Raw genomic sequence first — 230,686 nt, forward strand, 5'->3', positions numbered from 1 at the left:
CCAACACCTGAAGAAATCATGAGCAAGCTTGATGACTATGTAATTGGGCAGTCTGATGCTAAGAAGACCCTTTCTGTTGCGGTTTATAACCACTACAAACGGGTTAATGCGATGACAACTGGGGATAATAATGATACCGAATTGCAAAAGAGTAACATTGCAGTAATTGGACCAACTGGTTCGGGGAAAACCTACTTAGCTCAATCACTAGCACGGATTCTAAACGTTCCTTTTGCAATTGCCGATGCAACCACATTAACCGAAGCAGGGTATGTCGGTGAAGATGTTGAAAACATTATCTTAAAGCTTCTTCAGGCTGCAAACTTCGATGTTGAAGCGGCTGAAAAGGGAATTATCTATATCGATGAAATTGATAAGATCTCGAAGAAGAGTGAAAATGTTTCAATTACTCGTGATGTTTCCGGTGAAGGTGTTCAACAGGCTCTCTTGAAGATCCTTGAAGGGACCATCGCTAATGTTCCTCCTCAAGGTGGTCGGAAACACCCTCAACAGGAATTTATTCAGGTTGATACCAAGAACATTCTCTTTATTGTCGGTGGTGCATTTGATGGAATCGAGACAATTGTTAAGGAACGTCTTGGTGATAAGACAATCGGCTTTGGGACGAATTCTGATGAGGCTGCTAATGTTACCGAAAAGAATATTTTGCAACACGTTATTCCTGAAGATCTCCTGAAATTCGGGTTGATTCCAGAATTTATTGGTCGTCTCCCGGTAATGACGGCATTACAAAAGCTCGATGAAGATGATCTTGTTCGGATTTTAACTGAACCGAAGAATGCGCTTGTTAAGCAGTATCAAGAATTAATTCGTCTTGATGGCAGTCAGTTAACCTTTACTGATGGAGCATTACGTGCAATGGCTCAATTAGCAATTAAGCGAAACACCGGGGCCCGGGGTCTTCGTTCGATTATTGAAGGAGTTATGCGTGATGTAATGTTTGATTTGCCAAGTCGGAAGGACGTTGAAAAGGTAATTATTGACAAGCGTTGTGTTACTCAACACACAGAGCCACGATATGTTATGAAGGGCGAAAAGGAAGCTTCATAATCTAAGAAAGGTGAGTGCAAGGCAGTGCAAGTCAATAATGTTGATTTAACGATCAGTGCAGTAGAACCCAAACAGTACCCTGCAACTAACTACCCAGAAATTGCTCTTGTTGGCCGTTCCAACGTTGGTAAGTCGTCATTAACCAATGTCCTTATCAATCGGCGAAACTTTGCTCATACGTCTAGCCAGCCCGGGAAGACGCAAACGTTAAATTTCTATAATGTTGAAGATGAACTTTACTTTGTTGATGTTCCTGGTTATGGCTACGCAAAAGTTTCTAAAAAGGAACGGGAACGGTTTGGTAAGATGATTGAGGAATATCTAACAACACGTCAACAATTACGTGGCGTTATTCAATTGGTTGATGGTCGGCACAAACCAACAGCTGATGATGTTTCAATGTATCAGTGGCTTGCTTATTATGACATTCCAACTTTAATTGTTGGTACGAAGATTGATAAAGTTAAGCCAAACGCCCGAAATCGGGTAAAAAATGATATTATCAAAACGCTGGACTTAACACCTAAGACACCATTGGTATTATTCTCTGCTGTTAAAAAGCAGGGGAAGGATCAAGTGTGGAATTGGATTGAGCAGCGAATTGGGGAGGAACATAATTAATGGATTTTGATCAATACCAAAATGCAGCAAAGCGGACGCTCTATGGTAATGAACAAGTATTAACTAATTGCGCGTTAGGATTAGCCGGCGAATCTGGTCAGGTAGTTGACCTAGTGAAGAACTATACCTTCCGTGGTCGTAAATTAGATCGCCAACAACTTATTCATGAAATGGGTGATGTTCTTTGGTATCTTTCACAAATTGCCGAATGGGCTGATATTCCGTTTGATGAAGTTGCTAAAACTAACATTAATGAATTAAATAAACGTTATCCACAAGGGTTTAAAAAGCAGGATTAACTAACACAAAAGCGGCAAGAATGGTCTCAATTAGCACCACTCTTGTCGCTTTACTGTTACTTGTTATTATCTTTCTTCTCGGCTGTTTTTTTGTCCTTTTCAGCATCTTTGGGTTGCTTTTTAGTCTTTTTGGGATCAACTGCAAATTGATCGAACAGCTTATCTAATTGCATACTGCGTCGGGTAACAAGTCCCATCTTCAACACTCTCCTCTAGTTTTTTCATACTCTAGCATAAAAAAGACTGAAAGTACAATTATCTGGACAGATCCTTTGCGTTGTTCCTTTGAATTAACGTATAATTAATACTTAGCAATTTAAGTGGAGGAATCTTTATGGCAAGTGAACACCTTGAACATAAACTGGCATTATTACCGGATAAACCTGGTTGTTATTTGATGAAAAACATCAATGACCAGATTATCTATGTCGGCAAAGCCAAAAACTTAAAGAATCGGGTTCGCTCTTATTTTAAGAGTTCTCATACGGGGAAAGTGGCGAAAATGGTTTCTGAGGTTGCTGATTTTGAAACGATCGTGACCTCAACCAATAAGGAATCGTTTTTACTGGAAATTACGTTAATTCAAAAGCACCAACCGTACTTCAATATTAGACTAAAACGTGGAACTGGTTATCCGTATATCAAGATTACCAATGAACGGGATCCACGGACAATGATTACGGGTCAGGTAAAGAAGGATGGCGCTTACTACTTTGGGCCTTATCCAAATGTTTATGCTGCTGAAGAAACACTTCATTTCATTCAGAAAGTATATCCTCTGCGGCGCTGTAATGGCTACCAAAATCGACCGTGCTTGTATTACCATATGGGACAATGTCTTGGTGCCTGCTTTAAAACTGTCCCCCGTGAAGAATATGATGAGCAGATTAAGCGAATCAAATCATTTTTGAACGGAAATACAGCTACTGTGAAGCGTCGACTAACCAAGCAAATGGAAGAGGCAGCAGCAAATTTAGAGTTTGAACGTGCAGCCGAAATTCGCGATCAGTTACACTACATTAAAGTAACGGTTGAAAAGCAGAAGATTATTTCTAACGATAAAACGCCACGGGATCTCTTTAATTTCTATATGGATAAGGGTTGGTTGTCTATCCAAGTATTCTTTATTCGTCAGGCGCGTTTGATGAAGCGAGAAAAACGGTTATTTCCGGTTGTTGATACCGATGTCGAAGAGATGACCAGCTTTATTCTGCAATTTTATAATCGCCGAAATAATGTTTTACCAAAAGAAATTCTTTTGCCCCACGGACTCCCGAATAAAGAAATTAGTGAAATCTTAGGGGTACCAGTAAGAACACCCGTTCGGGGAGAAAAACGTGATTTAATGGCGATGGCACGTGAAAATGCCCAACTATCTCTTGATGAAAAGTTTCGACTCCTTGAACTTGATACCAAGAAGACAACTGGTGCAATGAAAGAAATTACCGATGCGTTAGGATTGCCAGAGGGACATAAGATTGAGGCCTTTGATCACTCGCATATTCAGGGAGCCGATCCCGTTAGTGCAATGGTTGTTTTCGTTGATGGCGAACCAGCAAAGAAACTTTATCGAAAGTATAAGCTGAAGAGTGTGATTAATCATGCTGATGAAGCTGCCAGTACACGAGAGGTAATCCGCCGACGTTATTCACGGCTGTTAAAAGAAAATAAGCCAATGCCTGACATGATCTTCATGGATGGTGGTGAAATTCAGATGAACGCGGTTAAGGATGTGCTTGAAAACGAACTCGGTCTGGATATTCCAGTAGTGGGGATGGTCAAAAACGATAAACATAAGACGGCTGACCTCCTTTTTGGCGATCATGATGAACATATTAATTTAAATCCACGGAGCCAGGGCTTTTACCTTGTTCAACGGATCCAAGACGAAGTTCACCGCTTTGCAATTACCTTCCACCGGCGAGTTCATGCCCGTCATTCGATGGCTTCAAGATTGGATGCAATTAAGGGGGTCGGGCCGCGCACCCGAACAAAATTGCTGCAAAAGTATGGGTCAATTACCAAAATTGCAGCAGCCCCAATCGAGGATATTCATTCATTAGGAATTAATATGAAGACCGCCCAGCTAATTAAAGTTTCCCTTCAAGGAAATGCTGAAGTAGCTAAGGGTAGTAGCCATGATTGATTTTGACGCTGGTAATTTTTTCCAATATACTTGTAGTTAGAACAGAAGAACGGAGAAATCAACTTATGAATACTTTTGTTGATCAAATTAAAATTGAAGCTCATGCCGGAAAAGGTGGGAACGGAATGGTTTCCTTTCGGCGTGAAAAATATGTCCCTAATGGTGGACCATCCGGTGGTGATGGTGGCCATGGCGGTAATATCGTACTGAAAGTTGATGAAGGACTAAGAACCTTGATGGACTTTCGCTATCACCGGATTTTTAAAGCAAAAAATGGTGGCAACGGGATGAGTAAGCAGATGACCGGTCCTAGTGCAGAAGACACTGTTATTAGCGTGCCTCAAGGGACAACGGTTCGAGACTTGGATACCGGTAAGATTATTGGTGACCTTGTTGAGAATGGGCAGACTTTAGTAGTCGCCAAGGGTGGCCGTGGCGGTCGCGGTAATATTCACTTTGCCAGTGCGAAAAACCCGGCTCCTGAAATTGCCGAAAATGGTGAGCCTGGGCAGGATCGGTACCTGGAACTCGAATTGAAGATGCTTGCTGATGTCGGCTTAGTTGGTTTTCCATCAGTTGGTAAGTCGACCCTATTGTCCGTCGTTACTGGCGCTAAGCCTAAAATTGCGGCCTATGAATTTACTACATTAGTCCCTAACTTAGGGATGGTTCTATTGCCTGATGGCCGTGACTTTGCAATGGCTGACATGCCAGGGTTGATCGAAGGGGCTTCTAAAGGTGTTGGCCTCGGTTTAAAGTTCCTTCGTCATATTGAACGGACGCGGGTGCTTCTTCACTTAGTCGATATGAGTAGTGATGATCCAAAACAAGCGATTGAGCGATTTAAGAAGATTAATCATGAATTGGCTAACTACGATCCAGAACTTTTGAAGCGACCACAAATTGTTGTTGCAACGAAGATGGACTTGCCAAATGCTGAAAAGAATCTAGCCGCCTTTAAGAAAGACTTGGCAGCTGATAAGACACTCGCAAAGCAGCCTGAGATTTTTCCAATTTCGGCAGTTACTCATCAGGGAGTTCAACAACTAATGCAATTGACTGCTGACCTGCTCGATAAGACGCCAGCATTCGATAGTGAAAGTCATGACGAACAACTTGAGGCAACTTACAAGGCTGAAGCACCAGAAAAAGATCAGGCCGCCTTTACCATTAGCCGTGATGAAGATGGTACATGGGTTCTTGGCGGTGAAAAGCTTCTCCGCTTATTCAAGATGACCGATCTGACCCATGAAGAAAGTCAATTGCGATTTGCTCGTCAGCTTCGTCATATGGGGGTTGATGAGGCATTACGGGCTAAGGGAATTCAAGACGGTGATACTGTCCGAATCGATAAATTTGTCTTTGAATTTGTACAATAATAAATAAAAATCAGAAGGAATTGAGGAAAAAGCATGCAGCTTGAATTTTTAGGAACTGGAGCCGGCTCACCAAGTAAGCAGCGAAACGTTACTAGTGTTGCCTTGAAATTATTAGAAGAGTTAAATGAAATTTGGTTATTTGATGCAGGTGAAGCAACCCAACACCAAATTCTTCACACGACGATTCGCCCAAGAAAGGTAACAAAGATCTTTATCACCCACCTTCACGGCGACCATATTTTTGGCTTACCAGGATTCTTAAGTTCACGGTCATTTCAGGGGGGAAATGAGCCGTTAACAATTTATGGACCGGTGGGAATTAAAAAGTTTGTGATGACGGCCCTTCAGGTGAGTGAATCACGACTAAGTTATCCTCTGAAATTCGTTGAGATTGATCATAGTCAAGAATTATTTAACGAACGCGGCTTTAAAGTAACAACAATGTCACTTGACCATAAGATTGCTTGTTACGGCTACCGGATTGAAGAGGCTGATCATCCTGGTGAGCTGCAAGTAGATAAGCTACGTCAAGATAATATTCCTTCTGGGCCAATCTACGGTCAATTAAAAGCTGGAAAGACAGTTAAGCTTGACGACGGTAGAGTAATTGATGGGAAGAACTATATTGGAAAGCCGCAACCAGGGCGAATTATCGCAATTCTTGGCGACACACGGCAAACGCCTAACGCGGTAGTCCTTGCTCATAAAGCGGACGTCCTCGTGCATGAAAGTACGTTTGCTAAAAATGAAGCCAAAATGGCTCACAATTACTATCACTCAACGAGTCTCCAAGCGGCAGAGGTTGCTAAGCAGGCAGGTGTAAAGAAGTTATTGCTGACCCATATTTCAGCACGGTATACGGGAAAAGCAGCATATCAGTTAGCATACCAGGTTCGTGATGTCGTACCAGACACTAGAGTAGTAAATGACTTTGATGTGATTGACGTTCCATTTAAGAAATAAGTAGACTAGCAAGGAGGTCCTTAGAATGAAAAAGAGGTTTAAGCAGCTACGGTTCTTAAAAAACAAGGTAGTCTTAATAACCGGTGGCGATAGTGGAATCGGCAAGGCATTGGCTCTTGAAGCAGCACGTCGGGGAGCAATTGTGATTGTGGTAGCACGTGATAAGAAGCGCCTAGAAAAAGTTGCTAACCAGTGCTTGATTTTATCTGGTCGTCCTGCCTTTTCTTACCAGTTAGACGTTACTGATCCTGACCAAATCGATGCTGTTTTGTCCCAAATTCAGCACGAGGTTGGCGGGATTGATGCCCTTGTTAACTCAGCTGGTCTGGGCGATTTTTCACCAGCAACTGGGGAATCGTTCGCAACGCTTAAACGAATGACTGATGTTAACCTCCTTGCTCTAATGTACATTAGTCGTTGTGTTGCCCGCCAAATGATGGATCAGGGCTATGGGGCAATTATCAATCTTGGTTCAATGGCAGGAAAGATTCCAACACCTAATAGTGCAGCCTACTCCGCCACCAAAGCAGGAGTTAATCAGTTTGACAACGTCTTACGAATGGAAGTTGCCGACTATGGCGTTCAAGTCTTAACGGTTAATCCTGGTCCAATTGATACGCCATTTTTTGAAAAGGCAGATACTCAGGGGAAGTATCGTGCACACTTACCAAAATGGATGTTTATTTCCCCAGATAAGCTTGCTGAACAAATTTGGGATAATGTTGGCTACAAGACACGGGAAATTAATCTTCCAGGCTATGTAACCTGCCTAAGCTGGGTATATGGAATTATTCCTGGTCTCGGTGATTGGGCAATCAAGAAGTTCTTTGATTTTCAGCAAAACAAGAAAGAACTATAATTAACTCTCCAGGCAATGGGGTGGGACGATAAAAATTGTCAGTCTCACTCCTCTCTTGATTTTAAAAACGAATGGTGATTTGAATGGTAGAAGCAAAGTATGATTGGCAACGAATAGCAGCGCCAGATAAGCAAATAGTGGAGCAGCTAAGTCAAGAATTAGGGATTAATCCTGTAATTGCACGCTTGTTAGCAGAACGGGGAATTACTACTCCAGAAGAGGCTCATAGTTTTATTCAACCATCAATGCAAGCAGTTCATGATCCACACCAGCTTCATGACATGGATAAGGCTCTTGAACGGATTCAAGAAGCGGTAGCAGCGGGGGAACAAATAACTGTTTACGGTGATTATGATGCTGATGGGATTACCAGTACTGCCCTAATGTATGAAGTCCTGCAGGATGTTGGTGCTAACGTTAATTATTATGTTCCTAACCGTTTCCGTGACGGTTATGGGCCAAACGCAGAAGCATATCAGAAAATAATCGATCAGGGAACCAAATTGATCATCACCGTTGATAACGGGGTAAGCGGTAAGGCGGTAATTGATCCGGTAGTTAAGCAGGGGATTGACGTTATTGTAACGGACCACCATGAGATGCCCGAAGACTTGCCTGATGCTTACGCGATTGTGCACCCGCGTTATCCGGGAAGTAATTATCCATTTGCCGATCTATCTGGGGTTGGCGTAGCGTTTAAGGTAGCGTGGGCGTTGCTGGATGAATTTCCAGAAGAATTGCTTGATCTAGTTGCAATTGGTGAAATTGCTGATGTCGTTAGTGTTAGTGATGAGAATCGGCCATTAATTATGATGGGGATTCAAGAACTTCGTCAGGGGATGCGTCCGGGACTACATGCGCTAGTTAAAGAAGCAGGGATTAGTGAACAGTCCTTGACCGACCAGGATATCGGTTTTGTAATTGCGCCGCGGTTAAACGCGTTAGGGCGGATCGCTGATGCTAATGAGGGCGTTGAACTATTAACAACCCTTGATGAGGATCGTGCAACTAAATTGGCAAAGGCTGTTGAACAAGCAAACAGCAAGCGACAAGAACTGGTAAATGAGATCATGGGAGAGGCTCAGCAGCAGGTTGATCGATTGCCTCAGGATCAGCCGGTATTGTTGGTGGTTGGTCATGATTGGCACCAAGGAGTTTTAGGAATTGTTGCTAGTCGTTTAATGGACCAAACAGGGAAACCAACCATTGTAGCAAGTACGAATGACGACCAGAAAATTGCTAAGGGCTCTGGTCGAAGCGTAGATGGTTTTAACTTATTTGCTGCCTTGGATGGTCACCGGGATCTGATGACTTCATTCGGTGGTCATCCGGCTGCTTGTGGTTTGAGCTTTGAGACTGAGAATAGTGAAAAATTACGGAATGTCTTGCTTCATGAGGCAGAAAATCAGCATTTCGATGGACAAAAAAAGCAGCCATTGAAAATTGCCGCTTCAATTAGCCCTGCTGAGGTAAGTATGCAATTATATGATCAACTCGTAAGCCTTTCCCCATTTGGCCCGGGGAATGAACAGCCAGTCTTTGAATTACAACCGGACCAAATTAATAGCATTGTCACTATGGGGAAAGATAACTCACACCTGAAATTTATGGTGGGCGACCAGCAGTCCCAGGTAACGGTAATTGCGTTTGGTAAGGGAAAACTTGCGGCAGTTTTAAGAGCAGCAATGGCAAACCAAATTAAGCTGGCAGTAAAAATCTCAATTAATGAGTGGCGGGGAAAACGAACGGTTCAGCTGATGTTGGAGGATATTAGTATTGATAGTCCAGTAATCATTGATCAGCGAACCAATAAGCTAAATCCACAACTCTTTAATGAGGCAGGATATTATGTTGCATTTGATAAAAAGCTTCGCGATAATATTCAACCACATTTACCAGAGGGGAGTGCATTATCACCTGACGAAGCAGCTCAGACTGACTTTTCTGCTCAACGAGTAACGATTGTTGATTGTCCATCAACCCTCGAAGAATTTGAAAAGTTATTTAGCAACGATCAGCAGGCACCCTCAATGATTCGGCTACTGCTTTTCCAGCCCCACAGCGTTTATTTAAGCGGGATGCCCGTTCGGGACGAATTTGCCCGTTTGTATCGGCTAGTAGTGAGAACAACTCAAATTGACTTAAACCGGCAATTAAATCAGTTGAGTACTCGACTAAAAATTAATGCTGAACGATTAATTTTTATGTTAAGAGTGTTTTCTGCGGCCGGATTTGTTACAATAAAAGATGGTATTTTAAAACCTGTCAGTGACGTAAACAAAACTGACATAAAAGAAACAAACCCATACCAGCGGCGCGTTGCTCAATATCAGGCAGAACAAGTGCTGTTATTTAGTGATAGCAAGGCTTTGGCAAAGTGGGTATTGAACTGTCTAAACATACATTAAAGGAGACAATTTTTTCTTATGACTTTAGACCTCTACAAGTACGTTGCGAGTGTTCCAGATTTTCCTGAAAAGGGTGTAATTTTTCGGGATATTTTGCCATTAATGGCGAATGGTGCAGCGTTTAAGCAAGCAACTGACGAACTTTGTGAATACGCTAAGGATAAAAAGGTTGACATGGTTGTTGGTCCGGAAGCACGGGGCTTTATCGTTGGTTGCCCAATTGCACGTGAATTACAAGTTGGGTTCGCACCAGCACGAAAAAAGGGCAAGCTTCCCCGGAAAGCCATTAGTGCAACCTATGATCTAGAATACGGAGAAGCAACCCTTCAAATGGAAGCCGATTCAATTAAGCCAGGCCAACGGGTATTAGTTGTTGATGATCTCTTAGCTACTGGTGGTACCATTTCCGCAACTATTAAAATGATTGAAGAACTTGGTGGAATCGTCGTTGGTTGTGCCTTCTTAATCGAATTGAAAGATCTCCATGGTCGGGAAAAGATTAAAGACTATGATATGAAAGCATTAATGGAATTTTAGTATCAAAAATAGGGGTATTTATTAATGATTTTCTTGATTGTTTTTGGTGGCTTAATGTTAATCTTGGGTGGCTTTTACCTTGCTAATTCATGGCAACAATACCGTGAATGGAAGGGTGGAACGATCATCGTTGTGCTTAGCTTGGCTGCTGTAATATACGGTGTAATTAACCTTCCAGCATTTAACCGGAGTAAGCAGCATTCATCATCCGAAGCCCAATCTTCTCAGGTTACAAGCAATAGTGGGAGTATGTCATCATTTTCTAATAAGGCTAATATCGGTTCAGGGACCGGTTCAGCTTCTCAAGAAAATAAGGAAATGGCAATTTTACGGCAACTCCAAAAGGGATATTCCAAATTTGGCGATGTTTCTTTTGACAGTAAGACCAAGACCTACAAAGTAACGCCAACAGACGATGATACTGTTAATGCTCTTAAGCAGCTAGCTCAAGACCCTAGTCAGGCTGAACAAATGGGCTGGAGTAAGTTAACAAGTTCTTTCAAGAAAAACTCTAAGGATATTGATAAGGCAATCGGGGATGACTACTCACTCAGTATCATGAATCCTGCCGATGATAGTCAAGCTATGTACACGGCAAAAAATGGCAAGACAACCTATGATATTGCAAATCAATAATTATCTTTACTGTAGAACACAATTTTGATACAATTTGGTTGTTCGGTTTTATTCTGAATAACCAATCATGGAGAGTTGGCAGAGTGGTAATGCACCGGACTCGAAATCCGGCGAACCCGTGTAGAGCGGGCGCGCAGGTTCAAATCCTGTACTCTCCTTTTTTGCTATTTTAAATAAATTGGAATAGCGTGTAAACGTTGATATAAAGGCATTTTATTTTTTACGGAAACACCTATAAATGCTATTTTTTACCACATGTGCGGAAAAATTGCGGAAAAAATAAATCTTCTTGCCAACGTGATAGACTACCGTTTTGGTGGTCTTTTTATTTTGCCTGCGGAAACATCTGCGGAAAAATACGGCTATTTCTCTTTTAGGGTGTCTGAATTGTCGGAATTATTGATAAAGCATCCCCACTAATTGCACCGTAAAACAGACACAAATTAACTGTTTTTCTTGGTTTAAGTACAGTTATATCAATGAGTAGCAAATATAGCCCCCCTACCTAAAAATTTTTAAAATCGTCGCTTACATGAAAGGCAATTGAAATGTGTGCGCTCTTTTTGAGATGAATGGAGGGGGCGGGGGATGATATAATCATTCTGATTTGCTTTAATTTATATCTTAAAGGCGTTCCTATGGTGGAGCGTTTTTTTATTTGATTAGTTTTGTGTCTTTATCTGGTATCAACGAATACACCAGTAATAATGCTTCGTGTTGTTTCTTTTGAAGTGTACGCTCTGATATTTTCTTTTCTTGCTGTTGTAATTGCTCCAGTGTCCGATTGACGGAACAAGACTTGATAAAACGGTACTCAATAATCAATCCACTGGTTAAGTCGTGTTGCTTAACTCTGTTGATGATGTTCTCCCGTTCTTTTAGTTCGTATAATGCCATAGCATGGGTAGTTTTATCTTTTGCTGTAATGTAATTAGCATTCTTAAAGGTTAGGCGCTTGGCAATTAGTGAGTAGTCGTGGTTCTGCTTGAGGTAAATCTTAGCAATTTTAACGGCTGTCTTGTCGTCAATAGTGGGGATGATTGACACTGTTAATTCGCTCCAATATAATTTATTTATTCAGAACCATTACCAGTAGAGGGTGCATCGTTAATTGATGTGCCTTTTTTGTTGCTAATGTTTGAATAACAGTATCAAAATAGCGCCTATTAATATCAGGCTAGTAATTAGGTTAACCGTCCAATATATGCTAGTAATTGACGTATGGAATAAATGAGCTAATAACGTGTAAAGCATGTAATCATCAAATGAATTTAATAGCATGATTAGGCATCCCCCTAAAATAATTAATGGAATTTATCGTGTGTAAAAGTCGATGAGCGTTCCTGCAATATTAACAAACCAACCCCCGTTAAATAAAAACGGGGGCTTTTTAGTATGTCCTATTTTGATAGCAAAATAAGGGCAATTATTGCTCTTATTTGCTTTCAGTTTTGATGCTAAATGTGATTATACCAACGATTAAAGCTAATCACTCATAAGCAATAATGTTTAACTACGAATTAAATACGAGTGTAGGTTTTGTAAGGTTCTATTGTCTGTGCTTAATAACTAGTAAAGCAATGATAATCACTGCAATAACTGCGGTTAGTTCATACGTCCAATAGGTGGAATCAAAGAATAGAATCATGTTATCAACTCCAATCTAACTACGTATTACGTCACAATGTTAGCATTTGTTAGCATTCTTTTAACTACAAATAGCCCCGAAAATGTCCAATTTTGAGCAATGATTTCTAATTAAGATTGCTGTTATATCAGCTTTTTAGATGGATTGATAAATTGTACATTGCATGGAATAACTACCGCTTAATTATTCCGATGTTCTTGTATGCGGTTGTTACTTTGTTCTGGTAGTAACCAGCATAAAAGCGGTGGTGTTTCTGATAAACAAAACCTAACAGTTCCATGTTGTGCTTAAATTGGCGATTGCTTAGCGGTGTTAAGTCCTGCTGATAGCAATAATCTAAGTAGTGATTATAAATAACCCGACTAGCAACATATAAGTGCCGATCCTTTTTGATGCTTTCAGAGAATACGAAGTTAACAACTGTTGAATCTGCTTTATCTTTGTTTCTAACTCTGAAATGATAATCTTTCTTACTTTCAGCCATCCACTTGGCTAGGGTGCGCCTACTTGTAACATATCTACCACGATACCAACTCATTTGCTTTCATCCCCTTTGTACTGGTCTTTCATGTAGTGGGTAAATAGCCATATAACCGCAATATCAGCAAAAAGGCTTGCCAAACTACATGCAATTGCTCCAATTAACAGACACGATACAAGAAACATTTAAATCAACTCCATTTCTCTGTATTCTAATTTTCGTTTTAAAGCTGTCTAAGCCGTTTTAACTCTTAAATGATTAATTATATTAATTGCCTGTTAATCGTTTTAAAACAGGGCAATTTTTTAAAATAAACGTATGTTCTGAATGTTAGCAACGGTTAACATTAAAAATTAAAATAATCATCTACAATTCTGCTTCCTTTTCTGTCCAATAAATAAAAGCATCCCCTTGCTATCGTTGATATATCAATGATTAGGGGATGTTAGTATTTAGCGGTCTTACTTGTCCTAATGCATTTGGTCAATTAGTCACAATCGAAAAGTCAAAATAGGATAATGCACTGTTAAGCCTTTTTTCGGAGCGTCAGCAATGTCAGCATGGCTTTTTTATGGTGCGCCCTAACCGCCCTTTTATAGGCTGTCTAATCTGTCTGTCTCTGGTTATTGAGTATTCTAACTAGGTATTTAGCATCCTAAACAGGGTATTTAGCGAGGTAGCACCTGCTTAATGCTCTCTGATAGGTGATTGACTACTAAGGCTTTAACACTGCTGTTTGTTTGCTGTCCTGTGCTGGTGCTTGCTAACTGAGTTATACCGTCTTGAATGTAATTAGTCTTGTATTGATTAAGCAGGTCGTCAAACAGCACTGAAAGCCGTTCATCATTAACCGATAGATTAACGTTAAAGGCTTGGTTAAGTGAATCAAAGAGGGGCGTTAACTCTTGGATCCGTTTGGTTGCCATTTTGGATCCATCTTGTATACATTCTGGATCCAACTCGTCACCAGATGATGATCTCTTGTCGCTGTTGATGTTCTGCTTGATTACTCCACTATCTACTCCACTAAATTCTCCATTCTCACTAGTAGCATTATTATATTTAGTTGAAGTAGGACGATGATCTGAAAGAAGAATTTCCCCCGATCCCCCATTAGAAGAAGTTTGTTGGGTGGTAGGTACTTGATCTTGATCTTTAATTTGATCTGGATCTTTATTTAAAACTTGATCTTCTACTGCTACTTGATCTTTAACTGTTACTTTACCTTTACCTTCTACTGCTACTTTACCTATACCTGGGGTACCAGCATTGTCCCAACCCTGTTCCATATTTGTTCCAGAGTTGTTCCAGCTCTGTTCCATGCTTGGATTATCGTTATTTTTAAGGCTTAAGTATCTATTTTTAGCGATCTCTTTTAGTGCTGTTTCGTCAAAATGATCGTACCTAGTGCCGTTGATTTGTCTGTTACCATTGATCCAATCTGTAAGGCTTCCCAATACATTTTTTCCATTGCCTTTGAAAGTATATTGCCATTTGTAAGTAATATATAGTAAGCTACGGCAATTTGCTTGGTGACTAGCATTATAAACATCGCTCCTAATATGATTATTATTTAACCAATCAGTTATCACAACGGTTTCATCATCAAATGATATTAAGTAACCATGCTTAATTAATTCATTAACGTATTTCGGATCTTTTCCTAACATTCTTAATTGTCGTTTGAGGTGGGCAACTATTCCGTCATCATCAGCAAGCATATTAAGATAGATATACATGTTTTGCGCTTCGGCTGATAGTTCTTGAGTAAAATCATCATCAAGAATTAAGTCAATGTTTAACATCCTTCGCCTTGCCATTCATTATCACCTCACTACATACCACAAATAACGACGTCTACTTTATAGCCGTTAGGAGTTTCTTTAATTAACTCGCTGTCTATTAATTCTTTGTAGTTTTCTGGTGTGGCTTTTGAAAAGTGATTAGGAATCCACAAATTGTTTTTGCTAATATTCCCGTCCTTATCGCTAATAAGTGCCATTGCAATATACAATAGCTTGGCTGGTGTACTTAAGCTAACGTATAGATAACTAGTCATAAATCTTTTACTTACCATTACTCCTGCTTTCATCGTTCATCCCTCCAGATTGCTGTAATGTAATTGACCATCAACAAATAATTTAGTCAGCTCTGTGAGCCGTCTAAGCGTTTCTTGGTCGTTGTTGGTTACTTGCTTAATGCGATTGATTAGTTGCTGTCGCTCTGGTTCCTGTTCCTTGTTGTGGCGTAAATAGTCACTGTTGCCGATTGATTTCATCACAAAATACAATTGAACGGTGCTTTTATTGCTGTTGTGAGCTAATAGCGACAGTTTGGAATATAGATCACCGTTGAAGCCGTCAAGATAAACTAGGTACATATGCACCTGTTTAATATCATCCCCAACGAACTCGCCGATCCGCTTTGCGATACTGGTTGGCTCTTTGCCGTTGTCTGGGTCGTTAAGATACGAATACCAAGACAGCAAGGCAAGGTAAGCTGTTTTAATGTCCCAACGTTCACGGTGTCCGTCTGGGGCGGTAAGGGTCACTAATTGCATGACTATTCACCGTCCTTTTCAATAACGCTTGCTGAATCAATAATCTTTTTAAGTTGGTCAGCGAGAATATTAATAAAATGTTGATCGCCGATTGTTCTAGCATTGTTTACTAGCTCGGTTGACAGCTCGCCTTTAACAACGGCTAGTAACTTATTTCCCTTGTGGTCGTCCGCTAAAATAAATTGGTAATTATCGTTATTCATTGTCTTATTCCTCCGGTTATTGGGGATGTTGTCCCCGTGATTGATTGAAAGTTACATGTTAGAATAAGCAAGCAACGGGAAGCCCCGTTGTGCTTATTGCTTAGGCTGTTAAATGCTAACTGATTTGGTCGTTGGGTAGCATTTGACGGCTTTTTTATTTTGTCTGAGCATTATTCCTTGTTCTCCAATTCAACATTACCGATTACCTGTGCCCGCTTACTCATCATTGCTATTTGTGACGTAAGCGGTGCTAGGGCTTGTTTTCGTTCATCATCGTTTGTAATGATGTAGTAGCCGTTAGGGTGCTTGTATCGTGCGCCAATTGGAACGTGGTGCAATACGATTAAGCGATAAATAATCCCCCGTACTTCACGGCTTTTAAGCCCTGATAGCTTCTCCAGTTCTTTTAGTGGTCGTGGGCGGTCAATTCCTTTTGGCAATAGGTCATAAATTGCTTTTTCGTCTTTGTCTAAATGCTCCATTTAGTTCATTCCTTTCAGTAGCTTTTTAAGTTCTGTTAAGTCGTTAATGCTTTCAGTAATTAACGCTAACGGACTTTGTTCTTTGCCGTTAATGTAACTTTTTGCATTGCCTTTTAGCGTTGCAATGTTGCTCTCAACTTCGTTTAATAAGGCGTTCTTGAGTGATTCATCATCTTTATTTAATTTCATGCTGTATATCTCCTTTATTTGATTAACTGTGTGATTGCATCAAGTATCAGAACAGCAACGGGCAAGCTCGCAAGGTAAGCCCACAAGCGATCATCTGGTGCTGTGTTCCAATAAGCTAATATGTGTCTGTCAATGGTGACTAGTAGCTTCATAAAATAAGCCCCTCTCATTCATTCCACGTTGGCAAGCCGTGTTATTTGTTTAATCTATGTTGTTGCATCCACTTATCTAGATCGGTGCGCTTATAACGCTGAATCCCGTCAATAACGATAATGGGGATGTCGTTATATTGTGTTTCCCAGTCAAGTAGTGTCTTTGATGAAATATGTAAATACTTTCTAGCTTCCGTCTTATTCATGTAAGGTGGGAAGCTATTTTTTATTTCAAGCTCTTTTAATGCGCTATTCAGTGAATCAGCGATCATTTTCTTGGTTGCTTCTTGCAAGTCGTCCGGCAACTGTACTTGCAAATTTTCCATGTAATCAACTCCAATCATTAAGCCAATAGCAAAACGCCTTTTACTTCGTCCCACGTCTTATTTAGACCAACCAAGCCAATTGCGATATTTTCCAGTTGCTTATATCGCTCCTGTTCCTTAATGGTTAGACCGTCAAGGGCGGTTTTTACGTGTCGTTGCTTCTTGATTTGCTGTGCTGTTAGACCAGTAGCACGTTTCAATAAAAGCTGGGTCATATTGATGTAAATGTGTCTGGGGGCTTGCTGCCATTCCTTGATTGCATCCGTTAATGATTTACGCTGGGGCTTTTCAATAGCACGATTAATCTGTCGCTGATTAAGCTCTTTTCTCATACGGTAAAACTCATGAACTAGGTTCTTTTTGAATTGATTAACCTCTGGTGTGTTATCCAAGTAGGTAATTAATAGCGTGGCTTGTTGTTCGTTGAGGTGGTAGGTCTTTTGTGGTCGTCCACCTTTTGAGCCTTTAAGAGGTTTAGCATTTTCAAAATGCAAAACCCCAAAGTCTTCAAAATCCTTTTTGTGATTACGAATCAAGTTTTTAACTACTTTCAATTGATTTTTACTGCATTCTGCAATGATTTTATCTGTGGTATATGGCTCTTCGTTCAAGCCGTGAACAAACACCAGCCCGTTGAATGCGCCCAAGTTGTGTTGCTTTGTGTTTGCTTCGATAATTTTTTCAGTCATGATTTAACATCCCCTTTATGTTTGTTAATAGCAGTCTATCAGCGCTTTTCAGCTCTGTGTGTAATGTTTCAGTTTGTTCAAAACGCTACTTGCCTTGTGCTACTGCTTGACTGTCTTTTAAGTCTTGCGTTGCATACTCTTCAATGAGCCATTCACTTAGCTTTTTGTAAGTTGCTGGAGTCACCTTGCGATGGTTACGCTTGAAAATGTTATCTAGTGTCCAGCGACTTAAACCAAGTTCACGTCCAAGTGCTACGGTGGATAGATTAAGCTCTCCACGCTTGCGCTTGATTGCTATTACTTGCTTATCTGTTAAATACATTTAATTCACTTCCTTACTTGTTTTATTTTGTGCTACGAATTGTAGCAGTTGGTTATATAATAAATGCTACATAACGTAGCTGTCAACATTATGTAGCATAATTATTTTTTAAATGATAATATTGTAGATGAAAAAAGTGAGGTGATATTGTGAGTGAGAATAAAAAGCTACCTCAAAATCGAATAGCAAAATTAAGAAAAGAAAAAAATTTAAGCCAAGCTCAGTTAGCGAAAGAAACGGGCTTAACACGTCAAGCGATCAGCTTATATGAAATAGGTAAACGTGAGCCGAAACTTGAAACTTGGTTTAAGTTATCAGATTTTTTTGATGTTCCAGTTTCGTATTTGCAAGGAATTGGTAATTCTAGAGATTATGAACAGAATATTAATAGCTTTAAAAAGGACCTCTATAAAAGCATTTCAGATAATTTAAAGAAGCAATTAGGAACTAATAATGAACAACTGACTTATACCTTTGCATCTGTTTTTGTTGAACACTTTGTTAACATTTTTGACGCTGCTATTAAAAACGTTGATATGGGAACGTATTTAAAAGACCGTTACGTTTCACTTGCCAAAAAGATGAATGACTATAATAAAATTAATGGTATAAACGCGATGGTTACACGAGGAATAATGCTTGCATTAGAGGGTGAACGAGATCCTGTTGCTGAGAAAAAGTTTAATGAAGTTATGAAAACAATATATAGTTATCATTTTTCAGATGATGAATAAGCCACGAGGAGGAAACATGAAAAAGATAGGTTTAATCTGTGCTACTGCACTGTTGGGGATGAGTTTAACGGCTTGTGGTAGTCAATCAACTAAAAAGGCTTCTAGTTCCAGTAAAACTAGTTCTAGCAAGGTAGTTAAGCACCACAAGAAAGCTAATAAGCATTCAGAAAAGAAACAAGAATCGGCTTCCAGTAATTCCAGCTCTGTTGCTAGTTCTTCAAGCCAACAACCAACAAACCAACGAACACAAGGAACAAGCAATCAACAGGCTTCAGCAAGTAATAACGGACAATTGCCACCATCTACCGACTTACACGACTTTGTAAACCGCTACGGTGAATCACCATCCGCTTACTTGTCAGATCATTATGGAATGTCACCAGAACAAGCGGTACAGTCTGTTCCTAACGACATGAAAACGTCTGGTGAAATACAGGACACTTACCAATTACAGCAAGGACAGGATCCATTTAATCAGTAATTCAGACAGCTTCATAATCAAAAGGTTTTCTGCATGTTTCATAGGTTAAAGCCTTGATATGATTACGTTCTTTTCTGCTGGTGTAGCTAGTTAGATAGCTGAATATAGCTTCTAAATACTTCTGAAGTATATAGAAGCATCCCCCGCCCCAGTGAGAACCAAAATGAGCGCATCACATAGAACAAACCAGCTTTGAAAAAATCCGAGTTATTTTGTCTTAATGGGTAGGGGGGGATGGTGTTTCAAAGTGAGTTAATCCCACTTCAAAGTTGGTCAATCAAATTAACCGAGTTCGTCCCGTTACTGGGGATGTTAAAAGCGTTAAAAAGCGTGTGAAAACGTCAAAAATCTAACGCTACTAATATCATCACAATTATTGCTACTGTTAACACCACCAATAAATGCACTAATAACACCACTCAAAAATAGGTTCACTACCAGGTACACTGTCACGGCGCTAATTAATACCCTGATTGTGTACTTCCCGTTGCACCAACTAGCCATTTGAACAACTCAATACATAAAATAAACACCTCTCAAATTCCACGTTGGCAAGCTGTGCGAAAAGAAAGAGGTAATTTTATGAGTTATGCGAAAAAAGCTAAAAAGGGCTATTACGGAATAGCAGAATACAGAGACCAAAACGGGAAGCGACGGCAAAAGTCAGCAGGGTGTTTTAAATTGAAGCGTGAAGCATTGGCTGGTGCTGTGAAGCTAGAAAAGGAATTAGAGCAAGTTAATTTAGACTTACAACATATTTCTTTTAGTGATTATTATGAACGTTGGTACTCGGTGTACAAAAAAGATAGTTCACTGTCTGATATTTCTAAAAGCCGATATAGAACGTTTTTCAAAGTCATACAAGGTTATTTCAAAAACAAGGAATTAGTTACCATCAAACGTTCAGATTACCAGCGTTTTATTAACTGGTACGGGAAGAATCATGGTTCTAGTTCTGTTAGCAAGTTAAATGGTGCTATTCGTTCTTGTGTAAGTTATGCGATCGATGATGATATTATCCAGAAAGATTTTACTCATAACGTGCAACTCGTCTTTAACAAAAAGAGCAAGCGTAAGATTGAATATCTAACAGAAAAAGAGTTACATACTCTTACGGATGCACTAGTTAATAATCTTAACCATTACAATACTAGTCGTTACATGATACTTACTGCAATCTATACGGGGATGCGAAAGAGTGAGATACAGGCTCTCACATGGAATGATATAGACTTTCTCCACTCAACCATCATTGTTAATAAGTCATGGGATGATACTAAAAAAGCCTTTAAATCAACTAAGACTGAATCAAGCAATCGAACCATTAAGGTTAATCGCTCATTACTCAACCATTTAGCAGATTTAAAGACTAATAATACAACTATGGTATTTCAAAACGTTCTTGGTACCATTCCTACCAGTAACGCTCTTAATAAAGCTCTTTTATCTATTATGAGTAGTTGTGGTATCAAAAAGCAAGGCTTTCATTTTCACTCACTGCGCCATGTCCATGTTGCCTATTTGCTAAGTAAAGGTGTCGATATATACGCCATTAGTAAAAGGTTAGGTCATTCAGATATTACTATTACACTGCGAGCATATTCATATCTAATTGATGAATACAAGGCTAAGAATGATACATTGATTATTGATAAACTAGCAGAATTATAGAAATTGCGGAAAAAGTGCGGAAAAAACGGCTTAAAACGTTGATATATCAACACATTACAATCCTGTACTCTCCTTAAGCAGCAAAGAGAACCCTTGATACATAAGGGTTCTCTTTTTTTGTACATCAAATCATCACTTTTTAATTTTTGTATGAAATAGAAGATGATATTTTATCCAAGATAACGATTAAACTCGCTATTTTGGGATTCCTTGTAAAAAAGAAAATTGCTCACACTTTACAAACCCATTAATTAAGAGTACAGTGTTTAATATTAAAAATTAATGAGAAAGGAGTGGGAAGATGGATGACCAAGCAAAAATTGCCTTATTACAAAAGGTAATTCAGTTTAATACCGTTAATGGCAATGAACAACCTTTGGCCGAATATTTGAAAGAGGTGCTTGCACAACATCATATTGATAGTCAATTGGTTAAGTTTGCGGATAATCGGACATGCTTAGTAGCTGAGATCGGTAATCAACCGGGAAAAGTGCTGGCTTTTGCAGGTCACATGGATACGGTAGCAACCGGTGATCCAGCAAAATGGAAATACCCGCCTTTCTCAGGAGAAATCGTCAATGGTAATATTTACGGTCGTGGCTCGGTGGACATGAAAGGCGGTCTAACAGCGATGGTCATTAGCTTAATTCAAATGAAGGAAGCAGGACTGCCCAAACATGGTAAAGTTCGTTTGCTCCTTTCGGTTGATGAAGAAGTTGGTGGTCAGGGATCGATGCTGTTAACGCAAAAAGGATACGCTGATGATTTGGATGCCATGGTCATGGGTGAGGCAAGCTCAAACCAGCTTGAGTATGCTCACTGTGGTTCGTTTGATTATGAAATTGAATCATTTGGTAAGACGGCGCACAGTTCACGTCCTGATTTAGGCATTAACGCGGTAGCAAACTTGGCACGATTTATTGATGGTGAACGAACTGCCTTTGCTGATACTCAACCGAGTCCCGTTCTTGGTAAGGTGATTCACTCGGTAACTGTCTTCCACGGTGGTGAGCAGTTAAATTCGATTCCGGATTATGCTTACTTGAAGGGAAATGTGCGGACAGTTCCTGAATGTGATAATGAAGAGACGCAAGCACGATTGCAAAAGATTATTGATCAGCTGAATAAGCAGGGTGCTCAGCTACGCCTTAAAGTAGTTGCTAGCTTTGCGCCAGTCGTAACTGATCCGCATGATCCGTTCATCAATCTTGTTAGTGATGCGGTTGCGGCTACCAAGGGAAGTAAGCCAAAAGTGATTGTTTCTCACGGGGCAACCGATGCTTCTCGGTATTCGTTAGCTGAAAGGCCGTTTTCGTTTGTTGAGTATGGGCCAGGGGATGATCGCCAATCTCACCAGATTAACGAACACCTTTCAATTGATGATTTTCTCCAGGCACCGACGATTTATCAACAAGTTGCTGAAAGATTTCTAATTTAATTTTAATAAATCTGTTGACTTTATAAGAAATCAGACTATAGTAATAATTAATATTTAAAAACGATCAACAGAATTAGTACTAGGAAAATTTGTTTAGAGAGTTAGCGATTGATGGAATGCTAACCAAATGACTCTAGGAAACACATCTGCTAGTTGAATTTCTGAAATGAGTAGGAATGACCGGGGAGCCCGTTATCGCCAAGAGTTTATTGATTGAACTTAGTAAGGCTGTTTTTGTGAAGAAGCAGTAATGACGAGGTGGGACCGCGGCAACGCCCTCGTTACCATTAATGTGGTAGCGAAGGCGTTTTTTGTTTAATCAACGAACTTAGTGAGTCGGTTATCGTGAGGTAATCGAAAAGTGGGGTGGAACCGCGCATTCGCGTCCTCTAAAGCAATGATGCTTTGGAGGGCTTTTTTTATTTAGGAGGGAAATAGTCATGAGAACACAACGATTTATTCGCGCACTAATTACATTAGCCATAATGATTGCTTTATTACCAATTGCTGGCTGCAAAAAGTCCGCTAACCCTAATTACCGTGCTAATCACGTTGATCAATGGTCACGGATTAAAAAATCAGGCCAGCTCAATATCGGGGTTGATGATAGCTTTGTGCCAATGGACTTTCGGCAGAAAAACGGGAAATTAGTTGGTTATGACGTTGATCTTTCACGTGCAGTCTGCAAAGTGCTCGGGTTAAAGGCTAACTTTCAATCAATCGACTGGTCAATGAAAGAAACCGAATTAAAGAATGGAACAATTGATGTGATTTGGAATGGCTATACCGCAACTCCAGAACGGCAGAAAAAGGAAGCCTTTAGCCGGGTTTACGAACGTTCTGGACAGTCACTGGTTGTTAAAAAGAACTCGGGAATTAATAGCTTCAAGGATATGCAGGGGAAAAAGCTTGGTCTTCAAGAAGGCTCGACAGCTTTTACTGACTTCAATAAGTACCCACAGTTGCTAAAAAGGTATATTAGCGGGTCGCCAATCATCTATCAGGATAACAACTCTGCCTTTATGGATTTAAAAGCAGGACGGACACAAGGAGTTCTTGCCGGAACGATTTATGCTGGTTATTATGCGAAAAATTTAGCTAAGACTAACCAATATAAGCTCATTGGTGGTGATGTTTTTCCTCAGGATCGGGTTGCTGTGGGGATGCGAAAAGGTGATCGCACATTAGTAAGAAAGATTAATTATGCTCTTGGTGTTTTGCAAAAAGACGGGACTCTTCGAAAAATTAATGAAAAATGGTTAGGGATTGATTCTAATTATTTGGGATCTACGAAGGAGTTTCGGAATTAGTAGTAATTAAATTTTAAATCGTGCTTATACAAATAGAAAGTGGCTTGATCACAGAAAAATTCTGTAATCAAGCCGCTATTGTAATATTTAAAATTCTATGGAGACGCATCCGTAAAACTTAATTAAATAAATTGAACCCCACCGTCGATTTGGACTGCTTGACCGGTCATGTAGTCGGACTTGGTTGAAGCAAGGTAAGATACAAAGTTGGCAACATCTGATGGGTGCTCAACACGACCAAGAGCGATTCCGTCAATGGCAGCCTTTAGGTATTGACCCTTTTCACCGCCATTTTCTTCCACCATCTTTTCGTCGATGAAGTCCCACATATCAGTACCAACGATACCAGGGCAATATGCATTAACGGTGATGTTAAACTTAGCTAATTCTTTAGCAGCAACTTGAGTTAAGCCACGGATAGCAAACTTAGTTGAAGAGTAGGCACCGAGTTGTTCATAACCGATATGTCCAGCAATACTTGAAGCGTTGATAATCTTACGAATTTTATCGCCATCATCTTGCTTCTTAAATTGTTCGGCAGCTGCTTGAATGCCAAAGAGAACACTGTCAACATTTGTTGCATAGATCTTATGGAAGTCTTCTGCAGATTCGTCAAGTAAGTTGCCAATTTGAGCAATCCCTGCATTATTAATGTAAGTATCAAGACGACCAAAGTTATCAACGGCTGTCTTAACAAGCATTTCGTGAGTACTCTTCTTGGAAACATCACCTGGCGCAGAAACAACCTTAAATCCCTTATCAGCTAATTCCTTAGTAGTTTTATCGGTTTCGTCTTTATGGTAGCCATTAATAACCATTGCATAGCCATCCTTACCGAGCTGTTCAGCAATTCCTTTACCAATGCCACGACTACTACCAGTAATAACAGCGACTTTTTGTTCTTCAACCATACTAAGATCTCCTTTTATGATTAGCAAAGTTATCTATCAACATGTTTATTATTGCACGAAGTAGTAGAAAATGGGTAGAAAACGCTTTAATTTTAATTCTTCCCTTGTGTTAGTTGAAAGCTTTTCACGACTCCCTTTTAGATGGTAATGCCGAGTGAGGGTGTCCGTCGCCTAAATCATCTTTACATGAATCAACCTTAAAACAAAACCCAAGCGCCATTTTTCTTAACGCTTGGGTTCATTCTTAAATTAATTTTCGTTCCGTAAACTAGGAATCTCTTGATCATTATCCTTGTTTGGACTCCACCAGCCTTGTTTATTAATATAGTTGCTTGGTAAGCACATGAAGACTAACACAACGATTTCTAAAGCAGCCATCAGTCCTTCGAAAAATGCGTTATCAACGTTTCCTAAAACAACTGAAAAGAGCCAAACGGCAAATAGGAACCAACCGGAAAGGCCGACATCCCGAAGCCGACGAACAGTGATTGAAATTGCGGGAAAGATATTAGCAAACCCGAAAACTCCCATGATAACTACGATGATTAGTACCATCCCCAGTCCTTGGGTTGTCCCGTTTACCAGGGAGCCAATTGATGAAACACCGGAAGCGGCTAGTAGAAGCCATAAAATAGCATAAATAATGACGTTCATTAACACTGCCCACCAGTAATCCGCCCGGGTTGAGGTGGCCTGGTATTTAAATGCGTTTTCCCAATAATATTTGTAAGCCTTTAACATAATTACATTCCTCCTAATCCGTATCTCTACTATATCATATTAGTGGGGAATCTAATTATTATAAGAGCTTTCTCAAATCCTCATTTCACAGCATTCCACCTTCTTATAGGAAAGCACTGGAGCAGAAAAAGTTGTCACCTAGGTCAATCGATCTAAGTGACAGCTTATTTGGTATTAATGGCTAAAAACTGAGGAGCTATTTTTATTGAGCAGTGTAACCACCGTCAGTAACAAATTCAGAACCAGTACTGAATGAAGAACGGTCAGAGGCGAGGAATACGCACATATTGGCGATTTCATCTGCGTCACCGAGCCGACCCATTGGGTGTAATGCTTCAAGGCTGGTCCGCATTTCTGGGTAAGCGTCAACCATTGGTGTATGAGCATAACCAGGGTGAACAGAATTGATCCGAATTGGATAGTTCTTGTCACAGCAGTATAGGGCGGCAGACTTAGTGATTAGTCGAACGGCACCCTTAGCGGCGTTGTAAGAGAAGAGGTTTGGAATCCCGATTAATCCAGCGATTGAGCAGAGGTTAATGATTGATCCACCATTCTTCTTCATGTGCTTGATGGCATATTTTTGACCAAGCATAACCCCATCAAGGTCAACGGAAAGAATCTTGTGGAAGTCTTCCATCTTAACGTCTTCAGCATTATCGAACAGCAGGATTCCAGCGTTATTCAGCAAAACATTCACTGGGCCAAAAGTTTCTTCAGCTTTCTTAAATACTTCTGGCCATGAAGACTCATCGGAAACATCTTGCTTGATGAAAATGGCCTTATCACCAAATTGTTCAGCCTGCTTTTGCCCTTCAGCATCATCAACGTCAGTCATGACAACCTTGGCTCCTTCATCAATGAAGGCCTTGGTACTTGCAAGACCGAACCCCTTAGCCGCACCAGTTACAATTGCAATTTTGCCTTCTAGTTCACCCATAAAGAAACACCCTTTCTATATAAAAACCAACATTAATTTATTTGTAATCGCTTACATGTTAATGTTATCACTAAATAATAGATAAAACAAACTTAATTGATGATAAAAGGTGATTAACCTTGTGACTTTATGGTTGGAACTCCTCTGTTGGCTAAGTCTTAATGTTAAGCAACTTATTTAATTGCATATTTATTTTGATATATTTAATATAATGTATTATTATTCATTAATAACGAATGATTTTAGTGTTATATGAATATCAGTTGTATGATATGATTTTATTGTAAACGATTATATTGACGGATATTTTTTAGGAGGGGTCATCATGGAAAAGCAGAAGCAAATTGATATTCTAGCGAAGTTAATCAGTATTAAGTCAGTAAACGATAACGAGAGTGAAGTGGCTGACTATATCGAATCACTTTTTGCGCCATATCAAGATCAGGGAGTTCAGATTGATCGGGTTCAATACGCTCCGGGACGAGATAATTTGGTAGTGACAATTGGTTCTGGTGACCAGATTTTGGGCTTCTCTGGTCATGAAGATGTGGTTTCTGCTGGGGATGAATCCGATTGGCAGACGGATCCATTCCAAGCAACGATAAAAGATGGCAATTTATATGGTCGTGGAGCTTCTGATATGAAGAGTGGGTTAGCTGCTTTAATTATCAGTATGCTGGAGATGCTCGAAGATAATTCAGTTCCCGGGAAAATTAGGTTACTTTGTACGGTTGGTGAAGAAACAGGTGAGTATGGTGCGGCCCAGCTCACTAAAGAAGGTTATGCGGATGGGTTAGCTGGTCTAATCATTGCTGAACCAGGGAATGATATGACTGAGATCGGTTACACGTCAAAGGGAGTCATTGATTATATTGTTACCTCAGTTGGAAAACAGGCTCATAGTTCTCAACCGGAAAAGGGAATCAATGCAATTGATCACCTGATTGATTTTGCAACCCAGGTAAAGCCATTAATGGCTCAGTTTGATCAGGAAAACCCAATTTTGGGTAAGCTGACCCATGTTCAATCCGTTTTCCAGGGTGGTTCACAGATTAATTCCGTTCCTGATAAGGCAATTATTAAGGGAAATATTCGAACAATCCCTGAATACCCGAATAAGGTCGTCTTTGCTGCCTTAAATGATCTGGTAGAGAAGTTGAATCAAAAGGATGGCTATGATTTAAGTATTCGTTATAGTTTTCCGGAAGAAGCGATGCCGGGAGACAAGAATGCTCCATTGATTAAGCTGATGGAAAAGGTTCATGGTGAAATATTTAAGGATCGTTCTGTAAAGGCAATTGGCCAATCTGGAGCAAGTGATGGATCAGAATTTCTCCATGGAAAAGGTGACTTTGCAATTGCAGAAATTGGACCAGGAAACAATACGCAACACCAAACTGATGAATTCGTCAATGTTGAAACTTTTTATAAGTCAATCGAATTCTATAAACAAGTAGCTAAAGAATTCTTTGCAAAGTAGGTGAGCTTATGGAGAAAAAAGTACAGAAGAAGCATCGGTTTCATATGCCCTCGGCCTTTACAATTCTCTTCTTGTTGATTGCTTTAATCGCTATTTTGACCTGGATTATCCCGGCTGGGGAATACAAGGTTAATAGCGCGGGAAATATGATCTCTGGGACCTATCACACGGTTGCTAGTCACCCGCAAGGAATTTGGGACATCTTTATGGCACCAGTTATTGGAATGATTGGTGATAAGGCAACTACTGGTGCGATTGATATTGCCCTTTTTATTCTGGTTATTGGTGGCTTTCTGGGTGTCGTTAATAAGACTGGAGCCTTGGACGACGGTATTCGTTCCATTGTGGAAAATTCTAAGGGACACGAAAAACGGTTGATTATTGTCTTGACAATTATCTTTGCGATCGGTGGTTCAACTTATGGAATGGGTGAAGAAACCCTCGCATTTTTCCCGCTGATCGTTCCAATCATGATGGGAGTCGGCTATGATTCACTCGTTGCTGCTGGAATTATTCTGCTCGGAACTCGGGTTGGTGATTTAGCATCAACAGTTAACCCGTTCTCCACCGGAGTCGCTTCTGGTATCATTAAAATTTCTCCTGGATCAGGACTTGGTTCCCGGATCATCCTATTAATCATTGTTACCGCCTTAACGATTGCTTTCGTGTTACGTTATGCTGACAAGATCAAGAAGGATCCAACGAAGTCATTAGTTTATTCACAACGAAAAGAAGATATGAAGTTCTTTGAAGTTGATCAGCGGACGACAAAACCACAACCGTTAACTAAGGTTCAAAAACACGTCCTCTGGGTTTTTGCTTTAACGTTTATCATTATGATTGTGGGGTTGGTTCCTTGGACAAGTATTAATAAGTCCTGGACCTTCTTTGAAAGCTTTACTAAATGGCTAACCCAAATTCCGTTCTTCGGTGACTTTTTAGGTGCTGATATGACGGCATTGGGTAGTTGGTACTTTAACGAAATTACGATGCTGTTCTTATTTATGTCGGTCGTCATTATGTTTGTTGGTCACATTAAAGAAAATGAATTTATCAATTCCTTTATGAGCGGAATGAGTGATTTACTGAATGTTGCCATTATTGTTGCGGTTGCTCGGGGGATCCAGGTTGTTATGAATAACGGTAAGATTACCGGAACAATCCTTCATTGGGGTGAACTTTCTTTAGCGGGAATGCCTAAAGCTGCTTTTATTATCTTGGCCTTTGTCTTCTTTATTATTCTTTCGTTCCTTATCCCATCAAGTTCAGGCCTAGCCGCAGCAACGATGGGGATTATGGGCTCGTTGGCTCAATTTGCCCACGTTGACGGGAGTGTATTGGTTACTTCTTACCAGGCTGCTACGGGATTAATTACTGCAATTACACCGACTGCTGGAATGCTAGTTGGCGCCCTCGCTCTTTCACGGATCCCAATTACGATCTATTGGAAATGGGTCTATAAATTCATTCTGCTCCTATTCTTAGTAACTTGTGTTTACCTCGCAATCTTAACAGCACTTTAAAAGTAAAGCAGGCAAGTGATCGTCAGCCAATTCAATCCCTTGTCTGCTTTTAATTATTCAAATTGCTAAAATTCGCCTGGCTTAGCAATGTAATCATCAAGGCCATTTGGATTTCCAGACCACTTATATTTGTCATACCAGATTGAGTGCCTTTCTTCATCGAGCATTGCAATTGCTTCCATTTCATCCGCGTCTAATTCAAAATCATAGACATCGCGATTTTCTCGCATCCGTTCTTCATGAATCGATTTAGGGATAACGATGAAGCCTTGCTGAAGCTCCCAGCGAAGGATCACTTGTGCTGGTGACTTCCCATGCTCCTTAGCAATCTTATTAATCACTGGACTATTTAGTAGTTGACCATTGCCTAGCGGTGACCAAGCCTCTAATTGAATGTGATTATCCTGACAGAAAGCAACGGTATCCGGTTGGTGAATTCGTGGGTTGAACTCAATTTGGTTGACCATTGGCATGATATTAGCATGATCCATTAAATTTTGGAGGTGGTCAACGTCAAAGTTGCAAACACCAATTGCCCGCGCCTGACCATCGTTATAAATAGCCTCTAGTGCTCGCCAGCTTTCAATATATTTATTAAACACGGACCAGTGAAGAAGGAGGAGATCAACATGGTCGGTTCCAAGCTTCTTTAATTGCTCATTAAAGGCATTCCGAAGCTTATCGAAGTCTCCTTGGTCCCCGTTGAAAATCTTGGTAGTAAGGAAAAGCTGCTTTTGCTCAATCCCTGAGTCTTTAATTCCTTGACCAACCTGTTCTTCATTTCCGTATTGTTTAGCAGTATCAATTAACCGATAGTGATTTTTGATCGCGTCAGTAACGACTTTGGCGGTTTGATTAAACGGAATTTTCCAAACTCCAAAACCAATTTGCGGCATTTCAATCCCGTTATTTAGCTTGATTAATTTTTGTTGATTTTCATTCAACACTTTCACCTTCTTAGGTTAATTTTAGCAGTAATTGTTCTGAGTGATGCAAGTGAATTATATTTAACCGGTTTATTTCCATTGATAATTCTTTTGAGTAGCCCTTTTAAGGCCAATTACTTTCTTATTGCATTTAACTTTGATCGTTTCTGGATGACTACAATCATTTGACTGAACTGATCTGGTAAGAGCGAAGGCTTGATTACTGATGCTTGTCTTGTCGCTTTTGGTCATTTTTTGAAAACCCGGCTTGACTTGAATGATAATTGTTTTGCGATCAAGATAATAAATCCTCTGAATATATTTTGCATAATCATAATTTCCTGGATCGCTGTCGGCATAACTTTGATGGTCCCCAAGGTCTTCAGCAAGCTGGTGGTTGATATTTCTTAAGGGTTGTTGCTTAGCATTTGCATTGCCAATGTTTAGGATTAGACTAAAAGATAAGATTAATAAAATAATGAACGGGTTTTTATGCATAATATACTCCTTAGTTGCTTAAAATTGATAAAGGTGCGAGGTGCTTTTAATGAAAGATGAATTAACGATTTCCAAAATAACAACTGAAGTGGTCGAGGTACCTCTGGAGCAGCCATTTATCACTCACCTTCATACGGTTAATGCAATCCACGCAATCCGGGTGAAGGTAACCTTGAAAAACGGTATGATCGGTATCGGTGCCGCAACTCCGAATGAAGTGGTTACGGGTGATAATATTGACACCCTTAAGATAATTATTGAAGAGGTGATTGCACCGCGACTAATTGGCTCTTCCTTGGCTAATATTGAACCCCTGATGAAACGACTACATACTGCTGTGGTAGCAAATGGACCAGCAAAAGCTGCGGTTGATATTGCAATTTATGATCTGTTAACTCAAATCTACCATGTCTCACTTAATCATTTGCTTGGCGGAAGTAAGCAATCAATGGCGACCGACTATACTATCAGCATCGGTAAGCCAGCTGAAATGGTGGAACAGGCAAAGAAGACGGTTCAACGTGGGTTTACTGCACTAAAGATTAAACTTGGCGATCATTCCATTGACGAGGATGTGGAGAGTGTTAAGCAAATCGCTCAAGCTGTCGGATCGGACGTTGCATTACGTCTTGATGTTAATCAAGGGTGGAGTTATAAGCAAGCCTTGCTAGCTTTCAAAATGCTGGCTGACGCAAATTTAAACCTTGATTTTATTGAGCAGCCGCTTCCAGCAAATCAGTTACGTGATTTAGCCTTGCTCCGTCAGCAATCAACCATCCCGTTAATGCTGGATGAAAGTGTATTTACACCAGCGGATGCCTTACGGGTAATTAAAGATGGAGCAGCAGATTATGTTAACATTAAGTTAATGAAGTGTGGGGGAATCTACGAAGCAACTAAGATTAACCAGTTGTGTGAAAGTGCAGGGATTCTGTGCATGGTTGGTAGTATGATTGAGGCTCCTGAAAGTATTGCCGCTGCGGCAGCCTTTGCTAACGCTCACGCTAATGTTCGCTTTATTGATCTTGACTCAGTTTATATGATTAAGAATGATCTCGATTTGGGCGACCTTAAGCGGGTTGGGATCCATTTATGGCATGCTTGATTTGAAATTTCCTAGCATTATTTTATGATGCTGGGATTTTTCATTTTCCACATTACGACTAAATTCGTTATAATTAATGTATTACTTTTTTGAGGTTAAATATGAGTAAAATATACGCAGTTAGAAAAGGACGGCACCCAGGAATTTATCTTAGCTGGCCGGAATGTCAGCAAGAAATTAATGGTTATCCGGGTGCAGTGTATAAAAGCTTTTCCAACGAGTCATTGGCTAAAGAGTGGCTTGCTGGAGATAATAAAAGACAAACAAAAGATCATGCTGGCGGGCTGAACGATCCAGACATTATTTACCTGTATACAGATGGTGGTTCACGCAATCATGGCAATAAGCCGGGACAACACGTTAAGCAGACCGATAAGGCAGCTTGGGCGCTGCTGATTAGTAAGGGCGGTCAGCAATTTACCAAGACTGGTGGCGAGTTTGGTGCGACAAACAATCGGATGGAATTGATGGCGCTCCGGAATGCTCTCCAGATTTTAGTAAAGAACCGAAAACAAGAGGACCCAATTATTGCAGTTCTTGACTCACACTATGTCCTAGACCCGATCATGAAAGGCTGGCTTAATGGCTGGGCCCGTCGTGGTTGGCAGACTAGTAGTGGTTCACCAGTGGCTAATCAAGAGTTGTGGCAAGAGGTTATTCAATTACTACCACAGTTTAAGCAGCTACATTTTCAATGGACTAAGGGACATGCAAACAACCAAGGCAATGTTATTGTTGATCACTTATTAAACCAAACAATGGATCAAATGGGGGAAGAATAATGAAAATTGGAATTGATAAGATGGCATTTGCAACTACTGACGAGTATATTGATTTACGCGAGTTAGCTCGTGAACGGGGGGATGAGCCTGATAAGTACACGATTGGAATTGGTCAGGATCGGCAGGCAGTTGTTCCACCAACTCAAGATATTGTTACTTTAGGAGCAGCAGCTGCCAAGAAGCTTTTATCCAAAGATGACAAAAAACATCTTTCCACTGTGATTGTTGCTACTGAATCAGGGATTGATAATTCTAAAGCAAGTGCCATTTATATCAAACATCTTTTGGGACTGGATGATTTTACCCGTGCAGTTGAACTAAAGGAAGCCTGTTATTCGGCAACGGCAGGGATTCAGTTTGCTAAGGGATTAGTTGCGATGAATGCTCAGTCGACAGTCTTAGTAATTGCAGCTGATATTGCTCGTTATGGGTTGAAAACACCTGGTGAGGTTACCCAAGGGGCTGGGGCAATCGCAATGTTGATTTCTGCTGACCCTCACATCTTGACTCTTGAGGATACTACGGTTTCATATACAAAGGATGTTATGGATTTTTGGCGGCCACTTTACGCAACCGAAGCAAATGTGGATGGCAAATACTCGACTAATGTTTACGTTGACTTTTTCCTCCAATGCTGGCAACGCTATCAACAAATGACCGGACGCCAATTAGATGATTTTGCTGCCTTAACTTTCCATTTGCCATTTACCAAGATGGGGAAGAAGGCATTGGAGGTGCTTCTCAAGGACAATCAATCACCGGTTGCTGACAAAATGCGTGAGCAGCTGACCGCAAGTCAAAAGTACTGTCGTGAGGTAGGAAACCTCTATACTGGTTCACTTTACCTTGGAGTAATGTCATTGTTGCAAAATGGTCAGGTTAATCCTGGGGACCGGATTGGTCTTTTTAGTTACGGTTCCGGAGCAGAAGGTGAATTCTACAGTGGGATTCTTCAGCCTCACTTTGAAAAATACTTGAGTGACGTTAAGGATGATCTAGCAAATCGTCATCAGGTTTCAATTGCTGAATATGAGAAGCAGTTCAACTCACAGCTGGGGATGAACCAGGATGATGTTGAATTAGATTGGCAATCAGATCCAGCACTGTTTATATTAAAGGGTCAAAAGGAGCACAAACGGATTTATCAGGAAAAGAAATAAAGTGTTACAATATAATTAACACAAACGGGGAGCTTGTATAACAGGCTGAGAGGAAGATGTGATCTTCGACCCATGGGACCTGATTTGGATAATGCCAACGGAGGGAATTCGGTTAAGAATTTTAAAATCGATCAGGTAGGTGCCTGGTCGATTTTTCTTTATCAAGATCAAGTTTCGCTAATCAATAAAAGGATGGTGGAACTGATGCAACATAAGACATCACTAGTAGAAAACGGAATGATTTGGTGCGGCGCGGGAATATCAATTGCGGAGATCCTGACAGGAACTTACTTAGCACCATTGGGGATGGCCAAGGGAATAGTGGCCATTATCTTAGGTCATTTGATTGGCTGTGGGTTGCTGTTTCTTGCTGGAATAATCGGTGGCCAGTTGCGGATTAGTGCGATGGAATCGGTAAAAATCAGTTTTGGCCAATTTGGTGGAATCTTTTTTGCTAGTCTAAATGTTTTACAATTGATTGGCTGGACGGGAATCATGATTTATGATGGTTCGCTAGCGGCTAATGGTCTTTGGAAATTGGGCCGACCACTATGGTGCGGATTGATTGGCTTCCTAATCATAGTGTGGTTAATTATCGGGATTCGTCGCTTAAAATGGCTGAACACCGTTGCCTTAACTGCTTTATTACTTTTAACGGTTTGGTTGTGCTATTTAATCTTTGCTGAACCACATGTAAATAATCATTTAGGGGCATTATCATTTGGACAAGGATTAGAATTAGCCGTTTCGATGCCCCTATCCTGGCTTCCCTTAATTTCTGATTATACTTCGGCTGCCCAAAACCCGATCCAAGCGAGTGGAGTTAGTGCAATCACTTATGGTGTCATTAGCTGTTGGATGGCAATTGTCGGCCTTGGCGCAACCTTATTAACCGGGCAGACAGATATTGCTAAAATAATGGTTAGTGCTGGCGTTGGGATTAGTGGCCTGATTATTGTCCTCCTGTCAACAGTCACTACAACGTTTATGGATGCCTATTCTGCAGGAGTCTCTGCACAAACATTAAAGGTTAAGTGGTCTTCACGTTTAACAGCGATTATTGTAACTAGTATTGGTAGCCTTGGCGCAATCGTTTTGCCGATGGATAATTTTAGTAACTTTCTTTACATTATTAGCTCAGTCTTTACTCCAATGATTGCGATTCAGATTATGGATCGATTTGTTCTTCGCCTTAACAATAAGGATCGTTGGATTAGTTGGAATCATTTTGCCTTATGGCTAGTTGGTTTTATAGTATACCGCTGCTTGATGTTAGTAGATCTTCCCGTAGGAAATACGTTGCCTGATATTTTGATTGTGATCTTTTTGGTGTGGATTGTCGATCACAAAAAAGGCAGGAATGAACAAAATTATTAGTTCATTCCTACCCTCAATAAAGAAACATTGCTAATTAAAGGGAAGTTTAGAAAATGTGGTCACGGTATAGACCAATAACCTTACCAAGGATAGTAACGTTATCCAGATAAATGGGCGCCATCGCATCGTTCTCAGGTTGAAGCCGGAAGCGGTGGTTTTCTGGTTCTTTATAGAACCGTTTGCAAGTAGCTTCATTATCACTTGTCATTGCAATTACAATCTCGCCATCTTTAGCGGTTGATTGCTTACGAACGATTACGTCATCACCATCAAGAATTCCGGCTTTGATCATACTGGTGCCGTGAATTTTTAACATGAATAATCCAGAGGCATCTTTAATTGAAGGTGGTAAAGGAAAATAATCTGTAGTGTCTTCTACCGCTAAAATAGGCTGCCCTGCGGTAACAACACCGATCATTGGGATCTCTTTTTGCTCTGGTTCAATTCCCAGGAGATCTAATCCCTGTTTAGTAATCTCAAGTGCCCGTGGCTTGGAGGGATCCTTTTGTAAGTAGCCTTCCTTGATTAGATTGTTTAGGTGAGAATGAACAGTGGAGGTTGAGGAAAGCCCAACGATTCCGCAGATTTCACGGACTGTTGGTGGGTACCCGTGATCCTTAACGTGTTTATAAATGCAACTTAATACGGCAATTTGTTTTTGACTTGCTGCTTTTGCCATTTTGACACCTCATTTGGCTAGATTATTATTAAGTCTAGAATATCATAGTAATCGTCAACTTTCAAACGTACGTTCGCGGAGAAGTTAGTACATATCTTGAAAATAGTTATTAAGTTAGCTAAGATCAAGATAAATAGTTAAATTAAGGATATCTGAAAGGTGAGGAGATAATTATGGCTGAATCTACAGACCAAGAAAAATTATTAAAGCGAATTAACGAACTCGCTCATAAAAATAAGGAAGAAGGACTAACAGAGGCCGAAACTAAGGAACGAGCAAAGCTACGGAAAGAGTACCTTAAGAACTTCCGTGAAGCAATGCGGAGTAATATCGAAATGATGCGAATCTTTGATGATAATGGTAAAGAGGTTACTCCAGAGAAGGTTCGTGAAATTCAACGGAAAAAGGGATTACGTGATGATTAACCTTGTTTAGCCCTTTTCAATTCGACTACTTTCGTGTACTATTGAACAGTAACTAAAAAAGGAGGAAAGTAGTTGTGGCATTAACAATTTCATTGGTAATCCTCGCCTTACTAATCGGTTTAGTTGGCGGTTTCTTTGGTGCTCGTCGTTACATGGAAAACTATCTCCGCAATAATCCACCTATTAGTGAAGAAATGTTGCGGACGATGATGTTGCAAATGGGCCAAAAGCCATCTAGTCGAAAGTTACATCAAATGATGCAAACCATGAAGGCACAAGCCAAAAAAGCAAATAAGTAATCTTAAATAAAAAAGAAACCGGAAATTTAATTTCCGGTTTCTTTTTCTTTAGAAATCATCGTCTTTTGGTTTAGGCGGCATGATGTATTTATAATTAGGATTGATTTGGTGATCTAACTCATCAAATGATTGCTGCATTTCACTCTCTAATTTAGCTTGACTTTCTTCGTCGAGTTTGTTCTTCCGGTCAATATAAATTGGCTTTCCAAAGGCAATGTGACGGGGATGCCGTTTGAATAATTCGCTAAATTTGAGAGGCCCTTGATACACTGCAGGAACTAGCGGAACGTTTGCTAATTTGGCAATTAATGTTGCACCGCCCTTTAATTTACTGGAATAACGAGAGCCTGATGGAAAAATAATTGTTGATAGATCAGTTTTTCGTAAGATTTGCACTGGCTTTTTTATTGCTGAAGGGCCAGGATGCTTGCGGTCAACCGGGAAGGCATTTAACTTTTTTAAAAAGTAAGCAGCAATTGGGTTCTTAAATAACTCTTTCTTTGCCATAAAGCTAAATTTTTTGGGGTAGATCGCAAGAGCAATTAAAACCGGATCCATCCATGTCCGATGGGGAGCAACAATGATATAATTGCCGTCAGGTATATTTTCTTTATTATAAATTTTTGCTTTGCCATTGATTAGGTTTAAGAATGGTTGAACAATGGCAATAAGAAATGAATATAGCATAAAATCATCCAATCTAATCTGTATAATAACTGGCATTATTATGACTAAAAAAGTAACTCCTTGCAAGTCTAAAAGAGGTGAATAATAAATGGACGATGAGAATTTATTAAAGACAGACGAACGAATTGACCAACTATATAGTCAGGATGTTCAAATTATCCAGAATCCCCATTGCTTTGCTTTTTCTCTTGACGCGGTCTTGCTAGCTGACTTTGTTCGTCCTAATAAGAAGCGCCAGGCAAAAATTGTTGATCTTTGTGCTGGTAACGGTGCTATTGGCCTTTTTCTTCATAATAAGCTTGGTGGCCATTTTACAGAGGTCGAGTTGCAGAAACCAATTGCCAATATGGCAGAACGAACAATTAAGCTGAACCATCTTGAGGAACGCTATGATGTCTTAAATATGGACATTAAAGATATTTACAATAAAATTCCTAAGGATTCTGCGGATATCGTCTTGTGCAACCCGCCATATTTTCCTAACAACGAACATAGCAAAAAGAACCCTAATCGAGCTTTAGCGATTGCACGTCACGAAATCACAACTAACTTAACAATGGTTGTTGAAAAGATGAGTGGTTTATTGAAAATGAATGGTCGGGGATACCTGGTTCATAGGCCAGATCGCTTAGCGGAAATTTTGACTGAATTAACTAGCCACCGACTTGCACCCAAGCGAATTCGCTTTATTCACCCAAAGCCAGATCGGGAAGCTAATATCGTCTTAATTGAAGTAATTAAAGATGGTGGAACTGGTGGAATTCGGATTGTTCCACCATTAGTAGTTAACCAAGCCAATGGCGAATATGGGGCTGAGGTGCAACAATTACTATATGGAGACAAAAAGTAAACATTATTATATATACGTTCTTCACTGTGCTGATGAAAGTCTTTATTGCGGCTTTACCACTAACGTACAGAAGCGGTTCAATACTCATCAATCTTATAAGGGGGCTAAATATACCCGTGTAAAATCACGGCACCCGCTCCGATTGATGTATTGGTGCGAATACCCAACAAAGCATAAGGCGTTAAGTGCTGAATACCGTTTTAAGCACCAAAGCAGACGACAAAAGGAACGCTACCTCCATATAAGAGGAATTAAGATTTAAATTAATTCATTAAGTTAAGGATAAATGCTTGTCAGATGAGATGCTTTTTTGTATACTATATTTCGGTGTTAAACGCCAATTTCACACCCAATAGGATGGTGGCCAATGTGCTAATTTAGTTTGGCTGCCAGATGATTATTGGGGAGGAAAAAACATTTTGGAGGTACATATTTTATGTCTGTTGTTACTATGAAGCAATTGCTTGAAGCAGGTGTTCACTTCGGTCACCAAACTCGCCGTTGGAACCCAAAGATGGAAGAATACATCTTTACTGAACGTAACGGTATCTACATCATTGACTTACAAAAGACTGTTAAGTTAATCGATACTGCTTACAACTACATGAAGGATGTTGCTGCTGACGGCGGTGTTGTTCTTTTTGTTGGTACTAAGAAGCAAGCTCAAGATTCAATTGAAGAAGAAGCTACTCGTGCAGGTCAATACTACGTTAACCATCGTTGGTTAGGTGGTACCTTGACTAACTGGAAGACTATCCAATCACGGATCGCTCGTTTGAAGGAATTGAAGAAGATGTCCGAAGACGGCACTTTTGATGTTCTTCCAAAGAAGGAAGTTGCTGTTTTAACTAAGCAACGTGAAAAGCTTGAACGGTTCTTAGGCGGTATTGAAGACATGCCAAAGATCCCTGATGTAATGTTCATCGTGGACCCACACAAGGAACAAATTGCTGTTAAGGAAGCTCAAAAGCTTCACATTCCAATCGTTGCTATGGTTGATACTAACACCGACCCTGATGACATCGACTACGTAATTCCATCAAACGATGATGCTATTCGTGCCGTTCGTCTTATCACTTCAAAGATGGCCGATGCTGTTATCGAAGGTAAGCAAGGTCAAGATGACAACAAGCAAGCTGATGCTAACGATGCTGCCGAAGAAGAACACGAAGAAGTTTCTGAAGATTCATTAAAGAACCTTAAGGACAGCGTTGAAGGCAAGTAATTAAACGATAATTAAGTATTAAATACTTGGGCTGTTTGCGTACGGACCATTGTGGCCTGAGTACCAAATAGCCTTTTTTATTAAAAAAGTTAAACGAAGGAGAGATCTAATCATGGCTGAAATTAAAGCTGCTCAAGTTATGGAATTACGTAAGAAATCTGGTGCTGGTATCATGGATGCCAAGAAGGCATTAGTTGCTAGTGATGGTGACATGGATAAGGCAATGGACTACTTACGTGAAAAGGGTATTGCCAAGGCCGCTAAGAAGAGTGACCGTGTTGCTGCCGAAGGGTTAGCTGACATTGCTGTTAGTGGTAATACCGCTGCTATCGTTGAATTAAACTCAGAAACTGACTTTGTTGCTGCAAGTGACCCATTCAAGGACTTACTAAAGAAGGTTACTAAGTTGATCAGCGAAAACAAGCCTGCAAACGTGGAAGAAGCGCTTGCCATGAAGACCGAAAACGGTACTTTAAATGACGACTTGATCAGCACTACTCAAAAGACCGGTGAAAAGATTAGTCTTCGTCGTTTTGCAGTTGTTGAAAAGAACGATAACGACAGTTTTGGTGCATACCTTCACCAAGGTGGCCAAATTGCTGCTCTTGTTGTTCTTGAAGGTGGCAATGAAGATGCAGCTAAGGATGTTGCTATGCACGTTGCTGCTATCAACCCTGAATTCATGACTCGTGATGATGTATCTCAAGATCGTCTCGATCACGAACGCGAAGTCTTCAAGGAAGAAACCTTAAACGAAGGTAAGCCTGCTAAGATCGTTGACAAGATCGTTGAAGGTCGTTTAAACAAGTTCCTTTCACAAATTTGCTTGGCCGACCAAGACTTTGTTAAGAACCCAGACCAAACTGTTGCAGAATTTGTTTCTGCTAACAATGGTAAGTTGAAGTCATTTATTCGTTACGAAGTTGGTGAAGGAATCGAAAAGAAGCAAGATGACTTTGCTCAAGAAGTTAAGGATCAAATGAACTAAACAACGTTCGGCAAAAAAGGGCGTACTCTTTGAAGTGCGCCTTTTTTTGAAAATATTACCATTAGGAGGCAGGTTTATGTCAGACATTAAATACAATCGTGTCATTTTAAAGCTTAGTGGGGAAGCCCTTGCCGGTGAAAAAGGGTTCGGTATTAACCCACCAGTGCTTAAAGATGTTGCCAAGGAATTAAAGGAAGTTCATGAATTAGGTGTCCAAATTGCTATCGTCGTTGGTGGCGGAAACATGTGGCGTGGTGTTACCGGGGCAGAACTTGGTATGGAACGCGCCCAGGCTGACTACATTGGAATGTTAGCAACCATTATGAACGCACTATCTCTTCAAGATGCTCTGGAATCACTTGATGTTCCAACACGGGTACAAACCTCTATCGAAATGCGTCAAATTGCAGAACCATATATTCGACGGAAGGCTATTCGTCACCTTGAAAAGGATCGGATTGTGATTTTTGCTGGCGGTACGGGAAGCCCATACTTCTCAACTGATACTACCGCTGCATTGCGAGCAGCTGAAATTAATGCAGATGCTATCTTAATGGGAAAGAACGGTGTTGATGGTGTTTACAACGCTGATCCAAACAAGGATGCTAACGCTGTTAAGTTCGATCATCTAACCCACATGGATCTGATTGAAAAGAACCTCCATGTTATGGATACCACCGCAAGTTCACTTTCTATGGATAACCATATTCCGTTAGTTGTATTTAACCTAAACACTCCCGGAAATATTATGAAGGTTGTTAAGGGACAAGAAGTTGGAACCACGATTGAGGGGGATTAACCTATGGCTACAGGTAAACAAATTTTAGATGAAGCGAAGGATAAAATGGCAAAGTCCGGAGATGCATTACGCCGGACTTTAGCTGATATTCGTGCAGGACGAGCAAATGCGAGTCTGCTTAATGGAGTTAAAGTAGATTACTACGGCGCTCCAACACCACTTAACCAGGTGGCATCAATTACAATTCCTGAGGCACGTCAATTACTTGTTACTCCATATGACGAAAGCTCATTAGACAATATTGAAAAGGCAATCTATGCTGCTAACCTTGGCTTAACACCACAAAATGACGGTTCAGCAATTCGGATTCTAATTCCGCAATTAACTGAAGAACGGCGAAAAGAGCTTGTTAAGGATGTTAAGGCTGAACTTGAAAAAGCTAAGGTTGCTGTTCGAAATGTTCGTCGTGAAGCGATGGATGACCTGAAGAAGGGTAACAAAGACGGTGATTTCAATGATGATGAATTTCATGATCTTGAAAAGAAAGTTCAGACTGAGACCGATAACGGGATCAAGAACCTTGAAAATATCGCTGCCGATAAGGAAAAAGAATTAATGGGCTAGATTAGTCTTAATTACTAACTAAGAGTAGGAAAACGAACTAGAAAGCTAGTTCATTCCCGCTCTTTTTTTGGTTGGGGTTGGCATTTCTCCTCAATACATTTATAATTGACAAGTAGTTTTTACTTTAAACATAAAATTTGTCTGGAGGAACTATTTTGTTTGGCAAAAAAGAAGGATCCTCGACTAGTAATGCGAAGTTAGATCCAAACCGAATTCCTAACCATATTGCGATTATTATGGATGGAAACGGTCGCTGGGCTCAAAAACGCCACTTACCACGTGTTGCAGGTCATAAACAGGGAATGCAGACCGTAAAGAATGTGACGATCGCTGCTAGTAAATTAGGGGTAAAGGTTCTATCACTCTATGCTTTTTCTACCGAGAATTGGAAACGGCCTTCGAGTGAGGTAAATTATTTGATGCAACTACCAATCAAGTTCTTTTCAACTTTTGTTCCAGATTTAGTTAAGCATAATGTTCGGGTGATGGTGATGGGTGACATTACTAAATTGCCCCAAGGAACTCAAAAAGCAGTTAATGATGCAATCGCTGACACAGCTGAGTGTGACGGGATGATCCTGAACTTTGCCTTAAACTATGGCAGTCGTGATGAAATCATTCGGGCAACTCAACAAATTGCAAAGAAAGTCGCTGCTAAAGAGATTAGTATTGATCAGATTGACGAACAGTTACTGTCTCAAAATATGATGACAGCTGACTTAGGTGAGTTAGCAGATCCCGACCTTCTTATCAGAACAAGTGGTGAGGAACGGATTAGTAATTTTATGCTCTGGCAAATCGCTTATAGTGAGTTAGAATTTACTGATGTTTACTGGCCTGATTTTGACCGGCATTCATTAGAAGATGCTATTGTTAAATTTCAGGGACGTCACCGTCGTTATGGTGGCTTAAAAAATAACTAAGTTTGGGGAGAATAATATTGAAAACACGGATAATAACAGCTGTTGTTGGTTTAGCAATCTTCATTCCGTTAATAGTTTATGGCCACTGGCCATTGACAATTGCCGCAATTGCACTTGGGATCGTTGCTATGAGTGAGATCTTAGCAATGAAGCGGATGTTCCTCATTTCATTTGAGGCAATCGTTTCTTACCTTGGAGTTGCACTATTAATCCTACCAGATAGTTGGTTAGACTTTTTACCAAGTGTTGCAACGCGATGGTTTGCATTCTATTTCTTGGTAATTTTGTTACTATTACATACGGTTATTAGAAAGCAACGGTTTACTTTTGATGATGCCGGTGTGCTAACTTTAGCGATGCTTTATATTGGATTAGGTTTTCGTTACTTTGTTGAAGCACGGGCAGTCAACTTCCAAACCTTACTATACGGGATGTTAATTGTTTGGATTACCGATAGTGGGGCATACTTAATCGGAAGAAAAATCGGGAAAAATAAATTAGCACCTAAGATTAGTCCAAACAAGACCTGGGAAGGATCGATTGGCGGGACAGTTTCTGCTACAATTCTGATTGCTATTTACTTACACTTTATTCCGGTTGGTGGATCTTTTATTCCAATGGTTTGCCTAACGTTAATTCTGTCAATTATGGGCCAGTTTGGTGATTTGATTGAATCATCACTTAAACGGTTCTATGGAGTAAAAGATTCTGGGAAAATTTTACCGGGACATGGCGGGATCCTTGACCGGTTTGATAGTATGTTAATCGTTATGCCAATGATGCACCTCTTAGGTATTATTTAGTTCTGAAAGAAGAGGGGATTTTGTGATAATAACAATCATCACCTTTATAATCGTTTTCGGAATACTGGTTTTAGTCCATGAATTTGGTCACTACTATTTCGCAAAACGAGCAGGGATCCTAGTCCGTGAATTTTCAATTGGAATGGGTCCCAAGATTTGGTGGAAACAATCCGGTGGCACGACGTATACGATTCGAATCTTGCCATTAGGGGGTTATGTTCGTCTTGCCGGTGCAGATGATGAGGACGAAGATGAGTTACGTCCAGGGACTCCGGTAACTATTCAGCTTAATGATCAGGATCAGGTCACTAATATTAATGCAAGTCAAAAGACAACATTGTTCCAAGGGATCCCGCTTCAAATTGTTGATTCTGATCTGGTTAACGATTTATGGATTAAGGGATACGTCAATGGCGATGAGAACGACTTGAAGGTTTATAATGTTGCTCATGATGCTTTAATTACTGAGCACGATGGCACCGTCGTTCAAATCGCACCTAAGGATGTCCAATTTAATTCTGCTAGTTTGCCAGCACGAATGATGACTAATTTTGCTGGTCCAATGAATAACTTTATTTTGTCTCTTGTTGTCTTTATTATTCTCGGCTTCCTCTTAAGCGGGGGAGTTCCGGTGAATAGCAATAAGGTCGGGCATGTTAATGCTAATTCAGTTGCTGCTCGAGCAGGCCTCGTAAGCGGTGATCGGATTAAGCAAGTCAACAATACTAAAATTAAAGATTGGACAGATTTATCAACTGCCATCTCTAGCCATCCAGGGAAAAAGATTACCGTAACTTATGAACACCAGGGAAAACAGCACACCACCACAATGGTTCCCAAAACAGTTAAACAGTCAGATCAGAAAGTTGGTCAGATTGGGATTCTTGAAGAAACGGATAAAAGTTTCTCAGCACGGCTTAATTTTGGTTGGCAACGGTTTGTTCAAGCAGGTACACTAATCTTTAGTGTCCTCGGCCACATGTTTACCCACGGCTTTTCATTAAATGATTTTGGTGGACCAGTTGCTATTTATGCAGGAACATCTCAAGCAACGTCGCTTGGCTTTACGGGTGTTTTGAATTTCTTAGCACTGCTTTCAATTAACCTTGGAATTGTTAACTTATTGCCAATTCCAGCGTTAGATGGCGGAAAACTATTATTAAATATCATTGAGGCGATTATTCGTCGCCCAATTCCGGAAAAGGCCGAGGGGATTGTGACAATGATTGGGTTCTTCTTGCTGCTAGTATTAATGATTTTGGTTACGTGGAATGACATTCAGCGTTATTTCATTCGATAAGGGAAAAGGAGTATTTTAATGCAACAATCAAAGATTTTAATTCCAACAAAAAAGGAAGCACCAAGTGATGCGGAAGCACTTAGCCATAAGATGATGGTCCGGGCTGGTTACATTTACCAAGTGTCCGCTGGTGTATGGGCTTACTTGCCAATGGCCTACCGGGTGATTCGGAAGGTTGAAAATATTATTCGTCAAGAAATGGAGAAAGCTGGTGCGGTTGAAATGATGATGCCAGCGCTCCTTCCTGCTGACTTGTGGAAAGAATCTGGTCGGTATGAAAGCTATGGCGATAACTTATTTAAGTTAAAGGATCGGCGTGATCGTGACTTTATCATGGGGCCAACTCATGAAGAAACATTTACTGAAGTTATTCGTGACAGTATTAAGTCATACAAGAAGCTGCCATTAGTTGTTTACCAACTACAAGATAAATTCCGTGATGAAGATCGCCCTCGTTACGGGATCCTTCGTGGTAAGGAATTTGAAATGCTTGATGGTTATTCATTTTCTGCTGATCAAGCTGGCTTAGACCAAGCCTATGATCTTCAAGCAAGAGCATACCGTAATATTTTTGACCGGATTGGCTTAGACTACAAGGTGATCCTGGCTGACTCAGGAACAATGGGTGGTAAGAACTCACAAGAATTTTCCGCTCCAGCAGAGGTTGGTGAGGATATCATTGCTTATACTGATGGGGATTACGCTGCTAACTTGGAAAAGGCTACTAGTAAGTTTACCGGTGTTCAACAAACCGCTGAACCTGAAAAACTTGAAAAGAAGCCAACCCCAGGGGCTCACAGTGTCGACGAGGCTGCGGAAAGTCTTGGAATAGACTCAAATCAGATCATTAAGACAATGTTCTACATGGCCAAAATGAGTGAAGAGGAAACACAGCCAGTTCTTGTTTTGATGCGCGGCAATGATGAAGTTAACGAGGCCAAGTTGAAGGATGAACTAGGCTGTGAAGAATTAGAGTTAGCTGACGAAGAAGATGCTGTGAAATATCTGGGAGCACATCCGGGTTCACTTGGTCCAGTTGGTGTTGGTGAAGATGTTAAAATCTATGCTGACAATTACGTTAAGGTAATGGTTAATATGGCTTGTGGTGCTAATGATGATGGTCACCACTATATTAATGCCAATATTGATCGTGACTTCCGTGTTGATCAATTCGGTGATTTCCGTAACGTTAAGGAAGGCGAAATTGCACCGGATGGCCATCCAATCAAGTTCACACCAGGGATTGAAATCGGTCATATCTTTAAGTTAGGGACTCATTATTCGAAGAAGCTTGGTGCACAAGTACTCGATAACAACGGTCGGTTAGTTGATGTTATTATGGGGAGCTACGGGATTGGTGTTAGCCGGTTGCTTTCTGCGGTTGCTGAACAAACAGCTGATGACAACGGACTAGTTTGGCCTGACAGTATTGCGCCATTTGATGTTCATGTAATTCCTGTAAATGCCAAGAAAGCAGATCAAATGGAAATGGCAAATGAACTTACAGTGGCTCTTGAAAAGGCTGGTTATGATGTCTTAGTAGATGACCGTAAGGAACGTGCTGGTGTTAAGTTTGCCGACTCTGACTTAATTGGGATTCCAATTCGAATTACTGTTGGTAAGAAGGCTTCAGATGGTATTGTTGAAGTTAAGATCCGGAAAACCGGTGAAACAGTTGAGGTTAAGACTGAAGAAGTCGTTAATACTGTTGCTATCTTGCTCAAGCAACTTAGTGGACAAGACGATGCTGAAGCTAAATAATTAGTCTAATCATTAATTGGTGGTGACGATGGTAGAATTTAATTTATCAACGCGCCACTTTTTTATTGTAGGAGGATAAAAAGTGAGTTTATCACGACAAGAATTATTTCAAAAGCTACTTGAACAAATTCACTTTCCCGAAAAAGATAACCCTGCCTTTCGTGATGCAAAGGTTCAATCTGTCGTAGTTCATAAGGATTCGCGTCTATGGGAATTTCATTTAATGCTCCGACAGCCGTTACCATTTAACCTTTTTAGTGAATTTTCAAACGCGTTAACAATGGGTTTTCGGGATATTGCTAATACGCGAGTGAAAATTAGTAGTCCAATGACCGATCTTGATCCCAAGCTAATTGGTGATTACTGGGAATATGTAGTCCGCCAAACAGCTCCCGATTCACCGATGACTCAGCAAGTTTGTACACAGACATCACCTGAAGTTAGGGATGGTCGGGTAACTCTTGTTATTGAAAATGAGATGATGAAGGACTTCCTTACTAAAAATGTCTTAGGAAAGATTGAAGAGGATTATGTTGACCTTGGTTTTCCTAAATTTCGGATTCACCCGTTCGTCGATGAATCTGCTTCGGAAGCCCGGATTAAGGAACTAAAGGCTAAGCATGAAGCGGATGATGCTGCCCTTGCTGCTAAGGCGATGGAACAGATTAAAAAGAATAATGTTGCTAAAAAGAAAAAGCAGCAAAGCAACGTGGCACCTGCCGATGGACCTGTTCAACTTGGTCGGGTAATTAATGATTCCCAAGAAGTTAAGCAGATGAAAGATATTGCTGAGGAAGAGCGTTCGGTTGTTGTTGAGGGATATGTCTTTAGCACTGAAGTACGGGAACTACGCTCAGGTCGGCAATTATTGACATTTGAAATTACTGACTATACTTCTTCGTTTGCGGTAAAGAAGTTCTCCCGTAATGAAGCTGATGAAGCCCAATTTGCAAATATCAAAGAGGGAATGTGGCTTAAAGTTCGTGGCCCGGTGCAAGAAGATACGTGGATGCATGATTTAGTTATTAATGCTTTTGACATTAATGAAATTAAGCATGAAGAGCGTCAGGATAAGGCGCCAGCTGATGATAAGCGAATTGAATTACATGCTCATTCAGAAATGAGTCAAATGGATGCCACTAATTCAATTACCGAATTAGCTAACCGTGCTCATTCGTGGGGCCAGCCTGCAATTGCAATTACTGATCATGCGGACGTTCAAGCATTTCCAGAAGCATTCAAGGCAGCTAAAAAAACAGGGATCAAAATGCTTTACGGTGTGGAAGCAAACGTGGTTGATGACGGGATCCCGTTAGTGTATAACGAAAATGATACACCGCTAGATGGTCAGACATATGTTATTTTTGACGTTGAAACGACGGGACTTTCAGCAATTTATGATAAGGTGATTGAACTTTCCGCTTCGAAGATGAAAGATGGTGAAGTCTTGGAGCGGTTCGATGAATTTATTGATCCTGGTTTCCCCCTTTCTGAACAGACAACTAACCTAACATCAATTACTGATGAGATGGTTCAAGGTTCAAAAAGCGAGGAAGAAGTCTTCAGAATGTTTAGGGACTTCTGTGAAGGGTGTATTATTGCTGGTCACAACGTTTCCTTTGATATGGGATTCATGAATACCGGTTATCGTCGTCATAATATGGAAGAGATTACGGCCCCCGTTATTGATACTTTGCCGTTAGCACGATTTCTCTATCCGCATATGCGTGGATACCGTTTGAATACCTTAAGTAAGAAATTCAAGGTTGCTCTTGAACACCACCACCGAGCAAATTACGATGCTGAGGCAACAGGGAAGCTGCTGCACATCTTCTTAAAGGATGCGGAAAAACGGTATGGAATTAAATTAATCAGTGATTTGAACAAACATATGACTGATAACGATGCTTACCGGCATGCACGGCCATTTCATGTTACGATTCTTGCCCAGACTCAAGCAGGGCTGAAAAACCTCTATAAGTTGGTTTCACTGTCTAACGTTAAGTATTTTGCGCGAGTACCGCGGATTCCGCGTAGTGTTCTGACTAAGTTTCGCCAGGGACTCCTTTTGGGCACTGCCTGCTCTTCTGGTGAAGTATTTACCGCAATGATGGAAAAAGGATTTGCTGAAGCTGAGCGCAAGGCTAAGTATTATGACTTTATTGAAGTTCAGCCGAAACCTAATTACCAGCCATTATTAGAGCAGAAGGTCATTGCTGATGATGCCCACTTGGAAGATATTCTGAAGAACATGGTTAAACTAGGTGAAAACTTAAAGAAACCAGTTGTCGCAACGGGGGATGTCCACTATTTGGATGCTCACGATGCCATTTACCGTAAGATCCTCATCAATTCTCAAGGTGGTGCTAATCCGCTTAACCGGACTAGAAGACCAGATGTTCATTTCAGAACAACAGATGAGATGCTCAATGAATTTAGTTTTCTTGGTGCTGATAAAGCACATCAAATCGTTGTCACAAATACCCATCAGGTTGCTGATATGATTGATGACGGCATTTGCCCAGTCAAGGATAAGCTTTACACTCCCCATATGAAGGGAGCAGAACAAGAAATTCAAGATCGTACTTGGGACACTGCTAAGAAATGGTATGGTGATCCGTTACCAAAGATTGTTCAAGACCGGGTTGATCTTGAGTTAAATAGTATTGTTAAAAACGGGTTCTCGGTAATTTATCTGATTGCTCAACGGCTAGTAGCAAAGTCAAATAAGGATGGTTATTTGGTAGGTTCTCGGGGATCCGTTGGTTCAAGTGTGGTTGCTACGCTTTCTGGAATCACAGAGGTTAATCCGTTGCCGCCACACTACCGATGCCCTAAGTGTCATTATTCTCATTTCTATACCAAGGGTGAATATAGTTCAGGATTTGACCTTCCAGAAAAGAAGTGTCCTAAGTGCGGGACACTGCTGGTTAAGGATGGTCATGATATTCCGTTCCAAACTTTCTTAGGATTTAAGGGAAATAAGGTTCCGGATATTGATTTGAACTTCTCCGGAGACTATCAGCCAATTGCTCACAACTACATGAAAGTGCTATTCGGTGAAAAGAATGTCTTTCGTGCTGGAACAATTGGTACTGTCGCCGATAAGACTGCCTATGGTTATGTTAAGGCTTATGAACGTGATACAGATAAGCAGTTCCGGGGAGCAGAAGAGGACCGGCTTTCTCATGGTGCTACCGGTGTTAAACGAACGACAGGACAGCACCCAGCCGGAATTATTATTGTTCCTGATGATATGGAGATTTACGACTTTACGCCAGTTCAATACCCAGCTGATGATCAAGAAGCGGCTTGGGAAACAACCCACTTTGATTTCCACTCCATTCACGATAATATTTTAAAGATGGATATTTTAGGTCATGATGATCCGACGATGATTCGTGCCTTGCAAGATTTATCCGGGGTTGATCCACAAACTATTCCGATGAATGATCCGGGCGTAATGAGTTTATTCTCTAGTCCCGAGGCGTTAGGGGTAAGCGAAGAACAGATCCAGAGTAAAACGGGGACTCTTGGTTTACCAGAATTCGGGACCCGTTTTGTTCGGGGAATGCTTGAGGATACCCACCCAAAGAACTATTCGCAACTCCTGCAAATATCTGGACTTTCTCACGGAACGGGCGTGTGGTTGGACAATGCTCAAGAGTTAATTAAGCAAGGTGTCGCAACAATTGCCAATGTGATCGGATGTCGGGACAACATTATGACCGACTTAATTCACTATGGCCTTGATTCTGAAACCTCATTCCAAGTGATGGAATCAGTTCGTCACGGTCGGGGAATCCCTGATGATTGGCAAAAGAAAATGTGTGAGGCTAACGTTCCGCAATGGTACATGGATTCATGCTTGAAGATTAAATACATGTTCCCACGAGCACACGCGGCCGCCTATGTTTTGATGGCATTACGGATTGCCTACTTTAAGGTATACTTCCCGCTTGTTTATTACTGTGCCTTCTTCTCTGTTCGTGCTGATGATTTTGATGTGGTTGCAATGTCACACGGTAAAGACGCTGTTAAGACACGGATGAAAGAGATTAATTCTCAAGGAAACGATGCAAGTGCTAAGGACAAGAGTTTATTGACGATCCTTGAATTAGCTAATGAAATGTTAGAGCGGGGCTTTAAGTTCAAGATGGTTGATCTTGAGCGATCTGATGCAAGTAACTGGTTAATTGATGGTAACACATTAATTGCTCCATTCCGCGCAGTTCCTGGTTTGGGATTAAACGTTGCCAAGCAGATTGTTGCTGCTCGTGAAGAAAAGAAGTTCTTATCGAAGCAAGATCTAGCTGAGCGAGGAAAGGTTTCGCAGACAATTATAGATTTTCTTACCCAGAATCATGTCTTGGACGAACTGCCGGACGAGAACCAATTAAGCCTGTTCTAGGGATAGTTGCTTGCTAGTTTAGTGAGTTCATGCTACAATTAATTATGGTAAATAACTCGTTGGAGTGAGCAGAGATGCTCGCTCTTTTTATTGCAAATAATGGAGGTGACGCAGTTGAGCAATGTCGTTGAAATAGTAACCGGATTAGCTAAGCCGATTTTAGCCAAACATGATTGCTACCTTTACGATCTTGAATTCGTTAAGGAAGGTAAAAACTGGTACTTACGAGTTTATGTTGATAAGGATGGGGGAGTTACCCTAGAAGACTGTGCTGATATTAGTGATGAATTGAGTGAGGCGCTTGATAATACCGAGCCTGATCCGATTCCTCAGGCATATTTCCTTGAGGTATCTTCTCCTGGTGCCGAACGTCCATTGAAGAAGGAAGCTGATTATGAGCGGGCAATCAATGATTACATTCACGTTTCCCTTTACCAGCAGATAGAAGGAAAAAAAGCATACGAGGGAACATTGGTTGAACTTACGCCTGACGAATTAACATTGGAATACATGGATAAGACTCGTCAGCGTCGAATTAAGATTGAACGTAAAATGATCGCGCAAGCACGATTAGCAATCGACTTTAGCAAGATTTAAAGGGAGTGTTAAAAGGTGAGCAAGACAAAAACAAACACTGAAATGATCGCTGCTCTTGATTACTTAGAGAAAGAAAAGGGAATCAAGAAGGAAATTGTTATTGAAGCCTTAGAACAGGCTTTGGAACTCGCATATAAGCAAAATTATGGTGAAAAGAACGTTGAAGTTGACTTTGACGGGGTTACTGGTAATATCAAGGTTTATGCTGTTAAGACGATTACCGATAACGAAGACCTGGTTGAGGAAGATGACAACGAGTATATGAGCCTTGCTGATGCGCGGAAGTTGCCACATGGTCAAGGATACGATGTTGGTGATGAGATTCGTGAAGAAGTTACACCACGTGATTTTGGCCGAATTGCAGCCCAAACAGCAAAGCAAGTGGTAATGCAACGGTTACGCGAAGAAGAACGCAAGATCATCTATAATAAGTACAAGACTTATGAGAATGAAATCATTACCGGTGAAGTTTCTCGTGAGGACAAACGCTTTACTTGGGTTGACCTTGGTGATGGTGTTGAAGGTGCCATGGGTTACCGGGACAAGATGCCTAATGAACACTACCACATTCATGACCGGATCCAAGTTTACGTTTCAAAAGTAAATGATGATCGTCATGGCCCACAAATCTTTGTCAGCCGGACAGCTCCAGAATTATTGAAGCGGCTATTTGAACGAGAAGTTCCGGAAATCAAGGACGGGACAGTCTTAATTGAAAATATTGCCCGTGAAGCTGGAGATCGTGCTAAGGTAGCTGTTTATTCTAACGATCCAAACGTTGATCCTGTTGGTACTTGTGTTGGTCCTCGTGGTTCACGTGTTCAAGCGATTGTTAATGAGCTTGATGGCGAGAACATGGATATTGTTGAATATGTTAAGGATCCGGCTCAATTTATTGCTAATGCCCTTAACCCGGCAGAAGTTTTAGACGTTATTTTTAATGAACCGGAAGCTCCAGTTACTGAAGAACAACCAGAAGAAAATTCAACTGATAATTCTGTAACGGAGACTAGCGACACATCAACTGAAGCAGAGAGTACTGAAGAAGAACCGGTCGTAACAACTGAAGAGCGTTCATGCACAGTTGTAGTTCCTGATAGTCAGCTCTCACTTGCAATTGGTAAGCGAGGTCAAAATGCCCGGTTGGCTGCTCGATTAACAAAGTATAAGATCGATATTAAGCCGGCTTCTGAGATGAAAGACAATACTGATACACTCGAAGAAGAAACTGACGCTTCAGAAGATTAAAGCAGCGGGGTGAAATAAATGAAAAAGAGAAAAGTGCCGATGCGTAAAGATATTGTTACTGGCGAAATGATGCCGAAGCGACAATTGATCCGAGTAGTTAAGAATAAGGAAGGTGAAGTTACGCTTGATCCGACCGGTAAAAAGTCTGGTCGGGGAGCCTACATTGCGGTAGATGTAGAGATTGCTAAACGAGCAAAAGAAGAAAAAACTTTCGAAAAAGCCTTTCATGTTAAGTTGGATGATTCATTCTATGATGAATTGATTCAATACACGGATCATCTTCAAGCACGACAAGCTTTATTTGGTAACAATGAAAAATAATCAACAATCCGTTTTAAACTTACTCGGATTAGCACGCCGCGCCAAACAACTTCAAAGTGGCGAGGGCAGTGTCTTAAAATTAATTCAAACAGAAAAAGCCCAGTTTGTTTTCTTAGCTCAGGATGCTGGATCAGCAACACTAAAGAAGTTTACGGATAAATGCACCTTTTACAAGGTTCCACTCTGTACGCTTTTTACTAAAAAACAACTAAGTCAAGCAATTGGACAGTCAAGAACTGTTATTTGTGTAACGCAATCTGGATTTGCAAGAAAGTTTGAGGAACTACTAACGATGAATTAAGGAGCGTGAGTACATGGCCAAAGAACGAATTTATGAATTAGCCAAAGAACTCAAGATGCCAAGCAAGAGCCTTGTAAAGGTAGCTAAGGATCAAGGAATGGATATTAAAAGCCATATGTCATCTGTGACACCTGATCAAGCACAAAAGTTACGCCAAGTTGTTAAGGGGAACAACCAAAAGGGCGCTAACCAGCCAAAACAACAGGCTAAGCATCACGAAAAGAATTCTCAGGCAAAAGCAGGTCATAAGGGAAACCAACAATCAACCAATCAAGCTAACCATAACAAGAAAAATGAACATCATGATCAAAAGCACCATGATAAGAACCATTCTTCTAAGCAAACTAACCAAAACAATAACCGTCATCAAAATGACAATAACGGCCGCTTTGGTGGCAGCTTGAATGAATCTGGGCGAAAGGGTAAGCGGTTTAACAAGAAGAACAAGAAGCGGAACAAGAAACATAACAATAATGGTCGTCTTCGTGAGGTTAAGCACCAACAACCTACTCAGCGAAAGGATAAGCCATTACCGGATGTCCTTGAATATACCGAGGGAATGAATGCACAAGATCTTGGAAAGATTTTGCACCGTTCACCAGCCGAAATTATTAAAAAGCTCTTTATGCTCGGTGTAATGATTAATCAAAACCAGTCCTTAGATAAAGATACGATTGAATTGTTAGCTACTGATTATGGTATTGAAGCTAAGGAAAAGGTTGAAGAAGATATTTCAGATATCGACAAGATGTTTGAAGAAGAGCAAAATAACACGGATCACTTAGTTTCTCGTCCACCGGTTGTTACTGTTATGGGACACGTTGACCATGGTAAGACTACGTTGCTTGATAAGCTTCGTCACTCACATGTTACTGAACATGAAGCTGGGGGAATTACTCAGGAGATCGGTGCTTACCAAGTTCATTACAAGGATAACCTAATTACATTCTTGGATACGCCAGGACACGCTGCCTTTACTGAAATGCGTGCTCGGGGTGCTAATATTACTGATATTACCGTGTTGGTTGTTGCCGCTGATGACGGTGTTATGCCACAGACTGTTGAAGCTATCCACCACGCTCAAGCCGCTAAGACACCGATTATTGTTGCAGTTAACAAGATCGATAAGCCAGGTGCCAATCCAGAACGGGTAATTGAGGAATTAGCTAAGTACAACCTGATTCCAGAAGACTGGGGTGGTGACACGATCTTTGTTAACATCTCAGCTAAGTTTGGGAAGAATATTGATGAATTGCTTGATATGATTCAACTCCAAGCTGAAATGATGGAATTGAAGGCTAACCCAGATCAAAACGCTGCTGGTTCCGTTGTTGAAGCACGACTTGATCAAGGTAAGGGTTCCGTTGCCACTGTTCTGGTACAACAAGGAACTTTACATGTTGGTGACCCAATTGTTGTTGGAAATACCTATGGTCGTGTTCGGACAATGACAAACGAAAATGGTCGGCGAATTAAGGAAGCTACCCCATCAACTCCTGTCGAGATTACTGGGCTTAATTCTGTTCCGGAAGCTGGGGATCGCTTTATTGTCTTTGACGATGAAAAGACCGCCCGTGCTGCTGGTGAGAAGCGTGCAGAACAAGCACAAGAAGAAGAGCGGAAGCGGACTTCTCACGTTACATTGGACAACTTATTTGATACGATGAAGAAGGGACAAATGAAGACCCTCCCATTAATCATTAAGGCCGATGTTCAAGGTTCAGTAGAAGCACTTAGTCAAAGTCTTCAAAAGATTAAGGTTGATGGTGTTCGGGTCGATATAATTCACCAAGCTGTTGGTGCAATTAATGAATCCGATGTAACATTAGCTGAAGCTTCTAATGCCGTTATTATTGGTTTCAATGTTCGGCCAACTTCACTTGCTAAATCGTTAGCTGATTCAAATAAAATTGATATTCGTCTCCACCAAGTGATCTACAACGCAATTGAAGAAGTTGAAGACGCAATGAAGGGGATGCTTGAACCGGTTTATAAAGAAGAAACTATTGGTCAAGTTGAAGTTCGGCAAATCTACAAGGCTTCTAAGGTCGGGACAATTGCTGGGGGAATGGTAACTTCTGGTAAGATTACCCGTGATTCTAAGGTTCGGCTTGTTCGTGACGGAATCGTCGTTTATAGCGGTGAACTTGGTAGCTTGAAGCGGTTCAAGGATGACGTTAAGGAAGTTAAGGCCGGCTTTGAATGTGGTTTGACAATTCAAAACTACAATGACATTAAGGAAAATGATGTTATTGAAGCCTACCAAATGAAAGAAGTACCAGTTAAGTAAACCGAGGTGAATAAAATGCCTAATAAACAATATCGAGTTGATCGGTTAGCTCAAGAAATTCAGCGCGAGGTTGACGATATTCTTTTGAAGCGAGTTCGTGACCCGCGTGTACAAGGGGTAACCATTACTGGTGTAGATGTTACTGGTGATCTTCAACAAGCAACCATCTATTACAGTATCTTGTCCGACAAGGCTTCTGATATGCAAAAGGTTCAAGCCGGGTTAGACAAGGCAACTGGATTGATTCGGAGTGAATTGGGTGCACGGTTGAACATCTTCAAAACACCTGAAATTAAATTTGAACGAGATAAATCAATTGCCTATGGAAGTCGAATTGATCAGCTGATCAATAAGCTTCACCAGCAAGAACAAGATAAGTAATTAAGGATGAACGAGCTGGGAGCTTTCTCTTAGTTCGTTTTTTTATGGAGAGAATCATATGGATGGAATTATTCCCTTGTACAAGGAACGTGGAATGACGAGCTTTGATTGTGTCAGTCGTTTGCGGCGGATACTAAAGACAAAGAAAATCGGTCATTCAGGGACGCTGGATCCCTCTGTTGATGGTGTTTTGCCAATCTGTATTGGTAATGCGACTAAAGTAGTAGAATACTTGATGCAGTCGGGTAAAGAATACCAGGGAGAGCTAGTAATCGGAAAAGCGACAACGACTGAAGATTTTGATGGTGAAATAGTTGAAACTAAACCAGTCGAAACTCCAATTAGTAGTGAACTAATTAAGGAAGCAATGCAGAAAATGACGGGAGAAATCATTCAGATTCCGCCGATGTATTCTGCCGTCAAGGTGAATGGAAAGCGTCTTTATGAGTATGCCCGTGTCGGTGAAACCGTGGAACGACCACGACGTAAAGCGTTGATTAGTAGTTTTGCCCTGTGTCGAAACGAGTATGATTCAGAACATCAAGAACAACACGTTTATTTTAAGGTAAAGTGTAGTAAGGGGACTTACATTAGAACGCTTGTCGCTGACTTAGCGCGTTCGCTTGGCTATCCTGGTGCGATGAAATGGCTAACCAGGCTTGAAAGTGGTGGCTTTACGCTTGACCAGACCCTGAGCTTAAATGATATTCAAGATGCGGTAGCTCACCAAACAATTAATCGCCATCTTTATCCAATTGACTATGCATTGAAAGACTATCCAGCAGTAGAATTAACTCCGGTACAATGGCATTCTGTTCAGCATGGTGGTTGGCTTAAGAAAGATGAGCTGCAGACAGTGGCAAATGAAGTGGTCCTGAAATATGACGGATCGACTAAAGCGCTATATCATCTAACGTCCCAAGGATATAAACCAACAAAGATGTTCTCTGTGAAGTGAAGGAGGAAGGAAAAGTGGAAGTAGTAAGAATCCACCACCCATTGCAGAAAGAGTTAGTGCCTGCAGGTCCAGTAGTGCTCGCAATGGGCTTCTTCGATGGTGTTCATCGTGGTCACCAGCAAGTGATTAATACTGCTAAAAAGATCGCTGAAGAAAAAGATCTTCCGTTAGCAGTATTAACCTATGATCACGCGCCCGGAATCGTTTATCAACAATATCCTGGTGGCTTTAAATACCTGTCAACAACATCACGAAAGCTAGATCTTTTAAAACAATTAGGTGTTGATTTGGTATATCTGGTTAGCTTTACTTCTTCATTTGCGAGTCTTTCACCACAAGAATTTGTCGATCAATATTTAATAGGCTTTCACGCGAAAACAGTGGTGGCGGGATTTGATCATACTTATGGCAAAGCTGCGGTGGCAACGATGGCACGTTTACCGGAGTATGCTAACGGTCGATTTAACGTAATCACGGTTCCTAAGTTTACTGGTAATGGTAAGCAAAAGATTGGTTCACGGGTTATTCGTAAAGCCATTGATCAGGGGGATGTTGAGTTGGCTAACCAGATGCTAGGTTATTATTATATGACAACGGGAATCGTTGTTCATGGCTTGGCACGAGGGCGAACACTGGGCTTTCCTACAATTAACGTTGAAACTCCTGAAGGTGAACGTCTTCCTGGTATTGGCGTATACACAGTTCAAGTGCAAATTGGTCAGAAATGGTACGGCGGAATGGCAAGTGTTGGTCACAACATTACTTTCGGTGATCAAAATAAGCTTACTGTTGAGATATACCTTTTTGACTTTGACCAATTGGTATACGGTGAGGAAGTTAAGGTTCAGTGGCTTTATTATCAACGTGGTGAAATGAAATTTAGTGGTGCTGATGAGCTGGTTGACCAGATGAAGCAGGATGAACAATTAGCTCGACAGAATTTACAAAAAATTGCCCCTGGTATAAAGCAGCCATTAGTTTAGAGATAACTTAATTTTTTCAATTGAAATAGTAAGGGGGAGAGAGACAGAACTAGCTCGCTAGTTCGTTTTCGAACCTCCCGCAATCACAAATAGGGATTCAGCGTTCGGATTTTCCGAGCACTGAATCCCATTTGTGTACTGCGTCGTTTGTATTTTATCTAGGTAATATAACTTATGTCACAACCCCCTTTTTCCACTATCAATGACGACTTGCTCGATGATTAGTTGATTGACTAATTTTATGAATGTGTCGTTTAAACTTCATACCGCCGTCCGTGACTAACTTAAAGTGGCGCATTTTAGCGTTGAACGGCCGGTTTGATAGTCGAATTGAAATCCAGCGACGCATGATTTCTGTCATTTCATCAAGCTCTTTACTAAGGCGATCGTTATTGGCTTTAACTACGGCATCGTGAATATCGGTTTGTAATCGATTAATCAAATTATTGTGATAGTCAAGCAACTCCCTTGTTAGCGGGGCATTCCGATAACTATTGAAGAGCTTCTGAATAATCCGCATAGCATCTTCGGGACCACTTGGCTGAATATATCGTTGCTTCTTATGTTTCATTAAAAAACTCCTAGATTTTATTTGACGTTTCTTGACTTTTACTATTCAGATTGTTATATTATACATGTGTTTAGCACTTAACCCTATAGAGTGCTAAAAGGGGAAGTGATACAAATGCTAACACAGCGTCAAAACAAGATCCTGCAAGCGATTGTACGTCAATATACCGCAACAGGTCAACCTGTTGGTTCAAAACACCTGGCAGAAAAATTACCTTTTAAGGTGAGCTCTGCTACGGTTCGAAATGAAATGGGTGTTCTTGAAGAAGCTGGTTTTGTTACCAAGGAACACTCATCTTCAGGGCGGGTACCTTCTAAAAAGGGTTACCGTTATTATGTTGACCATTTGCTTGATCCAGAGGTTATTACTGATAACGATTTAGTAGTAATCCAAAATTCACTAGGAACAAGTTTTCAAAAGATTGATGAGATCATTTCGCACTCGGCTGATATTTTATCTGATCTTACTTCCTATACAGCCTTTACACTAAAGCCCGAACAAGCTGATGTTCGGTTGAGTGGTTTTCGGGTTGTTCCGTTAGGTAATCGAAAGGTGATCGCAATTTTAGTTACTGATAGCGGTGATGTCGAAAGTCAGGCATTTACGTTACCACGAAATTACAATACAGATGCTCTTCAAGCAGTTATTCGGATGATTAATGACCAGCTGGTAGGGCAGCCATTAGCTAACGTGATGAGACGCCTGAATGATGATATTCCGCTTCGGGTGATGCACTACATGCAAAGTGCAGATGGCTTTTTGGATCTTTTTGATAGTGTCGTGTCAAGGGCAGCACGTGAGCAATTCTTTGTTGGCGGCCGGTTAAACCTCTTAGATTTCTCGGAAAAGCATGATTCGGTTGACTTACAAACTCTGTATAGTTTGCTTGACCATAACGATCAATTATCGCATTTGTTAGATTCAAACGTTTCTGATGATGGGGTAAACGTTAAGATTGGTTCTGAGATTTCTAAGGATAAGGCCTTAGATAACTATAGTTTGATCACGGCAACCTATGATGTTGACCAATATGGTAAGGGCATTATTGCAGTACTAGGCCCAACGAGGATGCCTTATTCACGGACGATTGGTTTAGTGAATGCATTCCGTCAGGAGCTAGCAAAACGACTTTTAAACTTTTACCGTCATTACTACGATTCATAGGAGGCGAGTCGATTGGCAGAAGACAAAGCTGCAAAGCAAACAGGTAAGGAAGCAAAGCATCAAAGTAAAAGTGCTGCTTCCGAAAAGAACGACCAGTTTGATGCTAAAAAGTTACAAACTAAAGTGACAAAATTAGAAAGTCAAGTTAAAGATTTGCAACAGCAATTAGATGATAAAGACGATAAGTATTTGCGGGCTGAAGCAGAAATTCAGAACATGACTACCCGCTTTAAGAAAGAGCGTGCTCAATTACTGAAGTATGATGGTCAAGACTTAGCTAAATCTGTTTTACCTGTTCTGGATAACCTTAAACGAGCACTGACGATTGAAGTTCATGATGAAAATGGTCAGCAGCTAAAGAAGGGGATCCAAATGGTTCATGACCACTTAATTAGTGCATTAAAGGACCACGGAATTACTGAGATTGAAGCAGACGGCAAGCCGTTTGATCCGACCCTTCACCAGGCAGTACAAACAGTGCCGGTGGAAGGTGATCAGAAGGCTGAAACAGTGGTAAAAGTACTACAGGCTGGTTATCAATTAAAGGATCGGGTTCTGCGTCCCGCAATGGTTGTAGTTGCACAATAAAAATAAGAGAGGGAATAAACAATGGCAAGTAACAAGATTATTGGTATTGATTTAGGTACTACTAATTCCGCCGTTGCCGTTATGGAAGGTAACGAGCCAAAGATTATTACAAATCCAGAAGGGAGTCGGACAACTCCATCTGTTGTTTCATTTAAGAATGGTGAAACCCAAGTTGGTGAAGTAGCAAAGCGTCAAGCAATTACTAACCCTAATACTATTTCATCAATTAAGAGTCATATGGGTGAAGCTGGATACACAGTTGAGGTTGACGGTAAGAAGTATACTCCACAAGAAATTTCTGCAATGATTCTTCAATATTTGAAGAAGTACGCTGAAGATTACATTGGTGATACAGTTAGCCAAGCAGTTATTACTGTCCCTGCATACTTTAATGATGCTCAACGTCAAGCCACTAAGGATGCTGGTAAGATTGCCGGATTAGACGTTAAGCGGATTATTAACGAACCAACTGCTTCATCACTTGCTTATGGCCTTGATAAGAAAGACAAGGATGAAAAGATCCTCGTTTATGACCTTGGTGGTGGGACCTTTGATGTTTCCATCCTTGAATTAGGTGACGGTGTCTTCCAAGTTCTTTCAACTAATGGTGATACTCACCTTGGTGGGGATGACTTTGATAAGAAGATCATGGATTGGTTAATTGATGGCTTTAAGGAAGAAAATGGCGTTGACTTGTCTAAGGATAAGATGGCGCTTCAACGGCTAAAGGACGCTGCTGAAAAGGCCAAGAAGGACTTATCTGGTGTTCAAGAAGCCCAAATCAGCCTGCCATTCATTTCTGCTGGTGAAAATGGTCCATTACACCTTGAAAAGACCTTAAGCCGGGCACAATTCAACCAATTAACTAATGATTTGGTTGAACGGACTAAACAACCAGTTATGAATGCCTTGAAGGATGCCGATTTAACATTCGATGACATTGATGAAGTAATCCTAAATGGTGGTTCTACTCGTATTCCAGCCGTTCAAGAAATGGTTAAGGAATTAACTGGTAAGGAACCTAACCACTCTATCAACCCAGACGAAGCGGTTGCCCTCGGTGCTGCTATCCAGGGTGGTGTTCTTACTGGTGATGTTAAGGATGTTGTTTTGCTTGATGTTACGCCACTTTCACTTGGTATTGAAACCATGGGTGGTGTCTTCACCAAGTTAATCGATCGGAATACTACTATTCCAACATCCAAGAGCCAAATCTTCTCAACTGCTGCTGATAATCAATCAGCTGTTGATATCCACGTTCTTCAAGGTGAACGGCCAATGGCAGCTGACAACAAGACTTTAGGTAACTTCCAACTTACTGACATTCCAGCTGCTCCTCGTGGTGTTCCTCAAATTAAGGTTACTTTTGATATTGATAAGAACGGGATTGTTAACGTTTCTGCCGAAGATCAAGGAACCCATAAGAAGCAAAACATCACCATTAAGTCTAACTCTGGCTTGAGTGATGAAGAAATTGAACGAATGAAGAAGGATGCTGAAGAACACGCAGCAGCTGATAAGAAGAAGAAGGAAGAGGTTGACTTGAAGAATGAAGTTGACCAAGAACTCTTCCAAGTAGATAAGACTTTGAAGGAAGTTAAGGGTAAGGTTCCTGAAGAAGATATCAAGAAGGCCGAAAGTGCTCGTGACGACTTGAAGAAGGCTAAGGAAAGCGGCAACTTAGACGATATGAAGGCTAAGAAGGACGCATTAAATAAGGTTATCCAAGATCTTAGCGTAAAGCTTTATCAACAAGCCCAAGGTGCTCAAGGCGGTCAAGCTGGTAATGCCGGTAACAATGGTACTAACGGAAACAATAATAATTCTGGTTCCGATGATGGCAAGACCGTTGATGGTGACTTTAAGGATGTTACTCCAGATGACAAGAAGTAATTCTATCAGCCGTTAATAAACAATTGTTAAAAGCCAAAGGCCGGAGAAAAGGACTTTGGCTTTTACTTTCGTTTACCATCTATGGTATAACTAAACAAGCAATATAAATGGAGGATCCGTATGGCAGAAGAAAGTTACTACGACATCCTAGGTGTAAAAAAGGATGCTTCTGAAAAGGAAATTAATCGGGCTTACCGAAAACTTGCAGCAAAATACCACCCGGATATTAACCATGAACCTGGTGCTGAAGAGAAGTTTAAGAAGATTAATGAAGCGCATGAAGTGCTGAGTGATCCACAAAAGCGTGCTCAATATGATCAGTTTGGTTCGGCAGGGCCAAATACAGGGGCAGGCCAAGGCTTTGGTGGCTTCGGCGGTCAACAAGGTTATGGTGACTTTGCCGGTGGTGATTTTGGTGATATCTTTAGCCAATTCTTTGGTGGTGGCGGTCGTCGTCAAGCAGATCCTACGGCACCACGTCAGGGCCGTGATTTGCAATATTCAATGACATTAGACTTTATGGATGCTGTTTTTGGCAAGACCACAACAATCAAATATGAACGGGACGCCCAATGTGATGTCTGCAAAGGGAGTGGCGCTAAACCTGGAAAGTCTCCCGAAACATGTTCACGTTGTCATGGTAGTGGGGTCATTCTTACCGTACGGCGGACACCCCTTGGTAATATTCAAACTCAAACTACCTGTCCCGAATGTAATGGGACTGGTAAGATCATTAAGCCAGAAGATCAATGTACTAAGTGCCATGGCTCTGGGCATATTCATGAGCGACATGAATTAGAGGTTAAGGTTCCTGCGGGAATTGATGACGGTCAGCAAATGCGATTAGAGCACCAAGGTGATGCTGGTGAAAACGGTGGCCCTTATGGTGATCTTTACATCGTTTTCCGCGTAACACCAAGCCGGGAATTCCGGCGTGATGGTTCAACAATCTATATTGATCAAGACATTTCATTTGCTCAAGCCGCATTAGGTGATGAAGTGAAGGTCAAGACTGTTCATGGTGATGTTAATCTTAAGATTCCTGCCGGTACTCAATCTGAAACGAACTTCCGTCTCCGGGGCAAGGGTGTTCCCCACTTGAACGGTAATGGTAACGGGGATGAACATGTTACTGTTCACGTTCATACACCGAAGAGTCTTAATAAACGTCAAAAAGAGGCAATGATGGCCTTTGCTGCTGCTAGTGGTGAAGACGTCAAAGGAGTTAAGAAAACCGTTCTTGACAAGCTTCGGGATGCATTTGAAGATAAGTAAAGAATTAAAATAAGCTAGTAATATCCGACTTTTGAAGCGGGATTACTGGCTTATTCTATTTCATTTGGCATTGTTAAATGCTGGTTTGATTAGCTTTTCAAGCGCGGATAGTCTTTGGTATACTAGTATTAGTATTTACAAGTTTAGAAAGTAGTGAACTAATTCATGACAATGAATCTTGATGAGATGAAAGAACGGCAAAAACGGATCCGTAATTTTTCAATTGTGGCCCACATTGATCACGGTAAATCAACCCTTGCCGACCGTATTTTGGAAATGACGGATTCAATTAGTAAGCGGGAAATGAAGGATCAGGTCCTTGATGATATGCCTTTAGAGCGTGAACGGGGGATTACCATCAAGTTGAATGCAGTTGCCCTAACCTATCATGCTAAGGATGGACAAGACTATATTTTTCATTTGATTGATACTCCAGGGCACGTTGACTTTTCATATGAGGTTTCGCGATCATTGGCTGCCTGTGAAGGGGCAGTGTTAGTCGTTGATGCTACTCAGGGAGTGGAAGCGCAAACCTTAGCAAACGTTTATCTGGCTTTGGATAATGATTTGGAAATTTTACCGGTAATTAACAAGATTGATCTGCCATCTGCGGATCCTGAAGGCACAAAGAAGCAAATCGAAGACGAGATTGGCCTTGATACAGACGATGCGCTAGATGTTAGTGCAAAGACTGGTTTAGGAGTTGATCAAGTCCTAGAAGAAATTGTGAAGAAGGTTCCGGCACCAACCGGCGATCTGACAGCCCCATTAAAGGCTTTGATCTTTGACTCAAAATATGATGATTACCGCGGAGTAGTTCTTAGTGTTCGGGTATTTGAAGGAACTGTAAAAAAGGGTGATAAGATTCGGTTAATGAACAGTGGTACCGAGTATGAAGTTGCTGAAGTCGGGATTAACTCCCCTAAACCATTAGCCCGGGATGTTCTGATGGCTGGTGATGTTGGTTATATTACCGCTGCAATTAAGGATATTAAGGATACTCGGGTCGGTGATACCGTTACGGATGCTAATAATCCGACTGCTAAACCGCTAGAAGGCTATCGGCAAATGACGCCAATGGTTTATGCTGGTTTATACCCAACCGATAATGCTAAATTTAATGATTTACGGGATGCTTTAGAAAAATTGCAGCTGAATGATGCAGCGTTGACTTTTGAACCTGAATCATCACAAGCGTTAGGCTTTGGGTTCCGTTGCGGTTTCTTAGGCTTGTTGCATATGGATGTAGTTCAAGAACGGCTTGAACGAGAATTTAACCTTGATTTAATTACCACAGCGCCATCTGTTACTTACCATGTTGACTTAGCTGATGGAACCACAAAAGAAGTGGAAAACCCGGCTGAAATGCCAGATGCTTCATCGATTAAGGACATTAAGGAACCTTATGTGAAAGCTTCAATCATGGTTCCAAATGATTATGTTGGACCGGTAATGGAGCTTTGTCAGCGAAAACGGGGAATTTTTGAAACGATGGAATACTTAAGCGATACGCGGGTAAACGTAATCTATCATATTCCATTGTCAGAAATTATCTTTGACTTCTTTGATAAGCTGAAGAGTTCGACTCGTGGCTATGCATCTCTTGACTATGAAATTGACGACTATAAGCCAAGCAAGTTAGTGAAGATTGATATTTTGCTAAATGGTGATAAGGTTGATGCATTAAGCTTTATTGCCCATAAGGACTTTGCTGCAGAACGGGGTCGTGATATTACTTCTAAGCTTAAGAAGATTATTCCACGGCAAAACTTTGAAATTCCAATTCAGGCAGCAATCGGCTCAAAAATTATTGCCAGAACTAATATTAAGGCTTACCGGAAAGATGTTACTGCACGAATTCATACAGGTGATCCTGATCGGCGAGCTAAGCTACTTGAAAAGCAAAAGCGTGGAAAGAAGCGGATGAAGGCCGTTGGTAAAGTTGATATTCCTCAGGAAGCCTTCATGGCGGTTCTGAAGACCGATGAAGAAGTCGACGAGAAGTAAATTATTATCAATATAAAAAAGGTTCAGAGTTCGTAACCGATTCGAACTCTGAACCTTATTTTAGTTTATTGTTAATGATTAGCGAGTTTCCGCATTCCCGGCAATGAAGACATAACGATGAAGCTGAGAATGTAAAGTGCTGATAAGAAGCCCATTGTTACTCCTAATGAATAATGGTCCATCAGCAATCCAATAACTACTGATGAGAATCCACCAATTGCTCGACCAACATTCATAATGATACTGTTAGCTGTAGAACGAATGGCAGTTGGGTAAAGTTGACTGATAACTGCACCATAGCCGCCAAACATTCCGTTAGAGAAGAAACCAATTAATGCACCAGCAAGAATGAGGGCAATTGAACTTTGGACCATGAGGATGGTGAACATTACCGTAGCAGAACCAAGAAGGAAGATACCGAAGGCCCAACGTGGACCCCAATTATCCATTACTGTCCCAAAGACCATCATCCCAATACTCATTCCAATGATGGTAGCAATCATCCAAATTGATGATCCCGAAACGGACAGTCCTTGTTGCTTTTGCACAATTGATGGTAGCCAGTTCATTAGGCCAAAGTATCCAGCAATTTGAACAATTGTCATTACCATTAAGCCAAGGGTTTGCAGGGCTAATCGTGGTGTAGCAAAGAGACGACTCACAGAAATTCTTTGGTGATTAGCGATTGTCTTTTTATGGGCGACAATAAATTCTTGACTTTCGTGAACGTGACGCCGGATGAAGAAAGTTAGAATTACTGGAATAATTCCTAAAAGAAAAAGCGCGTTCCAACCAAAATTGGGAATGATGTAGGCTGCCATTATAGCAGCAAAAATTGCACCAACCTGACCACCGATGGCCGCAACAGAAGTCAATCGACCAATAAGGTGAGGTTCAAAATTTTCAGCAATTAATGCAATTCCTACACCATATTCACCACCGGCACCAATACCAGCCAGAAAACGGCAAATGTAAATTGCTGGCAATGAGTGGGCGAAAAACATTGCGGCCGTTGCCAAGGCAAAAATAAAGATCGTGTAAGTGAATGTCTTTACACGACCGATCCGATCACCGACAAGGCCGAAAATCGCACCGCCCGCTAACATTCCAAGGTTAGTAATAGAACCAATCCACCCAGCAGCCGTACTTGAGATATGGAGGCTGGCGATAATTGGTGCAAGGGCAAATGACAAAAACATAATATCCATGTTTTCTAATGAAAATCCGGATGCAGTAGATGCTAGGACCCATTTCTGGTTTTTAGTCATTGCTTGGCCGACATGATTACTTGTCTGTTCCATATTTAATTCCTCCAAAATGATGCTCACTGACATCGATTATTTTGCTTTAGGATTATTAATCCCTATTTGACAACGTATTATACACGCCTTAACTTAAAATGCAATTAAAAGTTTAGCGATTGAGTTGAAAAGGTGGTGTATAATATGAAATATTGATTCGAGGGGGTTATGGAATGAAGAAAAACATTTGGCGCCAGGTTAGAGATGTTCTTTCCCTTATTATCGCTGCAATTTTACTGTATTACATCGTTACCTTTTTAGACAGTTTGATCAAATAAAAATTGAGGATCGCGATAACATAACACACCGTGATCCCCAAGTAGAAGTATTTAGCGAAAGTGATTGCAGAATCACCTTCTTTTATATTATAACAATATTTTTGACAATTGTTATGTAATATAGCTATTATTTACAACAAAATTAATTTTCATCTTATTATTGTCTTATTACCAGTAAGTACTAATTGAGATTGCCTTAATCGGTAAATTAAAAGTGCTATAATAAAAACAACAATGAGTATCGGGAGGAATATTTTAGTATGACTACAAGAATCTTTACTGCTGAAGAACTTGCAAAATACAATGGCCAAGATGGCAACCCAGCTTATGTCGCAATTGATGGAACAGTTTATGATGTCAGTAATGTTCCGGCTTGGCGTAACGGTAAGCATCATGGCAACTTAGCAGGTCATGACGTCAGCGCTGCAATTCAACGCTCACTTCATATGAAGCGGGTTCTTGAAGATTTGCCAGTTGTTGGTAAATTTACCGGTGATCCTGAAGTTTAATCATTTTTAAGTTAATCCATTTAAACTAAAACAACCTAAGATTATTCTCGTTTTGAGTTAATCTTAGGTTGTTTTTTAACTATATCGGTTTTTAAGCTAATTTCAGGTAGTCTTTTAAGTATTCTGCGAGACCATTATGTTCGTTGTCAATTGGGGTCACGTCATCTGCAATTGCCTTAATTTCGGGAATTGCATTATTCATTGCAACACCACGACCAGCAGCGGCAATCATTTCTTGATCGTTCTTCTCGTCCCCAAAGGCAATAATATGGGTACGGTCAATTCCGTACTGCTTAGCAATATAGAACATTCCTGATTCCTTATGAGTACCGCGGTGAATTAGTTCAAGAATATTATACGGGCCGCCCCATACCCGAGGTTCAACGAAGTCACCGTATTTTTCGTTGACAGCTCGGATAATTTTCTTTTTACTGCCTGGCTGATATTCAATTGTCATTGCGATTGGATTGTCACTGAGATTCCTTTTACTCAGTAATTGACTGGGTTTAAGACGGTTAGGAAGAAATTCAGGGACGTCCTTAGTTGCCTGGTTCGCCCAGAAATGATCCTTACTTTCAACGGTAATGGTATCAATTCCCAATTCGTCTCTATGTGCCAGAAGGTCTAACGCTAATTCTTTTGTTAATTCAATTTCATATTCTTTATCCCAGTTTTGGTGGGGAATATGGGTTAGCGCACCATTGAAGTTGACCATTGGCGTTTGAATGCCGATTTGATCGTAAATGTGTTGAGCAATTCGGTAAGGTCGTCCGGTGATAATACTAACAATGTGGCCGTCTTTGGCAGCACTCCGCAACGTATTAATTGTTTCAGCGGTTAATTTTGACCGATTATTGAGAGTAGTTCCATCTAAATCGATGGCAATTAGGTGTTGATCCATTAAGCGTGTCACTTCCCTTTATTACGAATAATTAACTATTATACCTGGAATTAAGAAAAAGTTAAATGAATTCCAAGAATGCTTCCGGGAAATGTTTAGGAACGGGTTAAAATAAGTTATAATTTGTTTAAGATTAAATTGATGGAGTGATTAAGAGAATGCAGCTACCAAGTGCATTTAAAACTAAGTATCAGCGACTATTGGGGGATGAGGCCCCAGCTTTTTTAGCAGCGTTGAACGAACAAAGCCTTAGTGGTTTTCGGGTTAACCCGCTGAAAGATGGCTTGCCGCAGAAGACAATTAGTCAGGCTAAAGGGAAAGTGCCGTATGTACCTACTGGATATTATGGTCAAGTTAATGGAAAGTCCTTGGATCATGTTACTGGCTGGGTATATAGTCAGGAACCTTCTGCAATGTATGTAGGAGAAGTAGTTGATCCGCAACCAGGAGAACGGGTTCTCGACCTCTGTGCAGCGCCAGGAGGAAAATCGACCCACCTAATTTCTTTAATGAAGGATCAAGGATTATTGGTTGCTAATGAGATCTTTCGGAAACGGGCCCTAATTTTAGCGGAAAATTTGGAACGGTGGGGCACTCGTAATACAGTGGTGACAAATGAAAGTCCAGAAAAACTTGAAAAGCAGTTTCCCAAGTTTTTTGACCGGATATTAATTGATGCTCCATGTTCTGGCGAGGGGATGTTTAGAAAAGAACCAGCTGGGATTGAGTACTGGAATACAGATTATCCGGCGGAATGCGCTAATCGTCAGCAAAAAATTATTGCTTCAGCGATCAAAATGTTAAAGCCGGGTGGAATTTTGGTTTATTCAACTTGTACGTTTGCTCCGGAAGAAGATGAACAAAATGCTAGTTGGATTCTTAAAAATTATTCTGAAATGCAAATGGAGGAAGTTAAAGCTTACCCGGGGATGGATCATGGTCGTCCAGAATGGGCAGATGGTAATCCAGAATTAGCAAAGGCAATTCGTCTTTTTCCTCATCATATCAAAGGTGAAGGACATTTTGTTGCCAAGTTCCGTTATGGTACTCCTGTTGCTGAAAAGCCTTTACGGAAGAAGCGGCGAAAGAAAAAGCACTCAAATTCATATGCTTTAACTAAGGATCAGCAAGAATTATTTACTAATTTCCAGGATTCGGTTATTCCTAATTATCAACCTACCAGATTAGTTTTGTTTGGCGAGCAGCTATATGACTTGCCAGCTGGAATTAGTGAAATTGATGATCTTAATATTCTCCGGCCAGGATTACATCTTGGAACATTTAAGAAACGACGATTTGAACCATCACTAGCATTAGCCTTAGCGTTAACGCCGACTGAAGCAAAAAAAACGCTTGAATTGAGTGAAGAGCAGTGGCGTCAATACGTCCACGGTGATACGATCACAATTGATAAAGAGTTAGCTAGTGGCTGGTATTTGTTAGTTTGCGATAAGCACTCCTGTGGATTTGGAAAATTAGTGCAAAAGACGGTGAAAAATTTCTATCCAAAGGGGTTAAGATTTTAGAGGAGTTAAATAAAATGAAAGAAAAACAAGCATTTCATGTTAATGGTTATTTAGGATTATTAATAGCAATTCTTGGCGGATTGGTCGGTCTCTGGCTTATATATAGCGGCTTTCGCTTTGGTCACCTGTTAAGCATGGTAATCGGGGTTGTGTTAGTTGTCCTTATTTTAGTTCTTTCAAGTAGTCTAACGATTATTCAGCCTAACGAAGCCAAGGCATTAACGTTCTTTGGTAATTACATCGGAACAATTCGTGATGCTGGATTATTTATGACGGTACCGTTTACTGATAAGGAACCGGTTTCTCTTCGGGTGCGGAACTTTAATAGTCAAATCCTCAAGGTTAATGATTCAAAGGGGAATCCGGTTGAAATTGCTGCGGTAATTGTCTTCAAGGTAGTTGATACTGCCAAGGCACTCTTTTCGGTTGATGACTATGAACAATTTGTTCAAATTCAAAGTGAGTCAGCTATTCGTCACGTTGCCAGTGAATACCCTTATGATACATTTGAAAATGAGGATGCATTAACGCTTCGAAGCAACCCAACTGAAGTATCTGACCGGTTAGCAAGCGAATTACAGGAACGGTTAAATGTTGCTGGGGTAAAAATCGTTGAAACGCGGTTGACCCACCTTGCTTATGCAACCGAAATTGCTAGTGCAATGCTACAAAAGCAACAATCGTCCGCAATTTTATCTGCCCGCAAGATTATTGTTGAAGGAGCAGTATCAATTACTGAGGATGCAATAGATCGCTTGGCTAAGGAAGCAAATCTAGAATTAACGGACGAACAGCGTTTGCAAATTATTAATAACATTATGGTGGCGATCATTAGTGAACGGGGAACGCAACCAGTAATTAATACCGGAACACAACAATAATTGGAGTTAATAAGCGCATGTTATATCTAACAATCTTAATGACCGAGCGGGTCGGCTTTGTTATTATTTGTGCTTTCCTCTTGGTTAACATTCCAGCGTTTCGTCGCTGTCTCTTTGCCCAAACACTGACGGCAAAGCTCCAATTAGTGGTAATATTTTCTTTATTTGCAATTATGGCAAATATTACGGGGATTGAAATTGACCCGGCTAATGAACTGCATAATAAAGTTTTATTAACGGCTGTTTCTCATGATTATTCGGTTGTCAATGCCAGAATTCTTGCAGTAACTACGGCGGGAATTGTTGGCGGACCATGGGTTGGTGGTTCAGTTGGTTTGATTGCTGGTCTTCACCGGGCGTTTCAAGCTGGATTTGCCAGTGAGGCTTGGTTTTATATTCCTAGTTCAACACTGATTGGGTTACTGTCTGGTTATCTATATAAGGATAAAAATAGTTCATTTACTGTTATGACACCGTGGCGAAGCTTTGTTGTTGGTTTGTCGATGGAATCAATTCAGATGATTTTCGTCTTTCTGTTTAGTCCAACGGGGTGGTTATTGGTTCGTTATATTGCGGTTCCAATGATCTTAATCAGTTCGCTAGGGACATCAATTTTCATTTCGATTATTACGATGTACCTTCGTCAGGAAGAAGAAACCCGGGCTACGCAGACCCACTCGGTACTGAAGTTAACCAATCAAACGTTGCCTTATTTCCGTAACGGTCTTAATGTTAAATCAGCCCAGCAAGTAGTTCGGATCATCAAAAAATACACGAACTTTGACGCAATTAGCATCACTGATCGGAATACGATCCTTGCCCATATTGGTGCGGGGAGTGATCATCATATTTCGGGGGAAACAATGGTGACAACGCTCTCTGAATCAGTCATTCAGAGCGGTCAGGTAAAGGTTGCACGAAATGCTGAAGAGATTGGCTGTTCCCATATCGACTGTCCCTTACAGGCATCGATTGTTGTTCCGTTACGGGTTGATGATAGTGTGGCCGGAACTTTAAAAATGTATTACACCGATAGTTGGAAGCTAACGCCGGTTGAAATTCAATTGGCAACCGGTTTGGGAGAAATCTTTGCTAACCAAATTGCTTTAGGGAATGCCGAAATGCAGGCTAAGTTGGTTCGTGATGCCGAAATCAAGTCACTGCAGGCACAGGTTAACCCGCACTTTTTCTTTAATGCGATTAATACGATTAGTGCAATGATGCGACGAGACAGTGATAAGGCGCGTCAGTTGCTCCTGCAGTTAAGTACCTATTTCCGCTCAAACTTAGTCGGTGCTCGAGAAACGCAAATTACTTTAGCTCAAGAACGTCAACAGGTTAATGCCTATCTTAGTTTGGAAATGACTCGCTTCCCAGATAAGTACGACGTTCAGTTGCATACAACTGTTAGTGATGATGTTTTACTGCCACCGTTTACGATTCAGGTTTTGGTGGAAAACGCATTAAAGCACGCGTTTGGGGAACGGAAAATCGGTAATTACGTGATCATTGATGTCTATCAGCAAAAAGACCGGTTAATAATTACGGTCAAAGATAATGGTCAGGGAATCTCACCAGACTTGATAAAGCGTCTCGGCCAACAGGCAGTCCCGTCTAAGCATGGTTCAGGGACTGCGTTGCATAATTTGAACCAGCGATTAATCGGGTTGTATGACAAGAAAAGCGGCCTTCACTTTACCAGTAGTAATCAGGGGACAACAGTCAGTATCTCCATTCCATTTACCAAAAAGGGAGGACAAGTAAATGAAAGTCTTAATTGTGGATGATGAACCATTAGCACGTGACGAGCTTAGCTACCTATTAGAACAAAATGACCTGATTGACGAAATAAATGAGGCTGATGGAATTAATTCTGCTCGCGAAGAAGTGGCAAATAATCGGCCGGATTTAATCTTCTTGGATATTCAGTTGGATGATGGTAGTGGGATGGCATTTGCCAAGAGCTTGAAGAAAAAGAGAAATTGTCCCTACATTGTTTTTGCCACTGCTTATGACCAATATGCATTAGATGCCTTTGAGGCGGACGCAATCGATTATGTTTTGAAGCCTTTTGAAGCAGAGCGGATTAATGATGCCGTCAAACGGGTCGTTAGACTAATGGATAACCAGAATGGCAGTCGAGGAGTAACTGTTCAACAAAGAAATCCGCGAATTTCACTAACTAATGATGAACGAACAATTGTCATTCAGAAGCGAAATATTCTTTATATTCAAGCACAAGCGGGGAAAGCTATTGTTCATACCGAAGATCAGGAGATCGTTAGTAAGCAAACTCTCAATAGTATTATTAATTTGTTAGATCCTAACAGGTTTATTCGGGTTCACCGCAGTTTTGTTGTTAACCTTAATAAGGTTCATGAACTGCAACCAAGTTTTAATCATACTTACGAACTAACTCTTGATGACGGGAGTAAAGTTCCTGTGAGCCGGTCATTTGTTGCTACCACCAAGAAGGCATTAGGAGTATAGTTAGCAAATTAAATTCCTGCGATTATACTTTAATAGTTTTAGAATATTAAAAAATAAGAACCGGGGCAGAAAAATATTTTGTTTTTCTGCCCCGGTTCCTGTTAATCATTCGATCAGTAATGTACAAAGTAGATGGAAGATAGTAAAACAGCTGTTATAACAGTAAATTAGAAAAGAATTAGTAAAGGATTAATGGTTAAAGATCGATTGATATAGTAACTAATTGTAAATAAATTAACAATCTTGAGGGCATTTCATCTATTGGTTAGGGCATCTCATCCTTAAATATGGCTATTTAAGTGTGAAATTCAACACAAATAGTAAAAAAAGTGTAAATTAAATAACTGAAGAGGCACTGTGAAAACGGTACCGAACAAAATTTATTTTTATTTCTGTGGGAGGGAATAAGTTATGGAAAAGGACAAACAACCTAAGGATTCCAACATTTATGTTCAAATGGGAATCTTTGCTGCTATTTTATTTGTTTCTCAATTGATCTCTGATCTTTTTCCAAAGAGCTTTGTTGTACCAACTCCTTTAATTGGTATGGTATTGCTTTACATTCTGTTGGCTACTCATATTGTTAAGCTTCACCAAGTTGCTAAGTTTGGTGACTTTATGATCGGACTAATTGCATTCCTGTTCGTTCCATCAGGTATCCAATTAGCTGCTCACCTTGACATCATGAAGAAGGAAGGACTTCAAGACGTTATCGTAATTATTATTGCTACGATTATCATTCTTGTTGTTATTGCCTACGTTGGTGCCCTTGTTATGAGCATTCACCACAAGATCACTGGTACTAAAGAAGACTAGGGAGGCACAATAATTATGGCTAATACGATTGTTACAAATCTAGCATTACCATTTACTGGTATCTTCATTTCATTGATTGTTTACCTAATTGGTATGTGGTTAACAAAGATTAGTAATGGATTCTTCCTTTTTAACCCATTACTTGTTGGGATGGTACTTGGTATCGTTGTCTTAGCAATTTGGGCTAAGGGTACTGGTTCCACTACCGCTGCTGTTTACAAGAAGTTCTACCTTCCTGGTGGTAACATGATTTTCTGGTTCTTGAACCCAGCTACTATGGCCTTCGCTATTCCAGTTTACCGTGTTAACAACATTTTCAAGAAGTACTGGTTCGATATTATCGTAATCTGCTTCGTTGGTGGATTTATTTCATTGTTCCTTATCAACCTTGTATGTAAGTTATTCGGCCTTTCTGCCGCTTCAACTGCATCAATGTTGCCACAAGCCGCAACCACTGCTGTTGCCATGCCAATTGCTGCTGGTGTTCATGGTGTTCCAGCCGTTACTGCAATGGCATGTATCCTTAACGCCGTTGTTATCTATGCTTTGGCCGAATTCCTTATTAAGGTTCTTGGTTTGAAGAAGATTTCAGCTGTTGCTACTGGTTTAGGTTTAGGTTCTGCAGGGCACACCGTTGGTTCTGTTAAGGCTCTTTCACTTGGTGAAATTCAAGGTGCCATGGCTGGTGTTTCTGTTCTGATTATTTCATTAGCAATGGATATCTTGGTTCCAATCTACGCCCACTTATTCATGTAATTTAATTTATCATTAAGGAGAAACTGAATTATGTCAAAAAATCATCAAAAAGTTGTTCTTGTTGGTGACGGACAAGTTGGTTCAGCTTATGCTTATGCATTAGTTCAACAAGGGTTGGCTGAGGAATTAGCAATTGTTAACTTGTCAAAGGAACAAGCTGAAGGTGACGCCCTCGATTTAGAAGACGCAACTGTTTTCACTGCCCCAAAGCAAGTTTATCAAGCTGATTACGATGCTTGTGCAGATGCAGACCTAGTTGTAATTTGTGCTGGGGCTGCCCAAAAGCCAGGTGAAACTCGCCTTGACTTAGTTGGAAAGAACCTTGAAATCATGAAGCAAATTACGAAGAGTATTATGGCTACTGGTTTCGACGGAATTCTTTTACTTGCAACAAACCCAGTTGATGTTTTAACTTATGCAGTTCAAAAGATTTCAGGATTACCTGCTAGCCGGGTTATTTCATCCGGTACTTCGCTTGATTCAGCACGTTTACGTGTTGCGTTAGCAAAGAAGTTGGGAGTTAGTCCACTTGATATTAGTGCTAATGTGATGGCAGAACACGGTGATTCAGAATTTGCTGCATATTCTAGTGCAACAGTTGGTGGGAAGCCACTTCTTCAAATCTGTGAAGAACAAGGCATCAGTAATGATGAATTGCTAAAGATTGAAGATGACGTACGTCACAAGGCTTACGAAATCATCAACCGCAAAGGCTTTACTGCATATGGTGTTGCAACTTGCTTAATGAGAATTACGCGGGCAATTCTACGGGATGAAAATGCTGTATTACCAGTTGGTGCTTACATTGATGGTGAATATGGTATTAAGGATAACTATCTTGGAACTCCAGCTGTTATTAATGCATCTGGTATTTCAAAGGTTATCGAAGTTCCATTAAATGAACGTGAAAGTGAAGCAATGACTAAGTCAGCTGAAGCTTTGAAGAAAATTGCTACTGATGGGATGACTAAAGTTGGTTTAGTTAATTACCTGATTAAGTAGTAATAAAAAAGATGTGATGAAAAATTCATCACATCTTTTTCTTTTTAAAGAATTGCTTTAAGCTCGGTTAAACGGTGGATTTCAAAGGTTGGCTTTAAGCGGGTTGAATTATGCAATGAATGGGGGTTGAACCAGACTGTATCAAGATGAGCGTTAATGCCGCCTTGAATATCAGAACTTAATGAATCTCCAATCATTAAAGTGTTATTACGATGACCGTTAATGTGTTGAAGCACAAAATCGAACATTTCTTTGTTCGGCTTTTGAAGCCCAATCACTTGTGAAATAAAAATATCATCAAAATATTGAAGTAATTTAGCATCCTTCAGTCGCTGATCTTGCACTATCTTTTGCCCATTGGTAACGGCATATACGTGGTATTTATTTTGCTTTAGGTACTCCATTACCGTTCGCGTTCCGGAAACAAGTTGATGATTGTTACTGAGGTATTTAAGGTAGGTTTGAATTGTCTCTCTACCAGGAACATTTAGCTGGTGGTAAGCCTTAAAATAGTCGGCAAAGAGGTGTTCCATAAGTTGATCCCAGGTGAGTTCATTTCGTTCAAACCGTTGCCACATCCCGACATTATAATTTTGAAATGTTTGTTTAACGGTTGGTGTTAATTTCAGGTTAAAATCACTAAAGAGTTGTTTTAAGGCGTGGCTTTCGGCAGCTCCATAATCTAATAGTGTATCGTCAAGGTCAAAAAGAATGTTTTGATACGCTGTCATTCTATGATCACCATCCTTAAATTAAATTGCGTTGTTGAGCATATTCGAATTCTTCACCATGTAAGACAAAATTAGTTGATGGTAGCTCGTTAAAGGATTTACAACCAAGAAGGGCGAGAAGTCGAGGAAGGGCTATTTGCCAACTAGTAAGTTCTTTATCAAGGGCATCAATTCCATCGCGAATAAGAATATTAAGAAAATAGCCGGCAACGCCAACAGCATTGGCTCCTAAGATTCCTGCCTTAATAACGTCTAGTGGGGAACAGATCCCGCCAGAAGCAATAATTTGGGTATCCTTAGTTCGTGCTTCCCGTGCTTCTAACATTGATTCTAGGGTTGTTTGTCCCCACTGGTCGAGAAAACTAAAATCTGCTGTATGGTTTCGTCGATCTTCAATGGCAGCAAAGTTAGTTCCTCCACGACCACTAACGTTAATTATGGAGACACCGATTGATTGCAGCTGGTTAATTGTTGAACTATCCATGCCAAAACCAACTTCCTTAACTATGACTGGAATATTAAGGTGGTTAACCAGAGATTCAATATTAGTTAGCCAATGAAAATCACGATCGCCGTCATCCATAATTAATTCTTGAGTAGTATTAATGTGGAGTTCAAGAGCATTGGCGCCTAGTAAGTCAATAACTGTTTTTGCCTGTTCGAGACTCGCTTTGGCGCTTAGGTTGGCAATAATAATTCCATCTGGATTAACGTCACGGACAATCTTAAAACTTTTTTTAGCGGCTGGATCATGAAAAATAATACTTGCTGAGCCAAGTGCCATTGCGAGGTGGTGCTTTTTAGCAACAGTTGCCAGTTCCTGGTTGATTTTAAGTGCATTCTGGCTGCCACCAGTCATTGCTTCAATAAAAAAGGGGAACGCGAGTCTTAAATTTCCACAGTTAGTAACGGGATTTACTTGATTAAGGCTAATTTCTGGAAGACTTTTATGAATGACCTGCATACTATTAAATGAATTAGTATGGACCTGGTTATAAAGCTTAGTTGCTAACGAAAGATGCTCATTTTTTCGTTGGGCATGACTTGATTCCATAGTTTCTCTCCTTAAATAAACTTTCTGAATTAATAACATTTAAAATTAACTAAAAGAGTGTGACCTTTGAATCATGATCGATCAATTATCACACTCTTTTATCATTAATTATTATTTTTTGATGAGGTGGTGTTTGATCTCACCCTTAACGTTTTCGATGAAGTGAACTGAAAGGGGTAGTTGTTCGATCTTATTTGCTGCCCATTTTTTTAATACTAACTTGAAGTTGCTATCACGATCAATAGCAACGATTCCGCAATCACCACCACCGGCACCGGATGTCTTTGCTGCCCCGCCAAAATCCTCAGCAATCTCGCAGAGTTTATTTAGGACGGGTGTCTCGATATGAACACCGGAATTCGTACCGAGTTGTTTTAATAGTTCCCGGTTATACCGGATCTCGTTTTTGATTGATTCTAAATCAGCATTGTGAAAGCCATCAACCATTCGCTGAATGCAGTGCTTGCTGTCCTCCAAAAACTGTCGGTATTCTTTTTGTTGCCGGGCTTTGAATAGGGAAATCTTATCAACTAATTGCGAGGTTGAGGCCGGCTTGCCTGTCCATCCAATGAGGAGTTGAAGGTTGCTTGGGGCCTTTAAGGATTCAATCTTGAGATCGGGCCATGGTAAATCAACGAGAGTTCTCAAATCAAGATATTTCCGCTGTTGAGCAAGCCATTGACGGTCAAATGAATGGTAGGCAATCCAACCGCCATAAACGGAGGCCGCCACATCTCCCAATGATCCGTTCCCTTGAACTTCAAAGTGAGCAATCGCTGCTAGTTTGAAAATCTCATCCTTAGTAACGGGCAGGTTATAGAAACGACAAAGGGCTTTTACCGTGGCAACCGTAACAGCAGCGGAAGAGCCAAGACCATATTTCTTTCCCGAGTCGCTATCTAGCTGACTATCAATATGTAGATCAAATATTCGCAATTCGCGAGCAAAACTCCGGGCATACTCTTCAGTTACCTTAATTGCGGATAAAATATAAGAGAACGGGTTATCACGATTATCAACAACCATTTGTTCTCCAAGACGATGCCACTGTAAAGCATTATTGTGGTATTGTCGACTAATGATTTTACCAACTTCTGCAGCACTTTCTTCAATTGAACAAGTGACGAATTGATCCAATGCTACTAGGATTGCCGGATAACCATTTTCCACAACAGCGTATTCACCAGCAATATAAAGTTTGCCGGGTGCTTTTTCAGTAATCAATTTTACATAACCTCTCAATCAAATCCTATTTATCGATAATTTCTACTCCTGGTCCAGGCTGTGAAATAATTAACCTTTCCTTGCCGAAAAGGTTCCCCAAATATTGAACAATTTTTTTGCGATCTTTTTGATCGTAAATCACCTTGACATTTGGACCAGCATCCATAGTATAGTAACAACTCACCCCTTGTGAACGCAAGTCATTAATTGCCTGAATTGCGTGGATCGTATCACCATTAAAATAGGTATACCCCGGATCAGCTGAAAGGGTCAAAGCGTGCATGCGAAGAGCATTTTCTTCAGCAATGTGACCGATCTGATCAATATCCTTGTTTGAGATGGCCTCCTTCATTGCTACCATGTCATGAGCAACAACTTTTCGCCAAGTAGGGTAATAAGGTGAAGACTCAACACTTGATTGCATTCCCTGGCGACTTGAAATCTTTTTCTTAGTGGTATTGATTAGGATTGCAATCATTTCAATTCCAAAATCGACTTTTTCCATAATCGGTTCAGCAAAGGAAGATTGATCATCGGTTCCCCGGTGCCACTCAACAAGGCCACCATAAATGGAGCGTGTAGCTGACCCCGAGCCGCGACGGGCAAGACGAGAAAGAGAGCGTCGGTCGAGATTCAGTCCGGCTGCCTTACTAGCCGCAGTTGCAAGAGCAGCAAATGCTGAAGCGGAAGACGCCAACCCTGCAGATACTGGTACATGGTTAGTGGAAATAACCTTGGCGTAATTGTGGTTGCCGCTAATTTGCCGAATATGATCGAGAAAGTCCTTAACCTTTTCGGCAGAATGGCCAGTGACCGGTTGACCATCAATTTCAATGTCATCAGCTGTCAGGTCGTCTCTGAATTCAACTCCTGTATCAGCATAGAATTCATTTAACGTTAGTGAAAGGCTATCCGTTTGCGGAATGATCAGCTTTTGATCCTTTTTACCCCAGTACTTAACTAACGCAATATTAGTGTGTGCACGTGCGGTGATCATTAATTTGTTTCCTCCGTATCCCCAAGTGGTTGTAACCATACTTGCTTGGCACCATTATCTTTTAAAATTCCTGCTAGTTTTCTGGCTCCAAGCGCGGTTCTGGTAATCGCAAACATGCAACCGCCACGGCCACCGCCTGTTATTTTAGCTCCTAATGCGCCATTATGGTTAGCAGCAGCGATTAATCTGTCCAAGTGTTCGTCACTAACATTTAATGCAGCCAGGTCATTTTGTGCGCTATTAAGTGCGATTCCAAGGCTCATTGCCTCATTATTACTCAAATAATCCTTAGCTAAATTAACCAGTTTTCCCAAATGATTAATATGGCTTAACGCTGTACTATGGTTAGTATCTAACTCATGTTTGACAGCAATGATTGCTTCCTTGGTGGCGCCCTTAATCCCTGTATCAGCAATGACCATTGTTGCCTGTAAGTTCATTTTTAGTGGTACACCTGCTTGTCCTTTGACAAAGTAGAGTGGTGATGTTGAGCTGACGGTTGCCGCGTCTAAACCGGAAGGACTTCGGTGGGTTACTTCTTCTTCAATATCAGCAAGTTGGAGCAATTGCTTGCGTTCAAGCCTTTCTTCATATAAATCAAAAAAAGCGCGAACGATAGCGACCGCTGTAGCTGCAGACGATCCCATACCACGTTCTGCCGGTAATTGGCTTTTAATTGTCATTATCCATTGATCACTTTCGCCATTAAAGCGTCGCATCAATGAAGAAATTAATCGTTGAACTCCTGCCATCTTTTCGGGAATTTGGTTTAGTGGTCCCTCAAAGTAACGGCTTTTAATTTGGTGGCCGCCCTTATTCGTTAACTTGATTATTGCCGTTAACGTAACATCCGGGAGCGGAAGGGCAATTGCTGGTTCGCCGTAGACCACGCTATGCTCGCCCATTAAAATTATTTTGGCATGACTGTGACCGATTCCTTGTTCTTTCACATCAAAACCTACTTTCTTCGTAAAATACCATTATTAATAATAGCGTAAAATTACTGATTTGCCAAAGAACAACGGTAATTGTTACTATAATTTAAAAAACGAATGGTGTATCATAAAAACAGAACTTTGATCGAATAAATAATGAAACATGGTGATAGTTTGTCAACAACGAAAAAACGTCGACAGAAAACAAAAAAGTCACGTGGACCAATATATTCGGTTGTTGATCTGGAAACGACCGGAACAAGCGTTAATCATGGTGACCGCATCATTCAGGTCGGCTGTGTACTTGTTCAAGATGGCGAGATTATTAATCATTTTGAAACAAAAATTAATCCGCGGGTAGCAGTTCCGCGGCACATTACTCAATTAACGGGAATTAAAAATAATGATGTACGGAATGCACCGTTATTTGAAGATATTGCTGGGACACTATACAGTCTCCTTAGTGGGACTATTTTTGTAGCGCATAATGTCAATTTTGATTTTCCGTTTTTAAATGCTGAGTTGGAGCGTGCTGGTTACCCTTCGTTATCAATAAAGGCTATTGATACAGTAACGCTAAGCCAAATACTAATGCCGACTGTAAAAAGCTACCGTTTGCGAGATCTGACAAGTTCATTGTCAATTGAACACGATCATCCTCACAGTGCGGTTTCTGATGCAGAAGCAACTGCTCATTTACTAGTAGACTTAATGAAGCAGTTACGAGAATTGCCGACACTAACCCTTGAAAAGCTTGTTGAACTTAAATTGAACCTGCCTCAACAAACGACAATGGTTTTGGAACAGGAGTTAGAGCGACGAGTTGCTAATCCGTTGCCATTAGATGATAGTCTATACGTTAGTCACGGCATTGTTCTCCACAAGGTTCGTCCAGCAACCAGTTTAGGAGAAGTAACCAATGTCCGTTATCCATCGACTAAACGGGCGAAGATAAAGCTGTATGGTGATTCACTGGAATTTCGTCCTACTCAATCAAAGATGATGAATAGTATTTATAATAACTATACTCATGATGAACCCAAATCAATGATTGTGGAAGCCGGAACAGGAACGGGGAAGACATTAGGGTACCTTCTTCCCTTAGCCTATGCAGCGTATCCAGATAAAAAAATTGTTATCAGTACGGCAACTAACCTTTTGCAACAACAAATAGCGCAACGAACAATGAAGCAGTTAAACCACCTCCTGCCATTCGAATTAAATGGGGTAGTAATTAAGGGAAATTCTCATTACCTGGATCTGGCGAAGTTCGTCCATTCATTAAGTATCGTTGAAGATTCTGATTATATTCAGTTGATTAAGGCGAAAATTCTTGTTTGGCTGCTAAAAACTACCAGTGGCGATCTTGACGAATTGAACCTAAACGCGCAACGTTCACCGTATTTTGCTGAAATTCGTCACCAAGGTGTTAAAACCTTGCGCGAAGATAATGAGTTTTATAACGATGACTTTTTAATTCGCCGGCAAAAGCAACTGCATACTGCTAATGTAATTATTACTAACCATGCCTACCTGGTTGCTCATGCGCAAGAATTAGGGGATGGTACTAGACGACCGTACCTAGTGGTTGATGAGGCTCAGCACTTAAGTGAAAGCATCCTTCGTCGTTCACGACAGACGCTTGATTTTCAAAGTATCAGAACTGCGATTCATGTGTTGGAGAACTTAGTTAGTGATAATCAGGAGCGAAACCTTGCAAATATATTTGAAGAGCATGCGCTAGGGACATACAACGTCGAACTGCTAAGGGACGATTTACGGTCGCTTAGTGAGGCCACGGATGCTTTTCAGCAGGCATTATACCGTCAATTTATGCTTAATGTTCAAGGTAATAATAGTAATGAGTTAATTGAGCAACCGTTAGATAATCAGCAACTATTTTCACTATTAACGCCAAGTAATAAGCCCATTATGCAGCTTGAGCAGGCATTAGCAAGCGTGCAGTTTCATTTTATGGCTCTTCGACACCTTTTTGAACAGCAGGCCGACCGGTGGTTATTTAGCGATCGGTACTTAATGAGCCAGTTCCAGAGCCAGTGGATGGTTCTTGCTGATGCTGACAATAAGCTTCACCAATTTATTGAAACCCTTGAGGAACGTGGTGAAGCTGCTGCTTTTTGGCTCACTGTTCAGCAGTCTGCTGAGCATAGTTCAATGCGACTTAGTGGTGGCCTTCTGGCTGTTAATCACTTCTTAACAGAGAACGTTTATCCATATTTTGCCCAACCATTATTTGTCGGGGCAACGCTGTTTACCTCCAGTCGTTCTAACCACTTGTATGAACAGTTAGATTTAGAAAAAGACCGGACATTGCAAAAGCGCTTTGCTTCACCATTTAACTATGCGGAGCGAGCAGAGTTGCTGGTTGCTAAGGATGCACCGATTCCCAACCAAACTAATAATGAGGAATATACTCGTTATTTAGCGCAGACAATTTATCAATTATGTAAAAATAACCAATGTCAAACAATGATCCTCTTCAATTCGCTAGTAACAATTGAGCAGGTTTATAGTCAGCTTAAAGAAACCGACTTATTTGATCAGCGGGATATTTTGGCGCAAGGGATTACTGGACGCCGGGAAAAACTATTAAAGCAGTTTGCAAGCGGAACAAGTTCGATCTTGTTAGGTGCATCTAGTTTTTGGGAGGGAATTGACCTTCCTAAATCATCCTTGGAACTACTGATTATAACCCGGTTGCCTTTTGATTCTCCAAACGAAATCATGACGCGGGCACATAATAATTTGCTAAAACGTGAAGGGAAGAATCCGTTCTATCACGCAGCTCTTCCTAAGGCAACCATGAGACTTCAGCAGGGAATTGGTCGATTATTACGGACACCAAATGATTTTGGAGTAGGGGTTATCCTTGATTCACGAATTAGCACTCGGCGTTACGGAAGTTCAATGCTCAAAAACCTTCCTAAAGACTTGCCGATAAAGGAATTACCAACTACCGAGCTGGTGGAAAGTGCCAAAAAATTTTTAAAAAAGTACCGGACAAATAACGAAAAGTAAGAATTTCTGGTATAATTTCTAAGATTAATAATTTTTTAAAGAGGGGAAGTTACATGCAAAGTCGTCGTGAGGTCCAGCGTGATAAGCAACATCGTTCTACTGGACAAACGATTCGTAATCTTTTGATTGTCATTGTTGCAATTATCGTTATTGTGGGGATCTTTTACCTTATCAGTAACCAGCCACGTTCGGCAGCCAGACGACAAACCGTTTCAATTGCAAAGAAGTATGCCCACCTCAAGGATCCAGGGAGTTTCTATATTTATAATCGGGAGAATACTTATTACACCATTGCCGGAAGGAACAATCAAAATCAACCGATTTTAGTGGTTGTTCCTCAGCATGGTGGCAGTGTTCGGGTATTAAAACAGAGTAGTGGCTTAACAGCACAGCAGGTAATCCAGCAAGTGCGGCAGAATCATCATCCGCAAAAAGTGTTAAAAGCTGCTCCAGGAGTCTTTAATGATAAAGTAGTTTGGGAAGTTACTTACCGTAACCAAAAAGGACAACTATGCTATGACCTGATTAATTTCAAAACAGGTAAGGTTGTTCAGACAATTAATAATTTGTAGCTCATGAAGATAGGGGGACGATTCATTGTCGTTACGCCCTTATCTTTTTTGGTTAATTTTTGTTAAGGGGGTTCATGATGACAGAAGCTAATTCACTAGTCCAATACCTTAAAGCCGGAGAAACTTCCATTAGTAATATTCTCCTCCATCATTACCATGAATTGGGGATGTCAACGGCTCAATTGGTTGTTTACCTTGAATTTAAGTCTTATCTTGATCGGGGTGTGCTTGATCCTGATATTCGTCAAATTGCCCAGCACTTACAAACGGACGAAAATCAAGTGTTTGATCTTCTTCACCAAATGATGAGCAATAAACTAGTAGTTCAGCAGATGCGGAAGTTAGATGATGGTAAGGAAGATGCCTTTTGGGATTTCACACCACTGATAAATAAGCTTAGTACGTTTAACGAACAGGAAGCTACTGAGCAGGTTAATACAAATACTGGAAATCAGCGAAAAGAAACGTTCAATAAAATTGAGGCAGAAGTTGGTCGGCCATTGTCGCCAATGGAAATGCAAATTGTCAATGATTGGATTGATCGTGATCATTATAAAGCCGCAATTATTGATCTTGCATTAAGACAGGCGGTAATGAATAATGCACTAAGTCTCCAGTATATGGACCGGATTTTAAGAAACTGGTCCAGGCAAGGTCTGAAGTCGGTTCATGATGTTCAGGAGCATGAACGTCAATTTGAAGAACGAAAAGCAAATTATTCACACCAGGATGCCAGAAAAATTCAGGGTCCTAAGATTCCAATTTTTAACCTTAACTCGCAAACAAAAAAGAATTAATTTACAGGAAGAAGGGTGCTTTATGGCGCAAAAAACAAATAATCCGGTAATGAAAGGGATTATCATTGCTGCAGCTGCATCAGTAATGTGGGGGATTTCAGGAACGACACTTCAACTGATCTCCCAAAACCTTGCAATCCCGGCAGCATGGATGCTCTCTATCCGAACATTTTCTGCAGGAATTATTTTACTTGTAATTAGTGGGATTATGTACGGCAAAAAAACCTTCAATGTTTTTAAACGTCGTGATACGACTATTTCTGTTATTTCCTATGCTGTTTTTGGATTGATGGCTAACCTATTGACCTTTTACTATGCTATTCAAAAGGGAAATGCTTCAGCAGCAACGATTCTACAATATTTGTCACCGTTATTTATTGTCCTTGGCGGCGTGGTATTTAAACGTCAACATCCATTTAGAAGCGACTTGCTTGCATTTGCTTTAGCCCTTTTAGGGGTTTTCTTTGCCTTAACTAAGGGAAACTTTACCCAGTTGGATATTCCGCTTGATTCACTATTGTGGGGCCTTGGTTCAGGAATTACGGCAGCATTATATGTTGTTTTGCCTCAAAAAGCCGCTGATTCTAACCCACCGATTGTCGTGTTAGGTTGGGGAACCATTATCGCAAGTATTCTGTTTAACATTTATCGGCCATTTTGGGTTAATCCGCCACAAATTAGCGGTGAGTTGGTCGCAGCAGTTGCAACCGTTGTGCTTTTTGGGACAATTTTGCCATTTAGCTTATTAATGGTTGCTACCCGTTATGCTCCTTCCGATGTTGTCAGCATTATGGATGCTTTACAGCCGATTACCACTTCGTTATTAAGTGTGCTCTTCTTTAATCTTCACTTAACCCTAATTGAAATAATTGGAATTGCTCTTGTTATTATTGCGGTTTACATTCTACAAGATGGTCGGCGAAAAGCACTTACTGAAAAAGACTTACACTATTAAATTAAAATAATCTGAGAAAATTAGAATTTACTGTTGACAAAAAGTAAGGTAACCGGTATATTAAGGTCATTAATTATTAGAAAGGAGCAGGGCTCATGTTAGTTAACCGTTTATTTAATTGTTGTCAAACTTCAAAAATTAATGGACATTCTGACATGAGTTCAGTTGGCCATTCTTTTTGAGGTTGATTAAATCTTAAAATGAGCGGCTACTCCGAAATAAGTGGTCAAAGCTACTAATCATGTCAGTGATTAGTAGCTTTTTTTGTGCACTGAATTAGAGAAAAGAGTGATGATAATGACATTGGCACGTGAAGAAGTAATTGCGGCTTTAAATAATCAAGAAACTGGTAAAATCCCAATTTCTTTTTGGCGCCATTTTGCGGTAGATGAGTTTACGAATGTCTTTCAAGAGCCAGCAGTCCTCCAAACAAACTTGGGAGGTCACCAAAAATACTACAATGCTGTAGATGTTGATTTTGCTAAAACGATGTTAGATGGCTATTTTGCTTACCCATTTCGTGGGGTTGATGATCCACGGAGTTTAACTAATCTTCAAAGACTTCGGCCGCTGAACCAGGACGATCCGTGGATTACCGGTCAAGTTGAACTTGCTCAACAACAACAGCAGATTGCTGGGAAACGGCCAACTTTTATTACGATGTTTTCCCCAATGCTGCTTTTTAAGTGGGCGTTAATTAAGCATTATGCAGAGCCACTTTTATTAGCCGATCAACGATTCACAGATCTTTATGAACAAGATCCATCGCTAGTTTTTCAGGTCTTAGAAGTAATTGCTGACGATCAAATCAAAGTTGTCCAGGCAATAATGGCTAACACTACAGTCGATGGGATTTATTACAGTACGCAGTCAATTCAGGATTCACGTTTACGTGATGACACCCAATTCTTTAAGCAAGTAATGGAGCCGATTGATCTTAAGGTTCAAGAAGGAATTAACCAAGTGTCACGATTGAATATTCTTCATATCTGCGGATTTGATGGTGCAACTAATCATCTTGAATGGTTCACTAATTATCCGTTGCAAGTTGTTAATTGGGCAACGGGAATTGATGGTTATTCGCTAGGTGAGGGGAAAAAGCTGTTTGGTGATCGGCCAGTAATGGGTGGCTTTGATAATAGTACAACCGGAATTCTCTATCGCGGAACTAAGGAGCAAATTCAAACAGAAGTCAAAAGGCTAATTGATGAAGCCGGTCACCGGGGGATTATTTTGGGAGCTGACTGCACGGTTCCCCGTGATATTTCTTATGAACGGTTAAATTGGGCGATTGAAGCGGCTCACCAGGGCTAGGAGGTTATCGGGAATGTTATTGAAAATAACGGATTTGAAAAAACAATTTAATGGTCAACAAATTTTAAATGGGATTGACCTTTCAATTAACAAGGGCGAAGTAGTGGTTATTATCGGTCCCTCTGGTTCAGGAAAGACAACCCTATTGAGAAACTTAAATTTCCTCGAACAAGCTGATAGTGGCTTGATGGAATTTGCTGGAGAAAAAATTAACCTGGCTCAAGCGACTAAGTCAGAAATTCAGATGGTTCGACGAAAAACAGCAATGGTATTTCAAAACTATAACCTGTTTAAGAATAAAACTGCCCAAGAAAATATTGCCGAGGGTTTGATTTATGGTCATGGTGAAAATGCTAAAACGGCAAACCAAAAAGCAGTTCAAGCATTGAAGAATCTGGGGTTGGACAAACGAAAAGATTATTATCCTTCGCAACTATCAGGTGGTCAACAGCAAAGAATCGGAATTGCTCGGGCAACAGTTCTTAATCCAGAAATTATATTATTCGATGAACCAACCAGTGCTCTTGATCCCGAGTTAGTAGGAACTGTCTTAAAAGATATTCAGCAGTTAGCTGAACAAGGGCAAACGATGATTGTTGTTACCCATCAGATGTGGTTTGCGCGGAACGTTGCAAGTCGAGTGTTGTTCTTTGCTGATGGTGAGATCATCGAGTCAGGGACGCCTGTGCAAATCTTTGAACATCCACAGAAACAAAGAACTAAACAATTCTTAAATGCATTGGCAGATAACTATTAGGAATGGGAGGTAGATCAATGAATAGTCAGAAGATTATTGGGATTATTTGGCGAGGCTTTCCGAACACGATTGAATTACTAATCTTTTCCTTTATCTTTGCAACTCTTTTGGGATTGCTCTTAACTTGGGTTGGGTTGCGTAAAAATAGGTTAGCTCAAGGAATTGCAACAGTATACCTGAATCTGGTTCGAGGAACACCACCGTTGCTAATGTTGTTACTTGCTTATTATGGGTTACCGGTTTTGTTGAAAGCAATCGGGATCAATATTGATCATTGGACAAGGTTAATGTTTGGAATTCTTGGGCTCTCCTTAGGGTGGAGTGGTTATTTAGCGGAAGCGTTTCGGTCAGCCTACCTCTCAGTCGATACGGGTCAAATTGAAGCTGCTCGTTCTGTAGGAATGAAGGATCAGACCACCTTTAGGCAAATTATCTTGCCTCAAGCGGCAATGCTTGCTTTGCCTAATATTGAAAATTTGGTAGTGGGGCTGGTTAAGGCAACTTCATTAGTTTATGTTATTGGTTTATATGACATGTATAATCAGGCATCTAATCTTTCAAACCAAACTGCCGGCTTACACCAGTTGCAAATATTTATTCTTTTGGCTTTGAGCTATTGGGGATTGGTATTAGTAATTGAAGTCTTATTTCGTCTTATCAGACGGCGTTACCAGTGGCTAGCTTAGGAAGGATGTGATTATGTGTTTGATTTGAATTTCGCGAAGGATTCGTTTAACCAAATTCTGGCAGCCACACCACTAACGCTAATTGTAGCTTTAGTTGCAACTATTATTGGATTAGGTCTAGCGATTCTAGTAGTAATTGCCAGAGAAAAGCGAATCCCGGTCCTTTCTCAGTTTTTAGCGATACTAGTATCGTTTATTCGGGGGACACCAATTTTAGTTCAACTATATGTTGTTTATTATGGACTACCTCAATTGTTAGTGTTGATGAATGAATGGGGCTGGAACACGAATCCTAATGGCCTGCCAGCAATCATCATTGCCTTTTCTGCTTACGGCTTAAATGCGATGGCTAACTTGTCGGAGAGCATTCGAGCAGCTTACCATTCGGTTGATTTTGGACAATATGAGGCCGCGTTATCAATTGGAATGACGCCTTTTCGGGCAATGACTCAAATTGTAATTCCCCAGTTAATTATTAATTTGATTCCTAATTTTACGAACATTTTTTTAGATTTAATCAAGGACACAGCGCTGATTTACAATATTGGCTTAGTCGAGATCATGGGGCAGGCAAATATTGTTTCATCAATTGGGTTTAAGTACCTGGAAACTTACACTGATGCATTAATTATTTACATTATTATTTGCTGGATCTTTGCTCAATTATTTAGGTTGGTTGAAGGAAAACTACGGCAACGCTATTTCGTTGTATAGGGAAAGAGAGGTTATTTATTATGAAGATTTCAAAGTTATTTACAAAGTTAGCGGTGATTGGTTTAGTTAGTACTGGTGCAGTTAGTTCAGCAACAGCAGTTCATGCGACAACAACGGTTAATGTTGCTGCACCAAATGGTAATCCGGCATATATTGTTAATACTGATAACGGACCTGAGGGATATTACGGTGAACTAATCAAAAAAATTGATCAGGACTTACCTCAATATAAGTTTAAGACTACGTTCACATCCCAAAACGCGGTCTTTTCAGGATTGCAAAGTAGTAAGTATGACGTTGCCTTAAATAATTCTTGGTACAACAAGCAGCGTTTCCAGACATATTATCATACACGGGCAGTCGGGCTTGACGACTTACGCCTGGTTTATAATAAGAGTGGAAAGAAAGCTAGCTCATTAGATGATGTTGCTAAGAAGAATTTAAAGTTAGTTCCCGTTTCAACTGATGATGCCCGTTATAGTGTTTTAGAAGACTATAATAAATCACATAGTAAAAAGGTGAACTTGAAAGCAATTGGTGACCAATCTTCAGCTGATGCGTTAGCTCAAGTGGCTAATGGTAAATATGACGTTGCACTATACCCATACGCTGCCTATAAACAGGTTGCTAATTCCAAAAATGGAAAGAAATTGACAGTTTCAAAATCAATTGATCAGCGGTCAGCATACTTGCTCTTACATAAGGATGCAAAGAATAAAAAATTAACGCGGGCACTGAATAAGGAAATTAAAAAGTTATATGATAATGGTTATTTGGAAAAACTGACAAAAAAGTATCTCTATGAGAATACCTTCGCTTTACCAGGCGCTAAGAAGAACTATAATGCTGAATTTAATAAGTAATAAACAAAAAGACTAGGAAGAAATTAGATTCTTCCTAGTCTTCTTTGATCATTGATCATTTATATTGATAAGTGAAAATTAATTGTTTTGGAGCTTAGCCATACCGTCCTTAGCAACCTTTTCAAGGGCAGCAGCAGAAGCATCCATAGCCTTCTTTTCACGGTCATCCAAAGGAACTTCGATAACCTTGTCAATACCGGATGCGCTGATAACAGCAGGAGTACCGATGTAAAGATCATTAATTCCGTATTCGCCGTCCATTGGGGCACCAACTGGTAATACAGCGTGTTCGTCACGTAAGATAGCACGAGTAATCCGCATCAAGCAGGTAGCAACACCGTAGAAGGTAGCGCCCTTACGGTTAATGATTTCGTAAGCCTTGTTACGAACATCATCTTCGATCTTAAGTAATTGATCCATTGAAACATTGTTTTCCTTAGCAATGTCAAGAAGTGGCTTACCACCGATAGTTGCACTTGAGTAAGCAGCAAATTCGGAGTCACCGTGTTCAGCAAGAATGTTTGCTGAAACATCGCGTGGGTCAACATCGAACAACTTAGCCAAAGCAATACGAAGACGTGATGAATCAAGTGAAGTACCTGAACCAATAACCTTGTTCTTTGGGAAGCCAGAAAGCTTTTGAACAGCGTAAGTTAAAATGTCAACTGGGTTAGCAGCAATCAAGAAGATACCGTTAAAGCCAGACTTAACAATTGGTTCAACAACTGACTTCATGATCTTCAAGTTCTTGTCAACTAATTGAAGACGAGTTTCACCAGGCTTTTGTGGTGCACCAGCAGTGATAACAACCAGGTCAGCATCCTTGCAAGTGTCGTAATCAGCAGAGTAAATTTGCTTTGGTGCAGTGAAGACAGTAGCATCTTCAAGATCCAAAGCGTCACCTTCAGTACGCTTCTTAACAAGATCAACGATAGCTAATTCTTCAGCCAAACCTTGTTGTACTAATGCGTAAGCGTAACTTGAACCTACAGCACCGTCACCAACAAGAACAACTTTTTGATGATTCTTAGACATAATTAAACAGTCTCCCTTTCATCCAGTAAATATGCTATTTGAGATTTCTCTCACATGACTAATTATAACATTCCTTGTGAAAAAAGCTATTAAATTCGGAATTATTGTCATTTTTTATGAAAAGTAGCTAATAATTGCTAGTTTTGCTTATGATTGGAGACCGCTAACTAACATAATAAAAAGTGCAATTACGATTGCAGGAATCAGTAAGACATGAAAAATGAAGCCGATCGCGAAAATTAAAAAGAGCAGTCCGAGAACTTTGAGGGTAAAAACACCTAATTTCCACATGATCCATAAAACTAATAATGTGATCAAAATTCCCAACTTCACTAACCTCCTAAGCTAAATAGTGAAGGAATTATATCATTTTTTAAATTGAAAAGATTAATTCACGTTAACATTTTGCACAATCTTAACCATGTGATAAAATGAAACATATGTTAATGAATTGATTATATAAAAAGGAGGAGGTGATTACCGTGTTGAATCAAACGAAGCGTTTTATGCGTGATAATGACTTAATGTATAAGAAAGAATATATTCGGCCAATGATGACGCCGCAGCATGTATATGTCTTTCGATTTGGGAAGCATCGATTGAACAATCGGGTAATCATTCGTTACTCCCATACATGGACGGGGCGACTAAGGATTAATGAGATTGATGTTCGCCTGCACCACCAGCATCATCCACGGATTTTTCGGACTGAAGCTGACTTGATTGAATATTTAAAGAGTCACTTTGCCCAAAAAGATGATGAGGAGAATCCATCGCAGCCTGTTAATTTTGGGAATGAAAAATAGGTGAGTGATATTACTGTGACCATCATATTGGTGGTCATTTTTTATTTAAAGAGGAGAATAATATGGATTGGACAGCAGTAAAAGTAATTACTTCCAGTGAAGCAGTTGAAGCAGTTAGTTATATTTTAACTAACGAAGGAGCAGTTGGGGTTCAAATTGATGATGCGAAAGATTTCGCAAATTTAAAGCCTGGTCGTTATGGGAAATACGGAGAAATCATTGATCTGCAGGAGATCCCCCACCGGAAAAATGGGGCTGCAGTTACCGGATACTTTCCGCGAAATGTCTTTGTTCCTGAACTTATCTCAACAATTAAAGGGCGGGTTGCAAAGTTAAAGGATTACCAACTTGATCCTGGAGCAGGCCTTGTTGTTTCAGAAGCAGTCAATAATAAGGATTGGGCAACCGTTTGGCAAAAATACTACCACCCATTGCGAGTAACCAGCCAATTAACAATTGTTCCTCAATGGGAAGACTATCAACCAAGTTCTGCTAATGAGAAATTAATCTTTTTGGATCCAGGGATGGCCTTTGGAACAGGAACTCACCCAACGACGCGCTTAATGATTGAAGCACTTGAAATTGTTGCTCGTGGTGGTGAATCAATGATTGATGTTGGTACAGGTTCTGGAGTCTTAAGTATTGCAGCCAAACAGCTAGGGGTAGGCCAAGTAGCTGCTTATGATATCGATGAGGTTGCTGTTCGATCCGCAAAGAAGAATATCGACTTAAATCCGGTTGCTGCTGACGTTAAAGTTGGTGTTAATAGCCTGCTTGATGGGATTCATACCCAGGTGGACCTAATCGTTGCAAATATTTTGGCTGAAATAATTGTTCCATTAATCCCTCAGGCGTTTGAAAATTTAAAACCAGGTGGTCGGTTCCTTGTTTCCGGAATTATTAAGGATAAGGCAGACTTAGTTGAACGGGAATTAAAGGGCCACCACTTTGTTATTGACCAGAAGTTACGAATGAAAGATTGGTATGGAATGATTGCTCATAAAGCAGTAGAGGGTCAGGAATAATGCAACGTTATTTTATAGATCAAAGTAAAACAGCAGGTAAAGTTATCCTTCCAGAAGAAGTTGCCCACCACCTTGTGACAGTTCTTCGAGCAGCCGTTGGAACCAAGTTTGAATTAGTAATGGCGGATCATCAGGCTTATCTTGCTGAGCTGATTTCGATAACTCCAGGCAATGTCATAGCCAAATTGATCGAGAACCTTGGTAAAGATAGTGAACTCCCAGTGAAAACGATTCTTGCTTGTGGCTTACCTAAGACTAAGGAAAAACCTGAGCTGATTGTTCAAAAGGGGACGGAACTTGGTGCCGATAAGATCGTCTTTTTTGAGGCTGAACGTTCGATTAGTCACTGGAATAGCCAAAAGCAACCACGGAAAATTGCCCGCTTGCAGAAAATTGCTGACGCTGCGGCTGAGCAATCACACCGAAATGTTAAGCCACAGATTGAATATTGCCCTTCATTAAAACAGCTCCTTGCTAATTATCCTGCAACGATTCGTTTAGTTGCCTGGGAAGAGTCGGCAAAGGAGGGAGAGAGCAGTCGTTTGTTTCAAGCGCTGGCTAAGTTACAAACAGGAGATTCCATTCTTGCCATATTTGGTCCAGAAGGTGGATTGAGTTCGGCAGAAGTTACTATAATGGAAGAAAACGGGATCATCCCGGTTGGCTTTGGACCACGAATTCTACGAACGGAAACGGCTCCTTTATATTTTTTGGCAACCGTCTCATTTGTTACTGAATTATCGAAGAATAATTAATAGATTGTGGTACAATTATTTTCATCATATTATGTATAGGAAGTTAGGTTATGGATTGGCTAAAAAAAGTTGAAAGTAACAAAAGCATTGCTGTATGGGGATTCGGGATCCTTTTTGGAATTATTCTTCCATTATTTAGCGATAAATTTCGGTTAATTCACCGTGTATGGATGGTTGGTTTTTTCCTGTTCTTGGTTAATATGCTTTTTAGTATTTGGCTCGGTCAATATATAAAGAGGAGTGGTTTAAAATGGTGGAACTTATTGGTATTTCCAGTCTTATACCTCCTTGTTTCATACGTATTTATGCCAAAGTATACTGTTTATTTTGCTCTATTCTATTTAGGAGTTACTTACCTAGCTTGGTCGATTAGTTCACAAAGCCAACCAAAGTAGTTTAGATTGGAGGGTGGCACATTGTCAGAGGTTAAAGAATTATCACATGAAGATGTCCTTAAAATGGTTTCTTCATATATGAATGATGAACATGTTGCTTTAGTTGAACGGGCATACCATTTTGCCGCAGTTTGTCATCGAGATCAGCGACGAAAATCAGGTGAGCCGTATATCATTCACCCGATTCAAGTTGCGGGAATCTTAGCTGATCTGCATATGGATCCAGAGACAGTTTGTGCTGGGTACCTTCACGATATTGTTGAAGATACTGGGGCGACTTTAGATGATATTAAGGAACTGTTTGGCCCAACCATTGCTCTGATTGTTGATGGTGATACTAAACTGGGAAAGATCCAGTACAAGTCAAATAAGGAACAAATGGCTGCTACTCACCGTAAACTGTTGCTTGCGATGTCTAAAGATATTCGTGTGATGATTGTTAAACTTGCTGATCGGCTTCATAATATGCGCACCCTTCAGCATTTGCGGCCGGATAAACAGCGCCGGATCTCAAACGAAACTTTAGAAATCTATGCGCCAATTGCTGATCGATTAGGGATTAGTACCATTAAATGGGAGCTGGAGGATCTCTCTCTTCGTTACCTTAATCCGCAACAATACTACCGGATTGTCCACTTAATGAATTCACGACGGGACCAACGAGTTGAATATATTGATGAGGCTATTGGAGAGATTAAAAAGGCGATTAGCGATCTCAACTTAGGACCAAACGTTGAAATATATGGTCGGCCTAAACATATTTACTCAATTTACCGTAAAATGGTTAACCAGCATAAACAGTTTAGTCAGATTTATGACCTGTTAGCAGTCCGGATTGTTGTTGATTCAATCAAGGATTGTTATGCAGCTTTAGGGGCAATTCACACTAACTGGAAGCCAATGCCAGGAAGGTTTAAAGACTATATTGCGATGCCTAAAGCTAATGGCTACCAATCATTGCATACTACGATCATGGGCCCTGGCGGTAAACCACTGGAAGTCCAGATTAGAACTCACCATATGCACCAGGTTGCAGAATATGGGGTTGCAGCACACTGGGCCTATAAGGAGGGAAAAACTAACGGAATTCAACAGACCCGCGATAGTCAAAAGCTGAATGTGGTTAAGGAAATTCTCGAACTACGTAGCGAAAGCGATGGGACGGATGAATTTATGCAGGGTGTCCAAAGCGACATCTTTGCTGATAAGGTTTATGCTTTCACGCCAAAGGGTGATGTAATCGAATTGCCACAAGGATCAGGGCCACTTGATATGGCTTACCAGATTCATACTGAAGTTGGTAACCACACGACCGGAGCCAAGGTTAATGGTCGGATTGTTCCCCTGGATTATGAAATCAAAACCGGAGATATTGTGGATATTCTGACTTCTTCTTCATCTGCCGGGCCAAGTCGTGATTGGTTGGAACTCGTGTCTACACGACGGGCACGAAATAAGATTCGTCAATTCTTTAGAGCCCATGATCGAGAAACAAATATCGAGGAAGGTAAGCGAATGATTGAACGGGAGATCCGGGAAGCCGGCTTTGACCCGTTTACCTTGATGACCGAAGAAAAGAACGAAGAAGTAGCCAATCAGATGCACTACCAAAGCAGTGATGATATGTTTGCTGCAATTGGCTTTGGTGATATGGCTCCGGTTGGCGTACGGAATCGCTTCACTGCTGATGTGCGAAAAAAGGAAGAAGATTCACGGAAACAGGCTGCTGAAAAAGCCGTCCTTGAAGAACATGCAACGTTGGAAAAACCCGATCAACGAGAGAAAAAGAAACAGGCTAAGGAGACGAGTGAAGGGATCATTGTTGAGGGTGTTGATAACCTGCTGACCCGTCTTAGTCACTGTTGTAGTCCAGTTCCTGGTGATGACATCGTTGGTTACATTACCAAAGGGCGTGGTGTATCGGTCCACCGTTCGGATTGTCCTAACATTAAAGCTGCCGAGAAGAGCGGTCAACGGATTATTCATGTTTACTGGGCTAATCCAAATGGGGATAAGACGAACTATAACTCGAACATTGAAGTTCAGGGCTATAACAGGAGCGGTTTGTTAAATGATGTTCTTCGTTCAGTAAATAATACTACAAAATTCTTAAACTCTGTAAACGGGAAGGTTGACCACAATAAGATGGTCACCATTAGTATGACAATTGGTGTTCGGAACCTTCATCAATTGCAGTTCATTATGGATTCGTTAAAGAATATTAAGGATGTTTATGTCGTTAAGCGAACCATTCGTTAGTGAGGAGGAAGATTAGTGAGAGTAGTTTTGCAAAAGGTCAACCATGCTTCAGTTTCAATTGACGGTGAAGTTGTTGGGGCAATTAAGCGTGGTTATATGTTATTAGTTGGCTTTGCTCCTGATGATGGGGATGAGCAACTGGATTACCTTGTCCATAAAATTGTTAACCTTCGCGTCTTTGAAGATCAAAATGGTAAAATGAACCTTGGCCTTCAAGATGTTGACGGTGCCATCCTTTCGATTTCACAATTTACCTTGTATGCTGATACAAGACATGGTAATCGTCCCGGCTTTACTGATGCGGCTCGTCCTGAAATTGCTGAGCCGCTTTATCAGCGATTTAATGAAAAACTGGCTGCTACTGGTGTTCATGTTGAAACTGGGCGGTTCGGTGCCGAGATGAAAGTTGATCTGGAAAATGACGGACCAACGACAATTATTTATGAGAAGTAAATAAATAGTACGAAAAAGGATCTCCAAAGTACGGTAATGTCGGACTGCCTCTGGAGATCCTTTATATTATTAATCATTAATAGCTGCTTAAAATGTTATCAACTGCGGGACCATAACTTTCACCAAACAGGATTAGGTGCATGCAGAGGTAATAAAATCTGTACCACGGAAGCCGCTCGTCAATTCCTGAAGTAATTGGATATGTGTCATTATAGCCACGGTAAAATTGATCATCGAAACCACCGAAGACTGTTGTCATGGCTAGATCAAACTCCCGATCACCATAAACGCAATCTGGATCAATTAAGTATGGCTGGTGAGTTTGGCTAAACATAAAATTCCCAGCCCAGAGATCGCCATGCAGCAGGCTTGGCTGAACCTCGTGTGTAGAATAGTAATTATCGAACTTGGCAACCATTCGGTCAAAGTGTTCTTGTCGCCACTTATTCCAACGACCTTGTTCTACTGCTGCTGAAATCTCTGGCTTTAAGCGTTGATTGATGTAGAAGTCGCGCCAACTGGGATTCCACTGGTTATTTTTAACTAGTACCTTTGTTTGGTGGTTGTCCATAAAGCCAAATTCTTCTCTTCGTTGTTGGTGCATTTTAGCAACTTCTTGGCCAAGTGCGTATTGGTTACCATAACCGCTATCGATCCAATTTAATATTAGGTAAGCATCGCCATTAATTTCGCCATTAGCAACGGGAGTAGGAACGTTAGCAGTCTTGCCGATTTCGCGTAGTCCAGCAAGTTCATGATTGAAATATGATGCCGGATGATGCGGCTGAACTTTGACAAAATATGTCGCCTGGTTAGTAGTGATTTGATAAGCCAAGTTAATGTCACCACCGCTAACTGACTGGCAACTAGTAATATTGTTTAGTGGTAATTGCGATAACCATGCACTAGATAATTGATGATTGTTCAAAATAGACACCCTCTTTTGGCTTATATTTTAAACTTTTGTCGGGAGAAAGCCAATGAAACTGTAGCTATTGACTTTTTTGCCGAACTCGGGTACTGTAAGAATGTAATTTTAATACTAATAGCCAATGATAAAGAATGCTTATTTGCCTTAGTCGATAGCGAGTGGGAGCTGGTGAAAGCCCATGACAATGAGGTGATAATTGACGCTTTTGAGGCTGGGCAGTTGTCCCCGTCGGTATTTCGACGTTATCAATGAGTGATACTAAGGTGGTACCGTGCAGAAAGCACCCTTATGATGTAAGGGGTGCTTTTTTTATTAGAAATTAGTATTAACACTACCAATCTAAAAATGGTTAAAGAGGTAATTAGAGGATGAAGAGAACTAATTACGCTGGGGAAACCAGTGAAAAGCAAGTGGGTCAAGAAGTTGTCCTAAAAGGATGGGTTGCCAAACGTCGTAATCTCGGTGGCTTAATTTTTATTGATCTGTGGGATCGTGAAGGAATCGTTCAACTGGTCTTTAACGAAAAAGAAAATGCCGAAGCATTTAAGATTGCTAATGCGGTTCGGAATCAATATGTCCTTGAAGTTCAAGGGAAAGTTCAACTACGGGCTGAAAAAGAAATTAACCCTGAGATGAAGACTGGAAAAGTTGAAGTTGCGGTTGATCAGATTAAGGTTCTGGCAAAGTCCGAAACAACGCCATTTGACATTGTTGATGACGTTGACGCAAGTGAAGATTTGCGGATGAAGTACCGTTACCTTGATCTTCGTCGTCCTGAAATGATGAAGAATTTGATGCTGCGGAGTAAGGTTACATCTGTCGTTCATCATTACTATGATAATGAAGGGTTCATGGACGTTGAAACACCAGATTTAACTCGTTCTACTCCAGAAGGTGCCCGTGACTACATCGTTCCATCACGTGTTTACCCAGGTCATTTTTATGCTTTGCCACAATCTCCACAATTATTTAAGCAATTACTTATGGCTGCCGGAGTTGACAAGTATTATCAAATTGCACGCTGTTTCCGGGACGAAGATTTGCGTGGTGACCGGCAACCCGAATTTACTCAAATCGACACTGAAATGAGTTTTGCTACTCCAGAAGACATCCAAACAGTAACTGAAGGATTAATTAAGAAGGTTATGAAGGAAGTCTTGGGCGTTGATGTTAAGACCCCATTCCCACGGATGGAATGGCAGGAATCAATGGATAAGTACGGTTCTGACAAACCTGATACCCGATTTGGGATGTTAATCCATGATTTATCTTCAATTGTTAAGGACAGTTCATTTAAGGTCTTCTCTGGAACTGTAGCTAAAGGAAACTTTGTTCGGGCAATCTGTGTTCCTGGTGGGGCTGATAAGTACTCCCGGAAGGATATTTCTAAGAAGGAAGAATATATTAAGCGTTTTGGCGCTAAGGGTCTTGCCTGGGTCAAGGTTACTGAAGACGGTTATTCCGGTCCAATTGCAAAGTTTATTAATGATAAAGCTGACGCAATCAATGCGGAAATGGGTGCTAAGTCAGGAGATTTGATTCTTTTTGTAGCAGATTCATTCCACGTTGTTTGTGATGCCCTTGGCTACTTACGCCGTGAGATTTCTAAGGAGCAAGACATGATTGCACCTAACCAATGGAATTACCTCTGGGTTGTTAACTGGCCAATGTTCGAATATGATGAAGGGTTTGGAAAGTGGATTGCAGCACACCACCCATTCACCATGTTGAATGAAGAAGACCTTCACTACCTTGAAAATGGTGAAGATCCGCATAAAGCTCATGCTCAAAGTTATGATATTATCCTTAATGGTCAAGAAATTGGTGGGGGTTCAATCCGGATCCACGATCCAAAGGTTCAAGAAAAAGTCTTGAAGGCATTGGGATACACTAAGGAACGTGCAGAAGCTCGCTTCGGCTTCCTACTGAAGGCATTAACATTGGGAATGCCTCCTGAAGGTGGGTTAGCCTTCGGGTTGGATCGTTGGGTAATGTTGCTTGCACAAGCAGATAATATTCGTGATGTTATCCCATTCCCTAAGAATTCTAAGGCTGTTGAACCATTAACAGCCGCACCTGGTAAGGTTAGTCAACAACAGTTGGATGACTTAAAGGTTCAGTTTGATGATCAAGTTGATTATAAGCAGGATAAATAATTAGCAGGATCAAATTAAAAATGGACAGAGAAAACGGTTTGTTTTTTCTGTCCATTTTTAATTTTACTGGATATTATCAATGCTTATTATTATAGAGCCTTGATTACTTTAGAATCTTCTTTAAGAATTCCTTTGCCCGGTCACTTGTCGGGTGGGCAAAGAATTCATCCGGTTTACCGGTTTCCTGAATGTAGCCATCGGCCATAAACCAGATTTGATCCGCTACTTCGTGGGCAAATCCCATTTCGTGAGTAACAACTACCATTGTCATTCCTGAATCAGCAAGATCATGCATTACAGTTAACACTTCATCAACCATTTCTGGATCAAGAGCACTCGTTGGTTCGTCAAAGAGCATTACTTCAGGATCCATCGCTAAAGCACGGGCAATCGCCACCCGTTGTTTTTGCCCACCAGATAGCTGGTCAGGATATTGTTTTGCCTTTTCTGCTAAACCGACTTTCTCCAGAAGCTTCATTCCAGTCTCTTCGGCTTGCTTCTCGGGGATATTTTTGACTTTCATTGGTGCTAGCTTAATGTTTTCAATCACGTTCATATTTGGGAAGAGGTTGAATCCTTGGAAAACCATTCCCATCTTTTCCCGTAACTGATTAAGTTGCTTATCGTTAATCTTAGTTAAATCATTTCCCTCAAAAAAGACCTTGCCGCTAGTTGGCTGTTCGAGACAGTTCAGGCAACGAAGAAAGGTACTTTTACCAGCACCAGAGGGACCAATTACACAGATAACCTGACCTTTATCAACATGTTCGGTGATATCTTTAAGGACAATGTTATTCTTGAACTTTTTTTGCAAATTTTGAATTTCAATCATTTTAGTGGACATGTTTCATTCTCCCTTCAAAGTAAAGTAGAATTCTGGAAAGTGTAAACGTTAAGATGAAGTAAATCATCATAGTAATGAATAATGGGAGAACTCCTTTGTAGGTTGCGGATTGAACTAATTGTGTTTGGAACATTAATTCAGTTACACCAATAACGGAAACTAGTGAACTATCCTTTAGCAAGGTAATTAATTCGTTCCCTAAAGCAGGCCAAATATTCTTAAGTGCTTGAGGCATGATTACATAACGGAAAGCCTTATTTTTATCCATTCCTAAGCTTCGAGCTGCTTCAGTTTGACCGAGCGGAATTGACTGAATCCCAGAACGAATAATTTCAGCAACGTAGGCCCCAGAGTTTAACGAAACGGCGATGATCCCGGCAAGTAAGGCGGGGAGGGATTGGATAATTGCACCAATACCAAAGTAAACAAACATGATTTGAACCATCATTGGGGTTCCCCGGAGGAATTCGATATAGCAAACCGCAATTGTATGCAGAAGCTTATTCTTTGAAAGACGCATAAGAGCGAAGAGGGTCCCTAAAATGAAGCCGAAGAATACTGAGACGATCGTAATAATCAGTGTGTACTCAAGCCCTTTTGCAAAGTAACGCCAGTAACTAAGAACGGTGTTTTGCTTTTTATAGCTCTTCATATATTGGGCTGACTCTGGAATCCATTTTTTATTAATTAAGTCTTCATCGTTGACTTTTTTGATCGTTTGGTTAGCAGCATTTACAAGGGAGGTATCACCCTTTGGAAAGGCGAGGGCGATTCCACCGGCAGTAACCGGTAATTTTGAGTTAAAAGCGTAGAGGTTAGAATTATTAGATGCGTATGCTTTTGCGGTCGCCGCATCCATTAAAATACCGTCATATTTATGGGATTGTAAACCGATTACTAATGAAGAAAGTTTTGCTAATCCCTTTCCATTAGCTTGTGGCATGTCCTTAGAAATCATTGTTGATTGTAAGGTCCCGTTTTGGGCACCAACTGTCTTGCCATTGAAACTTTTGGCGTTAACTAGCTTATCCTTGTCGCTCTTATTGATGAGGAAGTAGCTGTCACCGGTATAGTAGACATCGGAAAAGTCAACACTCTTTTTCCGTTCATTGGTGATGTTCATCGCACCGGCAATACAGTCAATTTTCCCGGTTTCTAGAGCAACTAAAAGTGAATCAAAGTCCATGTTTTTAATTACTAATTTAACACCGATGTCTTTAGCAAATTGCTTCATGAGTGATACTTCGAACCCAACATACTTTGTTTTGCCGTGTTCCTTAGTCGTAAATTCATATGGCGGATAATCGGCACTTGTTCCGACAACTAAGGTTCCTTTTTGTTTAATCTTTTGCAGAGAATCATTCTCGGCTACCTGTGAAGTATTAGTAGCTGGACTAGAGCTGCTACTTTCATCGGCGGCTAATGCTGACACTGGTGCACATAGTATTGGAAACGCAATGATTATTAGCATTAACCAATGTTTGAAACATTTCATAATCAATAACTCCTTCAATTTCTTAAAATAATTACATTGGTATGTAATATACGCTTAAATGATTAAATATGCAATAGATATTTAAAAAATAGTGTATTTTATTCAGTGAATGTGAATAATTCAATTATAGATGAATAAAAGCGCTTTCGATACAGAGATTAGATTGATAATATAGTAAGAAAATTTATCTTAAATATTTAGGAAGTAATATTGACACTCAGAATCTAATTGGTTACAATTGCTTTTGTAGTGAAAGAGCGGGATTATACCGTTCTAATACGTAACTTTAAGCTCGGAGGGAGGGAATCAACATGTCAAAAACAGTCGTTCGTAAGAATGAATCTTTGGATGACGCTCTTCGACGCTTTAAACGTACAGTTTCACGCAACGGAACTTTGCAAGAATACCGTAAACGCGAATTTTACGAAAAGCCAAGTGTAAAACGTAAGTTGAAATCTGAAGCGGCACGGAAGCGTAAGAACAAGCGCCGTCGTTATTAATTTTTTAACTCCTACCTCTCCATGACAGGTAGGGGTTTTTTCATCTTTAATTTTAGCCAAAGGAGCAAGCAAGATAATGAGTTTATTAAATGATTTAACTGCAGATATGGTTTCTGCTATGAAAAACCGTGATAAGGAAACACTAGCAACGGTCCGGATGTTAAAGGCAGCTGTCCAAAATGAACAGATTGAGCAAGGACATGATTTAACTTCAGATGAAGAAATTGCAGTAATGGCTCGTGAATATAAGCAACGAAAAGAATCACTTGAAGAATTTGAACAAGCAGGACGCCAGGATCTGGTTGACAAGACTAAGGCAGAAATGAAAGTTGTTGAAAAATACATGCCACAACAACTTTCCGCTGATGATGTAAAGAAGATCGTTGATGAAACAATTAAGGCGGTTAATGCCTTTAGCATGAAGGACTTTGGTAAGGTCATGGGTGCTGTGATGCCTAAGGTTAAGGGACAAGCTGATGGTAAGTTAGTTAACCAAACCGTTAAGGAAGAATTGAATAAGTAGTTTTATATGTAGCTTTATATTGGGATAAGAAATATGTGTACATCGATTATTTATACGGCTGGTGACAGCTATTTCGGTCGGAACCTTGATTTGGAAGTTTCTTTTGGTCAAGAAGTGGTTGTGACACCACGAAATTATCCATTTAAATTTCGTAAAGGGCCATCATTAGATCACCACTATGCCATTACGGGGATGGCATTAGTTGAGGATGGCTATCCCTTGTATTTTGATGGAGCAAATGAAGAAGGCTTGGGAATGGCTGGTTTAAACTTTGATGGGCCTTGCCATTATTTCCCGGAAGATCCAGGAAAGGATAACGTGACACCATTCGAGTTTATCCCTTACATTTTAGGACAATGTAAAAATGTTACCGAAGCACGCAAGCTACTTAGTAATTTGAACTTAGTTAAGATTGATTTCTCCGCAAAGCTCCACTTGTCACCGCTTCACTGGCTTATTGCCGATAAATCCGGTGAGGCAATTGTGGTTGAGTCAACGGCAGAGGGGCTAAATGTTTATGATAATCCTGTTGGCGTTTTGACTAATAATCCCGAATTTCCTAAGCAATTGCTAAATTTGAGTAACTATCAGAGTATTTCGCCGGCCTATCCAGAGAACACTTTGATCCCTGAAGTTAAGCTCAGTACTTATAGCCGTGGATTTGGTTCCCGCTTCTTACCGGGTGGGATGGATTCAGAAAGTCGGTTTGTTAAAGAAGTCTTCACCAAAGCACATGCACCCAAGGGAAAATCAGAAATTGAAAATATTACTGATTATTTTCATAATCTGCATGCGGTTGAACAACAAAAGGGCCTTGATCAAGTGGCTCCTGGACAATTTGAATATACAATTTATTCTGACGGGATTAACTTAACTACGGGAACTTTCTACTATTCAACGTACGATAATAATCAAATTAATGCAGTTAAGTTAGAAGAGGATAAGTTGGATCAAACTGAGTTACTTCAATACCCGCTTCAGAGCAAACAAACCATTAATTTTCAAAACTAAATAATCACGCAGAATTTCCTTCATTTTAGTAGATGATTAGACTCGCCTAGTCAAAATGAAGGGAATTTTTTTATTCACTAATATACATAATAAATTATTATTTTTGAATAAAAATGACAAATTATTGATTTTCGCTTGCTTCAAATTAATATTGAGTGTATATTTATTATCAATTTCAAAAATGGATGGAGGATATACAGATGACAAAAGAAAAAATTGTATTAGCTTATTCCGGTGGTTTAGACACTTCAGTTGCAATCGCGTGGTTAAAAAACAAGGGATATGACGTGATTGCATGTTGTATTGATGTTGGTGAAGGAAAAGATCTTGAAGCAATTAAGGAAAAGGGGAAGCAAGTTGGCGCGTGGAAGTCAGTGGTAATTGATGCTAAACATGACTTCGCTGAACAATTTGTTTTGCCAGCGCTTCAAGCACATGCAATGTATGAGCAAAAGTACCCACTTGTTTCTGCACTATCCCGTCCATTAATCGTTCAAAAACTGGTGGCTGTTGCCCGTGAATATGGCGCTACTGCAATTGCCCATGGCTGTACTGGTAAGGGGAACGATCAAGTTCGTTTTGAAGCCGGTATTCATGCCCTTGCTCCAGAAATGAAAATCGAAGACCCAATTCGTGATTGGCATTGGTCACGGGAAGAGGAAATTCAATATGCCAAGGATAACAATATTCCAGTCCCAATTACTAAGGCTAGCCCATATTCAATTGATGAAAACCTTTGGGGCCGGGCAAATGAATGTGGAATTCTTGAAGATCCATGGGCTGCCGCACCAGCCGATGCGTATGACCGGACAGTAGCGATTGAAGATGCTCCCGATACCCCAACAACAATCGAAATTAGTTTTGAAGAAGGGGTGCCAACAGCCATTGATGGTGAAAAACTACCACTTGATGAATTAATTATGAAATTAGATCATCTTGCTGGTAGTCATGGAATTGGTCGAATTGATCACGTTGAAAACCGGCTGGTTGGGATTAAGTCACGGGAAATTTATGAATGTCCAGCAGCAACTGTTTTACTGGCTGCTCATAAAGACTTGGAAGACTTAACCTTAGAACGTGAATTAGCCCATTTTAAGCCGATTGTTGAACAAAAGATGAGTGAGATTATTTATAACGGCCTTTGGTACTCACCGCTAATGAAGTCACTAGTTGCATTCATCGATCAGGCACAAGCAGTTGTCAATGGTGTTGTCCGGGTAAAGCTATTTAAGGGAAACATAATCTGTGAAGGACGGAAGTCGCCTAACTCCCTTTACGATAAGAATCTGGCTACATATACCTCAGCAGACGAATTCGATCAGGAAGCAGCTACCGGATTTATCAAACTATGGGAACTTCCTGATAAGGTCTATGCCCAAGTCCAGAAAAAGGCATTGGCAACGAAGCAAGAACAAATTAATAATAAAGGTGTGACTGCCGATGCCGATTAAGCGAATGTGGGGTGGCCGGTTTGAGGAAGCTGGCGATGACTTTATTAATAATTTTGGTGCATCAATTGGCTTTGACCAGGAGATGGCTGAAGAAGATATCCATGGTTCACTGGCTCATGTAAAGATGCTAAAAGCAACTAACATTCTCTCAGAAAATGATGCTGACCAAATTATTGCTGGCTTAGAGAAACTTGAACAGAAGTTACACCAAGGTAAGTTAAAGTTTTCGGTCGACAATGAAGATATTCATATGAATATTGAAGCGTTACTAACTGAAGAGATTGGCCCTGTAGCAGGAAAACTCCATACAGGACGGAGCCGAAATGATCAAGTAGCAACGGACTTACACTTATATGTTAATGAACGCTTGCCATTAGTTATTCAAGCATTACGTAATTTACAGCGCGTTTTAGTTAACAAGGCCGAAGAAAACGTGGAGACAATTATGCCCGGCTATACGCACATGCAGCATGCCCAACCAATTTCCTATGGGCATTACTTAATGGCATATTTTCAAATGTTTCAGCGGGATATTGAACGGTTTGAATTTAACAAACAGCATACTAGTATTTCACCATTAGGAGCTGCTGCTTTAGCAGGGACAACTTTTCCAATTGACCGTGAATTAAGCTCTCAATTACTAGGCTTTAACCAGCCGTATGCTAATTCATTAGATGCAGTTTCGGATCGTGACTTTGTCTTAGAATTCTTGAGTAATGCCAGTATTCTCATGATGCACTTGTCTCGCTTGTGTGAAGAGATTATTTATTGGTGTAGCTATGAATTTAACTATATTGAATTAGCGGATGAATATTCGACTGGAAGCTCAATTATGCCCCAAAAGAAGAACCCTGATATGGCCGAATTGATTCGCGGAAAAAGCGGTCGTGTTTATGGCGATCTGGTTGGCCTTTTGACAACGATGAAGAGCTTGCCGTTAGCATACAATAAAGATATGCAAGAGGATAAGGAAGGTGTTTTTGATGCCGTTAAAACAATTCTTCCTTCAATTAAGATTATGGCTGGGATGGTAAAAACGCTGCATGTCCATAAGGCACGGATGGAACATGCGACCCATAATGATTTTTCTAACGCTACTGAGCTTGCTGATTACTTAGCAACTAAGGGAATTCCGTTCCGTCAGGCGCATGAAATTGTGGGTGAGTTAGTTCTTCAAGGATTAAAGACGGGGACTAACTTAAGCGACATTCCATTAAATAAATACCAGGAAATTAATCCAAAAATTCAGAAAGACGTTTACGAATGCTTGAAACCAAAAGTGGCTGTGGAACGGCGACAGTCACTTGGGGGAACAAGCTTTACCCAAGTTCGTGAACAAATTAAGCAGGCTAAAGAACTTCTTGCTAATCATTAGCCATTGCTTGCATAAAGGAATAAAATAGCCAAAGAATGATTTTAACGGCGAGTCATTCTTTGGCTGTTTTTGTTATGATATAATGTGCTAAGGATCTACTTATATTAACTAAGAGGAGCTATTTTAATTGGTAGAAAATAACGAAGAAATTGAGCAAACATTTCAAATCAGTAGTCCAGAATCTGAGGTTGCTTTATTAGGGATTCAAGATAAGTTCGTCTCCTTATACGAACAAGGAATGAATGTTACCGTTAACCCCTTTGGCGACAATTTAAAGATCAAGGGATTGCCTGAGGATGTTAAATTAACTGCAGATGTTTTTCATGCCTTACTGGACTTAAGTGAACAGGGGATCCACCTTCATAGCACGGATATTGTCAGTGCAATGAAGATGGCCCATCGGGGGACGTTAAATTACTTCGCTGATCTTTACAGTGAAACGATTATTCGAGATCGTCGAGGTCGTTCCATTCGGGTAAAGAACTTTGGTCAGCGACAGTACGTTAACGCTATTAAACATAACGATATTACTTTTGGAATTGGCCCAGCTGGTACCGGGAAAACTTACCTAGCCGTTGCAATGGCAGTGGCAGCACTTAAGCGTGGTGAAGTTGAACGGATTATTTTGACTCGACCAGCAGTTGAAGCGGGTGAAAGTCTTGGTTTTCTTCCTGGGGATCTTCAGGAAAAGATCGATCCGTACTTGAGGCCAATTTATGATGCATTAAATGATATTTTCGGAGCGGATCATACCCAACGACTGATGGAGCGGGAAGTAATCGAGATTGCGCCACTGGCTTATATGCGTGGTCGAACTTTGGATGGCGCTTTTGTTATTCTTGATGAAGCCCAAAACACCACTAATGCACAAATGAAGATGTTTTTGACCCGACTGGGCTTTGGCTCAAAAATGGTAGTCAATGGTGATATTTCCCAAATTGATTTACCACATGGCACCCGTAGCGGTTTAATAAGTGCAGAACGAATTTTGAAGGACATTAAATCAATTAAATTCGTTCAGTTTACGGCAGAAGACGTTGTGCGGCACCCGGTTGTTGCTCGGATTATCAATGCTTATGAAACCAATGCAACGCAACGGTTAATCAAACGAGACGAAGAAACGGAAGCGGCAACGAAGAAGAAGGCCGAGAAAAAGGATTAGCTTATGGAATTAGAAATATTTGATCATACTTCAGAAAAAGTTAGTACAGCCCATATCGAATTAATTAAAAAAATCCTTGATTTTGCGGGAAATAAATTAAAATTAGCTGATGATACTGAAATATCAGTAACCTTAGTCAATAACCCTGAAATCAGGGAATTAAATTCTCGGTATCGGCACGTTGATCGTGCAACCGATGTGCTCAGTTTTGCCGCTGAGGAATCTGGTGATGAGACGCCAATTATTTTGGCCCCCGAATTAGCGGCTGAATTACCGGTAAACCTTGGTGATCTCTTTATTTCAATTGATAAGGTTGCTGAACAAGCTAAGTTTTTAGGTCACTCCTTTGACCGAGAACTGGGTTTCCTTGTTGTTCATGGCTTCCTTCATTTAAATGGCTATGATCATGAGCAGCCAGAGGACGAAAAGAAAATGTTTACATTACAACGGGAGATATTAGATCAGTATGGCCTCAAAAGATAGTCGGCAAACAGAAAAAAACCACCACTTGATTCAAGCAATGGGACACGCAATGGACGGTATTTTTGATGTTATTTCACAAGAACGGAATATGCGTTATCACCTTACGGCCGCAATAGTGGTTGTTATTTTAGGCTTCTTGTTGCGGGTTGATCGGTTGGAATGGCTATGGCTTCTTCTTGCGATCTTAGTCGTCTTTTCGGCTGAATTCTTGAATACGGTCACTGAAGCAGTAACAGATTTACTTGGTGAGCATCATTATGATGTTAATGTTAAGAAGGCAAAGGATGTTGCTGCGGGTGGCGTATTAATTACTGCTATTTTTGCTGTTTTAGTGGGACTAATTATCTTTTTACCAAGGATAATAAAGTTATTAGGTTATTAGGAAGGAAGAAAAAAGAATGGATAATCCAAATTATAAGTCCGGCTTTGTTGCTTTGATTGGACGACCAAATGTTGGTAAATCAACGTTCTTGAATTACGTAGTTGGTCAGAAAGTTGCGATTATGAGTAATGTTGCCCAGACGACCCGGAACAAGATCCAGGGAATTTATACTACTAATGATGCTCAAATAGTTTTCATTGATACTCCTGGAGTGCATAAACCACAAACAAAACTGGGTGACTTTATGGAAAAGTCCACTTTGTCAGCTCTTGATGAAGTAGATGCTGTATTGTACCTGGTTTCAGCTACTGAGGATCGTGGCCCGGGAGATGACTTTATCATTAACCGGTTGAAGAACGTTAAGCAGCCAATCTTTTTGGTAATTAATAAGATTGATCAGGTTAACCCAAATGACTTGCCAGAAATAACTGCACAGTATAAAGATGCATTGCCGTTTGCCGGAATTTACCCAATTTCAGCCCTTCAGGGAAATAATGTTAGCCCACTAATTAATAAGTTAATTGAAACCCTGCCTAATGGTCCACAATATTACCCTAGCGATCAAATTAGCGATCACCCCGAACGGTTTGTAATTGCGGAAATGATTCGGGAAAAGGTCTTTGAATTAACTCGACAAGAAGTTCCCCATTCAGTAGCAATTGACGTAACCTCTGTTAAACGGGAAGATGATGAGCATGTTCACATCTCTGCCAATATTATTGTTGAACGTCCTGGGCAGAAGGGAATTATTATCGGTAAGAAGGGACAAATGCTGAAAAAGATCGGCACCAAGGCCCGGCAAGATATTGAACACCTTTTGGGCGATAAGGTCTTCCTTCAATTGTGGGTAAAGGTTGTCCCTGATTGGCGAGATAAGTCAGCAATGCTTAAAGATTATGGTTACCGTAATAAGGATTATTAATTGAAGGGATGAGCCCCAATGAGTCGGATTACCACTGATTTTAGGGGAATAATAATGTTTCGCCGTGATTATCGTGAGCGGGATCTCCTAGTAAAAATCTTAACTGATAAGATTGGTCCGGCAATGTTCTTTGTTAAGGGAGCAAAAAAACGGGGATTTCGGCTGGCTGCAGATATTTTGCCTTTTACTCATGGTGAATATATTGGTTCATTAACTGATAATGGATTGAGTTTTATTAATACTGCAAGTGATACCAGTCAGTATCGTTCCATTGCCAGTGATATTAGTAAAAATGCATATGCTACATACATATTGGCGTTAGTCGACAGTGCATTTCAGGATGGTCAGGGGATTGGCGGCTGGTTTAACCAGGTTGCAGCAGCTCTTGACCTGATAAACAGCGGCCTTGATGAGCAAGTAATTGCCAATGTGATCGAAACACAATTACTAGTTCGCTTTGGAGTTGCGCCAACCTGGGATCGTTGTGTTATTTGTGGTCGTGATGATTTGCCGTTAGATTTTTCTGAGCAGTATGGGGGAATGCTTTGTCGAAATCATTGGCATCTTGACGAGCGACGGCTGCACCTTGATCAGCGAACAGTTTATTATTTGCAACGTTTTTCAACTTTAAACCTTCAAAAGCTCAATTCCATTAAGATTAATTCTACGACAAAACGCCGACTGCAATTTGTGCTGGACTCGTTGTATGATAATGAAGTTGGCTTGAATTTAAAAAGTAAAAAATTCATTCGTCAAATGGGGCAGTGGGAAGAGAAATTAAAAAAATAGTGATTTAGTAATTGACATTTAGGAAATGTTTATCTATCATAAGTCACGTATAAAAATATATTTACAGCAACGACAAAGAAAAAACTAATGATGGCTAATGTGAAGCGACAAAGGGAGAGTGCAAGCCTTTGAGTTAGTCTATTAGTGGGGCACTTTAGCAGCTGTATTAACTAAGCTGTTTTGTAGTAATACAAAAAAGCAGGGTGGAACCGCGAAATTAATTCGTCCCTGTAGAAATTAGTCGCAGACTAGTTTCTACAGGGACTTTTTTGAAAGGAAGAGTCAATATGTCTGATAAGTTAAGTGTTCAAGATATTATATTTACACTTGAAAAGTACTGGGCAAAACAAGGTTGCATGTTAATGCAGGCTTATGATAATGAAAAAGGGGCAGGGACAATGAGTCCATATACCTTTTTACGGGCAATTGGTCCCGAACCATGGAATGCCGCTTACGTTGAACCATCGCGGCGTCCTGCTGATGGTCGTTATGGTGAAAACCCTAACCGGTTGTACCAACACCACCAATTTCAAGTAATTATGAAGCCGTCTCCTGATAACATTCAGGACCTTTACTTAGGAAGTTTACGTGAATTGGGAATCGATCCGCTTGAGCATGATATTCGTTTTGTTGAAGATAACTGGGAAAACCCTTCAATGGGGTGTGCCGGTGTTGGTTGGGAAATCTGGCTTGATGGGATGGAAGTTACCCAATTTACCTATTTCCAAGTAGTTGGTGAATTACCAATGAATCCAGTGGCTGCCGAAGTTACTTATGGTCTTGAACGACTAGCCGAATATATTCAAAACGTTGATTCTGTTTACGATCTCGAATGGGCAGACGGGGTGCTCTATGGTGATATCTTTAAGGAACCAGAATACGAGCATTCAAAGTATGCCTTTGAAGAAAGTAACCAGGATATGTTACTAGCAGAGTTCAATAATTATGAGACTGAGGCAAAACGCCTAATTAAGCTTGGTTTGGTTCACCCTGCATATGACTATGTTCTTAAATGTAGCCATACTTTTAACTTATTAGATGCTCGTGGTGCAGTTTCCGTTACGGAACGTGCTGGTTACCTTCACCGGATCCGGATCATGGCCAAGTCGATTGCCAAGGCCTTCGTTGAGGAACGACGCAAACGAGGCTTCCCACTTATTCATGATGAAAAGCTTCGGCAAAAGACCTTAGACGAGTACACAAAGAAAGCTGAAAAAGCTAAGCAACGGGCTGCAAAGCAAGCTGCTAAAAAAGCAAAGAAAGCTCAAAAGGGGGACAAGTAACATGGCTAACTCATACTTATTAGAAGTCGGTGTTGAAGAAATGCCTGCCCATGTGGTAACGCCAAGTATTAAGCAGTTACATGAACGGGTAGCTAATTACCTTAAGGAACAACGGATTTCTTTTGACGAGATCCAAGAATTTGCAACCCCACGGCGGCTAGCCCTTTTGATCCATGGATTAAGCGACAAGCAACCTGATGTCGATGAATCCGTAAAGGGACCCGCAAAGAAGATTGCTCAAGATGCAGACGGCAATTGGACTAAGGCTGCAATTGGCTTTACTCGTGGACAAGGTGCATCGGTAGACGATATTGAATTTAAGGAAGTCAAGGGCGTTGAATATGTTTTTGTTGAAAAGCATATCAGTGGTAAGCCAGTAGCTGAAGTTCTTCAAGGACTACCAGACGTAATTACTTCAATGAACTTCCCAACCTTGATGAAGTGGGGATACAATAACCTTCAATTTATCCGGCCAATTCGCTGGTTGGTTTCTCTTTTGAACGACCAAGTGGTTCCGTTTAAGATTCTTGATGTTGAAGCGGGACGAATTACTCGTGGTCACCGTTTCCTTGGCCATGAGGTTGAGTTAAAACAAGCAACTGATTACGAAAAGTCATTGCATGATGATTTTGTAATCGCTGATCAGACAAAGCGTAAGCAGTTAATTGAGAAACAAATTGATAAGATTGTTTCCGCTAATGATTGGGTAATTGATACGGATCCAGACTTACTAGAAGAAGTTAATAACTTAGTTGAATGGCCAACCGCTTTTGCTGGCTCATTTGATAAAAAGTACCTGGTTCTGCCGAATGCCGTTTTAATTACTTCAATGAAGGATAACCAACGTTTCTTCTATCTTCGTGATCACGAGGGTAATCTCTCACCAAACTTTATTGCAGTTCGTAATGGTAATACTGACTACCTAGAAAATGTGATTAAGGGGAATGAACGGGTCTTGGTACCACGGTTGGAAGACGCTAAATTCTTCTATGAAGAGGACCAAAAGATTAGTATTGATGAATACGTTGAACGATTAAAGCGGGTTAGTTTCCATGATAAGATCAGTTCGATGTACGATAAAATGCAACGGGTTGCTGTAATTGCAGCAGTTCTTGGCAAACGGCTGAACTTTAGTGACGAAGAATTAGCTGATCTCGATCGGGCAGCGCATATTTATAAGTTTGACCTAACAACTCAAATGGTTGGTGAGTTTGCTGAATTACAAGGTGTCATGGGTGAAATTTATGCCAAGCTCTTCGGTGAAAAGCCTGCTGTTGCTCAAGCAATTCGGGAACATTATATGCCGGTTTCAGCTGAAGGAGATCTACCTGAGAGTAAGATTGGCGCTGCCTTAGCAATTGCTGATAAGCTTGATAGCATTATGAGCTTCTTTGCTGTTGACATGATTCCAAGTGGTTCCAATGATCCATATGCATTACGACGTCAAGCGTTTGGGATTGTGCGGATTATTGCTGACCGCAATTGGCATTTACCGCTCTTAAATATCCAGCCAGAAATTGTTAAGGCCTTTGATGAGGCTGGACTGGATGTTGATATTGACATTAGCAAGAATGCGGCTCAGGTTCGTTCCTTCTTTATGGATCGGATTCACCAGTTATTGAGTGGTCAACACATGAAACATGATGTGATTGATGCTGTTACTGATACCCAATCTGCTGATATTGAAAACGTTCTGGATGCTGCAAATGCAATCAAAGCTCACCATGACGATGAAAACTTCAAGGGTGTTGTTGAAGCATTAACTCGGGTATTACGGATTGCTAAGAAGGGGAATAACGACTCTTCCGTAAAGGTTGACCCAAGCTTATTCCAAAACCCATCAGAACAGAAGCTCTACGATGCCGTTAACGACTTAGTTGATAAGAGCTCACAAAGAACGGTTGAAGATAACTTTGCTGCTCTACGGTCATTGGCACCGATTATTAGTGAATACTTCGATGAGAACATGATCATGGATAAGGATGAAAATGTAAAGAATAATCGTTTGACTCAGCTGGGAATTCTTGCTCGGCAAACGTACCTGATTGGTAACTTAGATAAACTGATTGTTAAATAAGCCTTTTTGATTGTATTATTGATGACTTGTGGTATCATATATATTAGTTAATTTTGGCTAAATAGTTATGGAGGTCGCATTCCGCAGGGGTTGCGGCCTTTCGTAGCTGTTCTAGTATTAGTGGGGGTGTCAGCTAGTGGCAAGAATACCATCAGAGGTCATCGATCGAATTCGTGATTCCGTGGATATTAGTGATGTAATTGGTCACTATGTACAATTACACCAATCAGGAAAGGGATTTGTTGGCCTTTGTCCATTTCATGAGGAGCAGACTCCTTCTTTTTCCGTTAACGAACAGAAACAATTTTTTTACTGTTTTGGTTGTGGCCGTGGGGGAAACGTGTTTCAATTTTTAATGGAATTAAAACATATTCCGTTCACAGAGGCCGTTGCCGAAGTCGCCCAACTGGCTAATGTTGATCTACCTTCTCAATACCTCAATAACGGTGATAGAAGTATTCACCAAGAGAATAATACTCCTAATGGTAAGTTGATGGTAATGCATGAAGAGGCCGCAAAGCTATACCATCATATTCTTATGAATACTCCTGCTGGTGCTCAAGCCTTAAAGTATTTGAAAGGGCGGGGGATGACCGATGAGCTAATTAATGACTTTAATCTAGGATTTGCTCCGGAACAACGAATTTTGAAGCCGTTTTTGGAGCAAAAGATCAATGATTATCAGTTGTTACGAAAATCAGGTCTTTTTGTAGAAGATAATAATGGCGGCCTTCACGACCGGTTTGTCGATCGGGTGATGTTCCCACTTCGTAACCAAAATGGTCGGGTGATTGGCTTTTCTGGGCGGGTAATCGGTAAAGTACCTGCAGACACGCCCAAGTATTTAAATAGTCCCGAGACACCGATTTTTAATAAGCGTCGCACCCTCTTTAATTTTGATATTGCTCGCAAGGAGGCTCGGGGAACATCAAAAATATACCTTTTTGAAGGGTTTATGGATGTTATTTCTGCTTATAGCGCTGGAGCTAAGAATGGTGTTGCCTCGATGGGAACGAGCCTGACTGAAGAACAGGTTGGCATTCTTGGCCGGGCAGTTAGACAAGTCGATATTTGCTATGATGGTGATTCTGCTGGTCAGAACGCGATTGATCGCGCAGTGACACTTTTTCGGGATCATCAGCCACAGGGAATGCAACTACGTGTCGTTCAATTACCAGCAGGAATCGATCCAGATGAATATGTTCAACAAAATGGTGCTGATAAGTTTGCCAAATATCTAGTTGATCAAGAAGAAACACCGGTTGATTTTTATTTACGTTTTTATCGGTTGAATAAGAACCTTAACAACCAAACCGAGCTGATTTCGTACTTAGAACAATCCCTAAAGCTTCTAGCCACTCTTTCGTCGTCATTGGAACAGGATATGTACCTTACGCAGCTTGCTAAGGAGTTTGATCTTGATAAGGCAACGTTAAAGAGTCAATTACAAGATATTAGTCGGCGTTTAGGAGGAAGAAAACGCCACTCCCAACCAGCATCATTACCGCAAAATGAGGGAAGTTCTTCGGGATTTTCGGTGGGGCCGGGACCGGCTAGTTCGCCAGCACTACAGCGGAATCCCATTAAGCGGACTGAGCTAGCAGAGCAGTTACTATTAAGGTACATGTTCCATGATCAGGAAGTTTGGGATCATGTAGCGGCAATAAATGATTTTCACTTTGCACATGAACGCTATCAAACGTTATACTTATTAGCGGAGAGTTATTTTTCTGAGCATGGGGAGTATTCAGCTGCCGGATTAATGGATTACCTTAAGGAAGATAGCTTACGTTCAACTCTTGGTCAAATTGAGCAGTTAAACGTTGATGATGTAGTTAATATGCAACTTATTGATGATTGTGTTCAATTGATTCAGGAACAGATTCCCTTGTCACAAAAGATCAAAGAACTGCAATCACAGATTAGAGAAGCTAGTTCATTAAATAACAGTGAACTAGCAACCCAGTTAACAATGAAGTTAATAAAACTTTTAAAGAAGCAACAAGAATTAAAAGCGGAGGAGACCAATTAATATGGCAAAAAGCAAAAAGAAAGAAATCGTCATTTCAAATAGTGATAACTTCGATCAAAAAAAGTATGATACCGCTGTTGGTAAGTTAATTCGTACTTACAAGAAGCGCAAACACATTAAGTATGATGATCTGACCGAACTTGTTGCTAAACCATTTGAATTGAATGCTGACGGGATTGATAACCTACTTCAAAACGTTGAAGATTCAGGAATCAGTGTTGTTGATGAAAACGGTGATCCTGATCCGCGAGCATTAATGGCCACCGAAAAGCTATCCCAAAAAGCGATGAAGGATACTTCGGCTCCAACTGGAGTAAAGATTAATGACCCAGTACGGATGTACTTGAAAGAAATTGGTCGGGTAAACCTGTTAAGTGCTGACGAAGAAGTTGCTCTTGCTCTCCGGATTGAACAAGGCGATGAAGAAGCTAAACAAGAACTTGCTGAAGCCAACTTACGGTTAGTTGTTTCCATTGCTAAGCGGTATGTTGGTCGGGGGATGCAATTCCTTGATTTGATTCAAGAAGGTAACATGGGGTTGATGAAGGCCGTTGAAAAGTTCGATTACCGGCGGGGCTTCAAGTTCTCAACTTATGCTACTTGGTGGATTCGTCAAGCGATTACTCGGGCCATTGCTGATCAAGCGCGGACCATTCGGATTCCGGTTCACATGGTAGAAACGATTAATAAGCTGATCCGGATTCAGCGACAACTGCTTCAGGATTTGGGGCGTGAACCACTTCCAGAAGAAATCGGTGCTGAAATGGATATGCCAACTGAAAAGGTAAGAAATATTCTTAAGATTGCTCAAGAACCGGTTTCCCTTGAAACACCAATTGGTGAAGAGGACGACTCACACTTGGGAGACTTTATTGAAGATCAGGATGCAACTAGTCCAGCCGATCATGCTGCTTATGAAATGATGAAGAAGCAACTGGAAAATGTCCTTGATACATTAACCGACCGGGAAGAAAACGTCCTTCGTCTTCGATTTGGTCTTGATGATGGTCGTACCAGGACACTTGAAGAAGTTGGAAAAGTCTTTGGTGTTACTCGTGAACGGATTCGGCAGATTGAAGCTAAGGCATTACGGAAACTACGCCACCCATCTCGTTCAAAGCAGTTAAAGGATTTTCTTGAATAATGGAAGCTGGGAATTAACTTTCTCGGAGGGACGGTTGACTAATCTAGAACGATGAATGATGATGAAATCATCAGAGTCATTCGTAATTAGGCTCGAGTCCCTCAGTTACGATACGAAGTGAGCCTATTTGGATTCCCGTAATTAGTTTCTGTAAGTTCGGAAACTATTGGTAAATAAAAGGAGCAGGAAGAATATTTTATTTTTTCTGCTCCTTTTTGTTTTTAAATCCTTTTAAAACTTTATTTTATTAATCAATTTTAAGCAAATGCCTATTAAATTAAATAATTCTAAGAAAAAGATTAAAATCACCTTGACTTTAGGATAACTTACACAGTACACTTAAATTGTTTAAGTTTTAAGGATTTAAACTTAATTATATTTATAATGTTCAATTGTTAACAAGGAGGAACCATTATAATGCCAAAGTTGTCATCAGATTTAACAGGTACTATTAACCATAAATTAGCTGCAACATCGCCCTCTGGGATCCGGGCATTTGATCGCTCAGTTTCTAATATTCCCGGAATCATTAAGTTAACCCTTGGTGAACCAGATATGAATACCCCTGAGCACGTTAAACAAGCTGCGATTAAGAGTATTCAAGATAATGATTCCCATTATGCACCACAAATGGGGAAACCAGAACTACTTGAAGCGATTTCTAAGTATGTTGAGCGTACTCGTGGCGTTAAGTACGACCCTGAAAGTGAAATTGTGGTAACCGTTGGTGCGACAGAAGCATTAGCATCAACCCTTTTTGCATTATTAAATACTGGTGATAAGGTAATTATTCCAACGCCAGTATTTGCGCTTTACTTCCCATTAGTAGCAATGACCGGTGCTACCCCAATTCAAGTTGATACTTCAGCAGACGGCTTTGTGCTAACCCCTGAAAAACTTGAAGAGGTATTGCAAAAGGAAGGCCATGGTGCGCGTGCGGTTCTCCTAAACTACCCAAGTAATCCTACTGGTCGTGAATACCCTCAAGAAACTTTGGAAGGGTTAGCTAAGGTAATAGCAAAACATCACTTGTACGCTATCGCTGATGAAATTTACAGTGATCTTGTTTACGGGGTTAAACATTATTCATTAACCTCAATGATTCCTGAACGAACAATCTTCATTTCAGGACTATCGAAGTCTCATGCAATGACTGGTTATCGTTTAGGATACGTTGCCGGTCCCCAAGAGATTATGGGAAGTATTGGTAAGATGCACGCCTTCTTGGTAACGACTGTCACTGACAATGTTCAGGCAGCAGCTGTTGAGGCGCTTAATAATGGTCAGGAAGATCCGGTTGAATTCCGTAAGACCTATGAAAAGCGTCGTGACTTTGTTGTTGCTGGACTACGCGCTCTCGGTTTCGAAATGTCAACACCAGAAGGAGCATTCTATATCTTTGCTAAGATTCCAGAATCATTTGGTAAGGATGATGTTAAGTTTGCTACTGAATTGGCTCATCAAGCGAAAGTCGGCGTTACTCCAGGAAGTGCATTTGGTGCTGGGGGCGAAGGCTATGTTCGTCTTTCATATGCTTCTTCCGATGAGGATCTTAAAGAGGCTCTTAACCGGATTGGTAAGTTTGTAAAAGAATTGAATTAGTTAATAATTAGGCTGAAATTTAATGGGGAGGATAATGATAAAGTCATTTTTGGCTTTATTGTTGTCCTCCTCTTTGGTTAAACATTTGCTATACTTATATATAAAGAAATGTTGAGAGGAAATGGTATAGTGGATGCACAAAATTTATCCCAGCGTTTAACAACGGTTGCTAAATTTGTTCCTCAAGGAGCACGAGTAGCCGATATTGGGTCAGACCATGGCTACTTGCCAGCAGCATTAGCATTGCAAGGTCAGATTGAATATGCAGTTGCTGGTGAAGTTGTAAGGGGTCCCTATGAAAATGCCGTCAGCGAGATTAAAAAACTAGCCTTAGCAAAGATTATTCAAGCACGACTAGCTGATGGGCTAGCAGCAATTAAAGATAGCGATCACATCAATACAATTACAATTGCTGGTATGGGTGGAGCATTAATTACCCAAATTCTGGATGCTCATCCGGAAAAATTAGCTGGGGTAACCCGATTAATTTTACAGCCGAATGTTGGTGAGGCTCGTTTAAGAGAATGGTTAATGAACCATCAATTTCAGATTATGGCTGAAAGAATGGTTGCCGAAGATGGTCATATTTATGAGGTGATCGTTGCTGAACCGTCAACTGTTCCTTTTCGCTATAGTAAGTATGAATTAACTTTTGGACCGTTCTTGCTTGAACAGCATTCTCCTGTATTTACCAAAAAGTGGCAGGATGAGTTGCAACGGCAGGAAGGTGTCCTCCAACAAGTTAAACAAGCTAGTAAACCACCAGTTGCTAAAATTAAGCAACAGGAGGAATACATTAGCTTGATAAAGGAGGTCCTTAATTAATGACGACAGGAAATGAATTGATTCAGCGTTTTGAACAATTTGCGAGTCCGCAATTGGCGGAAAGTTGGGATAACCCCGGATTGCAATTAGGGAATCCTGATCGACCGATTAAACGATTAATGACTACTCTTGATGTTCGACCAGAAGTTGTCCAGGAAGCAATTAAGCAAGATGTCGATTTTATTTTTGCTCACCACCCGGTAATGTTTCATCCCGCAAAGAATTTGAATACTCGAATTCCGCAAAATGAAATGTATGCGCAACTGCTTAGCCATGGAATTACAGTGTATGCTGCTCATACTAATTTAGATACAGCTAACGGAGGAATGAATGATTGGTTAGCGGCTAAATTACGGCTAACTAATTTGGAACCGCTTGTTGAAGCCGGCACTGATCCTGTATCTGGGCAACCAGTTGGGATGGGAAGAATTGGAACATTAAATGGTTCGATGACTGTCAGAGAATTTGCTCAGTATTGTATGCGAATCTTCAATGTTAATGGGTTACGGTGGTTAGCTGCACCAACGGATATGGATAAGCCAATTCACCGGGTCGCAGTTCTTGGCGGTGCTGGTCAAGACTTCTGGCAAAGTGCAGTGAAGAAAGGCGCAGACGCTTATGTTACGGGAGACGTTACCTATCATTTCGGTCATGATATGGTTGCTAATCATTTAATGGTAGTTGATCCCGGCCATCATATTGAGGCAATTTGTGAACCACGCTTGGCTAAACTTTTTGAACAATGGAAGCAGGAAAATAAGTGGGACTTTACCATTGTTCAGAATAAGATAAATACTGATCCGTTTAATTTTATGGTTAATAATGAAGGGAAGAATTAATAATGACAGAAGAAAAATATGAAGGCTTATTGCCACGCTTCTTAAAGTATGTAAAGACGGAAACCCGTTCTAATCCTGATTCAGATACTGTTCCTTCTGACCCTAAGGAAACGGCTTTCTTAAAGGAATTAGAAACAGAACTAAAAGATTTGGGGTTAAGTAATGTTCACATAAACCCTAAGTGTTCTTATGTTTACGCTACAATTCCAAGTAACTTAGACCATGATGTTCCAACAATTGGCTATATTTCCCACGTTGATACGGCAGATTTCAATGCGCATAATGTTAATCCACAAATTGTTGAAGATTACGATGGTCAAAGCGATATTCAATTGGATGATGATGGTGAATTTGTATTATCACCGGCAGAATTTCCTAATCTAAAGAATTATCAGGGTGATACACTGATTACGACTGATGGCTCAACCTTACTTGGCGCAGATGATAAGTCAGGAGTTGCCGAAATTATGACAATGGCAGCTTACTACATGAAGCATCCAGAAATTAAGCATGGTGAGATTAAGATTGGGCTTGGACCAGATGAAGAAATTGGTACTGGGGCTGATCACTTCGACGTTAACGATTTTGGCGCTGACTTTGCTTATACTGTTGATGGCGGTCCATTAGGCGAATTGGAGTATGAAACCTTTAACGCTGCTCAAGCAGAAATTGAAATTTCTGGGAAGGATGTTCATACTGGAGTCGCTAAGGGAACAATGGTTAATGCCATTCAAGTTGCAATCGATCTTCACAATAGTTTGCCAGCTCATGAACGGGCTGAAAAAACTGAAGGACGAGAAGGATTCTTCCACCTCTATAAGTTTGATGGTAGTGTTGATCATGCACGGATGGTTTACCTTATCCGTGACCATGATCGGGAAACCTTTAAAGAACGAAAGCACCTATTAGAACGGATCGTTGATGGCTTAAATACTGAATTAGGTAGTAAGCGAATCAGCATGAACCTGTACGACCAATACTATAACCTCAAAGATGCTTTAGAGGGGAAAATGGAGTCAGTTGAAATTGCCAAAAAGGCGATGGAAGAATTAGATATTAAGCCAGTAATCTATCCGGTTCGTGGTGGTACTGATGGCTCAACTATTTCTTATAAGGGCTTACCAACACCAAACCTGTTTGCCGGTGGAGAAAATATGCACAGTCGATTTGAATATGTTTCCCTGCAAACAATGGAAAAGGCACTGGATGTTCTTCTTAAGATTAATGAATTAAATAGTTCAAACTAATGAATATTTATTAGAAATTGGCATTACGGACAATACAGTACACAAATAACGCTTGCAATTGGACTCGGTGAGTTCAGAAATTAATAAATATCAATAGAAGGTGAGAAAAACATTTCGCGTTTTCTCACCTTTTTTAGTAATTATTCAGTTTAACCTTGCATTTAAGCAGATAGTTCGGTAAGATATCAATTGTTCTTAATAGTAATTATTACTCTTAAAGGAGAGAAGAATGAAGAGATATTTTATCGGTGTGGGGTGCCTAGTTAGTCTATTACTTGTTATTTTAGTCTTGTCTTGGATCCCGTTTAAGACGCACGATGTTGATAAAAAGCCGATTCAGGTAGTAACTAGTCTCAATTTTTATGGGGAAGCAGCTAAGCAGGTTGCTGGAAAGTACGGTAAGGTAACGTCAATTATTGATAATGCCTCGGTTGATCCTCATGATTACCAACCAGGAACCGTTCAGGCAAAACAAGTAGGGGATGCTAACGTGGTGGTTGAAAATGGCTTAGGTTATGATGAGTGGTTAAACAAGGTTGTTAAATCTAGTAGTCATCGTCATTCGCAAAAAGTGATTAATGTTGGCCAATTAATGGGAAAACACTCGGGTGACAATGAGCACTTATGGTATGAACCAGCAACGATGAAGAAATTGGCCCAACAATTAGCTAATCAGTATAGTCAACTTGATCCGGCTCACCGTGATTACTATCAGAAAAACGCTCAAGAGTATATAAATTCTTTGAAGCCGTTAGATCAAGAAATCGCAAAAATTAAGGCAAATGTTAACTCGGGAAATAATAAGGTTGCGGTTAGTGAGCCAGTCTTTGATTATTCATTAGCAGCGCTTGGTTACCAGGTAGTGGATCAGCATTTTGAAAAAGCAATTGAAGATGGTAATGATCCATCGCCACACGATATTCAACAACTACAATCTGTAATAAAAAATCATGAGATCGCCTTTTTTGTCGAAAATTCTCAAACTAGTGATCATGTCGTTAATGGATTAGTAAAGTTAGCCCGCAAAAATCATGTTCCGGTGCTTAAGGTAACAGAAACTAAGCCAAATAATGCTAAAAATTATCAGGAATGGATGCTTTCGCAATATCGGAATCTTTCACGAATTCAGCAGGGAGAAAAGTAAAAATGTCAATTGTTACAGTTAATGATTTAACGGTTGCCTATGGTAATCATCAAGTAATTGATAACTTAAGCTTTAATATTAATCAGGGAGATTTTCTTGTAGTTATCGGTGAAAATGGGGTTGGTAAAACAACCCTTGTTCGCTCAATGTTGGGTTTTATTAAGCCGCAAAAGGGTGAAATAATAATTAGTCCGCAAACCAAAATTGGCTATGTTCCGCAATTCCGGAATATTGATCAGGAATATCCGCTTTCAATTCGCGATTTTATTGCGTTGAATGTTCAACATAGCTTTCTCCCGTGGTTGAGAACGAGTGAACGCCAGCGTGTGGACGAAATAATTAGCCAAACTAACTTGCAAAAGATTGCTGACCGGCCGCTAGGGTTAGCGTCAGGTGGTGAAAAGCAGCGGGCATACTTAGCTCAGGCACTGCTTCCCAACCCTAGCTTACTAATCCTTGATGAGTCAACTGCAAGCTTGGATAATGAAATGAAGTATGAATTGTTGGACCTTGTTACCCGCTTTCAACAGCAGGGGTTAAGCGTAATGTTTGTTACTCATGATTGGGACCTGGCCCAGCATTATGGAACCCGTTTTCTTCAAATGACCGGGGATGGTTATTTGACCGGTCCAATTAATGAACTTCCTCGCCCAGAAAAGGAGGCTGAGTAATGTTAACGCTTAGTTTTATGCGGCATGCCTTTGTTGCTAGTACCTTTATTGCAATAGTTAGCGGCTTTGTTGGTGTTTTTGTTGTTGCCAGAAACCTTTCCTTTTTAACTCATACCTTGTCGGAAATTGGCTTTGCCGGAGGAGCATTTGCCGTCTTTATTGGCTGGCCGGTCTTAAACGGAATGATCCTTTTCACAATGCTTAGTTCGATTCTTGTTGGTCAAATGAGTATTAAAGAATCCCGCCGTGAAGCAGTAACGAGTGCAGTCTCCGCTCTTTTTATCGGCTTGGGAATCCTTTTTCTTTCTTTAAGTAGTGCGAATGCTAGTTCAGCAACTAATATCTTATTTGGAAGTGTTGTCGGGATTAACCTAACTGAGGTTTGGCAATTAATATACCTATCTATCGTTGTTATCTTAATAATCTTTGCAGTTTACCGCCAGTTAAAGTTCACTTCGTTTGACGCTATTGGTGCACGAGTAAGCGGACTTAATGCTGCACTATATTCAGTTATTTTCTTAATTGTTTTAGCGCTGAGCGTGAGTGTGGCAGCACAAATAGTTGGTTCGTTGTTAATTTTTATCTTATTAACCCTACCGGCAGCTAGTGCGAAATATTTCACTCATGGAGTTGCTAAGATGATCGGTTTAGCGATCCTCTTTTCTCTTTTAGGAACCTGGTTGGGGCTATTTCTTGGTTACTTAACTAATTGGCCAGTTAGTTTCTTTATTGCGGTGATTGAAGTTGGAATTTATTGCTGTGCTCTAGTTAAACAAAAACTTAGCGGGGCGGCATAATAAAAAGAACCAGGAAAGCTAGCCTTCCTGGTTCTTTTTATTAGTTCTTTTAGAAATTAGTTTTTTGATGGATCAGCTTTTCGTGTGATGAAGTATACACAGTTAGCGGCAACTAAACCGAATACAACGGCCAAAATACCAGTCAGTAGGTAATCTGGGGTCATTGTTTCTAGTTGGCTATCAATGTAAGCTAAGATCTCACCTAAAATGAGAGCAATGACACCAGCACCGATGTTTGCTTCTAATAGTTTCACTCGGAACATCTCCTTATCCATCTCAATTAAAATAATTTTAACACTTACTAAATAATCTCGCTAGCCTTTCACAGCATTATTTAACGACATTTGTTATAATTTCTTAATGAAAGGGGGATGAATCAAGGTGGATTTTGTACCGCTCCAAGTAAAAAGTAGCTTTTCTCTGTTAAGAAGTCCAATTCGCATTAATGAATTGGTCACAACTGCAAAAGAACGCGGCTACTCTGCAATTGCATTGACTGATAAGAACGTCTTATATGGGGCAATTGATTTTTACAACGCCGCTAAAAAAGCAGGTATTAAACCAGTAATCGGCTTGCAATTAACAATTGCGTTAAACAATGTTGACGGGACTAACCTGGAATTGCTGTTTTTGGCTAAAGATCGCGCAGGGTACCAAAATTTAATGGAGCTTTCCACTCGTCAACAAACGAGTGATCGTGATACGCTTCCGTTAACTTTTGAACAGATTAAGCCGTTTCTTTCGTCGCTATACGTTATTATTCCACCACAATCGACAGTTTTTAGTTGGTTAAAGGCCGAGGATACAGTTGTTAATCTTCTTCACGAAAGCACTGATCAGGATAGTCTCCTTTTAGGAATTAATCCCCAGTTAGACCAAATTCAACGCTCAACATTGACCCAGCTAGCAGCGAGTCATTCCCTGCCACTAGTAGGGGTCAGTCCAGTCGAATATTTGAATGCAGATGATTTGTTTGCCAGTAAGGTCCTTCAGGCAATTGATGCTAATACTCAGTTAGAAAAAGTTGAAGAAAAAGCTAAAGAACTTGGAAAGGACTACCTTCAACCCCAGGCAGATATTTTAAGGGCCTACCAAGCAGTTAATCTTGAGCAAGCGGCTGACAAGACGGTTGAAATTGCAGTAAAATGTAATATTGACTTTGAATTTAAGCAGCCAATTCTCCCGCACTTTGATACGCCAACGGGGAAATCTTCTGCTGAATATCTTCGTTACTTATGTATTGAAGGGCTAAAAAAACGGCAGATTGCGCCAGGCTTAAAACTAGTTGACTACCAAAAAAGGTTAGCTAAGGAACTAAAAGTAATCCATGAAATGGGATTTGATGACTATTTCCTGATTGTTTGGGACGTAATGCGTTTTGCTCACCGGACAAAAATTACAACAGATCCGGGAAGGGGATCAGCCGCAGGATCATTAGTAGCGTATGCTTTAGCAATCACTGATATTGATCCGCTGCAATATAATCTTTTATTTGAACGGTTTCTTAATCCTGAACGAGCTCAAATGCCGGATATTGACCTTGATATTCCTGATAATCGGCGAAGTGAGGTTCTTGAATACGTCCACCAGAAGTATGGACATAATCGAGTTGCCCAAATTATTACTTTTGGGACACTAGCAGCCAAACAGGTTATTCGTGATGTAAGTCGGGTCTTTGGATTAAATCGTTACGCAATTAATGAATTAACAGGAGCACTCCCCCATGGCTTGCACATTAGTCTGGCAGGGAGCTTGAAAGAATCCCAGCGGTTACGCAACCTTCTGAATGATCACCCAGAATACCGATTACTATACCGAGTGGCACAAAAATTGGAAGGACTTCCTCGCCATTACTCAATCCATGCAGCGGGGATTGTTTTATCCGAGAAGCCGCTTCATGAAATTGTTCCTCTGCAGAACGGGAGTGAAGGGTTATTGATGACTCAGTTCCCAAAGGATACCGTAGAGGCATTGGGGCTATTAAAGATGGATTTCCTTGGCTTGCGAAATCTTTCAATAATGGACAATAGCCTAAAATTAATTCGTCAGCGAAATCCACAGTTTGATCTTTCAAAGATCTCATTAGCGGATTCTAAAACGTTAGCTCTTTTCCAAAAAGGGTTGACTGATGGTGTATTCCAATTTGAGTCAGCGGGAATTAGGGAAGTATTAGTTAATCTTCAGCCTGATAGTTTTGAAGATATTGTTGCGGTCAATGCACTTTATCGACCAGGTCCGCTTGAGAATATTCCTCACTTTATTGCTCGTAAACAGGGAAAAGAGCATTACCAGTTGCCTGATCCATCACTAGAACCAATCTTGGGGGCAACGTATGGCATCTTAGTCTACCAGGAACAGGTAATGCAGCTGGCATCGGTAATGGCAGGATTTAGTTTGGGTGAAGCCGATCTTTTGCGTCGTGCGATGAGTAAGAAGAAGCGTGCGACAATGGAGGGGATGCGGGCTAAATTCATGAATGGCGCCCAAGCAAATGGTTATTCGGCAGAATTGGCAAAACGGGTTTTTAACTACATTGACCAGTTTGCTAACTATGGCTTTAATCGATCACACGCGGTTGCCTACTCAAAGATGGCTTTCCAAATGGCTTACCTAAAAGCTAATTATCCTGCAGAATTCTTTACCGCGTTGATGAATGCCGAACCGAATGTTGATAAATTAAAGATGCATGTTCAGGATGCCCGTCGTTCAGGCGTGAAGCTAGTGGGCCCCCGGATTAACGAAAGCCAACAGCAGTTTTCACTATCCCAGAATCAATTATTCTTCGGCTTGACTGCTATAAAGGGGCTTCGTCGTGACTTTATTCGTGAAATTCTTCAAGAACGACAGCAAAATGGTTCCTATAAGGACATTCGCAATTTCATTTCTCGCTTAGCTAGTAAATGGCAAAAGCCGGAATTAATTGCGCCGTTGATTTATGCAGGTGCGTTTGATGATCTCGGCTATAACCGTGCTGAAATGATTGATGCGTTACCAATGCTGATCTCCGGAATTCAATTATTTAGCAGTACTAATGAGCTGGAAGCAGATCCGGAATTGCAGTCCACAATCGCTGCTCGCCAAGAGTATCCGTTAACGGAGCGCTTAGCAAAGGAAAATGAATATTTAGGAGTTTATCTTTCAGGACATCCGGTGACCCAGTATCAAGATCTAGCAATTAAGTATCGAGTCCAACCAGCAAGTCAGCTCCGTCCTGGTCAAACCGTTACGATATTAATGTTAATTAACCGGGTGAAAACAATTCACACTAAAAAGGATCATCGTCAAATGGCGTTCCTATCAGGAACAGATCAAACTGGTGAAATTGAGGCCACGGTCTTTCCGCGACAATATACCCGATATCAATCATTATTGAAGAGTAATCAGGTAGTAATGATTAATGGACATACGGAGCAACGAGAGGGCCATGGACTTCAGGTAATTGTTGATCAGATTCGTGACGCTAATGAATTGCGTCAACGCCAACACCATACCCAACAGCGGTGGTTCTTGCGGATTTTGCCAGAAAATGACAACCAGCAAGTTCTGCAACGGCTTTATCAGTTTATGACGTCTCATCGGGGCCCTATTCCAGTTATTATCTACTACCCTGAAAATGACCAAAAAAAGATTCAACCGCAATCACGGTGGCTGAATTCGCAAACTGAAACGCGTCAGGGATTGATAAAAATTTTAGGCAAGGACAATGTTGTCCTTCAGAAAAGTCCTCAATAAGTTAATAAAATTAAGAGTTAATGAGATTTATTAAATGATAGCGTTTTCTTGATATCTTTTCACAAAAAAGTACAGACACGGATTTTAAAAAGTGCTATCATAAGGCTGTGCAAATGAGGTATGCGATTGCAAACCGCAGTTGATGCATAAATGCAAAGGAGAGATTCATTTATGAAGAAAACCAAGATTGTAAGTACACTTGGTCCTGCAAGTACAGATGTTGACACCATTGTTAAGTTGATTAATGCTGGTGCAAATATTTTCCGGTTTAACTTCTCACACGGTGACCACCCAGAACACTTGGGTCGGATGGAAAACGTTAAGAAGGCCGAAGAAATTACTGGTAAGCACGTTGGTTTAATGCTTGATACCAAGGGTGCTGAAATTCGGACCACTGTTCAAAAGGAAGGTAAGATTAACTACGAAATCGGCGACAAGGTTCGTATTTCCATGGATCCTTCAATCGAAGGTACTCATGACAAGATTGCCGTTACTTACCCAGGCCTTTACGATGATACTAATGTTGGTGGCCACGTCCTCTTCGATGATGGTTTGATTGACATGTTGATCGACGAAAAGGATGAAGAACACAAGGAACTTGTTTGCCATGTTCTTAACCATGGTGTACTTGGTTCTCGGAAAGGTGTTAACGCTCCTGGTGTTTCCATCAACTTACCAGGAATTACTGAAAAGGATAGCAGTGATATCCGCTTCGGTTTGGATAACAAGATTAACTACATTTCAGCTTCATTCGTTCGTAAGGCTCAAGATGTTCTTGATATCCGTGAACTCCTTAAGGAAAAGAACATGGAAGACGTTCAAATCTTCCCTAAGATTGAATCACAAGAAGGTATCGACAACTTTGAAGAAATCATTGAAGTTTCTGATGGTTTGATGGTTCCTCGTGGTGACATGGGTGTTGAAATTCCTGCTGAAAATGTGCCAATTGTTCAAAAGCACATGATCAAGCGTTGTAACGAATTAGGTAAGCCAGTTATTACTGCTACCCAAATGCTTGACTCAATGCAAGAAAACCCTCGTCCAACTCGTGCCGAAGTTTCTGACGTTGCTAACGCTGTCTTTGACGGTACTGACGCAACCATGCTTTCTGGTGAAAGTGCTAACGGTGACTACCCTGTTAAGTCAGTTGCAATGATGAACGCTATTGACATCAAGGCTGAAAACCACCTTTGGGAATTTGGTACTGAAACATTTGATTGGGACAAGTCAGATGTTACTGAAACAATCGGTTCAGCCGTTGCTAATGCAGCTAAGGACTTAGACATCCACACTATTGTTGCCTACACTGCTTCAGGTTACACTGCTAAGATGATTTCTAAGTACCGTCCTAACGCTGACATCGTTGCACTTACACCTAACGAACGGGTAGAACGCGGTCTTATGATCAACTGGGGTGTTCAACCATACGTTGTTGATGAAATGAGCAATACTGATAAGATGTTCGACTTGGCTGCCAAGAAGGCTGTAGAACTTGGTTTTGCTAAGAAGGGTGACAAGATTATCGTTGTTGCCGGTGTACCTTTGGGTGTTAAGGGTGCTACTAACATGATGCGGATTAAGACTATTGACTAATTAAGTCTTATAAAGCTATCAGAATAATAAAAGAAGTTGAGAGAAACTCTCAGCTTCTTTTTTTGTTTCCTATAATACTAGTAAAATTAGTTAGAGCCGTGTAAAATTATTTATTAGTAAAATGAAATCGGATTAATGAAAGTGGGATTAGTTGATGAATTCAGCATTAGGAAAAGTTGTTACAGCAGTAATGATTGATGAAAACGAAAAGGATTACTTTATCCAACCAGACCGTAACGGGCAAACATATCGCTTACCGAAAGATGAGAGTCCCCAAGTTCTCCATATTGGTGGGCAAGTTCGGGGGTTTGTCTACGAAAATGAAGATCACCAACTACAAATGACGTGTAAGCATATCCCAACTGTTCAGGTAGATCATTATGATTACGGGACTGTTGTTAGTGTTCGCCGGGATTTAGGGGTGTTTGTTGATATTGGTTTGCCAAATAAGGATATTGCAGTTTCATTAGATGATCTGCCATCATTAAAGCATCTGTGGCCACAACCGGGCGATCGGCTTCTCCTTGCACTTCAAGTGGATGATAAGGACCGGATTTGGGGCAAATTAGCAGATGAGCAAATTTATCAGGCTATTTCGACTGCTCCTAATAAACGGTTGTTGAATCGGGATGCTTATGCAACGGTTTATCGGCTAAAAATGAGTGGCACCTTTGTATTAACTGATGGTTATCATCTTGGTTACATTCATCCAAGTGAACGTGATCAGGAACCACGGCTTGGTCAACGAGTAAAAGCACGGGTGATTGGCCTTTCTTCTCATGGTGGGTTGAACCTTTCTCTTAAGCCACGAGCTTATCAAGCAATTAGCGAGGATGCTAAAATGCTCCTTGCAATGCTAGAGCATAATCCAAACCATCGCTTACCATATACTGATAAGACCGATCCAGGCGTAATTCGGGAAGTCTTTGGGATTAGTAAGGGACAATTTAAGCGAGCAATCGGGCACCTCTTGAAAGCCAACTTAGTAACTGAAGAAGAAGGGCAATTAGTTCTCCGAGAAAAGAAGAATGACAATGCAGGAAACAATTGATCACTTTATTGACTATTTAATGACTCAAAAGGGGCGTTCACAAAATACGAGGGAAAGTTACCGCCACGATTTAGAACGATGTGCAGCCTTTTTTACCGCTAGCGGGATTAATACTTGGCAGGAAGTAGATCAGTATGCGGTAATTAATGTTATTGCTGAAATGAAACGTGAAGATCGTGCTAGCACCACAATCAATAGGACGATTTCAAGCCTTCGCCAACTCTATCGCTATCTTTTACGCCGGCATGAGGTTCAGGTAAATCCAATGGACTATATTGATCTTGAAGAGGTAGCAACAAGGAAGGCCCCCGTAACATTATCCCAGCAGGAGATTGAGCAATTATTTGCGATCCCTGATACAACTACAGTTAATGGTTTGCGTGACCGAACATTGTTAGAATTAATGTATGGAACGGGAATGCTGGTTAGTGAACTAATAAACTTAAAGCGTTCGCAGGTCCATTTTGATTTACAAATTCTTCAGCTTCAAGATAATCCTCGTCATCAACGCATTGTTCCTCTTGGTAAAATAGCTAAGGAATGGTTGGCAAGATACCTTAGGGCAACAGCAGGTGATTCAAGTGATTATGTCTTTTTAAATGCTCGTGGTGGTCAAATGACGCGCCAGGGGGTTTGGAAAAACTTTAAGGAGATTGTTAGAAAATCCGGCCTATCAAAGAAAATCACATTGCAAACTCTTCGCCATACTTTTACTGCAGATTTATTAAAAAATGGTGCCAGTTGGCAAGCAGTTCAGACGCTACTTGGTCGAGAAACCGGTCGTGAAAGCTTTGAGTCATATATTCGTTTTAATACCCAAGAACTTGTGACAATTTATCGTCGCTGTCATCCACGAGCTTGAATTAATCAAAGGGGGAAAGTATGCTAGTTAAATATCGGAAAGATTATGAAAAAATTGCAATGGGTCTCCTATCTTTTCTTCCAGAGTTACGGGATTACGATCAGCTAGCAAGCGCAATTAAGTTTTCTTTAGATAAGAATTACCAGATATACTTATGGAAAGACACTGAAGATAATCACTTCATTGGGATTATTGTTATAGAAGTAGGAGAAAAGTATGTCTTGGTTCGTCATCTTTCTTTTACACCAACTGATCGCTCCGGAAAAAATGTTTATGCGTTATTAACTGCAATTCATGAGCAATATCAAGATTGCCGTTTAATGGGAACGTTAAAAACACAACCACTAATATCAAATTGGGAGCGAAATAATGAAAAATGATCAAGAAGTGATCCCACGGTATCCTTTTCAGCCTACCTTAAAGATTGGTGGCTTTGAAGGACCGCTCGATCTTTTGTTACACTTAATTCGTCAGTCAAAAATGGATATTTATGATATTCAAATTGAGCAGATTACTCAACAATACTTTGATTATTTACGGGCAATGAAGAGTCACCAACTTGAAGTAGCTGGTGATTATTTTGTGATGGCGGCAACATTAATGAATATAAAAAGTCGTTTATTGTTACCACAACCGGAAGAAGAGGTAGAGGAATCAGATGAAGAAGTAGCGGACCCGCGGCAAGAACTGGTCAAACAGCTATTAGAATACCAACGATACCAAAAAGCAGCCGCTCATTTAAAAGATAAAGCTGATTTTCGACAAGCTGAATATACCAGGCCGGCAATGCATGTTCCTACTGAAATGATTGCTCAGCACGTTGAACCTGGGGTTACCCTTGGACAGCTTCAACGAGCATTTGCAGATGTTCTTAGGCGACGTCAGTTAACCGCACCGGTTCATGAGACGGTAGCAGCGGAAAAAATTAGTGTTGCTCAACGGATGAACCAGGTCTTTACAACTGTTAAGCAAGCAGCAACGAGGTTTAATGATCTATTTGCTGGTCAATGTACCCGTGATGAGCTAGTAACAACTTTTTTAGCAGTTTTAGAGTTAACTAAGCATCAGGCGATCTCTGTTCATCAAGACGAGCTATTCGGACCGATTATTTTAGTGGAGGGATCAAAGAGTGAACAATATCGAGCCAACAAACCTAGCCAAGATTGAGGGACTTCTTTTCATTAGTGGGGATGAAGGGATTACGTTAGGCGACTTAGCAAAAATTACTGGTTTTATGAAGCCGGCTGTGCTTGGATTGCTTCAACAGCTAAAAACAAGATATGAAAACGATCCTGATTCGGCATTGGTGTTATTAAATAGTGGCGATACGTATCGGCTAGCAACTAAACACGAGTTGTCTCCGGTTATTAAGCATTATTTTGAAGTGCCGTTGACGATCCCGCTAACACGAGCACTGTTGGAGGTTTTAGCGATTATTGCTTACCGCCAGCCAATCACTCGTTTGGAGATTGATGATATTCGCGGTGTTCAAAGTTCAGGTTCACTTCAGAAATTAATGGTTCGGGGACTGATTGATACTCATGGACGATTGGATGCTCCCGGAAGACCATTTTTATATGTAACAACGGATAGCTTTTTAGATTATTTTGGCTTATCTTCGTTGAAGGACTTACCACCATTAGCTAAACAAGAAGATCTTGATTTAGATGATATGAATGGTGACTTATTCTTGGAAGCGTTACAGGCACGACAGAAACAGCAGGAGGAAGAAAATGGAACGTCTACAAAAAGTAATGGCTGAAGCAGGAGTAGCATCGCGACGGGCTTCAGAAAAGTTAATTGCTAGCGGTCACGTTCAAGTTAATGGAAAGACCGTGACAGAAATGGGAATTAAGGTTAGTGAACATGATGAAGTTGTGGTTGATGGTGTTCCGTTACACCGGGAGGCCCATGTTTACTACTTGCTGAATAAGCCCCGTTCTGTCATTACGAGTGCTCACGATGATAAGGGCCGGCGAACCGTTGTGGATATTTTGAAGGAAGAAGGAGTAGCGGAACGAGTCTACCCAGTAGGAAGGTTGGACTATGATACAACTGGTATTCTACTATTGACTAATGATGGAGAGCTTGCCAATCGACTAATGCATCCCAAATTTGAAGTGGAGAAAACATATATCGCAAAGGTTCGGGGGATTGTTAATAATAATGATCTGAAGCAATTAAGAATTGGGGTTGAGGTCAATGGACGGTTAACCAAAAAGGCGAAGAGCCGGTTAATTGAAACTGATCACAAAAAGCAGACTAGTTTAGTCAAGCTAACAATCCATGAGGGGCGTTACCACCAAGTTAAGCTAATGTTTGATGCAATTCACCATCCCGTAATAAAGCTTCATCGCGAAACCTATGGTCCATTGGATCTCAACGGCTTGCAGTCTGGTGAATTTAGAGAACTGAAACAAGATGAGGTTAAACTCTTAAAGAGGATCAGTAAGTAGAATGTCAAGCGTTGACAGCTTGAAAAATTACTTGTAAAATATAAGTGTAAAATTTAATAGAAATTGTCTTCAAGGCGGGGTGAAATTCCCGACCGGCGGTATAGCCCGCAACCCATTTCAATGGTTGATCTGGTTAAATTCCAGAGCCGACAGTATAGTCTGGTATGCAGAAGATTCTACTACACTTATTTAAACACGAATTATAAAATGCACGTTGCCGACGGACAAGTTAGGTGGCGTGCATTTATTTTATGTTTAGATAATTTTGAAGACAATCTCAATAGGAGGTTGTTATTGATGGTTACGTCTCATCAAAAAGTTCACCAAATGGTGGGTGTTTGTTCACTAAGCGCGTTGGCGTTTATTTTAATGTTGTTTGAATTTCCCATTTTACCGGTTGCTCCTTATCTTAAAATGGATTTTTCTGACTTACCGGTATTGATTGGCGGCTTTATCTATGGCCCTGCTGCCGGGGTGATGATTGCTTTCTTGAAATGCTTAATCCACGCAATGACACGAGGCTTTTCTGCTGGCGAATTGGTTGGAATTCTTGGTAACTTTCTATCATCATTAGCATTGCTGCTACCATTCTGTTGGACGTGGAAGCACAAGTCGTGGTCATTCAAGCGTCAATTATGGTTAGGGAGTATTTCGGCAACGGTTACTTTAGTTGTAGTGATGGCCCTATTAAATTGGTGGGTACTAACACCGCTATACATGGCACTGTGGAATTGGAAATCAACCCTGCCGATTCCGGAACTAATTGCGGTAGCTGTTATTCCGTTTAATTTGATTAAGGGGGTTCTTGTTTCAGCTGTCTTTGCACTAGTGGCTATTCGTTTAAAGTCATGGCTTAATCAAAAGCAGCTTGAACAATAGTAATTAAAGATTATTAAGATCAGAATTTAGTGTCTCATTAAATACGGGCATTAGAGACTGGTCTTTTTGCTTATTTAAAGATAATCTAATTTTATTTCAGATCATTTCCACTGCTTTTCGTTATAATTAATTAGAGTGGAGAGTGAAAAAATGAATGATTTCTTGTTAAGCTTCTTTGATGAACATCAGCCACGACGGATTAGGGTGATTGAAAATACGTTAAAGAATCGCCGAACAGTATCAACCCTCTTTTGGGCTAAACAGTACGGCATCCTTAAATGGACGGGGGCAGAGCGTTCATTAGAACGAAAGCAGGTTGAAAATTCCATTGCAGAATTAGTTAAGGCTAACTTAATTCAGCGAAATCCTGATGGACAAGTGCTGTTAACTACTTTAGGAGTTTTGAGACAAGAGGAGTTAGCAGGTGAACAGTATCAACCCCATTTCTTTGATTGGTACTGGTTAGCTAACACGCGACGGATTGAGCAACGGTTACTGCTTGGTATACAAGTGGCCTCGGAATTGTCATACCATAATCGTTATTATGCTCCGGTAGTTAACGAATACCATGAACAACAAATTGTAAAACGATGGGTTCTTAGCTGGCGTGGAAACATAATTAACGATCTGGTGCAGGAACTTAAACTATTTGGCGACTCGTTGGAAAGTGCTGATGAGCGATTGGCTAATTATTTCTTTTATTCACTCATTGGTCACCGAATTACTGGCAAAAATGCTATGCAGCTCAGTGAGCAATTGGAACTTCCTGGTTATCAATTACCAGTTATTAAGCAGGATGCCTTACTAGCTATTGCTGCATTTGCGAATAGCTATCAAGGAGTTTTAAATCGTTTATTAGTGGATCTGCTGGCAAAAAGTCCATTAAGTCAAAGTGCTAATCAAACGTTACTGTTGTATCAACAAGGAATTTCAATTAGTCAAATCGCCAAGAAAAGGAGAATCAAGGCTAATACTGTTCGCGAACACTTGTTAGAAGCTGCAATCGTTCATCCTGATTCGATTGATTGGGAGCGATCCTTGCCAGTAAGCATTCGGAGCCAATTAGCTAAACATTATCAAGGAAAAATGAAAGACTGGCAATTTGATCCAGAAATCGTCCCAGGAGGACCAGCAGCGTTCTATTACTTCCGTCTCTATCAATTATATGAGGAGAGATTAAATGATAAGTGATCGACAACTGTTAATAAAATTAAATGAGCAATTTGGCTTTACCGCTTTTCGTGACGGTCAGCAGGAAACCATTAAGGCGATCCTTAATCATCAGGATACTCTGGCAATTCTACCAACTGGTGGTGGGAAATCATTACTTTACCAAATGACGGGATACTTATTGCCCGGGACAGTTTTGATTGTGTCACCGTTAATTTCTTTGATGCAGGATCAGGTTGATCGTCTTCACCGTTCTGGAGAAAAACGAGTCCTAATGATTAATGGTCAACTAACTGGTAAAAGTCGTCACCAGGCCTTACAGCGTCTTTCTTCGTTCAAATTTATCTTTACTTCACCAGAATCACTCGCTAATCCTGAGATTATTAATAAGTTAAAGAAAATTCAGATAACGTTGTTTGTTGTTGATGAAGCTCATTGCATTTCGCAGTGGGGGCCTGACTTTCGCCCAGAATACCTCTTGCTTAGTTCGGTGCTGAAGCAGCTTGGTTCACCAACGACACTTTTGCTAACGGCTACGGCAACTCCGGAAGTACGTCAGGATATTATTCAAAAGATGGGACTACAGGAGGATGCAGTTACTCAAGTAATTCGTTCTGTAAATCGTCCCAATATTTATTATGCAGTAGAACGTTTCATATCCGTTAATGAGAAGGAGCAGTATCTAATTGACCTAGTTAATCGATTAGCAGGTTCTGGAATTATTTATTTTGCAAGCCGTAAATTAGCTACGCAATTTGCTGAAACGCTGAACCAGAAAACAAAGAAGACCGTGGCTGCTTATCATGCGGGAATTGCTCCAATAGATCGCTACCGCTTACAGCAACAGTTCATGGATAACCAGGTACAATTAATTTGTGCCACAAGTGCTTTTGGGATGGGAATTGATAAGGATGATATTCGCTTTGTCATTCATTTTCATGAACCGGCAAATTTGGAAAGCTATGTTCAGGAGGTCGGACGGGCAGGTCGTGATGGCAAGCCAAGTCTAGCATTGCTTCTGTATTCTCCAGGTGATGAACAGATTCAACAAACGCTAAACCATATTGAACTTCCTGATAAGGAATTATTAAATGCTGTAAGGGAAAAGCGCCAGCCCAGTAGTGTATTGGGGGATAATCGAGAATTATTTACCTTTTACTTAGAACACGGCTATAATGGTGAAACAATTATAAAAGCATTTAAAAACAGGCAAATAAGTCTGAAAAATCATTTGAATTGGATGGCAAGATACGTTAATAATACTAAATTATGTCGACGACAGATGATTTTAGAATACTTCGGTGAACGGCTGGCTAAGCCCCAAGTACCATGTTGTGATATTACTGATGAAACGTTGCTTCAGCGGTTTGAAAAAAACGATGATAGTCAAACCAAGCACATACATTCAATAATAAAACTAAATTGGCAAGAACGACTTTATCAGTTATTTAATATTAATCATAATAAAGAAAACTAGACATTTTATGATTATTTGCGCTACAATCAGAATGTTAATTTTATAAAAGGAGGGGCAACCATGAGTGAACGACGGGAAGAAAGTCGTGAGGCTAATGACAAGCTATGGGATAAAAAGTTTGCTGATAGTGAAGATTTAGGTAGTGATGGTCACCTGTCACGAACCGAACATCGGCGACAAAGAGAACATAATTCTACTATTACCACTGTCTTGATCGTTTTAATAATTATTTTGGCGGCTATTCCGCTGATATACTGGGTTAACCATAAGCAAACGATGAATCATCCGGTAAGAACTGAACGGTTAGCACAGTCACAATCAACTAAAAAAAAAGCCCAGCCAAAGAAACGGGAAGCCAGTTCAAAAAAGCACAATTCTCTGAGTTCGTCTAGTAAGGCTAATGAGAGCTCGGCAACAAGTATGAGTAGTTCTTCATCGCTTAGTACAAGTTCTTCCTCATCGGTGAGCCAATCATCAAGTATGGTTCGCTATGCTACTGTTCCTCGTAACGGTAGCTTATATCGTGTTGCAACACAGAACGGAATTTCTGTTAATGAATTAATGCGGTTAAATGGTTTAACCCCAAATGCACATTTAAGACCGGGGCAACAGTTAAGAGTTCGGTAAATGAGGAGTGAATTGAATGACGATGGGATTACAGGTTGCAATTGATGGACCAGCTTCAGCGGGTAAAAGCACCGTTGCTAAGCGGGTTGCTAAGAAGTTTGGGTATGTTTATTGTGATACGGGCGCAATGTATCGAGCAGTTACTCTTGCCGCTTTACAGCAAGGACTGTCAATGACTGATACCGAAAAGATTAGTGAACTAGCAAAACAAATAAAGATTACCTTTCAACCAGCAGAGCCAGAGCAGCGAGTGTTTATTAATGGTCAGGAAGTAACACGAGACATCCGGCTTCCTAAAGTTGCCAAAAATGTTTCGGCAGTTGCTGCGATCCCAACCGTGCGTCAGGAAATGACAAAACAGCAACGGCAAATTGCAGCTGAAGGCGGAATCGTAATGGATGGTCGTGACATTGGAACGACTGTTTTGCCTCATGCTCCAGTCAAAATTTTTATGGTGGCAACTGCCCATGAACGGGCACGGCGCCGTTATTTAGAAAACAAACAAAAAGGGATTACGACTACAAGCCTAGAAGAGCTACAGCGGGCAATCGAGTTACGTGATCAAAAAGATTCAACGCGGAAGGTTTCCCCGCTAACTCAAGCTAGTGACGCTATTCGATTAGATACAACTAATTTGACAATTGATGAGGTTGTTGCAGAGATTAGTAAAATAATTAAAAAAACTGAAAAACATTTAGCATAATTACTGGAAATGTGAGCGCTCATCTAGTAAAATGTTTTTTAGAGTTGATTGTCGCAAGGAGGATTTTTTTTAATGGCTGAAAACAACGAAAACAAAAACGATATGTTAGAAGCTCTTGATAGCATTGAAACTGTAAAAGTGGGTGATGTTGTTAAGGGTGAAGTATTGGCAATTGATGATGATCGCCAAGCTATCGTTGGTATTAAAGATGCAGGGGTTGAAGGTGTCGTCCCTGCTAAGGAATTATCAACCAAGCCAGTTGAAGACATCAATGACGCAGTTAAAGTCGGTGACGAACTTGACTTAGTAGTTATTTCTAAGATCGGTAACGACAAGGAAAATGGTAGCTACTTACTTTCACACCGTCGTCTTGAAGCACGTAAGGTTTGGGATGACGTTCAAAAGAAGTTCGATGCTGGTGAACACATTACCGCTAAGGTTACCCAAGCTGTTAAGGGTGGCTTAGTAGTTGATGCCGGAGTACGTGGCTTTGTCCCTGCTTCAATGATTACTGATCACTACGTAGAAGACTTGAACCAATTTAAGGGTCAAGAACTTGAATTCAAGATTATCGAAATCGAACCTAGTGAAAACCGTCTTATCCTTTCTCACAAGGAAATTGTTCAAGCTCAACACGAAGAAGCAGCTAAGGAAATCTTTGCTAAGCTTCAACCAGGCGATGTTGTAGAAGGTAAAGTTGCTCGGATGACTAACTTCGGTGCCTTCATCGACCTCGGTGGTGTTGATGGTTTGGTTCACGTTTCTGAAATTTCTTATGATCATGTTGACAAGCCTTCAGATGTATTGGAAGCAGGTCAAGAAGTTAAGGTTAAGGTCTTAAATGTTGACCCTGAACGTGAACGGATTTCACTTTCAATCAAGCAAACATTACCTGGACCATGGGATGATATTGAAGAAAAGGCTCCAGAAGGCAGTGTTCTTACTGGTACTGTAAAGCGGTTAACCAGTTTTGGTGCTTTTGTTGAAGTTTTCCCTGGTGTTGAAGGTTTGGTACACATTTCTCAAATCTCTCACAAGCACATTGCTACACCAGCTGATGTATTGAAGCCTGGTCAAGAAGTTAAGGTTAAGGTCTTAAATGTTGATCCTGAACATCAACGTCTTGGTTTATCCATGAAGGCTCTTGAAGAACGTCCAAAGGATGAAGAAAACAACGGTAACGAAAACCGTGGCCGTCGTCGTCCTCGTCGTAACAATAACCGTAACTTCATGAACAACGCCCCTGAAGAAGAAAGTGGCTTCTCAATGGGTGATTTAATTGGTGATCAATTAAAGGGCTTGAAGTAATCGAGACCACATAATTAATTTAGAAAGGGGTATGGCATTTTGTCATACTCTTTTTATTTCAAATAAAAGAAGGAAGGTGTAAAAATGGCAAATCCAGTTGTTGCGATTGTTGGTCGTCCAAATGTCGGAAAGTCGACATTATTTAACCGAATCGCTGGTGAACGGATTTCTATTGTTGAAGATACACCGGGAGTTACCCGAGACCGAATTTATGCCCATGCTGAGTGGCTAGGCAAGAATTTTAACCTAATTGATACTGGTGGGATTGAAATTTCTGATCAACCTCTCCTTACCCAAATCCGTCAACAGGCAGAAGTGGCAATTGATGAAGCAGATGTCATCGTTTTGGTTGTTGATATTCAAAACGGTGTTACTGATGCTGATGAGCAGGTTGCTAAGATTTTATATCGTTCAGACAAACCAATTGTCTTAGCTGTCAATAAAGTTGATAATCCAGAACGGCGGAGTGATATTTACGATTTTTACTCATTAGGTTTGGGAGAACCTTACCCAGTTTCTGGAGTTCACGGTGTTGGGGTCGGTGATTTACTTGATGCGGTGATTAACCATTTCCCTGAAACGGCTGATAATGAAGATGATGGTACTATTCACTTTAGCTTAATTGGCCGGCCTAATGTTGGTAAGTCCTCGTTAGTGAATGCTATTTTAGGTGAAAATCGGGTAATCGTCTCAAATGTTGCCGGAACAACGCGGGATGCTATCAATACTCGCTTTACGGCTAAGGATGGTCGTGAATTTACGATGATTGATACAGCCGGGATCCGGAAAAAAGGAAAAATTTATGAAAACACTGAACGTTATTCATTAATGCGGTCAATGCGAGCAATTGATGATAGTGACGTTGTTTTAGTGGTATTAAATGCTGAAGAAGGAATTCGTGAGCTTGATAAGCATATTGCCGGCTATGCTCACGAAGCAGGCTGTGGAGTCATTATTGTTGTTAATAAGTGGGATACAATCAAGAATAAAGACCACCGAACAATGACTGATTTTACAACTTTAATTCGGAATGAATTTCAATACTTAAGCTATGCACCAATTATTTTTGTTTCTGCAAAGACTCAACAACGACTAAATCAACTGCCAACAATGATTGAAGATGTTTACGATCATAGTCGTCGACGGATTCAATCAGCTGTCCTTAACGATGTCTTGATGGATGCACTAGCTGCCAACCCAACGCCAACACAAAATGGGCGTCGGTTGCGGGTATACTACGGAACCCAGGTTGCTATTCAGCCACCAACATTCGTCATTTTCGTCAATGATCCTGACCTAATGCATTTTTCGTACCAGCGTTATTTAGAGAACCAAATTCGCCGGGCGTTTGATTTTACGGGGACACCAATCCGGATTATTAAGCGAAAGCGTCAGTAAATCATTCAATTTAGTTATAAATTTCTGAAAAAAGGGTGAAAAAGCCTATAAACCGCTTGTCATCAATGTTTCACTATGCTAATCTTAACAATGAAATTATACGAGTACTTCGTATGTTTCGTTAATTTTGGACCACTCAAAATTAACATTCATTCATTGGTGTAACTATTTGGTAGTTGCATTAGATGTTGGAGGTGAAATTAAATGGCTAACAAAGCAGAATTAGTAAGTAATGTTGCAACCGCAACTGGTTTAACTAAGAAGGATGCTACTGCTGCTGTTGATGCGGTATTTAGCTCAATCCAAGCATCATTAGCTAAGGGTGAAAAGGTTCAATTGATCGGCTTCGGTAACTTCGAAGTACGTCAACGTGCTGCTCGTAAGGGTCGCAACCCACAAACTGGTCAAGAAATCCAAATCCCTGCAAGCAAGGTACCAGCATTTAAGCCTGGTAAAGCTTTAAAGGATGCTGTTAAGTAATTCCAAATTACTTGATAAATATCTAAAGGACTGTGAACATTATTGCTCATGGTCCTTTTTTGATGTGGCTAACAACTGTTTTTAGCTTAACTATGCTAAGATAATTAGTATGATGGGTAATGCTAGAGGAGGAAAATAATGACTTATTCTGAAAAAGTGTTAGAACAAATCCAAGCCGGCCAGATGCCAGCAGCTCAACAATCCTTTACCGAGGCCCTGGCTAAAGATAGTGATGATATGATCTTTAGTTTAGCTGAGGAACTATATGGAATGGGCTTCCTACACCAAGCTCGCCAGGCTTACCTGCACTTATTGGCTAAATATCCGAATGAGGATGAACTACGGGTTAATTTAGCGGAAATCGCAGTTAGTGAGGGCCATAATGACGAAGCTTTATCTTACTTAGCTCAAGTCCAGCCTGATTCAGATGCTTATTTGCAATCGTTACTAGTTGCAGCCGATTTGTACCAAACAGAAAATGAGTATGAGGTTACGGAAGAAAAGCTGAAGGAGGCTTACCGAATCGCCCCTGATGAGCCAGCGGTCCAGTTTGCCCTTGGTGAATTTTACTTTATGACCAGTCGTTTTGATGAAGCTATTCAATATTACTTTGAACTGATCCGGAATGGGTATACTGAGTTTGCCAAGGTTAACATTGCTGGACGGTTGGGAATTTGTTACGCCCAAAGTGGTCAGTTTAAGCAAGCGTTAGGGTACTTAAAGCAGGTGAGCCCGGAATACCGGACAAGTGATATTCGATTCCAAACCGGTTTAACTGAATTACAGCTGGGAGAAACAGCCACTGCAATTAAGACATTTGACGAACTAATTCAGGATGATTCTCAATATGCTTCTGTTTATCCTGAGCTTGCCAAGGCTTATGTTAAGGAGAATAAGTATCAGCAAGCCCTCAAGACTCTCCAAGAAGGGCTAGCGGTTGATCAGTATAATGCTCGCCTATACGCTCAAGCAGCCGAAGTAACCAGCCATTTGGGTAATAATAAACTCATGGATGAGTACCTCAAGAAGGCCCATGAGCTTGATCCAGATAACTTAACGATTAACTTAGATTATAGTAACTTTCTTCTTCACACCCATGATGACGAGGGGAATATCAAACTACTAGAACCATTAATTGAGGAAGACGAGGTTGATCCGCAGATTTACTGGAACCTCGCTCGTTCATACCAGCGCTTGGAAAAATTTGATCTTGCTGGCAAGTACTATCGTGAAGCAGCAGTTACTTATAGTGAAAACCCAACTTTCTTAAAGGAGTTAGTCAACTTCTATCGGGAGTCCGGTGATACCGAGCAAATGGTTGAAGAATTAAAGCATTACCTTAAGCTCGTGCCAACAGATGATGAAATGCAAGAACTGCTGGATGAGTATGAAGAGTATTAAAATAAATGAATAAAGCAAACAACCCAAGATTGAGTTATGAACTTTACTGTAATTTCGTTAAAAACAGTAATAACTAAATCTTAGGTTGTTTATTTTTTACTAATCAATTGTTTCTGATAATACAATAGTGAAGCAGGATCGAGCCTTAGTTTTTCCATCAATTGGGCATCAGAAAGTTCTGGATGGTGGCCAAGTTCGTAGAGGATGAATGATTGGTGGAGAAATTTGGGTGCTAGACTAAAGCCGAGATAATCTTCATCTTGACGCAGGTATTTATGTAGACCAGCGTTTGAGAGCCCGGGATTATCCGGTGAGAAGCGCTGTTTAAGAAAGATCTGTGAAGAGTGCTGAAGTTCTTGAAGTGGCCGAATAAATTGATTGAAGTTTGTGATAAACAGTTTTTCTGTCGAATTTGTTGGTGAGAGTTTATCCCAAACATCTTCAAAACCGGGAGTAAGAAATTCACTCACGGTATAACCACGACTTGATAAGAAAATGGTTAACCGAGTATAGAAGTGGAGGTGCTCATCCTGGAGAATTTCAGGAATCTTTTCAAGCCACTTAGTTGTTAATCGTTTATTGGTACTAGTAGCTTTCCCGTGGATTGTCAGGGTTGGGTAAATCTTAATTAGCTGATGGGTGAAGAGGTAACGAAAATAGCGATTCAGGTGAGAAAGGTTCTTATTGTAAGTGCTAAGGGTAATCTTTTCATCTTCTTTTAGGGCAGTTAGGAAGGCCCGCACATCCGTTTCAGTTAGGTTCTTTAATTTTGGTTCGGCAGCGAATTCTGGTCGATTATCCATGAGAAAAGTAAAAAAATGGGTTAGGGTAGCGTCGTAGGTCTTAATTGTTAGTGGTGCCAGTCCCTGTTGATTCAAAAATAATTGAAAACGATCTTGGTATGGGTAATTCATTTTGCGTCTCCTTAATAAGCAGATATTTACTTTAACTAACATTTTAAACCAAAATCGCTCAAAAGAAAAGAACCCACAACAGTTCACACGCCCTTGCTAGATTTGCTATAATCGAGGTTGACTAAAAAATGAAGGACTTGATTAAATGATCATCAAACACTTACCGCCAATCTTTGAACCCGCTCGTCCGGTACTCCAAAAAATTGAGGACGCGGGATTCGAAGCCTATTTTGTGGGTGGTTGCGTTCGTGATACGATCTTAGGCGATTCAATCCACGATATTGATATTGCTACTAGTGCTTATCCAAGTGAAATTAAAGCGATTTTTAACCGCACTGTTGATACCGGGATCGAACACGGCACAGTGATGATTCTTGATCATGGGACGGGATACGAAACCACAACATTTCGAACCGAATCTGGCTACCAAGATTTTCGCCGTCCTGATAAGGTAACCTTTGTTCGGTCGTTAAGCGAGGATTTGAAACGGCGTGACTTTACGATTAATGCACTCGCGTTGAAGGAAAATGGTGAGGTGATTGACCTTTTTAATGGCCTGGATGCCTTAAAACACCATTTAATCAAGGCTGTCGGTGATCCTAATGAGCGGTTCCATGAAGATGCCTTGCGGATGATGCGGGCTGTTCGCTTCGCTAGTAAACTGGATTTTGTAATTGCGGCGGAAACATTAGCAGGGATTAAACAAAATGCTGCTTTATTGGAGAAAATAGCGGTTGAAAGAATTCGGGTAGAATTTGAAAAACTATTAATGGGGCAAAACCCGGTAGCAGGCCTGAATGAGTTTCTGCAAACGGGTCTTTATCAATATTGTCCAGGGTTAGTAGGAAAGCAAACTGAATTAAGCGGACTATTATTGCTAAATAATTGGCAATTACGGAATGCAGAACAGGCGTGGGCAGTTATTGTGACTCAGTTAGGACTTGACTCACGTGATGCAAGTAAGTTTCTTCGCAGCTGGAAGACCTCAAATGAGCTGATTACTAACGTTAAAAAGATGATCCCAGTAATTCAGGGGCTAAGGAGTAAAAAGTTATCACCGTTGACTTTCTTTACGGCTGGTAGAAATGCTGTTCAGGATGCTAATCAAGTTGCCAAATTATATGGCTGGGCAATTCCTGATGAACAATTAATGAAGCAGTACGACTCATTACCCATTAAAAGCGGTAAAGAACTGGCTGTTAATGGGGGAGTTCTCATTAACGATGCAGGGGTAAAGCCTGGTCCATTACTAGGAAAGATCATTAAAAAGCTAACAGTACAAGTTGTTAACGGTGAATTGCCTAATGATAGGGAAACCTTAATTAATGAAGCAGAAAAAATAAAAAAAGAGGGATAAAACGAGATGCAAACAATGCAAGCTGAGGGATTAACCAGTACTTATGGTGAGAAAACCCTGTTTGATAATGTCTCCTTTACAATCAACGAAAACGATCGAATCGGTTTAATCGGTGTTAACGGGAGTGGAAAGACCAGTCTCCTTAACGTCATCAGTAAGCGGACAAGTCCGGAAAGCGGCTCGATCACTACACCAAATGACTACACGATTGGGTATCTGCAACAGCAGCCAGCGCTTGACCCAACCAAAACGATTATGGATGCAATCTTTGAAGGCGATCAGCCTGTGTTTAAAACTATTCGGGAATATGAGCTTGCACTTGATCGTTTTAGTAATCATCCCGAGGATCCTCAAGCAATGGATCAATACACTAAATTGCAAGCAAAGATGGATCAGGAGGATGCATGGGAAGCTGATAGCCGGGTTAAAACGATCCTTACTCAATTAAAAATTAAGAACGTTAGTCAAAAGGTTAGTGAATTATCTGGTGGTCAGCAGAAGCGTGTAGGGCTAGCACAGGTATTAATTCAACACCCAGATTTATTGCTTTTAGATGAACCAACTAACCATTTAGACCTTGATTCAGTAGTCTGGCTTCAAGACTTTCTTGCTTCTTATAAGGGAGCAGTCCTTTTGGTAACTCATGATCGGTACTTCCTCGACCAAGTTACTAACCACATCTGGGAATTGTCATTTGGTCACCTTTATCATTATGATGGTAATTATCAAGACTTTGTTCGGCAAAAAGCAGAACGGGTAGAATTAGCTAAGGATACCGAGAAAAAGAATCAGCAGCTATACAAGAAGGAATTAGTGTGGATGCGAACCGGTGCTAAGGCCCGATCAACCAAGCAAAAGGGACGGATTAATCGTTTCCATGAGCTTGAAGATAAGGTTGGTAATCTAAAAACTGACGAAGATATTTCAATCAATTTAGGCTCGCAACGACTTGGTAAAGATGTAATTAAATTTAAGAATGCCGATTTGACTCTGGGTGATCATCGGATTCTCCATAATTTTGATTGGTTAGTTCAAGCGGGCGACCGAATTGGAATTACTGGTGAGAACGGTGCAGGGAAGACCAGCCTGTTGAATGTGATTGCACAACGGGTACCATTAGACAGTGGGGTACTCAAAATTGGTGAAACGGTAAAGCTTGGTTATTACACTCAGCAAACTGAGGGAATTGACGATGATAAACGAATGATTAGTTTTCTGAGTGAAATTGCTGAAAATGTTACCGATAAGGACGGTAATAAGCTTAGTGTTACCCAGCTTCTTGAGCGATTCTTATTCCCCCGCTTCATGCACGGGACACTGATTAGAAAGCTTTCAGGTGGTGAGAAACGCCGTCTGTACTTGCTGAAAATTCTTATGCAACAGCCAAACGTCCTTCTTCTTGACGAACCAACTAACGATCTTGATATTGGAACATTAACGGTTCTAGAAGATTATCTGGATAACTTTGCGGGAACGGTTATTACAGTTTCTCATGATCGCTATTTCTTGGACAAAGTAGCTGATGATTTGTTAATTTTCCACGGTAACGGTGATATTCAACGTTACACTGGACGCTTTACTGATTATCTTGCTGATGCTAAAAAACAGGCTGAAGAAGAGCAGCAGCAAAAACGCGCTGTAAAAAAACAGCAAACTGCCAAGAGTCAACAATCAGTACCAAGTTCAAGTCAAAAGAAGAAGACTAAGCTAACTTATGCAGAGAAGCTAGAATGGGATCATATTGACGATGATCTTGATCAACTTGATAATAAGCGCAAGTCAATTGAAGAACAGATGACCGAGCAGTCTGCCAATTACCAAAAACTGGCCGAATTGCAAAAAAAGCTAGATCAGGTCAAAAAAGAAATTGACGATAAAACAGCGCGGTGGGAATATTTAAGTAACTACATTGACTAACAGTGAGGATACGTAATGACAATCAATGAAAATGAGCAACAATATTTAAGTTTAGCGCAATATGTTTTGGATCATGGGCACACTAAAAGCGATCGTACCGGTACGGGAACAAAATCTGTTTTTGGTTATCAGATGCGGTTTAATCTTGAAGAAGGTTTTCCGCTACTCACAACCAAGAAGGTTCCATTTGGCTTAATTAAAAGTGAATTGTTATGGTTTCTTCGGGGAGACACTAACATTCAATTCCTTTTAAAACATAAAAACCATATTTGGGATGAATGGGCATTTAAGAAGTGGGTAGAGAGTGATGAATATCATGGCCCGGATATGACAGACTTCGGTCATCGTTGGCTCAAGGATCCTGAGTTTAAAAAGGCTTATTTAAAAGAGAAACGTGATTTTTGTGAGCGGATTGTTAACGATGATGAGTTTGCCAAAAAATATGGTGACCTGGGGTTAGTTTATGGGAGTCAATGGCGTCACTGGAAAACTAGTAATGGTCAGACAATTGACCAGATTGCTAATGTGATTGACCAGATAAAGACAACCCCAGATTCACGCCGAATGATTGTTTCTGCCTGGAATCCTGAAGACATTTCATCAATGGCCTTGCCTCCTTGCCATACAATGTTCCAGTTCTATGTAAATGATGGGAAGTTAAGTTGTCAACTTTACCAGCGAAGTGCCGATATCTTTCTTGGAGTGCCATTTAATATCGCTAGTTATGCATTGTTAACGCATATGATTGCTCATCAATGTGGGCTGCAAGTGGGCGACTTTGTTCATACGTTAGGGGATGCTCATATTTACTTGAACCATCTTTCGCAGATTAAGGAACAATTGTCACGAACTCCGCATAAGGCTCCTAAGTTAATCTTACCGGATGAACCGAAGCCGATTGATGAATACGAGATGAGTGATATTAAGTTGGAAGGATACACCCACGAACCTGCTATTAAGGCACCAGTCGCGGTTTAATTAAGGAGAGAAAGAAAAATGCGTGAAGTTAATTTTATTTGGGCTGAGGATCTTGATGGTTGGATTGGAAAGGACAACCAATTACCTTGGCATGTTTCTGCTGACCTAAAACATTTTCGCAAATTGACTGCAAATCACCCAGTCATTATGGGAAGGAAAACTTATAATTCGATTGGTCAGCCATTACCGCACCGGCAGAATATTGTGTTAACTCATCAATCAATTGCTAATGATCAGATTACGGTTGTGCATGATGTTGAAACCCTTGATCAGCTGATTGATGTGTTACCGGATAATCAGGTATACGTAATTGGCGGAGCACGGATTTTCTCTTTAATGATGCCGTTAGTAAATAAGCTTGAACGAACAATCATTAATGGTCATTATAATGGCGACGTAAAAATGCCACCGATCAATTATGATCAATGGCATTTGCTTAAACGTGATGAAGTTAATGAAGATGACCAGACTAGTTGTTGGTTTGAAACTTGGGAGTTAAACAAATAAGAGGATTGAGAAGAACATAAAGGCAGTTCCTCCTAATACAAAAATATGCCAGATGAGGTGAGTATACTGAGTAGGCCGGCTATAAAATAGTGCGCCAATTGTAAAGGTTAGGCCACCCGCAAAGAGTAAACCAAAGCCAACAGGACCGAGAGCATCCCAAAGCGGCCAAAAGGCGACAATGCATAACCAGCCCATCAGGACGTATAAGAGGGTTGACCAGTTACTCTTTTTCTTTAACCAAATACTTTTGTAGACAACGCCCATAACCGCAAGTGCCCAAATGACCCCAAATAAGGACCAGCCTTGCCAGCCCTTAATACTTACGAGGCAATAAGGAGTATACGTACCAGCAATTAGGATGTAAATAAAATCATGGTCAAAAATTTGGAAAATTCGCCGTGCTTTAGTGAAGTAGAGTGAATGATACAGTGTAGAGAAAAGATAAAATAAGACGAGGGTGCTTCCGTATATTGTAAATGTAACAATTCTCATTGGGCTACCAGTCTTAGCAGCTTTAATGATTAATAATACTAAACCAGCAATTGCAAGGGCCAGCCCGATTCCGTGGGTGATTGCATTCCCAATTTCAATAATTACTGAATGCTTTGTTTCTCTGCTTTTTTCCATTTTTCTACCCCTTTCGTGTAATGTAGCAATGAATTTTACCGCTACTTTTGCTATACTTAAATAATAAATAAACAAGTTGACCATCGCAAATTTATATCGCATAATGGTTTATGAAACTTTGTCATCTAGTTTTGAAGACTAGATTATTATAACATAACATTTTCTAGGAAGAGTGAATTTTCATGGGAAAGATTAAGATCGTCTGTGATTCCTCTGCAGGATTAACAGAAGAAGAAATAAAAAAGTATGACATTACAGTGATTCCATTAACGGTAATGATTGATGGAACCGTATATGTGGAACGGGAAACAATTACTAATGACCAGTTTCCAGAATTAATGAAAAATGCTAAATCATTACCTAAGACATCACAACCACCAATTGGTCGGTTTGTTGATGCGTTTAATAAGCTTGGTGAGGATGGCAGCGAGGTTTTATGTGTTGACATGATGGAATCCATTAGCGGAACTGTCCACGCGGCTGAACAAGCTGCTGGGATGACGAAGACTAAGGTTACTGTTTACGACTCGCAAACAACTGATCGGGGAATGGCTTTCCAGATCATCGAAGCAGCTAAAGTAATTGAAAAAGGTGGCTCCGTTGAGGATGCGATCGAACGAATGAAGTATGTTCTTGCGCATTCCAAGCTCTACTTGGCAATTGACAACTTAGATAATTTAGTTGCTGGTGGTCGTGTTAGCAAATTTGCTGGGGCCCTCTCTAACTTATTGAACATTAAGGTAATGCTTCAGGTTTATGATGGTCAGATCCATATTATTATGAAAGGTCGGGGAAAGAAGGCCCTTCATAAAGAGTGGGATCGAATCTTGAATGAGATGAAAAATGGTCCTAAAGTCATGAGCGTTGGTATTTCTCATGTTGAAGGGGATAGTGAAGTTAATCGTCTCTTAACTAAGATTAAAGAATTTGAACCTAACCTCGACATCGTAGTCCGGGAAACTGTACCGATTATTGCCACCCACACTGGCTTAGGGGCATGTTGTTTGCTTTACTATACTGAATAGTTTAAATTTAAACATTTGGAAAGCGGTCATAGTTACTATGCCGCTTTTTTGGTAAAAGGTGAAAATAATGAAAAAAAGTATAAAGTGGTTATGGGGCGCTTTACTGTTGGTTCTGCTTATGGTTGGTGGCTGGTATGGCTATCAACGCTTTATTCGGCCATCAATAAGTCAGCAACAACAAGTTAAACGTGTAGAAAAGCGTCACGTAAAGCTGGTAGCAGTTGGCGATTCCCTTACCTATGGACAGGGTGATGAGAAGAAAAACGGCGGCTATGTAGGCATTATAAAGCAGAAAATTCAGGATAAGTATAAGAAGACCAGTGTTTCAACCGTTAATTACGGTGTAAGCGGCGATCGTTCTGATCAGATCCTTGCACGGCTAAATAAGCAGGCAGAAATGCGTAAAGATTTAAGAGATGCTGATGTAATCGTAATGACGGTCGGTGGTAATGACTTAATGCAAACACTGGAGAAAGACATTATGATGCAATCCCAGGCCAAGATTCAGTCAAGCGTTAACCAAGCGCAAGGAACGTATGAGAATAAGTTAAACCAATTATTTACGGCTGTAAGAAAAGAGAACAAGCATGCACCAATCTTTGTGATGAGCATTTATAATCCGGTCTATACATACTTTCCAGATGTAGCTGCAATTAATGACTCAATTAACCAGTGGAACCAGGCAACCCAAAGTGTTACAAAGAAATATTCAAAAATGCATTTTGTCAGCATTTATAAAGTAATGTCATATGGCCAATACCAAACAAAAGCTCAACGGCAACAATTGATTCAACAAGAAGAAAAGGTAAACCATGGAAAGGTCCAGCAATCACAACTGTTGTCGATTATGAGTAATAAGAACCATAATTTAAACGAATATATTTCGACTGAAGATAATTTTCATCCGAACAATTTAGGATACCAGCACATGGCAAGTCGATTGTTTAAGAGTATGGTTAAGTATGATAGTTGGGAATTTGTGAGGGAATAATTAATGAATAGTAAAAAACAAGTTAACTGGTGGAAATGGGCATTTATTACTTTAATCTTAGTAATTGTGGTTGGCTGCGGTGTTGTTCTTCATCGGGCAACCGCACCAGCACCACAAGCAGAAATGTCGCAAACCACCAAAGCTAATGATTCATCGTTAATGGTCGAGTTAAACCGGAAACAAGTAAATGCCTTATCAGCAAACTATTTAGATAATTTCTTGAAGGATAATAAAATTAAATATAAGTTTATCGTTGGTGAAAAATACGCAATCCTAGTCGGTGATACCAAGTTCCTCGGTACTAAGGTTCGGTTTGCAATTAATTTTATTCCTGAACGGACAAGTCAGGGCAATGTCCTTTTACGTGCTAAAGGATTAAGTGTTGGGCGACTCAATATTCCGATTAAGTTTGTGATGGGATATATCGCCAAAAATTATAATATTCCTGAGTGGGTTTCCATAAACCCAAAAAAGAAAACTGTTTTGCTGGATTTAAATCGTTATAGTAAAAACCGGCAATTAAAGTATTCGGCACAAGAAATTAATATGCAGGATGGTCAGTTTAAATTTTTAATTACTGTTCCTGAAAAATAAGAGGAGGATGCTAAATGGCAGTTCGTGAAAGTTTTTATCACTATTTAATGACTCAGAGAAAGCCTACAGATGCAAATGAAGTTGAACAATTTGCTAATAATGCATTCTTTGATTCTGCCTTTCCTAAGCAGTCAACAGATTTTGATGAAATATCGAAATACTTGGAAGAAAATACGGATTATTTACCATCAATGACAATTTTTGATACTGCATGGCAACAATACCGCGATGCAATGAATTAGGAGGTGGAAATAAATGGCTACAATTCAATGGTTCCCGGGACATATGGCAAAAGCGCTTCGACAAATTCGCGAACAAATGCCCTTAGTTGATATTGTCTTTGAATTAGTTGATGCTCGGGTTCCTTATTCTTCACAAAATCCAGAAATAGCGTTAGCAGCAGGTGACAAGCCACGTTTATTAATTATGACTAAAACGGATCTTGCGGATTCCAAACGATTAGGCGAATGGTTAACTTACTTTAAGGAACACAACCAACCAGTGCTAGCACTTGATTCTCGGCAACAAAATATTAGTAAAATTGTTACTGCTAAGAGCAAGGAAATTCTTCATGATAAGCTAGCAGAGGAAGTGGCCAAGGGTCTAAAGAAGCGACCTATTCGGGCAATGTGCGTGGGGGTTCCAAATGTTGGGAAATCGACCCTATTGAACCACCTAGTAAAGAAAAACGTTGCCGTAACGGGAAATCGTCCAGGAGTTACAACCGGTCAACAGTGGCTACGTTCATCAGCTGAGTTGGAATTGCTGGATACACCAGGGGTCCTTTGGCATAAATTTGCTAGTCAGAAGCAAGGAACGATGCTTGCCTTGTCAGGGGCAATTAAAGATAGTCTTTACGCTAAAGATGATGTTGCCTTATTCGCCCTTGATTATCTACGTCGTCAACAACCTGAAGAATTAAAAAAGCGGTACCGATTAACAGATGCTGACTTAGATGAAAGTGTCTCTAATCCAGACTTGTTATTGAGGATTACGGAGAAAATGGGCTTTCGTGATGACTACGACCGGGCTAGCGAACGGTTAATTTTCGAATTACGTAAGGGCAAATTAGGCCCCATTACAATGGAGGTTCCAGCTGACTTAAATGAGGATGGAATCAATGAGTAAGCAAACAATTGCAGAGATTAAACAAGCACTTCAAACACTGCATGATCCAAATTCACCGTTATTACTAGAGTTATCTCATGATCCGCGAAAGGGAGTACAAAATGCCCTTCAACAGTGGCAACGACGTGAAGAACGTTATCAAAAAGCGTTAGTCGCATTTCATCAGCGATTTAAATTTGAAAAACAATATTGGCAGCAAGGATGTCAATATGTTGCTGGAATGGATGAGGTTGGTCGTGGCCCATTAGCGGGACCAGTTGTAACGTGTGCTGTTATTTTGAGCCCAGAGTTTGATTTGATCGGGGTTACTGACTCGAAACAGCTAACCCGTCATGAACGAGAAAATCTTTACCTGCAAATTGTTAATGAAGCAATTGAGGTTAGCATTGCGGTCAATGATTCGCAGAAAATCGATCAGTTAAATATTTATGCGGCAACACAAAATGCGATGATGACGAGCGTTCGTCAATTGCATCATCAGCCCGAAAGCTTAATTGTTGATGCTGTTCCTTTACCGGCACTTGATATTCCCCAAACTACTTTGATTAAGGGAGACCAAAAATCAATTAGTGTAGCAGCAGCCAGTATTGTGGCTAAGGAGTATCGGGATCATCTAATGCGTGATTATGATCGGATCTACCCTGGATATGACTTTGCTGAAAATATGGGGTACGGAACAAAAAAACATTTAGCTGGCTTACGTAAATTAGGTGCGACTCCAATTCACCGTCGTTCATTTAATCCTGTTCCAGAATATTTAAAATAATAGCAAATTAAAAATTCTCCGTACTGTAATAGTAGGGGGAATTTTTATGTTACAAGTTCGAGAATTTTTGTTAAAATTAAGTCTTTGTCCGGGGTTAAGTCCAATTTCCCGATGGCGACTATGGCAAACTGCGGAAAGAGCACGGTCCTTTAATAACCTTAGCCTGTTAATTGAGCGTTCTGGCATTAGTATTCGTGCACAAAATGCTCTTTTAACAAAGTGGGACAGTATTGAGTTACGCGAAAAAATTCAATTAAATATGAAGCAATCCTATATTACGATTGTGGATAGTGAATATCCGCGACAACTAAGCGAAATTTTCTGCCCGCCACTAGTGCTGTTTTATCAGGGTGACCTTAGCCTTTTGAATACTCAAAGCTTGGCCGTTGTGGGTGCTCGCCAAATGACGAGTTATGGTGAAGCAACATTAAAGGGAATCCTGCCGGTAATTATAAAACGGGGAATTACGGTCATAAGTGGCCTGGCAGCTGGGGTTGATGGCCTAAGTCATGAGATTACATTAAAGAATCAAGGAAAGACAATTGGGGTCATCGGTTCCGGAATAGACCAGGTATATCCCCGAAATCATCAGTATCTTCAGCGAGCGGTTGCTGAACAGGGACTAGTGATTTCTGAGTACGGGTTAGGTGAGGAGCCAATAGCCTGGCATTTCCCGGAGCGTAACAGAATTATCGCTGGCCTTGCTGAGACGCTTTTGGTTGTAGAAGCAAAAAAGCGTAGTGGTAGTTTAATCACGGCAAATATTGCCTTAGAAGAAAATCGGAATGTTTGCGCAATTCCTGGACGAATTGATGCTCCGCTATCATTGGGGTGCAACCAGCTAATTGCAGCAGGGGCTAAACCAATTACAGAGGCTAAAGATCTCCTTGATGAATTTCTTTTAACGAATTAATCCTTGCATTTCGGCTCCTTTTTAATTAAAATCAACATTCGATTGGATATAGTTTGACAGATACTATCTAAATGCATTAATAATAGTAGTATCGGTAAGCAAGATATTTAAAAGTAATAGAAGTAAGGAGCCAATATAATGGCAACTAGTACTACAAAGAAAAAGACAACGAGTAAGCGAAAAACGACTCGTCGTGCAAAGCCAAAAAAGAAATTAGTGATTGTTGAATCACCATCAAAGGCCAAAACAATTGGGAAGTTTTTGGGCCGTTCTTATAAGGTAGTGGCAAGTTTAGGTCACGTGCGCGATTTACCTAAGAGCCGGATGGGAGTTGATATTGAGAATGATTATCAACCTGATTATATTTCAATCCGGGGTAAGGGCGACGTAATTAAGGAATTACGGAAAGACGCTAAAAATGCAAAAGCAGTCTATCTTGCATCTGATCCCGATCGTGAAGGGGAAGCGATTGCTTGGCACGTTTCAAATATTCTTAAGCTTGATGACTCTGAAAAGAATCGGGTAACGTTTAACGAAATTACTAAAGATGCGGTTAAGGAAGCCTTCAATGAACCACGAACTATTAACATGGATCTTGTCGATGCCCAACAAGCACGACGGGTTCTTGATCGGTTGGTGGGTTATTCCATCAGTCCGATCCTATGGAAAAAGGTTAAGAAGGGGTTAAGTGCCGGTCGTGTTCAATCAGTTGCCCTGAATTTAATTATCCAGCGAGAAAACGAAATTAGGAATTTTAAGCCTGAAGAGTACTGGACGATTGATGCCGAATTTAAACATAATCGTGAAAAGTTTAAAGCAGCCTTTTTTGGCGAAAACGGGAAGAAAGTTAGCTTAAAAAATAATGATGATGTTCAACGAATTTTAGGCAAACTTGATAAGAATAAAGAATTTGCAATTACCAAAGTGACTAAACGGGAGCGTAAGCGTCAACCGCAACCACCGTTTACCACCTCCACGATGCAACAAGATGCTAACCGTCGTTTGAACTTCCGTACACGGAAAACAATGATGACTGCTCAAATGTTGTATGAAGGGATTGATATTAAGCAAGGAGCACCTGTCGGCTTGATCACTTATATGCGGACTGACTCTACCCGAATTGCCTCAATTGCCAAACATGAGGTCTCTAAGTTTATTCATGAGGAATATGGTGGTGAATACGCTGCAGTTAAGCCAATTAAGGGCAAGTTGCCTGAGGGCGCCCAAGATGCTCACGAAGCTATCCGTCCAACGTCTGTTTTTCGGACACCTGCTAAAATGAAGCCGTACCTGACTAATGATCAATATAAGCTGTATAGTTTGATCTGGTCACGGTTTGTTGCTAGTCAGATGACACCGGAAGTTATTGATACGATGAATGTCAACCTGCAGCAGAATAACGTTGATTTTCGCGCATCCGGTTCAAAGGTAAAGTTTGCTGGGTTTACGAAGGTATATAAGCGGGGGAAGGAAAAGGATAACCTGCTTCCTGAACTAAAAGAGGGCGATAATGCTCAAATGATCAGTGATGATCCTGCCCAACACTTTACACAACCTCCTGCACGGTATACTGAAGCTGCCTTAATTAAGAAGCTTGAAGAAGACGGGGTTGGTCGTCCTTCAACCTATGCACCAACACTTGATACGATTCAGCGTCGTTATTATGTTCGGCTAGTTTCACGGCATTTTGAGCCAACGGAATTAGGAGAAATTGTTAATACCATTATTGAAAAGCAGTTTCCAGATATTGTTAATGCCAAATTTACTGCCGATGTTGAAGATAAACTCGATCAAATTGAAGAGGGAAAGCAAAATTGGGTTCGAGTTGTCGATAGTTTCTATCAACCATTTTCTAAGGAAGTTAGTACCGCTGAGAGCGAAGTCGCTAAGATTGAAATGAAAGACGAACTTGCTGGGATGGATTGTGACATTTGTGGTGCTCCAATGGTAGTTAAAATGGGCCGTTATGGTAAGTTTTATGCTTGCTCACGGTTTCCTGAATGTCGAAATACAAAAGCAATTGTTAAGGATACCGGGATTACTTGTCCAAAATGTGGCCAAGGAACGGTTGTTGAACGGAAGTCAAAAAAGAATCGTGTGTTCTATGGTTGTTCACGTTATCCTGATTGTGACTTTGTTTCCTGGGATAAGCCAATCGGACGAAATTGCCCAAAAGATGGTTACTTCCTAGTTGAAAAGAAGATCAAGGGTGGTACTCAAGTCGTTTGTCCAAATGGCGATTACGAGGAAACCCCGCAAAAATAGTATAGTAAAACCGTTTTCATGATTTTTACTAAATTTTACTATTTTACTAATTTAAAAGAACTCCCTAATTTGCTATTATGCGGTTAGAGAGCTTTTTTACTAAGGAGAAATGGTACTATGATTAAGCTAGAAAACAATGATTTGACTGTTGAGATTGCTGAGCTAGGAGCCCAATTACATAGTATTCGGCGGAATGATAACCAAATTGAATATCTGTGGCAGGGAGATCCAGCTTCATGGAAACGTCAAGCACCAATTCTTTTCCCTTTTGTTGGTCGGTTAAAGGATGATCAATATGAATTTGCTGGAAAAACATACCACCAAACCCAGCATGGTTTTGCCCGGGATCGTGAATTTAAGGTTATTGATCAGACTTCTTCTCAGGTTACTCTTGAACAAACCGATAGTGAAGAAACGTTAAAGGTCTTTCCATTTGCCTTTAGCCTCCGTGTCATTTATAAATTAGTTGATGATCAATTAAAGGTTTGCTACTCGGTTACTAATCCTGATAGTAATCATTCACTAGTTTATGCAATTGGTGCTCATCCTGGCTTTAATATGCCACTGAGCGCTCAGGGTTCCTTCGAACAAGTTCAACTTAGTGTTTCTCCCGCTGAAAAGTATTCACGTGTTGTATTAGATGGCCCTTATAATGATTCACAGAACCCAATCATGATTGACATGCAAAAGCCAATGACAATTAGTCATGAACTATTTGACAACGATGCAGTAATTTTTGAAACAGGTGGTACAAGGTTTACCGCAACCTTAACTGATCCAATTAATAATCACGGTGTTCATGTTCATACTCTTGGGACCCAGCATGTTGGTGTTTGGTCACCATACCCAACTAAAGCTAATTTAGTTTGTGTAGAACCATGGTGGGGAATTGCCGATAATGTTAACGCAGATGGTAAACTATTGCATAAACAGGGAATGCATCGTTTAGCACCACAAGATAATGCTAAGTATGAGTTTAGTATTCAACCATTTTAAGGTTATAGCCTAAAAAAAGAAGTTCGAGAATTTAAGTTTTGAGTTCTCGAACTTCTTTTACTTATGGTGTTTTTGTTTTAGATAATAAACGAGGCCAAAACTTACCAGTGACTCATTGCCAGTAATAATTCGAATAATATTACTTTTATGTCGCCAAAGAACCAGTGCAGTTAAAATTCCAGCAACGCAGCTAAGGATTAGATCGTGCTCACAAAGCGCAATGATAAATATTGAGGTAATTCCAACGATACTGGCACAGCTGGCCATACTTGTTAGTAACAAAGTGGTGATAAAGATTGCACAGGCAAGGGCAAATAGTGGCGGATTGTAAGCCAGTAAAATCCCTGCACTAGTTGCCACTGCTTTACCGCCATGAAAATGGTCAAAAACTGAAAAAGTATGTCCTAATGAGGCAAAAATCCCAATTAATAATGGATTTACCGAATGAGAAACGCCTAAAAGATATGGCTGACTAGCTGCGAGCGTTCCTTTTAGAACATCCATTAAGAGAACTACCACTCCAGCTTTAGGTCCTAATTCACGGAAAGTATTCGTGGTTCCAATATTACCACTGCCAAGCTTTCGAATATCTTTGTGGTAAAAGGTTTGACCAATCCACAAGCCTGATGGAATAGCTCCCAAAAGATAGGCAACGATTACCATCCCAATTATTTTAATTGTCATTCAATTTACTCCTTAAAAATAACTACCCACTAAAGATAGCACGAAATCATGTTAGAAACCACTAGAGAACCTATTTTTAAAATTGTGGTTTGCAAAATAAGGATTAAATGAAGTATTATCGTTATTGTTAAAGATTGTAGTATTACTATTACAATCCCGTTCGAACTAAGGTATAATATATAAATCGAACGGATGTTCAAAATGAAGAGGGAGGTCATTTTGTGGCCACAAAAAAAGAAACGTATGATGCATCGTCAATTCAAGTTTTAAAAGGACTTGAGGCCGTTCGGAAACGACCAGGGATGTATATTGGATCTACAGATTCACGAGGATTGCACCACCTCGTATACGAAATTGTTGATAATGCAGTGGATGAAGCATTATCTGGTTACGGTGACGAAATTAACGTTACGATTGAAGAAGACAATTCAATTACGGTTCAGGATCATGGTCGGGGAATGCCTGTAGGAATGCACGCTTCCGGGAAACCGACACCTGAAGTAATTATGACGGTTCTTCATGCTGGTGGTAAGTTTGGTCAATCGGACGGTTATAAGACTTCTGGTGGACTTCATGGGGTTGGTGCTTCAGTAGTTAACGCCTTATCGACCAACCTAACTCTAACAATTGTTCGTGATCATGAACGCTACCAAGAAAAATTTAAGGATGGTGGCCAGCCGATTGGTACCTTAAAAAAACTCGGTCATACAAATGCCGGAAATGGGACAACGGTATCTTTTAAGCCTGATCCGAGTATTTTTACGACAACTGTCTATGATTACAATACCTTAGCAAATAGGTTGCGGGAGTCTGCCTTTTTGTTAAAGGGGATTAAAATTGTTCTAACTGATAAGCGGAAGGATCACGAGAAACAAGATATCTTTCAATACAAGGAAGGTATTCAAGAATTTGTTGCCTATCTGAATGAAGGTAAAGATACTTTAGGAAAGGTTTTATACTTTGATGGTAGCCAGGATGGCGTTGAAGTTGAGGTTGCTGCCCAGTATAATGATGGTTACTCTGAATCATTACTTTCCTTTGTTAATAATGTTCGCACACCAGATGGCGGAACGCATGAAGCTGGATTTAGGAGTGCTTGGACCAAGACTTTTAATGAGTACGCCCATAAGGTTGGATTGTTGAAAGATAAGGACAAGAACCTTGAAGGAAGCGATGTTCGTGAGGGACTGACTGCTGTTGTTTCTGTTCGGATTCCTGAACGGATTTTGCAATTTGAAGGACAGACAAAGGATAAGCTAGGGACTCCAGAAGCGCGAAAAATTGTGGATTCCATTGTTAGCGAGCAGCTCGGTTATGCGCTAATGGAGAATGGCGATTTTGCCCAGATGCTGATTCGAAAGTCAATTAAGGCCCGTGAAGCTCGTGAAGCAGCACGAAAGGCAAGAAACCAGGCTCGTGGTGGCAAACGTAAGAGTCGAAAAGAACGAAACCTTTCTGGGAAACTAACCCCAGCACAATCAAAGAATGCTAAAAAGAATGAATTATTCTTGGTCGAAGGGGATTCTGCTGGTGGTTCTGCAAAGCAGGGGCGTGACCGAAAATACCAAGCCATTTTACCGTTACGAGGAAAGGTCTTAAATACTGAAAAGGCCAAACTTGATGATGTGTTAAAGAATGAAGAACTGAACACAATTATCTATACGGTTGGTGCAGGTGCTGGTTCTGAGTTTAATGTTGAAGATTCAAATTACGACAAAATTATCATTATGACGGATGCCGATGATGATGGAGCACATATTCAAATCTTATTATTGACATTCTTCTATAAGTACATGCGGCCAATGATTGAGGCGGGAAAAATTTATATTGCATTACCGCCGTTATATCGCTTACAAACAGGTCGGGGTGCAAAAACCAAGATCACCTATGCATGGACCAATGATGAATTAACAGAGCTAACCAAGAAGGCTGGAAAAAGTGCCCAACTGCAACGGTTTAAGGGACTTGGTGAAATGAATGCCGATCAATTATGGGAAACAACAATGAATCCTGAAACACGGACGTTGATTCAGGTACGAATTGAGGATGCCGAATTAGCTGAACGTCGGGTAACAACTTTAATGGGAAATAAGGTTGAGCCGCGACGGGAGTGGATTGAAGATAATGTTCACTTTACTCTTAGTGACGATAAAGAATCGGATGAATTAGTGGAGAATAAGGGGCACTTGTCAAACCATAATGAGCAACCACCAAAAACTAAAAAGACTTTTAACCAAGAAGCACTTTTTTAGGTAAGCAGAAAGGAACATTATAGTGAGAGACGGTAAAATTGAAAAAATGACTTTGGAACAATTGATGGGGGATCGTTTTGGTCGTTATTCAAAGTCAATTATTCAAGAACGGGCATTGCCTGATATTCGGGATGGCTTGAAGCCAGTTCAACGACGGATCTTATTTGCAATGAATAAGGATGGAAATACCTACGATAAGGGATTTCGGAAATCAGCAAAGTCCGTTGGTAACGTTATGGGGAATTTTCACCCCCACGGAGATAGTTCAATTTACGAAGCTCTAGTTCGTCTAAGTCAAGATTGGAAGCTTCGAGAACCATTAATTGAAATGCACGGGAATAATGGTTCAATGGATGGTGATCCAGCTGCAGCAATGAGATATACGGAAGCGCGGTTAAGCAAAATTGCTGGGTTGATGCTTCAGGACATTGACAAAGATACCGTTGAAATGACGTTAAACTTTGATGATACCGAAAAGGAACCAACAGTTTTACCAGCGCGGATTCCTAACCTTCTTGTTAATGGTGCTACCGGTATTTCAGCAGGATACGCAACGGAAATACCAACACATAACCTCGGGGAAGTATTGGACGCTTTGGTTTATCTCCTAAATAATCCAGATGCAAGTTTGGAGAAACTAATGGAATTTATTCCGGGCCCCGATTTTCCAACTGGGGGAATTATTCAGGGAATTGACGGTATTCGAAAGGCTTATCAAACAGGGCGGGGACGAATCGTTGTCCGTGCTAGAACTGAGATTGAAACTCTTCGAGGTGGCCGCCAACAAATTAACGTAACTGAAATTCCTTATGAGGTTAATAAAGCCCAATTAGTTAAGCGGATCAATGATCTCCGTCTAGCTAAAAAGGTGGAAGGAATTGCTGAAGCACGTGATGAAACTGATCGTAGCGGTCTACGGATTGCCATCGAGTTGAAACGCGGAGCTAATGCCCAGGGAATCCTTAATTATCTTCTCAAAAATACTGATTTGCAAATCAACTACAATTTCAATATGGTTGCAATTGATGAGCAGCGGCCAATGCGAGTAGGGTTAAAACGAATTTTGATCTCGTATCTTTCCTTCCAGAAACAGATTATTCGTCGGCGAACACAATTTAACCTAAATAATGCTCAACATCGTCTCCACATTGTTGAAGGATTGATTAAAGCTTTATCAATCTTGGATCAAGTAATTAAGACTATTCGTGGAAGTAAAAATCGCAAAGATGCCAAGGAGAACCTGATTAACCAATATGCATTCTCCGCGGAACAAGCAGAAGCAATTGTTACCCTGCAGCTTTATCGGTTAACGAATACCGATGTTACTGAGCTCAAGGATGAGCAGAAAAAGTTAAACCAGCAAATTGAAGAATTCCAATTGATCTTAACGAATGACCAAGAATTGGCTAATGTTTTACGGAGAGAAATGTTAGCAATTAAAAAGGAATTTGGTAATCCGCGGCGGACAAAGATTGAAAGCCATGTAGAGAAGTTAAGGGTTGATACTAAAGTAACGGTAGCAAAAGAAGATGTTATCCTCTTGGTTTCTCACGCGGGATATATTAAGCGGTCAAGCGTGCGCTCATTTAAGGCATCACCAATAGACGAAAACGGTCTTCGTGAAGATGATTATCCGATTCTAATCCAGCAAACAAATACTTTAGCGCACTTATTTATGTTTACCAATCTTGGGAATGTCATTTACCGACCTGTCCATGAAATTACTGATGCTCGGTGGAAAGACACTGGAGAACATATTTCACAGACAATTGGTTTAGCAGAAAATGAGCATATTATAAAAGCAATGGTCTTTGATAAGCTGGATCAGCCAGGAACCATCATTATGGGAACTAGTGACGGTCAAATTAAGCAATCGGCATTTACAGACTATAAGCCGGGAAGTCGTTATAAGAGTCGAACAACAACTGGAATTAAGTTGAAGAGCGATGAAGCTAGATTAGTAAGTGTTGATTATTATGAACCAACAAATGAAAACCGGTCACTCCTAGTCATTAGTCATGAAGGATATGCGGTTCGGTTTGATGTCGCTGATGTTCCTGTTACTGGTTTAAGAACTGGTGGGGTTCGGGCAATAAACTTGAAAGATGATGACTATGCCACCGACTATACTCTTGTTTCTGAAGGTCAAAACTTGGCAATGATTACCCAACGTGGTGCCTTTAAGGAAATGGCAAGTTCTGAAATTGAAACAGGAGCGCGTGCTCGTCGTGGAGAATTAGTAATCCATAGAATTAAGAATCACCCTCATAAAATTGTTGACTTCTTGGCTTATGATCCAGATAAGCATGATGTTCTTGAAATTATTACTGATCGACCTGCTTTCCAGGATGTTGCAGTAGATGATCACCACCTTGGAACCGCTAAATCAAACGGAACATTTGTTGTTGATACTGACACACAAGGGACACCTGTAAAATTAAGGCGTAAAAAGGTTAATGTCCTAAATGAAGAGCCAGTAAACCAGGAGAATTAATAATCTTTCTATACTTTTATTTGTTTTCTGTGAGATATTTTATAATTATCTCACCAAGTTAGGACTTCCATGATAGAATAGAAAGCGTAGATTGTTTCATGTCTTAGTATTTGCGGACAATATCGAAACAAACAGGAGGAATTTTAAATGAGTAACAAAGAATTAGTTTTTGGTCATCAGAATCCAGATACTGATGCGATTACAGCTGCAATGGCTTTCTCATACTTTCAAAATCAATTAGGTTACGAAACCGAAGCTGTTGCTCTTGGTGAACCTAACGACGAAACAAAGTATGCTTTAGATCACTTTGGGATGAAGGCACCTCGAGTTGTTAAGACCGTTGCAAATGAAGTTGACAAGGTTATGCTTGTTGACCATAACGAACCACAACAAAGTGTTAGTGATCTTGATAAGGTTACAGTTACTCACTTGGTTGATCACCACCGAATTGCTAACTTTAACACTGCTCAACCACTTTGGATTACTGCTCGTCCATATGGTTGTGTAAGCACGATTATTACTGAATTATTCCAAGAAAAGCACATTAATATTCCAGCAAACCTTGCCGGGATGATGCTTTCAGCAATTATTTCAGACACATTGCTTTTGAAGTCACCAACCACAACCGATCATGACCGTGAAGCTGTTAAGTACTTGGCAAAGATCGCTGGTGTTGAAGACTATGAAAAGTACGGGATCGACATGTTGAAGGCCGGCACTAACATTGCTAAGAAGACAGATAACGAAATCGTTGATGGTGATGCTAAGACATTTGAACTTGGCGGTACTAAGTTACGGATCGGCCAAGTTAATACTGTTGACTTAGATGACGTCTTCTCCCGTCAAGCTGATCTTGAAAAGGAAATGCACAATTTAATGGATCAAAATGGTTACGAGACCTTTGTATTAATGGTTACTAACATTTTGAACAGCGATACTGACCTCTTTGTTGTTGGTGATCACACTGATACAGTAGAAAAGGCCTTTGGTAAGAAGCTTGATAACAAGCGGATGAACTTACCAGGTGTTGTTTCCCGGAAGAAGCAAGTTGTTCCTCCATTGACAGACGCTTTTGAAGGATAATAACTTTATTTCTTTAATCGTTAGCATTTAATTTAATAATGCAATAAAGTGAAAAACTCCTATAATAAGGTATTAAATTATTCTTATTATGGGAGTTTTATTTATGGAGTTTGAATTTTCACTTGCAAACGAGAAGGACCTGCCAAGAATTGTCGATATTTATAATCAGATCATCCCATCTCGCCTTGCTACTGCTGATCTAGAGCCAGTAACTGTTGCGGAGCGAGAAGCATGGTATCACTCATTTACCAAGACCCATCCATTATGGGTTATTAAAAATAACGAGCAAAAGGTGGTAGGCTGGGTAGGGCTTGAACCATTTTATGGTCGGGCGGCCTATGAGCATACCTGTGAAATAGCAATTTATATTGATAAGAGTGTTCGACATCATGGCCTTGGAACACAAGCAATTAATTTTGTGATCAGTCAATTACCTCAACTAGGAATCACAGCAATTGTAGCCTATATTTTTGGTCATAATTTGCCAAGTTTAGGATTATTCAAATCATTTCATTTTACAGAATGGGGAAGACTACCTCGAGTAGCAGAACTTGATGGCGTTCAGCGGGACCTCATAATAATGGGGAGAAGGTTTGACTAGAAGTAGCTTTAAATATCTACTAACTTAATCTAAAATACTGGTTGACAAATATTAGAATATGATTAAAATAATTAGTAATTACTTAAAGGAGGAACACAATGATGAATGCTTTGATTCAATCAAATATTAAAGCGTATGCCTTCTGGTTTAGCGATTAATTATCCGCTAACCAGCAGTGCTCTTCATTGTGCGTTCCCGGATAGTTGTTAATCTTAAACCATCCGGGGCTCTACTAATTCTGACTTAGTCATTACAGTCCTGGATGGATTATAACCATCGAGGACTTTTTATTTTGGAGGGAAAATTATGCCAACTACTAAGTCACAATTATTAAATAACTTGAATACGAATTTCGGTCGATTAAAGCCAGTGGGAATCCGGGAGTTTGATTACAAGGCTAGTGCAATTCCTGGGATCATTAAATTAACGCTTGGAGAACCTGATTTTAACGTTCCTGAGGTGATGAAAAAGGCAGCAATTGATAGTATTGAAAACAATGATTCTCACTATGCACCAGGTAGCGGATCCATTCAATTACGGAAAGCAATCGCCAAATTTATGGCAGATCGGTATGGACTAACTTATGATCCAACAAATGAAATTGCTGTAACGGTTGGGGCAACTGAAGGAATTTATGCTTCACTATCAGCCTTAGTCAATCCGGGGGATGAAGTTTTAATTACTACCCCAACTTTCCCGTTATACATGGCAGTAACGACTATTCTTGGCGGAAAACCCGTTGAAATCAACACTAGTAATGACCAGTTTGTTCTAACACCTGAAAGGCTCCGTCAAGTAATTGCTGAACATCCCAATGCCAAAGCAACTATCTTAAATTACCCGTCAAACCCAACCGGAGTAACCTATACTCGTGAGCAGATTCAACAGTTGGCAACTGCAATTGACAAAACCAATTTAGTTGTCATTGCGGATGAAATATACTCAGAATTAGTTTACAGTGGACATCATACTTCGATTGCGGAATTTATCCCGGGACAAACCTTAGTCTTAAATGGAGCTTCAAAGTCACAAGCAATGACTGGCTACCGGGTTGGCTTTATTGCAGGACCACAAGAATTGATGAAGCCGGTCTCTGCCATTCATGCCATGATGGTTACCGCTGCTGCAGATCCAATGATGGCAGCGGCAGCTAAAGGCTTTGCCAGTGAAGAAGGTAAGCAAGCTACCCTAGAAATGAAGGCAGCTTACAAGCAGCGCCGTGATACCTTAGTTCCGGCATTACGCGAGCTCGGCTTTGAAATTACTAACCCTAATGGAGCTTTCTATGTCTTTGCTAAATTACCAGAACGTTTTGGAACCGATGATGTGAAATTTGCTACTGAACTGGCTGAGCAAGGAAAAGTCGCTGTAATTCCTGGATCATACTTTGGGGCTGGTGGTAGTGGCTACCTAAGAATTAGTTACGCAACAAGCATGGCGGATATTGAGGAAGCAATTAGACGAATTAGCCAATTTGTAAAGGAGGACTAGCCAATGACCAAAATTTTAATGACTAGTGTACGGGATGATGAGCAAGCGGCAATCAAGGAATTTGCCGGGGAGAACGATGTTGAAATTATTACTACCGAAAAATTAATTGATGATGCCGTTGACCTGACCAAGGATGTTGATGGCCTGGTTATTCAACAACGAAGTAAGCTGCCCACATCAATCTACGCTAAACTACGTGAGAATGGCTTGAAACAAATTGCCACCCGAACTGCGGGCTTTGATATGATTGATCTTGCTGAAGCGCAGGCCAACAATTTAACGGTAACGAATGTCCCAGCCTATTCGCCAAGAAGTGTTGCCGAACACGCGCTAATGCAGATCTTTCGGTTATTAAGGAAAGCTTACCGGTTTGATGCTCAGGTAGCGGCTAATGATTACCGGTGGTTTAGCGATGAACAAGCGATGGAAATCCATACAGCAACCATTGGAATTATTGGTGTTGGTCGAATTGGCGGAACGTTAGCTAAACTATTAAAAGCTTTAGGAGCAACGGTTCTAGGGTTTGATACTAACCCGCGAGAAGAAATGAAAGGGACCATTGAATACGTTACAAAAGAAGAACTTTTACAGCGGTCAGATGTGGTATCATTACACGTTGACCTTAATCCGACCTCGGTTGGTTTACTCACTGCTAAGGATTTTGCTTTGATGAAACCGAGTGCTGGTTTAGTAAATGCTAGTCGGGGGCCAGTAGTTAATACGGCTGATTTAGTAGCTGCACTGAAAGCAAAACAAATAGCCGCAGCTGCCTTGGATACCTTTGAGGGTGAAAATGAGGTTGTTATGACTGATCGTCGGCAAACCGGCCTTGGCGATGTACCGTTGGTTGCTGAACTTCATTCAATGGATAATGTAATTCTGACTCCGCATATAGCTTTCTTTACGAATTTAGCCGTAAAGAATATGGTTGATTTTGCCCTTGAAGATGTTTTAACAGTTCTTGCAGGAAAAAAGTCACCGCATGAAGTGAACTGATCCTATTAAGTTAGCCGCTTTTGCAGAATAGGGTAGGTTAGTTTTCTCATTTGTTTTTAATTTTAATAAATATATGTTAGAATACCTACAATTTATAATCTGTACCAATAAAATTTTGATGTTGGTAGGCTACGAAAGAGGTTGATATAGATGAGTTTAGACACAGCAATCTTTGCGGGCGGATGCTTCTGGTGCATGGTCCAGCCATTTGATACTTATCCGGGAATTAAATCAGTCATTTCTGGATATACTGGAGGACATGTCCCTAATCCAACCTATGAAGAAGTTTGTTCAGGAAAGACCGGACATACTGAGGCGGTCAAAATCACCTTTGATCCTGATGTGATTTCATATGATGATCTGGTAACTATTTATTGGCATCAAACTGACCCAACTGATGCTATGGGACAATTTCAGGATCGTGGGGATAATTACCGGCCAGTAATCTTTGTTAATAGTCCTCAACAACGTGAAATTGCTGAAAAATCAAAGGCTGCTCTTCAAGCTAGTGGACAATTTGGAAATGATAAAATTGTTACTCAAATTGAAGATGCTAAACCTTTTTATCCAGCAGAGGATTATCATCAGGACTTCTATAAGAAGAATCCAGAACGGTACGCTCTTCAAGAAGCCGGCGGTAGGGAACAATTTAAGCAGCAACATTGGAATAACAAGGATTAATAAAAAAACTCTCGTGACTTTTTACAGTGTAAAGTCACGAGAGTTTTCTTTATCTAGCTGGATAGATAAATTTAACAAGATTATGATGCTTATTAGTTTTGTTGATTATCATTTAATTTCATTTAGTCATCCCCTAGTCGACATTTAAATTAACATTACCAAGTTGGTGATCAAAATTGACAGCCCAATGTCCTTCCTTGAGATGGGGTGGTAAAACGAACGTTCCGGAAGAAACCAGTTGACCTTCCTTAAATTGCTTACCTTGTTCTTCAAGCTTTTTGACAAGCCATTGAAGGGATTTAAGCGGATTACCAAGAACCTCTTTTGAATCACCTTCATCGAGCTTTTGATCATCAAGGAAGAGTTCGGCATGGACCGTTGCAACATCAGCGACATCCTTGAAAACTTTTGTTGAAGGAACCTCTTTCCCATAAACAACTAATCCGCCAACAGCACAATCTGACATGACATTGTATTTACCGAGACTCGGGAACCAATCCTTAAACCGAGAATCCGGTACTTCTAGTGCACCCGCAACCGTTGTCTTGTTTAAGAGATCCTCTAGTGAATCATTGCTCGTTAAGTCTGTAGTTGCACGAAAGGCTAATTCAACTTCGACCAATGGTTCCATTAAGTCATTTAAGCTGACGTTTGCTGGTGCAGGGAGAAAACGACGATTAACTTGTTGACCATATAAGGGTGAATCAGCGTCAAACATATCTTGGGTTTGTTTACTTGTCAGTGAAACTTTGTATCCGCCAACGGGAACACCCTTAAGACGCATCACCTCATCTTGGACAGCATATGCAGTTTCATCATCTTCTACAACACTTTTCCAGTCTTTTTCTTCTAGTGGTTTGCCAGTTAGGGTTGCATCGTAAAGGGCCATTGCGAATTCTTTTTGGTTAGCGTTTAATGTTGTCATAATTGATTCCTCCAATTTTAGTTATTTATGATTATCATCACCATCAAAAATGCCAACACTGATGAGAATCATTATTCTTAATTATTCCTTGAATGTTGCTAATGTCGCTAATGTCGCTAATATCACTATCTTTCATGATCCTCACCTCACTTAAAATAAATTTCAAAGTAAACAAAAACCCATCAAGCACATTTGAATATGCTTGAAGGGCGACGTTGCCGCGGTACCACCTTCATTTATGGAAAGAGTCCACATCTTGAACCAGACAAATTTATCTGGAGCCAGGATAATGGTCGGCAGCCAGGCAACCTTACTTAGTTCAGGAGCCAATTCACAGGGGATTTAACATTGATTAACGTTGCTTAGTTCACACCAGCCACTAAGTCTCTGAACCAGTTAATCAAGTTACTTCCTGTTCGGTATCTTTAACGTGTTTACATTTGATGCTTCGTATTCTACTCATTAAATTTTAATCTGTCAACCATAAAATTTAATTTTTTCTTGTTTTGGTAATCCCTTATATGAAGAAATTAAATTTATAGATTATTCAGGAACTTATGAAACTTAATTAGGGGTTCACAAGTCGACTTTTGTATTGTAAACTACTCAACAATTACAAAATGATGAGAAAGAGGAGTGGTAACTATGTTTAAATTTTCAAAAAGAGTTCCTGCTGACGGGACAGATGCTGTTGGTGCAATCTTAAAAGCGGCGGCTGACCCGAAAATCATTTCATTTGCGGGTGGATTACCGGCTCCTGAACTATTTCCAGTTGAGGGGATGAAAGAAGCAACGGATAAGGTTTACGCTGAGCATGGCCAGCAAGCTTTGCAATACGGTGCTGCTAAGGGAGTAACTGAACTCCGTGAATTAATCCTTAAACGAGTAAAGGAAAAGGAGAATATTGATGCCAAACTAGAGAACGTCATGGTAACAACAGGTTCTGAACAAGCAATTGATTTGGTCGGAAAGGCATTTGTAAATCCGGGAGATACAGTTCTTGTCGAAGAACCAACTTACCTTTGTGCGCTTGACGTTTTCCGTTCATACGGTGCTAATTTTGTTAGTGTGCCAATGGATGATGACGGGATGAAGATGGATGCCCTGGAAGAAGCTCTGAAGGCTCATCCAGAAACAGCACTGGTCTATACAGTGCCAAACTTCCAAAACCCAACTGGGCGGACAATGCCAGCAGAACGACGAAAAAAGTTTGCAGAGTTGGCAGCAAAATACGATGTTCCGGTTCTTGAAGATAATCCATACGGTGATATTCGCTTTGCAGGAGAACATGTTCCTTCTGTTAAGTCATTTGATCATGCCGGAAAAGTCTTTTACATGAGTACGTTCTCAAAGATTCTTGCTCCTGGGTTCCGTCTTGGCTGGTTAGTAGCGGATCCAAAAGTAATTGAAAAATTAACCGTGCTAAAGCAATCTGCTGATCTCCATACGGATAACCTTGTTCAGTATGTAGTTACTGAATTCTTTAAGGAAAATGATGTTGATGCCCATGTTAAGGAAATTAGTGACCTTTATGGGAAGCGGAAGCAACTAATGATTGACGGAATTAAGAAATACTTCCCGAAGGATGTTAAGTATACCGATCCAGAAGGTGGAATGTTCCTCTGGGTTGAAGTCCCTGGTGTCACTGATACTGTTGAACTCTTTAAACAGTGTCTTGAACACAATGTTGCCTTTGTCCCTGGTGACCCGTTCTTTGCTGGGAAGCCACAACCAGGAACATTCCGGTTGAACTACTCCAACATGCAGGAAGACCAGATTGAAGTCGGATTGAAGCGACTTGGCGAAGCACTTTCACAAGCTCTTGAAGCATAATTATCAAATAGTTCTTAAAGTTTGCTAATAGTGATCTTTAAGAACTATTTGCGTTTAAAAGCCCCATCTTTCTTTGTTTGGCAGATAATTGTAAAATATAAGATAACTAGATAAACGGAAGAAGTATTAGAAAGGGTTAGAATTATGCGTAAACCATTTATTGTAGCTAACTGGAAGATGCACAAAAACGTCCAGGAATCAGTTGACTTTGTTAAACAAATTAAATCAAAGCTTCCTGATCCTAATAAAATGGAGGTTGGAATTGCAGCACAAGCTTTTGCGTTGCCAAGTATGGTCGAAGCAGCAGGTAATTCAGGACTGAGGATTATTGCTCAAAATGCTGCTGCTGAATATTCTGGGCCATATACAGGTGAAGTAAGTCTTCGTGGCTTAGCAGATGCTGGTGTATCATATGTAATGTTAGGCCATATTGAGCGCCGTCGATTATTTGGTGAAACTAATGCCAGTGTGCACAAAAAGGTTCAAGCAGCTCTGCAACGTGGTGTTACCCCAATTATTTGTACCGATGAAACAATGGTCCAACAAGTAGTAAATAACGAAATTCATTATGTTTTTCACCAGTTAATGACGGTCCTTCATGGTGTTTCGTTGGATCAGATTAAGCGAGTAGTTATTTCTTACGAACCAAGCTGGGCAGTTGGGGCTGGTCAACACGCTAATCCCACTTTAGCCGAAGAAGGATGCCGGCTAATTCGGCAAACAATTGCTGAATATTATAGCTATGAAATTGCGGATAAGATCCGCATCCTCTACGGTGGCAGTGTTAATCCTAATAACATTAAGGATATTATTGATAAACCCGATATTGATGGTGCGTTAATCGGTCGGGCAAGTTTGGACCTGGATAATTTCCTAAAAATGATTTCCAACGCTCAGTTAACGCTAAAAGAGGAATAAAAAAGTTCCTGGTACTCAATTTACGAATACTAGGAACTTTTAATTTAGGTTAAACCATTAGCTTACTTGCTTATCGTCGTCCTTCTTCAACTCTTCACGAGTCTTAACGTCATTAACATGTAATTCGAACTTGACCAATTTCAAGCCAGTCATTTTATCTAAGGCACTGTCAATCTCTTTACAGACTGCTTCAAAAATTTCTGGTGCGCTCTTACCGTATTCGATTGTCGCGTCCATTTTAATTGCAACTTGTTTTTCACCCACATCGGCATTGATCCCTTTGGTCATATTATTGCCGGATGAAACTTTATCCGCAAATTCAGAGAACATGTTGCCATCAAGAGAGATGATTCCTGGAACTCGGGTAGCTGTGATCCCGGCAATCTTTTCAATTACACTGTCGTCAAAAGTTAGGTGTTGGTCAACGTTAGTTTTAGTAGCTTGGTTTGTGTTTGTAGTTGTCATGATTAATTCCTCCTTAGAAATTATTCGGCAAGTTTAGCACTTAATTTATTAACGATTCCCTTAAAAGAGAATCCAATGAGGTCTAAGACAAGACCGATTAAAGCGAAGATCGCAGTAGTTAGAAGAATGCCAATTGCTGTCCAGAATCCCCAAACGGTCCAACTAATACTGAGAACTAATCCCGTAATCGCACCAATGAGAGCAAGTTTCATTGTTATCCCTCCTTGTTAAACGACTGTGACTGATTTTTTGTGACTATAAGGTTGAAGGCGAACTCGTAATTTACGAAGCCCGATAGCAAAGTTTGTTTGTAAATTATTTTCGATTGCATCAGTTAAAGAATTCTTCAGCAGTTCTGGATCGGATTGTCCAGAAAGCATTCCGGTAACGGTAACATCTGCTTCTTGACGATTCTTGAGCATTTTAACCTTTGTTGTGGGATTATAGAGACCAAAACTTGATAGGTTAAGGCGAATACTATTTTCCACTGCTGTTTTATCAACTGAGATATGACGAGCACCATCACGAGCAATTACTAATTGTTTACTCGTTGTTGGTCGGAAGATCGAACTCCCAATTACGATTATCGCCATCAGAATGATATAGCTTGCTAAACCAATAATTGTGTATTGTCCGGGGCGGGTTAATAGCCATTGGCTGATTCCTAGTATCCAGGGTTCGTGACGGAAGATCCAGAGAAGGATTACAATACCGCCGATTAGTCCCTGAATTAGCATTGCTATTGTAATCCACCATTTTTTCCAATTAGCCATTAAAGAATCACTCCTTTCTATGTCTGCAGGCTTCTGTTTTAATGTCTTAACTTTAACATGGATGAAAGGGCTTTACAGTAGATTATTAATGGACATAAGGCTTTCTTATACGGGTGATCATTAATTCTTCACAGGTGTTTACAAATGGGGTATAAATTAGCAAAAAAGACCATTTTTGATTAATAATCTGCTATGATTAGAGTGATTTAATTCTAATTGGAGATGATAAAATGCAAATTCGGAAAGCAACACAAAAAGACTTAGACACTATTCTAGAAATACTTCGTGATGGACGCAATCAATTGGCTGAACGTGGTGTTGATCAATGGCAGGGCGACTATCCAAACGCTCAGCACATTCAGGAAGATATTGATAATGGCTACTCATATCTCGTCAAATCTGATGATGGGATGACTGTCGGGGCAGTTGCAATCGTCAATTCACCAGATCATGTTTATGATCATATTAATGGTGAATGGCTAATTAATACGACGAACTATGTTACTATTCATCGGGTAGCAATTCACTCAAGTCATGCAGGAAAAGGATACGCATCAAAGCTATTCATTAGCGTGATTGACTACTTAGAAAAACATCGTCCTGATGTGGAATCAATTCGCCTTAGTACGAACGAAAATAATTTGGTAATGCAACACATTGCCGAAAAGAACGGCTTCCAAAAGGTAGGAACGATGCCAGGAGCATACCGTCCTGAAGAACTTTCTTACGTTTATGAGTTGTTAACAAAGACTCACGCGTTAGCTGGCTAATATTCAGATTAAAAATCAAAGGAGACTAGTAAGAGAATAAAAAAATTCTCACTAGTCTCCTTCATTTTATTTATTAATTTGTTGAGCGTAATTTCGAGCGTTATATAGTTCGTAAACAATAATGGTTTCAATTAGAGTAATAATGCAGATTAAGAGAAATGTATATACCTCAGGAAGAACGAAGAGGAGGATTAACAGGATCCATGAAAACCAACCCCACTGGGTTTCAATCTTAATTACTCGTTGAACCCGTTTGGTTGGGGTAATCCTTCCTGAACGTTGAAAAATATCACGAATTTGGGCAAACCATTTAACTTCAAAGAAACTCTCAATCATAAAAATAATGATCAACGTCATTAGGTAAATATGTGCCATGTTTTTAAACTCCTTTAAGCATGATGCAAGGTTAAGTTTAGCTGTTTCATAGTTAATAAGCAAACATCATACTACTTTGCGAGTCTTGCATTAACCCACCGCGAGACAGCAATCGATAATGCAACTCCTAGGGCAAGGGGGATAAAGGCTGTAAAGTTCAAATGACAGACTTCAAATAACATGAACATCGCCATGAGAGGTGCTTGTTGAGAAGCAGTTAGAAAATAGGCCGCTCCAAGTACAGCACACTGGGTAATTGTTACTCCTGGCATAATTTGGACATAGAGCATCCCCAAGAAAACACCGATAACAGCACCAAGTGAAATTGAAGGTGTCAGGATCCCACCATAAGCCCCGCTCTTGATGCTAAGGAGGGTTACCACTGCTTTAGCAATGAAACCGAAAAGAAGGGCTAAAATAACGTTTTTATTGATAGTAGTGGTGCTCATCGCCAATTGAGCTAACCCACGACCATTTCCCATTATTTGCGGGTAGAAAGCAGCCACAATCCCGGTGATGATCCCCATTAACGGTAGCTGGTAGAGGACGTTTTTGGTAACCGCTCGGTGAGCACTTGCCTTTTTAACTCCCAGCTTGAAGTAAGCACCTATAATTCCAAGAAGTGGTGCCAGGATGATTACGATTGGAAGGATCCGTAGTGAAGGAAAATTTTTGGAGCCAACCAAGTAATAGGGCTTATATCCCTTAACAATTGATCCAATTAAAGTTGCGATTACGGACATTGTTAAACTAACAGCGACTACTCGAGCGTTAACTTTCTTGTAAAGTAACTCAATAGCAAAAACCGCACCTGTGATTGGCGCAATATATACCCCCGAGAAACCAGCACCGGCAGCACACGCAATTAGCATTTTTTGGTCTTCTGGGTCAAGCTTTAAGTAACGGTTATTAGCAAAGTGTCGTTCCCATTTCTGAGCAATTGCGGCACCGGCTTCCCGTGGTGCTAATTCACGACCAATGGAATTTCCCGTTCCCACGTAAAAGATCTGTGTAACAACATGAATTAGTGTTTTGACTAACGGCATTGTTTTACCAGTAATTGCTTTACTGATACCGACTGGGCGGTAATTCTTTTGAAGATAGTACCAGACGATTGCAGCAATCGCAGAACCAACAAAAACGGAGATAAATCGGTGCCCTGGACCAACAAAAATATCAACCGGGATCCGATTGCTCTCTTCAAAGTTAAGAAAGTATTTTTCTGATAAATCAAGAAGAATACTTAATAGTAAAGAACTAGTCCCCACGATCACCCCAAGTACAACCGTAGCAATGACTAAAGGAACATTTTTTGAAATCGACTTCATTCTTCTCTCTCCCATGAATATTTATACCTCGTTAGTTTATAACACCAGAAAGCAGAAATAAAGTCTCTCAAGAGAATCAAGTAATTTAGGTGTATGATAAAAGAAAAAGGTAGATCTAGGTGAGCTGAAATGGACAAACAACCGACTAAAAAGGATGCAATTATGTTAATTATTGTTGCCCTCGCTGTGGTAACCATCCAGGGAATTTGTGCGCAGTTAGGTAAGTAGGTGGCGAGATGACGCATTTAGTTAGTAGGAAGCAGTCACTAACTGATTGGCAGCGGGTCCAGTTAGCTCAGCTTGAATATCATGACTGGCACTTGGGAGAAGATGTTTTGTTGCCAGATGGCCAGTTAATTGGTGAAGTGATCAAGGTGATTTGGACGGCCGATGGATTTCGGGCGACAGTAATTCGTTCAGCCGCTTATCCTCAAATAATAGTTCTCTTTCGTGGATCATCTGGCGTTCGGAAAGGTGATCCGACAACGTGGACTAACGAGTGGCTTCGGGTTAACCTCCCAATTGGTAACGCAATTATTAACCAGGTTCCTGATGTTCCTCAGGAGTTATGGACGGCAAGCAAAGAATTTAATCATTTATTAGCTAGTTACCCGCAAATGACCTTCTTCCTTTATGGACACTCGTTAGGCTCAATCAATGCACAATTTGCTTTAGCTAACTGTCATTACCCTGAGCGGATTAGTGCAGCGTATCTTTATGAAGGGCCTAATCTTTACTGGTTACTAGATGCCAAGCAACGGCAAACAACAACCCTTCTTCGCTGTCAAATATTTAACTATATTGATCCGCTTGATGTGGTTGCATTAGGGTATATCGATATGGAACATACGATTGGATTACTCCGGGTGATTGATTCGATGATGACTAGCCCAATTAACCAGCATATGTGGGGTGGCTATCAATTTGATAAACAGCAAAATTTACTACTAGAGAATGATTTTTGGCAAAACAGGCGAGCACAAATTTGTCAACGACTGATTACTGCAGTTCAAAAATTAAACCAAAATAATGATGAATGGGAGCGTTAAAAGATGAATTTACCATTTATGGATGATGCCACGATTAATTTTTTCAGTGGTAAATTAACTTTAGCTGAGGTTGATGCCTTATTTCGGACAATGCCATATGAATTAGATTATATTAATGCGGACGATGAGTATGTTTGGTATTCGCCAAATAGCTGGCGTGATGATCAGCGTCTTCATCAGCGCCTTAGTCATAATGTTCTTGGTTGTCATCCCCAACGAGTTATCCCAATGGTTAAGCAGGTCTTAAAAATGTTGAAGACAGAGGAAAAGGATATGGTTGAGTCACCTCAGATAATGGATGGCCAACGAACTTTAATTCGCTATTATGCGATCCGTAAGCCTAATGGTCATTATTTAGGAGCATTACAAGTGACAGAAAATGTTGAACATATCTGTCAGCTTTGTGAGCAACATGTCTTCGAGCACGGGGTCGTAGAAGGACAAGTCGTTGATGGTGTTTCATCAGCGTCAATTAATGAAAATAAATAAAGCATTAATATAGAAGGGTGTAATAAAGGCAGAATGAAATTTCTGCTTCTATTACACCCTTTTTGAGCTACGAGTTATTATTTGATTTTAATTTCTAATAGGGTGGGGTTTGCTTTTCCAGTAAGACTAGCAGGATCGCTTTGATAATTACTTGCAATTCGGCTAATGATCCCGTTAACTGGCGATTTGAACGTTTCGACTGCTTTACCGCCTTCGATGTCAACCAGCTGTGAGTCAGTAGTAACTTTTTCGCCAATTCGCGGCGTATCTAAAAAGGTAATGGTAGCAAGCTCCTTGATTATCTCTGTACTTAAGCCAACTTTAACAATGGTACCAGTTTGTTGCCACCATAAGCCATTATCTTCATGGTGAATAGGTGATGATTTGCTAAACAAGGACTTTATCCAGGCAAAAAATTGTTGTAACATTTTAACTCACTTCCTACTCAGAATTAAGTCTGCTAGTTCCTCGGGTGAAATTTGACCAAGGTTAGCTTCAAGGTTGGATTGTTTTAGCGATGAAATTAAGGACGAAGAATCTAACTTAGTTCCGTTTAAATTATGTTCAATAATAGCCGGGTCTCCGGTCGTAAAGAAATCGCCATAAATTTTAATGGCAGTAATAACACCATTGCTTTCATTAAAATTAAAAGAAACTGTCCCAATTGGGAAATGTTTAGAAACATAGTTATCAAATCCAGGATTATGACCGTAATTCCATAAGTCAGTTCGGTATTGCTTATCTAGTCGAGAGTCAATAATTGACCAATCGTGATCAGTAAGGTGGTAGGTTTCTACCTGATCCATCGAATCGACCCCAAACATGTGACAAAGCAAGTATTCCTTAAAGTCTTCGGTTGTCCAATGCTGGTACTTCTCAGGCAGGTAGGGCTTGATGTTAGTAACTCGAGCATTCACTGATTTAACGCCCTTAGAAGCTAATTTATCTTGTTCTGGGGTAAGTACTTCATTAGCATTCTGCATATTAAGGTCAAACATTACGGTCCCACCAGCAGCATACGAATTGTCGCCCTTAACGATCGCCATTCCTGAAAATTTTTTGCCATCAATTGTCATATCATTCCGACCACTGACTTCAGCTGAACTAATACCGAGATCATGCAAAGCGTCAACAATCGGATCGCCAATTGCGTGAAAGTCACCGAATTTACTAGTATCGCCAACAACAATATTTTCGAATACTAAATTGCCAAAATCATGGTAAACGGCACCGCCACCACTTGACCGACGAACTAATTCGATTTGGTGCTCTTTGAGATAGGGTAAGTCAATTTCGGCATAAGCGTTTTGGTTAACGCCAATAATGACGGATGGCTGGTTAATATAACAAATTAAGCCATGACCCTTTAGCCTCAGATCATTAATTAGATAGTTGTCTAATGATTGGTTTACCAGAGCATCATGAACTGGTTTGCCGTTTCTGCTGGTATCGATGAAAAACATTGCAAACACCTTCTTTTAAATGGTTACGCTTTCATTATAGGCGCTACTAGTCTTAATTAATAGTCGTTAATTTTACGATAAAATACTAATTACTTTACCAATGTCTTAATTTTTTCGATGGTTTCCGTAATGTTTTTACTATTCAAAACGAGGGAGATCATTGATAAACCAGCTACACCAGTTTTTAAAACTTCTGGAATGTTCTCTAAAGAAAGGCCGCCAATTGCAACTAGGGGATGGGTACTCAATTTATTTAGTTCTTTAAGTTTAGTGAGGCCCAAGACAGGATCCGCATCGACCTTTGACGTGGTTTCAAAGACCGGACCACAACCGAGGTAGTCAATGGCAGATAATTGATTTGCTTTTTCAACTTCAGCAGCCGTGTTGCATGAATAGCCAATAATTAACTTGTCGGCTGCTTCTTTAATTACCTGCTCAATCTTTTCATCATCCTGACCAACATGAACACCATCAGCACCGACACGCAATGCCATTTGAACATCATCATCAATCAAAACAGGGATTGAGTAGCGGTTTCCCATTTCGACTAGGCGCCTTGCCATAACTAGTTGTGCATCAGCAGTCATGGTTGAACTGTCTTTTTCTCGATATTGAAATGCGGTAATTCCAGCTTGCATTGCTTCTTCTACTTTAGCGAGGAATTCGTAGGAATCGTGGTGGGTATCTTGAGTTCCGCCGACAAGGTATATTTGTAACATTTTTGGATTAAAGTTCATTATTATCGCTCCTTATTTTTGCCCAATGGTTTAGCGGGCCATGACCGTGACCAACATTAATGCCTTGCTTAATCGTAGCTTCAACATAGGCCTTTCCAATTTTGAGGGCGTCTTCCATTGATTTGCCCTTAGCGAGTTCAGCAGTGATACAAGAAGAAATAGTATCACCAGTACCATGAGTATTCCGAGTTTGCTTCCGCTTGGCAGTCATCCAAAATGAGTGACCATCAGCTAATAATACAAAGTCGTTTGCTTCATCATCACTTGAAAAATGACCACCCTTAACCAGAACGTTCTTGGCTCCCATCGATTGAAGACGTTGTCCGGCAGCTTCCATTTCAGCTTCTGTTGTGATCTGCATTTGAGCTAATTCTTCAGCTTCTGGAAGGTTAGGTGTGATCAAATCAGCAAGTGGTAATAGTTGTTCACGAACCACACTAATTGCATCATCACTTAAAAGTTTAGCACCACCTTTAGCAATCATCACGGGATCTACCGTTAATGGACCAAAATCATATCGCTTGAGGTTGTTGACAACGGTTTTAACGCGGAGAGGATCAGCTAACATTCCCGTTTTGCAAGCCCGGATCTTAAAATCAGCAGCTAGGGAGGAAAACTGTTCATCAATTAATTTTGGTGGCATTGCTAGGGCATCCTGAACGCCAAGGGTATTTTGAGCTGTTACCGCAACAACAACCATTGTGGCAAAGACACCACGCATTTGTATTGTTTTAAAATCAGCAGAGATTCCGGCACCACCGCCAGAATCAGTACCAGCAATCGTTAGAGCTTGAGGAAAATCATTCGTCATTATTATTAACTCCTTTATTTATTACAATACTGAAAGAACTTCGCTGGAATTAATTGTTGCTAGTTCATCCCGGAATTTGGTTTGCCATTGACCAAAGCCGGTTGACTCTCTAGCCGCCTTGACTCCCGTGGCAGTAAAAACTTTAGTTGCTGTGCAGGCAGCTGCATAATAATCCTTGCTGACACCGAGATAAGCAGCAATAACACTAGAAAGAACATCACCGCTTCCCACATTAGTTACGAAATAACTAGTAGAAAGCAGATTAACAAAAGTATTATTGCCATCCGTTACAATATCTGATTTACCAGTAAGGGCGACAATACAATGATATTGATGAGCAACTACTTTAGCGATCTCGTGAAGATCAGCTTGTCCGCTTCCACCGTCAATTCCTCGTGAATGCCAGTTAACATTCGCTAAAGCAGCAATTTCACCAGCGTTTCCTCGAATAACAGTAAAGTGGTGATCTTGTAATAATTGTTTTGCAAAAGCTAACCGGTAATGACTAGCACCGATCGCAACCGGATCAAGCACCATTGGCTTTTGATCTTGGTTATTTTTGAGGATCGTTGTAATCTCGTTAGCCTGTTCTTCGTGAATGGTTCCTAGATTAATCGTAATTGCATCAGCTAATTTCACCATTTCTGCTGCTTCTTGTGGTGCTAGGGACATAATGGGTGAAGCACCAATCGTACTCAGTCCATCAGCTACCTTGTCTGGCGTTACCATGTTAGGGATTGTTAGAACAACCGGGTTTTGCTGACGAACTCGCTCTAGTAATTCTAGTTGTAACTTGGTCAAAATCTCACTTCCTAGAAAAAATGAGCTGCTAGTTTTTATAGTTAACTAACAGCTCTAGTTTTTAAATATTGAGTTAGCATTTTCCTTCGCAAGTACTAGCTTAACAGGTTCTCAAGGGTCCATATATCTTAATACATCTCAGTCTGGCAAACAGACACCCCTAATGCTGTTTATTAACATACTATTATAATAACATAGAAAGCGGTTTTAAGCATTAAGATAGTCAATCAAGCTTGGCAATAGTTGCCGGGCTTCTTGTTGACCGGTTTCGTATAATTTACGGATCTTTTTAACGTTACTTTCAACTCGACCAACCTTGATGGGATGTTGAGGTGCAATATTAAAGATTTGGCCTGTCCTTCTGAGGTGTTCAATTTGTGCTACTTGTTGGTTATAAACCTCTGGACGAAGGATCCCTGCTTCAGCAAACTGGGGATAATCCTTAAAATAACGGCGATATAACTGACAAACTGGTCGACTTGATGGCTTCTTTCGGTAACTAATATCACGCGTCCGGACAACGATAATTTTATCATAGCCTTGTTCTTGAGCAACATCAAAGGGAATTGAATCCGCAATTCCACCATCCAGGCAAAGCCCATCAGGAGTGGGTGCTGGATCCATCATAAACGGCATTGAACAAGAAGCGATCAAAACTTGTTTTAACTTTTCCCCCGTTAAGTCTGTAAAGAGTGCTTTTTTACCGTCTTGGAGTTTAGTTGCGACGGCAGTGAAGTGTGAAGCAGATCTTATATAGGCTCGTTCATCGAAGTTTTGCCATGAAAGTCCATGATCTTCAAACAAGTAGTTCATGTTGATTACTTGACGTTTGAAGAGCCGGGTCATGGAAATGTAATCTCGGTCATGACGGTGATCAATATTAATATTAGCTGCTCGACCGTACTGTTTAGCCACAAAATTAACACCGTTCAGCGAACCCGCGGAAACTCCAATGACACTGCTAAACTCAATGTGGTTAGCGAGGAACGTGTCACAGACACCAGCGGTATACTGTCCCCGAAAAGCGCCACCTTCAAGAACTAGTGCTGCGTTATATAGCATTGATTTCACTCCTTAGGATAATGATAATTTATTGTAAGTCGTTTATTTTATAAATTCAATCTTTCAAAATTTTTCTGTTAGATCAGCAAATTCTTGAAGAAACTTTTCCATTACGGGAGTAACGACCGTGTTTTTTCGCCATGCAAGAACGTGACCAGTCTCTTTGTGCGGTGAGAAGGGGATAAACGTTAATTCAGGATCGTGGAATGAGTTAACAATTCCTTCAATTCCCAACATATAATAGTTACCGGCTTTTAGCAGTTCGTAGGCGTTGCTTGGCAGGTTATTTGTTGCCATGATATTCAGCTTTGTTTGGTCTAATTTTAATACATCACTGATTTCATCACGGACAATATTCCGGGTAGGGGCGATTAGTGGTATTTTGTAGAGATCACTCTTAGTAATTGCTTGCTTTTTTGCTAATGGGTCAGCGCTTTTAACGATTAATCCCCATTGTTCATGAACCGGTAACTCAATAAAGTTATACTTAGCTGCTTCAACCGGCTCGATTAACACAGCAAAGTCCTCTAAACCCGAATCCAACCGTTGACGGAGCAGGTCGCCATTGCCATCGTAAAGGTTAAAGCTAACGTTCGGGTACTTTTTCTGAAAGCTGCTAACGATCTGCATTACAAATTTGGAGACCCTTGAGACAACACAGCCAATGTTAAGAACACCAGTTAATTCTTCCGCGGTATTTTGAAGTTCCTGCTTTGTTTGGTCAAGTAACGAAAGAATCGTGCTGGCACGCTGTTGAAAAAGAACTCCTTCACTAGTTAGAGCCATTCGTCGCTGCTTTCGGTCAAATAAAGTGACCCCGAGTTCTTTTTCAAGATCAATCATTTGTCGCGACAGGGTTGGCTGGGTAATGTGAAGTTGTTGTGCTGCATGGGTAATATTATTAGTTTGTGCTACAGTTAAGAAGTATTTAATTACTCTTGTATCCATAATGGGGATTCCTCGATTCAGATAGTGAATAGATAGTACTATTTTAAGCTAAAATCTGAATAACGTAAATTGATTAGTTTTCCGGAAAGGAAGATAAACATGGTACGAAATGTCTTAATTCTTTACTATTCACAGTTTGGCAATACTGCTAAGCTGGCTAGTGCGATTCACCGGCAAACAGGAGCCGATATTCTTCGCCTTCAAGTTTCCCAAGGATATTTTCCTGACGATATGGAAGAAATAGATAGAATCTTTAAATCTGATAACCAGAATGGTCGGCTTCCGCAGATTATCACTGAGTTACCAGAACTGCACTACTACGATACGATTCTAGTTGGCGGACCAGTTTGGGATGGTAAGGTGTCCTCACCGATTGTTGGCCTTTTGAGAATGATAAGGGATTATCAGGGGAAGGTGGTTCCATTTAGTACCGGTTGGAGTGATACGGGCAATTATCAAGCTAATTTTGTTGCTCATGCTGGTAAGTTAAAGATTGCTGATGGCTATCACGTTTTAACTCATACAACCCCTAAATACAGTCCAAGTTCGTTAGCGTCATGGCTTCGAAAATTATAATTCGATTTTTGAATGATTAGTCACCTATAATAAGTATTATACATAGCGATACTTTTCTTATAAGCTAAGAGTAACCAAGAAATTGAATTTTGACTTATTAAGGAGGACGTTTTTATGACGAAGAATGAAGAAACTGTAAAAAATGATATGTTTGGCTTTGGTGACAAAAATGTTGCTTTCGCGAAATACTTTATTGGAACAAGCTATCTCAATGGCTTGGTTTCTCCTGATGATAATATCGATATCAATGTCTCCAACGTTAACTTTGAACCCGGCTGCCGGAACGACTGGCACATCCACCATGATGGTTTCCAGATTCTCCTGGTAACTGCCGGGGAAGGCTGGTACCAAGAAGAAGGTAAGTCCGCTCGGAAGTTGCATCCCGGTGACGTGGTTGCAATTCACGAAGGCGTTAAGCACTGGCATGGCGCCACTAAGGACTCCTGGTTCTCCCACATTGCGATTACCAAGGGCACTAGTGAGTGGTTGGAAAAGGTCGATGACAGCTACTATGAGCAACTGGCTGACTAGGGAATATTAATATAAATTTAAGTTTGAAATTATAATTCGCAATAAAAACATGGGCTAACAGAACTAGAGATTGTTTTTCTCATTTTTGCTAGCCCATATTTTATTAAATATTAGTTAATACTATTCTACCGACTCAGAGGCGATAATCAGCATCTTACCATCCAATTGCCATTCATCAATAGTTGCCGGCATTAGAAGATGAACACCTTTCTTTAATGGGTATGTCTTACCATCAGCGGTTAGAGTCCCTTCACCATCAATAACTGACATTAAGGTGTATGACCCATGTTCATGCTTTCTTGTTAATTTACCATTTACATCCCACTTATAAACACTAAAGAATGGTGAATCAGGTTGGGTAATTAAAGTCGTTACTTCAGAATTGCCAATTTTTTCAGAGGTAATATGTAGTTCAGGTTCTTTGAATGGAACAGTAGTAACATCAATTGATTGCTTCAAGTGTAGATCACGTTTCTTGCCAGTCTTTTTGTCAACTCGATCATAATCATAAATGCGATAAGTAGTGTCCGAACTTTGTTGAGTTTCAAGGACAACGATTCCCTTATTAAGGGCGTGGAGAGTGCCTGATGGAACGTAAACAAAGTCACCAGTCTTAACAGGCTTTTTATCGAAGAGCTTTTGCCATTCATGGTTGTTAATCATTTCTTTAAGTTCTTCACGAGTCTTAGCAGTATGACCATAAGTCAGGTAGGCTCCTTCATCTGCATGGATAACGTACCAGCATTCGGTCTTGCCTAGTTCATGCTCGTGTTCTTCGGCATACGCATTATCTGGGTGGACTTGAACTGATAGGCTAGCTTCAGCATCGAGAATCTTAGTTAACAGCGGAAAAACTTTTGACTTTGGATTACCAAATACTTCTGGATGGTTGGCGTAAACATCTGGAAGCAGTTGTCCCTTGAATTCACCATTTTCAATTACATTAGGGCCGTGGGGATGTCCAGAAATTGCCCAGCATTCGCCAATTGTCCCGTCTGGAATATCGTAATTAAAATCTTCAGCTAACCGACGACCACCCCAAATCTTTTCGTGAAAGACTGGTTTTAAAAATAATGGTTCTGTCATAACTATCACTATCCTTTTTATATTTAGCGTAAAGCTCTTCAAAATAGCCAACACTTTTTATTATGCCTAATAAAGCGCTTTCTAAAGATGATTTTAGCAGTTTTAATATGAGAAAACCATCTAAATTACAGGATTTAATTAAATATAAAATATATTTTTTGTTTTAATTTGAAAATAACCTTCGTATTTAAGAAGGTATTCTTTGACCATGAAATGATATAATATAATTATTAAAATGGTGGTGATAGTTATGACTGAAGGAACGTATGAACAGGTAATTAATGAACTTGATCGACTAGGAATTAAATATGGAATGGTCGATCACCCAGCTGCTGAAACAACTGAGCAGGCAGACAAATATATTGAAGGTCATGAGGGTGTTCGGACAAAGACGATGTTTCTGAAGGGAAAGAAGAAGCATTTTTACCTAGTAATTATGGATGATCAGAAGCCAATGGATTTTAAGGAGTTCCAAGAATTAACAGGCGCCAAGCGGGTATCAATGGCGCGTCCAGATGATTTACAAGAACAACTAGGATCCCATGCTGGGGTGGTTTCACCATTTGGCTTGATGAACAGTGAGGAACATAATATCAAAGTATATTTTGATCAGGATATGTTAGCGGAAGATCCAATTTTGACTTTCCATCCGAATGTTAATACTCATACCATCTTTATTAAGACTACTGATTTAATGAAGTTTATTAAAGAACAAGGGTATGATCCGGAAATTATTGACCTATAAATATTACTTTTTTTGCATGAACTATCATTCGAATTAAGTCTTTTCCTTTTTCTTATTAACTAATTAGAATGAAGCAAGGAAGGAGAGATTCAAATGAAAAAGATTGTAGTTTTAACCGGTAGTCCTCACCATCCGGGAACATCAGAAAGGTTGGCAGACGCCTTTGTTAAAGGAGCAACTGAGGCTGGTAACGAAGTATATCGGTTTGATGCTGGACGGCGAACAAATGAATTTTCAATGATTCAACTAGAAGATAATCATCCAGGTCAAGAAATTGAAGTGGAACCAGATGACATTATTAAGCAAGAAGTGATGCCTAAGCTATTAGATGCTGACATTGTTGTTCTTGTTAGCTCGCTTTACTATTATGGTGTTAATGCTGCCCTTAAGGCGGTAATCGATCGTTTCTATAATTACAATCATGAATTACATGGCGGTAAAAAGGCAATCACTCTAGTTTCTGGCTATGGTCAGGAAGATGCTTTTGCTTCATTAAAGCTATACTTTAAGCAGTTACTTAATTACATGCGATGGGATCAAGTTGGTAGTGTCCTGGCAGCGGATTCCTGGAACGAAAAGAAGTTAGCTCAACATGCTCAGGAAGCATACGAGCTCGGTAAAAACATTCATTAAATAAGAAAACTGGAAAATCAGTCGTGTTACTAGCGATGATTTCCAGTTTTTTTAAATGCCAAATAGAATTGCGGGTAAAAATATTAAAACATCATATAGGATATGGGTGATCACCGCCGGCCAAAGACTATCGCTTTTCACCCATAGCCATGTAAAAGGAAGCCGTCCTAAACCAATTGGGACTAGCATTTGATATAGGTTCCAATCGTAAGCACGAAAATGAAGCATCCCAAATAGCAAGGAACAAATGATTGCACCGTAAATCCAAGCTTGGCGCTTATTCACTCGTTTCATTAGTAGTGAGACAAACGGCAACGTTAATGCTGCGGTGATGATTTCCTCACCAATTAAGGAGATACAAATCCAGAATAAGCGAATTAATTGAGTTGCAACCGGTCCAGAACCAGTTGCGCCATTAGTTACGGGTTGGTTTCCTAATAAATTACCGATTCCCAAGAAAATAAAGGCGATAACGTATGAGATTATTAACACCGGTATAACTAGTTTCCATGATCCTTTTTTAGGCTTCTCTAGTATTGCGGCTAAGATTCCTCGTCCATATTGAAGATAAAGTGAAATACCGCCAAAGAAAATGAAGGCAAAATAAGGCAATACTCCTGGAAGAGTAGAATCAGTTCCTAAAAGGGCACCGATTATTATGGTAACTGCTGAAAGCCAACAAATTTTAGAGAGATTTCGTGAATCCAAATAGTTAAGCATGAGCAATTCTCTTTCAAAATTTTTATCTCAATATATCGGAATCATAAATAAGTGTCAATGATTGTTTGAATATCAGTCAAGACTTTAAGAGTGATCGTTATCTAGACTTTGCCGATTAATTAAGAACACCATCATAAAGACTAGTAGGGCAACACATATAACTCGGGTCAACCAAAGTGGTTCACCCAGCGCATGGTTAGGCGTGTGAGCGTAATAAGCGTGGAGGATCTGGCGACCATGATCATTAAAGAGAAAGTTAGTAATGATCAACAGACTGATTAGGGTTATCTGGGAAATAACCGTGCCAAGGATGTTAAAGTGTTGTCTGATGAATCGATTATTCAGCGGTGGAATCGTGGAGTCATTTTGATAAAATGGCCAAGTCAAGGCATTAATGCTACTACAACAAAGACTGGTGATGAAGAGGCCTGCTAAGAAACACCAATTACTCGGAAAAAGAGAGAACAGCAGTCCAACAGCAGCTCCGGGAAAGATAATCCGCCAGCATGCGCGGTTGCGTAAGCGGGGACTCAGGAGCAATCCACCAATCGTTGCTAAGATAAACAGCCCATATGCAAGGAATAATTGCGGTGTCAGATTGAGGGTGTCAAAGTAGAAAAGGCTGTAGATTAGTAAAAAGTTGGTCGTAGCGCTTGTCCAAAAAGTCCAGAGACGCGATGACTTAAATCGGCTTTGTAGTTGGCCGAAGCCCATCAGCATAATAATCCACATTCCTAAAGTAAGGAAGGTTAGTGGAAGACTACCGGTCTGTTTCAAACCACGTGCTCCCATTGCTATTCCAAAGATTATTAGGGTGGCAATTACCGGTCGCCAATTGAATGGACCAGAGAAAGCAGACGTCCCTGGCCAAGGGGTGGGAAGCTTAATAACGAGAATAATACCGAGGACAATCATCAAGAACAGCTCACCCATAAAGGCAGCAAGCGTGAAATAACTCAGCCACATTCCCAATCCAAGGATAATTAATAAGTAAAAAATTCCAACTAAGGATGCCCGTGAATAGTGCCATGTTCCCTGTTGGTGATACTCATCTTTCAACTGTTGATAGGCGGGCTTGAGACATCCCATTCCAATGCCTAATAGGGTGGCGCCTTCTGGAAGAAGTGGTTTAAAAAATGCTAGTCCAACACCACCAAGAGCGAGACAACTACTAGTCAATAGTATCCGGTAGGGATTTTTAACGTTGCCAAACGAGCGGATTGCGTAGGGAACGGTTTTAGCCATCACATAAAAGAAAATCACCGGGAGGGCGACAACGGCTGTTCGCCCCTGCTGGATGAAGTAAAGCATGAATATAATATTGGGGAGGACGATGCTACCTAGTGTCAGAGCCTCCATATTAATGACGAGGAAATTCAATTTATCGCTCCTTTACATGGTTATTTTCTCTGTTATTGTATCATTACCGAAACTAGGTGATGAAACATTTCGTCAATACATTCGTGCACGCTCTGCTGACTTAATGTGAGCCGTGAAATAACAAGTAATATGAGGCGAGGATGAACTCAGTCTTTCTTTTTGGTTATAATAAAATTTGGTTATAATAAAAAAGGATGACATTTTATGAAAAAAGAACGGTGGTTTGTTAAGTGGGCTGCCTGGATTAATGAACGAACATTCATTAAAATCCTTCAGCGACCAATGGTTTTCTAGCCACATTTTTCGTGTTCGTCAATGGTTACCACAGATGCAGTTTTGGCGACATCTGTTTACAGACGCAACTTTGGTAACAGGTAGTGTTCTAGCGGCAAAGTATATTTGTTAAGGAATCGTAAAGCACTATACTCAGGTCATAGTTTACCGAAAAATTGGCCCAGCATTCAGCACTACCGCAAAATCGGGAAGTTCTTGACCTAATTCGCCGTTAAGTCTTAAATCGTAATAATCCAAGACAATAGAATAACCAATAAGGAAGAAGAAATAACCGGAAAAAGTTTTATTTTTCCTGGTTATTTCTTCTTTTAATGATTAGTTATTAGTTTAATGCTGACAATTGTTAGTAGATTGGTATACATTAACTGAATACATAGCTATCTGCTATAAGTATTTAACATCATTATTGACAGCCTCTATACTGATAATTAATAAAGTGAGAGGAGTGCCTGAGATGAAGTACAGTTATATTCCAGAAACAGACATCAAGATTTCCAAGTTAGCGGTCGGCGGGATGAGTTTTGGGATTCCCGCGGTTAAAACTTATCGGTGGATTTTAGACGAGGATCAAACTGATAAGATGGTGCAGCATGCGCTTGATTTAGGGATCAATTTTTTCGATACAGCAAATGTCTATGGTGCAGGGACTAGTGAAGAATTTATTGGAAAATCATTAAAGAAGCACCAAATCCCGCGGGAGCAAGTAGCAATTGCCAGCAAGGTGTATTTTAATGATGGACGATTGTCAAAGGAAGCAATCAATCGTGAAATTGATGGAACTTTGAAGCGTTTAGGCACTGACTACCTTGACCTATATATCATTCACCGATTTGATTATGATCACCCAATTGAAGAAACAATGGCAGCACTTAATAACCTTATTGAAGAAGGAAAAGTTCGTGCGATTGGTGCGTCTGCAATGTATGGCTACCAGTTCCAAAACATGCAACACATTGCGGAGAAAAACGGCTGGCACCAATTTGTGGCAATGGAGAACCACTATAACTTGCTTTACCGCGAAGATGAACGTGAGCTAATTCCGATTTGTAAACAAGATGGGGTAATGTTAATGCCATATAGTCCACTGGCTGGTGGTCACCTTGCGCGGTCAACCTGGGATAGTTCATCGAAGCGTAGTCAAGTTGATACTTCAGCTCGTTCTAAGTATGATCATGACGAACAACAAGACTTACCGATTATTAAACGGGTGGCAAAATTAGCGGAAAAGCATAATGTTAAGATGTCACAGATTGCCCTTGCTTGGCAGTGGGCGAAGGGCGTTACTGCACCAATTATTGGCGCCACTAAAAAGCAATATTTAGATGATGCTGCCAAGGCCGTTGAGATCGAATTAACACCAGATGAAGTGGCATATTTGGAAGAACCATACACCGCTCACGAAATCGTCGGTGCTCTTGATAAAAATCCAGATGGTCTGTTGCCTAAGGATGTAAAGTAAAGTCTCACATATAATTATGTTATAATTATATGTGAGGTGGGTATGATGAGATATAAAACTGTTAAGGCACGAAGGCAGGGTACTTCACTGACTTTAACTGTCCCCGCTCAGTTTAAGGTCTGTGAAAATGCATTATTTGAACCACAACTATTAGACGATGGGACAATTCAGTATCGTCCTATTGCAAATTCGGCTGATATAGAACATGATCGAAAAATGATTGAGCAATCATTTGAGTCTGATAAGCTACTTACTGAAGAAGATATGAAGCAGCGCTTTGGAAAATATGGTTGGGGACAAGATGAAGATTAAATATACCAGTCACTTTGCCACTTCATTAGATCAAATTATTTCATATTGGCAAACCCAGCTAAAATTATCACCAGAAAAGATCGATCAATTTACGTTTCATATTGATAAAAAGATTAGGTTATTGAAAGATTTTCCAAGACTTGGTCAAGATGTTACTAATTTGTATGGCTTTACTGAACAGACATATCGACTTTTGATTGGCAGTAGTTATGGAATCTTTTATCGAATTAATTCAAAGAAAAATATAATTATCGTTGGTGCTATTTTTGGCACATCAGAAATGAAAGTCAAATTTTAATTATTTTCTATATCGAACAAATAAGGTTCGTAGCAGTTAATGCCACGAACCCTATTTTGTTAGGTTGTTAATAATTTGCTGTTGAACTATCTCAAGATCATTATCAACTGCAAGGATATTAAAGAGCTTTGTCTGGAAAATATAAGCCATCACAGGACCAACAATCAACCTCAGTAGCTGGACCGGAGTATTTATATTGTTATTCTAGTCTAATGATGCCAATAAACGTTGGGTAAATAACTTAGCCACTTTAGACTGGGTGACATTCTTTTTCCAAATAATGTTTGTTGATTCAGAAATAGATGGTGAAAGCGGCCGGAAGGTGAGTTCGCTGTTGTTTGAAGTGTTGAGGAGGTTATCGAAAGTAAGGATGTAGGCACTCCCTTGTTTAACCATTAACTCCGCATTAAAAACTAACGTGTAAGTACCGATAATGTTAATTTCTTTTCCTACGTTACCCCACCAATCTTGGAAGCGGTGTTTATCAAGAGCTTGCTCGGATACCAGAAGCGGAAGACCAATAAGATCAGCGGACCCAATAACATTTTTTTGAGCAAGGGGATCGTCTTTTTGCATGGCTAATCCCCACCGATCAGTTTCCGGTAATTGAAGATGATGGTAGCTGTCAAGACTACGGTGAGCCATTAAGACCGCAAAATCAATGGTACCGTGTTTTAATGCAGTTTCCATTTCATCAGCATTTCCGCTAACTAGCCGAATTTTAACATCAGGATAGTCCTGAATAATCCCGCTTAGTACTTCCATGATTCGCTGCATTCCAATACTTTCGCCAGCACCAATTGAGAGCGTTCCAGTAACAACTTGTTCCTTTTGGATATTAGTGGCTGTTTGATCCGCAAGTTGAATAATTTCTTTTGCCCGGGCTTGGAGATACTCGCCTTCGTCTGTTAAAGTAATTTGCCGATGCCCACGGATAAATAATTTGACACTAAGTTCACTTTCTAAATCTGCTAGTTGCTTTGATAATGTCGGTTGAGATACTAGTAGTTCTCGAGCAGCTTTGGTGATATTTCGTTGTTGGGCAACAGCGAGAAAATAACGTAAAACCCGAAGTTCCATATGATCCTCTCCCATAACTAAAAGCTATTTTTAACCATATTATATAAGTATTTCACATCATAGCAAAGAGAAAATATAATAAAGACAGTTAACTATATAAAAATTGGTGGAAACGTAATTATTTTGCCGAATGTTCATATTGGAACTGATGCAGTAATTAGTGCTGGGTCAATTATTACTCACGATATTCCAGCAAGAGAAAATATTTCATACGTATACAAGGAGAGATAACAATGCAAGAATTACATTTAACTCAAGAATGGGATAAGGTATTTCCTAAAAGCGATCAAGTTGATCACAAAAAAGTAAATTTTACTAACCACTTTGGTATTACTTTAGCAGCAGACCAATACACACCGAAGAACTACGAAGGCAAGTTACCGGCGCATTGGCAGTGGCTGGACCTTTCGGGGCAGTGAAGGAACAGTCTAGTGGCTTGTATGCTCAAACGATGGCGGAACGGGGATACTTGACAATTGCCTTTGATCCTTCCTTTACTGGTGAAAGTGGTGGAGATGTGCGTGATGTCTTCTCACTAGATATCAACACTGAAGACTATCAAGCAGTAGTCGACTATTTGAGTAACTTAGATCATGTTGATCCAGAAAAGATTGGCATTATCGGGATTTGTGGTTGGGGAGGAATTTCCCTGAATGCTGCCGCCATTGATCCCCGGATTAAGGCGACTGCTGCGGTAACGATGTATGATATGCCACGTGTCGGCTCATGGGGCTACTTCGATCAGGGAACCGCGGAAAAACGTTATGCAAGCAAAAAACAAATTGCTGAGCAACGGACCAAAGAATATGGTAAAAAGGATTTAGCTAAAGCCGGTGGTTGCTATGATTACCCAGCTCCTGATGATCAACCAGATTTTGTTAAGCAATACAGTGCATACTACAAGACTAAACGTGGCTATCACAAGCGTTCCGTCAACTCCAATGAAGGTTGGGTCTTGCAGAGTCAGCCAGCTTGGATGAATACTAAGATCTTAGTTCATCCTGAAGACCTTAAGAATGCAGTTTTGATTGTTCATGGTGAAAAAGCCCACTCACGCTACATGGGTGAAGATACCTTTAAGAAATTAAAGGGTGACAACAAGGAATTAGTGATTGTGCCTAGCGCAACCCATACTGATTTATACGATGGTGGCAATCATAGCTACATTCCGTTTGATAAGATTGATAGTTTCTTTAAGAAGAACTTATAGTAACAATTAGCAAAAACCGAAGCATCCTAGAATTGCGAATATTTCTAGGGTGCTTCGGTTAATTTAAAATGATCAAAATTATTAATACGTTGAAGTAAGTAACTTGCTAATTGTTTCTTCCATTTTGGTTGGCTGGATTACTTGCTCAGCTCGGATTGACTGATTGAATAAGGCTTGAACATTGTTACTTAGCGGTTGTTGGACAACTTTCTGCAAGTTATGAATGGCTGCTAGTCCTGGTGTCGAAACAACTTGTCCTGTAATAGCCTTGTAAACTGTTTCGGGGAATTTATACGGACTAGCCGTTGATACAATGACCGTTGGTGTCTTATCATTATGGCTGGCTTGGTATTGATTAGTAACGAATGAAGCAACAGCCGTATGCGGATCGATTAGGTAACCATCTGCTTTATAAACCCGGTGGATCTCTTGGACGACTTGATCCTGAGTTGCAAATCCGGCAGCAAACTGACGATCTAACTGCGCCTTAATAACCGAGTTGACTTGATAATGACCTTCTTGTACTAATTGATCCATATATTTACTAATTAGTTCAGCATTATTACCAGCTAAATCAAATAATAATCGCTCTAGATTGCTGGATACTAAGATGTCCATTGCAGGTGAATTGGTTAAGTAAAACTGACGCTGACGGTTGTATTCCCCGGTTTTGAAAAAGTCGGTCAGGACATTATTTTCATCAGAGGCACAAATCAATTTATTAATTGGTAATCCTAACTTTTTAGCGTAATAGCCAGCTAGAATATCGCCAAAATTACCAGTAGGGACCGCAAAATTGAGGACATCACCGACCTGAATTTTACCTTTATTTACCAGTTGACCATAGGCACTAAAGTAATAGGCAATCTGTGGAATTAAGCGCCCAATATTCATTGAATTAGCTGAGGAGAATTGATAGCTGTTTTGTTGTAGTTGCTGATTAAATGTGGTGTCGTTAAAAATTCGTTTAACTTCAGTTTGGGCATCGTCAAAATTACCTTCAATCGCAATAGCAGTAAGGTTATTCCCTCGTTGACCTAACATTTGTTTCAATTGAACGGGACTAACTCCCCCATGAGGATAAAAGACAATTACTTGTGTACCAGACTGATTACTAAATCCCCGCATAGCTGCTGTTCCAGTATCACCAGAAGTAGCAGTTAAAATAATAATTTTATTACTGATTTGTTCAATAGTAACTGCTGAGGTCATTAGATAGGGAAGAATTTGCAGTGCAACATCTTTAAAGGCTAAAGTCGGTCCATGAAAAAGTTCTAGGTAGTAATTATTTGAATGACTATTAGAAATAGGGGTAATTTGTTGACTATCCCATTGGTCGCCATAAGCCTGCTCGATACTTTTTTGTAGCTGATCAGGGGTAAAATCGTTGAAAAACAGGGTTAGAATCAGGTGTACAATTTGCTGATAAGTCATCTTAGGTAAGTTTTCGATCGGTAAAGATGAAGAAGGAAATTTGGTGGGGACTAGCAAACCACCGTCATCTGCTAGCCCCTTAATAATGGCTTGGGGTGCGTTTAAGTTTTTATCTAGTGGGCCGCGTGTACTACGGTATTGCATATCATTACCTCCAATTATGACTAAAATCGTAACTCTTTGTTTGATATTGTACCTGTCTTAACTGTATGTTACAATCGGAAAATGAAAAAATAATGAGAAAATGAGGTGGCATTATGGAAACCGTTCAGATAGGAATGCTAGGTCTTGGAACAGTTGGATCTGGCGTACTACAAATGATTCAGAATAATGAAGATAAGGTGGCTAATGTCACCGGTCGGCAACTTAATGTTAAAAAAGTATTAGTAAAACATCCCGAGCGTCATCAGAAAGTCCAGGGAGGAATCGAGTTAACGACTGATATTCAGGAAATTATCAATGATCAAGAAATTCAAATTGTGGTAGAGCTGATTGGTGGAATCCACCCTGCAAAAGACTATATTGAAATGGCATTACGCTCCCGAAAAAACGTTGTAACGGCAAATAAGGACTTGATTGCAACATATGGACCAGAATTAAGCCGACTAGCCCATGATAATGATTGCGATCTAATGTATGAAGCAAGTGTCGCTGGGGGAATTCCAATTTTACGGACAATTAATAATAGTTTCTCTGCTGACAAAATAACGGAGGTCAAGGGAATTGTTAACGGAACCACTAACTACATTTTGACACAGATGAGTCAGCAAGGGTGGTCGTACGAAAAGGCATTACGCGAAGCACAAAAATTAGGTTTTGCTGAGGCAGATCCAACGAATGACGTTACTGGAAAAGATGCTGCATTTAAAATGGTAATCCTTAGTCAGTTTGCATTCGGTATTCAATTAACGATTAATGATTTTAACGTAACTGGAATTGACCGATTGAGCGCCTTCGATGTTCAACAAGCGGGGAAATTTGGTTATGTAATTAAGCTAGTAGGGATTTCGCGGGTAATTAATGATGGTGTCTTTGTCGAAGTAGCTCCGGTTTTGGTCCCAGTAGATCATCCGTTAGCTACCATCAATAATGAATACAATGCAGTAATGGTCACTGGTCAAGCGGTAGGAGACACCCTGTTTTATGGGCGTGGTGCAGGTGGATTGCCGACAGCAAATAGTGTTTTAAGTGATATCACTTCAGTTACTAAGAATCTTGTGTTAAAAACTAACGGTAACTTCTTTAATAATTATCAGCAGCGTTATATCCCAGCTACTACTGATCAAGTTGCATATCCATACTTTTTATCCATTACGATGCCGGATATAACTGGTCAAATGCTTAAGTTAACGCAAATTATGACAGAGATTAATGCCAGTTTTAGCCAAATTACCCAAACAGAAGCAAATGGAATAGCTCGGATAGTAATTATTACTCATGCAATGAGCGGGTCGCAGTTACATGAATTTAAGGCACAGATTGCTAGTGAACCAACCATTAATCTTGATGCTGCTTATAAGGTTTTAAAATAATGGGGGATGAGTAAATGAAAATTAAGGTTCCTGCTTCCAGTGCCAATCTTGGCCCAGGTTTTGATTCGATTGGACTTGCGGTTTCACTATACTTAAATGTAGCGGTTAAGGAATCTGCTAAAGAATGGCAAGTCGATCACCAGTTAGGAGATTTACCGCATGATGAGCATAATATGATCGTTCAAACGGCTCTCCAGGTTGCGCCCCAACTCTCGCCCCAACATCTTGAAGTCAGCAGTGATATTCCGCTTACTCATGGGTTAGGAAGCAGTTCCAGCGCAATTGTTGCTGGGATTGAATTAGCAAACCAACTAGCAAATCTCAAATTAACCAAGGCAGCTAAGGTAGAAATTGCCAGTCAAATAGAGGGCCATCCTGATAATGTTGCTCCAGCAATCCTTGGTGGCTTAGTGATTGGGACTAACATTGACCAGCATTTCGATGCTGTGGAAGCTCCTTTACCACCATATGATTTTGTTGCTTATATTCCAGCGTATAGCTTAGCAACCAAAAAAGCTCGGGCAGTTTTACCACGTCAGTTAGACTACCATTCTGCCATCCATGCTAGTGCAGTTGCTAATACATTAGTAGCAGCTTTATTTAAACAAGATTACTCATTGGTAAGTGAACTTATGGAGGCTGATAACTTCCATGAACAGTATCGGGCACAATTAGTACCGGAGTTAATGCCAATTCGGCAAGTAGGTCATGTTTATGGTGCAGCGACATACTTAAGTGGAGCCGGTCCCACGGTTATGACAATGATTATCCCAGACAAAACGGCAGCATTTATTGAAGCACTCCGTAAAAAAGGATTATCTGATCGCATTGAAGTTTTACATCCAGATCGTAATGGTGTGGTCGTCGACGATCAGTAAATTATAGTTTTCAAAGAGGCTATCCTTTTGGGCTTGATAGTGATAACTATTCAGAAAATAATAAAAGAGAATAACCAGTAATTTACTTCGAAGGGATCTCCCTGAGCTAATAGTTACGGGTTATTCTCTTTTATTATTTTTCATAAACTGATCGTTTTAACACACCGACATAGGGAAGATTACGGTAAAGGCCATTATAATCAAGACCATAGCCAACGATAAATTCATTAGGAACTGTAAAACCAAGGTAATCAATTTTTACAGGTATTTCACGACGTTCAGGTTTATCCAGAAGTGAACAAATTTCAACACTCTTTGCGCCACGACTAGCGAACAGTTTGTTCAAAAACTCTAAAGTATGTCCGGTATCGATAATGTCTTCAACCATTAAAACTGGTCTACCACTAACGTCATGGGAAAGGTCACGTAACAAACGTACTTTACCTGACGATTTAGAACTATCTTCATAGCTGGAAACATCGACATAATCGATATTCAGCTTAAAATCAAGTCTCTTCATTAATTCAGCCGCAAACATCATTGCTCCAGTCATCACTGGCACAACTACTGGAAATTCATCGTGGTATTTAGCAGAAATGGTAGTTGCCAATTCGTCGATTCTGTGATCAATTTGTGCTTGAGAATACAAAACTTTTTCAATGTCGTTATCCATTCTAATTCTCCCTTATAATGTTCGATATTTACGAACAATATAACTGGTTAGTATTTATTAACGTTAGCATTTTATCATAAGTCGTGGCAATTTAAAGACTTTTTTAAAGAAAATTATGATAGTCTAACCGGAAAACATTTAAATTTCATGATTAGCTCTTGATCGCTTAAATCGTTAATTAAAATCTTTTATAATGGATAAATAGAAACTTACCAAGTATAAAGGGAGGGGAGCGTTTTGCAAAAAATCATCGCTAAACGAGTTTCAATGTTGGAACTATTTTATGACCTGATTTTTGTCTATGCAATTTCTAAAATCACCGCAATGATTCATCATCCCGTTGCAGGTGGTATTCCGCTATTTAATTATATTGAATTTGTTTTTGTTGTTATTATGGTAATGCAGATTTGGCTTTATCAGGCATTATATATTAATCGCTTCGGCAAAAGTCGCATCATTGATACAATTGGTTTGCTAATCACAATGACTTATCTTGCTAATAATATCAACACTGAATGGTCGGTCACATTTAGAACTTTTAATTCGGCAGTGGTACTAATAGTTGCTGGTTTAATTTGGCAGTACCTCTGTGGTTCGGGAAAACACCCGATGCGTGATCATGATGTCCGGGCCTTTGCAGTAACCTTAATATTAGAATTGATTGCTGTGTTAAGCGGCTTACTAATAGGTTATCACTATGGCATTTTCCTGTGTGTATTAGGTGGCTTGATTGGCTTTTTAATGCCATTAGCTGTGTATCAACAATTTGTTCCAAAGAACGTGAACTTTCCGCACTTAGTAGAACGACTCGGCTTAATTATTATCATTACTTTTGGTGAATCGTTAGTTAATATTACGCGCTATTTCAATGGTTCGATAATTCAGCTATTTCCTGCATTAATTTTTGTACTACTGGTGACAATGTTTGGTGCATATATTATTCAGGACGAACTACTTATTAATCACCACCAGCGTTCACGTGGGTTCGTCCTCATGTACTCTCACGTATTCATGGTGATTTCCCTTCTCTCAATGACGGCAGGACTCGATTATCTTGCAGAATCGGGAGTATCACGGAGGTGTTGATCCTGGAGAACGGCATTAACGTAGGCAAAGGCTGCAACTCCAGATTCACCGGAAATAATTTTTGAATCAGTTCCAATGGGGGTTGATAGGGTGCGCATTCCAATTCGTGCAACGTTATCTGTCAGTGTTCCATAAAAGCTGGCAGTATCACGAATTACTGGAAATGAAATTAAACTTGGTGTCTGACAATTTAGCCCAGCCATAATCGTGCGAGGTGATCCAGGAACGGTGTGCAAGTTATTATCCGCTACCTGTGCGGATAGATAGTAACAGGCAACAGTTGCTGGTTCAACAATTGTAATTACTGGGCGTTTATCTTTTGGCAATAAACTATATAAGGCATCGATAATTCCAGATGATAATTGACCGACTCCTGCTTGTAAGAAGATATGTGTAGGATAATTGTCGGTGTCTATTTGTCTAAGAATTTCGGTGACGATAATAGAATATCCTGCAGAAATCGCTTGTGGAATTTCTGTATAGCCTTCCCAAGCCATATCTTGAATTAAAATCCCGTTTGGATCTTTGTCAGCAAGCTGAACAGTATCGTCGTAGTTTTTATCTGTTATTTCTACATTCACATTATTAAACGCAGCAATATGTTCTGCACGTATCTTAGTTGAACCTGCAGGCATCTTAACTATTGCGTGAGTGCCTAATTTTTCGGCCGCCCAAGCCACACCGCGCCCATGATTACCATCAGTAGCAGTATAAAAAGTGATTTGGTCAGCGACTTTTCTTATCAACGGTGTCATTAATTGAGAATATTTCAAATACTTTGTTGCTAATCCGGCTTGCTTAGCAATACAATATGCCATTGCGTATAAACCACCGGTAGCTTTAAAGGCTTTTAGAGCTTTGCTAAATCGTTGAGATTCATCTTTTACATAAAGACTACCGATATTATTCTTTTTAGCATACTGCTTCAAATTAATTAATGGTGTTGGCTGATAAAATGGTACTGATTGATAAAAGTTTGCAACTTGTTTCACGATTTCAGCATCGTTAAAAGGATGATTGCCAATTTTAAATGGTGATTTAATAAGTTTGATTTCTGTCATAATTAGTTTCCTTCTTAATATTCAAGCTAACAAAGTCTGATGATCTATGTCAAATACGCTTACTTAGAAAGTAATGGCACTACTAACCTTATTTTTAGCGAGTACAATAGTTTAATGTCATATTTGACTTAATGAGCGCTCAACGAAATATTAAAAAAACATTAGAAAAATCTTGACATTTTATAATCAATCATGTAAAGTATTTAGCAAATAAACGGTATGAATAACCACTGAGAATAGGAAATTAGCTTTTCTTTAACTAGTCAGCGAACCCAAATTAGTGCGAGTGGGAATAGTAAAGGATAGTGAAAGTAGCCTAGGAGTGGCTCAGGTGAGAGCAATCGTAGCCTTAGCCGGGTGCGCCCGTTATAGCGTCAACGTATCTAGTTTTTTTGCTATGTACGGGGTAAGGGAGTAGTAGTGATATTACTCTGAAGATAAGGTGGTAACACGCGTGATAGCGTCCTTGTAAGTAGTTAGCTTATGAGGACGTTTTTTTATACCAGTTTAATTAATTATTACTGAGAGGGATGTTTAAAATGAAAACAACTAAAGCGAGTATTAGACAGTCGATAATTATTGCATCATTGATTTTTGGAATGTTATTTGGAGCAGGAAATCTAATTTTCCCAGTTCACTTGGGTCAGCTAGCTGGTAGTCACTGGTTAATAGCGAGTAGTGGCTTTCTTATTTCTGGAGTATTGATTCCCTTGATGGCCTTGCTAGCAATTAGCATTACCAAGTCAAACGGCATTTATGACCTTGCACTGCCGAACGGTCGGACTTATGCACTAATCTTTTTAATCCTCGTTCATGCAACTTTGGGACCATTATTTGCAACGCCCCGGACGGCAACCGTTCCTTATGAAATTGGGATTGCTCCTTATTTATCTAAGGCAGCTAATTCTTGGGGACTATTAATCTACTCAGCAATTTTCTTTAGTTTGGTTTATCTTTTTTCCAATCATGAGGGTAAAATTGCTACTTTAATCGGTAAAATCTTAAATCCCTTATTTCTAGGATTACTATTTCTGATTTTCTTACTAGCATTCAGTAATCCGTTAGGCGCTGGTAGTACTGCTAATATAACCGCGGCATATACAAATCATGCTTTTTCTAATGGCTTTTTACAAGGATATAATACTATGGATGGTTTAGCCGCATTAGCTTTTGGAATTACAATTATTACTGCAATTAAAGAATTAGGAATTAAAAAATTGCGACAAATATCGCTTGCAACGGCTAAAAGTGGTTTTTGGGGAATCAGTGGAGTTGCAATTATCTACTTAGCTTTAATTTGGTTAGGAGCGACTAGCTTACACCAATTTAAACCTGCATTAAATGGTGGGATTACGCTTGCCCAAATTTCTCATTATTACTTAGGAACAGCTGGAGATGCGATCTTAGCAACATTAGCTACTGTTACTTGCATGACTTCTGCAATGGGGCTCGTAATTGCCTTTTCGCAAGACTTCCATCGTCGATTCCCCAAAATTTCTTATCGAACATTTTTGCGATTTAACTGCGGGCTGTCATTCTTATTCGCTAATCTAGGTCTTAATCAAATCATTGCATGGTCAACGCCAATCCTAATGTTCCTTTATCCGTTAGCAATTACTTTAATTATTTTAGGCTTGCTTTCGCCACTATTTAAAAAGGATCCGTTAGTTTACCGAATTACAACTGGATTAACTCTGATTCCGGCATTCTTTGATATGTTAAATGCGTTACCTGCTAATTTGCATGAAAGTCAATTATTGCAAACGCTACTTGAATTTGCTCAACGGTTCTTCCCATTTTTCAGCTTAGGGTTTGGCTGGCTGAGTTTTGGAATTGTGGGATTAATTTTAGGACTTGCTAGTTATGTATTAAAAGAAAGGAAGAAAACAGCGTTAGCAAATGATTAATTGTTAATTTTAGGTCACTGACATAAGTTATATTACCTAAATAAAATACAAACGACGCAGTCCACAAATGGGCTTCAGTTTGGTAAATTGAACTTGAAAACAAAGCACGGAATAATGATAAATTATCATTATCCTGTGCTTTTTCTTGTATTATTTAATAATCTGTAGCAAGCTACACATATTGAGAGAGGGGATGCTCAAAAATGAAGTCAAAAAGACTACCTACACAAGATTATATTGGACCTCAAATCAAAACTCTGAGTATTTTGATTGAAAAAAAGATGAATGCTCAATTAGTTGCCAATGGAATTAACTTAACGGGGACCCAAATTTCAATTTTAGCCTTTTTATATGATCATCAAAAGACGGTAACCCAAAAAGAAATTGAATTAAAGTTCAAAATTAGTCACCCTACCGTGCGAGGAATAATTCGGCGATTGGTTGCATTGAATGTAGTTGAAACAACTACAAGCGATCAGGACAGACGTCAAATTCTTTTAATGTTGTCGACTCAAGGGCAAAAATTTATGAAAGAAAATCTGAAGATAATTCAGGATCCAGCTAAGAAGATGGAATCAAGATTACGAGATAATATTAGAGAGTCAGATTACGAAATTTTTCAGCAGGTTTTGCATCAGATGATTAATAATTTGCAATAACCTGCCTTATTTTAGTTAAAAGTGTAGCTAGCTACGTTTCTAAGGAGGGAAATTTATGATTACAATTGATACACCTAATAAGCAAAAAGTAAAAATGATAGCAGTATTAATCTTTGGAGCATTTATAATGATGCTTACCGAAACATTTTTCAACAATGCTTTACCAACAATTATTAATCAATACAGTGTTAGCCAGTCAATCGCGCAATGGGTCAGCACGGGCTACCAACTTGTGACAGGATTAATGATTCCTTTATCTGAATGGTTTTTTCACCGTTTTAATACTAAACATACTTTCATTAGCTTGTTACTGATTTTTTACTGGGTTCAATTTGTGGCTTCTTAGCAAGTAATTTCTGGCTATTATTATTTGGCCGATTAATTCAAGCGATCGCTGCCGGGGCAATGATTCCTTTAATTCAAAATGTAGTTCTCGTACTCTATCCTCAAGAAAAACGAGGCTTTATTATGGGAATAATTGGTTTGGTGATTGCATTTGGCCCAGCGCTAGGTCCAACGGTTGGTGGATGGATCATTGATAACCTAGGTTTAAAATGGTTATTTGGAATTTTAGTTTCCCTAATCATTATCTTACTAGCTATCAGTCTTTTTAATGCTAAAAATGTTCATAAGATTGACCGAACACAAAGAGATGACTGGCTATCTGTAGTAGAATCTTGTCTTGGCTTTGGGGCGCTATTATATGGCTTCTCTGATATCAGTAATATGGGAACAATTAATTTTACAAATGGCTTTATCACAATAATGGGGTTTGTCGTATTAATATTTTTCTGCTGGCGACAATTAAAGTTAGAAAAGCCATTAGTGAATTTAAGGGTTTTTAAAAATTATACTTTTAATTTAACAACTATTTTAAGTGCAATTAGTAATATCGCATTACTTAGTGTTGAGTTAGTCTTACCACTATATTTACAACGAGTTCATGGCCTTTCCGCATTTCAGGCTGGACTGATGCTCTTACCTGGAGCAATTTTGGAAGGGATAACGAGTCCGATTGCTGGAAGACTATATGATAAATTCGGTATTAAGAAACTCTCATTAATTGGCTACGCTATTATTATTTTGGGGACTATGCCAATGATGTTTTTTACTCCAGAGACTAATTTGCTACTTGTTGCAGGGGCATATGCTTTCCGAATTATTGGGATTGCTACTGTAATGATGCCAACGTTCACAGAAGGACTTAATGCGTTACCAATTAACTTATACGTTCATGGAAATGCTGCAGCATCGACTGTTCGCTAGATTGGCGGTTCACTTGGAACAGCAGTATTAATGATGATTATCGCCTTTGGTAGTAAGCATGTAGCAGGTAACAAAATGCTGCTGGCTGAGCAGCTTAACTATGGCTATCGATACGCATTTTTAGCTTCCTTTATTTTTGCTTTAATTGGTTTTGTTTTATCATTTTGGTTGAAATCAAAACAGCAGTAACTTCATAGTGAGAAAAACACCGAAAATCGGCTGGCAAGCTGATTTTCGGTGTTTTCTGTTGAGTTAATTCTCAGTCTCTAAACATTAATCATCCCAAACTTTCTTAGCAACGTTAAATGCAGACCAAGCATTCGGCCAACCAACGTAAAAGGCAAGTTGGGTAATTATTTCTGCAATTTCATCTTTAGTAATTCCATTCTTTTTAGCAGTTTCCATATGGTAAGGAAGTTGCTCAAAGGCTCCCTTAGTAATTAATGCCGTAACAGTCAAGAAACTCCGATCACGAGGACTTAATTCCTTTTCTCGGGACCAAACTTGTCCGAATAATACATCATCGTTTAATTCAGCAAATTTTGGTGCAAAATCACCTAATTGATCGCGTCCAGCAGTTTGTTTCTTAGCCATGATAAAGACTCGTTTCAAAGTTCTTTTTAGTTATCTTTAATATAAACTAGATCAAATAAAATAAGAAATACTCATATTAAGTAATTATCTATGCAAAAACTGAATTTTAAATAACAAAGGGGGGGTAAATTGAATGAAGTTATAAAGAGTTATAAAATGAGGAGTCATAGTAATAAATAATCCATTTACTACGAGCTTTGGGACTGTTCCAAGTGTTTTTCTTGATCGGGACTCTCTTTCGCAGCGGGTAATTACTGAATTAAACAGCGGTAATTCTCCATTCCAAATATCCTTGATTTATGGACAATGTGGAGCAGGGAAGACAACACTAATGACTGATGTTGCCAATGGACTAGAAAAAAGTAGTTAATTAAATGTTAGACGATGATTTTCTTGATTCGCTAACTACGCAATTACGAGAGAAACTGGTTACTCTTAAATTATTTAGTGAGGTCGATTTAAAAATCGAATTTAAGGGAATTCAATTTAATACTTCAATGGGCAACGATAATAAAGAAGCAAATTTTCAAACTATTTTTCATCGTCTCCTACAAAAGTTTACGCAAAAAGGAATTAACATTATATAATTATGATATAATTATATTCGAGGTGACCGTGATGAAATATAAAACAGTTAAGGCGCGAAAGCAGGGAACTTCAATGACCCTGACTATTCCAGCGCAATTTAAGGTCTGTGAAAATGCATTATTTGAACCAAAACTATTAGATAACGGAACAATTCAGTATTCTCCAATTGTGAGTGATGCTGATATTGAACATGATCGTAAAATGATTGAACAGTCTTTCAAATATGATCAGCTACTTACCGAAGAAGATATGGAAAAACGTTTTGGAAAGTATGGCTGGGGACAAGATGAAGATTAAATATACGCCAAGCTTTGCTGATTCCCTAGAACATACGATTTTATATTGGCAGAACGAGCTAAAATTATCCACCGTCAAAATTCATCAATTTACGTCACATATTGATAAGAAAATCAAATTAATTGGTGCTTATCCTGGAATAGGAACCGATGTTACTGAGCTGTATGGCTTTGAGAAACAGACTTACCGTATCTTAATTGGTCATAGTTACGGTATCTTTTACCGATTAGACCAGGCTAATAATCAAATTATTATTGGCGCAATCTTTAATACTGCAGAAATGAAAGTTAAATTTTAAAATTGTCTGTGAAAGTGAAAAATCTTCGATCAAGTTATCAAAAAGGAGTCAAAGATTAGGATGAACGTTCTTATTATTGGGGATTTTCCTGTTAGCACAAAGCAAAAAATTTATAAAGTTTTTCCTCAAGAATGGCAAGTTCACATTACAAATTTACGTTCAGCACCGTTGTATTTATCATCTGCGGAAGCAATTATTCCTGAGCATATACCAGTTAATTCATCTCTACTAAAACAAGCGCCGCAGTTAAAAATAATTCAAACCGGGGCCGGTTATGATAATGTTGACGTGGCCGAATGTACTCATCGAGGGATTAAGGTTTGTAATGCTGCAGGAGTTAATGCGAATGCCGTAGTTGAACACACCCTTGCGTTAATTTTAAGTTGGTTTAAAAATATTCCTTACTTAGACTGCTTTATGAAAGACCAGCAACCGGCAAGTCAACTTACGTATAATGGAGCGGAAATTGCTGGGAAAACTTTAGGAATTGTTGGCTTGGGAAATGTTGGTGCGAGAATGGCGCATATTGGGTTGGCGCTCAATATGAACGTCCTTGCGTATAATCATCATCCACGGCATATTTCAGGAGTTAGGATGGTTGACTTACCAACCTTGTATAAAAATAGTGATATTATTAGCCTTCATATTGCTGCAACTCCTGCAACTCACCATTTAATTAATTCTCAGGCGTTTCAACAAATGAAATCATCAGCACTCCTAGTAAACACATCACGAGGAAGTATTGTTGATGAGGCTGCTCTTATTTCAGCATTGCAAACCCATGAAATTGCCGGAGCTTGCTTAGATGTCTTTGAACAAGAACCATTGCCCATGGATAGTCCGTTGCGGCATTTAAGTAATGTCATCCTAACACCGCATACAGCAGGCCTTCCCGACAGTGTTAAATTTCACCGTCGTCGTTACGAATTCTTTAAGGAGAATCTGACTAGATTTGCTAAGGGTGAAAAGCCAAAGAATTTAGTGAATTAATGGTTTGGAAAGTTATATTTTTCCTCTTAATATTATTCGCTATTTAGACCAATCTGGTTATTATCATTTCGAGCCCATCTGGATTTGCTTAATATTAAACGAATCTTTTGCTATCGTATTGAATTAGACCACCTACTTCTGTATAGTCTAACTATTATCTTATAGCGATGAGGAGTGAGTTGAGATGAGTACGACAAACACATTATTTGTAATGGTCGCTAGTATCCTGGTGTTTTTTATGACGCCAGGATTAGCTTTTTTCTATGGTGGAATGGTGTCACGCCGTAATTCAGTCAATACGCTGCTCTCGGTATTCTTTATTTCGGGACTCGCCATTATTTTATGGGTTGTCTTAGGATATTCATTATCATTCAACGGCAACGTCTTTGGATTAGTAGGCAATCTTCATGCCATGATGATGAGTAATGTCCGGCTCGACCAGTTAACTACGGGGAAAATCCCATTAGGGCTGTATTCACTATTCCAAATGATGTTTGCTATCATTACCCCGGCTTTATTCGTTGGTGCGATTGTTGGAAGGGTCCGGTTTAAGTTTTTAATGGTCTTTATAATTTGCTGGTCAGTCTGTGTCTATTATCCACTCGTCCATATGATTTGGGGTAATGGACTGCTCTCAAAACTAGGAGCATTAGATTTTGCAGGCGGGACAGTAGTTCATATTAATGCTGGGATTACCGCGTTAGTTCTTTCTATAATGGTTGGACCACGATCTCATCCCGAAGACGAACACGCCAACCATTCCTGGATTTTATTAGGTACCGCAATTTTATGGATTGGCTGGTATGGCTTTAACGCTGGCTCGGCCTTAGCAATTAATGATGTTGCAATGCAAGCGATGATTACAACAACTATCGCTACGGCCGCTTCAATGGTTGCTTGGCAGTTATTAGAAGTTTGGCGAGTTGGTCATATTACCCTGGTTGGGACTTGTTCGGGCGCTTTATGTGGCTTAGTAGCAATTACACCTGCTGCCGGTTATGTTGCTATCGACAGTGCTCTTTGGATCGGACTGATCGGGTCAGTCGTTAGTTTCCTATTTGTTACACTGATTAAGCCAAGAATCCATCTGGATGATACCCTTGATGCTTTTGGTTGTCATGGGGTTAGTGGAATCTGGGGTAGTATTGCGACGGGATTATTTGCCAGTCATGCAATTAACAGTGATGTTACTAGTGATGGCCTATTTGTTGGTGGCGGTTGGCATTTATTTAATATTCAATTATTAACAACCATCATCGTGATTGCTTGGACTTTTATCATTTCAATGCTCCTAATTAAATTAATCAGTCACTGGATGCAGATCCGAGTTTCCAGCGATGATGAAATACTTGGCCTGGATTTAAGTCAGCATAACGAACCGCTCCATTCTACCCGGTTAGCAAGCGAAAGAACTGAATAAATTAATCAAGCCACCTAATTAGTCGATAATGACCTTTTTAGGTGGCTGAATTTGTTGCGTTTTCAATTACTGTCTGAAAATTATTAAGATAGTAGCCAGTCGATCACGTTAATTTGCTCAATTCCATTGTCGTTATAATAACCACTATCTTCAGTTAATAATTTTTTGGGAAAGTTATCGTGAATCTGTTGAAATCCTCGTATTTCACGTTGATAGGTATGTTCATCCTTAACAGAAAGGGAAACCTGATAATACTCTTTGATACCATCCTTAATCGCTACAAAATCAATTTCTAAATTGCCTAATGAACCAACATAAACCTCATATCCTCGCCGCAGTAGTTCTAGGTATACGATGCTTTCTAGGCGGCTACCAAAGTTGGGTCGTTTTGTCCCTAATAAGTCAATCTTCAACGCTGGATCAACTGGATAATATTTTGAATTGATCGTTAAATATCTCTTACCACTAATATCATAGCGGTCACATTTATAGAAAAGATAGGCATCAGTAAAATTTTTTAAGTATGAAGTAACGGTTGCTGGACTGGTTTTGACACCCTTAGAAGTCATTAACCCCGCTATTTTTCTGGGTGTAATCAAATTTCCGGTCGTATCTGTTAAGTACTTAGCCAATTCTTCAACAAAGGAAGCATTACCACGTTCACGACGAGCAAGAATATCTTTAATTAACACCGTATTAATAATGCCATCAATATAGTCGTGATAAGTTTGGCTATCATTCAATTCGATAGCAAACGGGAAGCCACCTCTTTCTGAATAACGATCGAATGCTTGAGTTTTAGAAGTGTTCTTCATTGTTGGTAAAAACTCTGCAAATGACAATGGAAAAACATGAATTTCGATATAACGCCCGGACAACAGTGTTGATAATTCTCCAGAAAGCATAAATGCGTTTGAACCGGTCACATACAAGTCAACATTCTTTTTAATGAATAAGCTATCAAGTACTTTCTCAAAGTGTGCAACATTTTGGATTTCATCCAGGAAAATATAATTCATTTTATTTGCAACTAGATGATTATTTAAGTAGTCATATAGTTTGTGATAATCTTGGAGATTAGAAATGCCAAGATCTTCAAAGTTAAGATGGTGGATTTGGTCGTCAGCAACGTCAAATCTTTCTTTTAATCGTTGTTTGTACATTTCTAAGATGGTAGATTTTCCTGACCGGCGAACTCCTGTTAATACTTTAATGATTTGCTTGTCGCGAACTAGATCTAATCGTTGCATATAGCTATCTCGTTGGATCATTTGGTTAACCTCTTATTAGTTTGAATTTAGTTTTATACTTATGATTATTATATCATTAGTTTGAAATTACTTTTACACTTTTTGAAAATTCAGTTGAATGTAAAAGTATTTTCACATTCATAAAAATCATTTTTTACCTTCAGACCAAATCCTAGTTAACCTTTTTGCCAGTGGAGCAATCGTCTTCCGTTGGCTTTTTAAATAGGTTACGTAAAAAGTCATTGTTGCTGAACGATCAGTAATTGGTAATGCAACAGTATCAGTTGTGTCATATGTATTGTTTGGTTGTGTGACATTAGTAGTAAAGAAGGGGAAACTGGTATATTTTGTTAATTCACTAAGCGCATCATATTCTGTTTGATACAAAAATTTAGCATCAGGGATGTTCTCCTGAATGATCGTTTTCCATGGTCCAATATCATTTAAAACCACAAAGCTCAAACCAACTAATTCCTTAAAAGTGACCTGACGCTGATTAGCAAGGTACATAAATTGATCGAGATTAACATAAAGGTTTTCCTCGCCGATGAAGCGAGACTCAATCTGCGTTGTCTGGATTTCACGATTGGTAATAATCGCTGAATACTTGCGGTTCAGTAGGTTCTTTTCGACGTTATTCTGGTCAAGAAGTGCTTCATCGATATCAATGTTGGCGTTAAATTTTTGTAGATTCTGTTCTAGTACAATTTGCGGACCAGGGGCGACACTAGCAATTTTGAGTACTTGCTGATTTTGCGCGTAGTTTTTGATTTCAGTGATAAATTGCTGATTAGCTTGGAGGAGTGCAGTGGCTTTTTCAGCAGCCAGCTTGCCGGTCTTAGTTAGCGTGATCCGATTGGGGGTGCCGATCAAACAGTTGGACCCCCAATTCATCTTCTAATTTTTGCATCCCCCGCGTAACAGTTGGCTGAGTGATATTTAATTCGGCCGCTGTTTTCGCGAGGGTTTTATATTTGGCAAACGTGATAAGTTCTTCTAATAGGTAATTATCAATCATTATCATCCCTCCAGCTAGTATACGTTGTATGTATGCTAGCATGTTCTTTAAGTAATTTTCAATCAGGGAGTATGTGGTTAAGATATAGACAATCACAAAACGAAGGGAAGTTAATCTAATATCAAACAATGTTCCAACAGTAAAATTAAATAACGGTGTCGAAATGCCAACGCTTGGCTTTGGCGTTTTCCAAGTTCCTGATTTATCTCAAGCTGAACAAGCAGTTACGGATGCTCTTGAAATTGGCTACCGCTTGATTGATACCGCTGTAGCTTACCAAAATGAGGAGGCGGTTGGTAAGGCAATTAAGGATAGCGACATTCCGCGTGATCAAATCTGGGTAACTTCTAAGCTTTGGCTCCAAGACTACGCTTATGAAGAGGCCAAGAAGGCCATTGATCTTTCATTAAAGAAACTTGGCCTGGATTATGTGGACCTTTACCTAGTTCACCAACCGTACGGCAAAGTTGATGAAGCCTGGCAAGCAATGGAAGAAGCTCAAGAAGCGGGAAAGATTCGATCAATTGGTGTTTCTAACATGACACCAAAATTATGGAAGAAGTTTGTTCCCGATTTTGATGTTATGCCAGCAGTTAACCAAGTTGAATTTAACCCCTACTTCCAACAAAAAGAATTGCGTCAAATCATGGCTAAAAATGGGGTTGCCCTTGAAGCTTGGGCACCGCTTGGTCAAGGTAACGCTGAGCTCTTTCACAAACCAGTCATTACCAAAATGGCAAAAAAGTATGGTAAGGATGCTGGGCAAATTATCCTCCGCTTTGAACACCAAGAAGGGGTAACGGTCTTTCCGAAGTCCGTTCATGAAGCACGAATCAAGAGCGACATGAAAATTTTTGACTTTGAATTGAACTCCGCTGAAATGGATCAAATGCGAGCCTTAGATAAGGGTAAGGGGATGCACGATCCAGATGCACCAGGCGTTGAAGAAATGCTCAGTCAATACGATGTGCATACTAATGATTAATTGAAGATAGAAAATGATGATACAGCATTAAAACCGTACCGTCATTTTTAATTCTCAAATTTTGCCCGGTGCACTTTTTCAAAGTGTTTTCCCGTATAAATTTCCGCATCACTATGCTTAATCGCCCAATTAGAAATTGTATCGAGCACCGGAATTAAACTTTTGCCTTCAGCAGTTAATGAGTATTCAACCCTGATTGGCATTTCATTAAATTGTTGACGCTCAATGATTCCTGCCTGCTGTAATTCATGGAGACTATCAGCTAGGGCGGCATCTGAAATATTTTCCATTTGTGCTTTCAGTTCACCGTAACGCATTGAATTAACATGCCCCAGGATACAGAGAATCCGTGGCTTCCACTTGCCACCGAAAATATCTAACCCATAGTCAACAGTACAATAGTATTCTTTTGGTAGTTTCCGTTGATACATAGCTAACCTTCCTCAAAAATTATTTAGTAGCTTAATCGTTTTTGAATTCGTATTAATTTTGATTGTAAACGACTACTATCAGAATTGTAAACTAATTGATTTGAGGAGGAAGTAAAATGGCAGTTAAAGCTTATTTACAAGTAACGATGGTAATTCCTGAAAAGAATCGGGCAGCGGCAGCAAAGGTTTATACCGATTACCGGGAACCATTCTTAAAAACCATCCCCGGTGCAGAAACCAAGGATCTTTTAATTCGGGACGAAGATGTTCAAGTTCTTCATGGCTTTGATAGTGTTGAACATGCCAAGGCATACCTCGACAGTGAAATGTTTACTCAACATGTTTTCCCCGGTTTGAAGCCAACTTGGACTGCGGATCCGGAAGTACGGATTTATAGTGTAAACTAAATTAAATAAATTTTCTTCATGGCATCACGTAAATAGTGGTGTCATTTTTTGTAAACTGATTTTTGAAGCTAATTAAGTAATTTATTTATCTCATGTAATTCTGCTTGCTCATCATTAGTTCCAATGGTATGAGTAAAAGCTATGGATTGCTATTAAATATAAACCCGTGGTGCTAGTTAATTTTTTCCTAGAGGAAAATGTCTAAACATGTTGGTAAATCAACAAAAAACGCATATAGTAGTCTCAAAACTCCCAAGAAATGAGGACTACTATATGCGTTCATCAAAATATACTGAACATTATACAGATACTTTTATAACATTCAAGGAAATTATGAGAACTGTTTCTAACATATACCACAATTGTATACCAGATAAGATTAAAAACCGAAGAAATACTGATCAACTGAAGCAACGCGATACAGTGATTATTGCTTGTGTTATATGGGGCATAATTAATGGCTATACTAGCCAAAGAGCCACGTATAGAGCGGTTTGTTCCGTCTTATTTCCTAATGGTGACTTTCCTAGTAGGAGTCGATTCACTCGCTTAAGTTCAAACTTAGCTTACACTATCAAGATTATTCGATACTTTTCATCAAGAAGCTCACCAAAGGTGAACTAGTAGGAATTATAGATAGTTTTCCTAGTCCATTATGTAAACCAGTTAGAAATAGACAAGCAAAACTATTGAATCAAATAGCCAAAGTTGGCTATAACTCAACAAAGAAATCTTATTTTTATGGTCTTAAAATTCATATGATTGTTACTAAGACTGGCTTTCCGATTACTTACTCAATCACGAATCCAGGTGTCCATGACGTGAAAGTGTTAGAGACTTTATCGGAAGAAGCGAATCTTCCCAATATCCTAGGGGACAAAGGATATACTAGCCATAAAATCCATGAAAAGCTTGCCCTTAAGCGCATTACTATATCCGTTCCGCCACGTAAAAACATGGATAAATCAGAAAAACTAGACCACAGCTTACTTGGAAAACAAAGAAAAACAGTTGAGACTGTTTTTTCTTCCTTAGAAAAATTAGGTTGTCAAAATTTCAACTCACGTTCTGATAAAGGGTTAGAGAGTAGATTTGAAGGCATATTACTGGCTTACAGTGTTCTATTAAGTCAAGCACAACGACGTTTTGAAGGAACTTTGAGATATTCTTTAGGATATTAAAATTAACTAGCACCACGGGTGGGTGATTTATAGTATACTATGTCAAAAGGAGGAGTTAGATGAACAATCAAATCACACTAGCGTATTTAGATTATGATGATCTAGATGCTTTACAAGTTGTAAGTGTTGTCAGTTTTTATGAATCGTTTATCGATGGCGCAGATCCACTTGATATGCAAGAATATTTACAGACACAATTGACAACTGAAATATTGGCAGTAGAATTGGCACAGTCAACCAGTAAATTTATTGGTATTAAGGATCATCAAATACTCATTGGTTATATGAAAGTCAATGATGAAAAAGATGCTATAGAGATTCAACGGATCTATCTGCTCAAAGATTATCAAAACAAAGGGTTAGGGCAACGGTTACTCGATGAAGCGAATCGTTATGCTAAAACGAAACAAAAACGTTATTTACGTTTGGCTGTTTATGAAAAAAATCATGCAGCTATTCGTTTTTATGAACGTTATGGATTTAAAAAAATCGGGATCAAACATTTTCTTTTAGGAAAACAAGATCGTATTTGTCCGATTTTAGAAAAAGAAATCTAAAAAAACGTCCTCAGCATCAAAAGTGAGGACGTTTTTTTTAGGCTGGTAATGGAACCATAATTCGCTTTCCTTTTTGATAAAACGCTAATTCCGTCACACCTTTTACTTTTAACAGAGCAAAAAGATCATCGAAATGGAAATGTCCAAGGTAATGCCCATCTGATCCAACACTAAACAAGGTACCACCACGTGAAAGATATAAATCGATGATATATTCATATAGCGCTAAATTGTCATACAAGTAAGCGCTCTTAGCATTTAATTCGAATGCCAATTTATTTTTGATTACTTGATCTAGAATCGGTAAAAACTGCGCTTCATATTGTTTAAATTCAGCAACGGATAGACCAAATACCCGAAAACTATAGTCAAAATGAGCAAAGACATCTGCTTCTATAACAACTAGTGCTTCTGAAAGTTGTGCAAAATACTGAGGAATCACAATAGCAGGATCCATATCTTTGACTTCGTCATCTAAATAATCAAATTGACCATTATGATGCACACTGAGTAATTTTAAATCGTAATCTTTATCGGCTAAATAGTCGATGATCCGATCCTTTTCAGAAGCGATGTAACCGATTTCGATGCCTTTTAAAACACGATTGCCAAAACGCTTATTTAAGCTATCGATTGTTTGACTGTACATTTCATAATCGGGGATATCATCGACTTTAGTAACAGGATTGGCTAAGTCAAAATGTTCAGTTGTCACGACGTAACCATCGTAGTTTGTTAAATAGTCCTCATTTCTTGGGAGTTTTGAGACTACTATATGCGTTTTTTGTTGATTTACCAACATGTTTAGACATTTTCCTCTAGGAAAAAATTAACTAGCACCACGGGTTAAATATAAGTATTTAACATCGATAACTGATTCATATAAAATAACAAATTTAAGGTAAGGAAAGAAAATGAAAAAAGTAAAGTTGTTTCTAAGTTTAGCTATCAGTTTGCTTACAATTGTCGGTTTAACTTCTAAGGCTCATGCAGTCACTCACTATGTACAGTTCTCAACACCGACAATCTTCGTCCATGGCTGGGGGAATAGTTCACACGCGGAAGAAAAGATGGCTAATGCTGCTCGTGATGCGGGAGTTACCAAAATAATCGTGCGGGCAAATGTTGATAAAAATGGCAAGGTAACTTTTAATCGCCGGATTCTGGCAAATACGGTTAACCCGATTGTTGAAGTAAATTTAGAAGACAATAAGCTAGCTAACTACCAAAATAATTATGCTAAGCGCTATCATCTGCTGGTCATTATAATGGGTTAGTTGGGGAGAGCGATGCTGATGCTAAAGTAGATGCGCAAACCGGTGAACCGGAGCAGAAGGAGTCCGCATACCGTGAATTATTAGGTTTGCGCCAAACTTTTCCTAAGAATACCGCGGTTCTAAATATTTATGGGGATGTCGAAGATGGTAGCCATTCTGACGAAGATGTGCCAGTCAATTCTGCTAAATCATTGAAGTATCTTGTAGCTAGCCGAGCAAAATCCTACTAAGAGATTGAAATTCGTGGTAAGAACGCCCAGCATAGCAAGTTACATAATAACAATCAGGTAAATCACGCTTTAATTAAATTTTTGTGGGAAAAGTAATGCTTTCTATTAGGTATCTATTTATGCGGTTTCGTAATTTAATGCTAACGAGGCCGTTTTAATAAGTATTTAGTTTACATAATTATCATTCAGTGTTAACGGATGCTTTTCTTGTCGCCCTTTACAACTAAGCATATAATTAAAATTAGAAATAATTGGGAGGGGATTATCAAATGAATAAAATTTTTATGAGCGGTTATTATCAAGGCGTTGTTGAAGTTGCTCCAGCATCATTATCAGCAGCCAAGGTGGAAGAATTAGCGATTACAATGACTATTCAGCACCTTCGCCATGCCGGAGTTAAGGTAACAACAATCCATGACTTCCTTGTACTTGATATTCATGCTAATGAACGACTCGTTAACAAGTATATAAACAATAACGCAGCTGAACTCGAAGAAGTCCAAGCCAGCCTTTTAAGTTCAGCGTTCACAAAGAAAGGTAGTATTGATTAATGAAGAAAAGTTCAGTTGGAATTTCTATTGCGATTATTGCCGTTTTGGTAGCAATCATTGGTGGTGCGGTTTACCATACGCAGAAGAATAATCGCTTCGTTCATTCAACCACGGCAACTCTCTTCTTCCATGGTGGAGGAAGTAGTTATCACGCAGAGACGGGAATGGTTAACGCCGCAAAGAAAGCTGGCGTTACAAATACCGTCATTAGAGCAGACGTTACAAACAACGGAAAAGTTACTATTCATGGTAATATGCATCGGGGCGCGGTTAACCCAATCGTAGAAGTTAACTACGAAAATAATCGACAACTAGACTTTAATAAGCATGGCGAGTATGCAACGAATGTTGTTAAAATGCTCAAAAAACGTTACGGAATTAATAAGATCAACATGGTTGGTCACTCATTAGGTAATATTTCGATTATCTACTACATGCTTCGTAATGGTCAAAATAAGAACATGCCTCGATTGGAAAAGCAGGTTGATATTGCTGGTCATTTTGGTGGATTAACGTTTAATGGTATTCCAGATGCACTAAAGCAACCTGCTGGGATGAAATTGGATTCTAATGGAAAGCCTAATTACATGAACACTACCTATAAACAAATGACTGCTGCTCGTAAGGCCTATCCTAAGGGACAAGTAGCCGTCCTGAATATCTATGGCGATATTGGTAACCATACTGATGGCCGGGTTACTAACGCTTCATCACGTTCACTTCAGTACCTAGTTGCGTCTCGAGCAAAGTCATATACCGAATTAAAGGTAACTGGTAAAAATGCCCAGCACTCTAAACTTCATGATAATAAGCAAGTTGATCAAGCGTTAATTAAGTTTCTTTGGCAACGAAGAAAGTAAAATTAAACACCATAAAACAAATCTCCTTAGCCGGGTCAAAGCCTAGCTAAGGAGATTTTACTATTTTACTTATCTTTTTTCTTTGATTGGGTGTTCTTCTTTGGTTTAATGTAGATTACTTTAAACTTATTTACATAAGCATTTTGTAAGTCTAACGGAATAAAGGAGAAACTGTCAACTCTAATTGGCTGACCAACCTTTAAGTCATATTGCCGTTCAAGGAAGAATCCCGTAAGAGTTGTTACTTCTGAGTTTTCAAATTGATCAATCTTAGTATTGAAGTACCGTTCAAAATCATCAAGCGGCATTTTACCGGAAACTTCATAAGTAGGGTTTCCCTTGCTATCCGGTTCCTTCTTTTCAATCATATCTGATGTGGCGTGGTCAATTTCCTCACCAACGGTCCCAAAGAGTTCTTCATAGATATCCTTATCGGTAATAATCCCTGATGTACCACCATATTCGTCTTGAACAACAACAATTGGAACTTGCTTCTTAATCATTTCTTGGAGAACCTTAGTAATTGGTTCGTTTTCATAAACGATTGGAATCTTTCGCATGATCGTCCGAATTGATTGTTGAGGATTAATTTGGTTTTGCCGCATAACATCATAGGCAAAGATATAACCAAGAATATGATCCTTATCGTTATTAGCGACAACCGGGAATCGGGTAAACTTCTTTTCAAAGTATAACTGGGCTGCATCAGCAATTGAAGCAGTAATGTCAATCACCGCTAATTGGGTCCGGTCAATCATAATATCTTCAGCAACTTTATCGTTCATTTCAAATGCCCGTTGCATAAAGATAACGTCTTCTTTATCCATTTCACCAGCTTTTTCTGACTGCTGTGAAAGGGTCATAATTTCGTTTTGTGAATAGGTATCTTCTTCAGGCTGAACGTTGTAACCGAGAAGCTTGGTAACCCAGGCAGCTACAACAGCAAACAACCAAACGAATGGGTAGAAGATCGTATGGAAGAATTGGATAGGGTGAACAATTGCCATTAAGATTGGTACCGGCTTATCGATCGCCATGTTCTTTGGTACCAAATCAGTAAAGACGGCGTGGAAGAAAGTAAAAATCAGCACACCGCAAATTGGCGAAATAACTTCCCTAATGTTTGCTGGAACTACCGTGATCTTTAGCAATAAATTGGTAATAAATTGATCACCAATCCACCCTAAAATCAGGGAAGTCATGGTAACACCGACCTGAGCAGTAGAGAGATACTCGTTTAGGTTGTTAACCATGTGTTCAGCACGTTTAACCTTTTTAGTCTGCTTTAACTCTTTTAATTCACTAGGACGGACTTTAACAACTGAATACTCCAAAAGAGTAAACAATGCCGCCAGTAAAAGAATTAAGATAATTACAATCAGTTGAAACCAATATGAATTCATTAATCCATTCATTTTATAAATATCACCTATACTTTTATTGATATATAATTCAAATACTATTTTAACAGTCTTTTAACCAAGCGCCAACATTGTTTTAACTTATTTCTCGGGGTGCTCGCTAATTTCATCAAGGGCCTGACGCTGCTTCTTTTGATCAACGTGGGTGTAAAGATCAGTTGCGGAAGTTCCCTTTTGACCAAGCTGTTGAGCAACCAGCACTTGATCCTTAGTAACATTATACATTTCAGAAGCAAGGGTGTGACGAAGCTTATGTGGCGTCAACGGGTGACCAAAGGCAGTTGAATACTTCTTCACCATTTTCTCAATCGCGTTTGCCGTCATTCGCCGTGTTTCCCCATGATAGAGGGTTAGGAAGAGGGCGGTATCCTTTTTTAGAGCATGGTAACGTTTAGCACGAATTTCTAAATATGCTTTGATATATTGCACTGCCCAGGGTGCAATTGGCACGGAATCCTTTTGCCCACCTTTACGAACAACGTCAAGCAAGCTTTGTTTCAAGTTTAAATCAGCCAGATTAACATTAGCCGCTTCTGAAACACGAACCCCAGTGCCAAGAATTAGCGTAATAATTGCAATATCCCGTTCTTTATTAACTTTATATGCTGGCAAGGCACGCTTATCACACATTTGAGGATATTGATTACTGATAAAATCAATAAAATCGAATTTCATTTCTCCACGATACATATGAGACGCTAGAGTATGCGCACGATAGTTTAATGTCTTGGTATCGTTTAATGAATCGATCTTGAGCATCACATTTCGATAAAAATATGGTTCGCCATCATTAACATCAGCTGTCACTGTTAAATACTTAAATAATGAGCGTAAGGCATTAATTGAGCGATTAATAGAAGTGGGGGAGTTTAAATGCCCCTGTGCATTAGTGGTATGGCTAAGATGATCGATATACAGCATAATGTCATTTCGCCGCAGTTTAGCAAGCTCATCAGTTTGAATCTCGGTATTGTTATTTGCCTCAGAAAGGCCACTGGCTCGAAGCCAGTTAAAGAAGCGCCGAATCTCCGTTAAATACTGGTAAGTAGTGGTAACTGCATGGTTAGTTCCTAAATAGTAATCATTTACATAATCAGGAAGCTGTGCGAGCTCCTGTTGAATTAAACTTAGGTATTTATCTGATTCCATTATTTTACATTCCACCTGATATATACTTTATCTACTATTATATATAAAAAGAGCCATCCCCGGGAGGAATGACTCTTAGATTAATCGGGAAAACAGGATTCGAACCTGCGACCCCCTGGTCCCAAACCAGGTGCTCTACCAAGCTGAGCTATTTCCCGTTGACGGGTTGTATCGCACAACATGAATTATATTACCAGAAGCATAACTATTTGGCAAGAAAATTAAGAAAGAAAATCAAGAATAAAGATGATAACCTATACTTAAAGACTAGTAGGGAGGGACCAAACTATGCTAACGGTATATGATCTTAAAAATCAACGAATGCTAACTCAGCCTAATTTTTGGAAATTAGTATCAGGATATGAACAATTTTCTGGAGTTACGTTTGTCGGGAGTTTTCAGATCATTGAAAAGCATCTTCTTCCACAATTTAAGCAGGTTAATTTAATTTTGGGGATGGAAGATCAGCGAACAGGGCAAAATTTGAATCAATTTTTTGATCTTACGCGTCGGGTAAAAGAAATTACATCGGCTAATGAACAATTCATTTCCCGAGTTGCTGACGAAAGCTTAAAATTACGGTTCACTAAGGAGCATCTTTTTCATAGCAAATATTATATTGTTGAAAATGATAATCAATTTAAAATTTTTAATGGATCGATGAATTTAACTCAAAAAGCACTAACCAACAATTTTGAAATGCTGTGGATGTATGCAGGATCAAAGGATAATCCAGCTGATCTAGCATTTTATCAGGCACATCAGCAACTTTTCAAGAAGAACTTTACTGAGGATAGTACTAACTATCTTGACCGGAAAGTAATCGATCAGATTAAAGGCAAATCAGCAAAAGAAATTACCGAAATTCTGACAAGCCAAACGGTCGAACAAATCAATGATAATACTGTTCTCTTTCCGGTAGAAGATATTACAAAAATAACTAATTCGCAAAGAAATCAGCGATATACACTGGTTCCAAAGGACGTTAAACAGGTAATTAACACAATTTATACCCCTAAAGGAAATAAACGACGGAAAACTGAAGAAATTAAGAATCAGGTTAAAGAGATTGTCTATAATAATCTGGAAGAACCAGCTAATAATGTCGTCGAAGCTAATACACTCTACCCGCAGCCTCTATGGTCATATGCTGACGATAATGCATTAGTTCAGCAACCCAACTCTCATGAATTCATTCCCCTAGAAAATCATGTTAAAAATGTTACTCGGGACGATGTCGAAAACTTTGTTAAAGTAATCAAAAGTTTTAAATATAACAAGGTTCGTGATGAAAGTCAGCAGGCATTATCTGCATTTATGTATCTTATGACGGCTCCATTAATCTGGAAGATTCGGCAAATCTATCGTAAGTCCAATTATGCTAAAAGTGCTGATCAAGTACCGCTATCAATGGTCCTAATTGGTAGGGGGACTACAGGGAAGACCCTTTTAGTCCGGGATTACTTTAAACCGTTTGTTGGTGATCGGGGGATGAACCTTCAATATTCAGAAATTAATCAGGGAACTGGTGCTCATACAAATAAAGCAGTTAATTTTCTTGGTAATTACCTTAATTCAAAGCGGTTTATTTCACCAATGATCGTGGATGAATTAAACGAGAATTTTCTTCATAGTAAGGTCGCCACAAACGCGATTAAACAATGGTCCAATACCATTACAGATATTCATAACGTTAATATTTTTGCGATGAATCATAATATTGGTGGTCGTGATATTAATAATTTGGAAGAAATTACTAAGCGGGTTTATTATTTATCATTCGAAGCCGGATGGTTACCACCAGAAAAGCAAAAATATAATTACGGTATCCTCCAAAATAATATTAACGATCATATCTATAAAGCAGTTGTTTATGAATTAAATCAACGATTGGTTAACCTGTCAGGATTAGATGAACAGGACTTAGTTGATGATTACTTAAGTCTCACCCGAAAAATCGTCAAAGAATTACTTGCTAAGTTTGGTCTTCAAGACGAATTAAAGGGAATTATTGACCATAACTATGATTATAAGGTTGATCGAAACCGTCTTACCTGGAAAATGTTAATTAAAGACGATGACTTTAAGCATGTGTCATTTAACAGTGAGGATAAGCAACATTTTACGGTATCAAAAGCAATCTTCAATAATCTTAAGGGGAGTACCTATGAGAATATTAACCAGACTTTGGATAACTATTTCAATATGTTCCCTCGTGAATTGGGAGTTGCAATTGAGCAATACAATAATGGGATGATTCTTGATATTGATAAATTTGACGAGTTCATTGGAGAGCCGTTAATTAGGCAGCATTATAATAGCCTTCATCAAAAAGATAAGCAAACTGATGCAATGCAAGAATATCTAAAAGCTCAGAAGCAACACGATGAGCAGCAAAACAAAATGATGACAGAAATGATGAAAACAATTGCTAAGCAGCAAGAACAAAACCAACAGTCTAAGCCAGGGCTATTGTCACGGTTATTTAAACGGAAATAATTAGCATTTCTCCGAATATTTGTTCGAAAAATACAGTAATATTTGATAAAATATTGTTATCGAACTAATGTTCAAGGAGGGAAACCTAATGACTTACGAATTAGTATACCGTTCGAGTAAGGGAAATAATAACTATTGGTCAGTTAATGAACGATTCACCAGGAAAGAAACGGGGCATTTTCAATGGAGCTCAGCTATTGAGATCAACCAAATTTTCCCACAATTGAAGGCCAAATATCCGACATTATTTGCAAAAAAGAAGACAGAACGTTTTTATTATTTAGATGTTAAGTCAAGTAAATTAATTAAACTGTCACCTGATCAAGAAGAGATTAAGGCTGCTTTGACTCCTGATGGAATTCCCCAAGACAACTATACCTGTCCGCTAAAAATAACCGATAGTAAGTACTATGCAATCGCAATTGATGCACCAGATGGACGATATTACTTTAATACGAGTAAGGGAGTCTTTCTTAAAACCGTTAATGATGAGGTTCGACGGTGGCGTGAATTCGATAAGGCCGCTGCTACTGCCAATACGATCCGGGTTAATAAGAAAATTTGGAATAAGTACCCAGATTGGAACCCGCTGAGTAATTATGTAATTAATCTTAAAACCGGTGCGATTGTGTGGCCCAATAAAGAGTTGAATAGTTTTTTTCCTGCCTCATTTGAAAGTAACTATGGAACCACAAATTCAGCATTTCTTTTAATGATGTTAGAACAATTAGATACCCAACTGCAGGAACATTTCAGTTCAATTAACCAACAACCCATGAATACAATTGAGGATCCAATTGAAATTCCCCAAATTGACTTTGAAAGGTATAATGCTAAAGAAACATTTATAGCACTTAGTTATATAGTAAGAGTCATAGCGCAAAAACCTCTGATTGACAAAGCATTAAAATGCTACGATAAGGAATTACTTCAAGATTATTTACATACGATAGAACTAGCAGACCTTAGTCGGTTTAATGCAAATGAATTTACCAATCAGCTTCAGCAAACGCGATTGAAGCGACGAAAAATTAAGAATTTAGATTTGTTCTTAAATATTATTGCCGAAAATATGAATGTAGAAAAAATTCTTAAACAATTATGGCAAGAACCGTCACTACGTAATTGCTACCACTATCGTCACCCCGAAACTGGCCAACGAATGTTAGACATCATGAACGTTAAATCAGGTGAGGGGAGAGCAGGGGAGAATTATTAGTTTAACTTAAGAGAACCGTTAATTAGTATGGCCCTTTTTTATGACCTGAGGATTACCACATAAACATCTGCTAGAATTCCCCTTTGATCTAAATTTTTAGGAATATAAGTGAAGACGCGCAGCAATCTTTAGAAAGTACAAATAAAGCTCCAGATACTGATAAAGCAACTCTGGAGCTCATTTATTCGTGTACTGTGTTATTAGTTTTTTAAAGTAATCGGATTTATGTCACAATTTCCGTTAAAGAATTATTTTTTAAACTGGAAACTATTAATTTCGTCAAAGGTCACACATTAAGAATCTGGTTGGCAGAAATATCCAGAACTAATCCTCAAAGCCTTGCATTTACTGGAATGGTCAAATATTATTTAACATTTAATTGGAATTAATTGACTCAGACCAGTTAATAAATAAAAACTAAGTTAATGAAACAAGAATATAGATAAAAAGTAGACAAATTAAGACTAGTTAATTTAAAGAGGGTTAAAGCATTTTTCTTTAGCAACCTGTCATTAAAATTATAGTTTTAATGCTACCGATTAATAAAATTGGCTACCATATCAAGCTCTCCGCTTAATTATCATTCTTTCTGCATTTTAAATAAAAACTTTTTCTTATCTTTTTTCCTATCTAATTAACAATAACAAAAGATTAATGACTTCACTTATCTTTTCAGGCATATAATTTATTTATGGAGATGATTATTAATGCTTTATATAGATATGAGTCATGATCGACAGCGTTTCCAAGATCCGGTTGTTCCAGAAGCACTGGCTGAATACTTGCAAACTGCTCCTCAATACAAAGGAAAAGAATTACTTTATTTTTATCATCCTGAGGTTCCGACCGTAATAGTTGGCCACTACCAAGATGTTTATCATGAAGTTAATTTCCCGTATTTAAGAGAAAAGCAGATTGGCTTAGTCCGCCGAAATTCCGGTGGTGGCGCTGTTTTTATTGATCCGGGCGATTTAACCTATGTTTACATAGACACAGCACCAAAAGTAAAAACACCAAAATTCAATTTATACATATCACCTATTTTACTTGCGTTAAAAGAGCTTGGTATTAATGCGGAACAAACTGGACGAAATGATTTAACAGTTGATGGAAAGAAATTTTCTGGAATGTCATTCTCTCAAATTAAAGACCGGGTTTTGTATGGCGGTACACTAATGCTAAACGTTAACTTAGAAGAAGCAAATCGAGTACTAACACCGTCAAAATCTAAGCTTGAAGATAAAGGAATCGAATCAGTTAGAAGTCGCGTTACCAACCTTAAGGATTACATTAATATCCCATCTTTTACGACCAATGATCTTCGTGATTTAATTTTAAAATATGTAAAAAAGGAAAATAAAGACTTCAAGACAACAAAGCTTTCTGAACAAGAATGGGCTGATATTATTGAGCTTGGTCATCGCAAGTTTGGGACTAAAGAATGGATTTATGGCAGTAATTTAGCCCATTATTATGTTGACTCGTACTTTCACGGAATTGGCAGTATTGGGATTGCCTTTAACGTAAAAGAACACCGACTTGCTGATGTTAAAATTTATGGTGATCTTATGGTTATTAGTCAAAAAGTTGCTGAACAATTACAAGAAGAACTTGATGGCTGTCCCATAGTTCAAGACGAAATCAAACAAATTCTTATTAAATATGATCTTGATGGTAGTATCAAATCCGGGACGGCATCACAATTAGCAACTGAAATAATTAACGAGGCAGCAAATGAAAATACAACAAATTAAGATTCTTCAGTTAAATTGGGGACAACTATCACCGATCTGGCATCCATTAGTGATTGAAATTGAAACGGACCAGAAAATAGTTGGCTATGGTGAAGCAGGTGTTGCGTATGGTGCAGGAGTTAGCGCAGTTGCTCACCTTATTCAGGAACTAGGCCAAAGAATTATTGGGAAGAACCCCTTATTAATCAATCAAATTTGGCAAGACTTTTATGAACATACCTTTTGGGCTAAAGGCGGTGGAACCCTTTTTTATTCGGCCATCAGCGCAATTGATATTGCTTTATGGGACATTAAAGGGAAAGTTGCTAACATGCCAATTTACCAACTCCTTGGCGGAAAGATCACTTCACATATTCACTCTTATGCTAGTCATATTGAATACGGCTGGGGACCTTTTTCGCGCTATGTTAAAACTCCCCATGACTTTTATCGGATTGCAAAGCGAGCGGTTGATGATGGTTACCAGACAATTAAGCTTGATCCCATAGACCAAGAAACGGATAATACCACCCTTTCATCACGTGGATTACTAACTCAAGAACAATTAAACCGAGCATATGAGCGAACTGCTGCTGTTCGTCAGGCATTAGGTCCAAATAAACAATTAATTCTTGATTGCCATGCCAATTTAAGGGTTGAATCTGCAATTCAACTGGCACATAGACTCTTACCGCTAAAAATTTATTACTTTGAAGAACCGGTACCAACAATCGATCCCCATGACTACGATACTATTGCTGATCAAACTTCAATACCATTGGCTGTCGGTGAACACCTTACAATAGCTAAGTCATTTGCTCCATACATTCGTCAACGCAATATTGGAATTGTTCAACCTGATTTAGGAACTTGCGGTGGCTTTACCATGGCTCGTCAAATCAATAGCCTTGCTCTCGTTAATGATATTAATCTTCAGCTTCATGTTTGCGGTAGTCCAATCGCGACAGCTGCGGCACTCCAGTTTGAAGCAGCAATGCCCAATTTTCTCATCCACGAAAATCATGAAATCACACTAAAGCAAGCGTACCGAGAAACATTAACCAAACCGTTAATAGCTAAAAATGGTGTCTACGAAGTTTCAACGAATGCCGGGCTTGGTGTAGAACTAAGCGATAAGGCAAGACGGAATTCGGAAGTAATTATTGTTAAGTAAAAGAGGATTTCATGGTTTGAAATCCTCTTTTTTGATAACTAATTAATATTATGTAAACTAGCCAAAATCAATCTTATTTAACATCTGCTCCCGACTGGTTTGGTCAAGTCCCAAGTATTTTAACGTCATTGCTTCACTAGAATGATTAAGTAGGCTCATCACTAAGCCAATATTGTAATTACTTTGAACGTAAACCCGATAAGCACCGGTTTTGCGCATTGTATGTGTCCCTAAATAATTAATATCTAATAATTCGCCGACTTCATGCATTATGTTATAGAATTGTCGCTCATCAATGTGCTTCGTCGGTCTTGTAGTTGATGGAAAGAGCCATTCGGTTGTCCCTTCAAGGTGCATCTTTTTTAACCATTGCTGATACATTAGTAAATCGTTATTCACCGGTCGTAAATATAGCGTATTCTGTTTACCGGTTTTCTTATCCTTAATAAAGGCGTGTTCTCGCAACAGACCATTTTCTTCAAAGACATCTGATTGTTTTAAACGTAAAACGTCGCTAACCCGTAGCAAGGTCGCCTTACCAACTTGAAAAATGGTGTAGTTCCGTCGACCAGCCTTAAAATTGTGAAGGAGTGTGTCTTGAACATCAGCAAGAATATTCGAATCCTTAATTGGTAGTACTAATTGTTTCATTTTCTCCACCTAACATTAGTAATGTTATTATTCCGTTATTCACAATAATAACACATCTCCTATTTTCTTTAAAACACAATCCTATTATATCAGTATTTATGAAGTGTTATTATATACAAATAACACTTCCACCTCAGAAATTTATGCCTTTAGAATCGCTCTTTGTCTATAATTCCATTTAAAACTAAAATTAGCTCTCAGACGCAATGAAAATCAGTTAGACATGTAGTTGTCCATTTAATTTCCTCTGAGAGCTAATTTTATTTCAGCAATTATTTTTGATCATCTTTAAGCTGGTTAAGGAGAGCTTGGTCACGTTGCTCAACAATTTTCTTGCTGGCATCCCCTTGCCAATCAAAGAATCCTTTCCCTGTCTTTAATCCTAATTCATTTTGAGAGACTTTTTTAGCAAGTGCTGGATCCGTTCCGGTTTCGTTAGCTAAGTCTGCATATAAGTATGAACTAATATTCTTAAAAACATCTAACCCGCCGAGATCAGCACTGGCAACTGGACCAACTAAATTCCAGCGGCGTCCCAAACTATATTTAACAATGTCATCAACTGCCTCTGGACTAGCAATTCCTTGGTCAATAATATGGAAGGCCTCACGTAAGACCGCTAACTGAATTCGGTTACCGACAAAGCCAAGTGCTTCCTTCTTAAGTGGTACTGCGTGTTTACCAATCTTATTCATGAGTTCGACCGTCACATTAACCGTTTCTTGACTAGTGTTCTTACCAGGAACAACTTCAACTAACGGCATCAATTGGGCAGGATTCCAAAAGTGAGCAACGACAAACCGTTCTGGATGCTGAAGGACACTTTGTAAGGCAGTTGGACTTAATCCCGAAGTGTTAGTTGCCAAAATTGCTGACTCTTTAACGATCTTCTCAATTTCCGTCCAAACCGACTTCTTAATCTCCTCGTTCTCGACAATTGATTCAATTACAAAATCCGCATTCTGACAAGCATCAGTAAGATTAGTTGTATAAGTTAATCGGCTTAAAATTTTTTCCGGCTTTTCTGTAACCATTCCAGCGTCAACAAATGTTTTCAAATCATGACTAATTAGCTCTTTGCCACGCTGAAGTCCCGTTTGTTCACGATCATAAATTTTGACATTATAACCGTTCATTGCAAATTGAAGAGCAATTGCGTGACCCATTGTCCCAGCACCAATATTTGCAATCTCTTTAATCCCGGTTAATTCCATCGTCATCACACTCCTTAATGTTACTATTTAAATTATAATAGATTTCATTTAAAAAGTGATTGATATTCACCATATCCTTGAGCAACTAATTGGTCAACCGGGATAAATCGCAATGCGGCAGAATTGATGCAATATCGTAATCCACCACGATCTTGCGGACCATCGGTGAAGACATGTCCTAAATGAGAATCACTATCTTTACTGCGGACCTCAGTTCTTTCCATTCCAAATGATTGATCACGTTTTTCTTTAACTGCCCGGTGCTTAATTGGTTGCGTGAAAGATGGCCAGCCACATCCCGCATCATATTTATCTAAGGAAGAAAACAACGGTTCACCACTGACAACATCTACATAAATTCCAGGTTGATCAAAATGATCGTACTTTCCTGTAAATGGCCGTTCCGTTGCCGCTTCTTGGGTAACTGCATATTGTGTTGGCGTTAATTTTGCTAATGCTTCTTTTTTCTGTTCTTGATTCATGAGATTTCGCCCCCCTTAAAGTCATGATTGTTTTACACTTATAAGATAACCATACTTAATAGATTAATGTCGAGAAAAATGCTTTTATTCTATTGAAAAATATATTCAATTTACGTCCTATGCCTAACAAAATGATCGACGTTAAAAAACTAATTAATACAAAAGTGAGGTAATATCACCAATGGATAAGCCAATGTTAAACAGTGCTCAACTTGTTAAGCATATGCAAGAAAAAGGGATTAAGTTTGAAATTACAACTACTAAAGACGCACGATATATGCTAGACAATGTAAATTATTATTTTAAACTTGCCTCTTACAAGATTAATGGGTGTTTCAAATGGATATTTACAAGATTTGAAAGTAAATGATTTAATTTCGCTATTTTACTTACACAAGATTATCGAAAGTAAAAAAATGAGCGAACACCGTATCAGACAAGGAAAAAGGCTTATTAAACGATTTCACCGTCACAAAGAGTGGTACGCTGACAATACTAAGCTGAACACCTTTTTCACAATACTTACTCAAATGATTGACCACTTAAATATAAAATAGTATTATATATGTATTGAATTAACGGTAAGACCGTTAACTGATGGAGGCCTTGCGCCAAAGTCAGGTATTTATGAAAAGAGTCGATCAAATAAATGATCGACTTTTTTTGCTTAAATAAACTATAATTCTGCTCACATATATATGCAGAAATTAAATTTTTTGATGTTTTTTGGGAATTCCTAAAAAAACAATAGGTCTACAACCATTTAATCATCAACGATTATAGACTCTTCAAGATTTATCAAGTTTTATTAACAATGCGCCCCCCGAGAGTCGAACTCGGATCATGAGGACCGAAATCTCATGTGCTATCCATTACACTAAGGGCGCCTTACATAATTTATTTTAATCCTTTTCTAGTAAAATAGTAAGTAGTAATTGATAAAACTAGAGAATTTAATCTCTAGTAAAAAGGAGGATACCATGTTACCACAAAAATTCATCGCAATTGATATTGATGGCACCTTATACGACGACCATGATCATTTTGATCGGCAACGCTTTAACCGTGACTATCAGGAACTTCTCAACAAGAGAATTCTTCTAATCGTTGCGACGGGAAATAGCTACGATGCTGTTCAATCAATTTTCCAGGGATGCCCAGTGGATACATTTGTTGCCGAAAACGGTGGCCGGATAGTCATCAATGAGCAAGATGTAATCAGCCATGTCCATCCACAACCTCTACTAAAAGATTTAATTGAGTTTCTTGTTCAGCAAAATTATCATCCGGATCTCTTTTCACTTTCGGGGGCTTCAAATACCTTTATTGGCAGCAAATTCAAAGATGTTCCCGTACCATTCTACCCCCATCACCACTACTTCTCATCACTCGCCCA

229 protein-coding genes, 3 tRNA genes, 6 pseudogenes, 3 riboswitches and 2 other annotated features (2 of these 243 running past the window's edge) are annotated in these 230,686 nt (G+C 39.9%); of the genes and pseudogenes, 169 read left to right on the forward strand and 69 right to left on the reverse strand.

Features of this window, described 5'->3' with window-relative positions; genetic code table 11:
• The 3 genes in view from clpX to N4627_RS03640 are tightly spaced (at most 24 nt apart) and all read left to right on the forward strand, a layout consistent with a single transcriptional unit that may run on beyond the window.
• Positions 1 to 1,071 carry the 3' portion of an ATP-dependent Clp protease ATP-binding subunit ClpX gene (gene clpX / locus N4627_RS03630; RefSeq protein ID WP_260965015.1) on the forward strand. 183 nt of this gene lie to the left of the window's left edge, so 1,071 of the gene's 1,254 nt are visible here — the last part of the coding sequence; the start codon falls outside the window, past its left edge; it ends in the stop codon at positions 1,069 to 1,071.
• Positions 1,072 to 1,095: 24 nt separating this feature from the next.
• On the forward strand, positions 1,096 to 1,692 hold the full coding sequence (gene yihA / locus N4627_RS03635; protein WP_191337156.1) for a ribosome biogenesis GTP-binding protein YihA/YsxC: 597 nt from the start codon (positions 1,096 to 1,098) through the stop codon (positions 1,690 to 1,692).
• Positions 1,692 to 1,991 (forward strand): nucleoside triphosphate pyrophosphohydrolase family protein, encoded by a 300-nt coding sequence (locus tag N4627_RS03640; RefSeq protein WP_003716887.1) that lies wholly within the window; start codon positions 1,692 to 1,694, stop codon positions 1,989 to 1,991. The genes yihA and N4627_RS03640 overlap by 1 nt, the downstream gene beginning before the upstream one ends.
• Positions 1,992 to 2,047: 56 nt before the next feature.
• On the opposite strand, the gene N4627_RS03645 is transcribed toward N4627_RS03640, so the two are convergent.
• Positions 2,048 to 2,188, reverse strand: a complete 141-nt coding sequence (locus N4627_RS03645) for an SPJ_0845 family protein (RefSeq protein WP_003716888.1) — start codon at positions 2,186 to 2,188, stop codon at positions 2,048 to 2,050.
• A gap of 137 nt (positions 2,189 to 2,325) precedes the next feature.
• Between N4627_RS03645 and uvrC the strand changes: the two genes are divergently transcribed.
• The 8 genes from uvrC to N4627_RS03685 all read left to right on the forward strand — a co-directional run bounded on the left by uvrC (position 2,326) and on the right by N4627_RS03685 (position 11,077).
• Complete coding sequence (gene uvrC, locus N4627_RS03650; protein ID WP_098044644.1) at positions 2,326 to 4,137, forward strand: excinuclease ABC subunit UvrC; 1,812 nt, start codon at positions 2,326 to 2,328, stop codon at positions 4,135 to 4,137.
• Positions 4,138 to 4,202: 65 nt separating this feature from the next.
• Positions 4,203 to 5,516, forward strand: coding sequence for a GTPase ObgE (gene obgE, locus N4627_RS03655; protein ID WP_098044643.1), 1,314 nt, complete (start codon positions 4,203 to 4,205; stop codon positions 5,514 to 5,516).
• 33 nt (positions 5,517 to 5,549) lie between these two features.
• Positions 5,550 to 6,479: a ribonuclease Z gene (gene rnz, locus N4627_RS03660; protein ID WP_003716891.1), complete on the forward strand. Its 930-nt coding sequence runs from the start codon at positions 5,550 to 5,552 to the stop codon at positions 6,477 to 6,479.
• A 25-nt stretch (positions 6,480 to 6,504) separates the two neighbouring features.
• Positions 6,505 to 7,338 carry an SDR family NAD(P)-dependent oxidoreductase gene (locus tag N4627_RS03665; RefSeq protein ID WP_003716892.1) on the forward strand — a complete coding sequence of 278 codons (834 nt, stop codon included), beginning with the start codon at positions 6,505 to 6,507 and terminating at the stop codon, positions 7,336 to 7,338.
• A gap of 83 nt (positions 7,339 to 7,421) precedes the next feature.
• The gene (recJ, locus tag N4627_RS03670) at positions 7,422 to 9,746 is read left to right on the forward strand and encodes a single-stranded-DNA-specific exonuclease RecJ (RefSeq protein WP_003716893.1); all 2,325 of its coding nucleotides are present in this window, start codon (positions 7,422 to 7,424) and stop codon (positions 9,744 to 9,746) included.
• 18 nt (positions 9,747 to 9,764) lie between these two features.
• On the forward strand, positions 9,765 to 10,283 hold the full coding sequence (locus tag N4627_RS03675) for an adenine phosphoribosyltransferase (RefSeq protein ID WP_003716894.1): 519 nt from the start codon (positions 9,765 to 9,767) through the stop codon (positions 10,281 to 10,283).
• Positions 10,284 to 10,307: 24 nt separating this feature from the next.
• Positions 10,308 to 10,919 carry a DUF308 domain-containing protein gene (locus N4627_RS03680; RefSeq protein ID WP_003716895.1) on the forward strand — a complete coding sequence of 204 codons (612 nt, stop codon included), beginning with the start codon at positions 10,308 to 10,310 and terminating at the stop codon, positions 10,917 to 10,919.
• 69 nt (positions 10,920 to 10,988) lie between these two features.
• Positions 10,989 to 11,077, forward strand: a tRNA-Ser gene (locus N4627_RS03685).
• Positions 11,078 to 11,573: 496 nt separating this feature from the next.
• Here N4627_RS03685 and N4627_RS03690 read toward each other — a convergent pair.
• From N4627_RS03690 to N4627_RS03745, 12 genes are all read right to left on the reverse strand, one after another.
• A complete protein-coding gene (locus N4627_RS03690) occupies positions 11,574 to 11,966 on the reverse strand; it encodes a hypothetical protein (protein WP_260965016.1) in 393 nt (130 codons plus the stop codon).
• Between the two features lie 773 nt (positions 11,967 to 12,739).
• Complete coding sequence (locus tag N4627_RS03695; protein ID WP_260965017.1) at positions 12,740 to 13,105, reverse strand: primase-like DNA-binding domain-containing protein; 366 nt, start codon at positions 13,103 to 13,105, stop codon at positions 12,740 to 12,742.
• Positions 13,102 to 13,233, reverse strand: a complete 132-nt coding sequence (locus N4627_RS03700) for a hypothetical protein (RefSeq protein WP_260965018.1) — start codon at positions 13,231 to 13,233, stop codon at positions 13,102 to 13,104. The genes N4627_RS03695 and N4627_RS03700 overlap by 4 nt, the downstream gene beginning before the upstream one ends.
• Positions 13,234 to 13,716: 483 nt before the next feature.
• Positions 13,717 to 14,868, reverse strand: a complete 1,152-nt coding sequence (locus tag N4627_RS03705; RefSeq protein WP_260965019.1) for a hypothetical protein — start codon at positions 14,866 to 14,868, stop codon at positions 13,717 to 13,719.
• Positions 14,869 to 14,882: 14 nt separating this feature from the next.
• A complete protein-coding gene (locus N4627_RS03710; protein ID WP_260965020.1) occupies positions 14,883 to 15,140 on the reverse strand; it encodes a hypothetical protein in 258 nt (85 codons plus the stop codon).
• A gap of 3 nt (positions 15,141 to 15,143) precedes the next feature.
• Positions 15,144 to 15,608, reverse strand: a complete 465-nt coding sequence (locus N4627_RS03715; protein ID WP_260965021.1) for a hypothetical protein — start codon at positions 15,606 to 15,608, stop codon at positions 15,144 to 15,146.
• A 2-nt stretch (positions 15,609 to 15,610) separates the two neighbouring features.
• Entirely contained in the window at positions 15,611 to 15,811 is a 201-nt protein-coding gene (locus N4627_RS03720; RefSeq protein ID WP_260965022.1) for a hypothetical protein, read from the reverse strand.
• Between the two features lie 170 nt (positions 15,812 to 15,981).
• The gene (locus N4627_RS03725; RefSeq protein ID WP_260965023.1) at positions 15,982 to 16,293 is read right to left on the reverse strand and encodes a hypothetical protein; all 312 of its coding nucleotides are present in this window, start codon (positions 16,291 to 16,293) and stop codon (positions 15,982 to 15,984) included.
• Positions 16,294 to 16,482: a hypothetical protein gene (locus N4627_RS03730; protein WP_260965024.1), complete on the reverse strand. Its 189-nt coding sequence runs from the start codon at positions 16,480 to 16,482 to the stop codon at positions 16,294 to 16,296. It lies immediately after the preceding gene.
• A gap of 193 nt (positions 16,483 to 16,675) precedes the next feature.
• The gene (locus tag N4627_RS03735) at positions 16,676 to 16,960 is read right to left on the reverse strand and encodes a helix-turn-helix domain-containing protein (RefSeq protein ID WP_260965025.1); all 285 of its coding nucleotides are present in this window, start codon (positions 16,958 to 16,960) and stop codon (positions 16,676 to 16,678) included.
• 17 nt (positions 16,961 to 16,977) lie between these two features.
• Positions 16,978 to 17,649: a Rha family transcriptional regulator gene (locus N4627_RS03740; protein WP_260965026.1), complete on the reverse strand. Its 672-nt coding sequence runs from the start codon at positions 17,647 to 17,649 to the stop codon at positions 16,978 to 16,980.
• 85 nt (positions 17,650 to 17,734) lie between these two features.
• Positions 17,735 to 17,971 (reverse strand): helix-turn-helix domain-containing protein, encoded by a 237-nt coding sequence (locus N4627_RS03745; RefSeq protein WP_260965027.1) that lies wholly within the window; start codon positions 17,969 to 17,971, stop codon positions 17,735 to 17,737.
• A gap of 149 nt (positions 17,972 to 18,120) precedes the next feature.
• Between N4627_RS03745 and N4627_RS03750 the strand changes: the two genes are divergently transcribed.
• The 5 genes from N4627_RS03750 to N4627_RS03770 all read left to right on the forward strand — a co-directional run bounded on the left by N4627_RS03750 (position 18,121) and on the right by N4627_RS03770 (position 23,605).
• The gene (locus tag N4627_RS03750; RefSeq protein ID WP_260965028.1) at positions 18,121 to 18,705 is read left to right on the forward strand and encodes a helix-turn-helix transcriptional regulator; all 585 of its coding nucleotides are present in this window, start codon (positions 18,121 to 18,123) and stop codon (positions 18,703 to 18,705) included.
• A 16-nt stretch (positions 18,706 to 18,721) separates the two neighbouring features.
• Positions 18,722 to 19,186, forward strand: coding sequence for a hypothetical protein (locus N4627_RS03755; RefSeq protein WP_260965029.1), 465 nt, complete (start codon positions 18,722 to 18,724; stop codon positions 19,184 to 19,186).
• Between the two features lie 582 nt (positions 19,187 to 19,768).
• Positions 19,769 to 20,857: a site-specific integrase gene (locus N4627_RS03760; protein ID WP_260965030.1), complete on the forward strand. Its 1,089-nt coding sequence runs from the start codon at positions 19,769 to 19,771 to the stop codon at positions 20,855 to 20,857.
• Positions 20,858 to 21,158: 301 nt separating this feature from the next.
• A complete protein-coding gene (locus tag N4627_RS03765) occupies positions 21,159 to 22,295 on the forward strand; it encodes an ArgE/DapE family deacylase (protein ID WP_260965031.1) in 1,137 nt (378 codons plus the stop codon).
• A gap of 54 nt (positions 22,296 to 22,349) precedes the next feature.
• Positions 22,350 to 22,688 (forward strand) — a binding site (T-box leader).
• A gap of 92 nt (positions 22,689 to 22,780) precedes the next feature.
• Positions 22,781 to 23,605, forward strand: coding sequence for an amino acid ABC transporter substrate-binding protein (locus tag N4627_RS03770; protein ID WP_224758368.1), 825 nt, complete (start codon positions 22,781 to 22,783; stop codon positions 23,603 to 23,605).
• Between the two features lie 122 nt (positions 23,606 to 23,727).
• On the opposite strand, the gene N4627_RS03775 is transcribed toward N4627_RS03770, so the two are convergent.
• The 3 genes from N4627_RS03775 to N4627_RS03785 form a co-directional block, all read right to left on the reverse strand.
• Positions 23,728 to 24,516 (reverse strand): acetoin reductase, encoded by a 789-nt coding sequence (locus N4627_RS03775; RefSeq protein ID WP_003716905.1) that lies wholly within the window; start codon positions 24,514 to 24,516, stop codon positions 23,728 to 23,730.
• Between the two features lie 249 nt (positions 24,517 to 24,765).
• Positions 24,766 to 25,257, reverse strand: coding sequence for a DUF805 domain-containing protein (locus N4627_RS03780; RefSeq protein ID WP_098044639.1), 492 nt, complete (start codon positions 25,255 to 25,257; stop codon positions 24,766 to 24,768).
• A 202-nt stretch (positions 25,258 to 25,459) separates the two neighbouring features.
• Positions 25,460 to 26,197, reverse strand: a complete 738-nt coding sequence (locus N4627_RS03785) for a glucose 1-dehydrogenase (protein ID WP_003716907.1) — start codon at positions 26,195 to 26,197, stop codon at positions 25,460 to 25,462.
• Positions 26,198 to 26,522: 325 nt separating this feature from the next.
• On the opposite strand from N4627_RS03785, the gene N4627_RS03790 reads away from it, so the two are divergent.
• Both N4627_RS03790 and N4627_RS03795 read left to right on the forward strand, forming a co-directional pair.
• Positions 26,523 to 27,677 (forward strand): ArgE/DapE family deacylase, encoded by a 1,155-nt coding sequence (locus tag N4627_RS03790; protein ID WP_098044638.1) that lies wholly within the window; start codon positions 26,523 to 26,525, stop codon positions 27,675 to 27,677.
• A gap of 8 nt (positions 27,678 to 27,685) precedes the next feature.
• A complete protein-coding gene (locus N4627_RS03795; RefSeq protein ID WP_098044637.1) occupies positions 27,686 to 29,200 on the forward strand; it encodes a YfcC family protein in 1,515 nt (504 codons plus the stop codon).
• A gap of 65 nt (positions 29,201 to 29,265) precedes the next feature.
• On the opposite strand, the gene N4627_RS03800 is transcribed toward N4627_RS03795, so the two are convergent.
• Positions 29,266 to 30,096, reverse strand: a complete 831-nt coding sequence (locus tag N4627_RS03800; protein WP_260965072.1) for an aldo/keto reductase — start codon at positions 30,094 to 30,096, stop codon at positions 29,266 to 29,268.
• Positions 30,097 to 30,216: 120 nt separating this feature from the next.
• The gene (locus N4627_RS03805) at positions 30,217 to 30,624 is read right to left on the reverse strand and encodes a hypothetical protein (protein ID WP_003716911.1); all 408 of its coding nucleotides are present in this window, start codon (positions 30,622 to 30,624) and stop codon (positions 30,217 to 30,219) included.
• Positions 30,625 to 30,673: 49 nt separating this feature from the next.
• Here N4627_RS03805 and N4627_RS03810 point away from each other — a divergent pair, with 49 nt between their 5' ends.
• The 4 genes from N4627_RS03810 to cytX all read left to right on the forward strand — a co-directional run bounded on the left by N4627_RS03810 (position 30,674) and on the right by cytX (position 35,048).
• Entirely contained in the window at positions 30,674 to 31,729 is a 1,056-nt protein-coding gene (locus tag N4627_RS03810; RefSeq protein ID WP_260965032.1) for a dipeptide epimerase, read from the forward strand.
• 101 nt (positions 31,730 to 31,830) lie between these two features.
• Positions 31,831 to 32,511, forward strand: a complete 681-nt coding sequence (locus N4627_RS03815) for a ribonuclease H family protein (protein WP_003716913.1) — start codon at positions 31,831 to 31,833, stop codon at positions 32,509 to 32,511.
• Positions 32,511 to 33,671, forward strand: a complete 1,161-nt coding sequence (locus tag N4627_RS03820; protein WP_098044636.1) for a hydroxymethylglutaryl-CoA synthase — start codon at positions 32,511 to 32,513, stop codon at positions 33,669 to 33,671. The genes N4627_RS03815 and N4627_RS03820 overlap by 1 nt, the downstream gene beginning before the upstream one ends.
• Before the next feature lie 15 nt (positions 33,672 to 33,686).
• A riboswitch (TPP riboswitch) is annotated at positions 33,687 to 33,795 on the forward strand.
• A gap of 80 nt (positions 33,796 to 33,875) precedes the next feature.
• A complete protein-coding gene (gene cytX / locus N4627_RS03825; RefSeq protein WP_260965033.1) occupies positions 33,876 to 35,048 on the forward strand; it encodes a putative hydroxymethylpyrimidine transporter CytX in 1,173 nt (390 codons plus the stop codon).
• 46 nt (positions 35,049 to 35,094) lie between these two features.
• Here cytX and lexA read toward each other — a convergent pair whose 3' ends face one another.
• Positions 35,095 to 35,727: a transcriptional repressor LexA gene (lexA, locus tag N4627_RS03830; protein WP_098044635.1), complete on the reverse strand. Its 633-nt coding sequence runs from the start codon at positions 35,725 to 35,727 to the stop codon at positions 35,095 to 35,097.
• 173 nt (positions 35,728 to 35,900) lie between these two features.
• Here lexA and N4627_RS03835 point away from each other — a divergent pair, with 173 nt between their 5' ends.
• Entirely contained in the window at positions 35,901 to 36,152 is a 252-nt protein-coding gene (locus N4627_RS03835) for a DUF896 domain-containing protein (RefSeq protein WP_003716916.1), read from the forward strand.
• 74 nt (positions 36,153 to 36,226) lie between these two features.
• Positions 36,227 to 36,451, forward strand: a complete 225-nt coding sequence (locus N4627_RS03840) for a YneF family protein (protein WP_003716917.1) — start codon at positions 36,227 to 36,229, stop codon at positions 36,449 to 36,451.
• Between the two features lie 48 nt (positions 36,452 to 36,499).
• On the opposite strand, the gene N4627_RS03845 is transcribed toward N4627_RS03840, so the two are convergent.
• Positions 36,500 to 37,138 carry a lysophospholipid acyltransferase family protein gene (locus N4627_RS03845; RefSeq protein WP_040531084.1) on the reverse strand — a complete coding sequence of 213 codons (639 nt, stop codon included), beginning with the start codon at positions 37,136 to 37,138 and terminating at the stop codon, positions 36,500 to 36,502.
• An 88-nt stretch (positions 37,139 to 37,226) separates the two neighbouring features.
• On the opposite strand from N4627_RS03845, the gene N4627_RS03850 reads away from it, so the two are divergent.
• The 20 genes and pseudogenes from N4627_RS03850 (at position 37,227) to ribF (ending at position 57,841) form a co-directional block, all read left to right on the forward strand.
• A complete protein-coding gene (locus tag N4627_RS03850) occupies positions 37,227 to 37,988 on the forward strand; it encodes a tRNA1(Val) (adenine(37)-N6)-methyltransferase (protein WP_098044634.1) in 762 nt (253 codons plus the stop codon).
• Complete coding sequence (locus N4627_RS03855) at positions 37,972 to 38,250, forward strand: GIY-YIG nuclease family protein (RefSeq protein ID WP_081446181.1); 279 nt, start codon at positions 37,972 to 37,974, stop codon at positions 38,248 to 38,250. Before N4627_RS03850 ends, N4627_RS03855 begins: the two co-directional genes overlap by 17 nt.
• A gap of 174 nt (positions 38,251 to 38,424) precedes the next feature.
• Positions 38,425 to 39,213 carry a 30S ribosomal protein S2 gene (rpsB, locus tag N4627_RS03860; RefSeq protein ID WP_003716920.1) on the forward strand — a complete coding sequence of 263 codons (789 nt, stop codon included), beginning with the start codon at positions 38,425 to 38,427 and terminating at the stop codon, positions 39,211 to 39,213.
• Positions 39,214 to 39,325: 112 nt separating this feature from the next.
• Entirely contained in the window at positions 39,326 to 40,201 is an 876-nt protein-coding gene (gene tsf, locus N4627_RS03865; protein ID WP_098044632.1) for a translation elongation factor Ts, read from the forward strand.
• Positions 40,202 to 40,277: 76 nt separating this feature from the next.
• Entirely contained in the window at positions 40,278 to 41,000 is a 723-nt protein-coding gene (gene pyrH, locus N4627_RS03870; RefSeq protein WP_003716922.1) for a UMP kinase, read from the forward strand.
• 3 nt (positions 41,001 to 41,003) lie between these two features.
• Positions 41,004 to 41,564, forward strand: coding sequence for a ribosome recycling factor (gene frr, locus N4627_RS03875; protein WP_098044631.1), 561 nt, complete (start codon positions 41,004 to 41,006; stop codon positions 41,562 to 41,564).
• Between the two features lie 155 nt (positions 41,565 to 41,719).
• A complete protein-coding gene (locus tag N4627_RS03880) occupies positions 41,720 to 42,487 on the forward strand; it encodes an isoprenyl transferase (protein ID WP_260965034.1) in 768 nt (255 codons plus the stop codon).
• 17 nt (positions 42,488 to 42,504) lie between these two features.
• Positions 42,505 to 43,290, forward strand: a complete 786-nt coding sequence (locus N4627_RS03885) for a phosphatidate cytidylyltransferase (RefSeq protein WP_040531093.1) — start codon at positions 42,505 to 42,507, stop codon at positions 43,288 to 43,290.
• Positions 43,291 to 43,312: 22 nt separating this feature from the next.
• Positions 43,313 to 44,590: an RIP metalloprotease RseP gene (rseP, locus tag N4627_RS03890; protein ID WP_003716926.1), complete on the forward strand. Its 1,278-nt coding sequence runs from the start codon at positions 43,313 to 43,315 to the stop codon at positions 44,588 to 44,590.
• A gap of 18 nt (positions 44,591 to 44,608) precedes the next feature.
• A complete protein-coding gene (locus tag N4627_RS03895; protein WP_098044628.1) occupies positions 44,609 to 46,351 on the forward strand; it encodes a proline--tRNA ligase in 1,743 nt (580 codons plus the stop codon).
• An 82-nt stretch (positions 46,352 to 46,433) separates the two neighbouring features.
• A complete protein-coding gene (locus N4627_RS03900; RefSeq protein ID WP_260965035.1) occupies positions 46,434 to 50,762 on the forward strand; it encodes a PolC-type DNA polymerase III in 4,329 nt (1,442 codons plus the stop codon).
• A gap of 114 nt (positions 50,763 to 50,876) precedes the next feature.
• Positions 50,877 to 51,359: a ribosome maturation factor RimP gene (rimP, locus tag N4627_RS03905; protein ID WP_098044626.1), complete on the forward strand. Its 483-nt coding sequence runs from the start codon at positions 50,877 to 50,879 to the stop codon at positions 51,357 to 51,359.
• Between the two features lie 15 nt (positions 51,360 to 51,374).
• Positions 51,375 to 52,607 carry a transcription termination factor NusA gene (gene nusA, locus N4627_RS03910; RefSeq protein ID WP_260965036.1) on the forward strand — a complete coding sequence of 411 codons (1,233 nt, stop codon included), beginning with the start codon at positions 51,375 to 51,377 and terminating at the stop codon, positions 52,605 to 52,607.
• A gap of 18 nt (positions 52,608 to 52,625) precedes the next feature.
• Positions 52,626 to 52,928 carry an RNase P modulator RnpM gene (gene rnpM / locus N4627_RS03915; RefSeq protein WP_098044624.1) on the forward strand — a complete coding sequence of 101 codons (303 nt, stop codon included), beginning with the start codon at positions 52,626 to 52,628 and terminating at the stop codon, positions 52,926 to 52,928.
• A complete protein-coding gene (locus N4627_RS03920) occupies positions 52,918 to 53,229 on the forward strand; it encodes a L7Ae/L30e/S12e/Gadd45 family ribosomal protein (protein WP_003716932.1) in 312 nt (103 codons plus the stop codon). Before rnpM ends, N4627_RS03920 begins: the two co-directional genes overlap by 11 nt.
• 13 nt (positions 53,230 to 53,242) lie before the next feature.
• Positions 53,243 to 53,522, forward strand: a pseudogene (locus N4627_RS09230) (translation initiation factor IF-2 N-terminal domain-containing protein); the annotation flags it as partial.
• Positions 53,523 to 53,584: 62 nt separating this feature from the next.
• Positions 53,585 to 55,519, forward strand: a pseudogene (gene infB, locus N4627_RS03925) (translation initiation factor IF-2); the annotation flags it as partial.
• A 15-nt stretch (positions 55,520 to 55,534) separates the two neighbouring features.
• Complete coding sequence (gene rbfA / locus N4627_RS03930) at positions 55,535 to 55,900, forward strand: 30S ribosome-binding factor RbfA (RefSeq protein WP_191336820.1); 366 nt, start codon at positions 55,535 to 55,537, stop codon at positions 55,898 to 55,900.
• Between the two features lie 58 nt (positions 55,901 to 55,958).
• Positions 55,959 to 56,858, forward strand: coding sequence for a tRNA pseudouridine(55) synthase TruB (truB, locus tag N4627_RS03935; protein ID WP_260965037.1), 900 nt, complete (start codon positions 55,959 to 55,961; stop codon positions 56,856 to 56,858).
• Between the two features lie 14 nt (positions 56,859 to 56,872).
• Positions 56,873 to 57,841 (forward strand): riboflavin biosynthesis protein RibF, encoded by a 969-nt coding sequence (gene ribF, locus N4627_RS03940; RefSeq protein WP_260965038.1) that lies wholly within the window; start codon positions 56,873 to 56,875, stop codon positions 57,839 to 57,841.
• 199 nt (positions 57,842 to 58,040) lie between these two features.
• Here ribF and N4627_RS03945 read toward each other — a convergent pair whose 3' ends face one another.
• Positions 58,041 to 58,412, reverse strand: a complete 372-nt coding sequence (locus N4627_RS03945; RefSeq protein ID WP_260965039.1) for a hypothetical protein — start codon at positions 58,410 to 58,412, stop codon at positions 58,041 to 58,043.
• A 114-nt stretch (positions 58,413 to 58,526) separates the two neighbouring features.
• Here N4627_RS03945 and hrcA point away from each other — a divergent pair, with 114 nt between their 5' ends.
• The 5 genes from hrcA to lepA all read left to right on the forward strand — a co-directional run bounded on the left by hrcA (position 58,527) and on the right by lepA (position 65,339).
• Entirely contained in the window at positions 58,527 to 59,576 is a 1,050-nt protein-coding gene (hrcA, locus tag N4627_RS03950) for a heat-inducible transcriptional repressor HrcA (protein WP_260965040.1), read from the forward strand.
• Between the two features lie 12 nt (positions 59,577 to 59,588).
• The gene (grpE, locus tag N4627_RS03955; RefSeq protein WP_260965041.1) at positions 59,589 to 60,164 is read left to right on the forward strand and encodes a nucleotide exchange factor GrpE; all 576 of its coding nucleotides are present in this window, start codon (positions 59,589 to 59,591) and stop codon (positions 60,162 to 60,164) included.
• Positions 60,165 to 60,185: 21 nt separating this feature from the next.
• The gene (dnaK, locus tag N4627_RS03960; RefSeq protein WP_003716940.1) at positions 60,186 to 62,057 is read left to right on the forward strand and encodes a molecular chaperone DnaK; all 1,872 of its coding nucleotides are present in this window, start codon (positions 60,186 to 60,188) and stop codon (positions 62,055 to 62,057) included.
• Between the two features lie 120 nt (positions 62,058 to 62,177).
• Positions 62,178 to 63,332, forward strand: a complete 1,155-nt coding sequence (gene dnaJ / locus N4627_RS03965; RefSeq protein ID WP_260965042.1) for a molecular chaperone DnaJ — start codon at positions 62,178 to 62,180, stop codon at positions 63,330 to 63,332.
• A 171-nt stretch (positions 63,333 to 63,503) separates the two neighbouring features.
• The gene (lepA, locus tag N4627_RS03970) at positions 63,504 to 65,339 is read left to right on the forward strand and encodes a translation elongation factor 4 (protein ID WP_098044657.1); all 1,836 of its coding nucleotides are present in this window, start codon (positions 63,504 to 63,506) and stop codon (positions 65,337 to 65,339) included.
• Positions 65,340 to 65,410: 71 nt separating this feature from the next.
• Here the strand turns inward: lepA and N4627_RS03975 are convergent, their stop codons facing one another.
• Entirely contained in the window at positions 65,411 to 66,640 is a 1,230-nt protein-coding gene (locus N4627_RS03975) for an MFS transporter (RefSeq protein WP_098044617.1), read from the reverse strand.
• A gap of 538 nt (positions 66,641 to 67,178) precedes the next feature.
• Between N4627_RS03975 and N4627_RS03980 the strand changes: the two genes are divergently transcribed.
• Positions 67,179 to 67,427 (forward strand): cytochrome b5 domain-containing protein, encoded by a 249-nt coding sequence (locus N4627_RS03980; protein WP_003716945.1) that lies wholly within the window; start codon positions 67,179 to 67,181, stop codon positions 67,425 to 67,427.
• 91 nt (positions 67,428 to 67,518) lie between these two features.
• On the opposite strand, the gene N4627_RS03985 is transcribed toward N4627_RS03980, so the two are convergent.
• Positions 67,519 to 68,328, reverse strand: a complete 810-nt coding sequence (locus N4627_RS03985) for a Cof-type HAD-IIB family hydrolase (RefSeq protein WP_098044616.1) — start codon at positions 68,326 to 68,328, stop codon at positions 67,519 to 67,521.
• Positions 68,329 to 68,486: 158 nt separating this feature from the next.
• Here N4627_RS03985 and N4627_RS03990 point away from each other — a divergent pair, with 158 nt between their 5' ends.
• The 7 genes from N4627_RS03990 to N4627_RS04020 all read left to right on the forward strand — a co-directional run bounded on the left by N4627_RS03990 (position 68,487) and on the right by N4627_RS04020 (position 75,799).
• A complete protein-coding gene (locus tag N4627_RS03990) occupies positions 68,487 to 69,854 on the forward strand; it encodes an RsmF rRNA methyltransferase first C-terminal domain-containing protein (protein WP_098044615.1) in 1,368 nt (455 codons plus the stop codon).
• A gap of 14 nt (positions 69,855 to 69,868) precedes the next feature.
• Positions 69,869 to 70,735 carry an SPFH domain-containing protein gene (locus N4627_RS03995; protein ID WP_098044614.1) on the forward strand — a complete coding sequence of 289 codons (867 nt, stop codon included), beginning with the start codon at positions 69,869 to 69,871 and terminating at the stop codon, positions 70,733 to 70,735.
• 17 nt (positions 70,736 to 70,752) lie between these two features.
• Positions 70,753 to 72,522, forward strand: a complete 1,770-nt coding sequence (locus tag N4627_RS04000; protein ID WP_260965043.1) for a sensor histidine kinase — start codon at positions 70,753 to 70,755, stop codon at positions 72,520 to 72,522.
• Positions 72,500 to 73,225 (forward strand): LytR/AlgR family response regulator transcription factor, encoded by a 726-nt coding sequence (locus tag N4627_RS04005; RefSeq protein ID WP_124031414.1) that lies wholly within the window; start codon positions 72,500 to 72,502, stop codon positions 73,223 to 73,225. Before N4627_RS04000 ends, N4627_RS04005 begins: the two co-directional genes overlap by 23 nt.
• A 411-nt stretch (positions 73,226 to 73,636) precedes the next feature.
• Positions 73,637 to 74,041, forward strand: a complete 405-nt coding sequence (locus N4627_RS04010; protein ID WP_003716951.1) for a CidA/LrgA family protein — start codon at positions 73,637 to 73,639, stop codon at positions 74,039 to 74,041.
• A 15-nt stretch (positions 74,042 to 74,056) separates the two neighbouring features.
• A complete protein-coding gene (locus N4627_RS04015) occupies positions 74,057 to 74,797 on the forward strand; it encodes an LrgB family protein (protein ID WP_003716952.1) in 741 nt (246 codons plus the stop codon).
• A 30-nt stretch (positions 74,798 to 74,827) separates the two neighbouring features.
• Positions 74,828 to 75,799: an L-lactate dehydrogenase gene (locus tag N4627_RS04020; protein WP_003716953.1), complete on the forward strand. Its 972-nt coding sequence runs from the start codon at positions 74,828 to 74,830 to the stop codon at positions 75,797 to 75,799.
• A gap of 44 nt (positions 75,800 to 75,843) precedes the next feature.
• Here N4627_RS04020 and N4627_RS04025 read toward each other — a convergent pair whose 3' ends face one another.
• The 5 genes from N4627_RS04025 to mvk all read right to left on the reverse strand — a co-directional run bounded on the left by N4627_RS04025 (position 75,844) and on the right by mvk (position 80,755).
• On the reverse strand, positions 75,844 to 76,530 hold the full coding sequence (locus N4627_RS04025; protein WP_003716954.1) for a YjjG family noncanonical pyrimidine nucleotidase: 687 nt from the start codon (positions 76,528 to 76,530) through the stop codon (positions 75,844 to 75,846).
• A gap of 16 nt (positions 76,531 to 76,546) precedes the next feature.
• A complete protein-coding gene (gene fni, locus N4627_RS04030) occupies positions 76,547 to 77,584 on the reverse strand; it encodes a type 2 isopentenyl-diphosphate Delta-isomerase (protein ID WP_040531112.1) in 1,038 nt (345 codons plus the stop codon).
• Between the two features lie 111 nt (positions 77,585 to 77,695).
• Positions 77,696 to 78,808 (reverse strand): phosphomevalonate kinase, encoded by a 1,113-nt coding sequence (locus N4627_RS04035; RefSeq protein ID WP_040531114.1) that lies wholly within the window; start codon positions 78,806 to 78,808, stop codon positions 77,696 to 77,698.
• A 25-nt stretch (positions 78,809 to 78,833) separates the two neighbouring features.
• The gene (gene mvaD / locus N4627_RS04040; protein WP_003716957.1) at positions 78,834 to 79,805 is read right to left on the reverse strand and encodes a diphosphomevalonate decarboxylase; all 972 of its coding nucleotides are present in this window, start codon (positions 79,803 to 79,805) and stop codon (positions 78,834 to 78,836) included.
• A complete protein-coding gene (gene mvk / locus N4627_RS04045) occupies positions 79,805 to 80,755 on the reverse strand; it encodes a mevalonate kinase (protein ID WP_260965044.1) in 951 nt (316 codons plus the stop codon). The genes mvaD and mvk overlap by 1 nt, the downstream gene beginning before the upstream one ends.
• A gap of 141 nt (positions 80,756 to 80,896) precedes the next feature.
• Between mvk and N4627_RS04050 the strand changes: the two genes are divergently transcribed.
• The 9 genes from N4627_RS04050 to N4627_RS04090 all read left to right on the forward strand — a co-directional run bounded on the left by N4627_RS04050 (position 80,897) and on the right by N4627_RS04090 (position 90,437).
• Positions 80,897 to 83,779: a helicase C-terminal domain-containing protein gene (locus tag N4627_RS04050; RefSeq protein WP_098044608.1), complete on the forward strand. Its 2,883-nt coding sequence runs from the start codon at positions 80,897 to 80,899 to the stop codon at positions 83,777 to 83,779.
• 53 nt (positions 83,780 to 83,832) lie between these two features.
• Complete coding sequence (locus N4627_RS04055; protein WP_003716960.1) at positions 83,833 to 84,351, forward strand: cell wall elongation regulator TseB-like domain-containing protein; 519 nt, start codon at positions 83,833 to 83,835, stop codon at positions 84,349 to 84,351.
• A 77-nt stretch (positions 84,352 to 84,428) separates the two neighbouring features.
• Positions 84,429 to 85,148 (forward strand): DnaD domain-containing protein, encoded by a 720-nt coding sequence (locus N4627_RS04060; protein WP_040531117.1) that lies wholly within the window; start codon positions 84,429 to 84,431, stop codon positions 85,146 to 85,148.
• 22 nt (positions 85,149 to 85,170) lie between these two features.
• Positions 85,171 to 86,103 carry a DMT family transporter gene (locus tag N4627_RS04065; RefSeq protein WP_003716962.1) on the forward strand — a complete coding sequence of 311 codons (933 nt, stop codon included), beginning with the start codon at positions 85,171 to 85,173 and terminating at the stop codon, positions 86,101 to 86,103.
• Between the two features lie 297 nt (positions 86,104 to 86,400).
• Complete coding sequence (locus N4627_RS04070; protein ID WP_040531119.1) at positions 86,401 to 87,417, forward strand: uroporphyrinogen decarboxylase family protein; 1,017 nt, start codon at positions 86,401 to 86,403, stop codon at positions 87,415 to 87,417.
• Positions 87,418 to 87,430: 13 nt separating this feature from the next.
• A complete protein-coding gene (locus N4627_RS04075; RefSeq protein ID WP_003716964.1) occupies positions 87,431 to 88,174 on the forward strand; it encodes an amino acid ABC transporter ATP-binding protein in 744 nt (247 codons plus the stop codon).
• A gap of 17 nt (positions 88,175 to 88,191) precedes the next feature.
• Positions 88,192 to 88,860 (forward strand): amino acid ABC transporter permease, encoded by a 669-nt coding sequence (locus tag N4627_RS04080; protein WP_219721752.1) that lies wholly within the window; start codon positions 88,192 to 88,194, stop codon positions 88,858 to 88,860.
• A gap of 15 nt (positions 88,861 to 88,875) precedes the next feature.
• Positions 88,876 to 89,574, forward strand: coding sequence for an amino acid ABC transporter permease (locus N4627_RS04085; protein ID WP_003716966.1), 699 nt, complete (start codon positions 88,876 to 88,878; stop codon positions 89,572 to 89,574).
• A gap of 20 nt (positions 89,575 to 89,594) precedes the next feature.
• Positions 89,595 to 90,437: a transporter substrate-binding domain-containing protein gene (locus N4627_RS04090; RefSeq protein ID WP_098044605.1), complete on the forward strand. Its 843-nt coding sequence runs from the start codon at positions 89,595 to 89,597 to the stop codon at positions 90,435 to 90,437.
• Positions 90,438 to 90,515: 78 nt separating this feature from the next.
• On the opposite strand, the gene N4627_RS04095 is transcribed toward N4627_RS04090, so the two are convergent.
• On the reverse strand, positions 90,516 to 91,472 hold the full coding sequence (locus N4627_RS04095) for an L-lactate dehydrogenase (RefSeq protein WP_003716968.1): 957 nt from the start codon (positions 91,470 to 91,472) through the stop codon (positions 90,516 to 90,518).
• Positions 91,473 to 91,619: 147 nt separating this feature from the next.
• Positions 91,620 to 91,799 carry a hypothetical protein gene (locus tag N4627_RS04100; protein WP_040531125.1) on the reverse strand — a complete coding sequence of 60 codons (180 nt, stop codon included), beginning with the start codon at positions 91,797 to 91,799 and terminating at the stop codon, positions 91,620 to 91,622.
• 179 nt (positions 91,800 to 91,978) lie between these two features.
• On the opposite strand from N4627_RS04100, the gene N4627_RS04105 reads away from it, so the two are divergent.
• From N4627_RS04105 to dtd, 6 genes are all read left to right on the forward strand, one after another.
• Positions 91,979 to 92,278, forward strand: coding sequence for a hypothetical protein (locus N4627_RS04105; protein ID WP_003716970.1), 300 nt, complete (start codon positions 91,979 to 91,981; stop codon positions 92,276 to 92,278).
• Positions 92,279 to 92,340: 62 nt separating this feature from the next.
• The gene (prmA, locus tag N4627_RS04110) at positions 92,341 to 93,303 is read left to right on the forward strand and encodes a 50S ribosomal protein L11 methyltransferase (protein ID WP_003716971.1); all 963 of its coding nucleotides are present in this window, start codon (positions 92,341 to 92,343) and stop codon (positions 93,301 to 93,303) included.
• A complete protein-coding gene (locus N4627_RS04115; protein WP_003716972.1) occupies positions 93,303 to 94,058 on the forward strand; it encodes a 16S rRNA (uracil(1498)-N(3))-methyltransferase in 756 nt (251 codons plus the stop codon). Before prmA ends, N4627_RS04115 begins: the two co-directional genes overlap by 1 nt.
• A 50-nt stretch (positions 94,059 to 94,108) precedes the next feature.
• On the forward strand, positions 94,109 to 94,453 hold the full coding sequence (locus N4627_RS04120) for a hypothetical protein (protein ID WP_003716973.1): 345 nt from the start codon (positions 94,109 to 94,111) through the stop codon (positions 94,451 to 94,453).
• 21 nt (positions 94,454 to 94,474) lie between these two features.
• The gene (locus N4627_RS04125; RefSeq protein WP_040531136.1) at positions 94,475 to 96,712 is read left to right on the forward strand and encodes a RelA/SpoT family protein; all 2,238 of its coding nucleotides are present in this window, start codon (positions 94,475 to 94,477) and stop codon (positions 96,710 to 96,712) included.
• Between the two features lie 15 nt (positions 96,713 to 96,727).
• On the forward strand, positions 96,728 to 97,165 hold the full coding sequence (gene dtd / locus N4627_RS04130; protein WP_003716975.1) for a D-aminoacyl-tRNA deacylase: 438 nt from the start codon (positions 96,728 to 96,730) through the stop codon (positions 97,163 to 97,165).
• Between the two features lie 76 nt (positions 97,166 to 97,241).
• Here dtd and N4627_RS04135 read toward each other — a convergent pair whose 3' ends face one another.
• Positions 97,242 to 98,096 carry a fructosamine kinase family protein gene (locus tag N4627_RS04135; protein ID WP_373878836.1) on the reverse strand — a complete coding sequence of 285 codons (855 nt, stop codon included), beginning with the start codon at positions 98,094 to 98,096 and terminating at the stop codon, positions 97,242 to 97,244.
• 368 nt (positions 98,097 to 98,464) lie between these two features.
• On the opposite strand from N4627_RS04135, the gene aspS reads away from it, so the two are divergent.
• The gene (aspS, locus tag N4627_RS04140) at positions 98,465 to 100,252 is read left to right on the forward strand and encodes an aspartate--tRNA ligase (RefSeq protein WP_260965045.1); all 1,788 of its coding nucleotides are present in this window, start codon (positions 98,465 to 98,467) and stop codon (positions 100,250 to 100,252) included.
• A 103-nt stretch (positions 100,253 to 100,355) separates the two neighbouring features.
• On the opposite strand, the gene N4627_RS04145 is transcribed toward aspS, so the two are convergent.
• Complete coding sequence (locus tag N4627_RS04145; RefSeq protein WP_003716979.1) at positions 100,356 to 101,096, reverse strand: amino acid ABC transporter ATP-binding protein; 741 nt, start codon at positions 101,094 to 101,096, stop codon at positions 100,356 to 100,358.
• Positions 101,086 to 102,591: an ABC transporter substrate-binding protein/permease gene (locus N4627_RS04150; protein WP_260965046.1), complete on the reverse strand. Its 1,506-nt coding sequence runs from the start codon at positions 102,589 to 102,591 to the stop codon at positions 101,086 to 101,088. The genes N4627_RS04145 and N4627_RS04150 overlap by 11 nt, the downstream gene beginning before the upstream one ends.
• 311 nt (positions 102,592 to 102,902) lie before the next feature.
• Between N4627_RS04150 and rpsU the strand changes: the two genes are divergently transcribed.
• From rpsU to N4627_RS04255, 21 genes are all read left to right on the forward strand, one after another.
• The gene (gene rpsU, locus N4627_RS04155) at positions 102,903 to 103,091 is read left to right on the forward strand and encodes a 30S ribosomal protein S21 (RefSeq protein ID WP_003716981.1); all 189 of its coding nucleotides are present in this window, start codon (positions 102,903 to 102,905) and stop codon (positions 103,089 to 103,091) included.
• Between the two features lie 76 nt (positions 103,092 to 103,167).
• Entirely contained in the window at positions 103,168 to 103,614 is a 447-nt protein-coding gene (locus N4627_RS04160) for a GatB/YqeY domain-containing protein (protein ID WP_260965047.1), read from the forward strand.
• 33 nt (positions 103,615 to 103,647) lie between these two features.
• Positions 103,648 to 104,625 (forward strand): choloylglycine hydrolase, encoded by a 978-nt coding sequence (gene bsh / locus N4627_RS04165; protein WP_056974571.1) that lies wholly within the window; start codon positions 103,648 to 103,650, stop codon positions 104,623 to 104,625.
• Positions 104,626 to 104,825: 200 nt separating this feature from the next.
• Entirely contained in the window at positions 104,826 to 106,076 is a 1,251-nt protein-coding gene (locus tag N4627_RS04170) for an argininosuccinate synthase (RefSeq protein WP_260965048.1), read from the forward strand.
• Complete coding sequence (argH, locus tag N4627_RS04175; RefSeq protein WP_098044598.1) at positions 106,066 to 107,451, forward strand: argininosuccinate lyase; 1,386 nt, start codon at positions 106,066 to 106,068, stop codon at positions 107,449 to 107,451. Before N4627_RS04170 ends, argH begins: the two co-directional genes overlap by 11 nt.
• A gap of 127 nt (positions 107,452 to 107,578) precedes the next feature.
• Positions 107,579 to 108,613 (forward strand): PhoH family protein, encoded by a 1,035-nt coding sequence (locus tag N4627_RS04180; RefSeq protein WP_260965049.1) that lies wholly within the window; start codon positions 107,579 to 107,581, stop codon positions 108,611 to 108,613.
• A 3-nt stretch (positions 108,614 to 108,616) separates the two neighbouring features.
• Entirely contained in the window at positions 108,617 to 109,096 is a 480-nt protein-coding gene (ybeY, locus tag N4627_RS04185) for an rRNA maturation RNase YbeY (RefSeq protein ID WP_260965050.1), read from the forward strand.
• Entirely contained in the window at positions 109,080 to 109,478 is a 399-nt protein-coding gene (locus N4627_RS04190; protein ID WP_003716989.1) for a diacylglycerol kinase family protein, read from the forward strand. The genes ybeY and N4627_RS04190 overlap by 17 nt, the downstream gene beginning before the upstream one ends.
• 16 nt (positions 109,479 to 109,494) lie before the next feature.
• The gene (gene era, locus N4627_RS04195; RefSeq protein ID WP_003716990.1) at positions 109,495 to 110,400 is read left to right on the forward strand and encodes a GTPase Era; all 906 of its coding nucleotides are present in this window, start codon (positions 109,495 to 109,497) and stop codon (positions 110,398 to 110,400) included.
• Between the two features lie 18 nt (positions 110,401 to 110,418).
• Positions 110,419 to 111,189, forward strand: coding sequence for a DNA repair protein RecO (gene recO, locus N4627_RS04200; RefSeq protein WP_003716991.1), 771 nt, complete (start codon positions 110,419 to 110,421; stop codon positions 111,187 to 111,189).
• 287 nt (positions 111,190 to 111,476) lie between these two features.
• Positions 111,477 to 112,472, forward strand: a complete 996-nt coding sequence (gene glyQ, locus N4627_RS04205; RefSeq protein ID WP_003716992.1) for a glycine--tRNA ligase subunit alpha — start codon at positions 111,477 to 111,479, stop codon at positions 112,470 to 112,472.
• A 1-nt stretch (position 112,473) separates the two neighbouring features.
• Positions 112,474 to 114,549: a glycine--tRNA ligase subunit beta gene (glyS, locus tag N4627_RS04210; protein WP_260965051.1), complete on the forward strand. Its 2,076-nt coding sequence runs from the start codon at positions 112,474 to 112,476 to the stop codon at positions 114,547 to 114,549.
• 136 nt (positions 114,550 to 114,685) lie between these two features.
• Positions 114,686 to 116,581 (forward strand): DNA primase, encoded by a 1,896-nt coding sequence (dnaG, locus tag N4627_RS04215; RefSeq protein ID WP_040531147.1) that lies wholly within the window; start codon positions 114,686 to 114,688, stop codon positions 116,579 to 116,581.
• A 1-nt stretch (position 116,582) separates the two neighbouring features.
• Positions 116,583 to 117,725 (forward strand): RNA polymerase sigma factor RpoD, encoded by a 1,143-nt coding sequence (gene rpoD, locus N4627_RS04220; RefSeq protein ID WP_003716995.1) that lies wholly within the window; start codon positions 116,583 to 116,585, stop codon positions 117,723 to 117,725.
• 417 nt (positions 117,726 to 118,142) lie between these two features.
• Positions 118,143 to 119,327, forward strand: a complete 1,185-nt coding sequence (locus N4627_RS04225) for an aminotransferase class I/II-fold pyridoxal phosphate-dependent enzyme (protein ID WP_003716996.1) — start codon at positions 118,143 to 118,145, stop codon at positions 119,325 to 119,327.
• Between the two features lie 129 nt (positions 119,328 to 119,456).
• Entirely contained in the window at positions 119,457 to 120,152 is a 696-nt protein-coding gene (locus N4627_RS04230) for a tRNA (adenine(22)-N(1))-methyltransferase (protein ID WP_040531149.1), read from the forward strand.
• On the forward strand, positions 120,152 to 120,991 hold the full coding sequence (locus N4627_RS04235) for a Nif3-like dinuclear metal center hexameric protein (protein WP_003716998.1): 840 nt from the start codon (positions 120,152 to 120,154) through the stop codon (positions 120,989 to 120,991). The genes N4627_RS04230 and N4627_RS04235 overlap by 1 nt, the downstream gene beginning before the upstream one ends.
• A gap of 2 nt (positions 120,992 to 120,993) precedes the next feature.
• Positions 120,994 to 122,238, forward strand: a complete 1,245-nt coding sequence (pepT, locus tag N4627_RS04240; RefSeq protein WP_003716999.1) for a peptidase T — start codon at positions 120,994 to 120,996, stop codon at positions 122,236 to 122,238.
• Between the two features lie 229 nt (positions 122,239 to 122,467).
• Positions 122,468 to 123,382 (forward strand): metal ABC transporter solute-binding protein, Zn/Mn family, encoded by a 915-nt coding sequence (locus tag N4627_RS04245; RefSeq protein ID WP_098044592.1) that lies wholly within the window; start codon positions 122,468 to 122,470, stop codon positions 123,380 to 123,382.
• 2 nt (positions 123,383 to 123,384) lie between these two features.
• A complete protein-coding gene (locus tag N4627_RS04250; protein WP_098044591.1) occupies positions 123,385 to 124,053 on the forward strand; it encodes a metal ABC transporter ATP-binding protein in 669 nt (222 codons plus the stop codon).
• Positions 124,053 to 124,850 (forward strand): metal ABC transporter permease, encoded by a 798-nt coding sequence (locus tag N4627_RS04255; RefSeq protein ID WP_003717002.1) that lies wholly within the window; start codon positions 124,053 to 124,055, stop codon positions 124,848 to 124,850. The genes N4627_RS04250 and N4627_RS04255 overlap by 1 nt, the downstream gene beginning before the upstream one ends.
• A gap of 56 nt (positions 124,851 to 124,906) precedes the next feature.
• Here the strand turns inward: N4627_RS04255 and N4627_RS04260 are convergent, their stop codons facing one another.
• Complete coding sequence (locus tag N4627_RS04260) at positions 124,907 to 125,113, reverse strand: DUF2929 family protein (RefSeq protein ID WP_040531151.1); 207 nt, start codon at positions 125,111 to 125,113, stop codon at positions 124,907 to 124,909.
• A 118-nt stretch (positions 125,114 to 125,231) separates the two neighbouring features.
• Between N4627_RS04260 and dnaE the strand changes: the two genes are divergently transcribed.
• The 17 genes from dnaE (at position 125,232) to N4627_RS04345 (ending at position 143,987) form a co-directional block, all read left to right on the forward strand.
• The gene (dnaE, locus tag N4627_RS04265; RefSeq protein WP_260965052.1) at positions 125,232 to 128,582 is read left to right on the forward strand and encodes a DNA polymerase III subunit alpha; all 3,351 of its coding nucleotides are present in this window, start codon (positions 125,232 to 125,234) and stop codon (positions 128,580 to 128,582) included.
• A 171-nt stretch (positions 128,583 to 128,753) separates the two neighbouring features.
• On the forward strand, positions 128,754 to 130,175 hold the full coding sequence (pyk, locus tag N4627_RS04270) for a pyruvate kinase (protein ID WP_260965053.1): 1,422 nt from the start codon (positions 128,754 to 128,756) through the stop codon (positions 130,173 to 130,175).
• 154 nt (positions 130,176 to 130,329) lie between these two features.
• Positions 130,330 to 131,226 (forward strand): CvfB family protein, encoded by an 897-nt coding sequence (locus N4627_RS04275; protein ID WP_003717006.1) that lies wholly within the window; start codon positions 130,330 to 130,332, stop codon positions 131,224 to 131,226.
• The gene (locus N4627_RS04280) at positions 131,204 to 132,088 is read left to right on the forward strand and encodes a tyrosine-type recombinase/integrase (RefSeq protein WP_081446182.1); all 885 of its coding nucleotides are present in this window, start codon (positions 131,204 to 131,206) and stop codon (positions 132,086 to 132,088) included. Before N4627_RS04275 ends, N4627_RS04280 begins: the two co-directional genes overlap by 23 nt.
• 20 nt (positions 132,089 to 132,108) lie before the next feature.
• Entirely contained in the window at positions 132,109 to 132,468 is a 360-nt protein-coding gene (locus N4627_RS04285) for a hypothetical protein (protein WP_003717008.1), read from the forward strand.
• Positions 132,458 to 133,255, forward strand: a complete 798-nt coding sequence (locus N4627_RS04290; protein ID WP_260965054.1) for a segregation and condensation protein A — start codon at positions 132,458 to 132,460, stop codon at positions 133,253 to 133,255. Before N4627_RS04285 ends, N4627_RS04290 begins: the two co-directional genes overlap by 11 nt.
• The gene (gene scpB / locus N4627_RS04295; protein ID WP_260965055.1) at positions 133,218 to 133,850 is read left to right on the forward strand and encodes an SMC-Scp complex subunit ScpB; all 633 of its coding nucleotides are present in this window, start codon (positions 133,218 to 133,220) and stop codon (positions 133,848 to 133,850) included. Before N4627_RS04290 ends, scpB begins: the two co-directional genes overlap by 38 nt.
• Positions 133,822 to 134,544 (forward strand): pseudouridine synthase, encoded by a 723-nt coding sequence (locus N4627_RS04300; protein WP_003717011.1) that lies wholly within the window; start codon positions 133,822 to 133,824, stop codon positions 134,542 to 134,544. The genes scpB and N4627_RS04300 overlap by 29 nt, the downstream gene beginning before the upstream one ends.
• Before the next feature lie 61 nt (positions 134,545 to 134,605).
• Positions 134,606 to 134,723: riboswitch (FMN riboswitch) on the forward strand.
• 118 nt (positions 134,724 to 134,841) lie between these two features.
• On the forward strand, positions 134,842 to 135,423 hold the full coding sequence (locus N4627_RS04305) for an ECF transporter S component (RefSeq protein ID WP_040531155.1): 582 nt from the start codon (positions 134,842 to 134,844) through the stop codon (positions 135,421 to 135,423).
• A gap of 150 nt (positions 135,424 to 135,573) precedes the next feature.
• Positions 135,574 to 136,614, forward strand: a complete 1,041-nt coding sequence (locus tag N4627_RS04310) for a helix-turn-helix domain-containing protein (RefSeq protein WP_191336841.1) — start codon at positions 135,574 to 135,576, stop codon at positions 136,612 to 136,614.
• Positions 136,604 to 138,070 carry a RecQ family ATP-dependent DNA helicase gene (locus N4627_RS04315; RefSeq protein ID WP_260965056.1) on the forward strand — a complete coding sequence of 489 codons (1,467 nt, stop codon included), beginning with the start codon at positions 136,604 to 136,606 and terminating at the stop codon, positions 138,068 to 138,070. Before N4627_RS04310 ends, N4627_RS04315 begins: the two co-directional genes overlap by 11 nt.
• A 60-nt stretch (positions 138,071 to 138,130) precedes the next feature.
• Entirely contained in the window at positions 138,131 to 138,697 is a 567-nt protein-coding gene (locus N4627_RS04320) for a LysM peptidoglycan-binding domain-containing protein (protein WP_003717015.1), read from the forward strand.
• Positions 138,698 to 138,713: 16 nt separating this feature from the next.
• Positions 138,714 to 139,400, forward strand: a complete 687-nt coding sequence (gene cmk / locus N4627_RS04325) for a (d)CMP kinase (protein WP_003717016.1) — start codon at positions 138,714 to 138,716, stop codon at positions 139,398 to 139,400.
• A gap of 72 nt (positions 139,401 to 139,472) precedes the next feature.
• On the forward strand, positions 139,473 to 140,708 hold the full coding sequence (rpsA, locus tag N4627_RS04330) for a 30S ribosomal protein S1 (protein ID WP_098044580.1): 1,236 nt from the start codon (positions 139,473 to 139,475) through the stop codon (positions 140,706 to 140,708).
• 84 nt (positions 140,709 to 140,792) lie between these two features.
• Positions 140,793 to 142,106 (forward strand): ribosome biogenesis GTPase Der, encoded by a 1,314-nt coding sequence (gene der / locus N4627_RS04335; protein WP_003717018.1) that lies wholly within the window; start codon positions 140,793 to 140,795, stop codon positions 142,104 to 142,106.
• Between the two features lie 204 nt (positions 142,107 to 142,310).
• Positions 142,311 to 142,586, forward strand: a complete 276-nt coding sequence (locus N4627_RS04340) for an HU family DNA-binding protein (RefSeq protein WP_003717019.1) — start codon at positions 142,311 to 142,313, stop codon at positions 142,584 to 142,586.
• 138 nt (positions 142,587 to 142,724) lie between these two features.
• Positions 142,725 to 143,987: a tetratricopeptide repeat protein gene (locus N4627_RS04345; RefSeq protein WP_003717020.1), complete on the forward strand. Its 1,263-nt coding sequence runs from the start codon at positions 142,725 to 142,727 to the stop codon at positions 143,985 to 143,987.
• An 89-nt stretch (positions 143,988 to 144,076) separates the two neighbouring features.
• Here N4627_RS04345 and N4627_RS04350 read toward each other — a convergent pair whose 3' ends face one another.
• A complete protein-coding gene (locus N4627_RS04350; protein ID WP_003717021.1) occupies positions 144,077 to 144,901 on the reverse strand; it encodes a phage integrase N-terminal SAM-like domain-containing protein in 825 nt (274 codons plus the stop codon).
• 145 nt (positions 144,902 to 145,046) lie between these two features.
• Between N4627_RS04350 and N4627_RS04355 the strand changes: the two genes are divergently transcribed.
• Genes N4627_RS04355 through N4627_RS04370 form a run of 4 tightly spaced genes read left to right on the forward strand, consistent with a single transcriptional unit; the run spans position 145,047 to position 149,660 of the window.
• Positions 145,047 to 146,258: a CCA tRNA nucleotidyltransferase gene (locus N4627_RS04355; RefSeq protein ID WP_260965057.1), complete on the forward strand. Its 1,212-nt coding sequence runs from the start codon at positions 145,047 to 145,049 to the stop codon at positions 146,256 to 146,258.
• A gap of 6 nt (positions 146,259 to 146,264) precedes the next feature.
• Positions 146,265 to 148,175, forward strand: coding sequence for an ABC-F family ATP-binding cassette domain-containing protein (locus tag N4627_RS04360; protein ID WP_003717023.1), 1,911 nt, complete (start codon positions 146,265 to 146,267; stop codon positions 148,173 to 148,175).
• A 15-nt stretch (positions 148,176 to 148,190) separates the two neighbouring features.
• A complete protein-coding gene (locus tag N4627_RS04365) occupies positions 148,191 to 149,153 on the forward strand; it encodes a thymidylate synthase (RefSeq protein WP_003717024.1) in 963 nt (320 codons plus the stop codon).
• Between the two features lie 18 nt (positions 149,154 to 149,171).
• Entirely contained in the window at positions 149,172 to 149,660 is a 489-nt protein-coding gene (locus N4627_RS04370) for a dihydrofolate reductase (protein ID WP_191336845.1), read from the forward strand.
• Here the strand turns inward: N4627_RS04370 and trhA are convergent.
• Positions 149,649 to 150,287, reverse strand: coding sequence for a PAQR family membrane homeostasis protein TrhA (gene trhA, locus N4627_RS04375; protein ID WP_040531160.1), 639 nt, complete (start codon positions 150,285 to 150,287; stop codon positions 149,649 to 149,651). The genes N4627_RS04370 and trhA overlap by 12 nt on opposite strands.
• Before the next feature lie 182 nt (positions 150,288 to 150,469).
• Here trhA and N4627_RS04380 point away from each other — a divergent pair, with 182 nt between their 5' ends.
• The 9 genes from N4627_RS04380 to N4627_RS04420 all read left to right on the forward strand — a co-directional run bounded on the left by N4627_RS04380 (position 150,470) and on the right by N4627_RS04420 (position 158,965).
• Positions 150,470 to 151,312 (forward strand): DegV family protein, encoded by an 843-nt coding sequence (locus N4627_RS04380; protein ID WP_191337024.1) that lies wholly within the window; start codon positions 150,470 to 150,472, stop codon positions 151,310 to 151,312.
• A gap of 67 nt (positions 151,313 to 151,379) precedes the next feature.
• Positions 151,380 to 152,303: an SGNH/GDSL hydrolase family protein gene (locus tag N4627_RS04385; protein ID WP_191337023.1), complete on the forward strand. Its 924-nt coding sequence runs from the start codon at positions 151,380 to 151,382 to the stop codon at positions 152,301 to 152,303.
• Between the two features lie 3 nt (positions 152,304 to 152,306).
• On the forward strand, positions 152,307 to 152,897 hold the full coding sequence (locus N4627_RS04390) for a YpmS family protein (protein ID WP_260965058.1): 591 nt from the start codon (positions 152,307 to 152,309) through the stop codon (positions 152,895 to 152,897).
• Positions 152,898 to 152,911: 14 nt separating this feature from the next.
• Complete coding sequence (locus N4627_RS04395; protein ID WP_003717030.1) at positions 152,912 to 153,139, forward strand: YozE family protein; 228 nt, start codon at positions 152,912 to 152,914, stop codon at positions 153,137 to 153,139.
• A gap of 13 nt (positions 153,140 to 153,152) precedes the next feature.
• Positions 153,153 to 154,025, forward strand: coding sequence for a ribosome biogenesis GTPase YlqF (gene ylqF, locus N4627_RS04400; RefSeq protein WP_260965059.1), 873 nt, complete (start codon positions 153,153 to 153,155; stop codon positions 154,023 to 154,025).
• Positions 154,018 to 154,791, forward strand: a complete 774-nt coding sequence (locus tag N4627_RS04405; RefSeq protein WP_040531163.1) for a ribonuclease HII — start codon at positions 154,018 to 154,020, stop codon at positions 154,789 to 154,791. Before ylqF ends, N4627_RS04405 begins: the two co-directional genes overlap by 8 nt.
• A 46-nt stretch (positions 154,792 to 154,837) precedes the next feature.
• Positions 154,838 to 155,704 (forward strand): DNA-processing protein DprA, encoded by an 867-nt coding sequence (dprA, locus tag N4627_RS04410; RefSeq protein ID WP_003717033.1) that lies wholly within the window; start codon positions 154,838 to 154,840, stop codon positions 155,702 to 155,704.
• Between the two features lie 138 nt (positions 155,705 to 155,842).
• Positions 155,843 to 157,969, forward strand: a complete 2,127-nt coding sequence (gene topA, locus N4627_RS04415) for a type I DNA topoisomerase (protein WP_191337020.1) — start codon at positions 155,843 to 155,845, stop codon at positions 157,967 to 157,969.
• A 117-nt stretch (positions 157,970 to 158,086) separates the two neighbouring features.
• The gene (locus N4627_RS04420; RefSeq protein ID WP_003717035.1) at positions 158,087 to 158,965 is read left to right on the forward strand and encodes an aldose 1-epimerase family protein; all 879 of its coding nucleotides are present in this window, start codon (positions 158,087 to 158,089) and stop codon (positions 158,963 to 158,965) included.
• A 57-nt stretch (positions 158,966 to 159,022) separates the two neighbouring features.
• Here the strand turns inward: N4627_RS04420 and plsY are convergent, their stop codons facing one another.
• Positions 159,023 to 159,649: a glycerol-3-phosphate 1-O-acyltransferase PlsY gene (gene plsY, locus N4627_RS04425; protein ID WP_003717036.1), complete on the reverse strand. Its 627-nt coding sequence runs from the start codon at positions 159,647 to 159,649 to the stop codon at positions 159,023 to 159,025.
• Positions 159,650 to 159,870: 221 nt separating this feature from the next.
• Between plsY and parE the strand changes: the two genes are divergently transcribed.
• From parE to msrA, 7 genes are all read left to right on the forward strand, one after another.
• On the forward strand, positions 159,871 to 161,901 hold the full coding sequence (parE, locus tag N4627_RS04430) for a DNA topoisomerase IV subunit B (RefSeq protein WP_003717037.1): 2,031 nt from the start codon (positions 159,871 to 159,873) through the stop codon (positions 161,899 to 161,901).
• Between the two features lie 22 nt (positions 161,902 to 161,923).
• A complete protein-coding gene (parC, locus tag N4627_RS04435; RefSeq protein ID WP_191337019.1) occupies positions 161,924 to 164,395 on the forward strand; it encodes a DNA topoisomerase IV subunit A in 2,472 nt (823 codons plus the stop codon).
• A gap of 147 nt (positions 164,396 to 164,542) precedes the next feature.
• On the forward strand, positions 164,543 to 165,478 hold the full coding sequence (locus tag N4627_RS04440) for a manganese-dependent inorganic pyrophosphatase (protein WP_003717039.1): 936 nt from the start codon (positions 164,543 to 164,545) through the stop codon (positions 165,476 to 165,478).
• Positions 165,479 to 165,581: 103 nt separating this feature from the next.
• Positions 165,582 to 166,079, forward strand: coding sequence for a GNAT family N-acetyltransferase (locus tag N4627_RS04445; RefSeq protein ID WP_040531169.1), 498 nt, complete (start codon positions 165,582 to 165,584; stop codon positions 166,077 to 166,079).
• A 306-nt stretch (positions 166,080 to 166,385) separates the two neighbouring features.
• Positions 166,386 to 167,570: an aminotransferase class I/II-fold pyridoxal phosphate-dependent enzyme gene (locus N4627_RS04450; protein ID WP_260965060.1), complete on the forward strand. Its 1,185-nt coding sequence runs from the start codon at positions 166,386 to 166,388 to the stop codon at positions 167,568 to 167,570.
• A 3-nt stretch (positions 167,571 to 167,573) separates the two neighbouring features.
• On the forward strand, positions 167,574 to 168,566 hold the full coding sequence (locus N4627_RS04455) for an NAD(P)-dependent oxidoreductase (RefSeq protein ID WP_260965061.1): 993 nt from the start codon (positions 167,574 to 167,576) through the stop codon (positions 168,564 to 168,566).
• Positions 168,567 to 168,716: 150 nt separating this feature from the next.
• A complete protein-coding gene (gene msrA, locus N4627_RS04460; protein ID WP_003717045.1) occupies positions 168,717 to 169,247 on the forward strand; it encodes a peptide-methionine (S)-S-oxide reductase MsrA in 531 nt (176 codons plus the stop codon).
• 133 nt (positions 169,248 to 169,380) lie between these two features.
• Here the strand turns inward: msrA and N4627_RS04465 are convergent, their stop codons facing one another.
• Positions 169,381 to 170,172: a 2-keto-4-pentenoate hydratase gene (locus tag N4627_RS04465; RefSeq protein WP_003717046.1), complete on the reverse strand. Its 792-nt coding sequence runs from the start codon at positions 170,170 to 170,172 to the stop codon at positions 169,381 to 169,383.
• 202 nt (positions 170,173 to 170,374) lie between these two features.
• Positions 170,375 to 170,601, reverse strand: a binding site (T-box leader).
• A gap of 216 nt (positions 170,602 to 170,817) precedes the next feature.
• Between N4627_RS04465 and N4627_RS04470 the strand changes: the two genes are divergently transcribed.
• Complete coding sequence (locus N4627_RS04470) at positions 170,818 to 172,005, forward strand: aminotransferase-like domain-containing protein (protein ID WP_191337017.1); 1,188 nt, start codon at positions 170,818 to 170,820, stop codon at positions 172,003 to 172,005.
• 144 nt (positions 172,006 to 172,149) lie between these two features.
• Complete coding sequence (gene tpiA, locus N4627_RS04475) at positions 172,150 to 172,923, forward strand: triose-phosphate isomerase (RefSeq protein WP_003717048.1); 774 nt, start codon at positions 172,150 to 172,152, stop codon at positions 172,921 to 172,923.
• 57 nt (positions 172,924 to 172,980) lie between these two features.
• On the opposite strand, the gene N4627_RS04480 is transcribed toward tpiA, so the two are convergent.
• Genes N4627_RS04480 through amaP form a run of 3 tightly spaced genes read right to left on the reverse strand, consistent with a single transcriptional unit; the run spans position 172,981 to position 174,161 of the window.
• Positions 172,981 to 173,388: an Asp23/Gls24 family envelope stress response protein gene (locus tag N4627_RS04480; protein ID WP_003717049.1), complete on the reverse strand. Its 408-nt coding sequence runs from the start codon at positions 173,386 to 173,388 to the stop codon at positions 172,981 to 172,983.
• A gap of 20 nt (positions 173,389 to 173,408) precedes the next feature.
• On the reverse strand, positions 173,409 to 173,600 hold the full coding sequence (locus N4627_RS04485) for a hypothetical protein (protein WP_003717050.1): 192 nt from the start codon (positions 173,598 to 173,600) through the stop codon (positions 173,409 to 173,411).
• A 15-nt stretch (positions 173,601 to 173,615) separates the two neighbouring features.
• Positions 173,616 to 174,161, reverse strand: coding sequence for an alkaline shock response membrane anchor protein AmaP (amaP, locus tag N4627_RS04490; protein WP_003717051.1), 546 nt, complete (start codon positions 174,159 to 174,161; stop codon positions 173,616 to 173,618).
• A 230-nt stretch (positions 174,162 to 174,391) separates the two neighbouring features.
• On the opposite strand from amaP, the gene N4627_RS04495 reads away from it, so the two are divergent.
• A complete protein-coding gene (locus N4627_RS04495; RefSeq protein ID WP_040531282.1) occupies positions 174,392 to 174,931 on the forward strand; it encodes a GNAT family N-acetyltransferase in 540 nt (179 codons plus the stop codon).
• A 66-nt stretch (positions 174,932 to 174,997) separates the two neighbouring features.
• On the opposite strand, the gene N4627_RS04500 is transcribed toward N4627_RS04495, so the two are convergent.
• Together N4627_RS04500 and N4627_RS04505 are read right to left on the reverse strand one after the other, a co-directional pair.
• Positions 174,998 to 175,306 (reverse strand): hypothetical protein, encoded by a 309-nt coding sequence (locus tag N4627_RS04500; RefSeq protein WP_260965062.1) that lies wholly within the window; start codon positions 175,304 to 175,306, stop codon positions 174,998 to 175,000.
• A 71-nt stretch (positions 175,307 to 175,377) separates the two neighbouring features.
• Positions 175,378 to 176,634, reverse strand: coding sequence for a chloride channel protein (locus N4627_RS04505; protein WP_098044852.1), 1,257 nt, complete (start codon positions 176,632 to 176,634; stop codon positions 175,378 to 175,380).
• A gap of 236 nt (positions 176,635 to 176,870) precedes the next feature.
• Between N4627_RS04505 and N4627_RS04510 the strand changes: the two genes are divergently transcribed.
• The gene (locus N4627_RS04510; RefSeq protein WP_003717055.1) at positions 176,871 to 177,683 is read left to right on the forward strand and encodes an alpha/beta hydrolase family protein; all 813 of its coding nucleotides are present in this window, start codon (positions 176,871 to 176,873) and stop codon (positions 177,681 to 177,683) included.
• Positions 177,684 to 177,686: 3 nt separating this feature from the next.
• Entirely contained in the window at positions 177,687 to 178,172 is a 486-nt protein-coding gene (locus tag N4627_RS04515) for a PAS domain-containing protein (protein WP_003717056.1), read from the forward strand.
• Between the two features lie 77 nt (positions 178,173 to 178,249).
• Here the strand turns inward: N4627_RS04515 and N4627_RS04520 are convergent, their stop codons facing one another.
• From N4627_RS04520 to N4627_RS04550, 7 genes are all read right to left on the reverse strand, one after another.
• Positions 178,250 to 178,600, reverse strand: a complete 351-nt coding sequence (locus N4627_RS04520) for a hypothetical protein (protein ID WP_003717057.1) — start codon at positions 178,598 to 178,600, stop codon at positions 178,250 to 178,252.
• A 6-nt stretch (positions 178,601 to 178,606) separates the two neighbouring features.
• Positions 178,607 to 179,635: a lipoate--protein ligase gene (locus tag N4627_RS04525; protein WP_098044850.1), complete on the reverse strand. Its 1,029-nt coding sequence runs from the start codon at positions 179,633 to 179,635 to the stop codon at positions 178,607 to 178,609.
• Positions 179,636 to 179,724: 89 nt separating this feature from the next.
• Complete coding sequence (gene thiE, locus N4627_RS04530; protein WP_191337015.1) at positions 179,725 to 180,372, reverse strand: thiamine phosphate synthase; 648 nt, start codon at positions 180,370 to 180,372, stop codon at positions 179,725 to 179,727.
• Positions 180,362 to 181,183: a bifunctional hydroxymethylpyrimidine kinase/phosphomethylpyrimidine kinase gene (gene thiD / locus N4627_RS04535; protein WP_098044848.1), complete on the reverse strand. Its 822-nt coding sequence runs from the start codon at positions 181,181 to 181,183 to the stop codon at positions 180,362 to 180,364. The genes thiE and thiD overlap by 11 nt, the downstream gene beginning before the upstream one ends.
• A gap of 21 nt (positions 181,184 to 181,204) precedes the next feature.
• Positions 181,205 to 181,984: a hydroxyethylthiazole kinase gene (gene thiM, locus N4627_RS04540; RefSeq protein ID WP_003717061.1), complete on the reverse strand. Its 780-nt coding sequence runs from the start codon at positions 181,982 to 181,984 to the stop codon at positions 181,205 to 181,207.
• 64 nt (positions 181,985 to 182,048) lie between these two features.
• Positions 182,049 to 182,156, reverse strand: a riboswitch (TPP riboswitch).
• A gap of 35 nt (positions 182,157 to 182,191) precedes the next feature.
• Entirely contained in the window at positions 182,192 to 183,046 is an 855-nt protein-coding gene (locus N4627_RS04545; protein WP_003717062.1) for a patatin-like phospholipase family protein, read from the reverse strand.
• A 63-nt stretch (positions 183,047 to 183,109) separates the two neighbouring features.
• On the reverse strand, positions 183,110 to 183,994 hold the full coding sequence (locus tag N4627_RS04550; protein ID WP_003717063.1) for a LysR family transcriptional regulator: 885 nt from the start codon (positions 183,992 to 183,994) through the stop codon (positions 183,110 to 183,112).
• 99 nt (positions 183,995 to 184,093) lie between these two features.
• Here N4627_RS04550 and N4627_RS04555 point away from each other — a divergent pair, with 99 nt between their 5' ends.
• A complete protein-coding gene (locus N4627_RS04555; protein ID WP_260965063.1) occupies positions 184,094 to 184,570 on the forward strand; it encodes a flavodoxin family protein in 477 nt (158 codons plus the stop codon).
• Positions 184,571 to 184,684: 114 nt separating this feature from the next.
• Positions 184,685 to 185,101, forward strand: a complete 417-nt coding sequence (locus N4627_RS04560; RefSeq protein ID WP_098044846.1) for a cupin domain-containing protein — start codon at positions 184,685 to 184,687, stop codon at positions 185,099 to 185,101.
• A gap of 120 nt (positions 185,102 to 185,221) precedes the next feature.
• On the opposite strand, the gene manA is transcribed toward N4627_RS04560, so the two are convergent.
• Entirely contained in the window at positions 185,222 to 186,187 is a 966-nt protein-coding gene (gene manA / locus N4627_RS04565; protein WP_040531179.1) for a mannose-6-phosphate isomerase, class I, read from the reverse strand.
• Positions 186,188 to 186,437: 250 nt separating this feature from the next.
• On the opposite strand from manA, the gene N4627_RS04570 reads away from it, so the two are divergent.
• Both N4627_RS04570 and N4627_RS04575 read left to right on the forward strand, forming a co-directional pair.
• Positions 186,438 to 186,932: a prolyl-tRNA synthetase associated domain-containing protein gene (locus N4627_RS04570; RefSeq protein ID WP_040531182.1), complete on the forward strand. Its 495-nt coding sequence runs from the start codon at positions 186,438 to 186,440 to the stop codon at positions 186,930 to 186,932.
• A gap of 93 nt (positions 186,933 to 187,025) precedes the next feature.
• Positions 187,026 to 187,565: a flavodoxin family protein gene (locus tag N4627_RS04575; RefSeq protein WP_260965064.1), complete on the forward strand. Its 540-nt coding sequence runs from the start codon at positions 187,026 to 187,028 to the stop codon at positions 187,563 to 187,565.
• 51 nt (positions 187,566 to 187,616) lie between these two features.
• On the opposite strand, the gene N4627_RS04580 is transcribed toward N4627_RS04575, so the two are convergent.
• Positions 187,617 to 188,285, reverse strand: coding sequence for a CPBP family intramembrane glutamic endopeptidase (locus N4627_RS04580; RefSeq protein WP_098044844.1), 669 nt, complete (start codon positions 188,283 to 188,285; stop codon positions 187,617 to 187,619).
• 84 nt (positions 188,286 to 188,369) lie between these two features.
• Complete coding sequence (locus N4627_RS04585) at positions 188,370 to 189,596, reverse strand: hypothetical protein (protein ID WP_260965065.1); 1,227 nt, start codon at positions 189,594 to 189,596, stop codon at positions 188,370 to 188,372.
• A gap of 52 nt (positions 189,597 to 189,648) precedes the next feature.
• Between N4627_RS04585 and N4627_RS04590 the strand changes: the two genes are divergently transcribed.
• The 4 genes from N4627_RS04590 to N4627_RS04605 all read left to right on the forward strand — a co-directional run bounded on the left by N4627_RS04590 (position 189,649) and on the right by N4627_RS04605 (position 192,028).
• Positions 189,649 to 189,774: a hypothetical protein gene (locus N4627_RS04590; RefSeq protein ID WP_260965066.1), complete on the forward strand. Its 126-nt coding sequence runs from the start codon at positions 189,649 to 189,651 to the stop codon at positions 189,772 to 189,774.
• A 639-nt stretch (positions 189,775 to 190,413) separates the two neighbouring features.
• Complete coding sequence (locus N4627_RS04595; RefSeq protein WP_098044842.1) at positions 190,414 to 191,418, forward strand: aldo/keto reductase; 1,005 nt, start codon at positions 190,414 to 190,416, stop codon at positions 191,416 to 191,418.
• Positions 191,419 to 191,460: 42 nt separating this feature from the next.
• Positions 191,461 to 191,730, forward strand: coding sequence for a toxin-antitoxin system (locus N4627_RS04600; RefSeq protein ID WP_240411495.1), 270 nt, complete (start codon positions 191,461 to 191,463; stop codon positions 191,728 to 191,730).
• A complete protein-coding gene (locus N4627_RS04605; RefSeq protein WP_158227452.1) occupies positions 191,720 to 192,028 on the forward strand; it encodes a type II toxin-antitoxin system RelE/ParE family toxin in 309 nt (102 codons plus the stop codon). The genes N4627_RS04600 and N4627_RS04605 overlap by 11 nt, the downstream gene beginning before the upstream one ends.
• Before the next feature lie 204 nt (positions 192,029 to 192,232).
• On the opposite strand, the gene N4627_RS04610 is transcribed toward N4627_RS04605, so the two are convergent.
• Positions 192,233 to 193,108, reverse strand: coding sequence for a LysR family transcriptional regulator (locus N4627_RS04610; RefSeq protein WP_098044840.1), 876 nt, complete (start codon positions 193,106 to 193,108; stop codon positions 192,233 to 192,235).
• A 233-nt stretch (positions 193,109 to 193,341) separates the two neighbouring features.
• Here N4627_RS04610 and N4627_RS04620 point away from each other — a divergent pair.
• Positions 193,342 to 194,318: pseudogene (locus N4627_RS04620) on the forward strand (alpha/beta hydrolase).
• Positions 194,319 to 194,399: 81 nt separating this feature from the next.
• On the opposite strand, the gene thrC reads toward N4627_RS04620, so the two are convergent.
• Positions 194,400 to 195,896, reverse strand: a complete 1,497-nt coding sequence (gene thrC, locus N4627_RS04625) for a threonine synthase (protein WP_098044838.1) — start codon at positions 195,894 to 195,896, stop codon at positions 194,400 to 194,402.
• 113 nt (positions 195,897 to 196,009) lie between these two features.
• Between thrC and N4627_RS04630 the strand changes: the two genes are divergently transcribed.
• Both N4627_RS04630 and thrB read left to right on the forward strand, forming a co-directional pair.
• Positions 196,010 to 197,284 (forward strand): homoserine dehydrogenase, encoded by a 1,275-nt coding sequence (locus tag N4627_RS04630; RefSeq protein ID WP_098044837.1) that lies wholly within the window; start codon positions 196,010 to 196,012, stop codon positions 197,282 to 197,284.
• Positions 197,285 to 197,298: 14 nt separating this feature from the next.
• Positions 197,299 to 198,162, forward strand: a complete 864-nt coding sequence (gene thrB / locus N4627_RS04635; RefSeq protein WP_098044836.1) for a homoserine kinase — start codon at positions 197,299 to 197,301, stop codon at positions 198,160 to 198,162.
• A 133-nt stretch (positions 198,163 to 198,295) separates the two neighbouring features.
• Here thrB and hpt read toward each other — a convergent pair whose 3' ends face one another.
• Complete coding sequence (gene hpt, locus N4627_RS04640) at positions 198,296 to 198,835, reverse strand: hypoxanthine phosphoribosyltransferase (protein WP_260963895.1); 540 nt, start codon at positions 198,833 to 198,835, stop codon at positions 198,296 to 198,298.
• A gap of 237 nt (positions 198,836 to 199,072) precedes the next feature.
• Here hpt and N4627_RS04645 point away from each other — a divergent pair, with 237 nt between their 5' ends.
• On the forward strand, positions 199,073 to 199,921 hold the full coding sequence (locus N4627_RS04645; RefSeq protein WP_260963897.1) for a low temperature requirement protein A: 849 nt from the start codon (positions 199,073 to 199,075) through the stop codon (positions 199,919 to 199,921).
• Here the strand turns inward: N4627_RS04645 and N4627_RS04650 are convergent.
• The gene (locus N4627_RS04650; RefSeq protein ID WP_260963899.1) at positions 199,885 to 200,982 is read right to left on the reverse strand and encodes a diaminopropionate ammonia-lyase; all 1,098 of its coding nucleotides are present in this window, start codon (positions 200,980 to 200,982) and stop codon (positions 199,885 to 199,887) included. The two genes, N4627_RS04645 and N4627_RS04650, sit on opposite strands and share 37 nt — an antisense overlap.
• A gap of 539 nt (positions 200,983 to 201,521) precedes the next feature.
• On the opposite strand from N4627_RS04650, the gene brnQ reads away from it, so the two are divergent.
• The 4 genes and pseudogenes from brnQ (at position 201,522) to N4627_RS04675 (ending at position 205,003) form a co-directional block, all read left to right on the forward strand.
• The gene (gene brnQ, locus N4627_RS04655) at positions 201,522 to 202,889 is read left to right on the forward strand and encodes a branched-chain amino acid transport system II carrier protein (RefSeq protein ID WP_098044832.1); all 1,368 of its coding nucleotides are present in this window, start codon (positions 201,522 to 201,524) and stop codon (positions 202,887 to 202,889) included.
• Positions 202,890 to 203,092: 203 nt separating this feature from the next.
• Complete coding sequence (locus tag N4627_RS04660; RefSeq protein WP_191337007.1) at positions 203,093 to 203,548, forward strand: MarR family winged helix-turn-helix transcriptional regulator; 456 nt, start codon at positions 203,093 to 203,095, stop codon at positions 203,546 to 203,548.
• Positions 203,549 to 203,678: 130 nt separating this feature from the next.
• A pseudogene (locus tag N4627_RS04670) lies at positions 203,679 to 204,814 on the forward strand (DHA2 family efflux MFS transporter permease subunit).
• Positions 204,815 to 204,844: 30 nt separating this feature from the next.
• Positions 204,845 to 205,003, forward strand: coding sequence for a hypothetical protein (locus N4627_RS04675; protein ID WP_003717083.1), 159 nt, complete (start codon positions 204,845 to 204,847; stop codon positions 205,001 to 205,003).
• A gap of 84 nt (positions 205,004 to 205,087) precedes the next feature.
• Here the strand turns inward: N4627_RS04675 and N4627_RS04680 are convergent, their stop codons facing one another.
• Complete coding sequence (locus N4627_RS04680) at positions 205,088 to 205,408, reverse strand: carboxymuconolactone decarboxylase family protein (RefSeq protein ID WP_003717084.1); 321 nt, start codon at positions 205,406 to 205,408, stop codon at positions 205,088 to 205,090.
• A gap of 374 nt (positions 205,409 to 205,782) precedes the next feature.
• Here N4627_RS04680 and N4627_RS04685 point away from each other — a divergent pair, with 374 nt between their 5' ends.
• From N4627_RS04685 to N4627_RS04705, 5 genes are all read left to right on the forward strand, one after another.
• Positions 205,783 to 205,995: a hypothetical protein gene (locus N4627_RS04685; RefSeq protein ID WP_003717085.1), complete on the forward strand. Its 213-nt coding sequence runs from the start codon at positions 205,783 to 205,785 to the stop codon at positions 205,993 to 205,995.
• 31 nt (positions 205,996 to 206,026) lie between these two features.
• Positions 206,027 to 206,293: a hypothetical protein gene (locus N4627_RS04690; RefSeq protein ID WP_003717086.1), complete on the forward strand. Its 267-nt coding sequence runs from the start codon at positions 206,027 to 206,029 to the stop codon at positions 206,291 to 206,293.
• On the forward strand, positions 206,283 to 206,591 hold the full coding sequence (locus tag N4627_RS04695; protein WP_056974617.1) for a type II toxin-antitoxin system RelE/ParE family toxin: 309 nt from the start codon (positions 206,283 to 206,285) through the stop codon (positions 206,589 to 206,591). Before N4627_RS04690 ends, N4627_RS04695 begins: the two co-directional genes overlap by 11 nt.
• Positions 206,592 to 206,651: 60 nt before the next feature.
• The gene (locus N4627_RS04700) at positions 206,652 to 207,581 is read left to right on the forward strand and encodes an NAD(P)-dependent oxidoreductase (protein WP_003717088.1); all 930 of its coding nucleotides are present in this window, start codon (positions 206,652 to 206,654) and stop codon (positions 207,579 to 207,581) included.
• Positions 207,582 to 207,765: 184 nt separating this feature from the next.
• On the forward strand, positions 207,766 to 209,001 hold the full coding sequence (locus tag N4627_RS04705) for an ammonium transporter (protein ID WP_199160700.1): 1,236 nt from the start codon (positions 207,766 to 207,768) through the stop codon (positions 208,999 to 209,001).
• An 83-nt stretch (positions 209,002 to 209,084) separates the two neighbouring features.
• Here the strand turns inward: N4627_RS04705 and N4627_RS04710 are convergent, their stop codons facing one another.
• Entirely contained in the window at positions 209,085 to 210,272 is a 1,188-nt protein-coding gene (locus tag N4627_RS04710) for an ATP-binding protein (RefSeq protein ID WP_003717090.1), read from the reverse strand.
• 126 nt (positions 210,273 to 210,398) lie between these two features.
• A pseudogene (locus N4627_RS04715) lies at positions 210,399 to 211,269 on the reverse strand (LysR family transcriptional regulator).
• Positions 211,270 to 211,432: 163 nt separating this feature from the next.
• Between N4627_RS04715 and N4627_RS04720 the strand changes: the two are divergent.
• Positions 211,433 to 212,254, forward strand: coding sequence for an aldo/keto reductase (locus N4627_RS04720; RefSeq protein ID WP_260963915.1), 822 nt, complete (start codon positions 211,433 to 211,435; stop codon positions 212,252 to 212,254).
• Positions 212,255 to 212,301: 47 nt separating this feature from the next.
• On the opposite strand, the gene N4627_RS04725 is transcribed toward N4627_RS04720, so the two are convergent.
• Complete coding sequence (locus N4627_RS04725; RefSeq protein WP_260963917.1) at positions 212,302 to 212,685, reverse strand: winged helix-turn-helix transcriptional regulator; 384 nt, start codon at positions 212,683 to 212,685, stop codon at positions 212,302 to 212,304.
• 116 nt (positions 212,686 to 212,801) lie between these two features.
• On the opposite strand from N4627_RS04725, the gene N4627_RS04730 reads away from it, so the two are divergent.
• The 3 genes from N4627_RS04730 to N4627_RS04740 all read left to right on the forward strand — a co-directional run bounded on the left by N4627_RS04730 (position 212,802) and on the right by N4627_RS04740 (position 214,830).
• Positions 212,802 to 213,092, forward strand: coding sequence for a hypothetical protein (locus tag N4627_RS04730; protein ID WP_003717095.1), 291 nt, complete (start codon positions 212,802 to 212,804; stop codon positions 213,090 to 213,092).
• Between the two features lie 273 nt (positions 213,093 to 213,365).
• A protein-coding gene (locus N4627_RS04735; protein WP_260963921.1) for an IS982 family transposase occupies positions 213,366 to 214,273 on the forward strand; the annotation gives its coding sequence in 2 pieces (ribosomal slippage) (positions 213,366 to 213,684 and positions 213,684 to 214,273; 909 coding nt in all).
• A 59-nt stretch (positions 214,274 to 214,332) separates the two neighbouring features.
• Complete coding sequence (locus tag N4627_RS04740; RefSeq protein WP_098045105.1) at positions 214,333 to 214,830, forward strand: GNAT family N-acetyltransferase; 498 nt, start codon at positions 214,333 to 214,335, stop codon at positions 214,828 to 214,830.
• Between the two features lie 37 nt (positions 214,831 to 214,867).
• On the opposite strand, the gene N4627_RS04745 is transcribed toward N4627_RS04740, so the two are convergent.
• Positions 214,868 to 215,545 (reverse strand): PHP domain-containing protein, encoded by a 678-nt coding sequence (locus N4627_RS04745; protein WP_040531287.1) that lies wholly within the window; start codon positions 215,543 to 215,545, stop codon positions 214,868 to 214,870.
• Positions 215,546 to 215,744: 199 nt separating this feature from the next.
• Between N4627_RS04745 and N4627_RS04750 the strand changes: the two are divergent.
• The 3 genes and pseudogenes from N4627_RS04750 to N4627_RS04760 all read left to right on the forward strand — a co-directional run bounded on the left by N4627_RS04750 (position 215,745) and on the right by N4627_RS04760 (position 217,748).
• Positions 215,745 to 216,433, forward strand: a pseudogene (locus tag N4627_RS04750) (alpha/beta hydrolase).
• 173 nt (positions 216,434 to 216,606) lie between these two features.
• A complete protein-coding gene (locus N4627_RS04755) occupies positions 216,607 to 216,888 on the forward strand; it encodes a hypothetical protein (RefSeq protein WP_003717102.1) in 282 nt (93 codons plus the stop codon).
• A complete protein-coding gene (locus N4627_RS04760; RefSeq protein ID WP_191336976.1) occupies positions 216,888 to 217,748 on the forward strand; it encodes an alpha/beta hydrolase in 861 nt (286 codons plus the stop codon). The genes N4627_RS04755 and N4627_RS04760 overlap by 1 nt, the downstream gene beginning before the upstream one ends.
• Before the next feature lie 65 nt (positions 217,749 to 217,813).
• On the opposite strand, the gene N4627_RS04765 is transcribed toward N4627_RS04760, so the two are convergent.
• From N4627_RS04765 to N4627_RS04775, 3 genes are all read right to left on the reverse strand, one after another.
• Complete coding sequence (locus N4627_RS04765) at positions 217,814 to 219,163, reverse strand: hemolysin family protein (RefSeq protein ID WP_191336947.1); 1,350 nt, start codon at positions 219,161 to 219,163, stop codon at positions 217,814 to 217,816.
• Between the two features lie 87 nt (positions 219,164 to 219,250).
• Entirely contained in the window at positions 219,251 to 220,318 is a 1,068-nt protein-coding gene (gene xerS, locus N4627_RS04770; RefSeq protein ID WP_003717106.1) for a tyrosine recombinase XerS, read from the reverse strand.
• A gap of 84 nt (positions 220,319 to 220,402) precedes the next feature.
• Positions 220,403 to 220,476, reverse strand: a tRNA-Pro gene (locus tag N4627_RS04775).
• A gap of 130 nt (positions 220,477 to 220,606) precedes the next feature.
• On the opposite strand from N4627_RS04775, the gene N4627_RS04780 reads away from it, so the two are divergent.
• The 4 genes from N4627_RS04780 (at position 220,607) to N4627_RS04795 (ending at position 226,943) form a co-directional block, all read left to right on the forward strand.
• On the forward strand, positions 220,607 to 222,817 hold the full coding sequence (locus tag N4627_RS04780; protein WP_260963934.1) for a phospholipase D family protein: 2,211 nt from the start codon (positions 220,607 to 220,609) through the stop codon (positions 222,815 to 222,817).
• A gap of 88 nt (positions 222,818 to 222,905) precedes the next feature.
• Positions 222,906 to 224,036 carry a hypothetical protein gene (locus tag N4627_RS04785; protein WP_260963935.1) on the forward strand — a complete coding sequence of 377 codons (1,131 nt, stop codon included), beginning with the start codon at positions 222,906 to 222,908 and terminating at the stop codon, positions 224,034 to 224,036.
• A gap of 707 nt (positions 224,037 to 224,743) precedes the next feature.
• Positions 224,744 to 225,790 carry a lipoate--protein ligase gene (locus tag N4627_RS04790; RefSeq protein WP_191336950.1) on the forward strand — a complete coding sequence of 349 codons (1,047 nt, stop codon included), beginning with the start codon at positions 224,744 to 224,746 and terminating at the stop codon, positions 225,788 to 225,790.
• Complete coding sequence (locus N4627_RS04795; protein ID WP_260963937.1) at positions 225,771 to 226,943, forward strand: mandelate racemase/muconate lactonizing enzyme family protein; 1,173 nt, start codon at positions 225,771 to 225,773, stop codon at positions 226,941 to 226,943. Before N4627_RS04790 ends, N4627_RS04795 begins: the two co-directional genes overlap by 20 nt.
• A 57-nt stretch (positions 226,944 to 227,000) precedes the next feature.
• On the opposite strand, the gene N4627_RS04800 is transcribed toward N4627_RS04795, so the two are convergent.
• The 4 genes from N4627_RS04800 to N4627_RS04815 form a co-directional block, all read right to left on the reverse strand.
• Complete coding sequence (locus tag N4627_RS04800; RefSeq protein WP_003717112.1) at positions 227,001 to 227,594, reverse strand: tyrosine-type recombinase/integrase; 594 nt, start codon at positions 227,592 to 227,594, stop codon at positions 227,001 to 227,003.
• Between the two features lie 272 nt (positions 227,595 to 227,866).
• Complete coding sequence (locus tag N4627_RS04805) at positions 227,867 to 228,814, reverse strand: 3-hydroxyacyl-CoA dehydrogenase family protein (RefSeq protein ID WP_260963940.1); 948 nt, start codon at positions 228,812 to 228,814, stop codon at positions 227,867 to 227,869.
• Between the two features lie 38 nt (positions 228,815 to 228,852).
• Positions 228,853 to 229,290, reverse strand: a complete 438-nt coding sequence (gene msrB, locus N4627_RS04810) for a peptide-methionine (R)-S-oxide reductase MsrB (RefSeq protein ID WP_124031359.1) — start codon at positions 229,288 to 229,290, stop codon at positions 228,853 to 228,855.
• Positions 229,291 to 230,105: 815 nt separating this feature from the next.
• Positions 230,106 to 230,177 (reverse strand) — tRNA-Arg (locus tag N4627_RS04815).
• A 93-nt stretch (positions 230,178 to 230,270) separates the two neighbouring features.
• Here N4627_RS04815 and N4627_RS04820 point away from each other — a divergent pair.
• Positions 230,271 to 230,686: the 5' portion of an HAD-IIB family hydrolase gene (locus tag N4627_RS04820; RefSeq protein ID WP_040531202.1), read on the forward strand. The gene runs 397 nt beyond the window's last position; the window shows 416 of its 813 coding nt (coding positions 1–416); it begins with the start codon at positions 230,271 to 230,273; its stop codon lies beyond the right edge, outside the window.

This window comes from Limosilactobacillus vaginalis (assembly GCF_025311515.1).
Classification (GTDB): domain Bacteria; phylum Bacillota; class Bacilli; order Lactobacillales; family Lactobacillaceae; genus Limosilactobacillus; species Limosilactobacillus vaginalis.

What these genes read in the sequence shown, in the direction of transcription:
- N4627_RS04095 (WP_003716968.1), bottom strand. Translation starts at nt 91,472, where the DNA reads ATGTCTAAGAATCATCAAAAAGTTGTTCTTGTTGGTGACGGTGCTGTA.
- N4627_RS04320 (WP_003717015.1), top strand. Translation starts at nt 138,131, where the DNA reads ATGAGTGAACGACGGGAAGAAAGTCGTGAGGCTAATGACAAGCTATGG.
- N4627_RS04300 (WP_003717011.1), top strand. Translation starts at nt 133,822, where the DNA reads ATGGAACGTCTACAAAAAGTAATGGCTGAAGCAGGAGTAGCATCGCGA.
- dnaK (WP_003716940.1), top strand. Translation starts at nt 60,186, where the DNA reads ATGGCAAGTAACAAGATTATTGGTATTGATTTAGGTACTACTAATTCC.
- N4627_RS03975 (WP_098044617.1), bottom strand. Translation starts at nt 66,640, where the DNA reads ATGGAACAGACAAGTAATCATGTCGGCCAAGCAATGACTAAAAACCAG.
- N4627_RS04055 (WP_003716960.1), top strand. Translation starts at nt 83,833, where the DNA reads ATGCAAAGTCGTCGTGAGGTCCAGCGTGATAAGCAACATCGTTCTACT.
- N4627_RS04575 (WP_260965064.1), top strand. Translation starts at nt 187,026, where the DNA reads ATGAAAAAGATTGTAGTTTTAACCGGTAGTCCTCACCATCCGGGAACA.
- frr (WP_098044631.1), top strand. Translation starts at nt 41,004, where the DNA reads ATGGCTACAGGTAAACAAATTTTAGATGAAGCGAAGGATAAAATGGCA.
- N4627_RS03710 (WP_260965020.1), bottom strand. Translation starts at nt 15,140, where the DNA reads ATGAAAGCAGGAGTAATGGTAAGTAAAAGATTTATGACTAGTTATCTA.
- N4627_RS04385 (WP_191337023.1), top strand. Translation starts at nt 151,380, where the DNA reads ATGAAAAAAAGTATAAAGTGGTTATGGGGCGCTTTACTGTTGGTTCTG.
- N4627_RS04440 (WP_003717039.1), top strand. Translation starts at nt 164,543, where the DNA reads ATGAGTAACAAAGAATTAGTTTTTGGTCATCAGAATCCAGATACTGAT.
- N4627_RS03745 (WP_260965027.1), bottom strand. Translation starts at nt 17,971, where the DNA reads ATGTATTTAACAGATAAGCAAGTAATAGCAATCAAGCGCAAGCGTGGA.
- amaP (WP_003717051.1), bottom strand. Translation starts at nt 174,161, where the DNA reads ATGGCTAATTGGAAAAAATGGTGGATTACAATAGCAATGCTAATTCAG.
- msrB (WP_124031359.1), bottom strand. Translation starts at nt 229,290, where the DNA reads ATGAATCAAGAACAGAAAAAAGAAGCATTAGCAAAATTAACGCCAACA.
- N4627_RS04395 (WP_003717030.1), top strand. Translation starts at nt 152,912, where the DNA reads ATGGCAGTTCGTGAAAGTTTTTATCACTATTTAATGACTCAGAGAAAG.
- glyS (WP_260965051.1), top strand. Translation starts at nt 112,474, where the DNA reads ATGGCTAACTCATACTTATTAGAAGTCGGTGTTGAAGAAATGCCTGCC.
- glyQ (WP_003716992.1), top strand. Translation starts at nt 111,477, where the DNA reads ATGTCTGATAAGTTAAGTGTTCAAGATATTATATTTACACTTGAAAAG.
- N4627_RS04755 (WP_003717102.1), top strand. Translation starts at nt 216,607, where the DNA reads ATGAATAAAATTTTTATGAGCGGTTATTATCAAGGCGTTGTTGAAGTT.
- N4627_RS04010 (WP_003716951.1), top strand. Translation starts at nt 73,637, where the DNA reads ATGGAAAAGGACAAACAACCTAAGGATTCCAACATTTATGTTCAAATG.
- N4627_RS04350 (WP_003717021.1), bottom strand. Translation starts at nt 144,901, where the DNA reads ATGAATTACCCATACCAAGATCGTTTTCAATTATTTTTGAATCAACAG.
- N4627_RS03780 (WP_098044639.1), bottom strand. Translation starts at nt 25,257, where the DNA reads ATGTTAAAGGCTTACAAATATTATTGGGAAAACGCATTTAAATACCAG.
- N4627_RS04455 (WP_260965061.1), top strand. Translation starts at nt 167,574, where the DNA reads ATGACCAAAATTTTAATGACTAGTGTACGGGATGATGAGCAAGCGGCA.
- N4627_RS04685 (WP_003717085.1), top strand. Translation starts at nt 205,783, where the DNA reads ATGTTAGACGATGATTTTCTTGATTCGCTAACTACGCAATTACGAGAG.
- N4627_RS04515 (WP_003717056.1), top strand. Translation starts at nt 177,687, where the DNA reads ATGAATTTACCATTTATGGATGATGCCACGATTAATTTTTTCAGTGGT.
- N4627_RS03695 (WP_260965017.1), bottom strand. Translation starts at nt 13,105, where the DNA reads ATGAGTTGGTATCGTGGTAGATATGTTACAAGTAGGCGCACCCTAGCC.
- N4627_RS04675 (WP_003717083.1), top strand. Translation starts at nt 204,845, where the DNA reads ATGATGATTATCGCCTTTGGTAGTAAGCATGTAGCAGGTAACAAAATG.
- N4627_RS04495 (WP_040531282.1), top strand. Translation starts at nt 174,392, where the DNA reads ATGCAAATTCGGAAAGCAACACAAAAAGACTTAGACACTATTCTAGAA.
- N4627_RS04470 (WP_191337017.1), top strand. Translation starts at nt 170,818, where the DNA reads ATGTTTAAATTTTCAAAAAGAGTTCCTGCTGACGGGACAGATGCTGTT.
- N4627_RS03700 (WP_260965018.1), bottom strand. Translation starts at nt 13,233, where the DNA reads ATGTTTCTTGTATCGTGTCTGTTAATTGGAGCAATTGCATGTAGTTTG.
- pyrH (WP_003716922.1), top strand. Translation starts at nt 40,278, where the DNA reads ATGTCAGACATTAAATACAATCGTGTCATTTTAAAGCTTAGTGGGGAA.
- N4627_RS03675 (WP_003716894.1), top strand. Translation starts at nt 9,765, where the DNA reads ATGACTTTAGACCTCTACAAGTACGTTGCGAGTGTTCCAGATTTTCCT.
- N4627_RS04360 (WP_003717023.1), top strand. Translation starts at nt 146,265, where the DNA reads ATGCAAACAATGCAAGCTGAGGGATTAACCAGTACTTATGGTGAGAAA.
- N4627_RS04630 (WP_098044837.1), top strand. Translation starts at nt 196,010, where the DNA reads ATGGAAACCGTTCAGATAGGAATGCTAGGTCTTGGAACAGTTGGATCT.
- N4627_RS03725 (WP_260965023.1), bottom strand. Translation starts at nt 16,293, where the DNA reads ATGGAGCATTTAGACAAAGACGAAAAAGCAATTTATGACCTATTGCCA.
- argH (WP_098044598.1), top strand. Translation starts at nt 106,066, where the DNA reads ATGCCGATTAAGCGAATGTGGGGTGGCCGGTTTGAGGAAGCTGGCGAT.
- N4627_RS04510 (WP_003717055.1), top strand. Translation starts at nt 176,871, where the DNA reads ATGACGCATTTAGTTAGTAGGAAGCAGTCACTAACTGATTGGCAGCGG.
- N4627_RS03985 (WP_098044616.1), bottom strand. Translation starts at nt 68,328, where the DNA reads ATGGATCAACACCTAATTGCCATCGATTTAGATGGAACTACTCTCAAT.
- dprA (WP_003717033.1), top strand. Translation starts at nt 154,838, where the DNA reads ATGTTACAAGTTCGAGAATTTTTGTTAAAATTAAGTCTTTGTCCGGGG.
- N4627_RS04255 (WP_003717002.1), top strand. Translation starts at nt 124,053, where the DNA reads ATGTTAACGCTTAGTTTTATGCGGCATGCCTTTGTTGCTAGTACCTTT.
- N4627_RS03640 (WP_003716887.1), top strand. Translation starts at nt 1,692, where the DNA reads ATGGATTTTGATCAATACCAAAATGCAGCAAAGCGGACGCTCTATGGT.
- N4627_RS04160 (WP_260965047.1), top strand. Translation starts at nt 103,168, where the DNA reads ATGAGTTTATTAAATGATTTAACTGCAGATATGGTTTCTGCTATGAAA.
- N4627_RS04580 (WP_098044844.1), bottom strand. Translation starts at nt 188,285, where the DNA reads ATGCTTAACTATTTGGATTCACGAAATCTCTCTAAAATTTGTTGGCTT.
- era (WP_003716990.1), top strand. Translation starts at nt 109,495, where the DNA reads ATGGATAATCCAAATTATAAGTCCGGCTTTGTTGCTTTGATTGGACGA.
- N4627_RS04760 (WP_191336976.1), top strand. Translation starts at nt 216,888, where the DNA reads ATGAAGAAAAGTTCAGTTGGAATTTCTATTGCGATTATTGCCGTTTTG.
- N4627_RS04145 (WP_003716979.1), bottom strand. Translation starts at nt 101,096, where the DNA reads ATGTCCACTAAAATGATTGAAATTCAAAATTTGCAAAAAAAGTTCAAG.
- N4627_RS04285 (WP_003717008.1), top strand. Translation starts at nt 132,109, where the DNA reads ATGCTAGTTAAATATCGGAAAGATTATGAAAAAATTGCAATGGGTCTC.
- N4627_RS04595 (WP_098044842.1), top strand. Translation starts at nt 190,414, where the DNA reads ATGAAGTACAGTTATATTCCAGAAACAGACATCAAGATTTCCAAGTTA.
- N4627_RS04550 (WP_003717063.1), bottom strand. Translation starts at nt 183,994, where the DNA reads ATGGATACAAGAGTAATTAAATACTTCTTAACTGTAGCACAAACTAAT.
- N4627_RS03800 (WP_260965072.1), bottom strand. Translation starts at nt 30,096, where the DNA reads ATGCCGCAAATTGGTTTTGGAGTTTGGAAAATTCCGTTTAATCAAACC.
- N4627_RS04585 (WP_260965065.1), bottom strand. Translation starts at nt 189,596, where the DNA reads ATGCTTTACTTCATCCAGCAGGGGCGAACAGCCGTTGTCGCCCTCCCG.
- manA (WP_040531179.1), bottom strand. Translation starts at nt 186,187, where the DNA reads ATGACAGAACCATTATTTTTAAAACCAGTCTTTCACGAAAAGATTTGG.
- N4627_RS04105 (WP_003716970.1), top strand. Translation starts at nt 91,979, where the DNA reads ATGCGTGATAATGACTTAATGTATAAGAAAGAATATATTCGGCCAATG.
- N4627_RS04280 (WP_081446182.1), top strand. Translation starts at nt 131,204, where the DNA reads ATGACAATGCAGGAAACAATTGATCACTTTATTGACTATTTAATGACT.
- der (WP_003717018.1), top strand. Translation starts at nt 140,793, where the DNA reads ATGGCAAATCCAGTTGTTGCGATTGTTGGTCGTCCAAATGTCGGAAAG.
- bsh (WP_056974571.1), top strand. Translation starts at nt 103,648, where the DNA reads ATGTGTACATCGATTATTTATACGGCTGGTGACAGCTATTTCGGTCGG.
- N4627_RS03680 (WP_003716895.1), top strand. Translation starts at nt 10,308, where the DNA reads ATGATTTTCTTGATTGTTTTTGGTGGCTTAATGTTAATCTTGGGTGGC.
- N4627_RS03995 (WP_098044614.1), top strand. Translation starts at nt 69,869, where the DNA reads ATGAAAGAAAAACAAGCATTTCATGTTAATGGTTATTTAGGATTATTA.
- topA (WP_191337020.1), top strand. Translation starts at nt 155,843, where the DNA reads ATGGCAACTAGTACTACAAAGAAAAAGACAACGAGTAAGCGAAAAACG.
- rpoD (WP_003716995.1), top strand. Translation starts at nt 116,583, where the DNA reads ATGGCAAAAAGCAAAAAGAAAGAAATCGTCATTTCAAATAGTGATAAC.
- msrA (WP_003717045.1), top strand. Translation starts at nt 168,717, where the DNA reads ATGAGTTTAGACACAGCAATCTTTGCGGGCGGATGCTTCTGGTGCATG.
- N4627_RS04025 (WP_003716954.1), bottom strand. Translation starts at nt 76,530, where the DNA reads ATGACAGCGTATCAAAACATTCTTTTTGACCTTGACGATACACTATTA.
- N4627_RS04290 (WP_260965054.1), top strand. Translation starts at nt 132,458, where the DNA reads ATGAAAAATGATCAAGAAGTGATCCCACGGTATCCTTTTCAGCCTACC.
- ybeY (WP_260965050.1), top strand. Translation starts at nt 108,617, where the DNA reads ATGGAATTAGAAATATTTGATCATACTTCAGAAAAAGTTAGTACAGCC.
- N4627_RS04605 (WP_158227452.1), top strand. Translation starts at nt 191,720, where the DNA reads ATGAAGATTAAATATACCAGTCACTTTGCCACTTCATTAGATCAAATT.
- N4627_RS04680 (WP_003717084.1), bottom strand. Translation starts at nt 205,408, where the DNA reads ATGGCTAAGAAACAAACTGCTGGACGCGATCAATTAGGTGATTTTGCA.
- N4627_RS04660 (WP_191337007.1), top strand. Translation starts at nt 203,093, where the DNA reads ATGAAGTCAAAAAGACTACCTACACAAGATTATATTGGACCTCAAATC.
- N4627_RS04720 (WP_260963915.1), top strand. Translation starts at nt 211,433, where the DNA reads ATGCCAACGCTTGGCTTTGGCGTTTTCCAAGTTCCTGATTTATCTCAA.
- N4627_RS04000 (WP_260965043.1), top strand. Translation starts at nt 70,753, where the DNA reads ATGTTATATCTAACAATCTTAATGACCGAGCGGGTCGGCTTTGTTATT.
- N4627_RS04170 (WP_260965048.1), top strand. Translation starts at nt 104,826, where the DNA reads ATGACAAAAGAAAAAATTGTATTAGCTTATTCCGGTGGTTTAGACACT.
- rbfA (WP_191336820.1), top strand. Translation starts at nt 55,535, where the DNA reads ATGCCTAATAAACAATATCGAGTTGATCGGTTAGCTCAAGAAATTCAG.
- rpsU (WP_003716981.1), top strand. Translation starts at nt 102,903, where the DNA reads ATGTCAAAAACAGTCGTTCGTAAGAATGAATCTTTGGATGACGCTCTT.
- N4627_RS03980 (WP_003716945.1), top strand. Translation starts at nt 67,179, where the DNA reads ATGACTACAAGAATCTTTACTGCTGAAGAACTTGCAAAATACAATGGC.
- xerS (WP_003717106.1), bottom strand. Translation starts at nt 220,318, where the DNA reads ATGGAATCAGATAAATACCTAAGTTTAATTCAACAGGAGCTCGCACAG.
- N4627_RS04305 (WP_040531155.1), top strand. Translation starts at nt 134,842, where the DNA reads ATGGTTACGTCTCATCAAAAAGTTCACCAAATGGTGGGTGTTTGTTCA.
- N4627_RS04355 (WP_260965057.1), top strand. Translation starts at nt 145,047, where the DNA reads ATGATCATCAAACACTTACCGCCAATCTTTGAACCCGCTCGTCCGGTA.
- rpsB (WP_003716920.1), top strand. Translation starts at nt 38,425, where the DNA reads ATGTCTGTTGTTACTATGAAGCAATTGCTTGAAGCAGGTGTTCACTTC.
- rnz (WP_003716891.1), top strand. Translation starts at nt 5,550, where the DNA reads ATGCAGCTTGAATTTTTAGGAACTGGAGCCGGCTCACCAAGTAAGCAG.
- N4627_RS04500 (WP_260965062.1), bottom strand. Translation starts at nt 175,306, where the DNA reads ATGGCACATATTTACCTAATGACGTTGATCATTATTTTTATGATTGAG.
- N4627_RS04380 (WP_191337024.1), top strand. Translation starts at nt 150,470, where the DNA reads ATGGGAAAGATTAAGATCGTCTGTGATTCCTCTGCAGGATTAACAGAA.
- N4627_RS04390 (WP_260965058.1), top strand. Translation starts at nt 152,307, where the DNA reads ATGAATAGTAAAAAACAAGTTAACTGGTGGAAATGGGCATTTATTACT.
- N4627_RS04075 (WP_003716964.1), top strand. Translation starts at nt 87,431, where the DNA reads ATGTTATTGAAAATAACGGATTTGAAAAAACAATTTAATGGTCAACAA.
- N4627_RS04250 (WP_098044591.1), top strand. Translation starts at nt 123,385, where the DNA reads ATGTCAATTGTTACAGTTAATGATTTAACGGTTGCCTATGGTAATCAT.
- N4627_RS04260 (WP_040531151.1), bottom strand. Translation starts at nt 125,113, where the DNA reads ATGTTCCGAGTGAAACTATTAGAAGCAAACATCGGTGCTGGTGTCATT.
- thiD (WP_098044848.1), bottom strand. Translation starts at nt 181,183, where the DNA reads ATGACGAATGATTTTCCTCAAGCTCTAACGATTGCTGGTACTGATTCT.
- N4627_RS03740 (WP_260965026.1), bottom strand. Translation starts at nt 17,649, where the DNA reads ATGACTGAAAAAATTATCGAAGCAAACACAAAGCAACACAACTTGGGC.
- rpsA (WP_098044580.1), top strand. Translation starts at nt 139,473, where the DNA reads ATGGCTGAAAACAACGAAAACAAAAACGATATGTTAGAAGCTCTTGAT.
- N4627_RS04190 (WP_003716989.1), top strand. Translation starts at nt 109,080, where the DNA reads ATGGCCTCAAAAGATAGTCGGCAAACAGAAAAAAACCACCACTTGATT.
- N4627_RS04340 (WP_003717019.1), top strand. Translation starts at nt 142,311, where the DNA reads ATGGCTAACAAAGCAGAATTAGTAAGTAATGTTGCAACCGCAACTGGT.
- N4627_RS04450 (WP_260965060.1), top strand. Translation starts at nt 166,386, where the DNA reads ATGCCAACTACTAAGTCACAATTATTAAATAACTTGAATACGAATTTC.
- pepT (WP_003716999.1), top strand. Translation starts at nt 120,994, where the DNA reads ATGACAGAAGAAAAATATGAAGGCTTATTGCCACGCTTCTTAAAGTAT.
- N4627_RS03855 (WP_081446181.1), top strand. Translation starts at nt 37,972, where the DNA reads ATGGAGACAAAAAGTAAACATTATTATATATACGTTCTTCACTGTGCT.
- ylqF (WP_260965059.1), top strand. Translation starts at nt 153,153, where the DNA reads ATGGCTACAATTCAATGGTTCCCGGGACATATGGCAAAAGCGCTTCGA.
- N4627_RS04345 (WP_003717020.1), top strand. Translation starts at nt 142,725, where the DNA reads ATGACTTATTCTGAAAAAGTGTTAGAACAAATCCAAGCCGGCCAGATG.
- N4627_RS04800 (WP_003717112.1), bottom strand. Translation starts at nt 227,594, where the DNA reads ATGAAACAATTAGTACTACCAATTAAGGATTCGAATATTCTTGCTGAT.
- N4627_RS03820 (WP_098044636.1), top strand. Translation starts at nt 32,511, where the DNA reads ATGAAAATTGGAATTGATAAGATGGCATTTGCAACTACTGACGAGTAT.
- N4627_RS03895 (WP_098044628.1), top strand. Translation starts at nt 44,609, where the DNA reads ATGCAACAATCAAAGATTTTAATTCCAACAAAAAAGGAAGCACCAAGT.
- N4627_RS03945 (WP_260965039.1), bottom strand. Translation starts at nt 58,412, where the DNA reads ATGAAACATAAGAAGCAACGATATATTCAGCCAAGTGGTCCCGAAGAT.
- N4627_RS03990 (WP_098044615.1), top strand. Translation starts at nt 68,487, where the DNA reads ATGCAGCTACCAAGTGCATTTAAAACTAAGTATCAGCGACTATTGGGG.
- N4627_RS04725 (WP_260963917.1), bottom strand. Translation starts at nt 212,685, where the DNA reads ATGTATCAACGGAAACTACCAAAAGAATACTATTGTACTGTTGACTAT.
- recO (WP_003716991.1), top strand. Translation starts at nt 110,419, where the DNA reads ATGAGTCGGATTACCACTGATTTTAGGGGAATAATAATGTTTCGCCGT.
- cytX (WP_260965033.1), top strand. Translation starts at nt 33,876, where the DNA reads ATGCAACATAAGACATCACTAGTAGAAAACGGAATGATTTGGTGCGGC.
- rnpM (WP_098044624.1), top strand. Translation starts at nt 52,626, where the DNA reads ATGAAAAAGAGAAAAGTGCCGATGCGTAAAGATATTGTTACTGGCGAA.
- N4627_RS04730 (WP_003717095.1), top strand. Translation starts at nt 212,802, where the DNA reads ATGGCAGTTAAAGCTTATTTACAAGTAACGATGGTAATTCCTGAAAAG.
- N4627_RS03770 (WP_224758368.1), top strand. Translation starts at nt 22,781, where the DNA reads ATGATTGCTTTATTACCAATTGCTGGCTGCAAAAAGTCCGCTAACCCT.
- N4627_RS04315 (WP_260965056.1), top strand. Translation starts at nt 136,604, where the DNA reads ATGATAAGTGATCGACAACTGTTAATAAAATTAAATGAGCAATTTGGC.
- N4627_RS04525 (WP_098044850.1), bottom strand. Translation starts at nt 179,635, where the DNA reads ATGTTTTTCATCGATACCAGCAGAAACGGCAAACCAGTTCATGATGCT.
- tpiA (WP_003717048.1), top strand. Translation starts at nt 172,150, where the DNA reads ATGCGTAAACCATTTATTGTAGCTAACTGGAAGATGCACAAAAACGTC.
- uvrC (WP_098044644.1), top strand. Translation starts at nt 2,326, where the DNA reads ATGGCAAGTGAACACCTTGAACATAAACTGGCATTATTACCGGATAAA.
- N4627_RS04505 (WP_098044852.1), bottom strand. Translation starts at nt 176,634, where the DNA reads ATGAAGTCGATTTCAAAAAATGTTCCTTTAGTCATTGCTACGGTTGTA.
- N4627_RS03665 (WP_003716892.1), top strand. Translation starts at nt 6,505, where the DNA reads ATGAAAAAGAGGTTTAAGCAGCTACGGTTCTTAAAAAACAAGGTAGTC.
- N4627_RS03850 (WP_098044634.1), top strand. Translation starts at nt 37,227, where the DNA reads ATGGACGATGAGAATTTATTAAAGACAGACGAACGAATTGACCAACTA.
- thrB (WP_098044836.1), top strand. Translation starts at nt 197,299, where the DNA reads ATGAAAATTAAGGTTCCTGCTTCCAGTGCCAATCTTGGCCCAGGTTTT.
- N4627_RS04805 (WP_260963940.1), bottom strand. Translation starts at nt 228,814, where the DNA reads ATGACGATGGAATTAACCGGGATTAAAGAGATTGCAAATATTGGTGCT.
- hpt (WP_260963895.1), bottom strand. Translation starts at nt 198,835, where the DNA reads ATGGATAACGACATTGAAAAAGTTTTGTATTCTCAAGCACAAATTGAT.
- fni (WP_040531112.1), bottom strand. Translation starts at nt 77,584, where the DNA reads ATGGAATCAAGTCATGCCCAACGAAAAAATGAGCATCTTTCGTTAGCA.
- aspS (WP_260965045.1), top strand. Translation starts at nt 98,465, where the DNA reads ATGAAGAGAACTAATTACGCTGGGGAAACCAGTGAAAAGCAAGTGGGT.
- N4627_RS04150 (WP_260965046.1), bottom strand. Translation starts at nt 102,591, where the DNA reads ATGAAATGTTTCAAACATTGGTTAATGCTAATAATCATTGCGTTTCCA.
- N4627_RS04060 (WP_040531117.1), top strand. Translation starts at nt 84,429, where the DNA reads ATGACAGAAGCTAATTCACTAGTCCAATACCTTAAAGCCGGAGAAACT.
- N4627_RS03775 (WP_003716905.1), bottom strand. Translation starts at nt 24,516, where the DNA reads ATGGTTGAAGAACAAAAAGTCGCTGTTATTACTGGTAGTAGTCGTGGC.
- lepA (WP_098044657.1), top strand. Translation starts at nt 63,504, where the DNA reads ATGAATCTTGATGAGATGAAAGAACGGCAAAAACGGATCCGTAATTTT.
- N4627_RS04740 (WP_098045105.1), top strand. Translation starts at nt 214,333, where the DNA reads ATGAACAATCAAATCACACTAGCGTATTTAGATTATGATGATCTAGAT.
- brnQ (WP_098044832.1), top strand. Translation starts at nt 201,522, where the DNA reads ATGAAAACAACTAAAGCGAGTATTAGACAGTCGATAATTATTGCATCA.
- N4627_RS04090 (WP_098044605.1), top strand. Translation starts at nt 89,595, where the DNA reads ATGAAGATTTCAAAGTTATTTACAAAGTTAGCGGTGATTGGTTTAGTT.
- N4627_RS04700 (WP_003717088.1), top strand. Translation starts at nt 206,652, where the DNA reads ATGAACGTTCTTATTATTGGGGATTTTCCTGTTAGCACAAAGCAAAAA.
- mvaD (WP_003716957.1), bottom strand. Translation starts at nt 79,805, where the DNA reads ATGATCACCGCACGTGCACACACTAATATTGCGTTAGTTAAGTACTGG.
- N4627_RS04020 (WP_003716953.1), top strand. Translation starts at nt 74,828, where the DNA reads ATGTCAAAAAATCATCAAAAAGTTGTTCTTGTTGGTGACGGACAAGTT.
- thrC (WP_098044838.1), bottom strand. Translation starts at nt 195,896, where the DNA reads ATGCAATACCGTAGTACACGCGGCCCACTAGATAAAAACTTAAACGCA.
- recJ (WP_003716893.1), top strand. Translation starts at nt 7,422, where the DNA reads ATGGTAGAAGCAAAGTATGATTGGCAACGAATAGCAGCGCCAGATAAG.
- N4627_RS04070 (WP_040531119.1), top strand. Translation starts at nt 86,401, where the DNA reads ATGACATTGGCACGTGAAGAAGTAATTGCGGCTTTAAATAATCAAGAA.
- N4627_RS04555 (WP_260965063.1), top strand. Translation starts at nt 184,094, where the DNA reads ATGGTACGAAATGTCTTAATTCTTTACTATTCACAGTTTGGCAATACT.
- N4627_RS04485 (WP_003717050.1), bottom strand. Translation starts at nt 173,600, where the DNA reads ATGAAACTTGCTCTCATTGGTGCGATTACGGGATTAGTTCTCAGTATT.
- N4627_RS04465 (WP_003717046.1), bottom strand. Translation starts at nt 170,172, where the DNA reads ATGACAACATTAAACGCTAACCAAAAAGAATTCGCAATGGCCCTTTAC.
- N4627_RS04115 (WP_003716972.1), top strand. Translation starts at nt 93,303, where the DNA reads ATGCAACGTTATTTTATAGATCAAAGTAAAACAGCAGGTAAAGTTATC.
- N4627_RS03785 (WP_003716907.1), bottom strand. Translation starts at nt 26,197, where the DNA reads ATGGGTGAACTAGAAGGCAAAATTGCAATTGTAACTGGTGCGGCTAAG.
- N4627_RS03715 (WP_260965021.1), bottom strand. Translation starts at nt 15,608, where the DNA reads ATGCAATTAGTGACCCTTACCGCCCCAGACGGACACCGTGAACGTTGG.
- N4627_RS04225 (WP_003716996.1), top strand. Translation starts at nt 118,143, where the DNA reads ATGCCAAAGTTGTCATCAGATTTAACAGGTACTATTAACCATAAATTA.
- N4627_RS04780 (WP_260963934.1), top strand. Translation starts at nt 220,607, where the DNA reads ATGCTAACGGTATATGATCTTAAAAATCAACGAATGCTAACTCAGCCT.
- N4627_RS04690 (WP_003717086.1), top strand. Translation starts at nt 206,027, where the DNA reads ATGAAATATAAAACAGTTAAGGCGCGAAAGCAGGGAACTTCAATGACC.
- dnaJ (WP_260965042.1), top strand. Translation starts at nt 62,178, where the DNA reads ATGGCAGAAGAAAGTTACTACGACATCCTAGGTGTAAAAAAGGATGCT.
- N4627_RS04015 (WP_003716952.1), top strand. Translation starts at nt 74,057, where the DNA reads ATGGCTAATACGATTGTTACAAATCTAGCATTACCATTTACTGGTATC.
- N4627_RS04445 (WP_040531169.1), top strand. Translation starts at nt 165,582, where the DNA reads ATGGAGTTTGAATTTTCACTTGCAAACGAGAAGGACCTGCCAAGAATT.
- N4627_RS04560 (WP_098044846.1), top strand. Translation starts at nt 184,685, where the DNA reads ATGACGAAGAATGAAGAAACTGTAAAAAATGATATGTTTGGCTTTGGT.
- N4627_RS04480 (WP_003717049.1), bottom strand. Translation starts at nt 173,388, where the DNA reads ATGACAACTACAAACACAAACCAAGCTACTAAAACTAACGTTGACCAA.
- N4627_RS04695 (WP_056974617.1), top strand. Translation starts at nt 206,283, where the DNA reads ATGAAGATTAAATATACGCCAAGCTTTGCTGATTCCCTAGAACATACG.
- N4627_RS03720 (WP_260965022.1), bottom strand. Translation starts at nt 15,811, where the DNA reads ATGAATAACGATAATTACCAATTTATTTTAGCGGACGACCACAAGGGA.
- N4627_RS04275 (WP_003717006.1), top strand. Translation starts at nt 130,330, where the DNA reads ATGAATTCAGCATTAGGAAAAGTTGTTACAGCAGTAATGATTGATGAA.
- N4627_RS04405 (WP_040531163.1), top strand. Translation starts at nt 154,018, where the DNA reads ATGAGTAAGCAAACAATTGCAGAGATTAAACAAGCACTTCAAACACTG.
- N4627_RS03795 (WP_098044637.1), top strand. Translation starts at nt 27,686, where the DNA reads ATGGAGAAAAAAGTACAGAAGAAGCATCGGTTTCATATGCCCTCGGCC.
- N4627_RS04520 (WP_003717057.1), bottom strand. Translation starts at nt 178,600, where the DNA reads ATGTTACAACAATTTTTTGCCTGGATAAAGTCCTTGTTTAGCAAATCA.
- N4627_RS04610 (WP_098044840.1), bottom strand. Translation starts at nt 193,108, where the DNA reads ATGGAACTTCGGGTTTTACGTTATTTTCTCGCTGTTGCCCAACAACGA.
- N4627_RS04420 (WP_003717035.1), top strand. Translation starts at nt 158,087, where the DNA reads ATGATTAAGCTAGAAAACAATGATTTGACTGTTGAGATTGCTGAGCTA.
- N4627_RS04765 (WP_191336947.1), bottom strand. Translation starts at nt 219,163, where the DNA reads ATGAATGGATTAATGAATTCATATTGGTTTCAACTGATTGTAATTATC.
- thiE (WP_191337015.1), bottom strand. Translation starts at nt 180,372, where the DNA reads ATGAACTTTAATCCAAAAATGTTACAAATATACCTTGTCGGCGGAACT.
- N4627_RS03805 (WP_003716911.1), bottom strand. Translation starts at nt 30,624, where the DNA reads ATGCATAAAAACCCGTTCATTATTTTATTAATCTTATCTTTTAGTCTA.
- truB (WP_260965037.1), top strand. Translation starts at nt 55,959, where the DNA reads ATGGATGGAATTATTCCCTTGTACAAGGAACGTGGAATGACGAGCTTT.
- N4627_RS03845 (WP_040531084.1), bottom strand. Translation starts at nt 37,138, where the DNA reads ATGCTATATTCATTTCTTATTGCCATTGTTCAACCATTCTTAAACCTA.
- hrcA (WP_260965040.1), top strand. Translation starts at nt 58,527, where the DNA reads ATGCTAACACAGCGTCAAAACAAGATCCTGCAAGCGATTGTACGTCAA.
- N4627_RS04120 (WP_003716973.1), top strand. Translation starts at nt 94,109, where the DNA reads ATGGATTGGCTAAAAAAAGTTGAAAGTAACAAAAGCATTGCTGTATGG.
- N4627_RS03810 (WP_260965032.1), top strand. Translation starts at nt 30,674, where the DNA reads ATGAAAGATGAATTAACGATTTCCAAAATAACAACTGAAGTGGTCGAG.
- N4627_RS03705 (WP_260965019.1), bottom strand. Translation starts at nt 14,868, where the DNA reads ATGGCAAGGCGAAGGATGTTAAACATTGACTTAATTCTTGATGATGAT.
- cmk (WP_003717016.1), top strand. Translation starts at nt 138,714, where the DNA reads ATGACGATGGGATTACAGGTTGCAATTGATGGACCAGCTTCAGCGGGT.
- N4627_RS04600 (WP_240411495.1), top strand. Translation starts at nt 191,461, where the DNA reads ATGATGAGATATAAAACTGTTAAGGCACGAAGGCAGGGTACTTCACTG.
- prmA (WP_003716971.1), top strand. Translation starts at nt 92,341, where the DNA reads ATGGATTGGACAGCAGTAAAAGTAATTACTTCCAGTGAAGCAGTTGAA.
- N4627_RS03765 (WP_260965031.1), top strand. Translation starts at nt 21,159, where the DNA reads ATGGATGACCAAGCAAAAATTGCCTTATTACAAAAGGTAATTCAGTTT.
- N4627_RS03755 (WP_260965029.1), top strand. Translation starts at nt 18,722, where the DNA reads ATGAAAAAGATAGGTTTAATCTGTGCTACTGCACTGTTGGGGATGAGT.
- lexA (WP_098044635.1), bottom strand. Translation starts at nt 35,727, where the DNA reads ATGGCAAAAGCAGCAAGTCAAAAACAAATTGCCGTATTAAGTTGCATT.
- N4627_RS04310 (WP_191336841.1), top strand. Translation starts at nt 135,574, where the DNA reads ATGAATGATTTCTTGTTAAGCTTCTTTGATGAACATCAGCCACGACGG.
- N4627_RS03815 (WP_003716913.1), top strand. Translation starts at nt 31,831, where the DNA reads ATGAGTAAAATATACGCAGTTAGAAAAGGACGGCACCCAGGAATTTAT.
- N4627_RS04785 (WP_260963935.1), top strand. Translation starts at nt 222,906, where the DNA reads ATGACTTACGAATTAGTATACCGTTCGAGTAAGGGAAATAATAACTAT.
- N4627_RS04235 (WP_003716998.1), top strand. Translation starts at nt 120,152, where the DNA reads ATGACGACAGGAAATGAATTGATTCAGCGTTTTGAACAATTTGCGAGT.
- N4627_RS03730 (WP_260965024.1), bottom strand. Translation starts at nt 16,482, where the DNA reads ATGAAATTAAATAAAGATGATGAATCACTCAAGAACGCCTTATTAAAC.
- tsf (WP_098044632.1), top strand. Translation starts at nt 39,326, where the DNA reads ATGGCTGAAATTAAAGCTGCTCAAGTTATGGAATTACGTAAGAAATCT.
- N4627_RS04005 (WP_124031414.1), top strand. Translation starts at nt 72,500, where the DNA reads ATGAAAGTCTTAATTGTGGATGATGAACCATTAGCACGTGACGAGCTT.
- N4627_RS04245 (WP_098044592.1), top strand. Translation starts at nt 122,468, where the DNA reads ATGAAGAGATATTTTATCGGTGTGGGGTGCCTAGTTAGTCTATTACTT.
- pyk (WP_260965053.1), top strand. Translation starts at nt 128,754, where the DNA reads ATGAAGAAAACCAAGATTGTAAGTACACTTGGTCCTGCAAGTACAGAT.
- N4627_RS03790 (WP_098044638.1), top strand. Translation starts at nt 26,523, where the DNA reads ATGGAAAAGCAGAAGCAAATTGATATTCTAGCGAAGTTAATCAGTATT.
- N4627_RS04545 (WP_003717062.1), bottom strand. Translation starts at nt 183,046, where the DNA reads ATGCTATATAACGCAGCACTAGTTCTTGAAGGTGGCGCTTTTCGGGGA.
- N4627_RS04795 (WP_260963937.1), top strand. Translation starts at nt 225,771, where the DNA reads ATGAAAATACAACAAATTAAGATTCTTCAGTTAAATTGGGGACAACTA.
- plsY (WP_003717036.1), bottom strand. Translation starts at nt 159,649, where the DNA reads ATGACAATTAAAATAATTGGGATGGTAATCGTTGCCTATCTTTTGGGA.
- N4627_RS04365 (WP_003717024.1), top strand. Translation starts at nt 148,191, where the DNA reads ATGACAATCAATGAAAATGAGCAACAATATTTAAGTTTAGCGCAATAT.
- obgE (WP_098044643.1), top strand. Translation starts at nt 4,203, where the DNA reads ATGAATACTTTTGTTGATCAAATTAAAATTGAAGCTCATGCCGGAAAA.
- N4627_RS04705 (WP_199160700.1), top strand. Translation starts at nt 207,766, where the DNA reads ATGAGTACGACAAACACATTATTTGTAATGGTCGCTAGTATCCTGGTG.
- N4627_RS04050 (WP_098044608.1), top strand. Translation starts at nt 80,897, where the DNA reads ATGAAACATGGTGATAGTTTGTCAACAACGAAAAAACGTCGACAGAAA.
- N4627_RS03920 (WP_003716932.1), top strand. Translation starts at nt 52,918, where the DNA reads ATGAAAAATAATCAACAATCCGTTTTAAACTTACTCGGATTAGCACGC.
- N4627_RS03760 (WP_260965030.1), top strand. Translation starts at nt 19,769, where the DNA reads ATGAGTTATGCGAAAAAAGCTAAAAAGGGCTATTACGGAATAGCAGAA.
- N4627_RS03735 (WP_260965025.1), bottom strand. Translation starts at nt 16,960, where the DNA reads ATGGAAAATTTGCAAGTACAGTTGCCGGACGACTTGCAAGAAGCAACC.
- N4627_RS04570 (WP_040531182.1), top strand. Translation starts at nt 186,438, where the DNA reads ATGACTGAAGGAACGTATGAACAGGTAATTAATGAACTTGATCGACTA.
- N4627_RS04590 (WP_260965066.1), top strand. Translation starts at nt 189,649, where the DNA reads ATGACGAGGAAATTCAATTTATCGCTCCTTTACATGGTTATTTTCTCT.
- N4627_RS03645 (WP_003716888.1), bottom strand. Translation starts at nt 2,188, where the DNA reads ATGGGACTTGTTACCCGACGCAGTATGCAATTAGATAAGCTGTTCGAT.
- trhA (WP_040531160.1), bottom strand. Translation starts at nt 150,287, where the DNA reads ATGGAAAAAAGCAGAGAAACAAAGCATTCAGTAATTATTGAAATTGGG.
- N4627_RS04650 (WP_260963899.1), bottom strand. Translation starts at nt 200,982, where the DNA reads ATGACAGAAATCAAACTTATTAAATCACCATTTAAAATTGGCAATCAT.
- N4627_RS04710 (WP_003717090.1), bottom strand. Translation starts at nt 210,272, where the DNA reads ATGATCCAACGAGATAGCTATATGCAACGATTAGATCTAGTTCGCGAC.
- N4627_RS04370 (WP_191336845.1), top strand. Translation starts at nt 149,172, where the DNA reads ATGCGTGAAGTTAATTTTATTTGGGCTGAGGATCTTGATGGTTGGATT.
- N4627_RS03835 (WP_003716916.1), top strand. Translation starts at nt 35,901, where the DNA reads ATGGCTGAATCTACAGACCAAGAAAAATTATTAAAGCGAATTAACGAA.
- N4627_RS04065 (WP_003716962.1), top strand. Translation starts at nt 85,171, where the DNA reads ATGGCGCAAAAAACAAATAATCCGGTAATGAAAGGGATTATCATTGCT.
- N4627_RS04790 (WP_191336950.1), top strand. Translation starts at nt 224,744, where the DNA reads ATGCTTTATATAGATATGAGTCATGATCGACAGCGTTTCCAAGATCCG.
- N4627_RS04080 (WP_219721752.1), top strand. Translation starts at nt 88,192, where the DNA reads ATGAATAGTCAGAAGATTATTGGGATTATTTGGCGAGGCTTTCCGAAC.